Source organism: Trinickia sp. Z7, from assembly GCF_056498045.1.
In genome coordinates, this window is record NZ_JAUEQW010000009.1 from 1 (window position 1) to 207,345 (window position 207,345).

Consider the following 207,345-nt stretch of genomic DNA (forward strand, 5'->3'; position numbering starts at 1 on the left):
CCATCCACACCTCGTCAGGATTTGCAGGATTCACGCATCAATATGCCCGCTTCTTGCAAATCCAACAACACCGTTTCGGCTTCACAGCCTTACTGCATACGCCTCGCACGATTATTCAGGTCCGACTACTGAATTCACTGGTGCGTCAAGTTGACCCGCCTGTAGTCCACGGCTGCAACTACATCCGCAGTCTTCTCACGACGCCTTCCCCATCGCCTGATCTTCGCGCCACAACCGCACCCGATTGGACTTCGTGCGCCACCACTGGCCCAGATCAACCATCAATCAGGTCACTGGTCCGCGATTCAGCGACGAATCACTGGTTGCGATGACATCGACCAGCAGCAAGGCCGAAGGCCAAGGCGATGAGTGCAAGCAGCACCATTGATGCACCACGAATTCGATCAGGTCTGGTCGCGGCCCATCAATGTAGGAAACAAGCGGAGAAGACCCTACGTCTTGTAGGTCACGGCATGTCAGGTAAACCAGTTCGTGAACTCGACGGCCCGAAGGGTCGGCGGTTCACGGGGCCGTAGGCACCGGATCATGTTCGTCAATCGGACCTGATCGAATTCGAGAACCGGCCTTTCGTGATCGACAGCACATGTCATCAGTTGTGCATATCAGTTCCGGTCCGTGATAGATGGGCCACTGGTTGTACTTCTCGAATGAACAAGCAGCCGACTTGTCACCAATGAGATCAGGTGATGAGTTGAGAACAACCGGGTTCTTGTTCACCGCACGAACCAGACGTGAATTCGACGGCCCGAAGGGACGGCGATGCCGAAGGCAGCAGCTTTTGTTCATCAATTAGGCTGTGATGTAGCAGCAATCAGGTCTGGTAGATAACCGATTTCTGTTCGCCCGCTGCGCGTCCGAACAGCGTTGCTGGCCGCCGCTGCGCGCCAGCCATCACGCCAACTGGTTTCTTTGAACGAAGGAGATCAGATAAGGAAAGACAAGTAACCAACTAGGAACCGACTATCCACAGACTATGGTTCACTATTCTGTCAATTTGACGGGGTTTGAAGGTGGTGTTCGACTGACACCCACTACGAAAGGAGATTGAAATGAAAATTCACCACAACCGGGGAACTTCCCCATCACCTACAAGAGAACAACGAAGTGTCACAACGAAACATCAAAAGCGAGATTCAGGACGCAGCGGTAGTCGCGAAACGCACTGACAAGTATGTGAAAGAACAACTTGCTACCGTTGCATCCGGCAAATCACTGAAAGCACGCATTAGGATCACCCCTGAATCGCGATTCCCCATGTGGGCGACCACGCTTGCACGAATGCTCTGCGCCAATCCAGCACTGGCAAGTCTCACGAATCAACAGCTTGCATCCCTAATCGAAAACGAAAAAGGTGAAACCGGATTTGACGCGTCGATTATGTCGAAGAAACTCAGTGTGGGACAGCGCCACTACGCTGGTGAACTTCTACAGAATTATGGGTATGCGACCGACACGCTAAAAACTGGCACCGACATCAAGACAATCGTCAAGAATAACATTCGCATCGAAACCCCGAAGAACGATGGTATCGGCTTCCGTGCCGACGGCCTGAATATCAGGGGTCGATTTTACCAGTACAAGCGAAGAGAAAACACGCCTACCGGCAATCCGTGGACAGACTTCTCCGTTCGCATGTATGGTCAAGACATCAACCTTCAGGCCATACTTTTCCTGCAAGGCATCGGAATCGGCGAATTCATGAATCGAGATGCAACAGCGCGTGCGAACGCCACTCACGAACAAATGGTGCGGCGTCGGAAACTCGACCGTGAACCGAAGCAATCACGCGGACTGAAGAAGATCATCTCCGTCGATAACCACAATAGCAACGGTGCAGGTGTCATCGCTGAATACCACGCGAAGCGAATGTCGAAAAACCACACGCAATGGACAACTGATGGACTGGTAGTAACGTCTCGCGACTGGAACAACCAGTTGTTACCAGGGTGTGCCGTCAACTAATTGCTGAACACCCGTTGCAACCAGTTGTTTCAGTGTCAATGTCAACCATACCATCAGATGCCGAACAACTGAATGCACTGATGGTAAAAGTCGCTGTATATCCGTCCACTGCACACCGTTACCGACAGTCCAGTGAAATAGATAACAGCATTGAAGCGATCACAATCGCCACTGGATGTATCAGTGATAACTGCAATCGGTTACTACACCACTGATCGGCATCCGCCATTGCAGACACCTATCACAGTGGTGGTAACAGTGGTGGTAACACCACCATCGGCGGTCTCTGGTAACATCCCCGTCAATGGTTGCACTAAATTCACGTCGTGGCGTGTGCTATCACTATCACCGTCATGGTGTAGTGGATCATTTTACCTGTCTCCTGTTCACCATAACCACGCCAACTATCGCCGATAGCAATCCTGCGGCAACACCACAACGTACCGCGAACATTAACGCAAGCGTCTCCACACTCAACGGTTCCAGATGGTAACACCGCATATAATGCGAGAAACCCGCCCACGAAAGCGCCGACGATGAACAGCAACGTAATGAATGCAGCTTTCTTCACTCGATCCACGTGATTTGATTGTAACGGGCGATTAAACGTGAAGAAATCGCATGCCAAAGAACGCGACAATCCAGTGCAAGCCAGTTGCCGCCAAAACGTAACCGGTAACGGTAGACAGTTTTGGTCGCCCTTTACTGATAGTGTATCCAAGGATGCCAAATGCGACAGGCGGCAGTAGCAAATAAACGAATAGATCGACCACCGTATGAGCGGTGACTGCACAGGTATCTAAACCACCACCACATTCGCCCGTTCGCGGCGTACACAGCTTCGCGAATACGCCACACAAGTGACTATCAATCGACGCCCAGATAATGATACTGACGCACCCGATTAGCCCAAACCCAAGCGACCATATTACTCGCCGTATCATCGAATTTCCCAGAAGAGAATTTTCTTAGAATTACGCAAATCAGACCAACCAAAACTAGTTCCGGGTGCAAACGATTGAAATCCAATGACGCGACTGAACGTGGCGACCGAATCGGGTAAGCTGCTGATCGTCAACCGCTTGCCGTTCCAAAGATCAATGTGACCGCCGCTCGCATCGGCAGCACTTTCGTTTCCGCGCGTCCAATACCGTGAAAACTGGATAATACCAGTGCGACCCTTGACTTTCGATTCCCAATCGGGTCCTGTGATGTCTTCTGCCGGTGGCAGTCCTGCAATGGGCCGCAATTGCAGCCACTCTCCCAATTCGTCGGCCCGCGTGGCAGTTGCCTTACCATCAAGCAAGATACGCCCGATGGTTGGCTGCCCCGACAGCGGCTTGACCAGCTTTTGAGAAAACGACTTCATCTCAATGCCGACGCGATGGAACGTCACGCTCATGCGGATCGCGCATTGGTCGCGATATGCTGAATTATCGTATGGGTCGCCTGACGGGTATGCTTCCCACAGTTCTTGAAAGGTCAGCGCTTTCAACGGCACTTCCTGGACGGAATGCGGCGTCGTGTTCGTTCTGACAACGGTCTTCTTGTTCGGCATCGATCAAACCCCATCCTGCTTTGCAAGGGCTTCATCGCCCCAAAAGACGGTGTATTCATCCGCACTGTACGTGTACACGCGCGGCAAATGGCCGCTTTCATCCAGCCGTCCTGAGAAGGTCTGGCCGTCGCTCGTCTCGATGAAGTACGGATACCCTTCTGACGCGCCGCTTTCAGTCGCGCGGACCTGTTCGTCAAATGTGTCCTTGGCTTCCGATGCGATGCCAGCGCCGGCTGTCACAACGCCATTCCCGGCAGCCGTGACGGGCGAGACGACACCCAACGTCTCGGCCATGTCGTCACACCACGATTCCCCGGCCAGCGTAGCCACAATTCGCGGTGGCGTCGGGCATTTGCAAAGCACGATGTCACCGTCTGCGGCTGTCTCGCTCAAGAAATCGAGACGGCGCGGGCCGCCCGTTTTGGCAATGACGCCCTTGCTTTTGCAGGCTTCGCAGTACGCCTGTCCACCGATGAGAGCAATCTGACGCCCAGCATCACCCATAGTAAAGACCGGGCCGGCATAGGGCAGTATCTGTCCCCCATGTTCCAAGCTGTCGCCCACGACAGCGATTCGACGCATCATGAGTATTCTTCCTTCGGGGTTTCAGCGCGGTTGCTGCGGCGGCACGAAGAGCGGGTCAAGGAAGCCCGGAATAGGCGGCAAACCGTCTAGGATCAGAATTTCCATGCTGGATTGCAGGCTTTCTGCGATCACGTCGCCATTGCTGACGTGGCTTCCGACTATTGCAATCGGCTTTCCGTTGTCAATCGCCGCGAAACCGGCACCCGACGTGATGTGGGCGACTGTGCCATCCGGGTAATGCACTTCGTCACCGACGCGTGCAGCACGGAGTTCATTGAAACAGGTTGCCGACGTAGCGGTCCGTACAGTGCCGCCGAGTTTGGTGCGAGAACCGAGTGTTGCGACTGCGTGGCGGGCCAGAACAGGCAACGCTGCAATGCGTTCCCGTTCCGCAGTGGCCGCAAGGGCTTCAGGCGGAAGGTCTTTGTATTCCAAGTTGATCTCTCAGGTCGTTATCGCGCCGACGAATTCGCGGCGCATGTTTTTTGTCTTGCGGACGTGACGCCGACTATACCCGATTCATCGGATCAATCAAAAGGGGAGAGACCTGATCGACCGCATGGGTCGCGAGCGTACAAGCGTGAGAACCGACGCGGGCCGTCAATCCGGCAAGGGTTCCGCTCTCAACCTGCGGGCAGTGGTATCGATCCACACGCGACAGTGAAGGTCCTTGCACTCCCTGCCGGGTGGATCAATTCGAATATGGAGATGTGTCTCAGTATCCGGCACCCTGCACGCATTCCCGCCCCAGCCGTTGCCCGGTGGCCCCACCAGCCCAATGTCATTGTCATCGCTGTACGGCGGTTCGCGCGAAGTCCAATACGCAACGTCTACCGTCTTCTCCGACTTGGGCGACATGTCGAACTTTTCGATGAAGCGCATGCCGATAGAACCGTCATCCTGCGGCGCATTCATGACGTAGGCAGTGCAGTTGTTCACATGCACATCCGACCGGTTCCGAACGATAGCTGCGACGTTATAGCTGCGAAATTGAACGTTGAAGTTGGAACCTGACGACAGCACGCCGTCTGTCACCGTCACGGCAAGCGGCTGCATGTATCGACGGGTCTTGAATAGGGCAACTACCGCGTAGACGCCCAGACCAACAACAAATCCGCCGAGCGCGCCAACGACGTTGTTCGTGAACTGGTCGGTGGCCGCTGTCGCGCGAAATCCGAATTCAGTGAGAACAAGGCCGCCGACAGGACCACCGACCAGCGACAGCCATCCGAAGGTCTGCGCGAACGCGTCGTGAAACATATATCGGAGCCACCGCCGCACGAACAGCAACGTCCTTTCTCGATCCATCGTCCCCTAGTCCCCGAGACAAACTTCGCACGCAGTTAGCACATCGGCGTGTCCTTCGCGTCCATCAACTGTCCGATGGGGGGACTCTGCTGCTAAACGTCAAGACGCGGCCACGACCTGACGATCTTCATCCAAAAAATCAGAATTCATCTTTGGAAAGCTCGTAGGTGTGCATGTTTCCGTTGGCAACCTTGTACAGCGTCATCGTCATGTTGCTGTATTGCGTGCCATCGTTGGTCGGAATCTCTTCAAGCGAGAACTGTTCCGAACGGAAGAGCCCGCCAGTGTTCAGGTCTTGGTATCGGATGTCATAGCTACCGGCCGTAACGCTATCGAGCGTGAAGCTGCCGTGAGCCGGAATAAAGAATACGCGGACAGGAAAAGCGTTCGGCCCGTCGAGCGAAACCAGCTTTACGAATACATCCGAATCGTTTTGGCTGTTATCGACCGTAACTTTGGACAAGCCGTCGGAATGAATAAGTGGGAAGCCAGTCACGTAGCCCGCGACCGTCGGCCAAGGCTGTCCGTTGGGAGCCACAGCAGGACGAACGTAGGTTGGCTGCTGCGGAGCGTAATTCTGCGGTTGAGCGATATAAGGTTTGGGTCCTTTCGGCGGCTGACTGGGCGGCGCAGTCGCAATCGAATAACCGACCCACCCGAAGACAGTGCAAGCAACGACGGCTTGGACGTAGAACGGGCGTCGAAACAGACCCCAAGCGTCCTTCAGTCGGTTGCCTGAACCGTCCTTACCCAGCAGTTCAAGAAGCGCCCCAATCTGCTTGCGAAGTTCGGCTCCGTCGTCAGCGACATCGTAGCCCAACGCTTTTTTCGTTTTGGCGTATGCCGTGTCCGGCTTGATCTTCTTGGTGAGCGCCAAAGCGTCGAGAGCGATAGCGCGAGCAATATCCGTTTTGCCGAGAACGGCGAAAACCCAAGCCTGATGGGTCGCAAGGCGAGCGTTGATGTTCGCAGGCTGCTTGCCGCCGAACATGTTGGTGAAGATAGCTTGCAGCGAATAGATCGGTCCCCAAGGAACACCCCACCAGCCGAGAAGCCAAGTAACAGCGCTCGCCTTGAACGCCTTCTTCTCTGCGCAACCGCTACAAAAAATACCTTGGATCGCCGAACGCGTCGTCTGGAAGATATAGCTCTTGATCTCGAAGAAGATCGCGTAGCGGGGTTGCGCTGTCACTTTGCCGCAACAGGAACAAACGATAGGCTCGGGCGGCTCTTCGGCTTCCGCCGACGCTTGTGGCCCGCTGTCAATCGACATAGTGTCGTATTGAGCCCGAGTCGCGGGATCACTTAAAACGCCATACGCTTCATTCAGAAGCTGGAACCGCTCGGTCGCGTTCGCGGCCTTGTTTCGGTCAGGATGAAGCTCCATCGCCTTGCGGCGATAGGTAGCCTTGATCTCCCCGGCGTCCGCGTTCGGGGCAACACCGAGAATGGCGTAATACCCCTTCGGGTCCTTATTGTTCATGGCGTTCTGCCCGCGTGATTCTTGTCGTGCGAATGGTATCGCACCGCTTCGCTCAGGTCAGCTTGGGTGCAGAAGGGACGCAGACGATTGTATCCAACCTATTAGCACGGCGACGGCCTATTTCCGGTGTGTCAGTGGTTCGATCCAATGCCATCACGAAGCACGCGTCAGCAACGCCGCCTGAATCGCTTCCAGCGGACCGGCGACATCTCGGGCATCGAGACTGACGTAATGCCTGTGCAGCACGTCGCCACGCTTCGGCGCATGTCCAAGGATGCGGCGCAGGATCGCGTCCGGGACGCCCTGTCGCGCCGCCACACTTGCAAGTAGCTTTCGAAGATCGTGCAGCGTGAAGTCCGGCGCTCCCGCCCGCATCGCCATTTCGGTAACGTGATCGGCAGACAGCCCGTCGAACAATCGGTTATCGGCGGACACCCCGTTACACCGTCGTTCAAGCACGTCACGCATCAGTACGGTGATCGGTAGGCAATGGGGTTTCTTCGACTTCGTGTCCGGTATCAGCAGCGTGCCGCCAGTAAGGTCAACGTCGCGCCGCCGAATGGCACTACCTTCATTCTTTCGAAGCCCGGTCAGTAGCAGCAACCGTAGGTAATCGCGCTGCACATCGGCGAGTGAATCCACTGCGATGAACCATGCCTTCAAATCGGCTTCCACCAGTTTCCTATCTCGCGGCTTCGGCCTGTCAGGCATCAGACCGGCAGCACCGAGACGAACGAACGGGCTTGGAATCTCGACTCCATGCACGGCCCCGAGATACCGCAGCATCGACCCAATAATCCCCCGCCCCAAGTCCACCACCGCCGCGCCCTTGCTTTGGGCGAATGCGTGGCAGTGAGTCGCGAATGCCGAATCTTTGAGTGCCGACACCGGCCTGTCCATCCAGTCGGTGAAATGCGTTCTCAGCACCGATTCATAACGGGTAAGGCTTGACACCTTGACCCGCTTCGCTTTCGCGTATTCAGCCAACAACTGACGAAGCGTCAGTAGCCGGGGACGAACATGTGCATCAACGTAGTCCCCGGCCCGACATTGCCGCAGGATCGGAAGCGCCAGTTCGCGGGCTTCGTCAACGCGGATCAAGGGCCAACGCCCGAGTGTCACCCTGACCTGTCGTCCCTGAACGCTCGTCGCGACCATAAAGCTATGGCTGCGGCTGCCAACTTTGAGACAAAGCCCGCACAAGGTCCGGTCCCGCAAGATTGTTCCAGCGGGACCCAAACCCCTGCCGATCAGGGCATCCGAAAGCGTTACAATTGCCATTTTTCGAGTACAAAACCAGTACAAAATCGTGGTCCACACGCCCGAATTCGTACTGCTTGTCTCGTCCCCAAATTTCCCTTACGGCTTCCCTGATCCGGCTCCCGCCAGACCGCGCGAGACACACCGACGAGCCGTAACACCTTGATCTATAAGGCTTCTAAATGAGTTTGAAATGCGGCATCGTCGGCTTGCCCAACGTCGGCAAGTCCACCCTGTTCAACGCGCTGACCAAAGCGGGCATCGCCGCCGAGAACTATCCGTTCTGCACGATCGAGCCGAACGTCGGCGTCGTCGAAGTGCCCGACGCGCGGCTCGACGCGCTGTCCAAAATCGTCAAGCCCGAGCGCGTCGTGCCGGCCGTGGTCGAGTTCGTCGACATTGCGGGGCTCGTCGCGGGCGCGAGCAAGGGCGAAGGTCTCGGCAACCAGTTCCTCGCGAACATCCGCGAAACGGACGCGATCACGCACGTCGTGCGCTGCTTCGAAGACGAGAACGTCATCCACGTGGCCGGCAAGGTCGATCCGCTGTCGGACATCGAGGTCATCAACACGGAACTCGCGCTGGCCGATTTGGCCACGGTCGAAAAAGCGCTCTCCCGTTACGCCAAGGCCGCGAAGTCGGGCAACGACAAGGAAGCCGTCAAGCTCGCCGCCGTCTTGGAGAAAGCGCGCGCGCAACTGGACGCCGCCAAGCCGATTCGCGCGCTCGATCTGTCGGACGACGAAGCGGCGCTGCTCAAGCCGTTCTGCCTCATCACGGCCAAGCCCACGATGTACGTGGCGAACGTGAAGGAAGACGGCTTCGAGAACAATGCGCACCTCGACGCCGTGCGCAAATACGCCGAAGCGGAAAAGTCGCCCGTGGTTGCGGTGTGCGCTGCGATCGAGGCGGAGATCGCCGATCTGGCCGACGAAGACAAAGAAGTGTTCCTGGCCGATATGGGCATGGACGAGCCGGGCTTGAACCGCGTGATCCGCGCGGGCTTCAAACTGCTCGGCTTGCAAACGTACTTCACCGCGGGCGTGAAGGAAGTGCGCGCGTGGACGATCCACATCGGCGATACGGCGCCGCAAGCGGCCGGTGTGATCCATACGGATTTCGAACGCGGCTTCATCCGCGCGCAGACGATTTCGTTCGACGACTATGTCGCGTACAAGGGCGAGCAAGGCGCGAAGGAAGCCGGGAAGATGCGCGCCGAAGGCAAGGAATACGTCGTGCACGACGGCGACGTGATGAACTTCTTGTTCAACGTTTGAGCCGGGCGCATCGCAGCCCGAACGGCGCGGCGGCAGCGCAACGCGTGTTTGCCGCTCGCTGCGCCGCGGCCGCTCTACCCAAGAAGGTCGATAGATCGACCTCGATGCCGCCCTTCGTCCAGCGATAGCGAAACGCCCGGCGAGCAATCTCCGGCGTTCCCGTGTGCGTTCCCGATCTAGACAAACCTACGCACCGGCGGTCACCGGACAAATCCCCACGCTTCTCAACTCGAGCCCCGCAGCCGTCCACCGCTCGATCGCCGACACCGCCGCGCCCAATCCGTCTTCCTCGCGCATGGCCGCACCCAGTTCGGCAACGCGGGCGCGCGTAGCCGGTTGCAGCGCAAACTCGATCGCGCGAGCAAGCCCCTTCGCGTCGACCGCCTTACCGTCCACCGGCGCGGCAGCCGCGCCTAGCCGATAAAGCCGCTGCGCCCAGAAGAACTGGTCGCCCGCAAAGGGCACGACGACCGAGGGCGCGCCCGCCCGTGTGGCCGAATGCGTCGTGCCCGCGCCGCCGTGATGAACGACAAGCGACACGCGCGGAAAAAGCCAAGCATGCGGCGTATCGCCGATGATCAAGAATTTGGACGGCAATGCCGAAGCGTCAATCCCGCTCCAGCCCGGATAAAACAACGCGCGTCGTCCGCCGATCGCCTCGATCAGCGCGCGCACCATTCGCTCGCGATCGAAACCGGCCATGCTGCCGAAGCCGACATAGATCGGCGGCTCGCCGGCATCGAGAAACGCGGCAAGCGACGAGGGCGGGTTCCAATCCGGGGGCGTGCCGGCCCCGTTCGGGCCGGACGGCAGCCACCACTGCCCGCACACGCGCGCGTACTCGGACCAATCGACCGGCCACGGCAGCAATGCTCGCGAGACCCCGTACAAAATCGGATGATCGGTCCAGTTCCGCTTGCGCGGAGCGAGCTTGCAGACGTCCACACGCGCGGCGTTCGTCGCCTGACGAAACGCGCGCCAAATCATATTGTTGACGAACGTATGGCTCGCCCGATTGAGCCAGCCCGGCACGATGCCAGGCGGCAAAAAGGGCGAGGCGAATTCCCGAGTCGGCGTGATCGGGATCATCGACGCGCCGATTGCGGGAATGCGCAAATGCTCGGCCACCGATAAACCCACGAACGATGCCAGCGCCGAAAGGATGATGGCGTCGCTGCCTTCGGCCGCGGCTTTGACTTGCGCCATCCAAGCGTGCGTGTTGGCGTTGGCGATCGCCGCAAGCGCTTTGGCCGTCGCTTGCACGCCGCTGCGTTTGCCGACGATCGCACCGAGCGCCGCCCCCGGCTCCGATGCGCGCTTGATGTCGCCGGCAAGCGGCGAGCACGGCACGCCCAAGGCGTCGGCCGCATGCAATGTCGCCCGGTCGGCCAACAAGCGCGCCCTGTGTCCCGCGTCGATCAGCGCCCGACAAAGCGCCGCAAGCGGGCGTGTATCGCCTTCTGTCCCATACGTCACTACGGTAAATTCCATGGTTTGCCGTTGGCCCCGCTTGTCGCAGGCCGCTCCCGTCGAATAAGCATACGACGTATATTAATGCACATCGTGCATTTTTTCAGAGAAAGTAGCATGACATTGGTCGAAGAGCCGGGACGCCGCGAGCGCAAGCGTCAGCAGATGGTCGCCCATCTCGTGGGCGTTGCCGGGCGCCTATTCGAGACGCACCCCTACCCGAGCGTCACGATGGAGCAAATCGCGCTCGAAGCGGACGTAGCCAAGCGTACGCTGTACAACCACTTTCCGACCAAGGAAGCGTTGCTCGCGCACTGGCTCGAGGCGGAGCTGAAGCGCGATCTCGAACGGCTGCTGCCCGAATTGAACCGCCGGCACGGGTTCGTGGAACGCGTATCGGTCGAACTCGACGCCTCGGCCGATTGGTGTCAGCGGCACCCCGCGCACCTGGCGGCATATCTGCGCCATCGGTTTCTCTCGATGGGCGATGCCCCGCCGCAACCGGAACCGCCCTCCTCCGACCGCGGCGATATCGCCCGTCTGTGGCATGCGCTGATCGTCGATGCGCAAGCGGCGGGCGAAATCGACGACCGGTTTTCCGCAATGCAACTGACCACGTGGTTCCACCACCTCTATCTGGGCACCCTCATGCGCTGGTTGATCGAGCCGGCCCTCGCGCTGCGCGACGAGTTCACGCAGATGGTGACGCTGTTCATGGAGGGCGCCGCCAGCCGATCCGCCAAGTCTGCGCAGCGCGTCCGCGCCGAGCCCCATTGAAGGCGAACGGTGCGGCCCGCGCTGCGCATTTTCAGCGACGCATGCGCATGCCGCCGCAAGCACGCGGCGCGATTGCTAAAATGACGCGTTGCAAGCGGAGACGCTTCCCCGTTTCATCTTCGGTTTCACCTCCATTCACCGATACGCCGCTTCGTCAGCGAAAGCGGCGCCTAAGCTCGTTCATTCACGCACATGGCTCAATACGTCTTCACCATGAACCGGGTCGGCAAGATCGTGCCGCCCAAGCGCCAGATCTTGAAGGACATCTCCTTGTCCTTCTTCCCCGGCGCAAAGATCGGCGTGCTCGGCCTAAACGGCTCGGGCAAGTCGACGCTCATTCGCATCATGGCCGGCGTCGATCGCGACATCGAAGGCGAAGCCACGCCGATGCCGAACCTGAACATCGGCTACCTGCCGCAGGAGCCGCAGCTCGATCCGGAAAAGACGGTGCGCGAAGCCGTCGAGGACGGCTTGGGCGATGTCTTTCAAGCGCAGAAGAAGCTCGACGAAATTTATGCGGCCTACGCCGAGCCCGACGCCGATTTCGATGCGCTCGCGGCCGAGCAAGCCAAGTACGAGGCGATTCTCGCCGCGGCCGACGGCGGCAGCCCCGAGCAGCAGCTCGAAGTGGCCGCCGATGCGCTGCGCCTGCCGCCGTGGGACGCCAAGGTCGCCCATCTGTCGGGCGGCGAAAAGCGCCGCGTCGCGCTGTGCAAGCTGCTGCTCGAAAAACCGGACATGCTGCTGCTCGACGAGCCCACCAACCACCTCGACGCGGAATCGGTGGAGTGGCTCGAGCAGTTTTTGACGCGCTTTCCCGGCACGGTCGTGGCCGTCACGCACGATCGCTACTTCCTCGATAACGCCGCCGAGTGGATTCTCGAACTCGACCGCGGCCACGGCATTCCCTGGAAGGGCAATTACAGCAGTTGGCTCGATCAGAAGGAAGACCGCCTGAAGCAGGAAGAAGCGGCCGAGTCGGCGCGCCAAAAAGCAATCAAGAAAGAGCTCGAATGGGTGCGTCAAAACCCCAAGGGGCGCCAGGCGAAGTCCAAGGCCCGTATCGCCCGCTTCGAAGAATTGTCGAGCCAGGATTATCAAAAGCGCAACGAGACTTCGGAAATCTTCATTCCGGTCGGCGACCGGCTCGGCAATGAAGTCATCGAGTTCAAGAACGTCAGCAAGGCTTACGGCGATCGCTTGCTGATCGACAACCTGAGCTTCAAGGTGCCCGCCGGTGCGATCGTCGGCATCATCGGCCCGAACGGCGCCGGTAAGTCGACGCTGTTCCGCATGTTGACGGGCCGTGAAACGCCCGATTCCGGCGAAATCGTCATGGGGCCGACGGTCAAGCTGGCCTACGTCGACCAGAGCCGCGATGCGCTCGACGGCAGCAAGACGGTATTCGAGGAAATTTCGGGCGGCGCCGACGTGCTGACGGTCGGCAAGTACGAAACGCCGTCGCGCGCCTATATCGGCCGCTTCAACTTCAAGGGCGCCGATCAGCAGAAGAACGTCGGCAGCCTGTCGGGCGGCGAGCGCGGCCGTCTGCATTTGGCCAAGACGCTGATCGCCGGCGGCAACGTGCTGCTGCTCGACGAGCCGTCGAACGATCTCGATGTCGAAACGCTGCGCGCGCTCGAAGATGCGCTGCTCGAATTCGCCGGCTCGGTGATGGTGATTTCGCACGATCGCTGGTTTCTCGATCGCATCGCCACGCACATCATGGCGTTCGAAGGCGACTCGCAAGTGGTCTTCTTCGATGGCAACTACCAAGAGTACGAGGCAGATAAGCGCAAGCGGCTCGGCGAGGAAGGCGCGAAGCCGAAACGCTTGCGTTACAAGCCGATCACGCGCTGATCGACGGGCCGCGGCGCGCCCGCGCTCATGGCCCTACCGCGAAACCGAGCGCACGCAGTTGCGCCTCGGTGGCCGCGGCACTCGTGTGATGCACGCCGTGCCAGCCGGCCGCCGCGGCTGCGGCCGCATTCTTGGGGTTGTCGTCGATGAACACGATCTCGTGCGGCGCGATACCCGGCAGGTGCCGTTCGATGCGTGCAAACGTTTCGGTATAGATGCGGGGGTCGGGCTTCACGAGCTTCACGCGGCCCGATACGACGATGTCGCGAAACCGTCGCAGAACGTCGAAATGCTCCCACGCATAGGGGAACGTTTCGCTCGACCAGTTGGTGAGCCCGAAGAGCGGCACCCCGGCGGCGTCCAAATGGTCGACGAGCGCCGCACCCTCACCGATGACGCCGCCGATCATCTCTTCCCATCGCTCGTAGAACGCGCGAATGCGCTCGGCTTCCTGCGGGAAACGCGCGATCAATTCCTGCGTGCCCTCCGCGATCGACTGCCCGCCGTCTTGCCGCACCACCCAGTCCATCGAACAGACTTCCGAGAGGAAACGCCGGCGCTCGCCCGGATCGGCGATCAGCTTGCGATAGAGGTAATCGGGGTTCCAATCGATGAGCACCCCGCCGAAATCGAAGACGACGACCTTCGGTTTCATGCGAACTCCTTTGTCATGATGTCTGCGAGCGCCCTAAAGCGACTGCGTGCGCGTTTCGAGCCAGGTTTTGGCGTCGCCCGACACATGGGGCCCCACGCGCTCTCGCACGGTCGCGTGATAGGCGTCGAGCCACGCGCGTTCGTCCTCTCGCAGCAGCGAAGGCACGATGCAACGCGTATCGATCGGACACAGCGTGAGCGTTTCGAAGGCGAGAAACGAGCCGAACTCGGTTTCGCCGTCCGCACGGCTCAAAACGAGGTTTTCGATGCGCACGCCCCATCGGCCGGGCCGATACACACCGGGCTCGATCGACGTGATCATCCCCTCTTCGAGCGCCGTATGCGGGTCGGGCTGCGCATGGTGGGAAATGACTTGCGGGCCTTCGTGCACATTGAGGAAATAGCCGACGCCGTGCCCCGTGCCGTGACCGTAGTCGCAACCAGCCTCCCAAATCGGCGCACGCGCAATGGCATCGAGCATCGGGCTGCGGATGCCGCGCGGAAAACGCGCGCGCGACAAGGCGATCACGCCTTTGAGCACGATCGTGAAATCGCGCTTTTGCGCGTCGCTCACCGCGCCCACGGGAACGACGCGCGTAATGTCGGTCGTCCCCGTCACGTATTGGCCGCCCGAATCGATCAGCAATAGCCCGTTTCCTTCGATCTTCGCGTGCGAAGCGGCGCTCGCGCGATAGTGCGGCATCGCGCCATTGCCGTTGAAACCCGCGATCGTGGCGAAGCTCGGCGAAATGAACCCGGGCCGGCGCGCCCGCGCCGCCGTGAGCCGCTCATCGATCGTCAGCTCCGTGATCGTCTCCCGCCCGAGCGCCGCTTCGAACCAAGCGAAGCATTCGGCCAGCGCCGCGCCGTCGTGCTCCATTGCATGGCGCACGCGTTCGGCTTGCTCCGGCGTTTTGCGCGCCTTGGCCAGCGTGGACGGGTTGATCGCTTCGACGACGCGCACGCCCGCGGGGACGGCCTCACGCACGCCATAGGTGACGCGACGCGGATCGATCAGCAAGGTGGCGCCTTCGGGCAGCACTGCGAGCGCCGCCCGCGCTTGCTCGTACGGCGCGACGCGGATGCCGTCGCGCGCCAGCGACTCGACGATCGCGGGCGGCGTTTTGCCTGCGCCCACGAAAAGCGTCGCGTCATCGAGCCCGACCAGCACGTGAGCGACGAACACGGGGTTGAAGTTGACATCGTCACCGCGCAAATTCGTGAGCCAGGCCACGTCGTCGAGCGTCGAAACGAGGTGCCACTGCGCGTTGCGCTCGCGCATCGCCGCCCGCACGAAGGCGAGCTTATCGGCGCGGGCGACGCAGGCATCGGCCGGCGCGTGCTCGTACACGGGGCTGGCCGGCAGCGCGGGCCGATCACTCCAGATCGGCTCGATCAGGTCGAGATCGGTGACGAGCTCGATCCCGCGCGAGGCCAACGCATCGCGCAAGGTACGCTCGGCCGCGAGCGCCAGGACCGCGCCGTCGACGCCCACTCGCTCGCCGGCGGCGAGCCGCTGCGCGAGCCAATCGACATGCGCTTGCGCCTGCGGGCCGCCCGCCATTTTCATGAGATCGATGCCGGTGCCGGCCAACTGCGCCTGCGCTTGCACCCAATACCGGCTGTCGGCCCACACGCCGGCGCAATCGGCCGTGACGACGAGCGTGCCCGCCGAGCCGGTGAAACCCGACAGCCAGCGCCGCGCTTGCCAGCGCTCCGGCAAGTATTCGGACAGATGTGGATCGGACGAAGGCACGACGTAAGCGGCAAGCCCGGCGCGCGCCATCGCCTCGCGCAGGCGCGCGAGACGGCCGCCGATCGGTGATTCGGGGCCGCTGTGTGCAGCCGATTCGGGAAGACGATCATTCATAGGGTCACCACGGATCAACGACGGGAGGTCAAACCGACCGTCACGGCGACGGCAATCAGCGCAAGGCCCGTACAGACGGGCCATTCGAGCGTCTCGCCGTCGTGGAAAAGGCCGGACACGTTCCCAGCCATTTTCGCGGTCGCGGCGGCGGCCACGCCAGCTAGCAACGCAATGGATAGACTCGCGCCGCTCGAGCGGCGCAGCGGATGCAGCCACCAGCCCGCGAGCCCCACCGCGAGGCCCAGCACGATCACGCCCGGCCAGCCCATCAGCGGCGCCCCGCGCCACGTATTGCTTCGCCGGCCGGCGCCAAGCCGCGAAGGGAACAGCCACATCGCATCGTCGATCTCTTGTTTTCCGTGTCGGATTGGACGGCATCGCGAGCCCCGCGGCCGCGCGGGGCTCAGCGAGCCGCAGAACTTAACCGTTATAATAACCGGCTGAAATATCAGCGCCGCCCGCCATGTCGGCGCCCTTCGCCCCCACGTATGCAACTGCTCACGATCGGAATCAATCACCACACTGCGCCCGTCGCCTTGCGCGAGCGCGTGGCGTTTCCGCTCGAACAGCTCAAACCGGCGCTCGACGCGTTCCAAGGCGTGTGGCGTGAGCGCGCGACGGTGAGCGCGCCCGAAGCGGCGATTCTGTCCACCTGCAACCGCACCGAACTGTACTGCGCCACCAATGACCGCGCCGCGCGCGAGGCGGCGCTGCAATGGCTGTCGAGCTACCACGGCTTGCCCTTGGACGAGCTCGCGCCGCATGTGTACGCCCTGCCGCAGTCGGAAGCCGTTCGGCACGCCTTCCGCGTTGCATCCGGTTTGGACTCGATGGTGCTCGGGGAAACGCAAATCCTCGGACAAATGAAGACGGCCGTGCGTTCTGCCTCCGAAGCGGGCGCGCTCGGCACGTACCTGAACCAGCTGTTCCAGCGCACGTTCGCCGTCGCGAAGGAAGTACGCGGAACGACGGCCGTGGGTGCTCAGTCGGTGTCGATGGCCGCCGCGGCCGTGCGCCTGGCCCAGCGCATCTTCGACAAGATTTCCAGCCAGCGCGTCCTGTTCATCGGCGCGGGCGAGATGATCGAGCTGTGCGCGACGCACTTCGCCGCGCAAAACCCGCGCGAACTCGTGGTCGCCAACCGCACGGCCGAACGCGGGGCCAAGCTGGCCGCCCGCTTCAGCGGCCAGGCCATGCCGCTCTCGGACTTGCCCGCGCGCATGCACGAGTTCGACATCATCGTCTCCTGCACGGCGTCCACGCTACCGATCATCGGCCTTGGCGCCGTCGAGCGCGCCGTCAAGGCGCGCCGCCGCCGGCCCATCTTCATGGTCGACCTGGCCGTGCCGCGCGACATCGAAGCCGAAGTGGGCGAGCTGCAAGACGTCTTTCTCTATACGGTCGACGATTTGGGCGCGATCGTGCGCGAGGGCAATGCTTCTCGGCAGGCCGCCGTCGCGCAAGCCGAAGCGATCATCGAATCGCGCGTGCAAGGGTTCATGCAATGGCTCGATGCGCGCAGCGTGGTGCCCGTGATTCGTCACATGCACACGCAAGCCGATCTGCTGCGCCGCACCGAACTCGAGCGCGCCATGAAGATGCTCGCGCGCGGCGACGATCCCGCGGCCGTCCTCGAAGCGCTGTCGCAATCGCTGACCAACAAGCTGATTCACGGCCCGACGCACGCACTCAACCGCGCCGGCAGCGACGAGCGCGCCAAGCTGATCGATCTGCTGGGCGGGTTCTACGGGCACGCCAAACCGTCCGAACCGTCCGATCATTAGCGGCGCTTCCCCGCGCCGGCGCGGCCATCCGGCCCGTCCCATCCGTCTTTTCCATATTCTTTCCGGGGAGCCTCGCTCCGCACATGAAAACGAGCATGCAACACAAGCTCGACCAGTTGACGACGCGACTGGCCGAGCTGAACGACCTCCTGACCCGCGGCGACGTGACCGCCAACCTCGACCAATACCGCAAGCTCACGCGCGAGCACGCGGAAATCGGTCCGGTCGTCGAGCGCTACGCGCTGTGGCGCCAGGCCCGCACGGACTCGGCAACGGCGCAAGAGCTGCTCGCCGATGCGTCGATGCGCGAATTCGCCGAAGAGGAGGTGCGCGCATCGCGCGACAAAATGGCGCAACTCGAGGAAGACTTGCGCAAGATGCTGCTACCGAAGGATCCCAACGACGAGCGCAACATCTTCCTCGAAATCCGCGCCGGCACGGGCGGCGATGAATCGGCGCTGTTCGCGGGCGATTTATTGCGGATGTATCTGCGCTATGCCGAACGTCAGCGCTGGCAGGTCGAAATGATGTCGGAGAGCGCCTCCGACCTCGGCGGCTACAAGGAAGTGATCGTGCGTATCGCGGGCCAGGGCGCCTATTCCCGGCTCAAGTTCGAATCGGGCGGGCACCGGGTCCAGCGCGTGCCGGCCACCGAAACGCAGGGCCGTATTCACACCTCGGCGTGCACGGTGGCGGTGATGCCCGAGGCCGACGAGATCGGCGAAGTGGAGATCAACCCGGCGGACTTGCGCATCGACACGTTTCGCGCATCGGGCGCGGGCGGCCAGCACATCAACAAAACCGACTCGGCGGTGCGCGTGACGCACCTGCCGACCGGGATCGTCGTCGAATGCCAGGACGACCGTTCGCAGCACAAGAACAAGGATCGCGCGCTCAAGGTGCTCGCCGCACGGATCAAGGACAAGCAGGCTCACGAGCAACACGCGAAGGAAGCGGCGACGCGCAAGAGCCTGATCGGATCGGGCGATCGTTCAGAGCGCATCCGCACTTACAACTTCCCGCAGGGGCGGCTCACCGACCATCGGATCAATCTGACGCTGTACAAGCTCGATTCGATCATGGACGGCGATTTGGACGAACTGATCGCGGCCCTCGTCAGCGAGCATCAAGCGGAACTGCTGGCCTCGCTCGGCGAGGCCGACTGAAAGACCGATAGCGCGTCGCGCCACCCTTGCCATGACATCCGATTTTGCCGCGCCCGCCGCGCCGGTCCCGCCCGCTCCGACTGCCCGCGCCTTGCTGCGCGCTTCACCGCTGCCGGCGCTCGAAGCGCGCATCCTGCTCGGCCATGCGCTTAGCTGGCGGCGCACGGAGCTCATCACGCGCGCGGACGAGCCGCTTGCCGTCGATGCGCTCGCCCGCTACCGGGCGCTCGAAGCACGCCGCGTTGCCGGCGAGCCGATCGCGCAGATCGTCGGCGCGCGCGAGTTCTACGGCCTGACCTTCGAAGTCACGCCGCACGTCCTGATTCCCCGTCCCGAAACCGAGTTGCTCGTCGAAATGGTGCTGACCGCAATCGAACCGGCCCCTTGCCCGCGTGTCCTCGATCTGGGCACCGGCAGCGGCGCCATCGCCATCGCCATTGCTTGCACGCGGCCCGACGCGCGCGTCGTGGCAGTCGATCGCTCACCGGAGGCGCTTACGGTCGCGGCGCGCAATGCCGCCAAATTGATCGACCCGGCGCGCCCGGGCGGCGCCATCCAATGGCGGCAAAGCGATTGGTACGCTGAGCTGGAGGCTACCGAGCCGTTCGACGTCATCGTCTCGAATCCTCCCTATATCGCCGCGCACGACCCGCATCTGAATGCCGGCGATTTGCGTTTCGAGCCGCGCGGCGCGCTCACGGACGAAGCGGACGGGCTGTCGGCGATCCGCACGATCGTCGCCGGATCGGCTCGCTTCCTCGCATCGGGCGGGCAATTGTGGTTCGAGCACGGCTACGACCAAGCCGCAGAAGTGCGCGCCATCTTGACCGCGGCAGGTTTTACCGACGTGCATTCGCTCCGCGACTTGGCCGGAATCGAGCGCGCCACGGGCGGCGCGGCGCCTCGCGCGGGTTCCCGCCAACGTTGAGTCGAGGCCGGCTCCACCGGGCGCGAATATCGCGTGAGCAGGAATACATCGCAGTGCGATCGCCGTTGCTCCGTTTGTCCGCTCGGGTCCCATGAGGGTCCGATCAGCCTTCCGTGTTGATTCATGCGCCCATCGTACTGATATGATCCAAGTTCGCCACCGTTCGAGGGGGCGGACCCGGCGGACCCCATCGAACCCAAAGCGGAGCTCACCGTGAAGCGCGTACCGTTTCATTTCGCCAAACGTTTGACCGTTCGCGGTACGGAGCTCAACCCCGAGGATCCGGCCGAGACCACGCACGATCGGCTAGCGCGTATCGCGTTTGCCGAAACCTCGGCGGTTATCGCGCTGCTCAGCCCGGATGGTACGGTGCTCGAGTGCAACCGCGCCGCCCTTGCGCCGGGCGGCTCTCCGCAGGCGGATATCGTCGGCCGCTCGCTGGCCGACGTGCTGCTGGCATCGGTGGATGGCCAGCCGAGCCGCGACGCCATGCTTCAGGCGATCGCCCAAGCGGCGGCGGGCGACACGACACGGTTCGACGCGATGCTCGCGCAAACACGGCAGAACGAGCCGCCTGTCATTCTCGATTCCACACTGCGTCCCGTCAGAGACGACACCGGCGACATCGCGTTCGTGCTGTACGAAGCCCGCGAAGCCACGCAGCAGCGCCGCAACCAGGCCGCGCTGCTGGAAAGCCGAGCGCAAGCCAACGGCGGCCGCCAGGCGTCGGCGCAGTTGCTCGAAACCGAGCAACGGTTTCGCCTGCTCGTCGAAAGCGTGGTCGATTACGCCATCTTCATGCTCGATGTCGACGGCTACATCACGAGTTGGAACGCCGGCGCGCAACGAATCAAGGGCTATCGCGCCGAGGAAATCATCGGCCAGCACTTCTCGCGCTTCTACACGGAAGAAGACCAGCGCAACGGCGTGCCGCAGCGTGTGCTGCAAAGCGCGGCGAGCTTGGGCAAGTTCGAAGGCGAAGGGTGGCGCGTGCGCAAAGACGGCTCGCGCTTCTGGGCCAATGCGCTGCTCGACGCGATCGTCGGCCCCGATGGCGAAGTCATCGGCTTCGCGAAGGTCACCCGCGATCTGACCGAGAAACGCAATATCGAAGCGCAACTGCGCCAATCGCAAAAGATGGAGGCGATCGGCCAGCTCACGGGCGGTATCGCGCACGATTTCAACAATCTGCTGCAGGTGGTGATCGGCAGTCTCGAGGGGCTTGAGCGGCGCGCCGGCAACCTCTTGCACACCCCGCAAGGCGCGGACATGCAGCGCTTCATCGACAATGCACTGCGCGGGGCGGATCGCGCCGCCAACTTGACGCGGCGCTTGCTCGCCTTCTCGCGCCGCCAAGCACTCGACGCCAAACCCACCGATGTCGGCAAGCTCGTCTCCGGCATGTCGGATCTGTTGCGCCGCACGCTCGGCGAAGGCATCTCGATTCAAACCGTCAACGCGGGCGACCTTTGGCGCGTGTCGGTGGACGCGAACCAGCTCGAAAGCGCCCTTCTGAATCTGGCCGTCAATGCCCGCGACGCCATGCCGTCAGGAGGCAAGCTGACGATCGAAACCGCCAACTGCCGGCTCGACCGAGCCTACACGGCGCGCTTCGAAGGCCTCGAGCCCGGCCAGTTCGTGATGGTCGCCGTGAGCGACACCGGTATGGGCATGAGCCGCGAAATCATCGAGCACGTCTTCGAGCCGTTTTTTACGACCAAAGAGGTCGGACAAGGCACCGGTCTCGGTTTGAGCCAGGTTTACGGCTTCGTCAAACAGTCCGGCGGACACGTGCGCGTCTACAGCGAGATCAACGAAGGCACGACGGTCAAACTGTACCTGCCTCGCCTCGCGGGCGACGTCGCCGAACACGAGCAAGTCGAGCACCGGCCGGCGCCGCAGAGCCGCGGCGGCGAAACGATCCTCCTCGTGGAAGACGACGAGAACGTGCGCACGGCGACGAGCGAGATGCTGGGCGAGCTCGGCTATCGCGTGGTCATGGCGGCCGATGGGGAAAGCGCGCTACGGCTCGTCGGGGAGCACCCCGAGATCAAGCTTTTGTTCACCGACGTCGGGCTACCGGGGGGCATGAACGGACGACAGTTGGCCAATGCAGCGCGGGCCACCCGCCCCACGTTGCCCGTCCTGTTCACCACGGGCTACGCGCGCAATGCGATCGTCCACCAGGGGCGGCTCGACCCAGGCATCCACCTGCTGTCCAAGCCGTTCACGTTCGCCGAACTCGCCGACAAGCTGGCCCTCATGCTCGCCGAGGGTCCGAGCGTGCGGCGCTAAGCGCATCGGCCGGGGCCGATGAAATCCGCTATCATTTCGCTCTGTCTCTCCCGTTTTTCACCTTTTCGCGCTCGGCGCGAAAACACAAGGTCAGTCATGGATACGCAAGAACGCATCAAGCAAATCGTCGATGAAAACGCCGTCGTGCTCTTCATGAAGGGCAACGCGCAGTTTCCGATGTGCGGTTTTTCGGGCCGCGCCGTGCAAATTCTGAAGGCATGTGGCTTGGACCAGTTCAAGACCGTGAATGTGCTCGAAGACGACGAAATCCGTCAGGGCATCAAGGAATTCTCGAACTGGCCTACGATCCCCCAGCTTTACGTGAAAGGCGAATTCGTCGGCGGCTCGGACATCATGATGGAGATGTACGAATCGGGTGAGCTGCGACAGCTGTTCACCGCGGCTTAAGGCTGAGCGCACCGGAGCCGCGTCTCGCGGCCCATCGCTCGAGCGCCGCCGCTGCCGCCATGTCCCCTGCCAATGTGCCGCCGCGCCGGCTGATCGTCGCGATCACCGGCGCCACGGGCGCGATCTACGGTATCCGCTTGCTCGAAACGATGCGGCGTATCGACGCGCTCGAGACGCATCTCGTCGTGTCGAGCGCTGGCTGGCTCAACATCCAGCATGAACTCGGGCTGACCAAGGACGACATCCATCCTCTGGCGGGCGTCGTCCACAGCGTGCGCGACGTCGGTGCGAGCATCGCATCGGGCTCGTTCGCGACGGACGGGATGATCGTCGCCCCGTGTTCGATGAAGACGCTTGCCAGCATCGCGCACGGGCTATCGGACAATCTGATTGCTCGCGCCGCCGACGTCACGCTCAAAGAGCGCCGGCGGCTCGTGCTGCTCGCGCGCGAGACGCCGCTGAATCTCGCCCATCTGCGCAATATGACGGCCGTGACCGAGATGGGCGGCGTCATCTTCCCGCCCCTGCCGGCCTTCTATAACCGCCCGGCGTCCGTCGACGACATCGTCGACGACACCGTGGCGCGCGTGCTCGACATGTTTGCGCTCGGCCCCGCGCGCGCCGCTGCTTGGCCGGGGTTGCGAGCGCAATCGTAAGCGCGTGCGGCGCTTGTACCGCGCCGCTTTTGCGCTCGTTCCCGCTGCTTGCGCATCGGCATTCGCAACGCCTATGACACGATCCATTTCCTGAACGCCGGTTTATCCCGCCGGCGTATCGGCTTATGCTGCGTCATTGTCATCGACGCATCGACGAGCCCGCACCATGTCACGCTTACCTTCGCTATTCCTGTCGCACGGCGCCCCGACGCTGCCGATCGACCCGTCGATGCCATCGACCGAATTCGCCTCGCTCGCATCGACGCTGCCGCGGCCGAAAACGATCCTGATGCTGTCGGCTCATTGGTGCACCGAGATCCCCGTGGCGAGCACCGCCGAGGCTCCGGAGACGATTCACGATTTTTACGGCTTCCCGCGGGAACTGTACGCGCTGAGCTATCGAGCGCCCGGCGCGCCCGACTTGGCGCGCAAGGCGGCAACGTTGCTCGCGCAGGCGCAGATACCCGCGAAAACGCAAGCGCATGGCCTCGATCACGGCGCGTGGGTGCCGTTGCTGCTGATGTATCCACAGGCCGACATCCCCGTCGCGCAGCTGTCGATTCAGCCGCATCGCGATCCCGCGCATCACTATGCCGTGGGACGGGCGCTGCGGCCGTTGGCGGACGAAGGCGTGCTGATCGTCGGCTCCGGTCAGATCACGCACAACTTGCGCGCAGCCGACTTCGGCGCCAAGCCCGGTGATGTGGACCCGCGCGTCGCAGAATTCACCGAGTGGTTCGAAGCGCGGCTCGCCGAGCACGATCTCGATACATTGTTGGACTACCGGCGCCGCGCACCGCACGCCGAGTTCATGCACCCGACGGACGAGCATTTACTGCCGATCTTCGCCTCGCTTGGCGCCGCGCCCGACAGCTATTCGTTGCAAATTCAATCGCTGGGCACGTTCCAGCGCGCACTGGCGATGACCAATTACGTCTTTGCAGGCTGAGGCAGGCCTAGGACCTTTGGGACCCTCGAACGCCCCGTCCCCCGCTGCGCGCCCCCAAAAAAACGAAGGCCCGTCCGACTCATCGTCAAACGGGCCTTCGCTCCTCTTCTTGCTTGCTGCGTTCGGTTCGCGCGCAACGCGCGGCGAACCTGGCGCCGAATTAGACCCCCACCCCTTCCAGAATGTCTTCTTCCGATTCGCGCTCGTCCAGATAACGCGTGCGATAGCCGGTATTGACGCCCCAGAAGTAGAAAATCAGCGCGACGACGGCCACGACGAGCATATCCCAGCCATAGGGCAAGGCGCCGATGCCGCCGAACTGCTTGCTGCCGAGGATGGAGAGGGCCGCCATCGTGGGCAGATAGGCGACGAGCCACCAAGCCGCCTTCAGGTCGCCGCCCCAACCGCCCCAGCCCGACTTGCCCTGGTAATAGAAGTAGATCGGCAGCGCGACGATCATCAGCAGAATGATCTCGCCGGTGAGCGGCCACTTCGCCCAATACAGCACCATCGAGGCGCAGACGAACGCGAACGGCGCGATGACGCCCATGAACGGCAATTTCAGCGGCCGCTCGACATCCAGCGCCGTGCGGCGCAGCGCCATCAGACTGATCGGGCCGGTCAGATAGGAAATGACGGTGGCGACCGAGATCACGGCGGCAAGCGAGCTCCAGCCGCGGAAGAAGAACATGAAGACGAACGAGACGGCCAGGTTGAACCACATCGCGTTGCGCGGCACACCGTAGAACGGGTGGACGTTGCCGAACATTTTCGGCAGCGTATTGTTGCGCTCCATCGCGTAGATCATGCGCGTGGTCGTCGCCATGTAGGTCGTGCCGGTGCCGCTCGGGCTCACGAAGGCGTCGACGTAGAGCAGGATGGCAAGCCAGTTCAGGTTCAGCGCGATCGCGAGTTCCGCGAACGGCGAGGCGAAGTTGAAGTGACTCCAACCCTTGGCGACATCGGCCGGATTGACGGCGCCGATGTAGGCGAGTTGCAGCAGCACGTAGATCACGAGCGCCAGCAGAATCGAACCGATGACGGCGAACGGTACGCTCTTGGACGGGTTGCGCGCCTCGCCTGCCAGATTGACCGGGCTTTGGAAGCCATTGAAGCTGAACACGATGCCGCTCGTCGCCACGGCCGTGAACACGGCCGACCAGCCGTAGGGCGCGAACTCGCTCGAGGTGCCGAAGTTCTCGCTATGGAAGCCCGATGCCAGCAGGCCCGCGATCGTCAATCCCGGGATGATGAACTTGAACACGGTGATGGCCGTGTTCGCGCGCGCGAACACTTTCACGCCCCAGTAGTTCAGCATGAAGTAGACGATGACGAGCAACGCCGACAGGAACAACCCTGGCGGTGTCAGCGATCCGTTCACGAACAAGTTGTGCGCCCACTCGTAAGGCCACGTGCTCATGTACTGGATCGACGCCTCGGCTTCGATGGGGATCACCGAAACGATGGCGATCCAGTTAGCCCATGCGCTGATGAAGCCGACGAGCGCGCCGTGCGAATAACGAGCGTAGCGCACCATGCCGCCCGACTCGGGGAACATCGCGCCCAGTTCGGCGTAGGTGAGCGCGATTGCCAAAATGACTACGGCGCCGATGATCCAAGCGCACACGGCGGCGGGACCGGCGATCTTGGCGGCTTTCCACGCGCCGAACAGCCAGCCGGAACCGATGATGGAACCCAAGCCGGTGAGCATCAGCGCAAACGGCCCGATGTTCCGTTGAATAGAACTTTTCACAACCTCTCCTTGGGGATATACGAATGGCGCGCGGGGGGACGCGCTGGTTCTGCAAGAAGCGTGCAACCGGGCAAACCCTGCGGCAAGCGAGCCGCAACTTGGCGCAACCGCACCGGCGCGGCGCGTAGTTTACCGGTTGCATTCACTTAATTGGTGCGAAATGATCCGTCGCCAGCAAAAAAACCGTCGACGCATGAAAGCCTTGTAAGAAGTTGCGTTAGGCGTGCCGCCCGGGCGCGTTTATTGCGCTGCGAAATATGGTTGACGGCAGACGGAATTCGCCGTATAACAACGGTGCAGGATTTCAAGTGGCGAGTGTGGATTGGTCTTTCGTAGTTCGCCCCCATCAGGTACTCCGGTTGTCCTATTACCCTTCCTTGATTTTCGTGCGCTCCCAGGCTTCGGCCTTTTTTATCCAGATTTAGGAATTTGTAATATGGAAACCGGTACCGTCAAGTGGTTCAACGACGCAAAGGGCTTTGGCTTCATCACCCCCGATGGTGGCGGCGAGGATCTCTTCGCGCACTTCTCGGAAATTCGCGTTGAAGGCTTCAAGACGCTGCAAGAAAACCAAAAAGTGTCGTTCGAAGTGAAGACGGGCCCCAAGGGCAAGCAAGCTGCGAACATCAAGCCGGTCTAAAGGCTGATTCGCTGCCCGGCGCTCCCGCTGTCAAGCGGTGAGTCGTCGCCCAGGCAGCGCGCTTCGCAAAGCAAAAACCCCGCGAAATGCGGGGTTTTTGCTTTGGACGGCCGATGTCGCAAGGGGGCGCTGCATCCGGCCGCCAGGGCGGTGCGCCGAAAGACGCGGTCGCCTGTGTCGAATGGGCGCAGCGGCGCGCTAAGCGAACAGGCGTTGCGCGTGAATGCCCAGGCCCGCGGCGACGCTCGCCAGACGATCGCCGAATACGGGACGGGCGGCGGGAAAAACGCCGCACAGCGCCTGCGTCAAGAAGTGCAGGCCAGTCGAGCCGCCCGTGAAATACAGCGCGTCCACGTCGCCCGGCGCCACCCCCGCGGCCCTCACGGTTTCGCGCGCCGCCTCCGCAATGCGCCGCGTCTCGTCCGCGCCTGCCGCGATCAGTTGCGCGTCGTCGAACGCGACGCGCAAGTCGGTTTCGACGTCGTCCAGATCGATCGAAGTCTCCCCGCCCGCCGCGACGCCAATCTTGGCCTCTTCCGCGCGCGCGGCAAGCGCATGCCCCAGCCGACGCTCGACCACCCGCATGAGCCGCTCGTGGTGGCGCGCGTCGCGGTACAGATGCCGCATCAACGCCAGTTCGCCGATCCTTTTGCCCGAGTAGACGGTGTTGATCAAATGCCAAGTGGCCAGGTCGAAATAAATGCGGTTCGGGACTTCGCGGCCTTCCGGATCGAGGGAACGGTAGCCCAGTTCGGGCAAGATCGTTTCCAACTCGACGCGCCGGTCGAAGTCGGTCCCGGCCACATGGACCCCGTGATGCGCGAGCACGTCGTCCTTGCGCTCGATGTGGCGCATGCGGTCCGGACCCACGCGCACGAGCGAGAAGTCGGACGTGCCGCCGCCGATATCGGCGACCAAAACGAGCGCTTCGGCGCTCAACCGCGACTCGTAGTCGAAAGCGGCGGCGATCGGCTCGTACTGGAAATGGATTTCGCTCAGGCCCGCCGCCTGCGCGGCGCCGGCCAGCTGGCGCTGCGCCAGCGCATCCGCGCGCGGATCGTCGTCGACGAAAAACACCGGGCGTCCGAGCACGGCCCGCTCGATCGGCACGCCCGCGCACAACTCCGCTTGGCGCTTGAGAAACCCGACGAAGATCGCGACGATTTCGGTGTACTTGATGGCACTGCCGTCGCCGAGGTCCGTGGCGGTCTCAGCCAGCGGCGAGCCCAAAATACTTTTCAGCGAGCGCATCAAGCGCCCGTCGAAACCGTCGATGTACTCGGCGAGCGCGGCGCGGCCGTAGGCGCGCGTATGTTCGTCCGTGTTGAAGAAGACCGCGGTGGGCAGCGTCGTATGGGCGCCTTCGACGGGCGCCAGCACCATCGTCTCGCCGCGCGGCAGGGCCACGGCCGAGTTGGACGTGCCGAAGTCGATCGCACAGTAAGGCTTCGCTTTCATCGCAACTCGCTTTATGCCAACACAATACAACGGAAGGGAGCGCTTTTTATCACGAACTGACCGATGGGAGCAATCGGTGCGCCATTCGAGACGGTATTCGGGCGCCGCAATTGGCCACCGGCAGGCACGCCACTTGCGCGCCCCGCCAACGGTCCGCTGCGAAGCCCGCGCGACGCTCCCAAGTCCACCCACCCCCAAGGAGACGCCGTTCCATGAAAGCGCCCTCGCCCCTACCACGCCCCGCCGCGCCGGAGACGGGGCTCGGTGCGATCGAGGCCCCGATGCCCGCGCCGGAGCCAACCGCACGCGCGGCCACGCTTGCCGAGCCGCGCGACGATATCTTCGAAACCGACTTGCCGTCGCGGCTCGATCGCTTGCCATGGGGCCGCTTTCATACATTGATCGTCATCGCGCTGGGCGTGACGTGGCTGCTCGATGGGCTCGAAGTCACGCTCGCAGGCGCGGTGGCGGGCGCGCTCAAGACCAGCCCCGCCCTGCATTTGACCGACGCCGATATCGGCCTTGCCGGCAGCGCCTACATCGCAGGCGCGGTGCTCGGCGCGCTCGGCTTCGGCTGGCTCACCGACCGGCTCGGGCGGCGCAAACTATTTTTCGCAACGCTCGGTCTTTATCTCGTCGCCACCGCGGCCACGGCGTTCTCTTGGAATTTCGCCAGTTTCGCCATACTGCGCTTTCTGACGGGGGCGGGCATCGGCGGAGAGTACGCGGCCATCAATTCGACGATCCAAGAATTCACGCCGGCACGCGTACGCGGCTGGACCGACCTCGGCATCAATGGGACATTTTGGGTGGGCGCGGCGCTTGGCGCCGGCGGCTCGCTCGTATTGCTCGATCCCAGCGTCGTACCGGGCGACTTGGGCTGGCGCGCCTGCTTCTTCATCGGCGCGGCGCTCGCGCTCGTCATCGTCTTCATGCGCGTCTGGGTGCCGGAAAGTCCACGCTGGCTGCTCACACACAACGAGCCGCATCGTGCGCACAGCATCGTGCAGGCCATCGAAGCGCGCTTTCATCGCGCCGGAGGCGCGCCGCTGTCGAACGAGCTCAAGACACTGCGCTTTGCGCGGCGTGACGGCACGCCCCTCGCGGAAGTCTTCACCGCGCTGTTCGTCACGCACCGGCGCAGATCGTTGGTCGGCCTCGCGCTGATGACGGCGCAGGCATTCTTCTACAACGCGATCTTCTTCACTTACGCACTCGTGCTGACCGACTTTTATCACGTGCCGAGCGCGCAAGTCGGCCGCTACCTCCTGCCGTTCGCCCTCGGCAACTTTCTCGGCCCGATCGTGCTCGGCCATGCGTTCGACGCGATCGGGCGCCGCACGATGATCGCGAGCACCTACGCCCTTTCGGGGCTGCTGCTGACGGGCAGCGGCTACCTGTTCGCGCATGGGATGCTGACCGTCGAGCAGCAAACCGTCGCTTGGATGGTGATTTTCTTCTTTGCTTCGGCCGCCGCGAGCTCCGCCTACCTCACGGTGAGCGAATCGTTCCCGCTCGAGATCCGCGCCCTTGCCATCGCCGTCTTCTATGCCTTGGGCACCGCACTTGGCGGCATTGCCGGCCCAGCGCTGTTCGGCCGGCTCATCGACACGCAGCAGCGCAGCGCCGTGTTCGAAGGCTACCTGCTCGGCTCCGCGTTGATGGTCGCGGCCGGCGCGATTGCGGCGATCTGGGGCGTCGACGCCGAGCGCAAAGCGTTGGAGCAAGTCGCCACGCCGCTTTCCGCGCTCAGCGACGACGCCGACGCACGCTGAGCACCCGCCCGCGCGTCGAACGGCGCTAGCGTCAAGCGGCCCGCGCGGCGACGGCGCCCGCGGCGCCCCGGCGGTGAATCCTCAAGACGAGCATCGCACCGATCAAGCACAACCCGCCCGAGATCATCGAGGCGACCGTATAGGTGCCGAGGCTCGCGCGCAGCAGGCCCGCGCCATAGGCGGCGAACGCGGCCCCGAGTTGGTGGCCCGCCACGACCCAACCGAACACCACGGGCGCCGACTCCTTGCCGAAGACGTCGGTCGTCAAGCGCACGGTCGGCGGCACGGTGGCGATCCAATCGAGCCCGTAGAACAACGCGAACAGCGGCAGCCCGAAGAAGTCGAAACCGAACGCGTAGGGCAGATAGATCAGCGACAGCCCGCGCAACCCGTAATACCAGAACAGCAGCACCCGGCTGTTGAAGCGATCGGACAGCCAGCCGGAGAGCGTCGTGCCGAACAGATCGAAGATACCCATGGCCGCGAGCAGCGATGCGCCCTGCACTTCGCTCATGCCGTAGTCGCCGCACATCGCGATCAAGTGCGTGCCCACGTAGCCGTTGGTGCTCGCGCCGCAGATGAAAAAACTGAAGAATAGGAGCCAGAAATCGCGGTTTTTGCTGGCCGAAGCGAGCGTGCCGAACGCGATGGCGAGTGGATTCTTCGCGGCTTGCGCATCCGTGCGCGGCGCGTCGTGCGGCTCTCCATAGGGACGCAGCCCAACGCTACCCGGGCGCTCGGGCAACAAGAACGCGACGAGCGGCAGCACGAGCGCCGCGGCGAGCGCCACGATCAGCACGACCGGGCGCCAGCCATGATGCTCCGCCACCGCGGCGAGCATCGGCAGGAACACGAGTTGGCCCGTAGCCGAGCTAGCCGTCAGGATACCCATCACCAGGCCGCGGCGCTGCGCGAACCAGCGATTGACGACCGTGGCCGACAGCGTCAACGCCGCGACACCCGTTGCCCCGCCAACCATGACGCCCCAAATGAGGATCATTTGCCAGGGCGCCGTCATCATCGACGAAAGGGCGACGCCGCCGCCCATCACGGCCAGGGCCGTCATGAGCGTGGGCCGCACGCCGAAGCGCTGCATCGAGGCCGCCGCGAAGGGCCCGGTGAGGCCGTAGAGCGCAATGTTGACTGAAATCGCCAGTGAAATCGTCGCCCGGCTCCAGCCGAATTGATGTTCCAGCGGCAGCATCATCACGCTCGGCGTGGCGCGCGTCCCGGCGGCGGAGAGCAACACCAGGAACACGACCGCGGCGACGACCCATCCGTAATGGGCACGCCCACTGATTCTTTTTGCAATCCAGTTCATCGGCACTCCTGTGGGCGCGCGGCCGGCCGCAAGGCGGCTACGCGCGCATGTTGGCGTTGTCGTTGTTATCGGTGCGTCCGTCCGAAACTCGCTCTAGACTCGCTCGGCCCGACGCCCGCGCATTCGATGTTACAGATCAGTCACAAACACGAGTTGCCATGCTAGTGACCGATCGGTAACATGTCAAGTGGATCAGATTCGTAGGCTTGCGCGACCGAGCGGCGAGCGCCGATCATCACCGCAAGCACAACCCGGACACCTCACCATGACGACGCGAAGCGCCGAACACTCTCTCAGCCACGCCGCGACGGCCAAAGCGGCCGCCGCCGCCAAAGCGCGGCCGCATACCGCCGGCGCAACGGCGCAGCAGTTGTTGCTGCGCGCTGCGGGCGAGCTCTTTTATCAGGAAGGGGTGCGCGCCGTCGGCGTCGATGCCGTGGTCGAGCGCGCAGGCGTCAACAAAATGAGCCTGTACCGGCAATTTTCGTCCAAGGACGAGTTGATCGTCGCCTACCTGGAACAGGCCAACGATTGCTTTTTCAGCTACTTCGACAAGAGCATCGAGCAGCATCCCGGCGACCCGGTGCGCCAGATCGCGCAGTATTTCGAGGACCTCGAGCGCAGGGCTTCGCGCGAGGGTTACCGTGGATGTCCGTTCGTCAACGTGGCGGCCGAGTTCCCCGCCCCCTCGCACCCGGCGCGGGAGATCGTTGCGCGTAACAAGGCGCAATTGATCGAACGGCTGCGGGCGCTGACGAGCGCGGCGGGAGCCGACGATCCGGCCGCCCTAGCCGATGCGTTGGCGCTACTGATCGAAGGCGTGTACGCGGCCAGCCAGACCTACGGGCCGGGATGCGGCCCGATCCGCTCGGCCGCGCGCGTGGCTGCGCAGCTCGTGGCGGCCGCGTGCCCGCAGCGCAACGACGCGTAAAATGCCCGCGGTTCCCTCCGCCACAGCCAAACGATATGCACGACACCGCCCCGCAGCCGCATCCGCCCGCCGATCGTGACGCCAGCGACGCCATCGTCGCAGCGACACGCCATTGGCTCGTGCGCGCGGTGATCGGGCTGAATCTGTGCCCGTTCGCGAAGGGCGTCCAGGCGAAGGACCAGATCCGTTACGTGGTGAGCGAGGCCCGCGACGTCGAGGGGATGCTCGCCGCGCTCGAAACGGAGCTGCGCACGCTCGTCGAAGCGGATGCCGAGCGCATCGACACGACGCTGCTGATTTTTCCGCGAGCGTTCGCAGATTTCCTCGAATTCAACGACGCACTGTTTTTCGCCGAGCGGCTGCTCGAGCAAATGCGGCTGACGGGAGAGCTGCAGATCGCAAGCTTCCATCCGCACTATCAGTTCGCGGATACGCAGCCCGAGGACATCGAAAACTATACGAACCGCGCGCCCTACCCCATCTTGCATTTGCTGCGCGAAGCGAGCGTCGAGCGCGCAACGCAAGCGTTTCCAGATGCCGCCGAGATTTTCGAGCGCAATCAGGAAACGCTACGCCGCCTCGGACACGAGGGATGGCGCCGTTGGATGCGGGAGCAGGCCGGAGAAGAGGCGCCGAGTCGCGGACAGAGCAACGCTTAGAACGGCGCGTGCCCCTCGGGGCGCGGCGAGGAGCCGTCGGCCCCCACCTCGACCTCGGCCCCAAGCGGCGCTAAGCCGGTGCGAAGAATCGCTCGCGCAGCGAATCGAGTCCGAATGTATCGAGCACTTGCGCCAAGCGCTCGGTTGGCCGCTTGCGCGGCAAATTCTTGTACTGGGCAATGATGAGCTCGTTCTTCATCGAATGCTCCCAGCCGACGAGCTCGGTCACGCTCACCTGGTAGCCGTGCGCCTCCAATTGCAGGCAGCGTAGGACGTTGGTGATTTGGCTGCCGAATTCCCGCGTGTGCAGCGGGTGGCGGTAAATTTCGGTGAGCGCGTTGCCCAGCGATTTGCCCTTGTTGCGCCGCAAAACGCCCGCGACTTCCGCCTGACAGCACGGCACGAGCACGATATAACGCGCGCGCTTTTCCAAGGCGAAGCGAATCGCGTCGTCGGTTGCGGTGTCGCAAGCGTGCAGCGCGGTGACGACATCGACGGTTTGAGGCAAGCGCGCCGAATCGATGGAATCGGCCACCGACACGTTCAAGAACGACATCGCCTCGAAGCCCAACCGTTGCGCGAGCGCCGCCGATTTTTCGACGAGCTCGGCCCGCGTTTCAATTCCGAAGATTTGTGACCCGGTCCCGGGCGGCAACGCCTTGAAAAAAAGATCGTAGAGGATAAAACCAAGATACGACTTGCCCGCGCCGTGATCGACGAGCGTAATGGACCCGCGATCGCGCATTACGTCCTCAAGCAGCGGCTCGATGAACTGGAACAGGTGATAGACCTGCTTGAGCTTGCGGCGGCTGTCTTGGTTCAGCTTGCCGTCGCGCGTGAGGATGTGCAGCTCCTTGAGCAACTCGACGGATTGCTCGGGGCGGATTTCGTAAGTCTTGGTGGACATAGTGGGACGGCTCTCGGGCAAGTCGCCTCCAACGTGCGACAGCCTACAGAAGCATAAGAACAATCGCGTCAGTTTACCGAAAAGCGCAAAGACGCCGGCAATGGCGCAGGAACGGTTTATGCAAAGACGCGCGGACGCATTGCTTCACGCCCGCTCGATCGATGGCCGAACACGGGCAAACGCGCGGCGCGCGCGGGCGCTGAGCCCACCGCAGCGGGCAAGCGTAACGCGCGAAGCGCAAAGGCGTTACGTAACGTAACGGTCCAGAACTCCAGCACTCTGGAACGCCAGCCGGCAGGAAGCGTTGACGACAGCACAAGGACGACAGCGATGGCTACGATACCCAACCGAGACGCCGAGCAAAAGTTTCAAGCGATGCTCGCCAATCTCCTCACCCCGCCGACAGGCTGGTCGGAAAAACAGCAATTGGAGCTCGAGATGGCCCGCGACATCTCAGTCGAAATGTTGCGGCTCGCCGAATCGATGCGCGATTCCGAGCCCGGCTTGGAAGCCATGCTGACGCTGCTCAAGTACGCCAAGGTGGTCGACTTCATTCTCACGACGCTCGCCTCGCGGCGTGAGATTCGCCCGCAAACGCTACGCGTCATCTTCAAGCTGGCGGGATTGAACGTCGACGAAGCCTATCCGGGCTGAGGGCGCCGGCATGCCGCGGGATGCCGCTAAGCGCCCGCGACCGGCGCCGGCGCGTACCCGCTTCCGCCGGCATCACTTCGCGCCGAGCCGCCACAGCGAGGTCACCTCGGCCTTTCGGGCGCCGTAAAGCGGATCGGTCGAATCCGCCGCCTTCGGATGAATCGGTCGTATCTCATCCCTTCCTATCACCTTCAGGCCCGCCGCATCGATCATCGCCTGCAATGCATCGGGCGAGCGCAGCCCTAAGTGCACCGCGAAATCGGACAGAACGAGCCACCCTTGCCCGCCCGGCTCGAGATGGGCGGCAAGACCGTCCAGAAATCCCCGCAACATGCCACTGTCTGCGTCGTAGATCGCACGCTCGATCGGCGAACTGGGTCGCGCAGGCAGCCACGGCGGGTTGCAGACGATGAGCGGTGCGCGGCCGGGAGGAAACAGGTCGGCCTCGATCACTTCGACCTGATCGCTCAAGCCTAGATGCTCGATGTTTTCGCGCGCGCAAGCGAGTGCGCGCGCGTCGGTGTCGGTGGCGACGACACGCGCCACGCCGCGCTTGGCGAGCACGGCGGCCAATACGCCCGTGCCGGTGCCGATATCGAATGCCAGGGAATGTGCGGCTAGCGGCGCGCGCGCCACGAGGTCGACATACTCCCCTCTCACGGGCGAGAACACGCCGTAATACGGGTGAATGCGCGCGCCCAGCGCCGGAATCGCGACCCCTTTCTTGCGCCATTCGTGCGCGCCGATGAGCCCGAGCAGTTCCCGCAGCGAGACGACGGACGGCGTCGCGCCGCCGGCATCGGCCGGTCCGTAAGCTTCGCGGCAAGCGTCTCTCACCTCGGGGGCGCGCCGCAGCGCAATCGAATAATCGGCTTCGAGCGGAATCAACAGCATGCCGAGCGTGCGCGCGCGCTGCGCCTGCGCTTGCCGGTGCGCGTTGAACGCGTCGAGCGGCGAAGCCGGTTGCTTGCGGGGCTTGCGCTCGACCCGGCGCGCCATCGCTTGCAACAACTGACGCGCGTTCTGATAATCACCCTGCCATAAGAGCGCCGTGCCCTCGCAGGCCAGGCGGTAGGCGGCGTCCGCGGTCGTGCGGTCATCGGCGACGACGACGCGGCGCGGCGGCGGCACACCGGCTTCGGAGCGCCAGCGCGCGCTATGCTCGCCCGCCGGGTCGGTCCAAACGATAAGGGGAAACGGGGAAGAAGAGGTCACGAAACGAGATCGAAGTATGAGGAGCGCAGTTGCCCGGCATCGGCCGAGTTCGCGCAAAGCGACACGATACCGCGCTTTCGGCTGCACCTCGAGAATCTACCGTCGAAGACCACGGCGAGCGCCCCGCCGGACGCGCATCGCACGGCCGCCATGGTCTTCGGCCGACACGGGAGACGGAATCGGCCGCGGCGCGCCCACCGGCTCGGCTCAGGCCGCGACGCCGCGACGCGAGCGGCGCTCGTCCTTGACACACACGGGCAGCGTCGCGCCCTGCAGCAGTAGCCGCGTCGTCGCATCGGCATCGAGCGGCTTGCTGAACAGAAAGCCCTGCGCCTCGCAGCAGCCGAGCTTCAAGAGGAATGTGCGCTGCGCATGCGTCTCCACGCCCTCGGCGATCACCGCAAGCTCGAATGCATTGGCCAACGTGACGACCGCCGTCGCGATGGCGCCCGAGTCGCCAAAACCGATCCCTCGCACGAACGCCCGATCGATCTTGACGCGATCCACCGGCAGCGTGCGCAACTGGCCCAAGCTCGAATAGCCCATGCCGAAATCGTCGATGGCCACGCGCATGCCCAACCGCCGGAACTCGGCCAGGCGACGCGCCGATGCCTGGGGATTTTTCATCAGGGCCGTTTCCGTCACTTCGAGTTCGAGCATGGATGGATCCATACCGGTTTCGCCGACGATACGCTGGAACGTCTTGACGATGTCCCCCCGTTGCAATTGCAGCGGGGATACGTTGACGGAAATCGGCACCAGCTCCAACTGCAATTCGCGCCAGACCGAGAACTGCTCGCACACTGCGCGCAAGACCCATTCGCCCAACTGAGCGACCAGGCCCGACGCCTCCGCGACGCTAACGAAATCGACGGGGCTGACGAAGCCATAGTGTTCGTCGTGCCAGCGCACGAGCGCCTCCAAGCCGCGCACCGCGCCCGTGCGCATATCCACTTGCGGCTGGAAGTTCAGATGCAGCGCGTCGGACTCGATCGCCTTTCTCAAGCGCCCCGACATTTTCAGGCGCGCATCGGCGTCGTTGCGCATGCTGCGGCGATAGAACCCGTAGCAATTGCGGCCTCGGCTCTTGGCCGCGTACATCGCCATGTCGGCGGCGCGGATGAGCGATTCGGCATCGGCTCCGTCTTCGGGAAACACGCTGATGCCGATGCTCGCGCCGACCACGAGTTCGTGCTCGCCCACGATCACCGGCACGGCGAGCGCAGCCAGCACGGCATCGGCTAGGACGTGAGGGCCTTCCCCGCTGCTGCGCATCTCGCTGACGATGACGAATTCGTCGCCGCCGTAGCGCGCAACCAGATCGTCACGGCCCGCGCAGGCGGTCAGCCGCGCCGCCACTTCGCTGAGCAGCCTGTCGCCCACGTTGTGGCCGAGCGCATCGTTGACGGTCTTGAACGCGTCGAGATCGATGAACAACACCTCGATGCCGCGCGAGCAAGTGATCAGCGCCTGCAGCTTCGCCACGATCGTCATGCGATTGGACAGGCCCGTGAGACTGTCGCGCTCGCTCAGTTCGCGCAGACGACGTGAACGTTCGCTGAGCTTGATATAGACGTCGTAGGTCGTCTTCGCGAGTACGAGCGGGTACCCGATGATCACAGGCACCCATGCGATCGATGCGCCGGGATCGATCGCGTGCGCCCAATGCGCCCCGAACACCAGCGTGCCGCCCGCCACACCGGCAACCATGGCAACAAGGCCATAACCGAACATCCGCCAGCCTCCGGCGGCCATATTGTCGATCGCGAACATGAGGAAAATCACGACCGTGGCGACCGGCGCAAAATGAACGGCGACGACGAACCACCCGCCCGTCATCGAGTCCACCATGAAATTCCAGCGCTCGCGTGCCAGAGGCGTCGGCGCGTTGCGCACATGGAGGAAAGCGAGGTGAGGCCAGATCAGGCAGGCGGCGGCGATGGCGGCCAAGGTCCCGACCGGCGCATGCTGCGAATGCAGCAAAACGATCAGCGGAAAGAGGCCGACCGCAAAGCCGAAAAGCCGCAGCACGTAGATGCGACGCACGAAACCTGCGCCGACGCGAGCAGGTGCCGCGCTATTCGCGTTCTGTGCTGCTGCTGTCAAGCTAGGCGACTCATAAGGCATGGCGATGGAATGTAAGCGCAGGGACGCCATCTGCGCGCCCGCACGCATGAAAAGCTATGCGCTCTTCGTACTTACGGCCGCTCGTCCTAAAAGTTTAGACAAAAAACATCGTCGCGAGCCGCATCATCGTGCCCCAATCGGCATAGGCACCCCCGTGCAATCGAGAAAGCGCGCAGCCCGGTCGTCCTAAAAGCTGCGAGAAACGCCCAGCACGCACCATGCCGGGCGAAGATTCTCGCGCCGATCGATCGCGCCGTTCGCAGCATTGCCGTGGCGAACGGCGAGACTCAGTCATTGCGGTTAGCGCCGCTCTCGCACCACTGAATTGCGGCGCGTGGCGGTAGGGGCTGCGTACGCTAGTTCACGCTCGCGAGCGCACCCGTGAAAGCGAAGCGGGCGAACGAGCGGCCACTGGCCGCGCGTTCGCCCATTCGTCATGCCTTCATGCATCACGCGGCCCCAGCCGGCCGCGCGCCCGGCCCCCTTACTGCGGCAGCGCCGGAATCATCCAGCTGAGCACGTGTTGCTGCAGGAACACGAGCACGCCGAGCAGCAGCGTCAAGAACACGCTATGCCAGAACGTCCGCGCGAACACGACGCCCTCTTGGCCCTTGAGGTCCGTCGTCGACACGCCGGTGGCGATGTTCTGCGGCGAAATCATTTTACCCATCACACCGCCCGACGAGTTCGTCGCGGCCATCAGCACGGGGTCGAACCCAAGTTGGCGCGCCGCGACCACTTGCAGATTGCCGAACAATGCATTGCCGGAGGTATCGCTGCCCGACAGGAACACGGCGATCCACCCGAGCGTGGCCGACACGAGCGGGAACAGCGCTCCCGTCGATGCAACACCGGTGCCGAGCGTGTAGCTCATTCCCGAGTAGTTGAGCAAATAGGCCAGCCCGACGATCATCATGACCGTGACGATCGCGATGCGCGTTTGGCGCCAAGTCGCCGCGATGCACGAGAAAAAATCGGCCACGCTCAAACGCGAGACGACAGCCGTGATGATGGCGGCGAGCAAGATCGCGGTGCCGGTTCCGAGCGGCTGGAAGTCCCAAATCGCGGCGTACGGCTTCTTATAGAGCGAGACATAGACGGCGTTGTGCAACCCCGGCCACTTGATCTTCACATCGCCGATCATCGCGATGTTGGCATGCACCCAGAAGATCACGACGACCGAGACGACGAGCCATGGCAACCAGCCGCCCCACCCCACGCGCCGGCGCGCCGCGCCCACACCGGCCAATGCCTCCCCGCTGCGTGCGATCGCGAATTGAGGATCGACTTCGGGCCGCCACACCTTCAGAAAACCGATCGTCACGATCAGCGACGTCAGCGACGACAGCACATCGGTCAACTGGTAGCTCAGATAGTTCGACGTGACGAACTGCGCGAGCGCGAAGCTGCCGCCCGAGACGAGCAACGCGGGCCACAGCTTGCCGATCGAGCGCACGCCGCCATACACGCCGACGACGTAAAACGGCAGCAGCAGTGCAAAGAACGGCAATTGCCGGCCGACCATCGCACCGAGCGTGACCGGGGGCAGCGAAGTGACCGCGCCGAGCACGGTGATCGGCACACCGAGCGCACCGAAGGCCACCGGCGCCGTATTGAAGATCAGCGTGAACGTGAGCGCCTCGATCGCGGGAAAGCCGAGGGCAATCAAGAGCGCACTCGTGATGGCGACCGGCGTGCCGAAGCCCGAGATGCCTTCGAGCAAACACCCGAACGAGAAGGCGACGACGAGCAGCACGAGGCGCCGATCGTCGGGCAAGTGATCGAGCATCCACTGGCGGAATTGATCGAACCGCCCCGTCTTCACCGCGATGTTGTACAGCAGCAGCGCGTTGAAGACGATCCACATGACCGGCACGAGCGCGAGGGCCATGCCCGCGCCGACGGCATCGAACGCAAGGCCTGCCGGCATTCCCCAGAGCGCGATGGCGATCACGAGCCCCACGATCAAGCCGGCCAGCGACGCTTGCCATGCCGGCCGGCGCAGCACGCCGAGCATGACGAGCGCGACGACGATCGGCAACGCCGCGACGACGAACGATAGAAAAAGCGAATTCCCGACGGGCGTGAGCGGTTGCGCGAACACCGTTCCGGGCGGGAGCGCCACGGTTGGATTCATCTTGTCTCCTTGATAGTCATTATCGACGGGCGCCACGCATCGGCGCAGCGCCGTCAGCGGGGCAGCACTGCGCTTCGCGCCGCACATTGCTCTGCGGCGCGGCCGGTGCGCCGCCGCCCCGATAGGCGACGCCCCGGCCTACTCCTTTTTCTCAGCCGCCCGCCAAGTGGCGTTTCAGTTCGAGCCGGAACCGATGCAGCAATGGCTCCGTGTACCCGCTCGGCTGCGTCCGGCCTTCGAATGCAAGCGCGCAGGCCGCCTTGAACGCGAGCGACGCTTCGTAGTTCGGCGCCATCGGCCGGTAATTCGGATCGCCGGCGTTCTGCTTGTCGACCACGATCGCCATCCTCTCGAACGTCTCCCTCACGAACTCGGGCGTGACGACGCCATGGCGCAGCCAATTGGCGATGTGCTGACTCGAGATGCGCAGCGTCGCGCGATCTTCCATCAAGCCGACGTTGTGAATGTCGGGCACTTTCGAGCAACCGACGCCTTGATCGATCCAACGCACGACATAACCGAGAATGCCCTGCGCATTGTTCTCGACTTCGCTGCGAATTTCTTCCGGCGACCACTGCGCACGCTCGACGACGGGCACCGTCAGCAAGCCGTCGAGCAGCACGTCGCGCTCGCCCGCGTAGTCGATTTGCTCGAGCGATTGCTGCACCGCTTGGACGTCGACTTCGTGGTAGTGCAACGCATGCAGGGTGGCGGCCGTGGGCGAGGGCACCCATGCCGTATTGGCACCCGCGCGCAACTGCGCACCCTTTTGTTCGAGCATCGCATGCATGAGGTCGGGCATCGCCCACATGCCTTTGCCGATTTGCGCGCGTCCGCGCAGCCCGCAGCTCAAGCCGACGAGCACGTTGTTGCGCTCGTACGCCGCGATCCATGCCGAGCTCTTCATGTCGCCCTTGCGCAGCATCGGCCCGGCTTCCATCGCCGAGTGCATCTCGTCGCCCGTGCGATCCAGGAAGCCCGTATTGATGAAGGCCACACGTCCCGCCGCAGCAGCGATCGAGGCGGCCAAATTCACGCTCGTGCGCCGCTCCTCGTCCATGATGCCCATCTTGATCGTCTGTGCCGGCAGGCCGTAGAGCCGTTCGACGCGGCTGAACAGTTCATCGGCGAAAGCGGCTTCGGCCGGCCCGTGCATCTTCGGCTTGACGATGTAGATCGCGCCCGTGCGCGAGTTGCGGTGGTTTTGCCGGTCGTGCAGTGCGCACAAGGTCGTGACGACTGCGTCGAGGATGCCTTCCGGAATCTCGTGTCCGTCGCGATCGAAGACGGCCCCCGTCGTCATCAGGTGCCCGACATTGCGCACGAACAGCAGCGAGCGGCCATGCAGCGTGAGCGTGCCGCCATCCGCCGCACGGTACGTGCGGTCTTCGTTGAGGCGGCGCGTGAACGTCTTGCCGTTCTTCGCGACCTGCTCGACGAGCGTGCCTTGCATGAGACCGAGCCAATTGCGATAGAGCGCGACCTTGTCCGCCGCGTCCACGGCCGCCACCGAATCCTCGCAGTCGATGATCGTCGTGACCGCCGCTTCGAGCACGACGTCGTTCACGTGCGCGGCGTCGGTCTTGCCGATCGGGCCGGTGGCGTCGATTTGGATTTCGATGTGCAAGCCGTGATGCTTGAGCAGTACGGCCGTCGGCGCGTCGCTCTCGCCTTGATAGCCGACGAACTGCGCGGGCGAGCCAAGGCTTGCCTCGCCCGCCTTCGTGCGCACGACGAGCGCGCCGTCGCGCACGGTATACGCCACCGCATCGCGATGCGACGCGCCCGCGAGCGGCGCCGCGCGATCCAGGAACGCACGCGCATATTCGATCACGCGCGCGCCTCGCACCGGGTTGTAGCCGCCGCTGCGCGCAGCGCCGCCATCCTCGGGCAAGGCATCGGTGCCGTACAGCGCGTCATAGAGGCTGCCCCAGCGAGCATTCGCGGCGTTCAGCGCATAACGTGCGTTCGACAGCGGCACGACGAGCTGCGGCCCCGCCTGCTCGGCGATCTCGCCATCGACCCCCGCCGTGCCGACTTTCACGCTCGAGGGCGCCGGCGCGAGGTAGCCGATGCCTTCGAGAAACGCGCGATAGGCGCGCAGGTCGCGCACGGGGCCGGGGTGGTCGCGATGCCATTGGTCGAGCTCGGTTTGCAGCCGGTCGCGTTCGGCAAGCAGCGCCCGGTTCTTAGGGGCGAGCTCGTGCACGATGGCGGCGAAACCCTGCCAGAAGGCCTGCGCGTCGATGCCGGTGCCCGGCAGTGCCTCGCGCTCGATGAATTGGCTGAGCGCCGAATCGACGCGCAGTCCCTGGTGGTCGGTCATGTTCATGGTGCGGTTATGTCGTTTCGTTGAAAATCGCCGCTCAAGCGGCGATGCTTTGCACGCCGGCTCGGGCCACCTGCGCGTCCTGCTCCGATTTGACGCCCGATACGCCGACCGCGCCGACGACCTGGCCGTCCACGACAACCGGCACCCCGCCTTCGAGCGTGCCGGCGAGCGGTGCGCTCAAGAAAGCCGTGCGCCCGCCGTTGATCATATCCTCGTAAGCCTTCGATTCGCGCCGGCCGAGCGCAGACGTGCGCGCTTTTTCGATCGCGATGTAGGCGCTCACGGGCGAAGCCCCTTCCAAGCGCACGAGCGCAAGCGGGTGGCCGCCATCGTCGACGAGCGCGATCGCCACCGTCCAGCCGTGCTTTTGCGCTTCGGCACGCGCGGCGGCGACGATCGTGTCGATTTCTGTCTGTCCCAGTACGGATTTCGTTTGCATCGCTAAATCTCTCGAGTGAAGGGTTGTGGCAACGTCAAACGCCGTGCAGCGCGTCGACGAGCTCGATCCAATGGCGCACCGCGCTGCGGCCCGCTCCGTTCAGGTGCGTCTGGCAACCGACATTTGCGGTGACGATCGCGTCGGGGCGCCCGGCCTCCAGCGCGTCGAGCTTGTTGTCGCGCAGTTGCCGGGCCAGCGCCGGTTCGGTCAGCGAATACGTCCCTGCCGAACCACAGCATAGATGCGAATCGGCGACGGGGGTAAGGTCGAAGCCGATACGAAGCATCAGCGCCTCCACCGCGCCGCCTAGCTTTTGCGCGTGCTGCAGCGTGCAGGGGCAATGCACGGCGATGCGTTTCGGCTCGCTTTTGTGCAAAGCGTCAAGCGGCTCGCGTGCGATCACTTCGACTAGATCCAGGGCAAGGCCGCTGATGCGTGCGGCCTTCTCGGCGTACGCGGCATCGTGCTGCAGCAGATGGCCGTATTCCTTGACGAAGGCGCCGCAGCCGCTTGCCGTCAGCACGATCGCCTCCGCCCCGGCCTCGACGAAGGGCCACCAAGCGTCGATGTTGCGGCGCGCCCGCTCGAGCCCCGCGTCCTGCGCGTTCAAGTGGTATTCGGTCGCGCCGCAGCAGCCGGCCTGCGCAACGGGCACGACACTGATGCCGAGCCGATCGAGCACGCGTGCTGCGGCGGCGTTCGTATTGGGCGCGAGCGCCGGCTGCACGCAGCCTTCGAGCATCAAGACACGCCGAGCATGCCGCGGTGCGGGGCGTACGCCCGATGCGGCCGGCGCGGCCGCCGGAATCTTCTCGCGCAAAGCACTCGGCAACAGCGGACGCAGCGCGCGACCCGCTTTCAGCAACGGCCCGAACAAGCCGGGCTCCGGCACGACGCGGCGCAACGCACCGCGCAGCATGCGCTGCGCTGCCGGGCGCGGCACCCGCCTTTCGACTTCGGCGCGGCCGATGTCGAGCAGCGAGTGATAGCGCACGCCCGAGGGGCATGTCGTTTCGCAACTGCGGCACGTCAGGCAGCGATCGAGGTGAGCTTGCGTCTTCTCCGTCACCGGGGCGCCTTCGAGCACTTGCTTGATCAGATAGATGCGCCCGCGCGGCCCATCGAGCTCATTGCCGAGCAGTTGATAGGTCGGGCAGGTGGCGTTGCAGAAGCCGCAATGCACGCAGGCGCGCAAAATCGATTCGGCTTCTTCGGCGCGCGGCAACGCGCGGGCTTGTTCGCTAAGAGTGGTTTGCATCGATCGAATAGTCGTCGTCGGCCTCGTGTCCCGAGTCGGCTCGTAGCGCTTGGGCTCGAGACGCTTGAGCCTAAAGCGCCGCGTAAAGGCGGCCCGGGTTGAATACGCCGTGCGGGTCCAGTTGCGCCTTCAATTGCCGATGAATGCGCATGAGCGCAGCGGGAAGCGGATGGAACGGCTCGATCGCCCTGCCCGGCGAGAAACAAGTCGCATGTCCGCCGAGCGCCACGGCGATCTCGCGCACGGTCTCGGCGCTCGCCTCCGATTTCAGCCAACGCTGCGCGCCGCCCCAGTCGAGCAGCGCATCGCCGGGCAACGCGGTGAGCGGCGCACCCGGCGCCACGGACAGGCGCCAGAGCGGGCGCGGATCGCCGAAGAAAGGCAGCGCCGATTCGCGCAGCGCGCGCCAGAAACCGCCGTCCCCATGCTGGCCACCCAACGCTGCGGCTGCGGCGAGAATCGTGCTCTCCGAGCCCTCGAGGCGCAGATGCAAGACGCCGTCCACGTGGCAGGCGCCCGTCACGGGCAAGCCGGCGTCGCGCCACTTGACGAGTGCGCGCGGCATCTCGTCGGCCTGCATTTCGAGGGCCGTGTCCAATGTCGCCCGCGGCTTGGGCAACACTTTGAGGGACACTTCCGTGATCACGCCGAGACAGCCGAAGCTGCCCGCGAGGAGCCGCGAGACATCGTAGCCGGCGACGTTCTTCATCACCTCGCCGCCAAAGCGCAGATGCTTGCCTTGCCCGGTCACGAGACGGCAACCGAGCACGAAATCGCGAACGGCGCCCGCCCACGGGCGGCGCGGCCCCGACAGCCCGGCGGCCACCATGCCACCGACGCTCGCTTGGCCGCCGAATGCCGGCGGCTCGCAGGCCAGCATTTGGCCGCCCTCGTCGAGCGCGGCCTGCAATTCGGCAAGCGTCGTCCCCGCGCGCGCCGTGACGACGAGCTCGGTCGGGTCGTAGCTGACGATGCCGCAGTGCGCCCGCGTATCGAGCTCACGCGCCGCGCTCGGACGGCCGAGCCCCGCCTTGGTGTCGCCGCCCCGAATTCGCAGGGGCGTGCGCGTGGCAATGGCCTCTTGCACCTGCTCGATCAACGAGGCGCTGCGATCTGCCGGTTCGAAATCACGTCGCATCAGAAGCGCTCCAGGTTCGGGAACGGCAGTTCGCCGTGGTGAACGTGCATCGCACCGAACTCGGCGCAGCGGTGCAGCGTCGGGATGTTCTTGCCGGGATTGAGCAACCCCGACGGATCGAATGCGGCCTTGACCGCATGAAAGAACGCGATCTCGTCGGGCGTGAACTGCACGCACATCTGATTGATCTTTTCGCGGCCCACGCCGTGCTCGCCCGTGATGGTGCCGCCCACTGCGACGCACAGCTCGAGAATCTTGCCGCCGAGCGTTTCGGCCCGCTCGAGCTCGCCCGGCCGATTGGCGTCGAACAGAATCAGCGGGTGCATGTTGCCGTCGCCCGCATGAAATACGTTCGCGACGCGCAAGCCGTACTCTTCGCCAAGCGCCGCAATGCCGCGCAGCACGCGCGCCAACTCGCGCCGCGGGATCGTGCCGTCCATGCAGTAGTAGTCGGGAGAGATGCGGCCTACGGCTGGAAACGCGTTCTTGCGCCCGGCCCATAAGCGCAGCCGCTCTTGATCGTCGCGCGCCACGCGTACTTCGCCGCAACCGGAGCGCGCAAGCAGTGCTTGAACCCGCGCGATATCCTCGTCGACATCGCTCTCCACGCCATCGAGCTCGCACAGCAAGATGGCCTGCGCATCGACTGGATAGCCCGCGTGGATGAAATCCTCTGCTGCGCGAATGGCGAGGTTGTCCATCATCTCGAGCCCGCCCGGGATAATGCCCGCGCCGATGATGCCCGCTACCGCGGCCCCGGCCGTCTCGACGTCGTCGAAGCTCGCCATCAGCATCTTGGCGCACTGCGGCTTGGGCAGCAGCTTGACGGTCACCTCCACGACGATGCCGAGCATCCCCTCGGAGCCCGTGAACAGCGCCAGCAGATCGAATCCTGCGCTATCGAGCGATTCGCCCCCCAGCGTGAGCAGATCGCCGTCGATCGTCAACACGTCCACTTTCAGGATGTTGTGCACCGTCAGACCGTATTTCAGGCAGTGCACCCCGCCTGCGTTCTCGGCGACGTTGCCCCCGATCGAGCAGGCGATCTGCGACGAAGGATCGGGCGCGTAATAAAGGCCGTGCGGCGCAGCCGCTTGCGAGATGGCGAGGTTGCGCACGCCGGGCTGCACGCGCGCGGTTGCCGCGATTGGATCGAGCGCCACGATCCGGGTGAACTTGGCCATGACGAGCAAAATGCCTTTCTCGATCGGCATTGCGCCACCCGACAGCCCCGTGCCGGCGCCGCGCGGCACCACGGGCACGCCGTACTGCGCCGCCACGCGCAGGACGCCGCGCGCTTGCTCAACGGTGCTCGGCAGCACCACGCAAAGCGGTGTGCTGCGGTAAGCCGCGAGACCGTCACATTCGAACGGACGCACGTCTTCCGTATCGTGCAGGACTTCCAAATCGGGAGACAAGGCCCGCAGCGCCGCAATCAGCGCATCGCGATCGACGCTCGCCAGTTCGCCGTCGATCCGTTCGTCGTACCTGAAGCTCATTGACAAATTCCTGTGCAATTGGCGGTCAGCATGCGGCGGCACGCTAACGGCAGGGGCGATTGTTGCCGCCCGGTGCGGCGCTGTCTATGCGTCGACCCACAGGTCCTACCAGTTTATGCGATAGGGGTTTGCCCCTGCTCTTCGGCAGTGATGACAGGCAAGAGCGGGAAACGGTAAGCTCTGCTCATCGGGTCATCAATCGAAGTGGTCAGACCACCATGAACGAAGCACTTTTGGAACCGGGGCGCCATGTCGCGGACGTGGTGGCGGAGCGAATCGAGCGGCTGATCGTCGATGGCGTGTTCAAGGAAGGCCAGGCGTTGCCCTCGGAGCGCCGCCTGACGGAAAAGCTCGGCGTCTCGCGCAGCGCCTTGCGCGAAGGGCTCAAACTATTGCGTGCGCGTGGCATCATCGAGACGCACCACGGGCGCGGCTCGTTCGTCGCGCAACTCACGTCGCGCGAACAGACGATGCCGATGATGCACTTGTTGGCATCGCAGCCGCGCACGCTTTACGATCTGTTCGAAGTGCGCCAAATGCTCGAGGGCGAATCGGCGCGCTTGGCCGCCCTGCGCGGAACGCCGGCCGATTTCGTCCTCATCACGCGCCGTTATGAAGAGATGATCGAGGCCGAGCGCGAGAGCCAAGACCCCGAAAAGCTCGCGCGCCTGGACTACGCCTTTCATTTGGCTATCTGCGAGGCGTCGCACAATCCGGTGCTCGTTCACACGCTGCGATCGCTGACGGATTTGCTGCTCAGTTCGGTGTTCGCGTCCGTCAACAACCTCTATCACCGCGAGCCGCGCAAGCGCCAAATCGACCGGCAGCACGCTCGGCTTTACAACGCGGTGGTGGGCCGGCTACCCGAGCAAGCGCGCCGCGCCGCAAGCGAGCACATTCGCAGCAACGTGGAAGGGTTGCGCGAAATCGAGCAAGAGGAACAGCGCCTGATCCGCTCGACGCTGCGTCTGGAAGGCTGGGCCTGAAACCGGCGCATGCGCCGCCTGCACTTTCAAACGCGCGTTCGGCGTCGCATTCGGCGTCGCAATACGCAACCCTGTCCCCAGATCGTCCACCGGCCACTACGCATGCGTGCCAGGCCGCGTAGGAAAACGCTGACATTGCGCCGCGACCGGACGACATCAACTTCCGCCGCCGCTGATTGGTGTCCACATCGATCTGATCAATACTTTCATCAGACGCATGCACTACGCCGCATCCCGCGGCGCCCCATCAGGACGGTTCATGCGACCCGACTTTCCAGCTGCGGAGGCTAACGGTGAACGATCTCGAAGTGCTCGACACGATACGGGACATCAACCTGTCGTATCTGCTGCTTGCGAAGCACATGCTCAACGAAGATTACGCGGAAGGTTTGTTCAAGCTTGGGTTGTCGGCGCAGTTGGCCGACATTGTGCATACGCTCAGCCCGGCCCAAACGATCAAGCTCGCGCAATCGGCCGATCTCGTCTGCGATTTCCGCTTCGACGATGCGGCGATGCTGACGGCGCTGACCTCGACCGAAAAGGGGCTCGACGCCACCGCCACGCACGCGGCGATTTTGCTCGCCGCAGCGCCTGCCAAGCAATTTTGCTGAAGGGGAGCCCACCATGCCCAAGACGAGCCTGATCGAAGAAGCGCACGAAGTGTCGCGCGCCGTGGCATTGATCGAACTCGGCGCCCGTATGCAGGTGCTCGAGTCGGAACTCTCGCTCTCGCGCGAACGCCTGATTCGCCTCTATCGCGAAGTCAAATCCGAATCGCCGCCCAAGGGCATGCTGCCCTCCTCCGCGGACTGGTACATGACGTGGCAAGCCAATATCCACGCGTCGCTCTTCTATCACACGTACTCTTTCTTGAAACAAGAAGCACGTTGCTCGCACGTCGATTCGCTGACCAAAGGCTATCGCCTCTATCGCGAGCACTGCGCTAGTGCGGGCTTGGAGGTGCACCTGGATTTGACCCGCGCCTGGACGCTCGTGCGCTTCTTCAACGGGGGCATCTTGGCGATGCATGAATGCTGCCGCTGCAAAGGCAAGTTCGTCTCCTACAAGCACGATCTGCCCCGCGCCAAGGCGTGCGTGATGTGCCAGCCGCCGTCTCGCGCCGGCAAGAAAGCCAAGACGCTGAACTGACAACCCGCTGGAGCGCTGCTCGCACCCTAGCGCGCAAGTAGCGCTTGTAGTCCTGCGAGCTGATAGCGCCAGAACGCGGCAAACGCCGCGGCGATCTCATCGGCCGATTCGTAGCTGCGCAAAATGGCGGCGATCATGTCGGCCGTGTTGACGAAGGTTTGAACGAGCACAGCCTGCGGCACGACCTGATCGGGCCGTCCATGATGTTGCCGAAGATAGCCGCGCGCAAGCCGAGTCAGCTCTTGTACGATCGCCGGCCGCACATGCCCGAGCGATGAGCCTTCGGCGCCTCCCGAGATCAGGATGAGCGATGCCGCGCGATGCTCGATGAAGAATGCCAACAGGGAATGCGCAGTGCTCGAGCGCGCCGCCGTCATCGTGCCCCAGTCTCGTGCCGTGCCGAGTTCTCGCACGCGCGCGCGCAGCAACCGCAACATGCGCGCAGCGAGTGCCCGCGGCACGATGGCATCGAACAGCGCATCCTTGTCGGGAAAATAGCGATAAAGATTGCCCGTCGACACCCCCGCCCCCAACGCGACGTCCTGCAGCCGCGCCCCGCGATAGCCGTCGCGTGCGAAGGCAGCCGCAGCCGACGCCAAAATGGACCCTCGCACACTCTCCTTAAGCCGCTGCGCCATCCGCGTTCCTTCGCCATCCGGGCCGACGCTCGCGCCACGGCGCCGCACGTTCGAGCTCGTAGCCCAAACCGAGCAACGTTGCGTCCTCGCCGTGCTTGGCCGCGAAGTGCATGCCGATCGGCAAGCCTGCCGGCGATTCGGTAAGCGGCACCGACATCGCGCACCACCCTGCGAGCGATGCGATTGCCGTGTATCCAGCCAGGCCATGCGTGAAACAAATCACCTCTGCCACCGGCAGGTTGGGCCCGATGCGGCCCAACGCGAATGCGGGAAAGGGCGTCGTCGGGCACAGCAACACGTCGACCGCGCCAAAGCTTGCATTGGCCGCTTGCTCTGCCTGGGCAAGTATCGTCAACGCGGCTTGCGCCGCGTTCGCGGGATCCTCGCCTGCCCGCGCGGCAAGTGCGCGCGTGAAGGGCTCGAATCGTTCGAGATCGAACGCATCGCCGGTTGCTCGCTGCAATTGGGCAAAGAGCCCAGCCATCATGGTCCCCGCCAGATCGAAGAAAGCGGTGCTGGCGGCCGGCGCATCGAATCGAGGCCCTTCGCATTCGACGAGCTCGTGGCCCAACGCGGCGCACAGCGCAACGGTGCGATCGAGCGCCTCGGCCACTTCGCGCTCCGGCTCGGCGCCAAACGCCGTGCGCCGATACCAGCCGATGCTCAAGCGCCGAGCGATCGGCGCCCTCACATAACCCACCGGGGCCACAGCACCGTCGACCCGCTCCGTCACGCATAGCCACGCCGCGCTGTCTCGAACGGTCCTCGACACGCAGTGATCGCTGACGAGCCGGCCAAAAGGCGTTTGCGACGCGAGGCCCGTCGAGCGCTCGCGGCCTCGGCTCGGCTTGAAGCCGAACAGCCCGCACAGCGATGCCGGCCCGCGGATCGATCCGCCGCCGTCTGAGGCGTGCGCCACGGGAACCATCCCCGACGCCACGGCAGCAACGGCCCCGCCCGAGGAGCCGCCCGGCGAGCGCAACGGGTCCCAGGGGTTGCGCGTCGGCCCGCGCGCCAGCGATTCCGTCGTGCCTAGCAGGCCCAGTTCCGACGTCGCCGATTTGCCGAGGACGATGAGGCCGCCGCCGTCGAGGGCAGCCGTGTAGTCGCTGCCCGCCTGCGCCCGCTGGCCCGCGAACGCGCGCGAGCCGAACTCGCACGGTAAGCCGGGGTATGCGAGTAGATCCTTGAGCAGCGTGGGCACGCCCGCGAGCAGTCCGTCTCTCGACACCGTGCGCGCACGCTCGCGCGCCGCACCGGCGTCGAGCGAGGCCACGGCGTTGACGCGCGGCTGTGCAAGCTCGATGCGCCGCAACGCCGCCTCGACGAGTTCCAGCGGCGACACCCTGCCCTCGCGTACCCACTCGGCCTGCTCGACGGCATCGACATCGGACAATGCGTCTTCGACCCACACAGGCTCGGGATGGCTCAACCCCGGTTCGTCGTTGCTCATCGAGCACCCAAATAGTGAATTCGAAATTCGCTATTGTAGGAACGACTATCGACCCCGGCAAGCCCCTCTCGCTTGCGTCGTAGGTTCGCTTACCCCACAGGTAATCGATTCGGCGAGCGCTTCTCTCTACGATCGCATCACAGCATCGATAACGAAGGAGAGAGAGAAATGCCGTTCATCACTGCGAACGATGGGACCGAACTCTATTGGCGTGAATGGGGCAGCGGCGCCCCCATGCTGTTCATCAGCGCGCTGGGTTGCGGCAGCTCGATGTGGGACTACCAATTCGCCGAGTTCGGCGAGCGCGGCATGCGCTGCATCAGCCTCGATCGGCGCGGCCATGGGCGTTCCGATCAACCACCGCATGGCTACGACTTCGACACGTTCGCCGACGATCTCGCGACGTTCATCGAGCAACTTGATCTGAACGAAATCACGCTAGTCTCGCACTCGATGGGAAGCGGCGACATCGTGCGCTATTTGACCCGGCATGGCAGCAAGCGCATTGCGCGCATCATCCTGCTCGCGCCGACGACGCCGATGCTTCTGAAGACGCCAGACAACCCGGGCGGCATGCCGCGCGAACAATTCGAAGCGCTGTGGGCGCTATGGCGCCGCGACTATCCGAGTTGGGTGGAAAGTGCGCTGCCGCCGTTCTTCGTACCCGAAACGTCGCCCGCGATGATGCGTTGGGGGACGACGATTCTGCAAGCATCGGTGCCGGTCGCGCTCGCCTGCAGCCGCGCGCTCGTCGAGGCGGATTTTCGCGCGGAGATGCGGCGCATCGATGTGCCGGCGATGATCGTGCACGGCGAGCGCGATCGCTCGGTTGCGCTCGAGGTGGGGGGATTGCCCTCGGCGGAATTGATTCCCCATTGCAAGTTGAAGATCTATCCTGGGGCGCCGCATGGTTTGTTGTACACGCATATGGAGCAGTTGCATGCGGACATGTGGGATTTCATGGGTGAGGTGCGAGCAGGAAGCGTGACCGTCTGAACGCGTGAACGGGCGAACGCCGGCGGCCAGGTCGATGCTCGATCGAAAGACGAGATCGGATGACCAAGAAAAACGAAAAGACATCACGCCGCCGGTATTGAGCCGCGACGAACGACCTGGCTCAAAAGCACGAATCATCGTCCGAATCCGGCGGTTCGAAAACCGCGAATTGATTCAATAATCCGACGGTATCCACATTCCCCGCCGGGCGCCATTCGGCGTTAAACCCGCATAAGCGAAATGCGTCTCGAGCGCGCACAGCGAGCGCCATTCGCTTCTCCGACGGAACGATAAAACCGATTCGAGATTCACGCTACCCAACATGAGGAGGCAGCATGCAATGCGCAATCCGCTCGCTCGCACCGGCCAAGCAAAGGCCTATATTGCAGGCGTGCGCCGTGATCGCCGCCCTATTTGCAACGATGTCCGCCGCGCATGCGGGGACGCTGCCGCAAGGCGGGCAGTTCGTGGCGGGTACCGGCTCCATCGCCACGAGTGGATCGGCGTTGACCGTGAGTCAAAGCACGGCGCGCGGGATCATCGACTGGCATAGTTTCTCGATCGGCAGCGGCAACCAAGTGACGTTCAACAATGGCAACGGCGCCACGCTAAATCGCGTCACGGGCGGCGACGCCTCTTCGATACTGGGCTCGCTCTCGGCCACCGGCAGCCTTTACGTGATCAACCCGCAGGGCATCGTGGTCGGCTCGACCGGCGTCGTCACGACCGGCGGACGTTTCGTCGCATCGACGCTCGACATCGATAACGACTCGTTCATGAACGGCGGCCCGCTCACGCTCACGGGCCCGTCGAATCAAAACGTCGTCAATCTCGGCAAAATCGGATCGACACAGGGTGACGTCTTTCTCATCGCGGCGGGCAAGGTTGAAAACACTGGCGCCATCAGCGCGCCGCAGGGCACGGCGGAGCTCGCCGCGGGGCGGCAAATTCTATTGCAGGATTCGTCCACGGGCAGACAAGTGTTCGTGCAAAGCGGCAGCAAAGGCACCGTGCTCGACAGCGGCGTCATTGCTGCCGCGCAAGTGAACTTGCAAGCGGCGGACGGCAACGTCTACGCCCTGTCCGGCAATCACGATGCGATTCGCGCGACTGGGACGGCCGCCCGCGACGGCCACGTCTGGCTCGTCGCCGATACGGGGACCGTCGAGCTGCCGCAGGCGATCACGGCTACGAATGCGGACGGCACGGGCGGCACCGTCGAAACCGTGGCGGGCACGCTGACGTTCTGCAATTGCACCCCGACCGTCACGGCCGGCATGTGGACCCTCACGACGCCGAGCTACAAGATCGACGGCACGGCCGCGGCCGTGTTCTCGCGCAGCTTGAACGCCGGCACGTCGATCGATGTACGGAGCACCGGCGCAGCCGGGAGCGAAGGCGATATCAACGTCGTGTCGAATCTCGCTTGGAATGGAAACGCTTCGCTTGCGCTCGATGCATTTCGCGCGGTAACGCTAGGCAGCGGCAAGACGATCGCCAACACGGGCGGCGGCAATCTCGCGCTGCGTGCCGATGCGACCGGCATCGACAATGGCGGCGGTGTGCTGAGCGTCGGCACGATCGATTGGTCCAAGAGCACCGGCATCGTCGCTACGTATTCCGACATGAACGGAACGTACGTGCCCGGGACCCTGGTGGGCAATCCCGGCTGGGTCAAACCCGCGCTCGAGACCGGCATCGTGACGCAACTGACGGCATATCGACTCGTCAATTCGGTGAACGATCTGCAGAACGTCTCGCAAAATCTCGCAGGCAACTATGCTCTGGGCCGCGACATCGACGCGAACGTCAGCACGATCACGATCGGCGGCGGTGCATTCACCGGCCAATTCGACGGTCTCGGTCATGCGATCGATAGCCCATCGACCGGCACTGCGGGCCTGTTCGCTCAAATCGGCGCGACCGGCGTGGTGCGCAACTTGGGCGTGACCAACAGCAGCATTGCGTTTGGTCACTGCTACGCCGATGCTTGCACTACCGGCTTGCTGACACAGGAGAACGACGGGCTCATCACACGCTCGTACTCGACGGGTTATCTGTCTTTCGACGATTTCGGACCCGGCTCGACCTATTCGGTGGGAGGCCTCGTCGGCCAGAACAACGGCACGATCGCGCAATCGTGGAGCAGCGCCGGCATACGCGGCATGCCCGATTTTTCCGGTGGGCCGGGGTCCGGCGACCTCGGCGGCTTGGTCGCGGACAACAACGGCGTCATCACGCAGTCTTATGCGACCGGCGACATCAGCGGCGGCGGCTGGGCGTTCGTGGGCGGACTCGCAGGCCGCAGCAGCGGCACGATCACGCAGTCGTTCGCCACGGGCGCCGTCTCGGGCGGCGGCGGCTCGTACTGGTATGGTCCGGGCGGAGGCGCAGGCGGTTTGATCGGGGCCGGCAGCGGCGGGGGCAGCAACGACTATTGGAATGCGCAAACGTCGGGCATGGCAACCGACGGCGGCGGCGTACCGGCACAAAACGGCTTGACCACGGCGCAGATGAGCAACCCGGCCAGCTTCGCGGGATGGGACTTCAGCGCAACCGGAGCCTGGGTCATGCCGCCCGGATCGACGTTCCCGGAATTTCGCTGGCAGGTCGCGCCGACTGCCGGTGCTGGAGCGGCCGCACCGGCTCGACTGTAGGCGTTCGCCGCCCGCCGACGCGTTGCCCTCATGCCCTCATGCGTCGCCTGCTCGGGGCGTATTGGCGGCGTCAAATGCAGCATAGCGTCGAGTGCTTCGCCATCAGGAAACCTTAATGTTGGCGGTTCATCATGAGCGTGCCCTCCGTGCGTGCAACTGCCACCAGACCGGGCAGGCACGATGGGTTGCCACAATCGATCCACTAACAGTCAAGAGGTCCACGCAGACCCTCTCACCCATCAACGCCAATGCGATGAGCTTGGCGGCGCAATCCACGCACTATGCTTCCGGGGGAAACGAAGCACGCGAAGTCGGCCCCGATCACGATGGTGACGGCGACGAGGGCGGTAGCCAATCGATCGCCGCGTCGGCGTCGCGGCCGGTTATGAATGCCAACGGCCAGATGGTCGGGGGCACCGTCAATGTCACCGCCTAAGCGAGATACAGCGACGAATTAACGACGCCTAACGGCGATGCCGGTTTTCTTCGGGAGATCGGCTCTTTGAGCGGGTAGCATGACCGAAGTGTCGTTTTCGCTGCTGTGCGCGTAGGGTTGCCCAGAGCGGCAACGATAACCCGCCCCAGCCACTGTGGCGTCAGTGGCCCCGTCTAAGTTGGCATGCGCGCGGGGAGAGACATTCAGCCTGCAAGTTGATGCAAGCCCGATGAAAAAACACGAAGGGGTTACGCGAACATCGCGTAACCCCTTGTTTTATATGGTGCCGGCTGCAGGACTCGAACCCGCCACCTGATGATTACGAGTCGGAATACGTACCTTGGGGGTGTTGCGTTTCGAACCCGCGTCCCGTGGTCCATCTAAAGCCGAGCGTTGCGTAAGCAATCGCAGGGTGTTGCGATTGCTGATGTGCTGGTGCCGCGTGTCTGACTCGAACAGACGACCTACCGCTTACCTTACCACTACGGCTTTCGCCGCCTATCGTTTGTGGTCTGGACTATCCCTTAGCCATAGCTGACGCTTTAGGCTCCCCCCGTCTAGTCTCTACACCTTCTTGCCTTCGGCAAGCTTGGCTCGGGATTGGCATAGCCCTAGAGGGCCTTAGCGTTCCCCGAGTTTGAGGGGTTCTACTCCCACCGTTTCCGACGGGGCACTCGCATCTTCAAGGCGGTTGCTCTACCAACTGAGCTAACGCGGCACAATCCGATATTATAGCGCAATAGTTTCAGACTTCGGGCGCCCCAGATACAAACTACATCAAGAGTCATGTTGCCCCGTCTCCTGTTCCGGCAGACGAGGGGCCTGCTCCTCTAACATCTCTGCAACATCGCCAGCGCCCGTAGGCAAACGCAGCGTCTCGACCGGTCATGGCCAACAGCTCGCCACAGCAGTGCTGAGGCACGACAATCTTGCTTCCTATCAAGCGTCGAATAAGGACGCCGACGCGGCGCTGGCGTCGGTCATCGTTTTCGACCCGTCCGCTTCACGACCGGCCGGCCCCTCGGGCAAGGGGCGGCGCGTTCTTGCTGGCTCTCTTCGCCGCGCTTTCAGGCGACCCATATTTTTGGCAGCCTTATTCAAGCTGGCACTATTCGTCGACTCGGGGCGACGATGGCCCACCCCATTCAAATCAATGACAGGATATGCACAGCATCGAATCCGCTCAACTGAACCATTCCGCGGGAATCAAGCCCTTGCCTTCCTCCTTCCAATCGGCCACCTCGTGCATGTGGCGGCCCCACTTACCGTTGCCCCATATCGTTTTGTCCGCATGCTCGACCACAATCGTTTGATACCGCGACTTCGAACGCTGCAAACCTCGCGCCAACGCAACAAAAATGAGTCGCGTCTGGTCGACGTCGTTGTCCCGGGTTCCGCTTAGGCTCTTCGCCTGGTCTTTGACCCCGTCCAGGACATTTTCGCCAGAGTACGTGCTCGGAAAGTAAACCTGACTTGGTTGGTCAATTGCAAGATAACTGAAAACTGGCCCGTTAACATGCTCGTCATAGGTGAAATATTCATGCAACGCGAGGAATGTTGCCAAGTGGAAGGCCATCCAGTTTGCACCGCTTCCAATTTCCCACAGATAGTCTTTGCGTTGGCCGTACCTGCGAGCGAAGGTCAACGTAAGTTCGGAAGCGTCGAGCGCAACATTCCCTTTGACCTCTACGTTAAACAACAAGGCATAGCCGGCGATGAGTTCGCTCAATACTTTTCCGACGTCTTTCTCGCGCTCACCCTGCCCACAGTTCACGATATATGTGTCGAGGAACTGAATACGTCGTTCAAGGTCGCTAATCTTGTCGGCAAAGCTACCCCGCCCTTCGAGGGTAGCAAGAGCCATGAGAAGCGATTGCAGCCGTCCAAGAAGAATAAACGCGCGGCCAAGAGAGTCGAGCGGCGCAACCTCGCCCGGTTCCAGTTGCGCTCGTTTGAGACGAGCCGCTTGCAGTTTGTCTTCAGCTTTCGAAAGGTCTTGCCGAAGCTGCTCCAACTGTCTGTCGACGATAGGGCCATCGCGCAGCGCTTCTGACAAACGAGTGACGTCGCTTAGCCGCTCTTCGAGCTTGCTCAAGACCTCGTGGCTGTGATTTGTTTGCGAACCGCAAACCACGCATGCACTGTCTGTGACGAGGTTCTTTCGCAACCAGCCAAGGTTCACGACACGGTCCTTCTCGGTGTTCACCGCCGTCGCCAGTTGCTTAGACCTGTCCGACAGCCGTTCGTAATCCCTCAGCTCACGACCGAGGTCATCAACCTCTCTTTGGGCCTTTTCCTCTTCCTCAGTTGCGAGACGGAACTGGCGATTTGAGTAGCCGTATTGCGGTTTCTGCAAGCGCTCAACAAAGCGGCCTTCTAAGTAGTCGTCGTTCAGACCGCTAAGAGCGTCGACGCGCGCGTTCAGGTCGAAGCCATCTTCGATGTTCGTAAGGCCGAGCTCGACCGATTGGTTCCAGATTTCCCGAACATCCGCCTCCCAAGAAGCGAATGCACGATGTCGAGCCATTTCCTCCGCCTGGAGCCCGTCAAGCGCCTTCTGAAGACGCTTTCGCTCACGCGTTTTGGTCAGATACTCGACGTCGACAATGCCAAGGGCATACGGCAGTACGCGCTTCAGCTTCTCTTTGTGCTTGTACGAATCCGACTTATAGAAGAGGACGTTCGGATTCGCGACGATATGCTGCGGAAGAAGGTTGAACGAGGCCAAATCTCGATACGACGGCCGATTTTCCGCGTTTTCACCCTCCTCGTCGTCATCGACCAGCGAGACGTTCGTTACACGCGCAATCTCGTTAAGCATGTCCTTGAACTGTGTCAGCGTATGCGTTCCTGACAATGTTTCGGGAATGAGGTCGTCAGCTGCACCTAGAGTCGAGATGTGAAACTCCTTGTTGCTGAAAAGCCTCTCGGGCGTGCGCCGGGCTATCAACAGCCAAGTGCCGCGAATCCGGACTCTCAGACCGAACCATGCCGTCAAGTCCCGAATGACGCCGACGGGAATGGAGCATCTTGAGGAGCCGAGGCTATAGTCGATAATGGCAAGAACGGATGATTTTCCTGTTCCGCTGCGACCATGTATGACGTTGACCTTCCCATCTTCGAAGCTGAGCTCGCGGGTGGCCTTTTCCGGATTCTCCGGCCAGAGTAAGAGTTGCTTGATGAAGAATTGCATGGTTAGGCGAGTCCCAACATTGAGAATAGCTCGGCCGCGCTATAGTCTTTGAACCATCGGGCAAGTCTGGATATTGCACCGACAATGTCCGTCGAGATAGTAGTCGGACTGCTACCTCGCGGCCATTGCGCGTTCTTGAACGAGAAGAATACTTCGCCGTCGTTCTCTCGACTCAAGAGAAGCCCCGTCTCACAGGCGATGTTCAGCCCCTGGCAAGAAACGCTAGCGTGAGCGGCCACGCGGGAGCGGAGTCCATCGAGAATTCTTGGCTCATCTATTAGCACTGAGTGCAGCGGCGTCTCCGATTTCCTGCGTCTGATACCGTCCCGCGTAGGCTTATGCAGTACAAGAGGAAGGACCAGCAGCAGCTTTTCCAAGGAAGGATGTCGCGTGTTTGCCGTCAAAGATTGATATTCCCTCGTGAAACTCGCCAACACAAAGCACGCAAGCGCGCTATTGTGCATCAGCGAGTGGTCCATGTAGCCGGCCATCACACGTCATCCTCGTCGTTCAAACCGGGATTTTTCCCGAAGGCAGGGTGCCAAAACACAAAGCAGGAATGGGTTGGCCGGTTCGCAAGTTCGTGATAATGGCCGTGAGTAAAGTACAGGTTGCGCGTCTCGTACTGTCCTAACGGAGCCCTAAAACTATCGTCGAGCGTCTTGGCAAGCGTGCGCTTACCGAGTTGCTCTGGGGTGGCGCCTTCCAACTCCATTTCTACGTTCTCACGGCATGTTCTCCAGCGCTGATGCAGTTCATCCTCACGTGCAAGCCAGTCATCCGGGTTAATGCCCGCATCCTCCAGATGCACACGCTCGGCGTAGAAGGCCCAATACTTGTCCAGATGACTATCGATTGCTTCGTTAGGCAAGCCAAGGCGGGCAAGCTGTCTAAGAAAAAAATGGTCTTTGCCACCATTCTGAACGTAGGACTTGAAGCCAGTCGACATCATCGGTCGGTCGAGGTACCGATTCAATGACCTTCGCATCACTTCCTCATGAAGCACGTCCCAGAACATTTGAGGCGACAGCCAGGCAGGTTCGTTCTCTTCCCAGGCCCTTCGACACTGTTCAATAGCAAAACCTAGTAGACGTTCGTAGATTTCGTCCTGTTGGTCCGCGATGCCGGAGTGCAGTACGAACCGCTGCATCGTCGCCTCACGGGGCTGAAGGTCTGAACTTGTCCCACCTTTGTCTAACAGCTCCAGGCGCGACAACAGGTAGGCCAAGTCGGCATCGCAGTATTCGATGACCTTCTCGGCTTCCTTCTTAGCCATGGATTTGTCGCTCCGGCAGATGTCTGCTGCCTGGGCTCGTAGCCATGCAACGGCTTCGGTGACGTTTCCCTCGTTTGCATTCGACAGTTGTCGCGCAATAGCCCCCTCGGGGACCTTGGCGTTCGTGACAAGGCAGAATTTGACTTCAGGATAGTCTCTCAAATTGACGAGTTGACTTAACCATACACGCAGCGTGTGCCATAGCTTTCGGCTGCTATCCTGAAATGGATGATGCCCATCCCGTACGGTGTGGGCATCCTGCTCCAATCGGGCAGCGATAGTCCCACCAGAGCGTGTCGTAAGTTCCGCCACATCATCGAGCGTCTCGATGCCTATGCGCTTGTTCAACGTGCCAGCCGAAAACAGCGCGTACAACGCACGTTCAAACTGGAATCTAAATGCAGTGATGGTCGGCGTAGCTGCCGTGTCGATTGGCTCTTCGACTTGTGATTTCTTGTCTCGCTCACTCATATACTTCCCCGATGCGAGTCAGTAGTTTCTACGAAACCCGGGATTCTTTGAATACTGTGCAAACAAACAGTATTTTGCGAACAAAATCGCTCGCCTGTTATTCGACGGAGAAGCACGGGAGTCCACGCCGCATCAAAATGTTATTCTATGTGGCTGGGGCATTCTCGTCTTTACAGCCCCTGGGACCTTACGCCGCCATCCTGTGCTCGTAGTACGGCCGCTCCCTGTCATCAAGTATCGCGTACTGCGCCGCAAGATTATCGGTCCGCGGCGCCAGCCATGCGTCAACGTTATCAGGCTCTATCGGGATGATGCACCTGTCATGGCCGGCAGCGGCCACCTCAGGTGGCGGCTCGTCCGTAATGGCGGCAAACGACAGCAGGTCCGGCTCGCCGGCCCCCGTCCAACGTGACCACAAGCAAGCGACGAGCATATCCTTAGCCGGGCGGGGCTCGAATCGCAGGACGACGTTCTCGTCCTTCTCGCCCTCCTTGAGTTTTCGGCCCTCCAGCCTGGCTTTGCTGACATTCTCGAAAAACGCCGTTGCGACCAGCAAGCCGTGCGAGAACCCAAACAATCCTTGCCAAAAGCCTTCGAGGTTGTCCCTGCGAGCGTTGTATGTGCCCGGAAACTTCTTGTCGAAAAAAGCGGGCTTCCCTGTGGGGCGACACTGGTACCTCATTGGCTTCACGACTCGTTCGCCGTTCTCCATCACGATGACTGGTGCATAGTGGCCCGGAAAGATTCGTGCATCGCGCTCCAGCAGCTCCGTTCGCCGTAGGTCGTCCAGCCTGCGACGCAACGCCTCGATTTTGTTGGTTGCAATTCGTTTGCTTTCAGCCGCGGCCTTCGTTGCCTTCGTTTGCAGCGTTCGCTCGGCATCGGCAAGACGCGTGCGTTGCTTGAACAGTTCCTCCTGGAGCTTGGCTGCCTGCGACCGATTGAAGCGCTCAATCATGTCTTTGATGCGCTGCTCGTCGGGCGTATGCGGCTCCAGAAACATGGCGTCGACGGCCTTTGGAATCAACACCGCTGCGCCTTGCTCCCGCTCCCAGTACAGCCTCGTGAATTCCTCGAGGCCGATGCGCGCACCGAAGGTCCTCACGAACCGGCCGTAGTCCGCCTTTATCTGAGCCGAGTAGCACATGGTCGCCTCCGTTCTTCGAGCCCATGATAGTATGGCGCAGACCTGTATGGATATACAGGTTTTGCGACGAGGGGGTACGCATGTTGAGTCCGTACGGCACGGCTCGGCCCTGTCGGGGATGTGAACACTGGGGCGGAGATATTGCGGGCACACCAAGCGCGAACTGCCAGCGAAATGGATGCCAGCCTCCGACGAGCGCCGAATCCGGATGTGTCCTCTGGGTCCGAGCTATAGGCTTGGATGACGACTATCTGCCGGGCATTGGCACGGGCCGCGACCGCTCGCAACCTCTTATTGACGCGTTCGACGACGACTGGCTCGATTAGGCGACGAATACGCGGCACTGGCGCTTGAGCACGAGAATGGACCGTCGGGGCCAGTGCCAAGCTCTTGATTTCAAACGATTGTCCGTTTGAGTCGCAATTTTTGATTTCCTACGGCCAATCAGTGCGGCACCGGCGCGCTTGTCGTCATCCTGTCCGCAGGCAGCCCAGGCGGGATGCGTTTCGTTGCTGCACGCGGCAACGGTTTCCGCGTCAGTCGCTCCAACGCCGAATCGCGACAGGCCGTCCAAAACCACGAAGAGGTCTCCTTCCTCCACGACATACCCAGACGCAATCGCGCGCTTTGCTCGGTGCTGCCAAATCTCGATGCCGTGCTCAACCGCCTTGGCGTCGCTCATATACCGCCGGGCACCGGTACGTTCACGGACAGGCCTCGTACGCACTAAACCGTGTGCTGCGCCGACGCTACACAGAAAGTCGTATCCGCATTCGAGCGGCACGGTGCTGACAAACTCGATGATGATGAATTCCGCGTCGTCGTCGACGAATTGCAAACAGTCGGCGACGAACGCGGCGACAGAGCGGCTGAGGTCGCGCATCCGCGCCTGCCCAGGCCTGTCTTCTTCCGCGCAGAGAACAGCGAGTTGCTCGACAACTGCCACAGCGTCAATCTTCTCGGTGCGACGGAGGCCGGCGGCGAGATGGTCGACTACTTGTGCTGCCTTCGCGCAATCGTGCTCGCTCAGCAAATCAGCGAGCCCATCGGGACCGCCCAGGAAGCGATGTATTTCAATTGGGTCCAAGCGCTTGACGGGCGGCCGCGCTGGGATGCCATCGACTTCTGCCTCGACCATTCTCACCTCCCACCATGTGCGGGGCACATCCCGACTGGCCTTCTGCCGGGCCTTTTGCAGGCTACCATCGCCGCGTCGCCAGGGCCGCTGCCAGTTTGGTGGTTTGCTTGTCGAATCTCGCAGTTTGGGAAAGCTGCGTGCGAACGCCCTTTTGGCCTCGCATCATCTGCTTGAGAACGAGAGTCCCAACGTCGAGCACGACGCCGACAAGTGCGAGTTTGTCGGCTCTTGCCACACTAGGAAATCAGCTCGCCGCTTTCGTAGTCGAACCGATAAACGCGATGGTCGAAGTCGACCGCTTCAACATAGTCCTCGTGCAGGCTGAAGCCTTCCGAGAACACGTCTGCTCCTGACGCTGACCACACCGGTACGCCGTCGGCTGTGAGCCGCATTACCTGCAGCTCGCCGTGAGAGAAAATTCCCTGTCGCCGCTCGTCCCAGTAAACGCCAAAGCACGTAGCGTCATCCACACATGTCGCCCAAAGCAATTCGTACGGAGCATTGAGGGAAAAGCACACCATGTGGTCCCCGACCGCTACGAAGATGCGGTCCGACGCAACGGCAAGAGAACGCTGATGCACGGCCGAGCAGCCCCTTGCGGCGCCAATAGCGCAGATATTGCTTCCATTTAGCTCAACGCCATGGACTGATGTCGGCAGATTCTCGGCGAGGGGCACGTATCGCTCATACTCGCGCGCATTGTCGCGGGAGCCAGCGTTGTATGTTGGTTCGTCGAAAACTTGTACAAGACCGTAAGGCGTCGGCAGTTCTATTGGCATGGTTGCGCGTGTGCGTCACTTGAATATCGTCGAGGCAAACGGACCTCGTCGCCATATGCTCACGGTAAGGCCCAACGCCACATTCAGCAAAATGAATGCTCCCAGCGCCACCGGCCAGACCATCGGAGGTTGTTCCCAACGCGTGACAATTGCGGTTGCCGGCGATGATTTCACCAAGCGGACTTGCAGTTTGAGCTTCAGCAACGCGTCCCGATTGTAGCGGCCGTCCTTGTCTCGAATGAGTCGTTCGTACTGGTGCCCTTCATACGAGTATCCGACGAGGGGGCTTAGATTGCCGTTTGAACCCGGCTCCAGCCGCAGGACATGCCCCTCGACCACGGTCGAGTCATTTTCGAACGCTCTTGATGTCAGATATGAGTTCACCGCGCCATAGGTCCAGCCCGCCGCGATGATGCATGTGACGACGGCCCTGAAGCAACGCGCCCCTATCGAATCGGGTCTCTCACTCCACACGGTCCACTCCAATGTTCACGCCGCGCCGGTGGTCACGGTCACGAGAATTTATGCCACTCGAGACCGACCCGCCGATATAAGTCCGGCGACAAGCGATGGTCGCCACCTTGGACTCTCCGGATGACCTCGCGAAGCTCCGCAATGCCGTCGGTCGATGACGCGTCACAGAACACAAGAACATCTCGCGCCGGCGCGGCAACCATGAAAGTGTCTTGCACCAAGTGAGCATACCAATGCATCCACATGGCATGAACCACCAGAAGGCTGGCTTCGAAATTTCCGCCCATCAGCGCGATGTAGATGGGGCCGTACTCACGCACGGTTAGCTTTTCTTCGGCGAGGCGCTCGAGGTTGGAGACTGCAATACCATGCAGTTCGTCGGTCGACACGCCTTCCTGCTCAACATGCCGATGCTGCACAAGGCGAAGGTGGTCGCCAGCGTCGACGACATAGGTGACCAGCAAGTCTTCATTGATGCTTCGCAAAACGGGGGAGTCGGTCTTCAAAAGCGACAGTGCCGGCTCCTCGTTCCTCATCGCCGGCTTCAGATAAGCAATGGCTTGTTGGCAAAATGACGATGTCGAACCCAAGTCCCTCTCCGCTCATTCTTGAAGGCCCGCGATGCAGGCGCGGATGGCATCGGCGTACTGAGGCTGCCCAAGGTCAAGCCCCGCGTGAGCAAGAGCGACGAGAAGGTGTTCGATGCCCTCTATTACACCGACAACCCTGGCCGTCTCAACCATGCTGTCGTATGTCGGAAGCTCGCGCGCCAACTCAGATTCGATGTTGGCAACGCCATTGTCGATACTGAGTTCAATGTCGAATGGCAAAGAGAATGTTCTATTTTCCATTGTCCTGTTCCCATGGCAAGGACCAAAGCGCCAGCGCCCGGCTTCGGCGCCTCGAAAAACGTGGTCGCGACCTCATCGCGGACGTGAGACGACGTTGTGATAGTCGTTGACGTACATAGTATCCGGCCAACGGTTTGCACGCGAACTCATTCACGTCGCCTTGTTGCGCGTGCGCCCGCTGAGCCGCCCTCCATCCCTGCAGAAGGCGAAATAGGCAAAGCCAAAAAAGTAAAAGACTATCCAATGCCCAGAAAATCCGCGAATCACCCGAGCCCGAAGTGAGGTGTACTCGGCAGAGCTCAAAGCTCGAACGATTCTTCCGTGGTTCTCAAGTACGTACTGCCCCGCCTTGACGGCCGGCGTCCCGTCCATGCTTGAGAATGACATATAGAAATTGACGAGCGCGTAGGCGAAGAACACGCCCGCAAAGACCTTTACCCAGCCGGGAAACGCCTGGCGCAGTTCGGCCAGCGCTGGCCTAGCTCCGAATCGCTTGCGCGCTAATATGACGGCAGGGGCGAACACGATGAATACGCCAACATGCAAGGCCCACACGAACGGGACTAGGCTCATGACGTCGACGCCGAACAGAGAGGCGGTATGGACGGCGAGCGAGAGTGCGAGCCCGATTGCTGCGATGGAAGCCATGAAATGGTTCATTCGATGTACCTTCCACTGCGGGACCCATTGCCACCGGCCCAGTGCGTCACAGACAGTCCGCTAGCCGAATGGCGCTCCACGGCTTCCGGACGCTGCTCGTCGCAGTCGCTCGAACCCGCCATGGCCCTGGACCTTCGAATGCGGTCAATCCAGACTTTCAGACGCGGCGCATATACGCCGCTTAAGTAATCGACATCGAGAACAACAAAGTCACCCTGCGGGAATGGCGGCCATTGGTTCTGAACGGCAAACTGGAGCATGCTCGCAGCGGATTTGACCTCGCGCCGGTTCAACTTGCCGCCTTTAGCGTAGTCGGCGGTGGTCCCGCGAACGAACAGCAGAACATAAACACGGTGCCTGCCCCGACCTATGGAAATCTCGAGGTCCCTGGTGTCAAGGACGTCCTCCCATGGCACGCTCATGAGGTCGAAGTACTCGAGACAATCGTCTCCCAGACGCAGTGCGGGCCGCGCCCATGGAAGACCGCTGCCGAATTGCACGATGCGACCCAGATTGCGACCAGCCACCACGGCACCCAAGGCGGCCCCGGAAGCGAAAGGGACGAATGCCGCCGCTGCAAGAGTGAGACGCACGGCCCCATGGACAACAAGCATATAAACCATGGCACCCGCAGCACCGAAGAGGGCAGTCGCAAAGCACGCGAGGAGTGTCAGTGCCGTCTTTTTCGCATAGACCTCGCGAACAGGCTCCTCTGATGCCCATAGGTTCTGCGTCGCCTCGAGCTTCGCTCGTCGGCGCTTTCTAGCCTCGAGCCCCGCCCAGTTGATAGCGACGACTATCAGCACGAATGCAACGAACTCCACGGCAATATGGCAGACAGGGGTTGATGGACCTGAGGTCGTTACACCTCAGGGTCAAACAACGAAGCGAGCACCGGGTAAGCGTTCGCGTCCATGGCTTGGCTGCGCGACCGCTGCTTACGAAGCCGAGTTTCACCAGCACATGTATTTCTTTCGATATTCTTGTCGGGCAAAGTAATAACGGCTAGACCTATTCCCCGGTTAGTTACCGGCAACATTGCCGGTCTGCGCAATCTGGAGAAGCGCCGCTTTCTGGTCGGCGTACCACCTTACGAGACACTCACGGTCGTGGCATGTTTGCTCGCGGTACGTCCACTCCGTACGGGTGCGCTCCCGAAAGGCAGCCTCGTCGTGAGCGGCCGCTTTAGCCTTGGCGTAGATTGAGGCAAGTTCGACATCATCGGCCGCCAGTTCCGGGTCGCTACAAATTAGGTGCTCGGCATTCGAACGTGCCATCGTGCAATCAAAGCTTGTTTGCAGCGTAGCTCCGGCCACGCTAGTCGGCGCCGGCGAGACACTTGCCTCTTCGTTTGAATTGGCCCAGTCGGCAAGCGGAGTCGATTCGAGAGGCATATCGCTCCACACGACACTCTTCACAACGGCTTTGCCCGTGGGCAGGTCAACCGTTTGCTTGAAAACGATGTCACCTTTGCCCGTTGCCTCGTTGATTGCAAAGGCCGCCCTATCCGACGCGCAGAAGTGTGCCTTGCATCCCTGCCCGATGATGTAGCCATCTTTCGACTCTATTCCCGAGCCGCTTGTAACAGCGAGACGGTCCGCAATCTTCTTCCAGTCGCTCCGCGAGGCGTGATTGAACGCAGCTCTGAAGCGGGGGGTGTTGACAACGTCTGATGGAGATTTTCCGACCAACCAGTTGAAGTTCGGTCGACGCTGAGCTGCCTGAGGAGTGCCGTCCTGGCTCGAAGTCGGGACTGAGCTATCTGATGTGCGGGCGCCGAGAGGCATCGCCGTAGCGTCACTATCGGCTGCGTGTTGCGACCGATATAAAACAGAGGAGAGTACGACCACGCCTGTGATAACAGAAAATCCGATGGCCTTCGCCCGTAGGTGGCTCGGTTCGCCAGCTGGCGCCGGGCGCGGTGATACTTCCGCCGTTAGCAGCGAATCGAATCTTTCGCTGACTTCGGCCAACTGGTTCGTGAGAAACGCCTCCTTCCTGTTGAACGTCACCACGCTGTAGACACCGTGTGCAACTGCGGCAGCAAGCAGCGTCAAACCGATGGGCACATTCTTCAAATAAAGGAACAGCGAAGCCAAAAGGCCGACCAGGAACGAAGCGAAGAGCGTCGGCGCTTTCGGCCACGTCCGTGCTATGTGGAGGAGCGACCCCGCCTCCACCTCGAGTTGACCTCGTTCACCGAGATGCTCACCGCACTTTCTTTCCACTTCATACAGCGCGAACATCGCCTTTTCTTTCTCGGCAAGGGATATGGAGCCGATGTCTACGGCAAGCCTGATAGCTTTCGTTGTGGCCTCAAACTCTTTCGAAAGACTTTCGAGGAAGGATTGATGCTCCTCAAGGGTTACAGCATCCGCAAGGTCGCCGGCAGCAACATACACCCCATGTGAAATGAAATACTGCTGAAGAGCGGCTGTTGTGCGGTCTTGAATCTGCCGAACGAAGTCGCGCGTGGCCTGCTCCCGCTTTGACAGTCGCTCCGTGCTTTCAGAATCAATACGATTGCTGGCAGCAACTGCAGAGCGAATCGGGCGAGCCGTCCGTCGCGCATTCAGATTATGTGTGTAGCGAATCCCAGTCCCGGGAATGCTGGTCGTAACACGTCCTCGTGTGTTGTAGGTGAATCCCCCACCTCCGATTGAGGTACTTATCCCGCTTTTGCTAAGGTTTACACGTACACCTGGCGCGATTTTGATGCTTTTTCTGAAGCTCCACCCCATCTTTGCCCCCGGATTTTTCCATTTTGAGTATTACGACGGCGCTTACTTACATTTAGATTCTTGTCTTGATAGCAGGCCCGCCGACCACCTTTTCGACGATGTTACATGAACCTGGCCTCATGCTTTGCAGAAAACACGCCGACGCTCTAACGTGATAGATGACCGACGTCGCGCTCCCGCGCTAGTACCAGCGCAGGGCAGCAAGGGGGCGCGCATTCCCCATCGGGTCTCGAAGCGCGCGGCCGATAATCGTTTCGTTCCATGATGAGTCATTGTCGGATTGCTGAGGTGTGAATATGCACGTTCGCAATCGATTGGTTGTGCTACCAAGACGGGGGGTCGCCGACGCCTCACAACGATGGCGCGAATAGCGGCAAAATGAGTCCGCTGTTTCACGCATAGCCGACCAGCGTGGTGCGAGAAAATCAGAATCAAGGAAAAAAGCGTTCAAATTGGGGGCCAGATGAATACCGTGGTAACCGAACCGACCGTCGAGCCGGAAGCGCCGCATTGCGTTCAAATCCATTCCACCGTCGCCGCACGGGTAAATCTCGCCGACTTCCAGAACGCTGTGCCGGTGGTTCGCGAGCTTTCCGTGGTGAACGAAACGGAAGCCGCTTACCGGAACCTGACGCTCACCGCGATTTCCGACCCACCATTCCTCAAGCCTAAGACCTGGCACTTGGACCACTTGGCGGCCGGGCAGACCCTGCGCATTGCGGACCTGGATTTGTCTCTCGACGGCCCCCTGCTCGGCCGCCTGACCGAATCGGAAAAGTCAGTGGTCAAACTTACACTGACTCCAGCGAACCTGGAGCCGACCGAGGTCGCCGTTTTCGAACGGACCGTCGAGCTTTTACCAAGAAATCAATGGGGCGGCCTGTCCTCGTTGCCGGACATGATTGCGGCTTTCATTCAGCCGAACGAGCCGGCCGTCGAACGTGTGCTCAAGCAGGCTGCCGAGGTACTGCGCAATGCTGGGAAGTCCGGCGCCATCAATGGCTACCAGGAAGGTGCAAAGCGTGCATGGGAACTTGCTTCAGCTATCTGGAATGCAATTGGAGCAATGGGACTCGATTATGCTGTCCCGCCCGCAAGCTTCGAGCGAGAGGGGCAGAAGGTGCGCGGCCCCGGCCAGATTGCAGAATCAGGGCTTGCCACCTGTCTTGACCTATCCTTGTTCGTTTGCGCCGCGCTCGAGCAGGCGGGTCTGAATCCTGTCCTCGTCTTCCAGCAGGGACACGCCTTCCCCGGCGTCTGGCTGAAGCCCGAGGAGTTCTCGACCACCGTCGTCGACGACATTACTGCGCTGCGCAAACGAGTGAAGCTCAAAGAGATGGTCCTGTTCGAGTCGACCCTCCTTGCGCAGCGGCCCCTACCGACCTTCAGTTTCACCATGGCCAAGGGCGAGGAGCACATCTCAGAAGACGAAGAGTCGAAGTTCGAACTGGTGGTTGATATCAAGCGCGCACGACTGCAGCGCATTAAGCCGCTGGCAAGCGAACAGGCGATAGTTCGTAGCGCTACGGGCACCGAGACGACCGCAGACGTTACTCCCCGCTGGGAGGATGCACCAGAGTTTCTGGTGGAACTCGATGAAGCACAACCAGAGGTCGCTCAGGAGCGACCGGAGGACCGCCTCACGCGTTGGCAGCGTCGGCTGCTCGACCTGTCTCTCAGGAATAATCTGCTGAGCTTCAAGTCGGGAAAGAGGTCTCTTAAGCTCGACGCGCCTGAGCCAGGACTACTTGAGGACGTTTTGGCGGAAGGCCATGCGTTGAAGTTGCTGACGCGTCCGGACCTGATGGACGGTTCGGACCCACGCAGTCAGGCTATCCATGAGGCACGCGAGCGCGAACATATCCGACGGCAGCACGCTCTTGACGCGTTAAAGCGAAAGGAAGTGTTCATCGGGCTGCCCCAGGAGGAGATGGATTCCCGCCTGACTGAATTGTTCCGGAATTCGCGGACGAGTTTGCAGGAGGGTGGTTCGAATACGCTGTATCTTGCGCTCGGCTTCCTCTCGTGGACGCGCGACGACAAGGAAGACAAGAAATATCGTGCACCTCTTATCCTAGTGCCTGTCGCATTAGAGCGTCGCAGTGCGCGTTCCGGCTTCAGTCTAAAGCTGTATGACGATGAGGCCCAGTTCAATCCGACGCTCATCGAAATGCTGCGTCAGGACTTTGAGCTCGAACTTGGTGTGACCGACGGCGAACTCCCCAAGGACGATTCAGGTCTCGATGTCGCAGGAATCTGGAAAACGGTGTCCCATACCATCAAGGACATCAAGGGATGGGAAGTCGTGGAGGAAGTCGTTCTCGCCTCCTTTTCGTTCGCCAAATACCTGATGTGGCGCGACCTCACCGAGCGTACTGAACAGCTCAGACAGAACGCGGTAGTCCGTCACCTCATCGACACCCCGCGCGATTCGTATCAGAGCACGGTCGAGTTCCCAGATGTCAGGCGGCTGGACGTCGAACTTCCCGTGAAGGAGACGTTCTGCCCGTTGCCGGCAGATTCGTCCCAGCTTTCCGCTGTGGTCGCCGGTAGCAAAGGCAAGGATTTCGTTCTCGTTGGGCCGCCGGGCACCGGAAAGAGCCAGACGATTGCCAATCTCATCGCCCAGTGTCTCGCCGAGCGCAAGCGCGTTCTTTTCGTTTCCGAGAAGATGGCCGCACTGGATGTCGTTTACCGACGCCTCGCGGACGTGGGCCTTGGAAAATTCTGTCTCGAGCTTCACTCGAGCAAGGCGCGGAAGACTGATGTTCTCGAACAGTTGAAAACGTCGTGGGACGCTTCCGCTGCCCTTGCGCCTGAGCAGTGGCATGCCGAAGCGGCTCGACTGGAAGGGCTCAGGTCCCAGCTCAATGGTTATGTTGAACGACTTCATCATCGGCACTCGAATGGCCTGAGTGTCTATGAGGCCATCGGTCGAGTCGTCGGTGGCCACGACCTCCCAGTGCTCCGGCTGACATGGTCGTCTGTCCAGGCGCACGACCTGGACGCCATGAGGAGCCTTCGCGAAACTGCCGAACTGCTTGACGTCAATGCGAGGGCATTCGGTGAAGAGAATCTGACGTCGACCCCGCTGGCGCACGTAGTTCAAACCGAATGGTCTCCGTTATGGGCGGCAGCGCTCGACGACGCCGCGCGAGCTGTGCCGGATGCGGCAGCTCACTTCGATAAAGCAGCGGTCGAATTGCGTCAGGCTATCGGACTGCCGGACCTGCCGTTGGGCCCTCGCATACGCGATGGTTTGCGGATGCTCGCTGCAGTTTTGCCGTCCGCATCTGGCTGTGACTGGCGCTTCGCGTTGCGGCCGGACGCCAAAGGTATTGCGGATGGATTACGTCAGGCGACACCCACGTTGCAACGGTACCGGGAATTGCTTGGCGGGCTTTCGACGCCTTGTTCCAATCAGACGCTCGAGGACTTGCGACTCGGTCTAAGCCAATTGCATCGCGATTCAGAACTGCATGCAGCTCTTTCCCAGCCGTGGAACGAGACACTGCGTTCTCGCCTCGCCAAAGGTATCGAACTGCTTCGCACTCGGCATGACCTTCTCGGTCAGCTTTCGCTCGCATACAAGGACGGCATTCAGAGCAAGACAATTGCCGAGCTGCAGTCCGACCTGCGGGAGCTCAAGGGCTCGGGCTGGCTGATGCGCATGATGCGAAAACGGTCCTTGACGAAAAAGCTGAAGGACCTCGCAAGCGGAAAAGGCGGTGCCCCGAACATTGATGGCGATATCGAGTGTCTTGCACGAATTGACACGCTGAGTAACGAAATCAAGGAATACGACGACCTGTCCTTGCTCACATCGAACGCATGGGCCGGGCTCGAGACAGCCCTTGAGGTGGTTCATGCACTTCTGTCGTTCCAGACGGCCCTAGAGCAAGCTCGCTGCCGCGCGAGTTGGGATGATGTCGGCCTTGACCCGGTCAGCCGCGGACAATGTGGTCATGCCGCCCGGGATGACCTGCAACGGATGCGTGAATTACGGCAGATTGAGCAGGTTGTCACACGCCTTACTCCTATCGAAGCCGACACGAATCACGTTTGGGCTGGCTACAAGACGGATGTTGCGGTCGCAAAGGCATATGTTTCCTTCCAGGGCGCCGTCGCCGCTGCGCGAGCAGAAAGTCATTGGGTCGACGACGGCTATACGGCAATCGCGTCCGGACGCGCGGGTGCCACGGCGGCTGCCAACATCCGGCACATGCGCGAACTCGTTTCGCTGCGCGCCCGTATTCAGGAGTTCGCCGACCTGTCAGGAAAGACCTTCGGTCTGTGGAATGGCCTGCAAACCAAGATTGAAGGCATCGAACCGGCCCTCAAGTTCTTCGAATCTCTCTCGGCCGCGTTGGCGAATCTCGCGAACACACCGGAGCTGCTCGCGCCGGTAAAAGCTCCGGTCGCTCTTCTGCTTGGCGAAAGCAACGTACTGCTCGGACCATCAGGTATCGTCGCTAGTTCGGGGCGCGCATATGCGGAAGCGCTGCAGACATTCGACGGAGTTGTTGCTCAATTTGCCACGGCGAGCGGGCTCGCATTGTCGGAGCACATGCCCCTTTCGTCGCTGCTTCCCAGCCAAGTAGCAGAGCGCGCCCGGCAGTTGGTGCAGAGCGCCAACCGCCTGAAACTCTGGTGCGCGTGGCGGAAGGTCCGTCAGCACGCGTTTTCGCAGGGATTGGCATCACTGGCTTCAGGTATCGAAGAAGGCAATATTCAGCGTGGGCGCGTTAGGGAGGTCTTTGAGACCAACTATTGCCGCTGGTGGCTGAACGCCGTCGTGGACGGAGACGAGGTTCTGCGTACCTTTGTTTCCGCCGAGCACGAGAAACGCATTCATGATTTCCGCGAGCTCGACGAACAATTTATCGCGCTGACCCAAGCCTGGGTCGGCGCGCAACTTTCGGCCGGCCTTCCTTCGCCGGCGAGGGTCACACACGGCTCTGAGTGGGGCCTGCTTCGGTATGAGATGCAGAAGAAGACCCGACATCTCCCTCTGCGCGAATTGATGTCAGAGGCTTCAAGTGCGATTCTTCGGCTGACCCCTTGTCTGCTGATGAGTCCGCTGTCGATTGCCCAGTATCTACCGGCCGAGACCTCCGACTTCGATGTGGTGGTGTTCGACGAAGCCTCGCAGATTCCGGTCTGGGACGCGATTGGTGCGATGGCGCGGGCGAGGCAGGTCATTATGGTCGGTGACCCGAAGCAGCTTCCGCCGACCAGCTTTTTCGACCGCGCGGAGTCCGACGTCGACGACACGGATGTCGAGACCGAACTTGAGAGCATTCTGGAAGAATGCATCGGAGCAAACCTGCCGACGATGAAACTGTCGTGGCACTATCGCAGCAGGCACGAGAGCCTTATTGCCTTCTCGAACTACCGGTACTACGGTGGTGACCTTGTCACGTTCCCGAGCCCGGTCACGAATGACCGGGCGGTCAGTTTCAATCTCGTGACGGAGGGGCAGTACGAGCGTGGCGGAGCGCGTACAAATAAGCCTGAAGCGAAGGCGCTTGTCGCGGACTTGGTCAGCAGACTGAAGTCCCCCTCATTTTGCGACAGCAGGATGACGATTGGTGTCGTGACATTCAATGCTGAGCAGCAGCGTCTAATCGAAGACCTTCTCGACGAGGCGCGCCGTAACGACCCGTCAATCGAGCCTCACTTTGCCGAAACCGCGCTTGAGCCAGTGTTTGTCAAGAATCTAGAGAGTGTGCAAGGTGACGAGCGGGACATTATGTACTTCTCGATTACCTATGGTCCAGGCATCGATGGCACGATGCCTATGAACTTCGGGCCGATGAACCAGCAAGGCGGGGAGCGCCGCCTTAACGTTGCCATCACGCGTGCTCGTCAGCAACTGCGCGTGTTCTGCAGCTTCAAGCCAGAGAAGATGGACCTCTCTCGGACACAGGCGCTGGGCGTTCGAGACCTGAAGCACTTCCTTGAGTTCGCTGAGCGCGGAGCTCGCGCTTTAGGCGAAGCCGTTGCTGGCAGTATCGGCGACTTCGATAGCCCGTTCGAGAAAGCCGTGTGCGTGGCGCTCGCGGAACGAGGCTGGACGGTGCACCCCCAGGTCGGCGTGTCGGCATTTCGCATTGACCTCGGGGTGGTAGACCCCGATGCGTCTGGTCGCTATCTGGCAGGCGTTGAATGCGATGGCGCGACCTACCATCGCTCGGCGACGGCTCGCGACCGCGACAAGCTTCGTGAGCAGGTACTGCGTGGACTTGGTTGGGAAATCGTCCGAATCTGGTCGACCGACTGGTGGGTCGACATGCCGGGCACTCTTGAAAAGGTGGACGGTCAACTACAGGCGTTACTCGCCGCGAGACGGGAAGCGGCAGCAACCGAGATGCAAAGCGCGGCAACCATCGCTGAGGAGGTTATTGCCGCTGCAAAGTCTAGTTCAGACGGCCAATTTAGCGGCGCAACTGCGGTTCCAATTGGCGAGCCGGAAGGGACATCAAAGGCTGCAGGTTCGGAAAATGAAGCCCCTGCAATCTACGCTCGTGCTGTGTCAATGCCGAAGTCCGCCCGGCGCGGCGAGGCGAAATTCATTGAAGTGGATTTGACGATTTCCGACCACGAACGTGACCCAGAACTCTTCTTCGCTCACAGCTACGACGAGCGACTGCTCGCAATGATTGCCGAAGTCGTCAGTGTTGAAGGGCCAGTGCGCGACGAGGTCTTGGCAAGACGTATTGCTCGCGCGCATGGGTGGTCCCGAACCGGTTCTCGCATTGTGAATCGCGTGGTTGAACTCGCGTCGAAGCACTACGCTACCGAGGCTGAAGATGTTGGTGTGTTTGTCTGGCCCAAGACAGTCAGTGAGAACGCATCTGTTGCGTTCAGAACTCCAGTGCCGGGAACTACCCGGCCGGTGGATGAGGTTTCAATCGCAGAATTGCGAGCTCTCGCGACGACACTGCGAGCAGCGGGGCACGACGAGGAATCAGGGCTCAACGCTATGAGTAGGGAACTCGGCCTGCTTCGCTTGCGCGCCGCAAGCAAAGAGCGTCTGGAACAAGCGTGGCGAAGCGCGTAGTCTCGTGACAGACTTCGGCAGAATTCTCACGGCGCCCGGCCGGCCCTCGGCGCTCCAACTATCGAGAGAACATCATTTTGAAATTTATCCACGCTGCGGATATACACCTCGACAGTCCTTTGTTAGGTTTGAGCGCCTACCCGGACGCCCCGGCGGAGCTACTTCGTGGCTCCACGAGGGCGGCATTTACGAATCTGATTAGCGAGGCCATCGAGCTACGGGTCGATTTTTTGATTATTGCCGGCGACCTATACGACGGGGGTTGGAAGGACCACAACACCGGCATCTACTTTTGCAAGGAAATGGGCCGCCTAAAGAAGGCGGGCATTCCTGTCTACCTGCTCTTCGGCAATCACGACGCGGAGAGCGAAATGACCAAAAAGCTCCTGCTACCAAACAACGTCTTCGTTTTCGAAACCAGGAAGCCCACGACGTTTCACATCGAGCAGTTCAAGGTGGCGCTGCACGGCCGAAGTTTTAAGGAAGCGGCGACCGTCGACAATCTAGTCACGAGCTATCCCGTTGCAGTGCCAGGCGCTTTCAACATTGGAATTCTGCATACAGCACTGGAAGGCAATACGGCTCATGCAAACTATGCCCCGTGTAGTTTGGACGAGTTGCACGCAAAGGGATACGACTACTGGGCGCTGGGACACGTACACGAATACAAGGTATGGCAAGGCCGTTCGACCATCGTCTTCCCCGGCAACCTCCAAGGAAGACACATTCGTGAAACCGGGGCAAAGGGCGCCGTGCTCGTCACAGCCGACGAAACGGGCGTTCAAGAGATAGAGCGATTGCACGTAGACGTACTACGCTGGCACGACCTCGTTGTTGACGTAACGGCGTGCGATTCACTCGAACCTGTCGTTCGAGAAATCGAGCAACAACTGCAGCAATTCTTGGCCGGCAGTGGCAACAGAATGCACTACGCGGTCAGGGTAACGGTGACAGGAAAGTCGCCCGCGCACGGTGAACTGTTCGGTGCAGAAGGGCAACTTCGCGCTGAGGTGTTGGCTCTTGCAGCAACGCTGGCACCAGAGCGTCTATGGATAGAAAAAGTCCGTGTTCGAACGCTCATGGTGGATGACGGCGAAGCAATACGAGCCCGCGCTGACGCATTGTCGGACCTGGGCGAGTTGCTGCTTGCGGCCGAGGAGGACGAGGATTTCTTGAAAAAGCTGCGAGACGACCTCCTTGGATTAGTCACGAAGGCGCCTCCCGAGTTACAGTCCGCCGTCGCATACTTTTCGGACATTCGCGCCGGCGAGCTGCGTTCGCTGGTGCGGGATGTTCGTCCCAGTCTTCTTGCCCATCTGGAAAAATCGGAGTGACCGACCATGCGATTCCAGCGACTGGACATATTGAAGTACGGCAAGTTCTCCGAGCGGTCAATCGAGTTCCCCAGCTCGAAGTCGGACTTTCATCTTATCGTTGGCCCCAACGAAGCAGGAAAGTCGACTTTGAGGACAGCGATACTGGACCTACTTTTTGGCATCCCCACCCGTTCACCGCACGGGTTTCTGCACCCACTGAACGAACTTAGGCTCGGCGCATCGATTAGCGACGGCAAAAACTCTCTTGAATTTAACCGCATCAAGGCGCAAAAGCAGACGCTCAGGTCGCTAACGGATGCTCCCCTGCCCGACTCCGCGCTTACGCCATTTCTGGGTTCCGTCGACAGGAATTTTTTCGACCAGATGTTCGGTCTTGACCATTTCCGACTCGTAGACGGTGGCAATAGCATCCTCAATGCGGAGAGTGACATCGGTCAAATACTGTTTCAGTCCGCGGCCGGGGTTGCCGGATTGGGAAAAGTTCGGGATGAACTCGCTGCGGAAGCCGACAAGCTATGGGGGCCGAGACGGTCGTTAGAGCGCGCATATTTTATGGCGGCCGAACAACTTGACCAGGCGAACGATGCGTTGAAGCGTGCCGTGGTGCGGACCAAAGTTTGGGCGGAAGCAAACGCCGCAGTCGAGTCACTACGCGAGACCGTCGAATCAGAACGCAAAAAGCGGCTCGACCTCGACAAAAGACGGGTAACGCTTGAACGAGTGCGGCGCCTGGCACCTCTCGTCCAGACCCTACGCCAAGCCGAAGCCTCGCTGGAGGCTCTCAAGCCGACACCGGACCTGCCCGCAGACGCGGCGGCAACACTTGCCGAGGCAGAGCGCGAAATATCCCGCACGGATGAGGTTCTGAGGCTGCGAACGGCAGACGTAGAACACACGTCGAACCAACTCGCGGTCATTTCTATCGATGCAGCCATCCTGAGTGCGGAGCGCGATATATCAGAACTCGATAGGCGGCGAATTCAGTACAGCGCCTACGACCGCGATATAGAGCGAAGAAAGAATGAAATCGCTTCTCTTTTAGAAGAGGTTCGGAGCGCCTGTATCCAACTGCAGTGGACCAGCGAATCCGCGGATGATGTACGACAGCGATTGCCATCGCTACTCCTGCGCCGAAAACTCGGTCAGCTCGCGCGAGACGCCAGTGGGCTTCAGCAGGCTTCGAAAGCTGCGGATGCTTCCGAGCGGTCGAAGAAGTCCGATATCGAATCGCTCGAAGAGCAATTGCAGACGCTGCCAGATGTGCCAGTTACATCGAGTTTGCGGGCAGCCCTGGCCAAAGCGCGGTCGTTAGGGGATGCCGAGGCAACTGTCGAAAAGCACCGCGTGCTGGTGGAAAAGGCGGAGGCAAGTCTCGAGGCTGCCATGCAAGCGCTCGGCACTTGGCGCAGAGAGGCCGACGAGCTATCGAAGCTGCAGTTGCCCTCCAATCAATCCCTCGCCCGCCATCTTCAGCAAAGACAAAGTCTGGAAGCGGAAATTAAATCGTTAGCGAAATCGCTAGCCGAACAGTCTCGTGCCGTGGCCGCCGCTGCACTGCAGGTATCTCAGTTCGCCGAGGTACATCACCCGACCACGTTTTCTCAGGTACAGGACGCCCGGTCAAAGCGCGATTCGAAATGGGAGACCGTCAAGCAACACACCAGCAGTTTTGACGCTGATGCAGGTGAGTTTGAAGATGCAATGCGCCACACCGATGAACTCGCTGACACGCATCTAAGAAACGTCGAGGATGCGACAGAGTTTCAGTCTCGGATTCATCAACATGAGAAGGAACGACAAACCAAAGTCGACCTGGAGCAACAAGTTGAAGCTGCACGACGCAATCTGCAGGCATTCGACATTGAATGGGAGACCACCATATCTCAAGCAGGCCTCGCTGGGATGTCGTTGGAGAATACGTCTGAATGGATTCAAAAAAGAGATAGCGCTCTTAAGGCGGGCGAGATTCTTCGCGACGCCCAGATGACTCATGCTTCGGCTACAGAGGCCATGGCGGACGCTACGCAGAAACTTAGCGAGGCACTTCGAGAAAACGGAGTGGTGGACGAGGTAGGCGATAACCTCGCTGCCCTATGCATCCGTGCCGACCAAATCATTTCCAAATCCGACGGAACGGATGTGCGCCGGGAAACGCTAAATTCCCAATTGCTTTCGGCGCGGCAAGCGTACGCATTGCTGCAGGACGAAGCGTCTGAGGCTCGGAAAGAAGTCGACCAATGGAACACGGAATGGGCTACGAATCTTTCGTCAGCTGGACTTAACACGTCGAACGACACTGGCGCTGTTGAGGGCGCATTGGAGTTGATTACACAGGTAGAGGAAAAGCTTCGCAAGATACGTCAGATACAAAAGGAGCGCATCGATGCGATGAACGCAGACCTGGCGTCGTTTTCCAATGATGCGTCCGTCCTTTGTTCGGCAGTCGCACCTGCCCTGGAGAAACGTCCACCTTCAGAATCGGTTCAGCAACTTGTCACCAGCCTGCAACAGGCGAAGGAAGCGCAGGCAACGAAAGACCGTCTTGACGAGGCGCTGCGCATTTCCGAAGCGCAAGTCGCAAGTGCACGCGGGACGAAACAGGAAGCAGTGGCCAGCATTGCTCCCCTCATGACGAGAGCAGGCGTGACTGCGCGCGAAGCACTGTCGGAGGCTATTGCCAAGTCGGATGAGAAGCGGCGACTTCTCGCTGAAATTACTCGCGTCGGTGCAGAGCTTGCCAACGGCGGAGACGGCTTGACTCGCGAGCAGGTAGAAGCCGAGATTCATTCGACCGATTTGACACAAGTCGCTGCCGAACTCCAACAATTGTCCGACGACCTCACCGCCGCAATTGAGCGTCAATCTCTTATTTCAGCGGAACTGGGAACTGCGGAGAAGGTGTTGATTGACATCGGAGGCTCCGACGCCGCGGCACTAGCGGAGGGACAGCGGCAAGAGGCGCTCGCGAGAATGGGCGATGCTGCAGAGCGTTACGTGAAGGTGTTCACCGCCTCGCGTCTTTTGCGTTGGTCCATCGACCGATATCGTGAGGAGAAGCAGGGTCCAATGCTGGCAAAAGCTAGCGCAATCTTCTCCGCACTCACGCTAGGTTCCTTTCAACGACTGGTTGTGGACTTTGAACGGCAGCCAATGGCGCTGGAGGGTCAAAGACCCGACGGCCGGTTTGTGAGTGTCCCATGCATGAGTGACGGAACTCGTGACCAGTTGTTCCTGGCGCTCCGACTCGCAGCGCTGGAGACTCGCCTTGAGCAGGCCACCCCACTTCCTTTCATTGCGGACGACCTGTTTGTCAACTACGATGACGAGCGCGCAAAGGCCGGGTTAAGGGCTTTAGCCTCCGTATCGAAGCATACTCAGGTGATATTTCTTACTCACCACGACCACATGAAGGAGGTTGTGCGAGACGCGTTGGGAGAAGCCGTCAACACGGTTCAGTTGTGATTCCGTCCGAATGCGGGCAGCGGGCGTCAAGTCAATGAGCGTGACGCCCGCTGCCCCCTGATTTCTGCCGTGACAAACCGCCGTTGTCGGCCAGTGTTGACGATGGTCCAAAAGCGACAGAAAACGACGACGTCAAAATCGTTGTTTGGCATGGTTGAAAGCCCGGAAGTGCCGCGCTTCCAACCATGCCAGAGTGTGACGAACCCGCGCCGCGTCAAGGGTTCGCTGCGCCGGGCTGTGCCCGCCCTTGACCCGTCAATTTCCGTGCCTTGTTACAAAGACGCCGTCGTTTAGTGTCGGATTTCGACCCGCGTTCACAGCTAGCTAACCTAAGAGATGACGCTCCCGTTGGCGCCGTAAAGCTCACCGTCGTCGCCCTGCACTCGAGCGCCGAGCTTCTGTGCTATTTCCCACATCTTGGTGAGTATCTCGGCATCCGGGTTTTTGACGACAACGTCGCCACCGCGAAAATCAAACCATGCCATGTTACCGTTGGCTGCGTGACCTGAGTAGGCCGTCCATACGGCCAGCCCTTCGCTTTCGATTCGAAGAACTGCGCCGCCTCCCACCTTAGCCTCGGCATATCCGTCGAGACGCATTTCGTCGTCTGCTGCTACAACGACTTGCCATTCGTCACGGCCGATTTTGGGTTCCTCTTCAAACCAGTTCGTTTTGCGCGTGATATGGATGTCGTATCCCATGTGTTCACCTAGGTTTAAAGCCCCCCGCGTATCTTGGCGGGCTATGCTTGGCAGCATTGACGTTGATGGCTATCAGGGTTCCGGGTCAAAGAACGAAGCAATCGCTGGATAAGCGTTCGCGTCCATGACCGCACAGCCAAGCTTACGCAGCGCATTGTGGTGTCGGTCGTTGAGCCAACAGTCAGCGCCCGCGTCACGCAGGACGAGGCGAAACGCGCGCGCATCGCCGCGGCTTGCGAACAGCTGGTCCATGTACCTGTCCGCGTCCAATCGTCCCGCTTCCGCGGCGGCGGCTAGGCTGTCCATCACCCACAAAAGCGCGGGATTGTGAGGCATTACCAGCAAGTCCGTGACTCGAATTGGTGTCAGCGTTTTCTCGCTGTGATTCCAACCGCCGAATTCCAGGCACGCGCTCGCAGTGCGCTTTCCCTCTTCGGTCTCAAACAGTAGCGGAGTAACGGTCGGAATGTATGCGTTGATTGTTGCCATCGTGCCCTCGGCTCCTTGTTTTCATTGTGCCCATCAGGGGTTAAACCGGGCTTTACGGATTAACGGCACCTACGGCGAAAGCTTTAGACTATCGGGCGATTGACTAGCACAGCGCTGCGGCTATGGGTAACCTGAGGGCATGCGCCCCAAGGCATCGACGGATAAACCAAGAACATTGCAGTTGCGACCGTCCCGAAATTGTTGGTCTTCGGGCTGCATATGGTCAAATGCCGACTACGTGCTCGTTGAACGCGTCCGCAGCCTTGTACGGTCAACCCGAGCCGATGCGCATCCTCGCAGGCACGCGCCAACATCCGGCACGAGGCCGCCTCAAGGTCGGCGTCGAAGGCCGGCGAGTCGTTCGCATCAAAGTCCCGTATGACTTTCACTACACGGTTCCGCCGGTTCTTAAAGGGCTCGTGCTCTCCATTGGGCAGCCGTGCAGCGCCGTGTGCGCCAGGTCGGTCGCCTTACTGTCAGCCAAAGACGTCGCCGCGCTCCTGAAACGAATATGGAGGCCTCCGTCTATCGCCGCTGCGGCGTGCGCGAGCGGAATCAGCATCCCAGGCACAGTCTGCGCATGACGCGAACCGGGGGGACAGCCACACAGTCTGCATTGCAATGCGTCCGCGCCCTAAAGAGTTAGCACTCCGAAGCCGATATACAACCTCGTAGGGCAGAAAGGCGCTCTGTTCGAGGCGCCGGCGGACGCTTGCATATTGCGCGGGACGCCTCCGACCAGAAAGACTGCGCAAATAAATAGCTGAGAGAAAGAATGGGAAATCCGGCGGCTCCCCGCTCGCCCAGATTGCAAGCGGCCTCAGCGTCTTCGGTCCACGCTACGGGGCTCGCTGATGTCTGGCACCTGCTGCTCGCGCTCATGGTCACAACGCTGACCTGCCTCGCTAGCGGCGCGCTGAAAACTATGGCGGGCGAAATCGCACCGATATGGCTCACCAACGCGGTGCTGCTGGCACAGCTGATGGCGGCATCATCACGGCGACGATACTGGGTCTTCGCTGGCGGGGTCCTCGGGAATCTGGCTGCAAATCTCTACGTGGGCGAAAGCCTGGGGGTATCCGCTTCGTACTCATCGGCCGACATCGTCGAAGTCCTGATAGCCTTCGCTTTTGCACCGCGCGTCTCGACCGTTTCCGAGCTGGTTGGGCTGAAACCCCTTGTGAAGTTTGTGGCGGGCGGAGTGCTGCTTGCGCCCGCCGTATCCGGCATCCTAGCGACGACGCTGCTACGCGCGCAGCTGAACTGGCATCTGCTGCCCAGCCTGGCCAATTGGTATGTCTCGGATGCACTGAGCCTAGCCCTCTTCACGCCCGCCGCCTTGGTGTTCTGGACCGGCGAGGTCGCGCATCTGCTGCGTACCGACCAGCTCCGGAAGACCGCCTTCCTGTTGCTGCTGGTTTGCATTGTCACGGCGGGCGTATTTGGTCAAAGCCGGTTCCCGCTCCTGTATTGGGCGCTGCCGCCCATCGTGCTGCTGGCGTTTCAGGCGGACTTCGCAGGGGTCCTGGTGGGACTGCTGCTGTGTCTCGCCATCGCCGTGTCGTTCACGATGCGCGGGTCCGGGCCGCTTTGGGTCTTTCCCTACGAAACCATGCAAGGCCGCATCTTCGGCCTGCAACTCTTTCTCGTTGCCGCACTCGGCATTGCCCTACCCATCAGCGCCACACAGGCGCAGCGAAACCGGCTCTTCGCGATGCTGCGCGATGGCGAAAGCCGATATCGGCTTCTCGCGGAGAACGCCATGGATATCGTCATGGGCCTCGCGCTCGACGGCGGGCTCACCTACGTATCACCGCGGATTACCGCGGTACTGGGCCACTCGCCGGACCAGCTCATTGGTACATCCCTGTCCGACCTGGCCCTGTCCGGTGACCGGGATGCGCTGGCAGCGGTCATTGCAAAGGTGGCGTCAGGCGAATCTGAAGCCTCTCAGACCAGCCGCTTCGTGCACCGAAATGGTGGTACCGTCTGGATGGAAACGCATCTGCGTTGTGTCATCGACGCATTCTCGGGCAAACCAAATTCACTCACCGCCACCGTTCGCAACGTCACCGAGCAGAAGCTCGCTGACCAGCGGGCCGCCGACGAGCGCGCGGAGTTACAGGGACTCGCTTTCCGCGATGGGCTGACGGGACTTTTCAACCGGCGCCATTTCGACCGCGAGCTGGGGCGTTACTGGCACCAGCAGTCGCGAGCCGACAAGCGGGGGAATCTGGCGGTCATCATGGCCGACGTGGATGCCTACAAGAGCTTTAACGATTGCTACGGGCACCAGCGGGGTGACGAGTGCTTGCAGGCGGTAGCGGCAGCAATTTCTTCGTCCGCTTCGTGCACGACTGCTACGGTAGCCCGCTACGGCGGCGAAGAGTTCGCCCTTATCCTGCCCGATACTGATGGCGCAGGTGCATTGATTGTGGCCGAACGAATCCGGCGGGCGGTAGAGTGCCTTGCGATTCCACACGAGGCGAGCAGTTCGGGCCTCGTCACGATTAGCGTCGGTGTCGCCTCATCGCAGGTCTGCCAAGGCAGCGACCCAACAAGGCTCGTCGGTGCCGCCGACCGCGCACTGTATGCCGCCAAACGGCAGGGCCGGAATTGCATACGCGTGGCAGATGTCGATGAGGCGGAGCCGACAGACGTTTGAATTACGCCTTCCTCAGCATGTGCCGCGCGAGAAGTCAGATACTCCCTCATGGACGCACAACACGAGTTCGAAGAACTCGGCTGCGCCCTGTTCCAAACAATGGAGTGCTTGCTACTCTCGGGCCGATTAGAACGCTTCAAAACCGAAGGATGTCAAATTGAATAAATACCTGCATATGCTTGTCGCTTCTTCTGTGGTGATTCTTGGAGCATGCGGTGACGATAAAACACCGAGCGAGAAAGTCACCGCGCCGGTCGTACGGCAGTACGCGGAATCCGGGATGCGCGATGTGGAAATCACTGACTACCAGCGCGACAATGGCTGGGTCGACACCTCCGCGCCCAACAAGTATGACGTGCAATACACGTTCAACTGGGAGCTGAAAAAGCCGTTTCCACAAGTGCTTCTGGAGCATGCGCAGGACGTGCGTAAGAATGACGCCGATGACCTGGCCGGTCTGGCGCTCGCAGACACTGTGTTCGGCATGCTCGACCAAGTGGCCTCAGCAACCGAGGCAAGCGGCGCTCAGACGGGTAGCGCGCAAGTAAGTGGCCAGTCGGACGACTCGTACCAACAGCGGGCAGCGGCGCTCTTCAAGCGTTGTAGAGAATGCGCAATCTGGCTGACGCAAGGCGATGATAACGAGAAGACCCTTCGCAAGCACGCGTTCACGCTAGCCTGGTCGGACCTTGAAAAGGTGGGATATGCCGATGATGCACCAGCAGGAACCAAGATGCCTCGTAAAGCATGGGCTGCCTTCAGCAAGACCGAAAATGGCTGGGAAGCCGCAAAGTGACAATGCTGCTTGATGCCGAAACCGGGGCCGAACCCACTGCGGGCAGCAGAGGAACCCGCCCACGTGGACTCGACGTTCATTGAAGTAATCGGAGCTGCGCGAAATGAGCAAGACCCCTGCACCGGCGAACGCACAGGGAAGTGCGCTGTAGAGAGGGCAATTTACGGGTCACGGATTTGCCCGTGTCGGTGACGCGACGCATGTTCAATAGAACGTCAGAGAGCGCCGTCCGGCGCGACAAGTTCGTCTCGGACGGTTCAGAACAGCGAATCGACAATCAAAACTTGTGGCGAATTCCCACGACGGTCACGAGTTGACTTCCAGTTCCGGAATTCACGCCGTAGGAGCCAACCGAGGCTTGTGCCGATATGAGCACTCCGGATGCTGACAGGTTCGTACCATTCGCTTTCTGGTAACCACCGGTCCAGTAAAGCGAGGTACGCTTGGATAGCAAATATTGCGCACCGAGATTAGCCTGATGATATGACGCACTCGCCGGGCCGTTCAACCGTGTGAAGTTGTACCCCACCCCCAGCAGAACGTCCGGGCGAGGTGCGTAGTTCACGTACACTGTGCCATTATCGAATCGGGCGGCATGGGCAAACCGCGAGTTCGCATCCCGGTTGTACTGGCTGTGGCTATAACCCGCACCGAGAGTAAATTTACCGAGCGCGTACTGAACGCCTGCGTGAACGATGTCGATTGACTTTGCAGAAGCGAATCCTTGATTTATCGCTGAGAAGAACAGAGAGTCTGAACTGCTTGTCCACGCACGGATGCCATTCGTGAGAGTATTGCCGCCGTCTGCGTGGAAGTAGCCAGCGGCTGCTCCGAGCGGACCATGCGTGTAGCTGACTGCAGCCGAGTATGTCTGCCCTGAGCCGGTGCTTCCTGCGACGCCTCCAAACGCGTACAGCGCTTCGACTTGAACGCCCGACATCATCGGACTGATGTACTTAACCGCGTTGCTGACCCGCAGGTCATTGTCGTAGTTGTCGACGTCGCCAGGCGTGGCGAACAGTCCACTAAAGAAGTTGTCCTCAGTTAAGGGCTGGACGAGGTCGGTCACCGGGTCGTACGTTCGGCCCAGTTTGACCGTACCGAAGCGACTGGAAAGACCCACTATCGCCGAGCGACCGAACATCCTGCCGCCCTGACCAAGTGCGCCAGTACCGGGGTTATACCCGTTCTCCAACTGGAAAATTGCGGACATCCCGGAACCGAGGTCCTCCGAACCTCTGACTCCCCAGCGGGAGCCCATCAGCGCTCCGCCGAACTTTACCTGCGTCGACTGGTTTCCCGCCGACGTCTGCGAGTTGTGGATATAACCAATGCCAGTATCAATTACGCCGTAAAGCGTGACGCTAGATTGGGCAAACGCCTGGCCAGTAATCGCGCAGCCCGCCAAGGCCAACAATGCGCCGTTTTTTTTCATCTCAATTTATGTCCTTGAGCGCTAGGCTGCGAGCAGCCCGGCGTGGTTGTCGATGTCTCGGTGGGTGACGTGGAATCAGTCCGGAAAGGCGATTGCCTGAACATTAGGGTAGTAGACTTCAATCTCGTCCGTGTCTCCGTCCATCTTCTGGAACGTGACCGTGAACGTATGCTTCCCTTTGGATGCCTCGTACACGGTAGAGGCATCGAGGTTTTGCCTGTCATGCTCGTATTTGTCGACTTCCTGGACGGCCGGCGATGCGACGTTCACGCGCTTGACCGGCCGAGCTGCTTCGCCATCCATTGTTACGAAAGCACGTACCGAACACGGGCATCCCTTGGAGTTCTCGTCAGCAATACCGCTGGTAAATTGAACGAGAACCTTGGATGCGGTCTTCAGGTTGACCTCTACCGAGGCCACCTTCACCGGGCCCTTACCTTTGAGGTAGACGGCGGTGTGTGAATCCGGTTTGTTGAAGTAAGCGAGGGTCGGGGAATCGGCCGAAAATGATGCTGTGCTGGCGCTCAGCATGGCGGCGAAAACCGCAATACGAGCGATGGGTGCATACTTATTCATTAGTTTTCCTCAGCAGTGTGCTTTTTAAAAGGGTTTCATCCGGTTGATGAGCCCATCTTTCAGGAAGTAGTGGTGATAAAGCGCAGCCAGGGAGTGGAGAACGGACAGCGCAATCAAAGCGATTGCCGTGTAGTAATGCCAATCGGTGAGGAAGTGGCCCATTGGCACGTTCTTCGGTAACGGCGCTGGGATTTTCAGGCCGAAATACTCCCATCCGATTCCGTATGCACCTCGCCAAACTTTGAGTGCAGGAACGATGATGAGTAGAGCGATGAGCGCGCGCTGCGTTAGCTTTGCCGCACGGGCGCGCCAGGGGATGTCATCCAGTTCGGGAGGCGACGGTCGGCGGAAACGCCACCAGACGCCGAATAACATGACGAAGAAGACTGTCTCTCCAATTGAACGGTGCCAATAGTAGTAGTAGTTGTAGCTCTCGGAGTTGAACTCAAGCTTGTAGAAGAGAAAGCCGATGGTGCACAACGCTACCACGCAGACAAAAATGAGCCAGTGGATAGCGATGGAAACCCGGTCATAAGCGGTACGGCCTGTGGGCTGGACCCGCGCTTGGGAGGTCGTAGACATATCTGCTCCGCCGTCGTTGGCGTCTTGGTTGATGGGGACGACGGAATGGATAGTAGAAGCGCAAAAGCCGACTGTAAGCGCTAGACAAAATTAACTCTATAAGATGTTGTTATAGGATGGCTTGCTGGTAGTCCACCGTGGAGTCGTGCCAAGGCGATAGCGGAGTGGCTGCGCGAGCCAACACGCATCCGGCTGACGCGGAGGCGCACGAAATCGCGAGGATGAAAAGCAAAGGCGCGCCTTAGAGAACCCAAGAGATGGGCGCTTAGGCGCGGCGAAGCAGCGAATTAGTTGCTTCCTTTGTTAGTCGGCTTGTCGAACGACTACTTTGCTTGCTCGCGTTTTGGTCGCGTCCCGCGATTTCATTGCTTGTGCGAGCACGTCCTGGTCATGGCCCAGTTGGACGCGCATCTGGCGGAGGAATTTTTTGACGTTTTCTGAGAGCGGTGTACCGGGCCGGAAGACCAACATTCCCGTGAACATCACTTCGACATCCACCGGCTTGACGACAAGTCCGCGGCTGACAAAGTCGAGCGCGACGATGGGATGAGCAATGCCAATCCCGACCCCAGCAAGAGCAAGCTCACATACCGTATGGGAGTAAGGCGTCTCAACAACCGGCTTGAGACGAATGTCACGGGCAGCAAGCTGATTGTCCAGCCCAAGGCGGGTACTGTCTTCCGGGTTCAAGGCAACAAACGGCCGGTCCGTCATGTCCTTCACATTGATTGAAGACGACCCTGCCAGCGGGTGCGAAGCGCTCATCACGGCGACGCCGGCCATTCGCACGAATTCTGAGTGTTCGAGGCCTGCCATCGACATCTCGTCCGACATAAGCCCGAAATCAGCCTCGCCAGCTGACACTTTTTCGTGCACTTCCCGCGAGCTCATGACCTGGAGCGAAATCTGGATGTCTTTTGATGGAGCATCGAATGCCGCGATAACCCGAGGCAGAAATCCCGTGCCGAGCGCCGGAAACGTTGCGATTGACATCCGGCCAAGCCCGTAGGAGCGAAGGCTTCGGATGCGGTGCTCAATGACTTCATACCCGACGAAGTAGCGGTCGACGTCGCGCATCAGTGCGACCGCCTCCTGGGTCGGTATCAACCGGCTGCGTACACGCTCAAATAGCTTGAAGTTCGCCATGTCCTCGAGGCGTCGAATCGCTTGACTGACCGCCGGTTGAGAGATTCCTAGCAAACCGGAGGCCTTGCTAGTGCTTCCCGCATTCATGACCGCACGAAAGACTTCAATGTCCCTGAGACTCATAACATGAACTTATTGACCTAATTATTTCTGATGTTGCCAACGGTCGAGCGAAAAGTAAACTGAACATCGTTGATTGACCACCTGACGACTTTCGAGCAAACGATGAAAAGTACCACCCAACCGTTCCGCAGCCTTTCGCCCGCTGTGATGCGAGCTTCCACGGTCGTGTTCGATTCGCTCGCAGATTTTGCGCGGCGTAAGGAGCGGCAGCCGGATGGCTACAGCTATGGCATTACGGGTACCCCCACGGCACGCGAGCTTGAACACCGGATTGCCGAACTCGAAGGCGGTGCCTACTGCGTGGTTACACCTTCGGGACAGTCAGCTTTGATGACGACCGTCATGGGCTTCGTGCGTGGCGGTGACCACCTGCTCATCTCAGCTGCCTGCTATGGCGCGCTGAAAACGTTTGCGCAGAAGTGGCTCGCTCACTTCAATGTCGAGGTTGAGCTCTACGCGCCAGCCATTGGAGCTGAAATCGAGGAGCTCATCCGACCCAATACCCGAATGATTTGCATGGAGTCGCCTGGAACGGTGACCATGGAAATGCCGGATATTCCTTCAGTGGTGGCCGCCGCCAAGCGGCACAACGTGATGACGATGATGGACAACACGTGGGCGAGTCCTTTGGGCTTCAAGCCGCTCGAACATGGCGTTGATTTCAGCATCGAGGCGGCCACCAAATTTTTCGGCGGTCATTCGGACCTTCTGGTTGGCTGCATTAGTATGAACAATCCTGACTATTACGCCGTGCTGCGGGAAACCCAAAGCATTCTTGGCCAACAGACAAGTCCGGATGATTGCTTCCTGGTGATGCGTGGTCTCGAGACGCTGAAGGTGCGTTACGCCGCGCAGAGCACGTCGACGCTGCTTATCGCCGAGCACCTCGAGAAGCATCCGCTTGTCGATAAGGTGCTCTTCCCAGCCCTTCCCTCGGACGCCGGCCATGCAATCTGGAAGCGCGATTTCTCGAGCAGCGGCTGCCTTTTTTCGCTGATTTTGAAAGATGCACCCGAGGACGCGTTCAGTGGATTTTTTGACTCACTAAAGCACTTCGCTATCGGTGCCAGCTGGGGCGGGGTGCACAGCCTTGCGGCATATTACCCAGCCCCGCTGCAAGCGAATCGTCCCTTCCCACTGACAAACCGTCCTGTCATCAGAATTTCCATCGGACTTGAATGTACTGAGCTTTTGCTTGATGACCTGAACGCCGCGCTGGAAGCATTTGGTCGTGCGCGTTCCGGACAGCATCAAATAGCCGCGACAGCGTCCTAACGAACGGGAGTACGGAAGAAATGGAATTGACCACGATTCTGCGGCGGGCGCTTTTGATAACGGCCGCCGCCATCTGCGTATGCGGTATCACGACAGGCAATGCGCTCGCCGCGGACGTGCTTGCGCAGGCGAAAGCGAACAAGACCCTGCGCGTTGCCAACACTCAGAGCAGTCCGCCGTGGAGCTTGCTGGACGACAAGAATCAACCTGCAGGCTACGACGTCGCAGTAGCGAAAGAGGTTGGAAAACGAATTGGCATTCCGAATGTCGTGTTCGTCGCCGACTCGTTCAAAAACTTTGTCGAGGGCCTCAAGGCCGACAAATACGACATCGTGATGAACGACCTCACGCCTACAGCGGAGCGGGAAAAGCAGGTCGACTTCGGCGACCCGTACGGTGTCGAAGAGTTCCGAATTTTTGTGCGCAGCGACAACGGTAACATTCGTAGCCGCGCGGACCTGAAAGGAAAGCGTGTGGGCGTCACGACTGGTTCCAGTAACGAATCATGGTCGCGGGCGCATCTCAGGGACTCGGACATCCGCAGCTACGACAACGGTGGTCTCGTGTTCAACGACCTTGGTAGTGGCCGTATCGACGCTGTCATCATTTCCCATTTTGGCGGAATGAAATACGCGAATGTCAATCACCTGCCGGTCAAAGAAGTCGGTGAGCCCCTCATCTATCAGCTTTCCGCTCCTGCGATGGTGAAGGGCCAACCGGCACTCCGCACTGCCGTCAACAAGGCGATTGCAGGCATGGTCGCCGACGGTACGCTTGAAGCGCTTTCGAAGAAGTGGGTTGGGCCGGATTTCGACATGGTTGGCACTATCGCAAAGGCAAAGGAACAGAAGGAGTAAGCCATGCTGGAGCTTTTCGAGCGCTCATTACCTCTACTGAAGAGCGCAGTATTGATGACAGTCTTTCTTGGCCTTTCGTCGTTCGTGCTTGGCTCTGCGCTCGGATTGCTCGTTGCCTTGTGCCGGATTTCAAGCGTACGTGCCCTTCGCGGGTTTGCCTTTGCGTATGTGTCAATCTTCCGCGGGACGCCACTGCTCGTACAAATCCTGCTTATCTATTTCGGGCTGCCCCGATACGGAATCACGCTGGACCCGGTGCCAGCGGCACTGCTGGCGTTGACGTTATTTTCAGCGGCGTACCTGAGCGAGAACTTCCGCTCGGGAATCAGCGCGGTTGACAAGGGGCAGTGGGAAGCTGCAGCATCTACGGGCATGAGCTACTCGAAAACGATGTCGAGAATCATCCTGCCCCAAGGGCTTCGAATCGCCATTCCATCCGTCGGAAGCCGGCTGATTGCGCTTATCAAGGACACGTCGCTCGCATCGACGATTACCGTGGTGGAACTCACGCGTGTTGCGGACCAGGTAGGAGCGTCAACCTTCCGATACATGGAGATGTTCCTGATGGTTGGTCTCATCTACTGGGTGATAAATCAACTGCTAACCATCGCTCAAACGATTCTTGAAAGCCGTGTATCAAGGCGGTACGTATGAACGAACAATCCAAAACCGTCGAAGTACGTGGCTTGCAGAAGCGCTTCGGAGACAATCACGTACTCCGCGGCGTCGATTTCGAAGTGTCGCGAGGAGAAGTGGTCGTCATCATGGGCCCGTCGGGCTCTGGAAAAACGACTCTCCTACGTTCGCTGAATTTCCTTGAGAAGCCCGACGCCGGAACAGTCTGCATTTGCGGCGTCGGTGTCGATTGCACGGGATTACGCAAGCCTACTCGTGACACGCAGAAAGCCATCCGTGCGATTCGTCAGCGAACCGCCATGGTTTTCCAATCCTTCAACCTCTACCCACACATGACATCGCTGCAGAATGTCATGGAGGGGCCCGTTAGCGTCAAGGGGATGACGAAGACCGAGGCTGCGTCACAGGGCATGCGACTGCTGGAGCAGGTAGGCCTTGCCGCTAAAGCGGGCGAATACCCTGGTCGCCTTTCGGGCGGACAGAAGCAGCGTGTTGCCATCGCTCGCGCACTGGCGATGGAGCCCGAGGTGATTCTGTTTGATGAGCCCACTTCTGCTCTTGACCCATCTCTCAGGGAAGACGTGCTTCGCGTCATGCGGGACCTAGCTGAAAAGGGCATGACCATGCTCGTTGTTACCCACGAGATTCGATTTGCACGTGACGTCGCGGACCGCATTGTCTTCATGGACGGCGGCGCCGTTGTCGAGGATGCCGCTCCTACAGCGTTTTTCGGAGCAGAGAGCAATCCTCGCGTGCGTCAATTTTTGAATTTAATTGAGACCTAGCCCGAAAACATCGACCTTGAACGCATCTCGTTTTAAGAATTGTGCGGCGCGCGAAAGAGGCTTCTCGGAGTGGCGCAGCCAGGACTCGTTGTGCAGGTGCACCGACGCAGTAGGACCTTTTACTCATCCCTCTACGCCTCATCATTTCTTCCTAATGTTCGCCCTGTCTTTCGATAATGCCCCTTGGTTGAGAAGAATCCCGCCTTTTCCTGAGTCGGTCAACTGTTCGACTCAAGGAGCTATCGTAGCCATTCTGCCCGGCGTCTCAAGGCTAGCTGGACGATAATCCAGGCTGTATGTGCGGACCTTCCGCTCCCTGCTACGCCCTGTGCGACGAGGCTTCCCGAATACTGCACTTTCCGCGGGAAATACAGTATTTCGGGGACCAGAGTCTCCAGGAAGATTCTCAAATGTCTTGAGAAAGCGTGAGAAAAGTGGTGCTACATGTTAGCGCCGATGTAGAAATACGGACCTACACGGGGCCGGCCTCTCGGGTGTCTTTGACCTGTACTGCACGGAGAATATGCTCGGCCTTGTCGGGCGAGGTAAGTAGCTCTGCGTAGTCTTCAGCAACTTCCAGAGGTAGCTCGCCGTCCGGCGGGAGACGCATCCAAGCTGCTAGCGACGCATGAAGCTGATAAGCATATCCTCGCAACCAATTTCTCTCAGCAAGAAATCGGCGGCGACCATTCTTTCGGCCCGTCCCACTGAAGCGCTTTAGGCCAAATGCCAAAGAAATATGCCTCTGCACTTCGGGCATACGGTTAGGTCGCCCACCTGCGCGAGCTTCTTGCCGTAGAAGTCCTTGCCGTTACCGGAAATAATCTTTCCACCGTGGTCGGTCTCGTCATCGACACGGGCGAATCCGAAGCTCATAAGTTGGCCCACCGATTCTTTTTAGCGGGATTATATCCAACTCCGCGTGGCAATTGGCACATACGAGCTCGGACCTTCAAATAGCAGCTTGCGCTGAGGGCATGGCCTGTTCTGGAGGCGCGAATTGATGGGGTGGGCTCGCTCGCTGGATTACGCCGTGAAGCCGTGGCATAGTGCATCCAATTCATCTTTTCTGGAGCAGCCCATGCCCACCCTGGAAGCAATCGAGACGAAGATTCGCCGCCTGCAAGAACAAGCCGAAGCGATGAGAGCCAAGAAGGCCTCGGCTACGCTCGACCGCATCGTCGCGCTCATGAAGGAGAGCGGAATTTCGGTTGCCGACATCGAGGCTTACCTCGGTGGCAAGAAGCGCGGAGCAAGAGGTAGTAAGAAGGCGGCTGCCGTCACTGCGGTTGTTACGGCGAAATACATGGACCCGAAGACTGGCGCAACGTGGTCAGGACGCGGTCGGGCGCCGGCATGGATTGCAAGCGCTAGGAATCGCGACCGGTTTCTTGTTGATGGCAATGCAACGACGGCGTCGGTGGCGACTGGAAGCAAAGCGAAGAAACGACCGGGCAACTATGCTCGCGGTCCGCAGCCAGCGAAATATCGTGACCCTGAGAGTGGCGCCACGTGGTCGGGACGTGGACCCGCGCCCGCCTGGCTAGCGAATGTCAAGGACCGCACGAAATTCCTAATCGCAACTGCTTCGTAAGGCGTGCAAGTACAACGTAAATCACCGACGTACAAGCGGGCATGGCCGCCTGCTGGGGCGAATGAGCCGCAAGCTAGCCACTCAGCGCAGAAAGCATGGCTCGCTTTTTGTTTAGGACCACCTAATAGATGGCACTTGCAAAATCGCAATTCATCGGAGCTGCTGGGCAGTTTTATCTATCGTACGCCCTCGCCGCGCGGCACATAAACGTTAGTCTGATGCTCGGGAATGCGCCTAGCGTGGACGTGCTTGCTTCCTCCAGCGATGGTCGGCGGACCATGTCGATTCAGGTCAAGACAGCGTCGAACGCGAAGAAGAAGAAATACGGAAAGGTTGGTTACGAGTGGTACGTTGGGAGCGCAGTAATAGGAAAATATGCCGAATCGTTCCTCTACGCCTTCCTGGATTTCAAGGGTGACGTGACGAGCCAACCGGACGTGTTCTTCATTCCATCACGGTGGGTCGCCGAATTTGTGAAGCCCGACTGGTCGATGTTTTTGTACTTTCTGCCCGCTACTGAAGAGATTGAGGCATTGACAAAGAACCGCTGGGACCTCATCCAGCATTACCTCGCTGGCGAACCGGCTGCTCTGGACTGGGCTCAGTCCTGGCCGAAAGAGCAATTGATTGAATGGGGCGCGCCGAAGGCAGAGGAAGCGCCGCCAAACTGAGTCGCGCGAGCGATATGCGGCTCTTCGCGCAATCCCAGCGCCAGTGGGCAGACCATCGGTGCATGCTTTCACTGGAGCTATTGCGCATAGAAAAGCCGGCCTAGAATGGCAACTCTCCTGTCTTCGTCAAATCGCTGATGCCGTTGAAGTGTCTCTCCTATGAAGGAGAGACGCTAGAGCATCTGCGGGCAAAGGCGGTTATCGTTCAGGCCGCACGTGGAGTGGGTTGGCACGCGGAAACAGAATTAGACGACGAGCAGGGACGCTGGCGGGCGGACGTGCTTTTTACAAAAGGAGCCGTCAGACTAGCGTTCGAGGTGCAATGGAGCAGCCAAACGCGGGCATAGACGCTGCTGCCCCAGCAACGCTATACGGATTGCAAGGTTCGGGGATTGTGGTTGCTACGTCGTCCGACGTACGAACCATCCGAAAAGGCGCCGGCGTTTCAGCTCCGGCCGTCGAGTACGCGCAGCGGGGGCGAGGGGCTCATTTCCCCACCGAAGGAGAAGTGGGTGCCGTCGACGCTAGGGGATGCCTGGCTAGACCTGGCTATCTTCGTGCACTGCGCGTTACATCGAGAACTAAAGTTGGGTGCCGCAGCAAGCGCAAGGCGATTCCACCTGCACTACGCGGTTCATCCGCTAGTTCGAACTTGTATGTGCGGCTCCGAAGTGGTCGTCCCATATTCATTCTTCGCGACTACGCTGGACCTCGGGGGTCATCGCCCCTATCACTGGCACCAAAGCCAGGATTGGCGCTCCCCGCCTGCGTGGATGAATGTATTCTCCCGCCACTGCAATGACACTACGAGCGGGCTCAAGCTTGCCTACGCGAAGGCGGCGGGGGGCTGGCCGCCACTTATATGGATATGCCCCGCAATGTGATGCCACCGTGCTGGGGCACGGCTCGAAATTCAGCACCGTTGAAGTAAAGAGCGTGGAGGTGAGCGACCTTCCCGCACCGACGCCGAGCTCCCCCGCTGCAACAGCGCGAGCGCCTTACGAAGTGCCCACAATTCGTGAAACCGGTCCCCGGCATTGGAAGCGCGCGCTCCCAAGATGTCGTTCTTGGCGATTTTCACCATCCCTTGTCTCTCTTGGATACGCAGATGTTCGCGCGGTAACTCATGTTCGAACCAACCCGGACGTGTTCACGGAAGCAGTCAGCAACGGGCCGCTGCCCCATAGCCATCGGTGAACGCGTCAGTTGTTGTTGCGTTGCAGCATTGCCGCTATCAAGTTCCGTACAATAATAAAGGTCTTGCAAGCGATTTTTACAGAGCGACTATCCGCATCGCAGAATAAGGGCGGAGCACCATCGGTACTATCTCGGTGGACCACCAACTGTCGATGCGTCGTCCGCGCGGCGCGAACTCACCGATGACGTGCGTCGCTGACAACCGCCGAATTGACGCACTAACGGGGAATGCTTTGAACAAGTTCGGGGATATCTCGGTGCCTGCGCGGCCTGCCGAAAAGCGGCCAGTGAGAAAGCTGCTGGAACTGGCTGGCATTGATGTGGGCGACTGGGCCTTTACAAAGGACGGCGAGGCTCGTGAGAACCCCAATGACAACATCCGGAGAAACACGCGGTGGGCCTATGTCGGGAACCAGGCCGAGCCAATCGTACTGTGCTTGTGGTATGACCACATAGACTGGGCCGCGGCGCCGCCCGTGTATCGGGGCAACGAAGAAATCTACCAGCGGCGGCTCATCGCACTGGCGGGAACGCGCTCCGGGAGTGATGGACTGCGCCGCTTCAAATCCAAGATTTCTCCCGCGCGCCAATTGCAGCGAGCTGTGTATGATGCGTTTGCCAGGAAGCGCCGAATCCATCTCATATTGGTCGATGGCAAAGAGGTCGCGCTGGAGGACTCAGCCGACAAGGCCTCGATTGTGCCGGCCAGGTCGCTTGACATCGAGTGCTGGTATGTACATGAGTTCGATGCTGAATCCGGCGATTTCACGCTGGTGCGGGGTGAAGAACGTCCGCCCGACGGCTCCCTGTCGGATGAGCAAATCATCGACCCAGCCGGCGACCCGGCGTTTCTCAGATTTATTGAATCGCTCGATGATACTGAACGGGACGCGCTCATCAAAACTCGCGTCGGTCAAGGTCCGTTTCGCGATAGCCTAATCAACCGCTGGGGCGGATGCTCGTTGACGGGCTGCAGGCATCTCGAACTCCTAGTTGCAAGTCACATCAAGCCGTGGAGCAGATGTGAGAGAGCGCGCGCGACTGGACGTGGCGAACGGTCTCCTGCTTATACCCAACATCGACAAGCTGTTCGACAGAGGGCTCATAACGTTCGATGTCGATTTCAAAATCATCTTGAGCGATGACCTCAAGAATGGGGTTGCGAGAACACTTAGCATTGACAAGCACGCGCGACTAGTCAATCGGACATTTGCCGACATACACCCATACTTGCGCTGCCATCGTGAACACGTATTTCGGAAATAGCGACGTGAGAGAAGAATTGAGCCGCGCTGAAGCTTACGCCGCATGCCTTAACCCATGCGCAGAGAACCACTAGCGCCGCATTGAGCGCTGTTACAGGGAAGACGATGAAGCTGGAACGCTTTGCAAAGATTCGCGAGCACCGCATCTTCAAGGACTACGTGTGGCCAAGAGGTCTCGAAGATTTCGGTCGGTTCAATCTTATCTATGGCTGGAACGGCTCTGGGAAGACCACGCTGTCTGGCATTCTCAGAGCCATCCAAACATCGACGGATATCCAGGAAGGAGAAGTAGATTTCGTTTTCGATGGTGTGGAGGTTTCGGGCAAGAAGCTAGGTTCAACCGCCTTGCCGGCAGTCCGCGTGTTTAACCGAGAGACGGCCGCGCGAAACGTCTTCGAGAGTAGCAGTGGAACAGCTAGCCAGCTCCCCCCCGTCTACGTATTCGGCGAGGACAGCGCGGAAAAGCAACGTCAAATAGACGCACTGAAATCAGAGTTGCCTAATCTGGTTGTCGTCGCTGCAAAGGCATCCGAGGACGAAACGCATGCACAGAAGGTGGTCAACGACTATGCAACAAACACCGCGCGTGCTATCAAGAATCTGCTGGTCGCTCCAGGCGGAGCATTCAACAACTACAATGCGGCCGACTTCAAGGAGAGAATGTCGCGTTTCGGTCAAGCGCCAACGCCCGAACTGGATGTGAAAGCGCGAGAGACCTTGCTCACTTTGAAGGATGCCACGCCTCTACCGACTGTCGAGCTTTATCCCGTCAACATTCCGGACGTTTTGGGCCTCCGAAACGACGTCCGAGAAGCGCTGTCGAGAACGGTTGTATCGAACGTCATTGATGAACTCGCTGCAAGCCCTGCGATTAGTGATTGGGTTCGCGGCGGGCTCGCAATCCACACGCATGGCGGGGTCGCCGCAACATGCAAGTTTTGTGAACAGCCGCTGCCCGCGGACCGCCTTCGGCGGCTTGAGGCCCACTTCAACGACGAATTCAGACGATTCACTCAGGACCTTGAGAATTTGGCCGGACGTATAGAGAGCGCAGCCAAACAACTTGAGCAGACTAATCTCCTCGACGGCAAAGATTTATATCCCGAACTCCGTTCCGATTTTGAGTCGGAGCGTAAAAGCTATGAACTCAACCTCTACAGCCTACGCCAAGGCTTGGTGGCGCTCGCCAATGCCGTGAAAGTAAAGCAATCGCGTGTGTTTGAGGCGTTGGACCTAGAGGGTCTTCTCTTAGGGAGCGACGGCGTCGCGACAGAAGAGCCTTCACTCCTGGGCACCGTTATGCGTATCCTGAGCGCAGGAGCCCCTGCCTTGAGCGAATTTGTCGGTAAGCAAAAATTCGCTCTAATTGAACAGATTGTCGAGCGGCACAACGCGAAGACTCGCTCTTTCGAGAAGAAGGTTAAGGCCGCTCGCGAAAGACTACACGACCACGAGCTAGCCGTCGCTTTACCGGAATGGCACGAGAAGCAGCGGGAACTAGAATCGGCCACGAATGCTCGCGTCTCGTCCTACCAAGCGAAGGCGAACGCCGAGAGGGAGATTCGTATGCTGGAGGCAGACATCCTAGAACACCAGGAGCCAGCGGATGAACTCAATCGCGAACTGCGTGCGTATCTAGGGCACGACGACATTCAGGTCTCAGTCGAGTCTACAGGTTACAGATTGGTCCGACGAGGTAACGCGGCGACAAATCTCAGCGAAGGCGAGCGAACCGCGATTGCATTCCTCTACTTTCTGAAGTCGCTTCAAGACCGGTCGTTCGACTTGAAGAACGGCATCGTAGTTGTGGACGACCCCATTTCGAGTCTCGACTCAAACGCTCTTTACAGCGCGTTCGGTTTCATGAAACGCCGGCTGTGCGATGCCGGTCAGTTGTTCGTGCTAACTCACAACTACACCTTTCTACGACAGATTCGGAACTGGTTCGGACATATGAACCGGGGAAGAGGAAAGCAGGGGTTTCCCGCTCACTTTTACATGCTGCGCGCATCCTACGTTGGAGGTCATCGGAGCTCTGCTATTGAAGCGATGGACCCTTTCCTGAGGAAGTACGAATCGGAGTATCACTATCTCTTCAAGAGAATCGTAGACGCGAGTGCGTCTCCAGGAGGTGGCCCTCTGGAAACGTACTACGAACTGCCGAACTTGGCGAGGCGGTTGTTGGAAGCGTTCTTAGTCTTCAAGATTCCCAACGAGGATACGCTGCACGCAAGGCTCGAAGCTGTCGATTTCGACGACCACAAGAAAACACGCATTCTGCGGTTTCTCGATACTCACTCCCACAACGAACAAATCGCGGACGGACATGACGACGCCTCCGCTCTCTCGGAAGCACCGGATGTAATCAAGGACCTGCTCGAACTCATAGAGAAGTGTGACCCGGAACACTTTGGAAGGATGAGGCAAGCGCTGTCCGCATAACGACTTTACCAGCTGGTTTGGCCGCAGCTATAAGCGACGATTCGCCATGCACTGCGAGCCCCCTATTTAATGTTGAAGAGCAAGGGAATGAGAGACGATTCAACCGTACAAGAAGTTATCGAACAGATTCCCAACGGCGTACATCTCTATAGGATTCGAGAAGCTTTGGAAAGTGGTCATGCGGCTGTGATGGTCGGCGCCGGTTTTAGTCGCAATGCGGAGCACGGGAATCGGCTGCCAACTTGGTCCATGCTGATGGACGCGCTGCTCGCAGACCTGTATCCATCGGTTGACTCGAGACGTATGGCTGCCGAGCGATTCGGTGGCATCAGCGGCATGCTCCGGTTGGCGGAAGAATACGCAGTAGCGCGAGGCCGAGCGCAGCTCGATGCACGACTCCATCAACTACTGCCAGACGCGGGTGTCATCAATCCGGGACGACTTCATACCAAGCTTCTGTCATTGCCTTGGGCTGATGTCTATACGACGAACTATGACACGCTCCTGGAGCGGGCACTTGACTTAGACCGAGGCGAGTTCATCCCAGAAATCAAGCGACGATATCAAGTGGTGGTTGCAGCCCAAGAGGTTCCCTTTTCGAAAAGCAATGGGAGGCCGCGTGTTGTCAAACTGCACGGCAGTCTACGCAGCGGCTCTCCTTTAATTCTTACGGAAGAAGACTACCGGTGCTACCCTAGTCGGTTTGCTCCGTTCATGAATACCGTTCAGCAGGCAATGCTGGAAAACGTATTCTGTCTCATCGGGTTCTCTGGAGATGACCCGAACTTTCTTCAGTGGACCGGATGGGTAAGAGACCGTCTCGGCGCGCAGACGCCACCGATTTACCTCATCACCGTAGCTGCGGTTCCGGACGGCCAGCGGCTCATTCTTGAGCGGCGTAACATCTTCCCGATTCCAATCGAAGACCTTGGCAAGAAGGAAGGACAGATTGACTATGTTCAGGCCTTCGAGAAGCTCTTCCAGTTTTGGACGCCACAGGCCGTCCCCCGTCGAGCACTTTGGCCGTATGACTCCCCTCCCACACCCAAAGGGCTGAACTTTAGCGGCCAGGAGTTGCTTGCTTGGGCCCGTTTCTCTAAGTCCAATAGAGAGAAATATCCCGGGTGGTTCATTGCCCCCGAGCGCAACCGAGAAAGACTGAAACAATGGTCCGGATTGCCAATTACAACGATGAGCTACCGCAAGCTAGCAAGCGAATTATCGCCGACATTCCGGCTTGTTCTTTTGTTCGAGGTCGCGTGGATACTTAGCGTCGCCCTTGAGGACATAGATGAACTGCGCGCCATCGATATTGAGCAAGCGCTGGAAGCGAAGTCGACCGTCCACAGCGAATCTCAAGCGGTTGAGGGCGTTGACAAGACAGATTTAGAGCCTTGGGAAGACGAACTCGGGTTCATCCGAGGCTACCTTACCGTCGCGGTATTGAAGAGCGCGAGACAACGCGGTGATAACGAGAAATTTTACAAGTGGCAACGTGAGCTTGAGAGCTTGCCGGCGCACGCGTGGAACCCGGAGGTAACTTGCCAAGCACTCTATGAGGAGGTGCTATTCCATATTGAGCGACTGGCCCCCGAACGGGCGATGGAGGTCCTGAAGAAACTGGAGGTTAGCGCTGAACGCGCTGACTTGTACTGGAGGATTCGGGTCGGAGCAGTCTTCGGAGAACTCGGTGTAATTCGGCGCGGACGAGAAATTGTTCGAAATGGTCTACATCAAATCCGGGAGGCCATACAGGCCCAAGGAGAAGCCCTCGCTCTAGTGTCCCGAGAGCACTGGGCTGAGCGTGTATTAAGCGCAATGTCAGCCGCCGTCGACGCGGCAGAACAAGAAGCGGCTCGCAAGGTTGCGATGGGGCCACCGCCGAACCAAGGCACGGAGCAACACGCCCGAACACCGGACGTGACGCTGCATGACCTGATTCTTCGAGAGGAAGTCCACTCGACAAGACGAGAGAACGAAGAGAACATCTATCGTGACGAAAATGCGCGGGACCATATTGAGCATCCCCATGTGCAACTGGACCTTCTCTCCCGCGAAATCGAGAAATCGTCGGATGTACTCGAAACGCTATCCATCGAATTCGACTCACGTGTTGTTGCTGAAAAGCGATGGAACGTGCCCCTCGACCGCGATGCTGTGTTGGCTGCGAGAGCATACGTCCGGCTGACAGAGGAAGTAGGCTATGTGCCGGCTGTCGGTCCCGTGTTGCTATCTGGCGGACATCTAGTCTCGAGTTTCAGAGTTCTATCGTTTGTATGCCCCATATCCACGTGTCTCCGATATCTCACTCGAGCCAATGGCGGCAGTGTATACACATCACTGGAGCCGCTAACGCGCGCCCAAGTCGCGCGCCTGAGCGAACAGCGGGCCATGCAGCTTTACCAACTTTCGATTCGCGAAGTGAATGCATGCATGAATCGCTCGTCGAGGGGCTGGGACCGTCGAACCAAGACGTCAGTTCGGTTTTATTTGGAGCTAGCGTCAAGGGTGCTACTGAGGTTAGGCAGCGCAGAGGCCGATGGTGCCATCCAGCATGCAATGGGTTGGCATGCGAGCGAAGCGCTTCGTGAGAACACAGACTTGCACAGAGCATTCGCAAGATTTTTCAAGCGAGTGGTGGAACTGCTGGCGTCGGAAACGCTGCAAAAACGCAGTCTTGACTTGCTCAAGCTAAACCCCGACTCGGCTTTACTAAAGCGATTCCGTGACTGGCCGACTGCCGTCGCGTCTCTTCCTTATGAATTGGATGGAATATCAGCGGAGCCGGGATGCTCGGAGGCAGTCGACGTAATCCTAGCCCAATCTCGCCAGGCGATAGCGGACGATGAAGATGCGAAAGCCTTTCATTTGGAACGGCTCGACTGGCTTTGGCGCAACGGCGCGATGTCTGCGGACCAGGAACGAGCGTTCGCCGAATTCGCATGGATGAACATTCCTAGCAACACTCTCCCGACCTATGTCGGCTTCTATCGTGGTGCTGTGCTAGTGTGGCCTTCGTCACCAGGAGTGGATGTTGAGTCGTCATTTAGGAAATGGCTGATGAACGAACCATTTCCGAATCTTGTCACGACCGCCCCCGACCTAGACGGCAAGCCGCAGCAGTCAATCGGAGGTACAAGGGAATCGCTTCTTGGAAACATCCTGCTGACCGGAAATCGCAATGTTCGATTCTTGTGGTCATCCAATGACGCCTCGACAGTGATGTTGAAGCTGCGGACATGGTGGGAAACCGAAGGACGAGCCTTGACCGACAAATACTCAGGCAAGCCGAACGAACAGTTTGTCGCACGGATAGTCGTCAATCGATTGACTCTCATGGCACACGCTGTACATCGAATTCTCGCGCCAAATCTGTCGAAGACCGAAGCGGATGCATTGGACTTGTCTGGTTGGCTTGCCGAGATGTGGTCCGCCGGATTGCAGCTAAGAACAGCTCTCGTCCCCCTGCTGTTCACTGGACTTTCGTGGTGGCCGGAGCACGAGGACGTCGTCATTCAGATGACCGCCAACGCCGTTCGGCACGGCGAGGATGCGCAGGCAATCAGTATCGGATTGAACGCAGCGGGGTTCTGGTTGCTGCGCCTTTCGTTGCCAACAATTGGCTCTCGATGCTACGCCGCATTTCTGGTCGAGGTCTTGGGGTGGCGAATCCGACCGCACACGCGGCTCGCTCTCGAGCATATTGCCGAGCTCCTTCGGCTCGGCGCCGCCGTACACTTTCAACAACAGGCACATCGACTTGCCGCCGAGCTTCTAAGTTTGATGTTGCAGTTCTCCGACTGCGAACCGGGCGAGGATATCGTGGAATTCGAAGGTCGTCCTGGAATGCGACAGGCGGCTGCAGCTTGTTTGGCGGCACTGGGGCAACAGGTTGTCGGCGTCCGAGAAAGCGAAAACTGGAAGCAAGCGATGGCTCTTGTCCGCATGGATGCTTTGCTCGATGTCCGCATTTTCGGTCAGGAATTCGTTGAGAAGCGGTTGCGACCGTACGGGTCTTGAGGTGTGCGTTCATCCGTTTGCCCCTTTGCGGGCGAGCAGTGTCAGCATAGGGGACGGAGAGAGTGCCAGCTCACAAGTCCGGGGGTAGCTCACTGATGGACGCCGAAGCCTACAAAGGCTATTCGCTTTGGGGACATGCTATCCGGCAAGGCGGCGAATACGCCGCCAGCGGCACCGTTACCCGAAACAACGAGCTAGTTGAGGCGTCCGGTGTGCTGGGCAGCTTCGAGAGCGAGGACCAAGCGCAATTGGCCGGCCTTAACCGGTGCCGAGCACGGGTTGACGGCCACCGTTGAATTCGTCCGTCGCCGCGTCCGTGCGGCAAGCAGACATCGGTCGACACGGGTGCTTCGTCTACCCTTGCACGCAGTCCATCAAGCCTCCATAGCGGCTAGACTGCCGCGAACACCACTGCGCCTTGATGACCGACCTCGGTGAAGAACCGCATGAATCGATACGCTTCTCCGTTGATGCTCAGTTCGTTGAGACCAGACTCCGTCGATTCGAGAATGGCGTCAGCGAGGTCGCTCTGAATCGCGCCGCACTTAGGCAGGTCCTCGTCCGACGTGGTTTCGTCGCCGACGTACAGCGTGCAGCTGCCGCTGCTTTGGCTTTTCACCATGATGAGGTGCCCGCCTCTATCCAGGGCAAGCTCCAAGTACTCGGATAAAGTCGCCATTGCTTCCACGTCCAATGCGACGTGCTGCCCAGAAGACGACTTCATTGCTACCCCCGAATTCTCACCATGCACTGGCCGCCATCGTACTCTACCTAACCAACACGGGGATGCCGAGGAAATCCCGGTGCCCATCCGGTCGAAGGTTGCGCCAGTGTCCGCTTGTACATCCGCTGACACCGGCCTAGGCGAAATTCGTCGACCTCTTGAAACGTCTTACGCACCGCTTGCACGACTCAAGTAAGCGGTGCTTCGGTTTGCAGGCGTTATCTTGCGAGGGCCACTTTTCCCGGCTCTGCGCCCGCGCGCCCTCCGTTACGTGAGCGTGGAATTCATTTCCGTTTCGCGAGTTTCTCGCACATCTCTGCGACCCACCGGCGCACGAAGTCCCGATTCTGACTGTCAAGCTTCGACAACATAGATGCGATGTCGGACGCTTCGTCCGCAACGCGAGTGGAGCTCGTCCGCAGCAAAGCCTCGAGCGGAACCTCGAAATAATCGGCGAGCTGAATCAGCCGCATCAGCGGCGGTAGGGTTGCACCGCGTTCGATGCGGCTCACGGTCTCCTGCTCGACACCAATGATTTCAGCGAGCTGCTCTTGCGTCAGGCCGCGCGCTGTCCGCTCCCTGGCAATCGATTTTCCAATCCGCTCGCCTATTCCAGCCGGTCGCCGCGTCATAACCACGCATTTTGTCGTTAAACAACATGTAGCGTGGTGTCCACCGACGTTAAAGTTAACGACATAAAATGTTGTGATAAGACAAATGACGCATATCACACTTCGCATCGACATCGCCGGCTGGCCGCGTGGCGTCACTGCATCTACGGGGAAACTATGAATCGACGAGGATATCTCACCGCACCACTGTTGTCGTCAGCGTTGCGCGCGGGTTGGCGGCTCCTGGCTGCAGGCTTGCTTTGCTCGCTCTCTGTTCATGCGAATGCCTGGATTACCACCGCTTATGGCGACGACGGGCAGGCGTTTGTGGAGAGCAATGCTGCCTCCTCGGAGGAGGCAGCTGACAACGCGCTGGCGTGGTGTCGCAAGGACTCCAATGGATGCCATCTGGTCGGCAAGCCGGTTGCCGGCCCCGTCGCACTGGTCATTGCTCGCGCAGATGGCGGAATCAGTGTATCCACCAGCCGTGACCCGCTGGCCGCGGTCGAACGCGCGATGAAGGACTGCAAAGCGAATTTCAAGCGAGCCTGCAAGCCAGACCTTGTGTCGTGGGACGAGGGCGACCGATGGTATGCAATTTCTATGGGCAATGGTGGCGCATTTGTCGAGTACGGTGATGAGTCAGCGACTGCGGCAAAGTCCGGAGCTCTTCAAGGCTGCAGAAAAAGAGCGGAAAAAGCCGAGACGTGTGAAATCAGGACCGTGGAAAGTAACCCGACGTGGATTGCTATAGCTGAGAGTGCAATGGCCTCAGGGTGGGCTACGGACAGTACGAAAGACGCAGCACTCGCTGCGGCACGGACGGCATGCGAGCGGAAGAACGGCGGCAAGCCGTGCGGCAGTACCAACGTTGTTTTCAATCCGGGCCCTGTTGCTGCACCGAGTTCCTTCGCCACGGTGCAAGCACGCATTGAGCGACAGCATAAGGTCGTTACCGGTCCCACCGATGCTGACACCGTCGTTCGCTATTCCGACACTTGCCACAACGCGGACTGCATTCGCAAGTATGAGAACGGCAAGACCGTCAGATACACGGCATGTCTAAATCCGGCAACGGCCTTGCCGATGAACGACCCGATGCGTCTCGGCGGATGTGGCGGTACGGATTCGCGAGGCAATGCGTTTGGGATGGGAAGCCTTTAATTAGTCAGCCCTGATGTGCACAAATGGGGGGCCGACTTTCGTCTGTTGCCGCCCCTCCACCTATCGTGTACCGGTGAGTATCTGCAGCACTCGACGGCACATGCTACTTTCCGGTACTTCGGGTTGCCGGGGCCTAACGGTGCCGACTCCGTACGCCATCAACATTGGGACAATGATGTCCGCGCAGTAGCGAACCGCACGGGTCTCGCCCTCGTCGAGCTGCACAGCCCAACCGTCGCTCGCCTGGACTAGAGCCATCCTCTGCGGCGCAATGTAACCGTTCGACCAGGCATCGGTCGGCATGGGCAACCCCAATTCTTGATACAAGGCGACGCGATTCTTTCCTTCGTTAGCGAGGTACAAGCCGAGAGGTTCGACATGCAGGCATCGAGGGTGCGGGTCCGTAACTCGCGTTCCACCGACCCTAGACGACCATTCTCCTGTCTCGAGGAACTGGGCGACTTGTCGCTCGCAGCACTCTAGCGTCCGCTTTCGCTCCTCGTCGTTGAGGCCCGAAGCCCGCCATCTCCCGCTTTCCCCGACTACTACAGCAGGTTCCACCCATAGGACACCTCTTTCTTTCCCGTTGCCTCGGTGTTCTTTTTCGGCAACGTCGAAAAAAGGAAGAACGGCGCGAATGAACGTCCAGGGCGAAATAGTCGTCCATGTCGGCTCCCACCCACGGGGAAAGCATGTCACGAACTCGCTTACGTCATCCGACTTGCCTGATTTGGAAAGCCATGCGTCTAACGCATACTTCCTCTTCACAAGTTGCTGGGACCAGGGTGCCAGCGGTGAAGGAGGCTCGACTGTGACGTGGCAGAGGTGTGGATTGTTGTAGCGCATGCCCATCCTGCGTTGCTGTTCTTGGAGCGGCCACTTCGTGCATGGACTTTCGCCGGGGGTCCCCGTCGGCGTTGGTTTATCGAACTAGCTCGCTGACGCGAGCTTGTCATAACCGCAACGGGACTCAAGTATATCGGCCCAGTGGAGCGACTCGTCCGACTGCATCAACGTATTCTTCAATGAGCGGGGCTTCGCCTGTAGCACCATGATTGCGACGATACCTTGCGTGACAAGCCTTTCGCAGGACTTCACTTTTCGCAAAACGTACAGTACGTTCAGGACTTGGGCACCCGAAAGAGTTCTCAAAACCGGTGAGAAGTCTTGAGAAGCAGGCCACTACAGCCTTCCGCGCAGGAAATCTTCCCAGTCCTCAGCATACGCGCAGCCCCTGAGCTCATCGTCGTCCTCAGCAAACGGGCAGCTACTGTTTGCAATGCGTCGGCGGAAAAAGGTCCGGGCAGGCTCGGGTATTTCGCGCAAGCGAACGTAGCGTCGCCCGTCTCGTTCGTGCATGGGTGCCATCGGTAGCATCGGTCGCGGCGGCAGTTCCTCTCGCCCCTCATTTAGCGCGGCAGCAATGCACCTGGCAACAAGGTCCCACACGCTCGCCGACCATCGTGGGTAGTCGGCCACGACGGTTTCGTCACCGACGCCATCGAGCGATTGCTCCTCGAGACGCACTCGATAATCAGCAAAGGCGCCATCACGTATTCGACCTATGTCTGCAGTCGCAATCGCCCGCTTCGCGCTTTCTCGGCCACCGGGCCACAGCTCCACAGTTACTCTCAGCATCATTTGCCTCCAAAAGCCCTTTCCAGCTTTGCTTTAAGTTCCGCAAGGACGCCCGGCTCGGCGATGCCGAAGATTGGGTGTGTGCGCACAAGGTTGTCACGGCACCAGGTCGGCCAGTGCAAATAGTCGTCATCCAGTGCTAGCCATGTTGTCGGCTTTCGACGCAGCACGTCGCTCCATACCTGCATGCCCCTCGGCGCCTGCGCAAACTCGTCGGGGTCCATCCTCGAGTGGTACGTGGCACCAATCACTCTTGCCTGCAGGCTTGGCGTCAGCCTGCGCGCCACGCGCCGAACGCTCCCGCGATACCGGCGCACCCAGCTTGTCGACAGGACAATGCGCAACTGCGGGTAAGGTGCGAGTACCTCGTCGAGCAGGCCGCAGTTTTCAAACAGACGGTGACCCGGGGCATTCACTAGAGTGGGGCCGCGTTTGTGGATTAAATAAACGGAGTCGGGATGTAAAACCCCGTCGTAGTCGAGCATGAGGACGCGCCCGCCCATGTGTTGTGGGAGTGGTACGGAGAAGGTGGACTCTATGATTCCGGTCAGCATTTCTTCTTCAAGGCGGTGTGGACTGTGGCGACGAGATGCGATTTCGACGCGCGGGGGCGTTTGCGGGCTTCCATCTGAAACAACCGGATGCGTTGCTTGAAAAGGGCACCGAGGACCTCATCGGGCATCCCCTCGATTTCCACGAGCGCCGCCGTGCCGAGTTCTGCGTTCCTGAGCGCCTTTCGTATCGCGCGATGCAACGCGTGTTTCGCACGCGGGTCGTTGTGCTTCATCTATGCCCCGTCCACAACATCAAGGCCATGATGTAGTCTCGAACACGCGTCGGGCAGTGGTCACCACATCGTCGCCAATTACATACGGGATTGGCGGAAGGTCGGCACTGGATTGAGCGCTTCGCACGCTGGCGTATGCCAACCGGCCCTCGCAGCGAACGTCGACTCGAAAGGTGACCACCGCGCGAAGGCCCGTGGTTGCATGGTAGGAAGTCTCGTGAACATAAACAGTGAAGTGCTTGGCCACCGGATATGGGCCACGTGGCGTTGGGCAGGCAAGGGCCAGTAACGCGCGATGCCACGTTGACCCGCGCGATTCGACCGAAGTGCCATCGCACACTACGAGCAAGGTCTCGCCTGTGCAGTCCCCCAGATACACGGCGACGTCGGTCTGCAGCAACGGGGGGTCTGGGGACCAGCCAGGAGCCTTACTCATCGCCCGCCTTCGCGTCTGTAGATTCGCCTCACAGCATGTCCTTACCAAGGCGCTCATACACGACTCGCCTGCTGCCAACTTGAATCCGCCGAGTGATACGTCGTCGGCCAGTAGTCACGACTGCCACCATCGGTATCTGCGTCGAACGACCGGCGTTGTACTCGCGGGTTAGCGCTCCTGGACCTACGGAGATGCCGAGTCTTCTGAATGCTTCTGCAGCTATGGATTCGAACGTTGCTGCCGGTGCGGGGCGACCTGTAAATCGGTTTATGCGGGTTTTGGCATATATGCCATGGCCTACTCGTACCAGTTGCCCGGCCGCGACCAGCTTGGTTAGCACACGTGTCAGTTGCGACTGGCTTCCCAGTCGCGAGAGGTCCGAGCGAAGAATGACGACGCCCGCACGTCGGCGGATGGAATGCACAACACGGGTCTCCAGCTTCATCATGTCGTCAATCGCCGGCACACACGCCTGCCGGTAAGCAAGCCTCACCATTACTGCGTCGTCCGGCATTCTGAAGAACGCGAGCAACATCAAAAGAGCGACGGGTCACAGTGGGTCTTGCCGCCGCATACGGCGCATGATGTCTGCGACTGCGGGTTGGTAGTCCCGGCTAGCCAGATGGAGCAGCACCGCTAGGCCAATTTCCGAAGCAGAATGAAACGGGTCCACGCGCAAGCGCGCGATTTTTACCGCGCGCTGGCCGGTGGCAACAGCCTCCCCGCGTACACGACCTACCGAGTCAACAGATACAGTGAACCGAGCAGATGCATTTTGCACCGCCGCTCGCTCCCGCTCCACGAAGCACGTCACATGGGCTACACGGTCCCGCCGTTTAGTCGACGCCGGCCTGGTTGCTGTCACGGGAACGTCGTCCGAAACGAGTTGAGCGCTCTCATTTCGATGTAAAGCGTGGTACGCGTCCGCCCAAATGTCTGGGGCCTTACTGTGCTGTACGCAGCGGGTGTACAGCTCCTGCGTCCATCGCAGGCCGGAACCGAAACGGCCGACGCAAACCGCGATGGTGATGTCCTCGTCCTGCCTGAACGTTGCATGGTCTACTGCATAAAACGACGTCACGACTGCTCCCTGTTTACTGTGCGTCGAATTGACCGCCATTCGTGGAATTCGCGCACACCGGCTACCTAAAGCGCACGCATGCGCAACGTAGAGAGCGCACTCACCAACTCGACGATATCTGGCCGGCGGCCCAGTGCCCCGAGTAAACCGCACATGCCGACGCTAGCTAAAGCGCGGAGACGCACATGACGGTTGCCTCCGCCTAGCAAATGAGCTCGCGAGAAAGGCCGGTCGCGAAGCAGCTTCCAGAGGCTGCCCGCGCGATTATCTAAAGTCAAAAGCCGCCTCGATTGGACGCCGTGCGAGCTCTCGCCGCCCGCCCTAAAACCGATAGGGTGAAGTGTAGGCGTTTACGTTGTACATGTAAATGTCTACACGCCAAGTGTCGAACATTTGTGTGCTGTAGACATCTGCGTTGTCGTCATGAAAATGGCGACATGAAAAAATCCAGTGAGCCATCGACCTTGCCAGAGCGTTTCGCAACCAACTTGCGGAAGTATCGCGTTGGACTGGGAATGTCGCAGGAGGAGCTCGGTAGTTACATCGGCGCCGACCGAACGGTCATCAGCCGTCTGGAACGAACATTCGGCAACCTGACGTTAGAACGTGCCGAGGCACTCGCGAGCGCGCTGGGCATCGATGTTCGTGTTTTGATGAGTTTCTCCGGAAAGGACGAAATCCAGCGGCAGCCTCCGACGGGGGACGTCTCGAGCGCCGCGGTTGGCGCCAAGGTCAAGCAATTGCGGGAGAAAGCGGGCCTTTCGCAGAAACAGCTAGGGGAGCTAGCTGGAGTTGACCGCAATTTCATCTCGCGGGTTGAAGCGCCGCACGGACGGGGCACGCCCTTGAAGCTTGCGACGCTTGAGAAGCTGGCAGCAGCGTTCGGAATCCATCCTGTCGAGCTGCTTTAGGCCCGAGAGACTGGCGTTTACGCACCGCTCAGCCAGCGATGGACGATATCCCGCCGCCAGCGAAGAAGTTCGCGGTCGTAGAGTTCAGCGCGCGGTGGCAGGAGCCAAGGGCGACGTCTTGCTCGCATAATGATTGTGCGGACTGACAGGCCGAGAAGTTCGGCGAGCTCGTAAGCGTCTAGATACGTGAAAATCTGCGGGTCAATGGCTTTCATGCGCTTTGTAGCGCAATCGTTTTAGTCACCGGTGTATCACTGAGGCCCACGAGCTTCCGGTCCGCGGAATTTGCCTGGGTAATTGCCGCCGCGCGCCCGGCGCCCCGTCAGCGTTGCCTGATTGCTATCAGACGTTGCAAACTCCCCGCCTTGGCTTCTGCTACATTAGCAGCGCCGAAGCACCACACCGAGTTGCAACACGAATCAGACATGCCTCCGCGCGAATACAGGCATACGCCAGGGGACCGCCATGCACATCGTAGCGCTTTGGGTCAAAAACTTTCGTGGTATTCGAGAACTGTCCTGGCAACCGAATCAGGGCGTCAACTGTTTGATTGGCCCGGGCGACAGCTGCAAAACGACGATTCTCGACGCTATCGACCTTCTGCTCGCAGAAAGGCAGAACGCCACCTTCGATGACCTCGACTTTTACGACGCGAATCCAACAAACGCCATCAGGGTTGTCGCCTGCATCGCTGGGTTGCCGACTGAGTACTTGCGCGAGGACCGCTACGGCTTGTATTCCTGCGGCTGGAACGACGTAAGGCTCGAATGGAAATCGGAGCCTGCTGAGAACGAGGGCTTCGCACCCGCCCTTGTGCTGCAACTCGACGTCGATGATACGCTCGAGCCCACATGGTCAATCTATGTTGGCGGCACGACTAACGACAAGACCAGGCGAGTTCGCTTCGCTGACCGCAAGGAGATGGCGCCAGCACGCCTCGGCGCCTACGCGGACCGGCATCTCTCATGGGGCCGCGGCTCCGCATTGCAGCGCGTCGGAGCGCATCCGGAGAGACTGCCTGCGCAATTGAACGAGCTGTTGCGCTCCGCGCGTGACACCTTTGCCACCCAAAGTGCGGCAACGTTCAGTGACATCATCGAAACTGTCGCGCCTGATATCAAAGGTTTGGGCGTTCAGGTCCGTAACGCGCTGACGGCGAACCTCGACCATACAAGCTTCTCGATGAACGCAAGCGGGGTTGCCTTACATGATGGCAACGTTCCGTTTCGCTGCATGGGGACGGGTTCCGCACGCCTCTCAGTTGCAGCCTTGCAGAGCGCCGAGTCGGCACAGCGCGAATTCCTGCTTGTAGACGAAATTGAATACGGCCTTGAGCCGCATCGCATCTCTCTGCTCGTGAGCCATCTGCGCAAGCGGGTCGAAGCAAGCGGTCAAGTGTTCCTGACCACGCACTCGACCAGTGTGCTGCGCGAAGTGCGGTTCGGTGAGGTCTTCGTCTGTCGCCGGGATGCCACGGGAAAGGTTGAGGTGAAGGCTTCCGCGGCAACCTCGACACCGCCCCTCGAAGCAAAGCGCTACGTTCGAGACCTAGGCGAAGCGTTGCTCACAAAGTCCGTGCTTGTCTGCGAGGGCCAGACCGAAGTCGCGCTTCTCAAGGGATACGCGGAAGGTACCGAGAATCAGTTTCAGCGGCTCAACGTCACCGTCATTGACGGCGGCGGCTCGTCTGCGCCCGGAGCTGCCATCCACTTCGCTAAGTTGGGTTATCGGACCGCGCTCCTGACGGACAGTGATAATCCCTTGAGCCCCGCGTATTCGGCATCCCTCAGCGCTGCCGGAATTCCTCACTTTGAATGGGGAGACGGCCGGTGCACCGAACAGGAGCTTTTCATTGGAACCCCTCTTGACCTTCGCAAAAGGCTGCTAACGGTGATTGCCAAGGAAATCGATGAGCGTCGGGTGTTAGGCGAGTTGGCCGGCCCTCTGACAGCAAAATTTGAGTCTCTTGAACAACTGTTCACATGCCTCGAAGATACTGCGAAGTTACGCTCGATTGGTCACATAGCGCATAAGTCTCAGTGGATTAAGACGAACTTTGACCTTTGCTTCCACATCGGAGCGACGCTCCTGGCCGCACCTGGCGCGCTAGGGATTGGTCATTTCGGCTTCGAGCTATCACGTATTTTCGGCTGGCTCTACGGCAATGCTTGAACAAGCCGTCCAGCAGATGCTCCAGTCCCGTGCCGGAGCGATTGAGGCGCCAGCGGGCACTGGCAAGACCGAGCAAATTGCGCTCTTAGCCGGCGCTGCCCCGGGGCGGTGGCTCATCCTCACGCACACAGTCGCGGGCGTCGATGCCATTCGGCGCCGGCTCGTCAAGCACGAGGTACCCGCGGACAAGGCACAAGTCGAAACGTTGTCCGCATGGGCGCATCGATGGGCGCGTGCCTTCCCCAAAGGGTCGGGCTTGGCTCTCGATTGGTCGGCTTCGTCGCGCGAATGGGATGCTGTCATGGTCGCGGCCACAACGTTGGTCGATAGCGGCGCCGTGCAAAGCATCCTCGACGCGTCGTATGTCGGCGTTCTTGTGGACGAGTACCAAGACTGCACCGTCGCACACCATGGACTTGTGCGCGCGCTTTCGCGTCATCTGCCATGCTACGTTTTTGGCGACCCGCTACAAGCGATTTTCGGCTTTCGCCCCGGCATGCTTGCCGACTGGCATTCGGTCACTCTGGCCGCCTTCCCTCATGCCGGCGTACTGAGTACACCCCAAAGGTGGATTCATGCCGGAAATGCGACTCTTGGTTTATGGCTCATTGGTCATCGAGCGAATTTCGAAGCCGGCATCTTCGACTTCCGCGATGCACCGAGTTGCCTACAATGGCGGCCTTATGCCGCGAAGCTCTCTGCCAAGGAGCTCGCAGGCGCGTGCTCGACTCGGCCACCGGAGGGAGAGACGCTCGCGGTTATTCATTCGAGTGTCGATGAAATTCGGCGCGCGGACCTCGCGAAGGCCATCCGGGCAACTACGGTCGAGCCCGTCGGAGGCAAGACCGAGCGCAGCTTTTACGAGGGCCTCAGAACACAAACCGGTATCGGCCGAGTCAACGCCGTGCTCGACCTCTTGGGGACAGCCTACATCGGAGTTGAGGCTTCAAGCAAAAGGAAGCGCGTCGAATCATTGCTGGCAAACCCGCACCGAGTCCGAACGCCCACGACGCCAGCGGAGCTCGCCTTGAGCACAGTTGCCCAGAGCGATTCGCTGACAAACGTTCTCGATGCCGTCCGGTGCGTTGAAAGCGAGAACGGTGTAAAAATGGCACGCCCAGAACTGATGTACTCGGTCAAATCGGCACTGCAACTCTGTGCGGAAAACCCAACGCTGCAACTCGACGACGCCGCATTCCAAGTTGCCAACGCTCGTCGTGAGAAAGGGCGAACCTTACGCAATAGGTCTGTAGGCAGTACCTTGCTGCTCAAGGGCCTTGAGTTCGACCATGTCGTCATTACGCCGGATGCTTGTGAGAATCGCCAACATTGGTACGTGGCTCTCACTCGAGGAACAAGCTCAGTTCTCGTTTTGGCGCCGAGCGAGGTCTTCAGCACCTAAACGGTTTCTCGAAGCCTTTGCACCGAACAAATTTTCAACCTTTCGCGAGATGTTGGCCACAACGAAGACTTGTTTTGACAAATCCCATGCATACAAGCCACGACCTACTGTTTGACCTGAATACCTATCTCGATGAGCAAGTGCTGCAGGCGTATACCGCCTATCAGCCTAAAGCTCTGGATAAGTGGACCACGGAGAAGGAGAAGTCCACCCTGGGCCTTGACAGCTCAACAGCGCGTGCGATGTCCACCGGCTTTCGAGGTGGAGACGGTCCCATCGAAATCTACAACGCATGGGCCAGGAGCCAACTGCTCCACGCCACAGACAGCCCGGGACTGGTCGCAGGATTGGGCACCAGGGAAGGATTCGAAGAGTGGCATCGCTACCTTACCGGCACACTTGTCGCTTACTGGAGGAAGCGCGTCACGGCAAACAATATAAAGCTTGAGAGTCGCGAAGGCGTCGAGTTCATTCCCGTAAATCCAGAGCTGAGCATTGCGCACCGGTACAAGATGGTCGACCTCTTTGTGCGCTACGTGCGCGTCCACAAAACGCAGCATCCAGAGCTCGCTCGGCATTGCTTCGAATTCGGGCATATCCCGCTGGACCGCAAAAGCTTGGCGGTCATCAGCGCGGCATTTAGCGGCATCAGCGTTGGCAAGAGCTTCAGCATGGGTAACGTTGCAACCGAATCGATGTACAGGACGCAGCAGCGCCTCGCACGAGCCATCTGTGAGCGCGCAGGAGGCACACCTCTGCTGCTCGACGTCTTCTCTCTCAAGAGCGAGTTTGCCGACGCGCTGTACAAGAAGCTGCCGTCGGCACCATCACGCAAAAAGAAAAAGAAAGAACCGCAAGCGGCGTAGCATCTGCTACCACATTTCGGCCACCGACGTTTTCGCCCCCAGCTCTCGTGTAGTCTCGTTTAGCCAAGCGTTCGCCCGAATTCCCATAACAGCCGTGTTTGAGTAGCACATGCCCATCATCCAGCACCGCCACATCTATGAAAGTCTCACCCGGTGGAATTATTTCCCGAACCAGAAAGCGCCGGTCGGGGAGCTTCCTCCAAGCGTGTCAACACGGCAATTCACCCCAGAAGTAGCGGCGCTGGTGGCCTCCTACGATGAGCCCAGAGGCCGGCGTGGTATCCGCTACGACGACGTCTCGTATTGGATGACGCGCCATAACAACGTTCCACGCGAACTCGCCCTAATTCACCCTCGCCCGTATGCTCGATTGGCGAGCAAAATGTGGGAACACTGGGACGAGCTTGGGCCGCTCACAGAGAGTGAGAACAGCGCCATCAAGCCTGAGCAGCACCAGGACGGTCGCATGTTCATCATGAATTACGAGGACGCGCAAACACGTACGGCGACTGCGCTTGAGACAAGCTTCGCGAAGCGATTCCGCGTGGAAACCGACATCGCCAGCTGTTTTCACAGCATATACTCTCACTCGATTCCGTGGGCGACCGTCGGATTCGAACGCGAGAAGGCTCGAGTGCGGGACAACGGCGCTCAGCATTGGAGCAATGAACTCGACAGCTTCCAGATGGCCGCGAGGCGGGGAGAAACGGTGGGCTTGGCTATTGGACCAGGCACTTCGAGCGTTCTCGTCGAGCTAATCCTCGGTCGCGTCGATGAAAAGCTACGCCAATCTGGCTTTGTTTTTCGTCGCTACATCGACGATTACATTGGCTATTGTGAAACTTACGAGAAAGCAAATGAATTTTTGACAACTCTCGGAACCGAGCTTGCCGCGTACAGGCTGCGGTTGAATTTGCAGAAAACGACCATCGTCTCGCTTCCAGAGCCACTCGTAGAACCGTGGGTCGTTGCACTCGGCTCAGAATTGAATAGCAGAGTTGCGCGCGCCGAAGATGGTTCCAGTCGCATGTTCACCCCTGACGCCATTCAATACCTTGACTTCGCGACACGCCTAAACAAGGAAACCCGGGACGGCAGCGTCCTCAAGTATGCAGTTGGTTCGCTGCTTCCACATCTCGACGACAGCACGCTCTTCAGCGTAGCGAGCTACCTCGTGAACTTGAGTTGGTATTACCCCGCGTTGCTGCCTTATCTGGAAGTCCTGGTACAGGACGAACGAGAGCTACTTGTTCCATACAGCGCGCACATGAGCGCCATTATTGTTGAGAATGCCAAACATCGTCGCTCGGATGGCATGGCGTGGCCACTACATCTAGCCAAAGGTGCAAACATCCAGCTTAGTCCAGAAGCGATAGCAAGCGTCGTAGCATCGAAGGATTGTGTGGCGAACGCATTACTCTTTGAGCTTCATCAGGCAGATGACGCTGTTATTCAGTTTGCGAGGGAGACGCTAAATTCCGGATATCATGACCGAGACCAACAGTGGCTACTTCTCTATCAGCTCTATTATCATGACACCATCCAACGGCCCGATGAAGAATTGAGCTTCGATATCTTGCGCGAACAGAAAGTGAATTTTATCCCGAATGATGCGAATAAAACTGATGCGGAGGAGTATTGCCAATATGTCGACAACCCGTTCCGAGAAGAAAACGAACAGGTACTAACGTTGCCGGCATGGGTCGCGGAGAGGAATCATCAAATTGCCGCGCGCGCGCAGGACCCGCTCCGAGAATGATAGTCCTCATGTTGGCGATTTGCGGGACAAGCCGGTCGACTTTGCGGCGTCGGGCGATTCCATTGAGCCACGGGGGTAGCAATGTCCGGAGCGACGAGGCTTGCCCTGACAGCCCATAGTTGCATCAACGTTGCTTGCGTTTTTTGTCCCGAAGCTCTACTACCTCTGCGCTATCTGGGAACGCGCTCAGGTCACGCAAAGCTTCACCAATAGCCTTGTATTCCTTCCAGTACCGCTGGAGCGCAGCCATGCCTCCGGCTGCCATAACGGCCCGTATGCATGCGGCGTGAGACGTGATTAGCGTCTTGACTTGATTCTCAAGTGCATCGATGCGCACACCTTTCTCGTGCAACTGGTCGCTCAGCGACGACGCTCGCAACGCATGGGGGTTGAGAGTTGTCCTGAGCTGAACTTGTCGAGACTGTGCTTGCTCGATGAGAATCATTCTCGCGACATCGCGAGTGAATGCCGAGGCATTACGAAGCGTCGGATGCCGTCTGGCCACCTCCCGTGCGGTGATAGTTACGTCCTCAGCCAACAGCGCGTCCAGTATCGTCGCCAGTTCAGCGTTACGTTCGTCGAGTCGGGGCTTCATGCGAACAGGTCCCTTGCTTGTTCCGAGTGGTCGTGTCCATTTTCGAACACAACGTCGCCAGGTTTCGCCTTCAAGGCCGCATCGACACCGGCTAGAAGTTGCTCGGCGTGTTCAATCTGATTTTTACGACCAATCGAATTTGGAGGTTTTGCGGAGGCGACTCTTTTCATAACCACAAGCTTCGACCTTAGTTGCTCGAGCGACAGCGTGTGCTCTCTGAGACCGCTGGCGACAAACTGCTTGCACCTGTGAAAGCACTTCAAATGTCGCGCACATGGATTTAGCGAAAAGCTGGTTGTACAGAACCCATAAGGGGTGATGTGAAAGCCGTCCGAATTCGTGACCAGGTACTCGAATGCGGCATCGTCGCCATGCTCCGCCTGAATCTTCTTGAACGATTGCGCGATGTGGCTGTTGGAAGCGAAGCCTCCGACAACCATCTTCGCGACTACCTCCTGAGGAGTGCCGGGCACAATCATCTTGACCGCACTGGGCGGAAGCCGGACGAAAGACAACCGCTCGGCAAGGCTGCGATGGTCATACTCATAGCTCTGTGCAACCGTTTGCCGCCCGAAGTGCTGCGTAATGATGGTATCCGGTATGTTGAGTCGAAAGAACTCGGTATTCATCAAATGCCGGAGGGAGTGCGGATTAACCGCCATGGAACGGCAATTGGATGTTTTACCGTACCGCACGAAGATGTTGGTCCTTCCTTCGGGCACCCACCCCATGAAGGAGTAGACGCCGCTTTCACTCAGCGTTTCGATGGTGGCATCTTCAGGGATAACTGCGGGCAACTCGCCCCTGTTCGCAACCATAGTGATAAACAGAAGGTCAGCCGTCGACAGCTCTCGCCCTGCGGAAGTCTTAAATTGTCGGACGCCATCAAGATTTCGACGTAACACCGCGCGCAACGATGCGGTCGCCTCTTGTACGATTTTTACGGCTTCGGCGATGACACTGTGGAATTTTTCCGGGACCCATTGATGGTCTTCGACGAGCAGGTCGGGGCGCCCCTCTTCACGTTTCAATCCGAAGTACCGCAGCTGAAGCGTACGACTGGTTCCTCCGACCTCGCCAGCAGGCAGCCCGGTCACGACGTCTACGTGCGATTCCCACGTGAGGCAGTCAAGCGGAAGCATCAGGATTTCGTTTAGTCTCAAACCGGTGAAGAGCAGCAGGCGAATAACAGAGAAACGAAGCCGGTCGTTGTGACCTTCGGGGCTCTCGCTAAAAACGATGCGCGTAAGCTCGTGCAGCGCATCCGGGTCCGGCAATTTATCCGCATCAGTACGCTCATCCAGAACCGTGCCAAGCATAGCCACGAACTCTGTTCGGAAGCCGGGCTCCAGCGGGACGTGAAGTGATAACATCTTCTCGTTTATGAGGGTTGCAAGAACACTCAAGATGAAGCCAGTTTTGGTGTTTTTGACCAATCCGATGAAACGGTCGAAGTCCTCCGTGCTCAGCTCCCACGGCGCCTTTGTCGTCACCGAGAAGAATTTGCGGTAGACAAGCGCTTCGTTTCTAACCGACCTTGGCACGATTCCTTCTTTGCATCGCTGCGCAAGTACGGCTTTCAGGAACTCCTGTACTTCATAAGCCAAAACCGAACCGGTAGGGAGGAGCGCCGCCGGCCAGCCGGCAGCAATGGCGCAATCGCGGATGCTGTCCTTAACTGCAAACCCGTTGGTGCGCGCGGCATTACGCGCATGACTGTCGGTTAGGACGCGCAGGTCCCAATCGACGTTCTCATCGACACTCCCGTCCTCATTGACAGGTATGTCCCACGATAGCCCTTTCGACTCGACAAATCGCCGCGAGCGCGCAATGAACGCTTCGTAGGCTCTAGGTTGCTGCGTGCCGTATGAGGCACCAGGTTCGCGCTTAGCCATGCGCCTCTCGCAGAATGCGGGTTGACTCGTGCAGGGCTTGTTGTGCCCCCGCCAAGGACTTCATCATTTGAAGGTAGGCAGGGCTGGACTCTTGTCCGCCTCGTTTCATGAAGACCATGACTTGCTCCCTCATGCCGGCAATCGCTTCCATGTGCGCAGTAGGGTCCAGCGCGGGCACGTATTTGAAGCAGCCGTAACACGAGAATACGGGGTCATAATTGCAGGCTGTCTGTTTTGTTCGGCACCGACCAATGCCGCTAACAAGCCGGTCCCCAACCACGGCGCCAATCTGTTCATCTTCATGTACGCTGCGCAAATCTTCGACGGTGATGAAGTCGCCCGCAGCCAATGACAGCAGTCCGTCGTAGAGCTTCGACGCACCTAGAGCGGCGTTCAACAGATTGCCCTGGTGACGGCTCGCCCGGATATAAAAGGTCGCAGAATTCGCTTTGGTGTGTCCGAGAAACCGCTGGAGGCTACTTCGGCTATGTCCCGCATCTGCAAGTGCCTGTGCGGACGTGTGCCGCAGGTTGACCGCAGTAAAATCGACCTTAAAGCCTGAGTTGGCACAGACGCGCTTAACCTTCGCCCATAACTGGTCCCCTGTGCTTCGGGAAAATAGCCGGGCCCGCTTTTCTCGCTTGGCGCATTCAAGAAGTGCGATGACCGGCCTCACCCACTCTGGCTTAAGCTGACGAAGAATTTCACCGTCGTCGGTGCGTGCATCCCGTTGCTTTCCTGTGTGGAACGACACAATACAAACCCAATCTCCGCTGGCATCCTTGAACACGTTGATGTGTTCGACCAGCAGAGACAGGAGCTGCACAGGCCGCATACCGTGTTGGAACGTCAATGCCAAAGCGGCCAAACCCTCAGCTTCCCACTCATCCAGTTCATCTTCAGAAGCGCCGGCGTCGAGAACTTTGACGAGCTGCGTTTGCCGATTGAGGTCAATCAGCTTTTCTCGCCGCCGGCGAGCGCCACGCTGAGCTAGCCATGATGCAGTCGAGCGGCTATTCAATCCTTTGATTAGATTCCTGTGGACCTCCCTCCACGGGCCCAGAGAGGCGGAACAGGCGAGGTGGAGAATCGCTTTAGCTGCCCTAACGGTATCAATGTCGCGAACTTGCTCGTCCCAGTGGTCCTCGATGCTTTCTGGGCCGTCCTCGAGAAGCTGGACATACGTCGACCAGTTCAATAAGAGCGAACGGGTGAACTTATGGATTGACGAAGGAGCGCAATCAGCTTGCGTAAGGGAGACCAATTTTTGCTGAAGCAGCCCAACAGTCTCAGCTGCAAACTCGTAGACCTCTATCTTGCCCTGGACAGACATCTTCCAGACCCTCTCACCGAACACCAAGTCAGACGCGACATCGGCATACTTGTCATAGACTTTGAACACACCCGGGGATGGTGGCCACGGCCAGTCAAGAACGCTTCCACCTCGACCATTAGCGTTCGGCGTGCGAACTTCAACCTGCTCCCGGCGGTTCATGATTGCCCCTTTCGCAGTGCGACGATGCGTCGGTCGAAGAGGTCATTCCAGGACCGGAGCAGGTCATCCTGAATCGCTGCGCGCGCGTATAAGTCGGGCATGTCGGACTCCAGTGCCCATCCGAAAAAAGCCCGCATTCGCTGCATTGCCAAGTCTCGATTGAAGTCGGCGGATTTCAGGAACAGGTCATATCTGACGGTTGCGCAAGTGTGACGAAGGTCATGAGGCGAGATGCGCAGCTTGCCGCCCGTTCGTTCCCGAAACCTCTTCATCGCCTCCGGCGAGATTGCCGCCGATAGCCTGGCCAACAGCTTGTTGACCGATTCCGCAGAAAGTGGGTTGCCGTTCTTGGCAGTGAGCAGGAAGCGATGGGAGTCGCTGTGCGAGCGATACTCAGCCACGTACGTTTCGAACAACGCGGCAAGTTCTTCCGATATGCGAACTTGCCGATGCGACTCGTCGGTTTTTATGCTCGGTCGGGACGACCGCTCGTCTTCTTCCTCGTCGTCATCCGTCGTGGTGACATCGAGCCAGTAGACGCTTTCGCCGGACGCTGAATCAACGCCGTGCTTCAATGAATCCACTGTCAGCAACAGCGATTCGCCACGACGAAGCCCGCAGAGCAACAGCAGCAGAACAATCAACCAATTTCGTGTCCGAACTGACGCACTCACGGATGGATTGCGCGCAGCCCCCGGTTCAGCGACGGCGAGCAGTTCGTTGAGAGTGACATCCGGCAGCGCTCGAGCGAACGCAATACGGCCTCGCGTCGGTGCCCGAATATGCCCCGTTCCATTGAGTGCACCAATGACGTAGCCCCACGCATCACTACCCACAGCCCAGTGTCGAGCGAAATGAAGTACGAACTTGCGTACCACGTCCCAGCATTGGACGTCAGCAGTTGTGTAATCGGCGTTGCTAGTCAAATCGACGTAGAGGTCGGCGGACATCTCGTAGACGCGGCTTGCGTCGTTCGCCCCCAGAGCTTCATCCAGCGAGTCGGGGCCGAACTTAGTGTCGCAGTGCCGGTAAAACCGGTCCAGATGCCGAAGCTGCGTCTTGTGCGTATTTTCCTTCCAAGCCTTCCCGGCCGAACTGAGTGACCACACCGTCGACCAAAAGCGGGGGCGGCCGTAGGAAATTGGGGAGGAAAGAACGTACGGGGGATTCGCGCCGGTTCGGAGGACACTCATCGCCGGCACCTACAGGCCAAAGCCTTGAAGGATGTGTACGGCCCCCGCAAAGTCGACGCGCGCAAGGTGCATGACAAGGTCAACAGCGCCGCCACCGCCTTTCTGCACGCGGGTATCCCAGAATTTGGGACCAGTCAGAAGAAGTTCGAATTCATGGCTGCCATAACGGGCATGCCAACGGCTGGATAGGGGAGATTTGAGCGCGACGTAGGTAACGTCGCGCTTCGCGTGGTCGGCGACTGCGGTGAGCACATCGACCGCTGGCAGCTCCCGCCAATGCGAGAGCAGGGACTTATCCACAGGCTTCATCCTCCCCCCGGCCCCCTCCTTGCTACTCGCCTATCAAAGATAGGCTCAAAAGCAAACCCAGGGGAATCGTACTGCCAGGGGGAGAACAAACGCAACAGCCTCATTAGGTACACAGTAAAATCAACTGCTCTACCAGATGAGCTAAGCCGGCGTGAGTTCGCGATTCTACTTCATTTCACAACCTTGAGGTGGCCCTTCCCGCCGCCGCCTTTGCCGCCGTCGTCATCCGGGCGCGAAGGCTTGCCTTCGTCGCTCGTCGCCCCCGGCGCACCTTCCCCGCTCTGCGGCGAAGCTTCGGATTCCAACACCCGCACATCCTCCACTTCACTATGCGCCACCGGCGCGCCGCTCAGCGCCGCGCCCGTCGCGGGCTCGACGGGGAACGCCATTCCTTGCCCGTTCTCGCGCGCATAGATCGCCAGCACATTCGCCACCTGCACTTCGATCTTGTGCACCTTGCCCGAGAACCGCGCGCTGAACTCGATCCACTCGTTGCCCATTTGCAGCTGGCTCGTCGCCTCGAAGCTGATGTTCAGCACGATCTCGTCGTTGTGCACGAACTGACGCGGCACGCGCGTCTGGTTGTCCACGCGTACCGCGATGTGCGGCGTGTAACCGTTGTCCGTGCACCACTCGTACAACGCACGCAGCAAATAAGGCTTAGTCGAAATCTCTTGCATCAACTGTCCTCTTACAAAGTCCGGCGCGCCTCCCGCTCATGCACACGGCGAGGCGGGGCACGCACCCGAACCCGATTTACCGGCGCATCACCTTTTCGGAGGGCGTCAGCGCCTCGATGTAAGCCGGGCGGCTGAAAATACGCTCGGCGTACTTCATCAGCGGCGCAGCGTTTTTCGACAGCTCGATACCGTAATGGTCCAAGCGCCACAGCAAGGGCGCAATAGCCACGTCCAGCATCGAAAACTCTTCGCCGAGCATGTACTTGTTCTTCAAGAAGATCGGCGCGAGCTGGGTCAGCCGGTCACGAATCGCAAGACGCGCCTTCTCGTGATTCTTCTCCGCCGCCTTGCCCTTCTCGTTCTCGAGCGTGCCGACGTGAACGAACAACTCCTTTTCGAAGTTCAGCAGGAACAAGCGCGCACGCGCACGCTGCACCGGATCGGCCGGCATCAACTGCGGATGCGGAAAGCGTTCGTCGATGTACTCGTTGATGATGTTCGATTCGTACAAAATCAAGTCGCGCTCGACGAGAATCGGTACCTGGCCGTACGGATTCATCACGGCGATGTCTTCCGGCTTGTTGAACAGGTCGACGTCGCGGATCTCGAAGTCCATGCCCTTTTCGAACAGTACCAGCCGGCAACGCTGGGAAAAGGGGCAAGTTGTGCCGGAATACAAAACCATCATGTCTAAAGTTTCCTCAAAAAGCTGAAGGGCCGGCACGCCAAAGGGCTCGCTCAGAGAGCGAGCCCTTCTCTTGCGCCGGCCCCACACCGTGTTACGGCGTGTTTATTTGACGTCCTTCCAGTACGCCGCGTTGAGCCGCCAGGCGAAAAATGTCAGTACGCCCAGGAAGATCAGCACCCACACACCAAGCTGCCGGCGGGTCTGCTGGTTCGGCTCGGACATCCATGTCAAGTACGCAACCAGATCGGCCACGGCAGAATCATAATCTACCGGCGACATCGTCCCCGGTTTTACGACCTGGTAGCCGGTGAACTGATGCGTCGTCTCCCCCGTTTCCGCGTCCTTCACATCCTCGAATTTCGCCGTGCGCACACCCTGCAACTGCCACAACACGTGGGGCATGCCGACGTTGTTGAACACCATGTTGTTCCAGCCGGTCGGGCGCGTGTCGTCACGGTAGAAGCTGCGCAAATACGTGTACAGCCAATCGCTGCCGCGCGCACGCGCTTCGACCGACAAATCGGGCGGCGTCACGCCGAACCACGCCTTCGCATCGTCGGGACGCATCGCCACCGACATCGTGTTACCCACTTTGTCGGTCGTAAACAGCAGGTTCTGCTCGATCTCCTTCTGCGAAATCCCGATCTGCTCGAGCGAGCTGTACCGCACCAAGTTCGCACTGTGGCAGTTCAGGCAATAGTTTACAAACAATTGCGCCCCGTGCTGCAACGACGCGATGTTGTGCATGTTATCCGGCGCACGATCGAGCGGAAAACCCTCTTCCGCGTGCGCCGTTCCCAGCGCCGCCGCCAACGTCAGAATGCTCGCCCCGCCGATTCGCGCGAGCTTGCTCAGCCAAGTCTTCATATTCTTTTATCCTCGCTCGCGATTAATGGGGCTTGAACCGAACACGCTCGGGCGGCTGTTTGAACGTACCGAGCCGGGTCCAGAAAGGCATGCCCAAGAAGAACGCGAAGTAGATCAGCGCGCAAATCTGAGCGATCAGCGTAGCCACCGGCGATGGCGGCTTCGTCCCCAAAAACGCGAGCGCCAAGAACGCCACGACGAAGATTCCGTAAAAAACCTTGTGGAAGAACGGCCGATAGCGAATCGACTTCACCGGGCTGCGATCGAGCCAAGGCAGGAAGAACAGCGAGATCACCGCCGAGCCCATCACCACCACGCCCCAGAACTTCGCCTCGGTCACCGCCATGAAGGCGATCAAGAGCACGGCCAGCACCGGCAGCCCGATGCGCCACTTGCCGCGCGCACGCGCCAGCGCCAGCAACCCCAGCAGGCCCACCACGATCATCAATACGATCTTGAACGGGTCCGTGGTCGCACGCAGCATCGCGTAGAACGCCGTGAAATACCAAACCGGCGCGATTTCGGGCGGCGTCTGCAGCGGGTTCGCCGGGATGAAGTTGTTCGCTTCGAGGAAGTACCCGCCCATCTCCGGCGCGAAGAAAATGATCGCCGCGAACACGATTAAGAACACGCATACGCCGAAGAAGTCGTGCACCGAATAGAACGGGTGGAACGGAATGCCGTCGAGCGGCTTGCCCTGCGGATCCTTCTTCGCCTTGATCTCGATGCCGTCCGGATTGTTGGACCCGACCTCGTGCAAGGCAACGATATGCACGAACACGAGACCGAGCAGCACGAGCGGGATCGCAATCACGTGGAACGCGAAAAAGCGGTTCAGCGTGATGTCCGAGACGACATAATCGCCGCGGATCCACAACGACAGGTCCGGGCCGACGAACGGGATCGCCGAGAACAAATTGACGATCACCTGGGCGCCCCAGTACGACATCTGTCCCCACGGCAACAAGTAACCGAAGAACGCTTCGGCCATCAGGCACAGGAAGATCGCGCAACCGAAGATCCACACGAGCTCTCGCGGCTTGCGGTAAGAGCCGTACATGAGCCCGCGGAACATGTGCAAATAGACGACGACGAAGAACATCGACGCGCCCGTCGAATGCATGTAGCGGATCAGCCAGCCCCACGGCACCTCGCGCATGATGTACTCGACCGACGCGAACGCAAGCTGCGAATCGGGCTTGTAGTTCATCGTCAGGAAGATGCCCGTCACGATCTGATTGACGAGCACGAGCAGCGCGAGCGAGCCGAAGAAGTACCAGAAGTTGAAGTTCTTCGGCGCGTAATACTCCGATAGATGCGCCTTCCAGGTCGCGGTCATCGGGAAGCGCCGGTCGATCCAGCCGACCAAGCCCGTCGATTCCACTTGGTTTTCCGTTGTCGCCATTTACGCCTCTCCTTGCTCGTCTTTACCGATCACGACCGTCTTGCCACCGTTCGTGAACATGTAGCGGGGAACGTCGAGGTTCTGCGGCGCGGGCTTGTTCTTGAAAACGCGGCCGTCCAGATCGTAGGTCGAGCCATGGCACGGGCACAGGAAGCCTCCGGGCCAGTTGTCGGGAAGATTCGCTTGCGGGCCCGGCGTGAATCGAGGCGTAGGCGAGCAACCCAGGTGCGTGCAGACGGCGACGACAACGAGAATGTTCTTGTGATCGGCGCGCGAGCGGTATTCGTTGTTGCAGTACTCGGGCAGCGGAATCGTGAACGGGTTCTGCGATTTCGGATCGGCCACCTCGCCGTCGGCCTTCTTCACCTCGGCCAGCATGTCGTCGGTTCGATTCAGGATCCAAACCGGCTTGCCGCGCCAGGACACGGTCATCATCTCGCCGGGCTTCAAACCGCTGATGTCGACTTCGACGGGCGCGCCACCCGCCTTGGCTTTCGCCGATGGCTCTAAGGAGTCCACGAAAGGCACCACGGCGGCTACGCCTCCAAAGCCGCCCATTACGGATGTCGCGATCAGCCAGGTACGACGGCTGCCGTCGACGCGTTCCTCTTCTTTATCTCGCATCACACGCCCCACTTCTAAGTTGGATTTTTCCGTCCGCATTTGCTGCCGCCCGCTAGTTTGCGCGAATGGAGTCGGCATTTACAAGAGCCGTCGGACAAAAACCATGCAAAGCGCTAATTCTTAGGGGTTTCCCCCCATGATGGAGGCGACGTTTCGTCTCACATCTTCGTTTTCTTCGTTAAGCATTCCCTGCATCGGCACATTTATTGCGCGATGCATGATACGAATCATGCAAAACGCAAAAACACAGCCAGATTCAACGAAAAAAGCGTCGAAATTGCGGCGCTGCGTCACACCGGATTATCGATATCGATAAAGAGGTGTTCGACGTCGAAGCGCTCCGAGAGATGCGAGCCGAGCGCTTGAACGCCATAACGCTCGGTCGCATGATGCCCCGCGGCCAGGAAGGCGACGCCGCTTTCGGCGGCGATGTGCGTCGTCTGCTCGGAGATCTCGCCGGTCAGATAGACATCCGCCCCCGCATCGATCGCAGCTTCGAAATAACCCTGGGCGCCTCCCGTGCACCAGGCGATGCGGCGCAACTCGGCATCGGCATCGCCCAGCAGCAACGGCGCGCGACCCAGCGTCTGCTCGACCTGCGCCGCGAAGTGCGCGAGCGTGACCGGCATCGGCAGGGTCGTCATCCAGCCGATGCCGTCCGCGCCGAAGCGCGCATCGCCGATCAGCCCTAGCCGAGCCCCGAGCTGCGCGTTGTTGCCCACCTCGGGGTGATCGTCGAGCGGCAGATGATAGGCGAACAAGCTGAGGTCCGCGTCCATGAGCGTCTTGATGCGCCGGTACTTGCGGCCTGTGATTTGCGGCGACTCGTTGCGCCAGAAATAGCCGTGGTGAACGAGGACGGCATCGGCGCCCCAGTCGCGTGCCGCTTCCAAAAACGCAAGCGACGCCGTGACGCCCGTCGCGATCTTGTCGATTCGCCGGCGGCCTTCGACTTGCAAGCCGTTGGGGCAGTAGTCCTTGAAACGACCGATATCGAGCATGTCGTTCAAGTACAATTCAAGTTCGATCCGATCCATAGAAACCTCGATTCTTCAAATGCTTAGACGCTTCTGGCTGCTGTTTGCCCAAGCGGTGACGGTGCTGCTCGCACTGCTGTTCATCGTCGCCACACTCAAGCCCCAATGGCTGCAGCGGCAAGGACAATTCGGCAAGCAACTCGCTTCCCCGATCGTCGCACTGCGCGAAGTCGCCCCCGGCTCCAGTTCGGGCGCGGCGGCGGCCTCGTACGCCGACGCCGCGCAGCGCGCGATGCCCGCTGTCGTCAACGTGTTCTCGGGCAAAGGCGGCTCGGCCCCGCCCAATCCTCATGCGAAAGACCCGCTGTTTCGTTATTTCTTCGGCAATCCCAAGAACCCGCAGCAGCAACAACAGCCGCCGCAGGACGATGCGGCGACGAACCTTGGCTCGGGCGTGATCGTCAGTTCGGAAGGCTACATTCTAACGAACGAACATGTCGTGGACGGGGCGGACGAGATCGAGGTCGCACTGCCCGACGGCCGCCGCACGAACGCGAAGGTGATCGGCGTCGATCCGGAAACGGATCTGGCCGTGCTCAAGATCGGCCTGACCAACCTGCCCACCATCACGCTAGGCCGCGTGGAGCAGGCGCGCGTGGGCGATGTCGTGCTCGCCATCGGCAATCCGTTCGGCGTCGGCCAAACGGTCACGATGGGCATCATCAGCGCGCTCGGGCGCAATCACCTCGGCATCAATACATTCGAAAACTTCATTCAGACGGATGCGCCGATCAACCCGGGCAACTCGGGCGGCGCGCTCGTCGACGTCAAAGGCAATCTGCTCGGCATCAACACGGCCATCTACTCGCGCTCGGGCGGCTCGCTCGGCATCGGCTTCGCCATCCCCGTTTCGACCGCGCGCAGCGTGCTCGAAAGCATCATCACGACCGGTTCGGTCACGCGCGGCTGGATCGGCGTCGAACCGCAGGACGTCACACCGGCGATCGCGGAATCGTTCGGGCTCGAACAGCGCGGCACGATCGTCGCGGGCGTGCTGCAAGGCGGGCCGGCGGACAAGGCCGGAATCAAGCCGGGCGACGTGCTGCTCGACGTGAACGGCGAAGAAATCCTCGACACGACGCGGCTGCTGAACATCATCGCGCAGATCAAACCGGGCACTCAGGCCAAGGTCAAGCTCATGCGCAAGAGAAAAGAGATGGAAGTCGTGGTGACGATCGGCAAACGCCCGCCGCCGCCGAAACAAGCCAACAGCGACGACGACAATAGCGACTCGCAGCAGCAAGAGGAATGACCCCGGAAGGCGTGAGCCGCCCGCTCGCGCCGACCGGGTAGCCGGTAGCCGGAATCGGGGACCAGGGACCAGGGACCAGCGCTCAGCGATCAGAAGTGCGAAGGCCGCGTCAATGCAATCGGAAGCATCGCGACTTACGAGGCCGCACCTTCTTCGTCTGCCACGGGCTCTGGATCCTTCCCGATGATCAGGCGAGCCGCGATGATGCCCGCCTCGTAAAGAATGATCAGCGGCAGCGCGAGGATCAATTGCGAAAAGACATCGGGTGGCGTGACGACAGCCGCAACGATGAACGCGCCCACCACGACATACGGCCGAATGCTGCGCAGCTTCTTGAGCGTCAGCACCTTCATGCGCACGAGCAGCACGACGATGATCGGCACCTCGAAGGTCACGCCGAAGGCGATGAACATCGACAGCACGAAACTGAGGTAGTTGTCGATGTCGGTCGACATCTGCACGTCCAGCGGCGCGTTGTAATGCGCCATCACACGGAAGATCGTCGGGAACACGACGAAGTAGGCGAACGCCATCCCGCATAGAAATAGCAGATAGCTGCTGCCGACCAGCGGCGCGACGAGCTTTTTCTCATGCTGATAGAGGCCCGGCGCCACGAACGCCCAGATCTGATAGAGGACGATCGGCAGTGCGATCACGAGCGCAACGAGCATCGTCACCTTCACCGGGACGAAGAACGAACCGGTCACGTCGGTCACGATCATGCGCCCGCCCTTGGGCAAGTTTTCCATCAACGGACGCGCGAGCAGCTTGAAGATGTCCGTCGCCCAGTAGACGAGCGAAACGAACACGACGATAACGGCGATACCGGCTTTGATGATGCGGTCGCGCAGCTCTACCAGATGCGAGATGAACGACTCTTCTGTGCCTTCGCTTGAATTGTGCTGGGGGTCGCTCACGCCGGCCCTCTTAAGATGGAGATCGGCGCGCACCGCGCCGATGACTCGGAAGATGAAAAACCTCGGCCACGCGCAGGAACGGGATCAAAGGAACCGCCGCTGCTTGCGCAGGCTTGCCGGCGTGTAGCGCGCCACGCGCGCGGCCCCCGATTGCACGTGGGTGCGCCGGCCCATGGCCCGCTTGTACCAGGTGGGCGTCGCTGCCTGCTTGACGCGCCAGTTGACGCGCTTGCTCGTCGCGCGCGGCGAGACGCTGCGCCACGACGAGGGAGATGAACCGTCGGTCGCGCCCGTGCCGCGCGCCGCGTCCTCCGCTGCCGCGGTGCCGGCAATGCTTGGCGATACCGAGGTACCGGAGCGGAAGGCGTCGTTCAACTCGGCCTCGTGCTTGCGCACGTTGTCGTGGATGGTGTTTTCCACGTTGCGCGCCGCCGATTCGAATTCGCTCTTCATCCGGCGCAGTTCATCGAGCTCGATTTCGCGCGTGACTTCGGCCTTCACTTCGCTGATGTAGCGCTGAGCACGGCCGAACAGCGCGCCTGCCGTGCGCGCGACGCGCGGCAGGCGCTCCGGCCCGAGCACGACGAGCGCCACGACACCGATCAGCGCCATCTTCGTCAGTCCGAGGTCGAGCATGTAAGTGGCCTAGTGGTCCGTTATCGGTTATGCGTTCCAACCCGCGCGTCGTTCGCCGCGCAATGCGCCGGGCCGGGACCGGCGCGCATCGCGTTCAACGGTAATCGTTCGAACGCGATTTTTCCTTGGCTTCGACGTCGATCGTGCCCGAGCGCGGCAATTCGCGCCGCTCGGCCTCGGCCGGGGTGGACGTGGAAGACGGCGGCGCATCGGCGTCCTTGATGCCTTCCTTGAACCCCTTCACCGCGCTGCCCAAATCGCTACCGATGCTGCGCAGGCGCTTCGTGCCGAACACGAGCGCGACGATCAAAAGCACGATCAACCAGTGCCAAATGCTGAATGAACCCATGAGAACCTCCCGAGGTTTGCCACCGCGCATTCGCAGCAGCAAACAATACCGGCCTTGCGACCCTAATCGGAGCGCGCGCGCTCCCTGTCGATCGATGCGAAACGGGTACGCCGCGCTATCAACCCATCCGCTTCCACGGCCGCGGACCGGCGAGTATATGCGCATGCAAGTGATAGACCTCCTGGCCGCCGCCCGGCCCCGTATTGATGACCGTGCGAAACCCCGTATCGCCGCCGGTGTACGCGCAACCGAGCTGCTCGGCCAGTCGCGCCACCAGAACCAACATTTTACCAAGCAGCGGCGCTTCGCTTTCGGTGCAATTGGACAGCGTTTCCACGTGTTTTCGCGGAATCACGAGGATGTGCGTATCTGCCGCAGGGTGAATGTCCTTGAATGCGACGAAATCTTCGTCCTCATGGACCTTCGTGCTTGGGATCTCGCCGGCGGCAATTTTGCAAAAGAGGCAGTTGTCGTGACTCATGGTTTTCCTGGTTGAGAGGCGAATGCGCGGCGCGCGATCGGATCAGAACCACGCGCGCGAATCGAGCGGCTTGTTGTCATACAGGTACAGCCAGCCTTTCACGATACGGTACAGCATCCAGATCGACACGGCGGTGAGCACGGCGAAGCCGATCACGACGAACACCAGCACGCCGCCGATGATATAGCCCACGAGGCCCATCCAAAACGTGCGAATGAGCCACTCCACATGCGGCTGCGACGGTGTGCCCGCCGCGTCGTCGCGCTTCACGTAGGCGATGATGACGGCAACGATGATCGAGATGCCCCCGGTGAACCAATGCAGCGCGTAGAGCCCATACAGGATATGCGTGAGCGTGCGCATGTCGCGTGCGCGGCCTGCGTCGGATCCCGGGTAAGGGATGGGCGTTTCGGGTCGCTGTTCCATTCTCGCTCTCCTGTCGACCGAGGTTTGTGCTTCGGCTATCGATTGGCGCCAGTGCTGCGGCGCTCGCGCCAACCTCATGCAATACCGGCCTCGAAGGCGCCGAGCCTGCGAAAGACCGATTCAACCGCCGTTTTCTTCGCGCTCGCGCCGCTTTCTGAGCGCTTTCTCCTCGATGCCCGACATGCCTTCGCGCCGCTCGAGTTCGGCGATCACGTCCGCGGGGCTCAGATCGTAGTGTGACAGCATGACCAGGCAGTGAAACCAAAGATCGGCCACTTCCCCGACGAGCGCGCCGGGCGCGCCGCCTTGGCGCACGTCCTTGGCAGCGAGCACGACTTCGGTCGCCTCTTCCCCGATCTTCTTCAGTACCGCGTCGTCGCCCTTGTGAAACAGACGAGAAACGTAGGAGACCTCGGGATCGCCCCCTTTGCGGCTGTCGATGATCGCGGCAAGCCGCAGCAGCGTGTCTTCGGTCGTCGAGGCAGTGGCGGTGGAGGCGGCGCCCGCGGCGCCCGGTTGCGTGGATTGCGTCATCGGTAGATCTGTTCGGGGTCTTTCAGCACGGGATCGACGGCGACCCAATCGCCTTCATCCGCCGTGCCTTCGAATTTCTGGAAGAAACAGGAATGGCGTCCGGTATGGCAAGCAATGCCCGACACCTGCTCGACTTTGAGCAGCACGACGTCGTCGTCGCAGTCGAGCCGCATCTCGTGCACATGCTGCACGTGGCCCGACTCTTCGCCCTTGAACCAAAGGCGCTGGCGCGAGCGCGAGAAATACACGGCGCGCCCCGTTTCGACGGTCTTGGCGAGCGCCTCGCGATTCATCCACGCGAACATCAGCACGTCGCCCGTCGTCGCTTCCTGGGCAATCACGGGGACCAGCCCGTTGGCATCCCAGTGGACCTTGTCGAGCCAGGGTTTTTCGGCGGGGGCGCTCATTTGGCCTCCGCGGGCACCGCTTCGAACGCGGCTACACCGTGCCCGAGCAAGGCTGGATATGCGGCAGAATGTCGGAACCGTTTCATCATTGCCTCACGGAAATGCCGCGCTCGGCCATGAAACGCTTCGCTTCACCGACCGTATGCTCGCCATAGTGGAAGATGCTCGCGGCCAGCACGGCATCGGCGTGGCCCTCGGTAATGCCGTCGGCCAGATCCTTCAGCGAGCCCACGCCGCCCGAAGCGATGACGGGCACGGGCACCGCGTCCGATACCGCGCGCGTCAGCGCGAGATCGAAGCCGCTTTTCGTGCCGTCGCGGTCCATGCTGGTCAGCAAAATTTCGCCAGCGCCGTATTCGGCCATTTGCTTGGCCCACTGCACGGCATCGAGCCCGGTCGCTTTGCGGCCGCCATGCGTGAACACCTCCCAGCGGGCCGGCTCGCCCTCGCCCGACACGCGCTTGGCGTCGATCGCGACGACGATGCATTGGGAACCGTACTTCTGCGCAGCCTCGCGCACCAGTTCGGGACGCGCGACGGCCGACGAGTTCATGCTGATCTTGTCCGCGCCCGCGTTCAGCAGCCGGCGCACGTCTTCCACCGCGCGCACGCCGCCGCCCACGGTCAAAGGGATGAAAACTTGCGCCGCCACCGCTTCGATGATGGGCAGAATCAAATCGCGCTGGTCGGAGGTGGCCGTGATGTCGAGGAACGTCAGTTCGTCGGCCCCTTGCTCGTCGTAGCGGCGCGCGATTTCGACCGGATCGCCGGCATCGCGCAGTTCGACGAAATTGACGCCTTTGACGACGCGGCCGGCGGTCACGTCCAGGCAAGGGATGATGCGTTTAGCTAGAGCCATGATGGTGCAAATGCCGCTAAGTGAGCCGCCTGCGCCAATGCAGACGGCATGATGCCGTAACGCCGTAGCGTGCGCCGCGCCTCGACCGGACGCCCCGCACGTCGGGCGCGCATGGTCGCTGCGCCTCGGGGCTTCGGGGCATCGGCGCTCCGAGCGGAGCCTGCGCGCGTTCGCCGCGGCGTGCGTCAGGCGTCGTCCGATTCCCGCAGCGTATCGGCACGCTTTTGCGCAGCGGCGAAATCGAGATCGCCCGAGTAGATCGCGCGCCCGCAAATGACGCCCTCGATGCCCTCGTCTTCGACTTCGCACAGCGCGTCGATGTCGGCCAGATTCGAGAGCCCGCCGCTCGCGATCACGGGGATCTTCACCGCCCGCGCAAGACGCACCGTCGCTTCGATATTGATGCCTTGAAGCATGCCGTCGCGGCCGATATCCGTGTAGATGATCGATTCGCAGCCGTAGTCTTCGAACTTCTGGGCCAAATCGACGACTTCGTGGCCGGTCAGCTTGCTCCACCCGTCGGTGGCGACTTTGCCGTCTTTCGCATCCAGGCCGACGATGATATGCCCGCCGAACGCCGTGCACGCGTCTTGCAGAAAGCCCGGATTCTTCACCGCCGCCGTGCCGATGATCACGTACGACAGGCCTTCGTCCAGGTAGCGCTCGATCGTTTCCAGATCGCGAATGCCGCCGCCGAGCTGCACGGGGATTTCGCTGCCGACTTCGTCGATGATGGCGCGAATTGCCTCTTCGTTCCTCGGCTTGCCGGCAAAGGCGCCGTTCAGGTCGACGAGATGCAACCGCCGAGCGCCGCGGCTGACCCATTGCCGAGCCATCGCGGCAGGATCCTCGGAAAATATCGTCGCCTGGTCCATATCGCCTTGTTTAAGGCGCACACACTGACCGTCCTTGAGGTCGATGGCGGGAATCAGCAGCATAGCAATCGCGTGAAATCTGGGAGGTTGAAGGTGGGCGGCGCATCTGGCCGGGCGCGCAAGCGATCCCGACGTCGATGAACCGTGTCGCTTAGTGTAGTACAACTCTTTCCGTGTTCCGCTCGCTCGGTGCCTGGAATCGGGCGCGGTGCGCGAGCGGCAGCACCGCGTTCAGGGGTTCCAATCGACAAAATTACGGTACACGCGCAGCCCCGCGGCTGCGCTCTTTTCCGGGTGAAACTGCGTCGCAAACACGTTCTCGCGCGCCACGGCCGAGGTGAAGGTCGCGCCGTAGTCGGTTTCCCCAACCGTGTGCTTCGGGTTGTCGGGAACGACGTAGTAGCTATGGACGAAGTAGAAGAAGGCGCCGTCCGATACACCGGCCCACAGCGGGTGGGCACGCGTTTGCCGCACGCGGTTCCACCCCATTTGCGGCACCTTGAAGCGCGAACCGTCGTCCTGCAGCCGGCCTTCCAGTTGAAAGCGCACCACTTTACCCGGCATCAGGCCCAGGCCCTGCGTCGAGCCTTCTTCGCTCCAATCGAACAGCATCTGCTCGCCCACGCACACGCCCATCAACGGCTTGACGCGCGACGCTTCCAAGACGGCCTCTTGCAACCCCGATTCGCCGAGGCAGCGCATACAGTCGGGCATCGCGCCCTGTCCCGGCAAAACGACGCGTTCGGCCGCGCGAATGCCTTCCGCATGGTCGACGATCGCCACGTCCGCTTCCGGGGCAGCCTTTTTCAGCGCCTGATACACCGAGCGCAGGTTGCCCATCCCATAATCCACAATCGCAATCTTTTTCATGGCAAAAAGGGCCTTTGCCCTTCATCGCAAGTTAGGCAGCAACGCCTTCAATCCATCGACGATGAACTCCACCGCCAGCGCCGACAACATCAAACCCATGAGCCGCGTGCCGATGTTGATGCCCGTCTGGCCCACCCAGCGGGCGATCGGTTCGGCAAGCCGGAGCGCGCCGAAGCAAATCACGGCGATCGCCGCGCCGATCGCGATGAGGCCCGCGCGGTCGTACCAGTGGTGCGCGCTCGCCGCATAGACGATCACGGTGCTGATCGAACCCGGACCCGTGAGCAGCGGAATCGCGAGCGGCACCACCGCAATGCTGTTCTTCGATTCGGCCTCGTCGCGCTCCTCGGCGGTGGCCCGCGTGTTGCCGATCTGCGCGTTCAACATGTTGATGGCCATGAGCAACATGATGATGCCCCCGCCCACCTCGAGCGAACCGACCGAAATGCCAAAAAAACTGATGATCTGCTGCCCCAGCAGCGTCGTCACGGCAATCACGCAAAACACCGAGATCGAGGCGATGCGAATGGTGTGACGCCGCTCCGCATCGGATTGCGCCGATGTGAGGCTCAGGAAAAACGGCACCGCGCCGACCGGGTTGATCAGCGCCAGCAGCGAAATAAACGATTTCAGAAGATCCATCGCAAGCCGGCGCCCGCTTTGGGCGCGCCGGTCCGTCGGTCAAGGTCTAACGTCAGAGACTGCCCTTCGTCGACGGAATCTGCCCCGCCGCCCGCTCGTCGAGTTCCACGGCCATGCGCAGCGCGCGACCGAACGCCTTGAATACCGTTTCCAGTTGATGGTGCGCGTTCAATCCGCGCAAATTGTCCACATGGAGCGTCACGCCCGCATGGTTGACGAAACCGCGGAAAAACTCAATCGACAAGTCGACGTCGAACGTGCCGATCCGCGCGCGCATGAACGGCACATGGAATTCCAGGCCCGGCCGCCCGGAGAAATCGATCACCACGCGCGAGAGCGCCTCGTCGAGCGGCACGTAGGCATGACCGTACCGCCGAATGCCTTTCTTGTCGCCCACCGCCTTGGCCACCGCCATCCCAAGCGTAATGCCCGTGTCCTCGACCGTATGATGGTCGTCGATATGCAGGTCGCCTTGCGCCTCGATGTCCAGGTCGATCAACCCATGACGGGCGATCTGATCGAGCATGTGGTCGAGGAACGGCACGCCGGTGGCCAGCCGCTGCTTGCCCGTGCCGTCCAAATTGATCTTTACACGGATCTTCGTTTCGCTGGTATCGCGAAACACTTCCGCTACGCGCATGGAAAACCTCGAAGTCACTTTATTTCAGCGCAAGCGCCGCCAGCATTTGTGCGTTTTCCTCGGGCGCACCGACCGTCAAACGCAGGCAATTGGCCAACAATGGGTGCATTCTACCCACGTTTTTGACCAAAACCTTCGCATTTAGCAGCGCATTGAACGCGGCGTCGGCATCGGGCAGGCGCACGAGCAGGAAGTTCGCCGCGCTCGGGAACACCGTGACGCCCGGCAATGCCGCCAGCGCCGCCGCCAGTTTCTCGCGCTCGGCGCGCAACTGAGCGGCTTGGGATTCGAGCACGTCGACATGATCGAGCATGAATAGCGCGGCCGCCTGGGTCAGCACATTGACGTTGTACGGCGGGCGCACCTTGTCGAACTCCTCGAGCCAGGCCCGCGCACCGGCCAAGTAGCCGAGCCGGATCCCCGCCAGGCCGAGCTTGGACACCGTGCGCATGACGACGACGTTGTCGTAGTCGAGCACGCGGCCGATCCAGCTCTTTTGCGCGAACGGCTGGTATGCCTCGTCGATCACGACGAGACTGCCCTTCGCGCTAGCGATGATGCGTTCGATGTCGGCGTCCGGGTAGAGCGTGCCTGTCGGGTTGTTCGGGTAGGCCAAGTAGATGACCGCGGGCTGATGCTCGGCGATCGCGGCCAGCATGGCCTCGACATCGAGCGTCAGATCGGCGCGGTGCGGCACCCCGACGAAGTCGAGCTGCGCGAACTTGGCCGACATCTGGTACATCACGAAGCCCGGGATCGGCGCGAGCAGCTTCGCGCCCGGCTTCGCACAAGCCACGGCGATGATGCTGATGAGCTCGTCCGAACCGTTGCCGAGCAATAGATCCGCGCCGGCGGGCACACCCATCACGCGCTTCAGTTTATCCACGAGCACCGCCGGGCGCGGCTCGGGATACCGGTTCAAGGCCACCCCGGCCAGGACTTCCCCCAATCGAGCGGCCAGCGCGGGCGGCAGCGGGAACGGATTTTCCATCGCGTCGAGCTTCACGAGGCCCGTCGCATCCGCCACCGCGTAGGTGCTCATGGCCAGCACGTCGGGGCGGATGATGTCTTGCGGTTTTGTCGTCGTCATGATCAGCCGCCTTGTTTCATCCGGTATTCGGCGCTGCGCGCGTGCGCCGGCAACCCCTCGCCATAGGCCAGTTCGGCAGCGATCTCGCCGAGCGTCTGCGCTCCCTCCGCACTCACTTCGATCACGCTCGAACGCTTGAAGAAATCGTAGACGCCGAGCGGCGACGAAAAGCGCGCCGTGCGGGAGGTGGGCAAGACGTGGTTCGGCCCGGCACAGTAGTCGCCCAGGCTCTCGCTGGTGTAGCGGCCCATGAAAATCGCGCCCGCATGGCGGATCTCCTTCGCCCATTGATGGGGGTCGAGCGCCGAAATCTCCAGGTGCTCGGGCGCGATCTGATTCGCGATCGAACAGGCTTCGGTCATGTCGCGCACCTTGATGAGCGCGCCGCGGCCCACGAGCGAGCGCTCGATCACCTCACGACGCGGCATGGTCGGCAACAGTTCGACGATCGCGTCTTCGACACGCGAGATGAACGCTTCGTCGGGGCACAGCAGGATCGATTGCGCCAGTTCGTCGTGCTCGGCCTGGGAGAACAAGTCCATCGCCACCCAGCGCGGGTCCGTCGTGCCGTCGCACAGGATGAGAATCTCCGACGGCCCGGCGATCATGTCGATACCGACGGTGCCGAACACGCGCCGCTTGGCCGCCGCCACGTAGGCGTTGCCGGGGCCGCAGATCTTATCCACGGCAGGCAGGCTCTGGGTGCCGTACGCGAGCGCGCCGATCGCCTGCGCGCCGCCGATCGTAAACACACGGTCGACGCCGCCCAAAAGCGCGGCGGCCAGCACGAGCGGATTGCGCACGCCGTCCGGCGTGGGCACGACCATTACGATTTCGCGTACGCCCGCCACCCGCGCGGGAATGGCGTTCATCAAGACCGACGACGGATACGCGGCCTTGCCGCCCGGCACGTAGATGCCGGCGCGATCGAGCGGCGTGACTTTCTGGCCGAGCACCGTACCGTCGGCCTCGGTGTACTGCCAGCTATGGCTGCCGCATTCGATCTTCTGCTTCTCGTGATAAGCGCGCACGCGCGCCGCCGCGGCCTCGAGCGCGGCGCGGCGTTTGGGCTCGAGCCCTTCCAGGGCGGCTTCGAGCTCGCTCGTCGGCAGCTCGAGCGCCGCCAAGCTATCGACGCTCAGGCGGTCGAAGCGGTTCGTGTATTCGAGGACGGCGGCATCGCCGCGCGCTTTCACGTCGGCCAGAATCTGCGCAACCGAGCGCTCGATCGCCTCATCCTCGCTCGCCTCGAAGGCGAGTACGCCGGCGAGCGCCGCGCCGAAACCGGCGTCGCTCGAATCGAGTTTGCGAATCGTAAGTGCCATGCTGGTATCCGTTTCGGTAATGCGCGCACCGGGCGGGCGCGTCAGGCGCTGCCCGCCGTGCGCTGCGAAGCCCGCTCGAACGCCTCGAGCAACGGCTTGAGCGCGGCGCGCTTCAATTTGAGCGCCGCTTGGTTCACCACGAGGCGCGAGGAGATTTGCATGATCTCCTCCACCTCGACCAGGTTGTTCGCGCGCAGCGTGCCGCCCGAGCTGACCAGATCCACGATCGCGTCGGCCAAGCCCACGAGCGGCGCGAGCTCCATCGAGCCGTACAGCTTGATGAGGTCAACGTGCACGCCCTTCGCCGCGAAATGCTCGCGCGCGGTTTGCACATACTTGGTCGCGACGCGCAGCCGGGCGCCCTGCCGCACGGCATTGGCGTAATCGAAGCCCGCCTTGACCGCCACCGACATCCGGCAACGCGCGATATCGAGGTCGATCGGCTGATACAAGCCCGAGCCGCCGTGTTCGAGCAGCACGTCCTTGCCGGCGACGCCGAAATCGGCCGCGCCGTATTCGACATACGTGGGCACGTCGGTCGCGCGCACGATGATCACGCGCAGGTTCGGCGCGCTCGTAGGCAAGATCAGCTTGCGGGAGGTTTCCGGATCCTCCGAAACCTGCACGCCCGCCGCGGCGAGCAGCGGCATCGTCTCCTCGAAGATCCGCCCCTTCGAGAGGGCGAGCGTCAAGGGCGTGGTGGAACTCGTAGGGATCGTGCTCATGCGCGTTTCTCCGACACGCGGCGCACACGGGCGCCGATCGCCGACAGTTTTTCTTCCATGCGGTCGTAGCCGCGATCGAGGTGATAGATGCGGTCGACGAGCGTTTCGCCTTCGGCCGTGAGCCCGGCGATCACGAGGCTCGCCGATGCCCGCAGATCGGTGGCCATCACCGTGGCGCCCGACAGCCGCGGCACCCCGGTCACGAGCGCCGTATTGCCGTCGATCGTGATGTTCGCCCCAAGCCGATTGAGTTCCTGCACATGCATGAAGCGGTTCTCGAAAATCGTCTCGACGACTTGCGACGTGCCCTCGGCGATCGCATTGAGCGCCATGAATTGCGCCTGCATGTCGGTGGGGAACGCCGGATATTCGGACGTGCGAAACGACACGCACGCGGGGCGCCGCGCCATCCGCACCCGGATCCAATCCTCGCCTTCCTCGAGCGTCACGCCCGCCTCCCGCAGCTTCATCGTGACCGCCTCGAGCGTGATCGGGCGGACATTACGCAGCGTCACGTCGCCACCCGCGGCCGCCACGGCACACAAGAACGTGCCCGCCTCGATGCGATCGGGAATCACAGCGTGGCGCGCGCCGTGCAGCCGCTCGACGCCTTGAATCACGAGGCGATCGGTGCCGATCCCGTCGATCCTAGCCCCCGTGCGCACGAGCAGTTGCGCGAGGTCGCTCACCTCGGGCTCGCGTGCGGCGTTCTCGAGCACGGTCTCGCCCTCGGCCAACGTGGCCGCCATCAGCAAGTTCTCCGTGCCGGTGACCGTGATCATATCCGTCATGATGCGCGCGCCCTTGAGCCGCGTGGCGCGAGCCTCGATGTAGCCATGCTCGATGCTGATCTCGGCGCCCATCGCCTGCAGGCCCTTGATGTGCTGGTCCACCGGACGCGCGCCGATCGCGCAGCCGCCGGGCAGCGACACTCTGGCATGCCCGAAACGCGCGACGAGCGGGCCGAGCACGAGGATCGAGGCGCGCATCGTCTTGACGAGCTCGTACGGCGCGACGGGATTGCCGACGTTCGCCGCGTCGAGCGTCAATTGCGCGGCCTCGCCGGCCCCGCGCGCCTCGTGCACGCCCATCTGCGCGAGCAGCTTGAGCATCGTGCGCACGTCCTGCAGATCCGGCACGTTGTCGAGCTGCAGCGGGTCGGCCGTCAACAGGCTGGCGCACAGAATCGGCAACGCCGCGTTCTTCGCGCCCGAGATGCCGATTTCTCCGGCAAGCGGCCGGCCGCCTTCGATCACGAGCTTGTCCATGCTGGTTTGCGCCGCGCGGGCGTCCGTGGCGGCGCCGCTACCGGCGCCGCGTGAATCTTGTGTAATGCGCACTCTTAGAATCTCGAATTATCCGTTCTGCCATTCCGCCGGCGTGAGCGTCTTCATGCTCAGCGCGTGAATTTCCTGTCGCATGCGCTCGCCGAGGGCCGCATAAACGAGCTGATGCCGCTGGATCAGGCGCTTGCCCTCGAACGCCTCGGAGACGATCGTCGCAAAAAAATGCTGGCCGTCGCCCTCGACTTCCAGATGCCGGCAGGCAAGGCCCGCTTCGATGTATTGCTTGACCTGGTCGGGGGTCGGCAACATGGTGAACGCTCCTTCTTCCAATTCAATTCAATTCAATAGCGCAGCTTGTAGCCCGACGCGAGCAAACGCATCGCGAAGGCGGCAATCAGCGCGAAAAACCCGCCGACGACGGCCAGACTCGTGAGCGGGTTGATATCGGACACGCCGAAAAACCCATAGCGAAAGCCGTCGATCATGTAGAAAAACGGGTTCAGCCGCGACACATGGCGCCAAAGATCAGGCAGCGAATGCGTCGAATAGAACACGCCCGAGAGAAACGTGAGCGGCATGATCAAGAAATTCTGGAATGCCGCGAGCTGATCGAACTTCTCGGCCCAAATGCCCGCTATGAGTCCGAGCGTGCCGAGAATGGCCGAGCCGAGCACGGCGAACGCGATGATGAACAGCGGCGCCGCGAAGCCGACCGGAATGAACCAGATCGTGACGACGAACACCCCGAAACCTACCGCGAGCCCGCGCACGACGGCCGCCAGCACGTAAGCGCCGAACATCTCCCAATACGTGAGCGGCGGCAGCAAGACGAAGACGAGGTTGCCCGTGATCTTGGACTGGATCAACGAAGACGAACTGTTTGCAAATGCGTTTTGCAGCACGCTCATCATGACGAGCCCGGGAATCAGGAAGCTCGTGTACTCGACGCCAGGATAGACGTCGACGCGCCCGCGCAACGCGTGCCCAAAAATCGTCAGATAGAGCAGCGCCGTGACGACGGGCGCGAGCACGGTTTGGAACGCCACCTTCCAAAACCGCAGGATTTCTTTGTAGAACAGGGTGCGAAAGCCGCTCATGGCGCCTCCCGTCCCATCAATAGACGGGGACTTGCTTCGAGCGCCGACTCCCCCTCAAGGGAGGCAGCGCCGCCCGTGCAGGGCGCTTTGCGCGGAACCGGGGTACGCACTGAAGCGCCAACACCGGCCGGCAGCGAGCGGTAGCGAGCGCAGGGGGAGCGACTCATGCCAGCCCCTCCACGACTTCCGGCGTATGCATCAACTGCACGAAAACGTCCTCCAAATCGGCCTTGCGCACGTCGATTTCTTCGAAGGCGCAGCCCACCGCCCGGCACTGCGAAAGAATGCGCTCGACGTCGTCGTAGCTCGACAAGCGCAGCAGATGCTGGCGCGCGCCGGGGGCCGCCGGCTCGACCTCGAGCGCACGTAATTCGGCGGGCAACGCGCCCGCGCTCAGCCGCAAGAACAATTGCATCCCCGCGAAACGCTGCAGCAAAGCACTCGTGCGATCGAGCGCGACCACCTCGCCGCGCCGCAGCATCGCAATGCGATCGCACAGCGATTCGGCCTCTTCCAGGTAATGGGTCGTCAGCACGATCGTGTGGCCTTCGCGGTTCAAGCGCGAGATGAATTTCCACAGCGTTTGGCGCAACTCGACGTCCACCCCGGCCGTCGGCTCGTCCAGGACGATGACGGGCGGTCGATGCACGAGCGCTTGAGCCACCAGCACGCGCCGCTTCATGCCGCCCGAAAGCGCGCGCATGTTCGCATCGGCCTTCTCGGTCAGATCGAGGTTGGCCATCACCTCGTCGATCCAATCGTCGTTGCGGTGAAGCCCGTAGTAGCCCGACTGGATGCGCAGCGTTTCGCGCACGGTGAAGAAAGGATCGAACACGAGCTCTTGCGGCACGACGCCGAGCGCCCGGCGCGCTTGCCGGAAATCGGCGACGACATCGTGCCCGAGCACCGACACGCTGCCTTCATCGGCGCGCGCGAGCCCCGCGAGGATGCTGATGAGGGTCGTTTTGCCCGCGCCGTTGGGGCCGAGCAGGCCAAAAAATTCGCCTTCCTCGACCGTCAAGCTGACGCCCTTGAGCGCTTGCAGCGCCTTATAGCGCTTCTTGACGTTGCGGATTTCTATCGCTGACATGGATGTGCGCGGCGTTCTCGACGGCGCGCCTTTTGTTAGACCTAATCGGTGTCCGTTCGTGGACATAGGCGGCGGTGACGTCGAGCCGCTACGACGGCGAGGCGAGATGCCTGCCGGCTGTCCGGAAAAACGGTTGATTATAGGCTAAGTCGGGACCGCTCACCGGCGGCGCACAGCCGGCGTCAGCGCGGCACTGCGGCGTCGGCGGGCGCGTCAGAAGGCTGCTGGCCGAACAGCGCGTCGACGCCGTAAACCTGGGCCAGACTCGCCAGGCCGGCCGGCACGTTCAGAATTTCGACGGGCTTGCCGCGCGCCTGACCCGCCCGGCGCCACGCCAGCAGCACGGCGAGCGCGGACGAATCGAACTGCGCGAGGGCCGCGCAGTCGATCACCGTGGCGCCGGCTTCGATACGAGAGAGCCCGGCGGCCAGCGCGCTCGTGGCGCTGGCGTGCGTGAGCGTCGCGCCTGTGGCGAAACGGCTCGTATCCGTGCTCATGACGGTTGCTTGCCTGCGGCGAGTTGCTCGTTGCGCTGCGTGAGGAACTGCAGCAGGCCATCGACGCCGCCTTGGTTGATCTTTTCCGCGAACTGCTGCTGATACGCCTGGATCAGCCACGCGCCCGCGACGTTCAGATCGTAGACCTTCCAACCCTGAGCCGTCTTATAGAGACGATAGTCGAGCTCGACGGGCTGGCCGTTGTTCATGACCACCGAGCGCACGACGACATCCGTTGCCCCCGGGTCGGCGCGGAACGGCTTGAACTGCACGGTCTGATCGCGCACCTGCGAGAGCGCGCCCGAATACGTGCGGATCAAGAGCATCTTGAATTGCTCGACCATTTGGCTTTGCTGCTGCGGCGTCGCCTGCCGCCAAGCGCGGCCCATCGCAAGCTGCGTCGTGCGGCGGAAATCCGTGTACGGCAGGATTTTTTCGTTCACGACTTGCGTGATCTTGTTGATGTCGCCGTTCTTGATGCTCGCATCGCTCTTGATCTGGTCGAGCACTTGGCCCGTCACCGTCTTGATCATGCTCTCGGGCGAACTGGTGTCGACCGATTGCGCAAAAGCGCCGCTAGCGAACGAAAGCAACCCGGAAACCAAAGCTATCCAAAAGAATTTTTTCATCATCGATCCTTAAATTTCGAGGAACCCGAATTCGAGCACACCATGCCATGCAAGTTCGACGCCGGTCCATCCCGGCGCGGCAACAGTCGTTTCGAATCGTTACCGCGAGGGCGCCGCGCCGGCGCCGGCCTCGCCCCGCTCAACGCGGCAAATGAATGCCCGGGAACCCGCCGCGCGGCGGCACGTACTGCTGCCCGGGAACGGTCTGATCTTCGCCGTTCCCATCGCCGGCCGGCGCCGACGCCCCGCTCGCGGGCGCCGCAGGCGTAGCGGCCGGGCTCGACGCTGGCGCCGGGCTCGATGCCGCGCCCGCCTCGGGAGCCGGCGCCGGGCTCGAAGCCGCATCAGGCGCGCCCGCAGCGTCCGATGCCCCGTCGTCGTACTTCGGCAGCGAATCGTCGTAGTTCGGCAACGCGTCGGAACCATCGGTGCCCGAAATCAGGAACCGGCGGCGCTGCAAGTACGCATTCCGAATGAACGAGTATTTGTCGATCGCCGCGCCCGACAAGACATCGACCGTCGTCAGCAGGTTGGCGCGCGTATTCACGAGATTGACGCCATACAGCGCCCATGTGACGCTCGAGGGCTGAATGTAGCTGAGCGGGTTGCCATAGTAATCGACGGCAAGACCCGTTGCATCGCGCATCGTGCTCGGTCCGAGCAGCGGCAGGACGAGGTACGGCCCGGACGGCACACCGTAGTGCCCGAGCGTCACGCCGAAATCGGACGAATGCTTCGGCAATTTGGCCAGCGTCGCAACGTCGAACAGGCCGCCTACGCCGAACAAGGTGTTGATGACCACGCGCATGACGTCGCCCACACCGTCGGCGATCTTCAGTTGCAGCAGTTCGTTCGCGGCAATGTAGACGTCGCCCACATTCGAAAAGAAGTTCGTCACGCTCGAGCGCACCGGCTGCGGCACCGCCCATTTATAGCCCTTGGCCACCGGCTTGAGCGCGTACGTGTCGACCGTATCGTTGAAATTGAAGACGGTCCGGTTCAGCCCCTCGAGCGGATCGCCCGGCGTCGGCGTCTGGACGGACGCGCAACCGGTCAATGCCGCTATGGCCAGAGCAAGCGTCGCGTTTCTGGCGCGCGTGGTTTGCATTATTGTTCTCCGTTGGCTCTCACTGTGTGTGGTTCGGTCAGGTGCCGGCGCTAGTCGCTGCCGGCGAGCTCGCTGCCGGTGCGCTCGGCGCGGGCGCGGGCGTACTCGGCGCCGCGGCGGGCGCGCTGGGCGCCGCGGCGGCTTTGGAGCCGCCCGCATCGGCGGCTTTGCTATAAAGGAATTGTCCGATGAGGTTTTCGAGCACGATGGCCGATTGCGTCATCGAAATGGTGTCGCCGGCCTTGAGCATTTCGCTGTCGCCGCCGGCCTCGAGCCCGATGTATTGTTCGCCGAGCAACCCCGAGGTCAGGATCTTCGCCGAAGTATCCTTCGGAAACGGATATTGCTTATCGACATCGATCGTGACGAGCGCCTGATAGGTGTTCGTATCGAAGCCGATCGACGACACCCGGCCAACCACGACGCCCGCGCTCTTCACGGGCGCGCGCACCTTCAGGCCGCCGATATTGTCGAACTTGAGCTTGATGGGATAGGTCGCTTGGAACGACAGCGAGCTCATGTTGCCGACCTTGAGCGCGAGAAACAGCACGGCGATCAAACCCAGCACCACGAACAAGCCGACCCAAAAGTCGAGAACAGTCTTTTTCATCGTCATTCCAAAAGACAACAAAGAGAGAATTGCGCAACGCCGCGAAAGCGCGGCGCGCGGCGTGTACCCCCCGCGCGCCGCACTTTCGCCGAAAGTGTCAGCTGAACATCAGCGCCGTCAGCAGGAAATCGAGCCCGAGCACCGCGAGCGACGCAAACACGACCGTGCGCGTGGTCGCGAGCGATACGCCTTCGGGCGTCGCCTTGGCCTCGTAGCCTTGAAACAGCGCGATAAAGGTCACCGCGAAACCGAATACGATGCTTTTGATGACGCCGTTGCCGACGTCGCTCCAGACATCGACGCCGGCCTGCATTTGCGCCCAGAACGCGCCGGCATCGACGTTGATCAGCAGCACGCCCACCACATAACCGCCCAGCACCCCCACCGCGCTGAAGATCGCGGCGAGTATCGGCATGGCGATGATCCCCGCCCACATCCGCGGCGCAAGCACGGTGGCGATCGGGTCCACCGCCATCATTTCGAGCGCCGTCAATTGTTCGCCGGCTTTCATGAGGCCGATTTCGGCCGTCAGCGAAGTCCCGGCCCGCCCGGCGAACAAGAGCGCGGTCACGACCGGCCCGAGCTCGCGCACGAGCGAGAGCGCGACGAGCAGCCCCAAGGCCTGCTCGGAGCCGTAGCGATTGAGCGTGTAGTAGCCTTGCAGCCCGAGCACGAAGCCGACGAACAGGCCCGACACCGCGATGATGATGAACGAGTAGTTGCCGACGAAGAAGATCTGCTTGATGACGAGCCCGGGCCGGCGCAGCAAACGCAGCCCCTCGAGCACGACGCGCAGAAATAGCCGCGTGGCGTAGCCCGTTCGCACGACGCGGCCGATCACCCAATGTCCCAGTGCGCTGATCATGCCCGCTCTCCCAAACCGAAATCGGCGGCGAGCGTCGCTTGCGCCGGATAGTGGAAGCGGAACGGGCCGTCCGGGGCGCCGTCGATGAACTGCCGCACGGTCGGATCGACCGATTCGCGCAACTGCGCGGGCGTGCCCTGCGCGAGCACCGTTCCGTTCGCCAAGAAGTAGACGTAATCGGCAATCGCGAACGATTCCGGCACATCGTGCGTGACGAGAATCGAAGTGGCGCCCAGCGCCTGGTTCAGCGTGCGAATCAGGTTTGCCGTGATGCCGAGCGAAATCGGATCGAGCCCCGCGAAGGGTTCGTCGTACATGATCAATTCGGGGTCGAGTGCAATTGCGCGCGCCAGCGCCACGCGCCGCGCCATGCCGCCCGATATTTGGGACGGCGCGAGGTCGCGCGCCCCGCGCAGCCCAACGGCGTTCAGTTTCATGAGTACGAGGTCGCGAATCAGCGCTTCGGGCAGCTCGGTGTGCTCGCGCAGCGCGAAGGCGACGTTCTCGAACACCGACATATCGGTGAACAGCGCCCCGAACTGGAACAGCATGCCCATCTTGCGGCGCATCGCATAAAGGCCCTCCCGCGTTTGCCGACCCACGTCGCGGCCCTCGAACAGCACCTCGCCGCGACGCGCACGCTCGAGCCCGCCGATCAAACGCAGCACCGTCGTCTTGCCGCCGCCGGAGCCGCCCATGACGGCCACGACCTGGCCGCGGCCGAAACGCATGCTCAGGTTCGAGAGGACAAGACGGTCTTCGCCATAGCCGAAATCGACGTTGCGAAGCTCTAAGATGGGCTCGGAGGATGAAGGCGGCACGAAGCGGACAGTCCTGTTACGCGTTTACGCGGAAGCGGAATTATAGGGCCTCAGCCGCAACGCTGTCGTGACGTCGCCGTTACCGCACGGACAACGCTGTGTTGCTAAGCGCCAAACGCCCGCTGCAGCTCGGCGATCGCACGCGCCGGATCCGGCGCCGCGGTGACCGCGCTCACCAGCGCCACGCTGCCCACGCCGGTGGCCGCGACGGCAGGCAGCCGCGCCAAGTCGATGCCGCCGATGGCGACGAGCGGCACCTGCGCGCCCAAAAGGCGCACGTAGCGTTCGAGCCGGGCCAGCCCTTGCGGCGCGGTCGCGACCGTCTTCGTGCCGGTCGGGAACACGGCGCCGAACGCCAGATAGCTAGGCCGAAAGTGAAGCGCGCGTAACATTTCGTAATAACCGTGCGTCGATAACCCTAGCCGCATCCCCGATTGCGAAATCGCCTGCATATCGGCCGCTTCGAGATCTTCCTGCCCCAAATGCACCCCGTATGCGCCGGCCTGCGCCGCCTCACGCCAATGATCGTTGATGAAAACGCAGGCGCCGTGGCGGCGGCCGGCCGCCACGGCCTGACCGATCTCGGTGGCGAGCTGTGCAGGCGGTGCATCCTTCAGACGCAACTGCACGGTCCTCACCCCTAGCGCCAGAACTCGCTCGACCCACTGCGCGCTCGGCAAGACGGGATACAGCCCGAGCCGGCGCTCGCACGCCGGAAACGGCTGCGCCGGCGCCGGGGGCAATCCTGCGACGCGCGGGAAACGCATCAGATCGACAGGCCATGCATCCTCGCCGCGCGTCTCGTCGCCGTCGCGCCAGGCGAGCGCGAGCACCAACGCATCATGCGGCTCGAGGCCGCAGTCGAGAAATGCAGCCAGCGCCGCGAGCCAATCCTCGGCAAGCGACCCTTCGAACGCATAGCGCACCCCGGTCGCCGTCGTCAACGCAACGCCACCTCCGTGAGCCTCGATCAGCCCTGCACCGGCCGCGCGCCATGCCTGAGCCAGCCCTGCATCGGCCACCTGGCCGATCACCACGATCAAATCGCCCGCACGCGCCGTATCGGGCGCCGCGAGGCAAACGCGCCAATCGACGCGCGCACGCGGCCAATCGCCCAGCCTCACGCGTATGCGTTCGGCCGCTTCGACCAGTTCGTCGGCGGGGGGCCAAAACAAATCGCGATCGGCAAAAGCGAGGGTTCTCATGCGCCGCTCCCCGCGCTACGCGCGCCAAAGGCTTCGCGCCGCCACGGCGAAGCCGCGCGGCCCGTGCGCAAAAGCGCGTGCGCCGCGCTCATCGAGCATCCTGATGCCAGAACGGCATGCCGACGACAGGCGTGCTCGCCTGGGCGCTATCGCGCTCGGCCATCGGCCCGGCCCTGTACGCCCCACGCCCCGCTTGCACCGCTTGCGCGAATGCGTGCGCCATCGCCGCCGGGAGCGTCGCTTGGGAGACCGCCGTATTGAGCAGCACGCCGTCGAAACCCCACTCCATGACTTGGCATGCGTGCGACGGCACGCCCAACCCGGCATCGACGATCAAGGGCACATCGGGCAGGCGCTCGCGCAGCACCCGCAGCCCATAGGGATTGACGACGCCCTTGCCCGTGCCGATGGGCGCGCCCCACGGCATCAAGGCTTCGCACCCGGCGTCGAGCAGCCTGCGGCCGATCACCAGATCCTCGGTGCAATAGGGCAGCACTTTGAATCCGTCTTTGACGAGCCGCGCCGCCGCTTCGATCAAGCCGACCGGATCGGGCTGCAGCGTGTAATCGTCGCCGATCAGCTCGAGCTTGATCCAATCGGTGTCGAACACTTCGCGCGCCATGTGCGCCGTCGTCACGGCTTCGGCCACGCTCTGGCAGCCGGCCGTATTGGGCAAGAGCGGCACGCCGCGGGCCTTGAGCAAATCGAAGAAACCGGCTTGCGCCGTCTGCTCGTTCATCTGGCGGCGCAACGCGACCGTCACCATTGCGGGGCCAGCGGCGTCGATAGAATCGGCCAGCGACTGCAAGGACGGATACCGCGACGTGCCGAGCAGGACGCGGCTTGCGAAGGTTTCGCCGTAAAGCGTCAGTGCGTCGGCTGCGGCGGGGACTGCGGGGTAAGCGGAGGTCATCGGATGTCCTGAAAGGCTCGAATGCTCGTAAGTCGAAAACAAGTTCGATGCGTTGAATCGCGCCGCCCACGCCATCGGCCAGCAAGGCCTCTGCCTGGCCGCCGGCGGTGCGCGGTGCGCGGTGCGCGGCGCGTGGGCCGAGGAGGCGTTCAGCCGCCCGCCACCGGATGAACGACGTCGATCCGGTCGCCCGCGCTCAACGTGCGCGCCGCGTGCTGTCCGCGCGCGACGAATTCGCCATTTACCGCGACGGCGAACGGCGGGCGCGCGCCGAAGGCGGATAGCGCATCGGCGAGCGTGGCGTGCTCGGGCAGCGAGAGCGGGGTTTGATTGACTTCGATATCCATGATCGGCGAGACGTTTGGCGAGTTGACTAGGGCTGCGGGGTCGCTTCGGCCGCGCGCTCGCGCGACGCAGTGCAATGGAGCATCGACGACCAAGGCGACGTTTCGCGCAGCGCCGCGAACGCTTCGGCATCTTTGCACCGCCCCGCCAACAGCGCCTGCGCCAGCTCGGTGGCCGTCGCCGACACTTCGGGGGCGATCATATAGCCGTGACGGTACAGCCCATTGACTCGCAGCGTTTGCGCGCCGTCCCACATGATGGCGGGACGATGATCGGGCAGCGTAGGGCGGCACTGCGTATTCAATTCGAGGATGCGCGCCTCGCCGAAGCCCGGATGAACCGCGAAGGCCGCGCTGAGCAGTTCCAGCGCCGAACGCACGCTCACGGGCGACATGTCTTCGCCCTCGATCTCGGTGGCGCCGATCACGTACACGTCGTTCTCTTTGGGGGCGAGGTAGATCGGATAGCGCGGATGGAGCAGCCGCACCGGCCGCGTCAAGCCGATGCCGGGCGCTTTGATGCGCGCCACTTCGCCGCGAATGCCACGCAGCGCCGGCAGCGCGGGCTTGGCGCCCAGGCCCCGGCAGTCGATCGTCACGCGCGCGGGTGGCAGCGCCGATTCGTCGATGCTCGTGTGCCAATGCGCCGCGACGCCGCGCTCGGCGAGCCCTGCGGCCAAAGCGCTCAGCACCTGGCGATTGTCCAATTGGCCCTCGCGCGGCAGCAACCACCCGCTGGCGAATCGGCCCGCCAGCGCGGGCTCGGCAAGCGCGAGCCCGTTCGCGTCGACGGCCGCGATACCGCCCTCGGCCAGCAACGCCGCCGGCGCATTCGCCCGCATGCGGCGCTCGAACAGCGCAGCTTCCGCGCGATCGGTGTGATGCCAGAGCACGAGCGTGCCATTGCGTTGGAAGAACACGGGTTCGGGCAAGGAGGCGAGGATGCGCGGCCAATCTTCGAGCGAGGCTGCGCCCAGGCCTACGATCAGCGGTTCGGCCACCGCCGCTTCGGCGAGCGGGGCCAGCATCGCGGCGGCGACCCACGCCGCCGACGAGGAACCGGCCGCATCGCCGCGCTCGTAAAGGGAAACGCTATGGCCGGCGCCGGCGAGGCGCCAAGCAATGAGCCGACCGCAAAGCCCGCCGCCGAGAACGGCGAAATCGGGTGTCGACGGTACAACGGTTGAAACGACTGAACAATGAGCGGACATCGGATCGATCCTTTTCGTACGGCGGTGCGAACCGCAAACTTTCGTACACAAGGACGAAACCGGCCGGTGAGGCCGGCCGGAGCGCGCGCATCGAAAAGACGCGGACGCGACCCGGCGGGGAAGGACGATCCGACACGGAGCGTCCCACGCAAAGCGTTCCCGAAACTTCCCGCGCCGGTATTACCCGGATCGGGTGCGAAGGGTCTCTCTCAGCCTCGCGGCGGTACGGCTTGGCGCCATACTGCCCACCTGCAACGTGCGAAGCACCCCTGTTTCGTCGTGGGTCATTAGACCATAAAAGCGCGAGCGGCCGCAAACGCCCGGCGGCCGCGACACGGTTGTGCGAGCGCATCCATTCAGGGGCGCGATGCCGGTCGAGCGCCTCGACGCCGCGCTCTGGCACAATGTCCCATCGCCCGCTCGGCGGGGCGCGAGCCGGGTGCGGCACGTGCTCTGCCTGCGTCCATCGTTAAGACTGTTTTAAGAGGCTCGGGCAACAATGCGCGGCAATCGAGCGCACCCTGCGGCGCGACGCGCAACGGCGCCGCGCTCGTGCAACCGGCCAGCTCACGTATCACGCTTTCCGCTCTCCTTACGACCACACTATGACTGCGTCCCTCAATCCCGTTCCAACGCGCGACGATGCGCCGCTTCAGATTCGCTCGATTACGGCCTGGGGTCTCATCAAGCCTTACTGGGTGTCCGAGGAGTGGAAAATCGCATGGAGCTTATTGCTCGCGATCGTCGCGATGAACCTCACGCTCGTCGGCTTCAGCGTTTGGTTCAACCAGTGGTACGCGAAGTTTTACAACGCGTTGCAGGCCAAGGACTTGTCGCAGTTCTCGCACCTGCTGCTGCAGTTCACGCTGCTCGCGTTCATCTTCGTCGCCCTCGCCGTGTATCGCGTCTACCTGCGGCAAATGCTCGAGTTCCGCTGGCGGCAGTGGCTGACGCACCGCTTTCTGCGCGCGTGGCTCGGCGAACGCGCGTTCTACCGCATCGAACGCGACCGTCTCGCCGACAACCCGGACCAGCGGATCACGGACGATCTTCAATCGTTCGCCACCAACACGCTCTCGCTATCGCTCGGATTCTTGTCGAACATCGTGACGCTGTTCTCGTTCGTCACGATTCTGTGGGCCGTCGCCGGGCCGCTGACCGTCAAGCTCTCGGGCTCGACTTGGACCATCCCCGGCTATATGGTGTGGGCCGCGTGCATCTACGCCATTTGCGGCTCGTATTTGATCTATCGAGTCGGCCATCCGCTCGTGTCGATCACTTACCAGCAACAGCGCGTGGAAGCCGATTTCCGCTTCGGGCTCATCCGCGTGCGGGAGAACGCCGAGCAAATCGCCTTCTACGATGGGATGAACACCGAAAACGCGAATGCGCGAAACATCTTCGCGCGCATCCGCGACAACTGGTGGCTCATCATGAAGTACACGCGACGGCTGAACTTCGCATCGAACTTTTACGGCCAAGCGTCGCTCATCTTTCCGCTCGTGTTGGCCGCGCCTCGCTATTTCGCCGGCGCCTTCGCGTTCGGCGTGCTGATGCAAATTCAAAACGCCTTCAATACGGTCAGCGAATCGTTCTCCTGGTTCATCAACAACTACTCTTCGCTCGTCGATTGGCGCGCCACCGTGAATCGTCTGCGCGAATTCAGCCGCGTAATCGAAAGCACGCATATGGGCGAAGCGCTGTCGCCCGCCACCGAGCATGGCGGCATCAATCTGCACTACGTCGATACGAATACGCTCGTCACGCACGACCTGCGCCTGGCGCTTCCCAACGGCACGCCCCTCGCCGCCATCGCCGACATCGAGGTGAAGCCGGGCGCCCGCTGGCTCGTGCGCGGGCCGTCGGGATGCGGCAAGAGCACGCTGCTGCGCGCCTTTGCGGGCCTCTGGCCGTTCGGCGACGGTGCGATCGACGCGCCCGTCGGCGCGCGATCGATGTTCGTGCCGCAGCAGGGTTATTTGCCCATCGGCACGCTCAAAGGCGCCCTCGCCTATCCGTCCACTGCCGATACCTTCACCGACGAGGCATGCCGCGAGGTGCTACGCGCCTGCCGCCTCGAAGGCTACGCGCAGCGGTTGGCCGAATCGGCGCATTGGACGCGCGTGCTCTCGCCCGGCGAGCAACAGCGTCTCGCCTGCGCGCGGGTCCTGCTGCACAAGCCCGATTTCCTATTCCTCGATGAAGCGACGAGCGCGCTCGATACCGAAAACGAAGCCAACGTCTATCGCTTGCTGCTCGAGCGGCTCCCGAACACGGCGATCGTCAGCGTCGCGCATCGCGAGTCGCTGCTCGAGTTGCACGAGCACGTGCTCGACATCGCGCGGGTGGAGGAGCGCGTCGTCGCGTAACCGTCACGCCGGCGGCACGGCTACCGATGCAAGCGCGCGGTAGCGCGCGCCGTGACGCGCGAGCGTGCTCGAATAGAGCGTCAACGTATCGAAGCGAGGGATGACGGAAAGCGTCGCTGCGCCCTGCGACACGCCTACCGGCGCAAGGCCGATCCCGGCTGTCGTCGCGGCGGCTAGGGTTGGCGCACTGGGTACCGGTTCGGCCGAAGCCGCTGGCCTGGTCGAACGCGCGAACCGCGCCAGTGTGATGTGCGGGCGAAATGGGCGATGCTCGTCGATCGGCAAGCCCAGGCTCGCGACGAGTTCGCGCACGCGCGCTTCGATTTCGCCAAGCCCCGGGCCCAAGGCGAACGGCACGACGACGAGGCGAGGATGCACGGCGCTCGGCCAGTATTGAATCGGCTCGGCCCGTTGCGCCGCCAAGGGCACGACGGTCTGCGCCAGTTGCGCTGCCAGCCGGGTGCCCTGGCGTGGCGGGACGGTGCCGAGAAACGCCAACGTCATGTGCAATTGCTCGGCGCCGACGCGGCGAGCCGCCGCGCCGACGGGCATCGCCGCCAGCGCCTCGCGCGTGGCCTCGTCGGGCGCGAGCGCGATGAAACAGCGATGCCAATCGTCGTCGACGATCTCGCGCGCGGTCATACGCTCAGCGCGGCAACTCCGAACTGCCCATCAAGAACGCATCGACGGCGCGCGCACATTGGCGGCCTTCGCGAATCGCCCATACGACGAGCGATTGACCGCGCCGCATGTCGCCCGCGGTAAACACCTTGTCGACCGACGTGTAGTACGCCCGCTCGCCCTCGGTCGAGGCACGCACGTTGCCGCGCGCATCCTTGTCGACGCCGAAGGCGTCGAGCACGGGGGACGCCGGCTGTGTAAAGCCCATTGCGAGCAATACCAGATCGGCTTTCATCTCGAACTCGGAGCCCGGCACTTCCTGCATCTTGCCGTCCTTCCATTCGACGCGCGCGGCGACGAGCTTCTCGACCTTGCCGTTCTTGCCTTCGAAGCGCTTGGTCGCCACCGACCAATCGCGGCTGCACCCTTCCTCGTGCGACGACGAAGTGCGCAGTTTGATCGGCCAATACGGCCAAACGAGAGGCTTGTTCTCTTCCTCCGGCGGCTGCGGCAGCAGCTCGAATTGCGTCACGCTCTTCGCGCCATGGCGGTTCGAGGTGCCGACGCAGTCCGAACCCGTGTCCCCGCCGCCGATGACGACGACGTGCTTGCCCTTGGCGAGCAGTTGGTCGGCGAGCTTATCGCCCGCGTTGACCTTGTTCTGCTGCGGCAAGAACTCCATCGCGTAGTAGACGCCCGCGAGTTCCCGGCCGGGAACGGGTAGATCGCGCGGCGTCTCGGAGCCGCCCGCGATCACGACAGCGTCGAACTGTTCCTTGAGCGCCGCGGGCGAAATCGTCTCCTTGGCCGTGTTGCCGATGTAAGCGGGCAACGCGTCCTCGCCGACGAACACGTTGGTGCGGAACGTGACGCCTTCGGCCTCCATTTGGCGCATGCGCCGATCGATCAGCCACTTCTCGAGCTTGAAGTCGGGGATCCCATAGCGCAGGAGCCCACCGATCCGATCGTTCTTTTCGAACACCGTCACTTCATGCCCGGCGCGCGCGAGTTGCTGCGCGCTCGCGAGCCCCGCCGGCCCGGAGCCGACGACGGCCACCTTCTTGCCGGTCTTCTTCTTGGGTGGCAACGGCGCAACCCAGCCTTCGCTCCAAGCCTTGTCGATGATGGCGTGCTCGATCGACTTGATGCCGACCGGCTCGGCGTTGATGCTGAGCGTGCAGGCCGCCTCGCAGGGCGCGGGACAAATACGTCCCGTGAACTCCGGGAAGTTGTTCGTCGAATGGAGCACGTCGATCGCGCGCCGCCAGTCCTGGTGATAAACGAGGTCGTTGAAGTCGGGAATGATGTTGTTGACCGGGCAGCCGTTGTTGCAGAACGGGATGCCGCAGTCCATGCATCGGGCGCCTTGAATCTTCGCGTCCTCGTCGCTGAGCGCGAGAACGAATTCCTTGTAGTGCTTCACGCGCGCGAGCGGGGCTTCATACGACTCGTGGCGGCGCTCAAACTCGAGAAAACCGGTTGCCTTGCCCATGGGGTGCTCTTCTTTCCTAAATCGTCGGTATCGGGGTGGGCCGGCGCGATCCGCGCGCGCCGATCGACGTCAAGTCCGATCGGGGCGCAGCCCTCTTCGCCGGCCGCTCAGGTCAGGTCGGGGCGCGGGCTCATGGCGAGCACCGCGCCGCGCGTGCGTTGGCCGCTTACGCAGCCATCGCCTCCTTGGCCGCCTTCTTGGCGGCCAGCTCGCCGAGCGCTCGCTTGTACTCGGTCGGGAAGACCTTGACGAACTGGCGGCGCGACGCGTCCCAGTTCTCGAGCAGCGCCTTCGCGCGGGGCGACCCGGTGAACTGGAAGTGCCGCTCGACGAGGCCCTTGAGCAGGGCTTCGTCGGTCTCGCCCATATGCCAGAGGCCGCGGTCGATCGTGCGCTCCTGCTCGGCCTGCTGCAGCACCGGCTCGAGTGCGACCATCGCCTTGTTGCACTTGCTCGCGAAGGTGCCGTCCGCGTCATAGACGAACGCGATGCCGCCCGACATGCCCGCCGCGAAATTGCGCCCGGTCTCGCCGAGCACGACGACCGTGCCGCCCGTCATGTACTCGCAGCCGTGATCGCCCGTGCCCTCCACGACCGCGCTCGCCCCCGAGTTGCGCACGCAGAAGCGCTCGCCCGCGACGCCGCGCAGGTAGGCTTCCCCTTCGAGCGCGCCGTACATCACCGTGTTGCCGCAAATGATGTTCTCTTCGGACTTGCCGCGGAAGTCGTTCGTCGGGCGAATGATGATGCGCCCGCCCGAGAGTCCCTTGCCGACATAGTCGTTGCCGTCGCCGACGAGATCGAGCGTGACGCCGCGCGCGAGGAACGCACCGAAGCTCTGACCCGCCGTGCCCTTGAGCTGGATGTGGATCGCGTCGTCGGCCAAGCCGTCGTGGCCGTGCTTCTTCGCGATCACACCCGAAAGCATGGCACCGACGCTGCGATTGACGTTGCGCACCGGCTGAATGAAGGACACGTGCTCGCCGCTCTCGATCGCGGCGCGCGCCTTCTCGATCAGCGTGTGATCGAGTGCGCGGGACAAGCCATGATCCTGCTCTTCGACGTGCTTGCGAGCGACGTCGCTCGCCACCTTCGGCAGATAGAAGATGTTCGCAAAGTCGAGCCCCTTGGCCTTCCAATGCTCGATACCCTTCTTCATGTCGAGCAGATCGGCGCGGCCGATCAAGTCCTCGAACTTGCGGATGCCGAGCTGCGCCATGATCTCGCGCACTTCCTCGGCGACGAAGAAGAAGTAGTTGACGACGTACTCGGGCTGTCCCTGGAACCTCGCGCGCAGCACCGGATCTTGCGTCGCCACGCCGACCGGGCACGTGTTCAGATGGCACTTGCGCATCATGATGCAGCCTTCGACGACGAGCGGAGCCGTCGCGAAGCCGAATTCGTCGGCGCCGAGCAGCGCGCCGATCACGACGTCGCGGCCCGTCTTCATCTGGCCGTCGGCCTGCACGCGAATGCGCCCGCGCAGGCGGTTGAGCACGAGCGTTTGCTGCGTTTCGGCCAGGCCGAGCTCCCACGGGGTGCCGGCATGCTTGATCGACGAAAGGGGCGAGGCGCCCGTGCCGCCGTCGTGGCCGGCGATCACGACGTGATCGGCCTTGGCCTTGGCGACACCTGCAGCCACCGTGCCGACGCCCACTTCCGAGACGAGCTTGACCGAAATGCTCGCTGCGGGATTGACGTTCTTCAAGTCGTGGATGAGCTGCGCCAAGTCCTCGATCGAATAGATGTCGTGGTGCGGCGGCGGCGAGATGAGGCCGACGCCCGGCACCGAGTAACGCAGCTTGCCGATGTACTCGGACACCTTGTGGCCCGGCAACTGACCGCCTTCGCCCGGCTTCGCGCCCTGCGCCATCTTGATCTGGATCTGGTCGGCCGACGCCAGGTATTCGGCGGTCACGCCGAAACGGCCCGAGGCGACTTGCTTGATCTTCGAGCGCAGCGAATCGCCGTCCTTCAAGGCGATGTCGCGCACGACCTCAGGGCCGATGACCGACGCGAGCGTATCGCCGTTCTTGACCGGAATGCCGCGCAATTCGTTGCGGTAGCGGTTTTCGTCCTCGCCCCCTTCGCCCGTGTTCGACTTGCCGCCAATACGGTTCATCGCGACCGCGAGGGTGGCGTGCGCTTCCGTGCTGATCGAGCCGAGCGACATGGCGCCCGTCGCGAAACGCTTGACGATCTCCTTGGCCGGTTCCACTTCGTCGAGCGGGATCGCCTTCGTCGGTTCGACCTTGAACTCGAACAAGCCGCGGAACGTCATGTGGCGGCGGGTCTGATCGTTGATCAGATGCGCATATTCCTTGTACGTCTGGTACGAATTGCTGCGCGTGGAATGCTGCAGCTTGGCGATCGCGTCGGGCGTCCACATGTGGTCCTCGCCACGCACGCGGTAGGCGTACTCGCCGCCCGCCTCGAGCATGTTGGCGAGCACGGGGTTTTCGCCGAACGCTTCGCGATGCAGGCGAATCGCTTCCTCGGCCACCTCGAACAAGCCGATGCCCCCGACCTTGGACGCCGTGCCCTTGAAGTACTTCTCGACCAGATCGCTCGCGAGGCCGACCGCTTCGAAGATCTGCGCGCCCGTGTACGACATGTAGGTCGAAATGCCCATTTTCGACATGACCTTTTGCAGGCCCTTGCCCACCGCCTTCGTAAAGTTGTAGACGGCTTTTTCCGGCGAGAGATCGCCCTTCATGCCTTGCGCCAACTGCGCGAGCGTCTCCATCGCGAGGTACGGATGGACGGCTTCCGCGCCGTAGCCGGCCAGCAGCGCGAAGTGATGCACCTCGCGCGCCGAACCCGTCTCGACGACGAGACCCGTGCTCGTGCGCAACCCTTGCGACACCAAGTGCGTATGGATGGCGGCGGTGGCGAGCAGCGCGGGGATCGCCACGTTGTCGCGATCGGTGCGCCGATCGGACACGATCAGCATGTTGTAGCCGGACTTCACCGCATCGACGGCTTCGGCGCACAGCGAAGCGAGCCGCGCCTCGATGCCTTCCTTGCCCCAGGCGACCGGATAGCAGATGTTCAGCTCGTAGGAGCTGAACTTGCCGCCCGAGTATTGATCGATCGCGCGGATCTTGGCGATGTCCTTGAAATCGAGCACCGGCTGCGACACTTCGAGCCGCATCGGCGGGTTGATGTTGTTCGTATCCAGCAGGTTCGGCTTCGGCCCGACGAACGAGACGAGCGACATCACCATGTTTTCGCGGATCGGGTCGATCGGCGGGTTCGTGACCTGCGCGAACAACTGCTTGAAATAGTGATAGAGGGTCTTGTTCTTGTTGGACATCACCGCGAGCGGCGAGTCGTTGCCCATCGAGCCGATCGCTTCCTCGCCCTGCTGCGCCATCGGCGCCATCAGGAACTTCAGGTCTTCCTGCGTGTAGCCGAAGGCCTGCTGGCGGTCGAGCAGCGCGGCCGCTTCACGGCGTTCGGTCGCGACGTCCTCGGCGTTGGGCTCGATCTCGTCGAGCTTGATGCGCACCGCATCGATCCAGCTCTTGTAGGGCTTGGCATTGGACAAATTGTCCTTGAGTTCCTTGTCGCCGATGATGCGGCCATGTTCCATGTCGATGAGGAACATCTTGCCCGGCTGCAAACGCCACTTCTTGACGATCTTCGATTCGGGGATAGGCAGCACGCCCGATTCGGACGCCATGATGACGAGGTCGTCCTCGGTGATGATGTAGCGCGCCGGACGCAGACCGTTACGGTCGAGCGTCGCGCCGATCTGACGCCCGTCGGTGAAGGCGATCGCGGCGGGGCCGTCCCACGGCTCCATCATCGCGGCATGGTATTCGTAGAAGGCGCGCCGGTTTTCATCCATCAGCGTGTGTTGCTCCCACGCTTCGGGAATCATCATCATCATGGCGTGGACGAGCGGGTAGCCCGCCATCACCAGCAACTCGAGACAGTTGTCGAACGAGGCGGTGTCCGACTGGCCCGGGTAGATGAGCGGCCACAGCTTGGGCAGATCGTCGCCCAGCACGGCGCTGGCGATCGCGCCCGTGCGCGCGTTGAGCCAGTTGACGTTGCCCTTGACCGTGTTGATCTCGCCGTTGTGCGCGATCATGCGGTACGGGTGAGCCAACTCCCACGCCGGGAACGTGTTCGTGGAAAAACGTTGGTGCACGAGGGCGAGCGCGGATACGACACGTTCGTCTTGCAAGTCGCGGTAATAGACCCCCACCTGCCCCGCCAGCAGCAGCCCCTTGTAGACGACCGTGCGCGCCGACATCGACGGCACGAAGTACTCCTTGCCGTGCTTGAGCTTGAGCGCTTGAATGCGGTGGCTCGCGGTCTTGCGGATCACGTAGAGCTTGCGCTCGAGCGCGTCGGTCACCATGATGTCCCGCCCGCGACCGATGAAGATCTGGCGGATGACGGGTTCGCTGGCCTTCACGGCCGGCGAGATCGGCATCGCGTGATCGACGGGCACGTCGCGCCATCCCAGCACGACCTGCCCCTCCGCTTTCACCGTACGCTCGAGCTCCTGCTCGCAGGCCAGACGCGACGCGTGCTCCTTCGGCAAAAAGATCATGCCGACGCCGTACTCGCCGGCCGGCGGCAGCGTTACGCCTTGGCGCGCCATCTCTTCGCGATAGAACGCATCGGGAATTTGGATCAGGATCCCCGCACCGTCGCCCATGAGCGGATCGGCGCCGACCGCGCCCCGGTGATCCAGGTTCTCCAGAATTTTCAGCCCTTGCTGAATGATCTCATGGCTCTTCCGGCCCTTGATGTGCGCGACGAAGCCGACGCCGCAGGCGTCGTGCTCGTTGCTCGGGTCGTACAGACCTTGCGCGTGGGGTACCGAGCGGCTCGGTTGGTGGTCGTTCATGGGGACACCGTCTTTAGAGGCCTTTGCGGCCGTTCGCATGGGAGTTAATGCCGTGATCGTCGCCAAGCGCCAGCCGGGGCGGCGCTTGGCGGGGAACACGGCACTTGTCGCGGGGACCGGGGGTGTGAGGCGCCGCGGGGGCGAGCTGGGCTTATGGCCGCGGTGCTCGCCGGAAATCGGAATATACGCGACGAATCAATGGAATAGCAAACAAAACGTGATGATACGACCCCAATAAACCGCATGCATCGAATCAGTGCCTATTTATTGGGGTCGCATCTAAATGGGGCAAATAAAAAATCGCTCGCCCAAACCGTCGGCCACGACGCAACGCGGCACGGACGCAAAACGGCTCCGTGCCTGCCCGGCAGCGAGCCGTGGCCCGCTATTGCTGATGCGGCGTTTGCGGGGGCTGAGGCGTCTGCGACGTTTCCCGCACCTTCCGGGGCCGCCCACGCGGCAACGGCGAGACGCGGCGGTTGGCCTCGCGCGCCGCCCACTCGCGATACGAGTCGCCGCCGAGCACCCAGCCTTTGAGCGTCGCCTGCTGAAGCTCGTTGGCCTCGCGCTCGTCGAGGGGTTGCTCGCACAACTCCTTGTAGGCCCGTTGGCGCTCGAACGGCGTGTTGCCGAGCGACCAGTAAAGCGGGTGATCGGTCACGAGGCTATCCACGGTGAGGCCGATGTGGTGCCGATAGCTCGACCATCGATAGTCTTCGGCCGCACTCACGAGCTGCGCCCGCAGGGGGCATAGCTCGATCACGCGGCTCGCGAGCAGAAAGTAGCGCTCGCCCTCGATCACCGTTGCCCGGTAGCGCCCCTCCCAGAGGGTGCCGCGCCGGGCATAGCGGCGATTGAAGTGCGCGACGTAGCGCCGGCCCACGGCCTGCATCGCCTTGGGCAGACTGGTCTCGTCGCTAGGCGTGACGAGCAGTTGCACCGCGCCGGGCATGAGGACATAGGCGTGGATGTCGAGGTGATGGTCGCGCGAGGCGGCCTTCAAGCAATCGACGAACAACTCGTAATCCTGCTCATCGACAAAGGCGGGCTGCTGATCGAGTCCGCGCAGGATGACGTGCTGCGGCTGTTTTGGGACGTAAAGACGTGCGAGCCGTGCCATGCTGGATTCCGTATAGTACGTTGGTGATTACCCCAAGGGACGATGCGTCGCTTCGAGCGTTGACGAAGACACACGTGGCTTTTCGTGAAAACACGCCACGCTTAGGGAGAATGCTCTAGCGTGCGCGCTTGGTTTGTTTCAAACCTTCTACTCATAATAGTCGGGCCTTTCATGGAGGAGCACATAGATGAAATTAAAACAGGCCATTACAGCGGCCGTGGCGGCGCTTGCTTGCGCACAAGCGGCGCATGCCCAAACGGCCGGGACCTTTTACGTGGCGTCGGGGTGGTTCCACTTCGCACCTCAGAGCGGCAGCGATCCGCTCGAAGTGCTTAGCATCGGCGGCACGACCCTGAACGCATACCAGCCCAACACGGGCGCTCGCATCGACAGTTCCGACACGCTCGGCTTCAGCGTCGGTTACTTCGTCACCGATCACATCTCCACGGAGTTGGAACTCGGAATTCCGCCGAAGTTCGACATCAACGGTAGCGGCCAGCTTGCTCAGTTCGGCAAAATCGGCAGCGCCAAGCTCTGGTCGCCGGCGCTGCTGTTCAAGTGGAACTTCATGAGCCCGACGGACAAGTTCCGCCCGTACGTCGGTCTCGGTGTCACCCGCGTCTGGTTCACCAACGCGCAAATCACGAACGGCGCCTTCGAGCAAAATGTCTTGCACGGTCCGACCTCCGTTTCGACGGATCGTTCCTGGGCCCCTGTCTTCAATGCGGGTTTCAACTATTCGTTCAATAAGCATTGGTTTGCCGGCCTGTCGATTTCGTACATCCCGGTGAGCGTGACCGCCAATTTGACCTCGACGAACGTCGGTCCGTTCGGCTTGACAGCTCAATCCCAAGCAAAGATCAGGCTCAACCCGATCGTCACCTACGCCAAGGTCGGCTACGCCTTCTAAAGCCTAGGTCGAAATTCGACGCGTGCCTATACGTCGCCGCCCTCATGGGGCGGCGTTGTAATTTCGACCATCGAGAAGTCACGCCAATAACGTTTATACGCAGGTCTGCCCCCGAGCCGAGCGCGCGGCCCGAGTTGCAGCCCGCCTGCTTCATCGCGGCTCGGCTCGCCCGCCGTGGCGAGACGCCATCCGTTGTCAACGCGCGTTCTGCGAGACCTCTTTAACGGCGCCCGCCAGCGCGCCCGCGCCGACTGGCATCGAAGTTGCGACGGTAGGGTTCCTCCCCGCATCGGATCCGCGGGTTCGTTCTTCCCGTTATACATCGTTGACGGAGCGACCATGACCGCACTACCGAACACGCGAGACGCGCTCGAAACCTCGTGGAGCACCGCCGGCCGCCACGCGCGCCGCATTGCTCGCCACAGCCGCCACGCCGCCGAGGACATCGGCAGCGAAATGCGCGAACTGCTCTCGGAGCTCGAACAGACCCTCGCCGACGGCACGCAAGCCGACGCCGCCGTCTTGCGCGACCAGATGAGAAAGCGCTTGGATGTCGCGCGAGCCCGCTTGGACGGGGCGCGCGAATCGATTCGCGACCGCGCCGCGGCTACCCTCAGCGATGCGCAGGGCTATATTCGCGAAAACCCTTGGGAGACGATGGCCGTCGTCGGCGGGCTTGCCCTGCTGACAGGATGGCTGCTCGCTCGCAATCGCTGATGTCGCGTCGGGCTCGCGTTCGCGTGCAACGCACAGGCGACGGCTCGCGGCGCGCAGCTAACCGAGAAAGGCGGCGTCCATGAGATCGATGCGATCGGTGCAGATCGCGTCGACGCCCCATTGCGCGAGCATGCGTGCTCGCTGGGGATCGTTGACCGTATAAGCGAGGATGAACAAGCCCGCCGCTTTGATTTCGGCGATCAAGCGCGCATCGAGCTTGCGATGATCGGCATGCAATGAAAGACATGCGAGCGCCTGAGTGCGCGCGCGCCAGTCCCCCGGGACGGCGCCGAACAGCAAGCCGCGAGGCAGGTCGGGCTGCGCGTCCCGCGCCGCCACGAGCGCTTCGTTCGAAAACGAAGACAGCAGCGGCGCAACTTCGGCGCCGCGCCACAAGCGAGCCGCTTCATCGGCTACGAGCCGGCCCGTTTCCGCCTCCCGCCCCGGACTTGGCTTGATCTCGATGTTGGCGGCCAGACCGAGCCCTGCGCACCGCTCATGCACTTGCGCAAGCGTCGGCATGCGCTCGTCGCGAAAGCGCGCATCGAACCAACTACCGGCATCCAATGCGGCCAGTTCGGCATAACGCTTGTGCGCAGCCGGGCCGCGACCGTTGGAAGTGCGCTCCACCGTGTCGTCGTGTAACAGGAAAACAACGCCGTCAGCCGATAACTTCGCGTCGAACTCGATCATCTTCAAGCCGAGCCTCGCCCCGGTATCGATCGCGGCCAACGTGTTCTCGGGGGCAAGCGCGCCACCGCCCCGGTGGGCGACGAGGCGCGGGTAAGGCCACGCCGGAACCGCGCGCGCGGGGCTGGCAGAGGTCGCCGTCATCGTCGAATCTCCTTTCCAAAACGACTGCGCGCCGGTGTCGGCCCGCGCGCAATCAAGCATTCAGCCCGCACGTTTGCCCGATGCAGGATCGAAGAAGTGCAGATGCTCGGCAGGCACCGCGGCCGGCACGCATTCGCCGCGCTGCGGCCGATTCACATGCGTCAGGCGCACGGTGACGTCGTGCGCGCCCCAACGGCCGTGCGCCAGGTTATCGGCGCCCAGTAGCTCGCACGAGTCCACGACGAGCGGCGCCTGACTGCAGCCTGCTCGGGGCGTCATATGCTCGGGACGAATGCCGAGAATCCACTCGCGCCCGCCCGCGATTTCGCGCCCGACGCCCACCGCGCCCGCGACGGGCAGGACGGGCCCGCCGCCGGACACCTCGAACTGTGCCCCGTCCTCGCTCAGTTTGCCCGGCAGCAGATTCATGGCCGGCGAGCCGATGAAGCTCGCAACGAATACCGTGGCCGGGCGCTCGTACACTTGCGTCGGCGCGCCGATTTGCTCGGCGTGACCGCGGTTCATCACGATCACGCGCTGAGCGAGCGTCATCGCCTCGATTTGGTCGTGCGTCACATACACGCTAGTCGTGGCCAGCCGCGCGTGCAGGCGCTGGATTTCCAGGCGCATTTGCACCCGCAGCTTCGCATCGAGATTGGACAGCGGCTCATCGAACAAAAAGACCGCAGGCTCGCGCACGATCGCACGGCCCATCGCCACGCGTTGCCGTTGGCCGCCCGACAGTTCGCGCGGCTTGCGCGCGAGCAGCGGTTCGAGTTCGAGAATCTTTGCGGCGGCGGCAACTCGCTCGTCGATCGTCTCCCTGGCGAGCCCGCGAATTTTGAGCCCGTAAGACATGTTTTCCTTCACGCTCATATGCGGGTAGAGCGCGTAGTTCTGAAACACCATCGCGATGTCGCGATCTTTCGGCTCGAGCCGATTGACGACGCGCTCGCCGATGACGATCTCGCCTTCGGAGACGCTCTCCAACCCGGCCACCATTCTCAGCAGCGTGGATTTTCCGCAGCCCGATGGGCCGACCAGCACGACGAACTCACCGTCGGCCACCTCGACGTCGATGCCGTGCAGAACGAACTGCTTGCCGTCGTACGTCTTACGCACGCGCTTCAGTGTCAAGCCGGACATACTCAGTGTTTTCCTTACGATTATTTTTCCGCGTCGACGAGGCCGCGCACGAACCACCGCTGCATCGCAACGACGACGACGAGCGGCGGCAACATCGCAAGCAGCGTCGCCGCCATGACGAGGTGCCATTCGGTTGCCGTATCACCGCTCGCGATCATCGTCTTGATACCGACGACAGCGGTCGTCAACGATTGCTCATTGGTGATCAGAATCGGCCACAGATACTGATTCCAGCCGTAGATGAACGTAATCACGAACAGCGCCGCAATGTTCGTTTTCGACAAGGGCAGCACGACGTCATAGAAAAACCGCAGCGGGCCTGCGCCGTCGATGCGGGCGGCATCCATCAACTCGTCGGGCAGCGTGAGAAAGAACTGGCGGAACAAGAAGGTCGCCGTGGCCGAGGCGATCAGCGGCAATGTCAGGCCGGCATAGGTGTTGGTCAAATGCATCGACGAAACCACCTGCACCGTTGGAAATATCCGCACTTCCACGGGCAGCATCAGCGTGATGAAGATCAGCCAAAACGCCGTGTTGCGCAACGGAAAGCGGAAGAAAACGATCGCATAGGCGGAGATGATCGACACCGCGATCTTGCCGACCGCGATCGCGAGTGCCATGACGAAGCTATTGAGCAGCATGCGCCCGAACGGGCTCGCGGCGTTGCCGCTTCCGTGCGACCAGACAGTGGCGATGTTTTCGAACAAATGCGTGCTCGGTACGAGCGAGAGCGGAACCGTGAACACTTGGTGCTCGCTCATGGTGGCCGCGCAAAACGCCACGTAGACGGGAAACGCGACGAGCGCGATGCCGACGATCAAAACGGCATGGCAGAACAGATCGAAGCCCTTGCGATTCTCGATCATGCGTATTGCACCTTGCGTTCGATGAAGCGAAATTGCACGATCGTCAAAGCCACGACGATCGCCATCAGCACGACCGACTGCGCGCCGGAACTGCCGATGTCGAGGCCCTGGAAGCCCTCGGTAAAAATCTTGTAGATCAACGTCTTCGTGGCCTGCGCGGGACCACCGCCCGTCGCGGCATCGATTACCGGGAAGGTATCGAAGAACGCATATACCACGTTGACGACGAACAGAAAGAACGTGGTGGGCGACAGCAGCGGTAGCGCGATTCCGACGAAGCGCCGCACGGGGCCCGCGCCGTCGATAGCCGCCGCTTCTATCAAAGAACGCGGGATAGCCTGCAAGCCGGCATAGAAAAACAGAAAGTTGTAGCTCACTTGTTTCCACACCGAAGCAAGGACCACGAGCGTCATCGCTTGCGTGCCGTTCAGCGCGTGGTTCCAGACGATGCCGCCTTTGGCGAGCGCGTAGGTGACAAGCCCGATGCTCGGGTTGAACAAGAACGCCCACAGCACCGCGGCAATGGCGGGCGCCACCGCATAAGGCCATATCAGCAGCGTGCGATAAAGCTTGGCGCCGCGCGTGACGCGATCCGCGCATGCGGCGAGCAGCAAGGAAACGAGAAGACCCGAAACGGTCACGAGCGCGCTGAAAATCAACGTCGTCTTGAAAGAATCGAGATACAGCGGATCGGCAAACAGATGCGCGAAGTTCGCCAGCCCGACGAACTCGCTCGACGTACCGAAAGCATCCTGGGTTTGCGTCGATTGCCACAGCGCCACGCCGGCCGGCCATAGAAAGAACAGGCCGGTGATGATCAATTGCGGCGCGATCAGCAGGTACGGCAGTGCGCTCGCGACAAAACGGGAACGTTCGTGCATGAATGACGATTCGATCGATGATGCCGCGCCGCCGTTAGGCGAAGGCCCAACGAAGAACGGCGCAGCGGTTCATGGTGCGTAGGCGCGCCGCTCGCGCAGCGTGAAGGCGCTCGGTGTCCGAGGCCGCCCTCGCTGCGCCGGCGCTGCAGCGAACGCGGCTTCTCGCACTGCGTGCTTACTGCGCCGATTGCTGGAAGCGCCGCAACAACTCGTTACCGCGACTGACGGCCGAATCGAGCGCTGCCTGCGGCGTCTTCTTCTGCGCCCAGACTTGCTCGAGCTCCTCGTCGACGATCGTGCGAATCTGCGGCATGTTGCCCAGGCGCAGCCCCTTCGTGTAGGGCAGCGGCGGTTTGTTCAGCATTTGCTTGATCGCCGTGTCGGCCCCGGGATTCTTGTCGTAGAAGCCCTGGCTGCGTGCAAGATCGTAAGCGGCCGTCGTGACAGGCAAGTAGCCGGTATCCTCATGCCACTTGGCGGCCACGGCGGGCGAGGACAGATAGGCGAGGAATTTGGCAACCCCTTTGTACACGTTCGGATCTTTCCCGGCCAGCACCCAAAGACTGGCGCCGCCGATGATCGCATTTTGCGGCGCGCCCTTCACGTTCGCATCGTACGGCATCATGCCCGTGCCGAAGTCGAACTTCGCGTACTTGCGGATCGTCGCGAGCGAGCCGGACGAGTTCGTCAAAATGCCGCAATCGCCGCTATAGAACTTGGAGACCGCTTCGTCCTTGCGCCCCACGTACGTGAAGGTGCCCTGCTTGGCCATATCTTGCAGAAACTTGATATGCGCGACTTGCTGGGGCTTGTTGAACTCGAGCTTCGCATCGAGCCCATCGAAACCGTTGTTCTCCGACGCGTACGGCAGGCCGTGCCAAGCGCTGTAATTCTCGAGTTGGATCCAACCTTGCCAGCCGGTCGTGAAGCCGCAACTCATGCCCGATGCCTTCAATTTTTCCGCGTAGACGCGCACGTCGTCCCAGGTCTTCGGCGGCCGGTTCGGATCGAGCCCCGCCTTCTTGAACGCTTCTTTGTTGTAGTAGAGCACCGGCGTCGAGCTATTGAACGGCATCGATACGAGTTCGTCCGTCTTGGCGTCGCTGTAGTAGCTCGCGATGGTCGGCACGAATGCCTTTTGATCGAGGGGCGTGCCCGCTTGCTTGAACACTTCGGCGACGGGTACGACGGCCTTCTTCGCGGCCATCATGGTGGCGGTGCCGACCTCATAGACTTGAAGGATCGCCGGCGCGTTACCGCTGCGGTAGGCCGCAATACCCGCTGCAAGCGTCTGATCGTACGTTCCCTTGAAGACGGGCACGATCTTGTAGTCGCTTTGCGATCGATTGAAATCGCTGGCGATATCGTTCACGCGCTCGCCGAGCGCGGCCTCCATCGCGTGCCAAAATTGGATTTCCGTCGCGGCCCATGCGGCTTGACTTGCGCCGACGAGCAACGCTCCCCCGAGCACCAGCGAACGAACCAGTGGCTTGCAACCGTTCATTTGGTTCTCCTAAGTAGACATGCATCGAGTGACGCGCATCACTGCACCGCGCCGCCCCGGCAGAACGCCGTGCGCCCTGCCGGGGCAATAGCTTAGTTATCGTTGATGACAAATAAACGTTGATACTCTTTCAACGCGTACCGGTCCGTCATGCCGGCGATGTAATGCGCGATGAGTCGCGGTTGCGCCGCCTCGTTCTCGGCCAAATAGGCCGGAGGCAGCAAACGCGGATCCTCGCTGAACGCCTCGAACAGCCCACCGATGACGCGCCGCGCCTTGCTCGCCATGCGCATGACGCGGTAATGCCGGTACAAATTCCTGAACAGGAAGCGTTTGAGCTCGGCCGCCTGCGCCGCCACGGCGCCGCTGTGCGTGACGAGCGCGGGCGCCGTCCGAACCGCTTCGAGCGACTGCGGCGCACACTCTGCAAGATTGCGCCGCGTCGTTTCGATGAGATCGACGATGAGCGTATTGATCATGCGGCGCACCGTCTCATGCACGAGACGGCGCCCATCGAGCTGCGGATGCTCTCGCTTGGCCTCGGCGAAATGTGTCTGCCAGAGTTCGACCTGCGCTAGTTGATCGATCGTCAGCAGACCGGACCGCAAACCATCGTCGACATCGTGATTGTTATAGGCGATTTCGTCGGCGATGTTCGCAATCTGTGCTTCGAGCGAAGGACGCTTGCCGGTCAAGAAACGCTCGCCCAGCTCGCCCAGCTTCAGCGCGTTTTCGCGGGAGCAGTGCTTCAAAATGCCTTCGCGCGTTTCGAAACAGAGATTGAGCCCGTTGAAGCCGCCATAGTGCTCTTCGAGTTCGTCGACGACGGCCAGGCTTTGCAGATTGTGTTCGAAGCCGCCATGTTCGCGCATGCATTCGTTCAGTGCGTCTTGCCCGGCATGGCCAAACGGCGTGTGTCCGAGATCGTGCGCAAGCGAAATGGCTTCGACGAGATCCTCGTTCACGCGAAGATTGCGGGCCACCGACCGCGCGATCTGCGCCACCTCCAAGCTATGCGTGAGCCGCGTACGGAACAGGTCGCCTTCGTGATTGACGAAAACCTGCGTCTTGTATTCGAGGCGGCGGAACGCCGTGGAATGCACGATGCGATCTCGATCGCGCTGAAACTCCGTGCGCGCCGAGGGCGGAGACTCGGAGAAACGGCGGCCCCGCGACTGCGCCGAATGCGCGGCGTACGGTGCGAGATGAGCCTCCAGCATCTCAGCCGTCGGTGGGCTGACGATCGCCCCCGCGTTCGGCTCGCGGCTGTTCGCGCTGCCCTGCGTCGAGTCGACCCTCTCACTCATCGTGTCCCCTTTCGCGTCAGATTGCTCGCACGCTCATCGCATTGGCTGGATTCAAAGGCACGCTGCGAGCGTCGCTCGCAACGCATCCTCAGGAACGCCCGTCACCACGGTTTCGCCCAGTTGCTTCAACAAAACGAATTTCACCGCCCCCGCTTCCGCCTTCTTGTCGACTTTCATCAGTTCGATGTAGCGCGTATCGCCGAGCGCCGGAGCATGAACCGGCAGCCGGGCCGCCGTGATGAGCGCGACGAGCCGCTTGCGCACCGCTTCATCGAGGTAGCCGAGGCGCACGGAAAGATCGGCAGCCATCACCATGCCGCACCCGACGGCTTCGCCGTGCAGCCATTGCCCGTAGCCCAGCCCCGCTTCGATCGCATGGCCGAACGTATGGCCGAAGTTCAGAATGGCGCGCAGCCCGCCCTCGCGTTCGTCCGCGGCCACGACCGAAGCCTTCAGCTCGCACGAACGCTTGACGGCATGCGCGAGCGCAGACGGCTCGCGGCGATTGAGCGCGTCCATGTTCGCTTCGAGCCATTCGAAAAATTCCACGTCGGCGATCGCGGCCGTCTTGATGATCTCGGCTATCCCGGCGGCGAGCTCCCGCTCGGGCAGCGATCGGAGCACGCCGATATCGGCGATGACGGCTTGCGGCTGGTAGAACGCACCGATCATGTTCTTGCCGAGCGGATGGTTGATACCGGTCTTGCCGCCCACCGACGAATCGACCTGGGACAGCAATGTGGTGGGCACTTGGATGAACGGCACCCCGCGCATATAACAGGCAGCGGCAAAGCCCGTCATGTCGCCGATCACGCCGCCGCCGAGTGCGATCAGCGTAGTTTTGCGGTCGGCCTGCCCGGACAGTAGCGCATCGAAGATACGGTTGAGGGTTTCCCAGTTCTTGAACGCCTCGCCGTCAGGCAACACGACGGTCGAGACCCGCTTGCCGAGCGGGGCGAGTGCAGCGCGCAACGATTCGCCGTAGAGCGGCTCGACCGTCTCGTTCGTGACGATCGTGACCGATGCACCGGCGATGTGCGACGCGAATAAGTCGGTGCGGCCGATGAGATCGGCGCCGATACGGATCGGGTAAGCGCGCTCGCCTAGCGCGACGTTGACGGTAATCATGACTGTATCTGCTTGGTAATGCCGGCCATTTCGAGTTGCATGAGCACCATATTGACTAGCCCATTGACCGACGGCCGCCCGGTTTCGACGATGAAATGCGCGCACTCGCGGTAAAGCGGGTCGCGCTCGTTGTATAAGGCCTCGAGCTTCGCCTTCGGATCTTCCGTCTGCAGCAGCGGGCGGTTCTTATCCTTGCGCGTGCGCAGCCACAAATCGTGCGGATTGGCTCGAAGGTACACGACCAGCCCGCGCTCGTGCAGCAACGCTCGGTTTTCCGGGCGCAGGACCGCCCCCCCGCCCGTCGCCAAGACGACGGCTTCGCGCGCCGTCAACTCCGCGATGACCTGCGATTCGCGCTCGCGAAAGCCGGCCTCGCCTTCCAGTTCGAAAATAACGGGAATGCGCGCGCCCGTGCGGGCCTCGATTTCGTGGTCGCTATCGAAAAACGGGCGGCCGAGCCGGCGCGCCACTGCGCGCCCCACGGTGGTCTTGCCCGCCCCCATGAGCCCCACGAAAAAAATATTGGTGTTGGCGCCCCGCTCTTGCAACGTATCCTCTGTTCAATCGGCTATGGTTCGTGGCGCAGCTTACTGGCAAAGCCGCAGGCTTGTCGAGTGCGCGAACTGGCCCGCTCGGCCCGGCCGAGCTTGCCGCTCAATCGATTGCGACGATGCGCGGCGTGATGAACACGACGAGTTCGCTGCGCTCTTTACGCACCGCTCGGTGGCGAAACAGCGCGCCCAGCAGCGGTATTTTGCCTAACAGCGGCACGCGCGTCACATCGTCGCGATCCTGGCTCTCATAAATGCCGCCGATCGAGACGGTGCCGCCGTCTTCCACTTCCACCCGCGTGCGCACGTGCTTGGTGTCGATTGCCGGCCCGGCGGACGTCGGTTTGCCTACACTATCTTTCGAGATATCGAGATCGAGGATGACGCGCCCGTCCGGCATGATCCGGGGCTCCACCTCGAGCTTCAGGCTGGCCCGGCGAAACTGCACGCCCGAGACGCCGTTACGGACCTTGGCCTGGTAGGGCAGCTCCGTACCCTGCTCCACCAGTGCGCGAGTGCGGTCCGCCGTCACGACGCGCGGGCTCGACACGATTCTCCCTCGTCCTTGCGCCTCGAGCGCGGACAGCTCCGCGGTCACGAGCCGCGTCGCGCCCGCCGCGAACAGCGTAAGCCCGGCCGTCGCAGCCTCGAAACCGGCAATAGCGCGGGCCGATACGTCATGCACGACGCCCTGCGGCCCACCCGCGAGCCCGACGGACGGCGAATCGGCGTCAGCGGCGCCGCGCGCCGATCGCATCGACAAACGCGCCCCCAGCTCGCGCGAAAACCCATGAGCGCCTTCGACGATGCGCGCTTCGATCAGCACCTGGCGGTTCGGCTGGTCGATCGCGGCGATCAGTTGGGCCACTTGCTCGAGACGCGCCGCCAGATCCGTGACGAACAGCAGGTTCGTGCGTGCATCGGCCATTGCAGCGCCGCGTTTGGACAGCGCGCGCTGAGCGCCGGGCGCGGTCAACAAGCGCGCGACTTCGTCGGCGCGCGGATAGCTGAGCGCAAACGTGCGGCTCACGAGCGGCTCGAGATCGGCCGCGCGCGCATGGGCTTCGAACCGCTGGCGTTCGCGCGCCGCCAATTCGCTGAGCGGCGCGACCCAGATCACCGTGCCGCGCCGGGCCATCGCCAAGCCGTGCGCATCGAGCAGCGTGTCGAACGCGGTTCGCCAAGGCACCGCATCGAGACTAATCGATATCCGGCCGCGCACCCGCTCGCTCGCCACGATGTTCAGGCCTGTAAAGCGAGAGAAGGCATCCAACACGTCGGCAAGCTCCGCGTTCTTGAATCGCATCGTGATGGGCCGCTCGTCTTCCGCATTGCCTGCCGCGGCAGATGCGTCGCTCATCCGCGCCGCAGGCGCCAGCGGCACCGGCGGCCCCTCGAGCGCGGGCATGGGCTGGCCGCCCCCGCGCGATTCGTCCACGCCGCTCGGCGCCGGCGCCGTCGCGGGAGCGCTCGGCCCGCCGGCGGGCGTGGAACGCGTTACGCCGAGCGCCTCGTCGAGGACATCGGCCTCCTCGCCTGCGAGCGGCGGTTCCCCGACGCTGGGCCATATCGAGGCGGTGTGCTCGGCAGCGCCGTCCGCGAGCGGTCCGGCCGGCAACGGCGGCAACAAGGGCACGGGCTCTGCGGCATGGCTTGCCAACACGCACAGCGCGATAGCGAAGCTCGAACAGCGCCCGAGCATCGACGCGCCTCGTCCGCACGTACGCAAGCTCATCGCTCGTCACCCCGCAGCGAAATGCGGCGCGCCCCAGCCCGGCTCGCCAACGTCACGCCACGACTGTCGATACCGACCACCCGCTCGGCCCCCAGCGATTGCCCTGGCCCCACTACCGCAGCCTGCGTTCCGCTCGCGCCCTCGAGCAGCGCTAGCGAGCGCCGGCCGTTCTGTACGAATCCGACTAAACGCGCCCCCGCCAGGTCCGACGTCGAAACCGTTTGCGCAACGCCGAACGGATCGGCCAGCGGTTGCCGCTTGCCGCCGAGCGCCCCAACTGGGGCCACTCGCGCGTAGTGCTCGCCTGGTCGAGGCGGCAACGCGTCGAAGACGGACAACGTTCCCGTGAATGCCAGCGCACCCGCTTCCCGCTTGATGCTCAACGTGTGCGGGACTACCAGAACCGGCAACGCGGAAAGCCCTCGCAAGAAGCCATATAGGCCGGTGAAATCCGAGCGGCCGTCGATTCGCAGGGCGCGCCCGGGGCGGTCGCCGCCCTCGCGCGCCGGTTCCGCCTGCGGTGCAGGTTCCAGCGCGCGCAGTGTCACGCCGGTCTTGGCGGCAAGCTCGGCCAACGCGGGCAACTCGCCGCCCGCCGAGCGCTCCGGTGGCGCGCCCGCGTGCGCGAGCGCAGCCGCTCGCAGTTCCGGCATGCGCGCCAGCCGAGCACGCCCCTCGCGCAGTTGCCGTTCCAGCGCGTCGATCGCAGCCGCGCCCGTCGCCCGCCCGGCGTCGAAGGCGCGATAGGCGAAGCTGGCGAGCGCAAAAGCGAGGGCCGCCAACGCGGTGCAAGCCATCAGACGGCGCTTGACGCTCCATCGTTGCGCCGGAGCGCGCAGCAAGCGCCCCGGGCGCGTCGAGCGTCGCGCCGCCGGTAGACGCACGCACGCCCGGTGCATGCGGTGTAGCGCGCAAAGCAACGCCCGCTTCATCGATCCCTCCTGCCGCGAGCGCCATCGGCGTAGCCAGCCGCGCTGCGCGCGGTGCGCCCCGATGGCGAAGCCGGCTGCGCGTCGAGCCATCGCACCCGCACCACCGCTTCGACGGCTCGCCGCGCGTTACCGCCGGCTGGCGGTGCAATCAGCTTGAAGTCGACCATTTCGGCAGACTTCGCAACGGGTAAGCGAGCCAAGCGCTCGGTCCAAGCAGCGCCGACCGTACTATCGGACGCGAGCAACTGCAGTTGGGCGTCTTCCTCGCTCAGTTGCAATCGGTTGACCGTCACGCCCGCATGCGCCTCTGTGCTCAACGCATCCAAGAGCGACATGAGCCCAACGTACGGTCGCGAGCGTGCCGCGGACTGCGCTGCATTCGCTCTCGCGCGCTCCTGCGCGCGTTCGAGCCGCGCGAGCTCGGCCAACGCCGGGGCCTGTTGCGCCGCTTCGCGCTCGAGTTGCAGGCGTCGCTCGCCGGCTGCGCCCACCGTCTCCCATCCGAAGGCCGCAAGCGTACCCGCAAGGAGCGCCGCCGCGCCTTCGCCCAGGCAGCGGCGGCGCCGCGAGCGCGCGGCTCGAATGCGATGAGGCAGCAAGTTGAAGCCCAAAGCGCAGGGCGCTGCTCCTTCGTTCAGACATTGCGTTGCGGGGGGGCTCATTCGAACACCCCGCGCAATGCCAGACCGAACGCGATGGCAAAATGCGCAGCTTGCTTCGCATCGGCGCGCGGGGCGAACCGGCCGCCATCGAAACAAAACGGCGCGCAATCGAACGCCTCGGCCGCACAACCGAGGCGCTCGCCGATGTCGGCCATCGCCAGTCCGAGGCGTTCGAGCGCATTCAGGTCGCCGCCGATCAGCGCGCGATCGAGCCCAGCGCCGGAGGCGAGCGAGCCGAGGGCGGCATCGAGATCCGCATCTTCACCGATCGGAAAGCGAATGCTTGCCTCGACCGCCCCTTCTGCGACACGCCAGCCGTACACGCCATCGCTGCCGGCCCATATCGCGGCGTATCGATCGGCGCGGCGCAACGAATGCTCGGCCGCATAGGCAAGCGCGCGCAACGCGGCGAGCGGTTCGCCATCGATCGCGGCCAACGCGATGCCGGCCGCGGCTGCCGCTTCGACACGCGCCTCCAAATGCAGACGAGGCGCCGCGGCGAGCGTCACCCGCGAGGCCTCGGACGCGGTGGCCGCGCTGCGAACGGCAGCGCAGTCTGTGGACCACCAGTCGACCGACAAGGCGTCCCGATCGAGGCCGCACAAGCGCTCGGCTTCTTCGAGCATGATCGGCCCCATCTCCTCGATTGCCTGCGAATCGCGCGCGCGCCCATCCGGCGTTTGGGCAACGGAGGGCATTTCGAACGTGGCGATTGCCGTCGCACCGCCCGGTATGGCCATCGCGCACGGCATCGCACGCAGCGCGCGGTGGCGCGGCCAACGCGCGCACAGCGACGACAGCGCAGCGGCCACGGCCGCTCGATCGACCAGATGCGCCCCGGACATCGCGCCCGGGTTCAACGGCACAGCGCCGAGCCACTCCACGCGAACGGGCAGATGCGATCGTCCCTTGCGGCTCACGATGACGAGCCGCACCTCGCGCGGACTCACGTCGATGCCGGCTCCAAAGCGGCGCGCGGCGGACAACAGTTTGTTTCTCATCAGCATGACGTTTCCCCGCAGCAGCCGGGCCGTCGACATGAGCGGCCAAAACGGCGTGCTGCAGCGAAATTGTGCGAAGTGCGCCGCCGCGCCGATATTCGACCGAACGGCCAACGTTGCGATGGGCGCGGCCGCAGCGCGACGTTTCACATCGGCATCGACCGTTAAGCCAAACGAAAGCTAGCGTCTGCGCCGCTATAATCGCGGCCATCGCATGTTCGCTTCGTTATGGATTCGCCCCTGCCTTCACCCGCCCCATTGCCCTCAGGTTCCCCCGAGCCGGTCAAACCGCCCAAACGCCGCACGCGTTGGATGGTCAAACTCGCGCTCTTTTTCACGGGAACGATCGCGACCCTGGGCGCTTGCGCCGGACTTCTCTTGCTCTACGGGCTCGTCGTGGCCGCCCCGCTTCTGCCCTCGCTCGATGCGCTCACCGACTATCGCCCGAAAGTCCCACTGCGCATCTATACCGCCGATCACGTGCTCATCGGCGAATTCGGCGAGGAACGGCGCGACGTGGTTCGCATAGAGGACGTCCCCGTCTTTTTGAAACAAGCCGTCCTCGCGATCGAAGACGCTCGCTTCTACGATCATGGGGGAGTCGACATCACTGGCGTGCTGCGCGCAGGCATCGCGGCGTTGACGAACGGGCGTGCGACGCAAGGCGCCAGCACGATCACGATGCAAGTTGCGCGCAACTTCTTTCTATCGAGCGAGAAAACCTACACGCGCAAGATTTACGAGATGATGCTGGCGTACAAAATCGAGCGCGAGTTGACGAAAGATCAGATTCTCGAGGTGTATCTGAATCAGATCTACCTCGGGCAGCGCGCCTATGGCTTCGCGTCGGCCGCGCGCATCTACTTCGGCAAGGACCTCGCGCACATCACGCTAGCCGAGGCCGCGATGCTGGCAGGCTTGCCCAAAGCGCCTTCGGCATACAACCCTGTCATCAACCCGGCGCGCGCCAAGCTACGCCAGCAATACATCCTGCAGCGCATGCTCGCGCTTCGATACATCACGCGTGCGCAATACGATGCCGCGCTCGCCGAGCCACTCGCGCTTGCCGGCGCCCCCGCGCAGCAGTTCAGCGTACATGCGGAGTACGTAGCCGAAATGGTCCGTCAAGCGATGGTGACGCAATACCACGGTGAGGCCTATACCCGGGGGTTGAGCGTCGTCACGACGATCGATTCGGGCGACCAAGCGGCCGCCTACCTCGCAGTTCGAAACGGGCTGATGAGTTACGACGCAAGGCACGGCTATCGCGGTCCCGAGGGCTACATCGCGCTTCCGGCCGCTGCCGATGCGCGTGCCGACGCCATTGCCTCGGCCCTGGGCAAACATCCGGACAATGGCGAAATCGTCGCAGGCGTGGTGACGGCCGCCGACACGCGCCAAGTGCAAGCGGTCCTTTCGGACGGCACGCTGGCCACGGTCGGCGGCGAAGGCCTGCGCTTCGCGGCGGCAGCGCTTGCGCCCCGCGCGCAGCCGGCGCACGCCATCCGGCCAGGGGCCATCGTGCGCCTCGTCAAAGACGACGCGGGCGCCTGGTCGGTCGTGCAATTGCCGCAAGTCGAAGGCGCGTTCATATCCATCGTGCCGCAAGACGGCGCGATTCGCTCACTCGTCGGCGGCTTCGATTTCAGCAAGAACAAGTTCAATCACGTGACGCAGGCATGGCGCCAGCCGGGCTCCAGCTTCAAACCGTTCATCTACTCTGCATCGCTGGAAAAGGGCCTCGGCCCGGCAACCATCATCAACGACGCGCCGCTCTTTTTCAGCGCGGCGGAAACCGGCGGTCAGCCCTGGGAGCCGAAGAACTACGGCGGCCGGTTCGACGGCCCCATGACGATGCGCACCGCGCTCCAAAAATCGCGCAACCTGGTCTCGATTCGGATTCTTGCGCACATCGGCACGCATTACGCACAGCAGTACCTCACGCGCTTCGGCTTCGACGCCGATAAGCATCCGGCCTATCTGCCGATGGCCCTCGGCGCGGGTCTCGTGACGCCGTTGCAGATGGCCGGCGCGTATTCGGTTTTCGCCAATGGCGGCTATCGCGTCAACCCTTATCTCATTTCCGAAGTGACCGATCAAGACGGGCTCGTGCTCGCACGCGCGCAACCGATCGCCGCCGGAAACGATGCGCCGCGAGCAATCGATGCACGCAACGACTACGTGATGAACAGCTTGCTGCAAAGCGTCGCGCAACGCGGAACAGGGGCAAGGTCGAACCAACTCGGTCGCAAGGATTTAGCCGGCAAGACCGGCACGACAAACGACTCTCGCGACGCCTGGTTCGCCGGCTATCAACACACGCTCGCCGCCATCGCCTGGATAGGCTACGACTCGCCGCGCAGCCTGGGGGATCGTGAGACGGGCGGCGGCCTCGCGCTGCCGGTCTGGATGGACTACATGCGGCAAGCGCTCAAAGCCGTGCCGGAGTATGAAATGCCGATGCCCGCCGACGTCATACCGATAGAGGGCGAACTGTACTTCGACTCGTTCCAGCCAGGACACGGCTTCGTCCATACGGTCGGCATCGCCGAAGCGGCCGGGCATGGGCAGACGGACGCCGCGGACGGCGGCGCGGCAACCGAGAATCGAGACGCTGCCGCACCGACGAACGCGGCAAACGAGCCGGGGGGCGTTCAGCCACCTATGGCGCCACCGGCCGCGGTGCAGTGATCCACAACCGAGACCGGCCGCTGTCGATGAATGGGTGGACCGATAGCTGGCGCTGTAGCGAACGCCGCGCACGCTGGCCCGGCCCACGACAACGCGGCTTCAAGCCGAGAACGAACCGGGAGGCGTCGCGCCTTGCGCCGCAAATCGTGTCGCCAACGCACTACGCCGCGAATTGGACGCGCTCGCCGGCTTGCTGCGTGGCGTAATCGGACAGGGACTCGAAGAACTCGCGGCCATTGCGCGTGTCCTGCCACTGTCCGTCGACGAATTTGAAGTGAAACCCGCCTGCTTTTGCGGCGATCCAGATTTCCTGCATCGGCGGTTGCAGATTGACGATGATCTTCGAGCCGTTCTCGAATTCGAGCGTCAAAACATTGCCGCTGCGCTCGATCTCGATATCGGCGTCGCTGTCGTCGGCAGCTTGCTCGATTCGCGTGAGAACGGCTTCCGCTCGGCCAAGGTAGTCGCTGTCGGTCATGCTAAACTCCGCCGGTTAAACACATCACAGCTCTTGAGGTCCTAGAGGCAGTCATGCGAGTCGTTTTCAGGATGAGCGCGATTGTAGCGGCTTTGGCCGTTGCGACAAGCGCGGCGCTAACCGCCTGCGGCCAACGCGGGCCGCTTTATCTGCCGTCCGTCCCGCCGCTGCCTGAAAAGCCGGTGCTTCACACCGGGCCATCCGCGCAAGATTCGGATAGCGGCTCGCAAGCGGCATCGGGCGCGCAAGCGCGGGCGCCGTTGACATTGGCGCCAGCCGATTCGCTCGGCACAGCGCCGAACGCCGAACACCCCACGCCTGACGCCGGTGCGGCGTCGAGCCCCGCACCCGATCAATAAACGCAGGACTCCCGCATGTCTCCCTCCGCCTTCGCCTATGTCGACGGTGTGCTGCACGCCGAAGGCGTCAGCGCCGTCACGCTCGCCGAACGGTTCGGCACGCCGCTTTTCATCTACTCGCGCGCGGCGCTGACGAAAGCCTATCAGGCCTATGCACAAGCATGCGCCGGACACCGCGCATCGGTGCATGTCGCCGTCAAGGCCAACAGCAATTTGGCGGTGCTCAACGTCTTTGCACGCCTGGGCGCCGGCTTCGATATCGTCTCGGGCGGAGAGCTCGCTCGCGTGCTCGCGGCAGGCGGACAAGCCAAAGACATCGTATTTTCGGGCGTCGGCAAGAGCGCGGCGGAAATGCGCGAGGCGCTCGACGCCGGCGTCAAATGCTTCAACGTCGAATCGATCCCTGAACTCGACCGGCTCAACGCCATCGCGGGCGAGTGCGGCAAGAAAGCGCCGATCTCTCTGCGCGTCAATCCTGATGTCGATCCGAAGACTCACCCCTACATTTCCACGGGGCTGAAGGCGAACAAGTTCGGCATCGCGTTCGACGAGGCGCGCGCGGCCTATCGCGCGGCCGCGGCATTCGAACACCTCGAAGTGTTCGGCATCGATTGCCACATCGGCTCGCAGATCACCGAAATCGCCCCTTACCTCGATGCGCTGGATAAATTGCTCGACCTCGTCGAGCGAATCGAGTCGGACGGCATCGCCATCCGCCACATCGACGTCGGCGGGGGGCTCGGCATCACGTATTCGGAGGAAACGCCGCCGGACACCGGCGTGTTCGTGCGCACGCTGCTCGAGCGGATCGCGGCGCGCGGCCATGGTCATCGTGAAGTGTATTTCGAGCCGGGTCGCTCGGTGACGGGTAACGCCGGCATCCTGCTCACGCGCATCGAATTCCTGAAACCCGGTGCGGAGAAAAACTTCGCAATTGTCGACGCCGCAATGAACGACCTGGCGCGACCGGCCATGTACCAGGCGTATCACGCGATCGATGCCGTCACACCGCGCCAAGATACGCCCACTGTCTACGATGTGGTCGGGCCTGTATGCGAGAGCGGCGACTGGCTGGGGCGCGATCGCGCCCTCGCCGTCAAGCCAGGCGATTTGCTCGCAATCCGTTCGGCGGGCGCCTATGCGTTCGCGATGAGCTCGAACTACAACACGCGTCCGCGCGCGGCGGAAGTCATGGTAGACGGCGCTCAGGTCCACCTCGTGCGTGCGCGCGAAACCGTGCGCGAGTTGTTTGCGGGCGAATCCATCCTGCCGGCCTGATTCCGGCACAGCGCCGGTTGTCCCATCGCCGCCGAGCAGTTGTGCGCTAGGCGGCTTCTTCTGCTATCTCGCGGGCTTGGGTTTCGATGCATTGCCGCTGCGGTCGGCCAGCTTGCCGCGCGCCCAAACGGCCACGCGCCACCCGAGCAGCACGATAACGATCGCGCCATAGATCTTCGGCAAGATGAGATCGTGTTTGCCTGCCTTCATCCACCAAAAGTGCAAAATCGCGAGCGCGGCGATCGCGTAAATCGCTCGATGAAGCGTCAGCCAGCGCCGCCCCAGTCGGCGCACGGCGACGCGCGGCGAGGTCGCTGCCAGCGCAATCAACAGCAGGAACGCAGCAAAGCCGACCGTGATGAACGGCCGCTTGCCGATGTCCTTTACGACTTCGGCCACATCGAACCATTTGTCGAACCAAATGTACGTCGTGAAATGCAGCGTCGCGTAAAAGAACGCATAAAGTCCCAGCATGCGGCGAAACCGCAGCAACGCATTGACGCCGCTCAACCGGCGCAGCGGCGTCACCGTCAACGTGATGCACAGGAAGACGAGAGTCCAGAGCCCAGTGGAACGCGTGATGAATTCGATCGGATTGGCGCCGAGCCGGTCGGTCAAGCCGAACAGCACGAGGCGCGCGAGCGGCAGAAGCGCGGCGACGAAGACACCGATCTTGGCCGGTGCGATCCAGCGCTGCTCGGCGGCGCGCGAGCGAGCATGTCCGGCTGGAGTCGAACGAACGGGCCGCGGGCCGCTTGAATCGCGACCGGCGCCGCGGCCCGTCAACGTTTGTGTGTCGAGTGACATGAAATGCGCTCCATCGAGCCTGGCGTCAGAAGTCAGAAGTACTTGCGCAAGTCCATCCCTTGATACAGGGAGGCGACGAGATTTCCGTACCCGTTGAACATCAACGTTTTGCGCTTCGGCGTGAAGAATCCGTCCTCGCCGATGCGCCGCTCGGTGGCTTGACTCCAGCGCGGGTGATCCACCTCCGGGTTCACGTTCGAATAGAACCCATACTCCTTCGGCGCATAGGTGTTCCAACTGGTCGGCGGTTGCTTTTCGACGAACCGGATTTTCACGAGCGACTTCGCGCTCTTGAACCCGTACTTCCAAGGGACGACGATACGGATCGGCGCCCCGTTCTGGTTCGGCAATACCTGCCCATATATTCCGACCGTGAGCAGCGTCAACGGATTCATCGCTTCATCCATGCGCAAGCCCTCGGAGTACGGCCAATCGAGAATCGGCTCCGCAAGCCCTGGCATCTGAGAAGGGTCTGCGAGCGTGATGAACTGCACGAACTTGGCGTTGCCGGTAGGCTGCACGCGCTTGATGAGTTCTGCGAGGGGATAGCCCAGCCACGGAATCACCATCGACCACCCCTCGACGCAGCGGTGCCGATAAACGCGTTCCTCGAGCGGCGCGAGCTTGAGCAGTTCGTCGATGTCGTACACCTTCGGATTCTTGATCTCGCCTTCCACGCTCACTCGCCACGGATGCGGCCGCAGCGTACCCGCGTTGTGGGAAGGGTCGCTTTTGTCGGTGCCGAACTCGTAGTAGTTGTTGTAGGTCGTCACATCCTTGTAAGGCGTGACCTTATCGGTAACGACGAACTTCGGATTCGTCGCGGCGGCCAGTTTGTGCGCTTTGGGGTCGGGCGAGGCATACGCGCCGAAAGCGGCGCGACTGACGCCTAGCGCGCCGCCTGCGGCCGCGAGTCCCGCAGCGCCCGCTGCCTGTAGCACGCGCCGCCGATTCTCGAACATTGCACGCGGCGTGATTTCGCTAAGGGCGATGTCCTCGCCGGTCAGTAGGACACGTTGCTCTCGGTTGATCGACACGATGCTGCTCCTCAAAGAACCTGGGCCGCTTGATCACGGCGTCGGTCGAACGCCTTTCGGACCCCTCGCGATGAATACGTGCGCCACCCGCGCTCGGATGCATCGATCAAAGAAAAAACCGCCGATGGCGCAACCATGCGGCGGTTTCTTATTACGAACGTGACTAGCGCGACCGATGTCGGCGCCGGCGCATCGGTTACAGCTTGCCGTAGCTATGCAGGCCCGACAAGAACATATTTACGCCCAGGAACGCGAACGTGGTGACGAGCAAGCCGGTGAGCGCCCACCATGCAGCAGCCGTACCCCGCAGCCCCTTCATCAAGCGCATATGCAGCCATGCCGCGTAGTTGAGCCACACGATCAACGCCCAGGTTTCTTTCGGATCCCAGCTCCAATACCCGCCCCATGCTTCGGCCGCCCACAGTGCGCCGAGGATGGTTGCGACCGTGAAAAAGGCGAAACCGACGGCAATCGACTTGTACATGACATCGTCGAGCACGACGAGCGGCGGCAAACGATCGGTGAAGACACCGCGTTCGCTGAGCAAATAGGCGACGCCCACCATCGCCGAAAGTGCGAACGACCCGTAGCCGATGAAGTTCGCCGGCACGTGGATCTTCATCCACCAGCTTTGCAGCGCCGGGACGAGCGGCTGGATCTGCTGTGCGTCGCGCGCGACCGAGTACCACATCAGGAAGCCGACGGCGGCGCTGATGACCAGCAGAACGAAGGCGCCCAATGCGCGGGTGGCGTAGTGCTGCTCGTAATAGAGGTAGAACAGCGCCGTAATCAGACAAAACAGTACGAACACTTCATAGAGGTTCGAAACCGGAATATGGCCGACGTCGGCGCCGATCAGGTACGACTCGTACCAGCGCACCATCATGCCGGTAAAGCCCATCAGGACGGCGAACCAGGTGAGCTTGGAGCCGATGGCGCCGCCCGACGGCGAACGCGAGAGCATGCCGATCCAATAAAACAGCGTGGCGAGCACGAAAAGCGCGCTCATCCAAAGAATCGCCGACTGGCTCGACAAAAAGTATTTGAGCAGGAACGCCGAGTCGGCCCGGGATAGGTCGCCGTGGTAGATCTGCAGCGACAGTAGCGCAAGCGCCGCAATGCCCACGGCGAGCAGGCGCACGGGCTTCCAGCGCCAGCCGAGCACGACGAGCGCGGGCACGGTGCATACCAGCACGAGCTTATCGTAGTAATTCATGAACCCGTGATACCGGGTCAGCCCAAAGCCGGCGCCACCGACCACGGCGACGGCGAAGAGCCAGTCGAATACGCCCAAACGGCGCAGGAACGAACGCTCGTCCAAGGCGCCCGACTGCGGAGAAGCTGCCGGGTCAGAGGGGGAAACGTGTGTCAAATCCATGATGATTACCGAAGATCAATCTTGCGAGTCGGAAGACGACGCTATCGTCGCGCGGGGCGTCTCGGCACGCGCGTGCTCGCGCGCGCTGTCACGCGACGAAGCGGCCTGATGTGCGTGTGCGCCCAGCACTGCGCCGACGGCATCCCGAACTTTCCCGAATTCTTTCTCGAAATCGAGCGTCTTGCGCGCCGTCGACATCGCCATCACCACCGAGGTGCCCGCGGCCGCGTCCTTCAGCCAGAACCAAAGCCGCCGCTCACGGATATAGAACATCGAAAAAATGCCGGCCACGAGAAGCAGGCTGCCAAGATACACCACTTTCTTACCCGGCGCGCGCGTGAGTTGGAAAACCGAAGCCTGCACCTGTTTGAACGAATCTAGCTGCAGATAGACCGGCGATCCATACAAGAAGCTGTCGGAAAGCGCATTGATCGAATTTTGCACGAACCGGCTTGCGTTGGCGTTCGCGGGCGCGTCGGCCTCGCCGGCTCGCTCGCGCGCCAGTTGCCAAAGATCCCACGTCGAGCCTTCGAGCATACGCAGCAATAGCGATGCCGCCTTCTGCTGCTCACCCTTCGGTACCGAATGATCGATGAATGCGGCGATCGATTGGAAGCCACCGGCGCGCTGCCCGGGCGGTAGGCTGCCTGGCACGGTCTCGGCTCCGGAGAACAGCGACAAGACGCGCGTCGCGCTTTCCTCTAGGTGAGCGCGCAGCTCGGGGTTCGAATCGGCGATCGAACGTTGCGCAAAGCGATGGGCGGCCTGCGCCCGCAGCGTGGGATTTTCCAGCGCGGCGCGCAGCATCATCCACTCTTTCACGCTGCCTTGCTCGTCGGCGGGAATTCGCAGATACCGAAACGGATCGTTCGGGGTCGTGCGCATGCCGGCAAGGAAGAACCGGGCACCGTCGACTTCGACGGGCACCATGTAGTTGTTGAACTCGCGCGCTTGGCCGTCCGTGCCGCGAATCTTGTATTGGACCGACGGCCCGACGTTGTGCAAATCGCGCGGCATGGACGATTTCGCCCCCGACCCCAGCCGTTCGTCGAAAACTTCTTTGAGCGATTGATGCGCCGCCACGCCGCGCGCGTCGGTTTGCCCGTTGCCGTTCGTGATGTTTTCCACGTTGATGGCGCGGAAATCGGCGAATTCGACCGTCTGTCCATTCACGCCCGGCATCGAAGCCGACAGCGGTGCGGAACTCCCGATCGCGCCATTGACGGGCATGGTCTTGTCAGAATCGCTCGTCATCGGCCAGGCTGTCATCGACATCTCCGAGCCGCCGTCCTGGAAGCTGGATTGATAGATCGACACGCCGTCGTACTGGAACGGTTTATTCACTTCGACCCGGGCGGCGACGCGCTTGCCGGTCTCGTGATCGATCACGACGATGTCGCTCGCAAAGAGCTTGGGCATGCCCGTCGAGTAATAGTCGACGATGAACTTTTTGAGCTCGATCGAGAACGGCAGGTCTTGAATCAGCGAGCCGTTGGGCTGATTGAGGATGGCCGTCGATACGTGCTGCCCCTCGGGCACCCACGCGTAGCCGCGGAAGGTCGGGTTGGACTGGGAGAGACGGTGCGCCGGTGAGATGTCGTTGATGACGGCGCTCGTCGAGACCGGCGACTTGCCGAACAGCCACATTTGGAGCTTGATCGGCAGGTTGCTGTCCATCAAGCCGCCGATACAGATGACGACGATGGCCAGGTGCGCAAAGATGTATCCGATCTTGGCCATGGCGCCGCGTTTGGCAGCGATCAGCGTAGCGCCGTCCACTTCGCGCACGAGATAGCGATACCCGAGCTTGCCCGCCAGCGTGGAGAGCTGCGCCGCGGCATCGGCGCGCGATGCGCGCGCCTCGTACTCGGCCTTGTGATGGAACGCGCGCAGGCTGCCTTCGCGCACTTTGAGCTTCCAGCTCTTGATGTCCGCGATCATCTTCGGTGCGTTGCGCACGACGCAAAGCGAGATCGAGACGATCAAGAAGCCGAGAATCAGCATGAACCACCAAGCGCTGTAGACCGTGTACAGGCTGAGCGCGCGGAAGATGTCCGCCCAAAACGGGCCGAATTGGTTGACGTAGTTGGGATAGGGATCGTCTTGCGTGAGCACGGTGCCGACGATGCTGGCGATCGCGAGCACGACGAGCAACGCGATGGCAAAACGCATGGAGCTCATCAACTCGACCGCGCTTTTCAGCACGCGCCGATTGGACTTCACTTCGTAACCCGAGGTGGTAACGCTCATTCCGACTCCTGTCGACCAGAGTTGGCGCTTTGGCGGCGACTCGGGCCTCATGCTTCGCGGTCGACCCGGGTGTGCGCTTTCGCGCCCGCTCGGGTTCCATGCACAGCAACACAACAAAAAAGGGTGAGGGCCGACCGCCTATGGCGGTGGCGCTCCCACCCTTTTCTTCTTCTCGCCGGGACACCCGGCGGTTATTCGTTCACGGTGGCGCTCAATGCAAGCCGGCGACGTAGTCGGCGACCGCTTTGATGTCATTGTCCGACAACCGCGATGCGATGCCATGCATCGCATCGTTGTTGTTCCGGGCGCCGGGACCTTGCGCAAACGCATGGAGCTGAGTGGCCGTGTAGTCGGCCCACTGCCCGGAAATGCGCGGGTACTGCACCGGGATGCCCGTTCCCGTCGGCCCATGGCAGCTCGCGCAAGCCGGCACGCCTTTATCGGCGATACCCGCACGATAAATCTTTTGCCCCGCAGGCACCGTTGCCGCATCGTGCGCAACGCCGGGCTTGGGCGTTTGCGCCGCGAAATAGGCGGCCACGTTGATCATGTCGCTATCGGAGAGCGCTGCCGCCATCCCCGCCATGATCGGGTTGCTGCGAGCGGCGGCCTGCGCGCCCGCTTGCACTTTGAAATCTTTCAACTGCTTGACGAGATAGGCCTCATGCTGCCCCGCCAACTTCGGAAAAGACCCGGTCGCACTGTTGCCGTCCGCGCCATGACAAGAAGCGCACACTTGCGTTGCGATCGCCTGCCCCCGATTGATGTCCGGCTTCGGTGAATCCGCCGCTCGCGTTTGCGCCGCCCACCCCAATAAACTTGCTGCTGCCACGACCTGAAGCACCTGCAAAGACTTGCACAGTCGATTCATTCGCACACCCGGTTTCTGTCTTGTGAGAATAGAGTGCCCTCAAACGCCCGGTTTCCGAGCCCGCCTGAACAGGCGGCAGGATCGCCAAGCGGTCCGGCGATGTCCCCGAGAGGTCAATGCAAAAACGGCGACCCGTTGCCGCTAAAAGCCACGCGGCCAAAAGCTCGAAGCGCTTGCGTGATGCGGGCAAACACAGCGGCCGGTCGTCAGTAAACCGTCGTATTGTACAATAACTCGCTAACCGCCAAGACGCCAGTCGGGCATGCCCCGGCGCTCATGAGCGCCGCCACTCGGGCGTTGCACACGCTCTCCTTCCTGTCTCGCCATGGCCCTCCTGTTGCATCAAGCCCGCTTCTACACGACCGTCAATCACTTGCGCGACCTGCCCGCCACGGTCCAGCCCGAGATCGCCTTCGCGGGCCGCTCGAACGCCGGCAAGTCGACGGCCATCAACATTTTGTGCAACCAAAAGCGGCTCGCATTCGCGAGTAAGACGCCAGGGCGCACGCAGCATATCAACTACTTCAGCGTCGGGCCGGAAATCGAGCCGGTCGGCTACCTCGTCGATCTGCCCGGCTACGGCTACGCCGAGGTGCCCGGCGCGGCCAAGGCGCACTGGGAAGCGCTGCTTTCCAGTTATCTGCAAAGCCGCGCCCAGCTTCGCGGCATGATCTTGATGATGGATGCCCGCAGGCCGTTGACCGACCTGGACCGGCGCATGATCGAATGGTTTGCGCCGACCGGCAAACCGATCCACAGCTTGCTGACCAAATGCGACAAACTGACGCGGCAAGAATGCACCAACGCACTGCGCGCGACGGAGAAAGGCTTTGCCGAATATCGCACCGCGGGTTACGCGGGCGAGCTCAGCGCCCAATTGTTTTCGGCGCTCAAACGCGTGGGGCTCGATGAAGCGCACGCTCGGATCGAAGGCTGGTTCGCGCGGGGCGCGCAGAACGGCGCGGCCGATTGACGCGCGTCGCGCGAGGCCGTCGCACGCGGGCCGCCGAGATGCGACGCATCGCCGCGGCAAGTGCCGCTAAAACGACGAAAAATCGCACATAAAAAAACCCGCCGAACGTCGGCGGGTCAAACGGCCTAATCGAAAAACGACAGGCACCCGCTCAGGGAGGAGAAGCGGGGAGGTCCGCCGCGTGTGCCTTTCGGCGGCACGCGCTTCGCTCGATCGCTATCATATACCATTGTTTGCCAGAGTATTTGCGCCGGCTGCGCCGGCGTTTTCCGCCAATTCGATAGCGATCCCACCCTATGAGCTTCTATCCGCATCACCGCCCGCGCCGCATGCGCCGCGACGATTTTTCGCGCCGCCTCATGCGCGAGAACACGCTGACGACGAACGACCTCATCTACCCGGTCTTCATCGTCGACGGCAACAACGTGCGCCATGCGGTGCCCTCCATGCCGGGCGTCGAACGTGTTTCGGTCGATCTGCTCATGCATGTGGCCGAGCAGTGTGTCGAGCTGGGCGTTCCGGTCCTGTCACTGTTTCCGGCCATCGAGCCCTCGCTGAAAACGCCCGACGGCCGCGAAGCCACCAACCCGGAAGGGCTCATTCCGCGGGCGGTGCGCGAGCTCAAGCGGCGCTTTCCGGACCTCGGCGTGCTGACGGATGTAGCGCTCGACCCCTATACGAGCCATGGTCAAGACGGCGTGCTCGATGAAGCCGGTTACGTCCTCAACGACGAGACGGTGGAAATTCTCGTCGACCAGGCGCGCGCCCAGGCCGAAGCCGGTGTCGACATCGTCGCGCCCTCCGACATGATGGACGGGCGCATCGGAGCGCTGCGCGAAATGCTCGAAAGCGAGGGGCATATCTACACGCGCATCATGGCGTACGCCGCTAAATATGCTTCGGCTTTCTATGGCCCGTTCCGCGATGCGGTTGGCTCAGCGACGAACCTCGGCAAGAGCAACAAGATGACCTACCAGATGGACCCCGCCAACTCGGACGAAGCGCTGCGCGAAGTGCGGCTCGACATCGAGGAAGGCGCCGACATGGTGATGGTCAAACCGGGCATGCCGTATCTCGACATCGTGCGCCGTGTGAAGGACGAATTCCGGTTCCCAACTTACGTCTACCAGGTCAGCGGCGAATACGCGATGCTCAAGGCGGCCGCGCAGAACGGCTGGCTCGACCACGACAAGGTGATGCTGGAATCGCTGCTAGCGTTCAAGCGCGCGGGGGCAGATGGTGTGCTGACTTACTTTGCGCTCGATGCCGCGCGGCTGTTGCGCGCGCAAAGATAGGCGGCTCGCACCCGGAACACGTCCCAATCGGATCAACGTTGGACGCGGAAATCACGTAGCGAGGAAAGGGAGCGGCCGCCCGAGGCGCCGCCCCCTTTCGCGCTGCTTGGTCGATGCCGCCAAGGCATGCGTCAAACCACCGCGATTAAGCCGTGAACTTGGGTGAATGGTGCGTCTTCCTTCTTGGCCCAGAGGGTTCCGCCGAAGAAAACCGCCTTTGAACCACTTTGCTCGCGAAGGATAAAATACCCGCTCACATGTGGAGCGCGGCTTTCATCGCCGTTCTCGGGAATATCGACGAATTCGTTGTCCTTCAAAGGGACGGTCGCTTGAACACGACGCCCAGCGGACGTTTCGATTTCAATGGTCACGGCCCAAACCTCATTTGGAGTATTGTTGACCCGGGTTTTATCGACCGTGAAATAGTAATTCGCGAGCGCGTTTTGCTCTCCGCCGGGATACAGCCGGTAATGACATGAAGTACGCGACACCTCTGCTTTGGGTTCCATCTTCAGTTCTCCGTATAGCGATAGATTGAACATCATTCATGCATCTCCAATGGAGCCGCTGAAGTGTAGACAAAAGAACGAGCATTGACGGAGTGATTTTGATCTGGGTCGGTTATAGGCGATCCGCTTACCCAACAAATGGAATAATTGAAAGAAATTCTTCCAAATTCGGCTTTCTTAACGGTATGTGCCTTAATGCGATCAGGCCACCGTTCGTTATTACGGCTTACCGATGCGTTTGGATCTGGAGAGGAATTGACGGACGCGACACGTTGCGCAGCGGCGCGATGAGCAGCGCCCCCGCCGAGCCAAAGCGTCCTCCAAGGCTACGACTGCAGCGCAGGCGCAATGCGATCCAGGCTGCGCAGGAACGTGTCCGCCGATTCGTACCCGACAACGCGCAAAACCTCGTTCCCCGCTCGGTCGAAGAAGATAATGCCTGGTGGCCCGAACAAAGAGAATCGTTTTAGCAGCATTTGATCCTCGACGTTATTGGCCGTGACATCCGCGCGCAGCAGTTGCAATTGCGCCAAACGCGCTTGCACTCGTTTATCCGAGAACGTGAAACGCTCCATTTCCTTGCAACTCACGCACCAGTCGGCATAGAAGTCGAGCATGGCTGGCCGAGCGGCAGTCTTGAGCAACGCGTCCAAGTTCGCAGAAGATTGGACGGGCGCAAAAGCCCCCTGCGTCGGGCCTGCCGCGGCCGGTGTGGCGGATTCGCCGCCAACTCGCGCGGCCAGCACGGCGAGCGGCCGCAAGGGATCGTTGGAGCCGGCAGCAAGGCCGACGAGCAGCACCGCAGCCCAAATGGCCAGCCCAGCGCCAAGGCCCCGGCCCAAGCGGCGCCAAATCGAGGGCCCGCCCGCGTTCGGCGTGAACAAGCCCAAGGCGGCCGCCGCGACCAACAGCCACACGGCCGCGAGCAGCATCTGTGGCGTCGAAGCCAAAACCGGCCAGACGATCCAGAGCGCCGCCGCCAACAGTACGACGCCGAAAAACACCTTCACACCATCCATCCAGGCTCCGGCGCGCGGCAACAGCGTACCCGCGCCAAGGCCTATGATCAGCAGGGGCACACCGAGGCCCAGCCCCATGGAAAACAAAGCGAACCCGCCGAGGACCGCGTTGCCGGTATGCGCGATGAATGCCAAGACCGCGAAGAGCGGCGCCGTCATGCATGCGCCGACGACCAGCGCGGAGAGCGCGCCCATTGCCGCCACGGCCGCGAAGGTGCCGCCCGAGCGACGGCTCGTGGCCTGCGATACGCTGTCCTGCCAGCCCTGCGGCAGCACGAGATCGACGCCCGCGATCAGCGTCAGCGCGAACGCAGTCAACAACACACCAAAGGCGCCCAGCACCCACGGATTCTGCAGCCAAGCACCCAACGATTGACCGACGAGCGCCGCCGCGATCCCGAGCACGGTGTATACGAGCGACATGCCGATGACGTACGCCAGCGACAGTGCGAAACCGCGCCTGTGCGACACTTTGCCGCCCTGCCCGATGATGATCGCCGATACGATCGGAATCATCGGATAGGAGCAGGGCAGCAGGCTAAGAACGAGGCCCGCCACGAAATAGAGCCCGACCGTAGCAGCGAAACTACCGCCTTCCAGCAGCGATTGCGCGTAATCGGCACTCGTCACGCGCTCGTACCACGAGCCACGCTGCTCGTCGGATACGGCCGCTCGAGGGTTCCCGCCGGGGACGGCGCTCGCGCGCAACGCCGCTCCGCTCACGCGATAGACGTGCTCCGCCGGCGGGTAGCAAATTCCCGCGTCGGCACAACCCTGCGACGTCACCACTAGGTCGAACGGTCCTGAGGCGGCCTGCACGGGCACGCGAACGGTCAGATCGCCGCGGTACGTTTCGACGTTCTTTTGAAAGGTCTGATCGAATTTAATGTGGCCGGCCGGCAATTGCGCAGGGCCCAGCGTAGCGGCGCCGCCCTTGACCGCAAACTGGAACCGCTCGCGATAAAGGTAATAGCCGTCGGCGATCTTGAAGTGAACGTCGACTTCGTGCGGCGCTTCGTCCGCATTGAAGCGAAACGCCACGGATGGGTCGAGGAAATCATCGGCGTGGGCGAGGCTCGTAAGCCCCGCCCCAAGGCAAACGCAGGTGATGACGAGCAATACCAGGCGCGAGAAGAGTCGCGTCGGATCGGGAAGCGGGCTAAACATGTGTCGCTCTGTGCGTTTCGGTCTCCACCCATTGCGCGTAGCCGCTCGATGCGGCGGCTGGCCACGAGAGGACTTCGGGTGTTTCGTACGGGTGGTTTGCAAGAATAAATTGCTCGAGCTCATGCGCCCGCACAGCGCTGGTCTTGAACAACAACTGGACTTCCTCCGCTGTTTGAACTTGCCCCTTCCAGCGGTAACGCGAGCGCACGGTACCCAGTTCGGTCACGCAGGCGCTTAGACGCTGGTCGAGAGCCATCTGCGCAAGCCGTTGCGCCCATTCCTGGTCGGGAACGGTGGTGAGCATCAGCACGACGGGCAACGACACGACGGAGCACCTCGGAAGCGGTGAATACGTCGCTATCCTATCACCGACGCCGCGCGCGCCTCGATCGATGTCGCCAAGGCCACTTCCGCCCGGCGTGGCCTCGGATTGCAGCCTGCGACCATGCTCATGCGGCCTAGGTGATTGCATCCTAGATATGCAAAAGGGCCAAGCTCGCGCTTGGCCCTTTTGCTGAATAATCAGGTCACGCGCGCTAGCGCGCTGCTCCGTTTATTCGGCGTCTTGCACTTCTTCCGCTTCCACCGGTTCCGGACGATCGAGCAATTCCACGAGCGCCATCGGTGCATTATCGCCAACACGGAAACCGAACTTCAGGATACGAAGGTAGCCACCCGGACGGTTCGCGAAGCGCGGCCCCAACACGTCGAACAGCTTCGTGACCGAATCGCGATCGCGCAGGCGGTTGAACGCCAGGCGACGGTTCGCGAGCGAGGGCTTCTTGCCGAGCGTGATGAGGGGCTCGACGACTTTACGGAGTTCTTTCGCCTTCGGCAGCGTCGTCTTGATGACTTCGTGCTCGATCAGCGAGTTGGACATATTACGGAGCATTGCCAAACGGTGGCTGCTCGTGCGGTTCAGTTTCCGCAGACCATGACGGTGACGCATTTCAGTTCCTTGATTCGAAGTTTTGATCCAGCTCTTCTATCGTCCCACCGCGAAACGCCACTAGCGGTGAAGACACGGGCCGGTATGAAAAAAAGACAAGACGCGGATTTTAAAGGAAAATCCGCGTCTTCGCCAGACCTTGGGGCGCTCGCGCCCCAACACCGCTACTTGTCGAGACCGGCCGGCGGCCAGTTTTCGAGCTTCATGCCGAGCGTCAAACCGCGCGAAGCGAGCACTTCCTTGATCTCGTTCAGCGACTTGCGGCCGAGATTCGGCGTTTTGAGCAGCTCGTTTTCCGTGCGCTGGATCAGATCGCCGATGTAGTAGATGTTCTCTGCCTTCAGACAATTGGCCGAGCGCACCGTCAACTCGAGATCGTCGACCGGGCGCAGCAGGATCGGATCGATCTGCGGCGCACGCGACGGCGCTTCCGCAGCGGCTTCCGTGCCTTCCAGGGCTGCGAACACCGCCAGCTGGTCGACGAGAATCCGTGCCGATTGACGAATCGCCTCCTCGGGCGAGATGACGCCGTTGGTTTCGATGTTCATCACGAGCTTATCGAGGTCCGTCCGTTGCTCGACACGCGCGCTTTCCACTGCATAGCTCACGCGGCGAACCGGCGAGAACGACGCGTCGAGCACGATGCGGCCGATGATCTTGGCCGTTTCCTCGCCGTAGCGACGCACGTTGCCCGGCACGTAACCACGACCCTTCTCGACCTTGATCTGCACGTCGAGCTTGCCGCCCTTGGACAGATGCGCCACGACGTGATCGGGGTTGATCACTTCGCAGTCGTGCGGCAATTCGATGTCGCGAGCCGTCACGAGGCCTTCGCCTTCCTTGCGCAGCGTAACCGTCACTTCATCGCGGTTATGCAGCTTGAACACGACGCCCTTCAGGTTCAGCAGCAGGTTGACGACGTCTTCCTGCACCCCATCGAGCGTGGAGTACTCATGCACCACGCCTGCGATCGTCACTTCGGTCGGGGCATAGCCGACCATCGACGACAGCAGGACGCGCCGCAGCGCGTTGCCCAAAGTGTGGCCGTAACCGCGTTCGAACGGTTCCATGACCACCTTCGCGTGGCTTTCGCCCAGCGATTCGACAGCGATGATTTTGGGCTTCAACAAACTGGTTTGCATAGGTTTTCCTTTTCAATACCCTCGGCTCGTTACACCGATAAGGCTGACCGGTAACACCCTAAAAATAAACAGCCGAGGTACACCCTTGCGCAACGCAATCGAGGTACCCCGGCCGTAAATACAATTAGCGCGAATACAATTCGACGATCAGGCTTTCGTTGATGTCGCCGGCGATATCGCTACGTTCCGGCATTTGCTTGAACGTGCCTTCGAACTTCTTCGCATCGACCGCCACCCAGCTCGGCAGGCCGCCTTGCTCGGCAAGCGACAGGGCTTCGAGAATACGCGCTTGCTTCTTGGCTTGTTCGCGCACGGAGATGATGTCGCCGGCCTTCACCTGCAGCGAGGGGATGTTGGCAACCTGGCCGTTCACCGTGATCGCCTTGTGGCTCACCAGCTGACGCGCTTCTGCGCGCGTCGAGCCGAAGCCCATGCGATAGACGACGTTGTCCAGACGCGACTCGAGCAATTGCAGCAGGTTCTCACCCGTGTTGCCCTTGCGGCGATCGGCCTCGGCGAAGTAGCGGCGGAACTGACGCTCGAGCACGCCGTAGATGCGCTTCACTTTTTGCTTCTCGCGAAGCTGCGTGCCATAGTCGGACGTACGTGCGCCCGAGGTGCGGCCGTGCTGGCCCGGCTTGCTATCGAGCTTGCACTTGTCGGCGAGCGAGCGACGCGCGCTCTTGAGGAACAGATCGGTGCCTTCACGGCGGGACAACTTGGCTTTAGGGCCGGTATAGCGTGCCACTTTGCATTCCTTCTATGTTTAGTCACGCAAACTTGCGTCTGCGCTAGTTCGTACCCGGGATGGGTCGAACGGTGGACTTAGTCAAACAATCAACATACGCAAATAGCCTGCTGGCGCACAAATGCGCCAGCAGGCGTCGTACTGGCGCGCGTCTTAGATACGACGGCGCTTCGGCGGACGGCAGCCGTTGTGCGGAACGGGAGTCACGTCGGAGATTGCCGTGATCTTGATACCAAGACCATGCAACGCACGCACCGCCGATTCACGACCGGGGCCAGGGCCCTTGATCCGCACTTCGAGGTTCTTCACGCCGTACTCCATCGCCACGCGACCGGCCGACTCCGCTGCAACCTGAGCCGCGAACGGCGTCGACTTGCGCGAGCCCTTGAAGCCTTGGCCACCCGAAGTCGCCCAAGCAAGGGCGTTGCCTTGGCGATCGGTGATCGTGATGATGGTGTTGTTGAACGACGCGTGAACGTGAACCACGCCCTCGGCGACGTTCTTCTTGACCTTCTTGCGAACGCGTTGCGCCGCGGTGTTGTTCGAAGCCTTAGCCATTACGTTTTCCTGTAACTGTCAGTCGCGCTTATTTCTTCAGCGATTGGGCAGCGCGGCGCGGACCCTTGCGCGTACGTGCATTCGTGCGCGTACGTTGGCCACGCAGGGGCAGACCCTTGCGATGACGCACACCGCGATAGCAGCCGAGGTCCATCAGGCGCTTGATGTTCATCGTCACTTCACGGCGCAAATCGCCCTCGACGACAAACTTGCCGACTTCGTCACGCAGCTTCTCGAGATCCGCGTCCGTCAGGTCTTTGACCTTCTTGGTCGTGTCGACGCCCGCCGCTTCGCAAATCTTTTGCGAACGCGTGATGCCGATCCCGTAGATCGCCGTCAGGCCGATCTTCGTGTGCTTATGGTTCGGGATGTTCACCCCTGCAATACGAGCCATTGTTTTTCCTCAAACAAAAAGCGCAAGCAAAAGCGCGGCGTTCAGCCTTGGCGCTGTTTGTGGCGCGGATCAGAGCTGCAAATCACGCGCACGACGCCTTTGCGCTTGATGATCTTGCAATTGCGGCAAATGCGCTTAACCGATGCCATCACTTTCATGATATTACCCTTTTTTCCAAATCACTTCGCCCGGAACACGATCCGCGCACGCGACAGATCGTAAGGCGTCAATTCAACCGTCACCTTGTCGCCAGGAAGGATACGGATGTAGTGCATACGCATCTTTCCCGAAATATGCCCCAACACGACATGGCCGTTTTCCAGCTTCACGCGGAAGGTAGCATTGGGTAGGTTCTCGATGACCTCGCCCTGCATCTGGATTACATCGTCTTTGGCCATAAGTCCTTTCAACGCATCGGGATGTTGCTGCCGCCCTTGAAGTTCGCCTTCTTGAGCAACGACTCATACTGTTGCGACATAACGTACGACTGCACCTGCGCCATGAAGTCCATTGTGACGACGACAATGATCAGCAGCGACGTTCCGCCAAAATAAAACGGCACGTTCCAGCGCAGTACCAAAAACTCAGGCAACAGACAAACGAACACGATATAGATCGCACCGGCCAGCGTCAGACGCGTCAGGATACGGTCGATATATCGCGCGGTCTGATCGCCGGGACGGATACCCGGAACGAACGCACCGCTCTTTTTCAGGTTGTCGGCCGTCTCCCTGCTGTTGAACACCAAAGCGGTGTAGAAGAAGCAGAAAAAGACGATCGCCAACGCGTACAACAATACGTACACGGGCTGGCCGGGCTTCAACGCTTCGGCCACGTTGTGCAGCGTATCGGTGAGCCAGCTGCCGCGCGTACCACCCGAGCTGAACCAATTCAAGATCGTTGCCGGGAACAGGATGATCGACGATGCGAAGATCGGCGGAATCACGCCCGACATGTTCAGCTTGAGCGGCAGGTGCGACGACTGCCCGCCATAAATCTTGTTGCCGACTTGGCGCTTCGCGTAGTTCACGAGAATCTTGCGTTGGCCGCGCTCGATGAAGACGACGAGATACGTCACCGCCCCGATCAGCGCCACCACGATGATTGCCGTGAAGGGATGCATCGAGCCCGATTGCACGAGCGAGACGAGCCCGCCGACGGCATTCGGGAACCCCGCCGCGATCCCACCGAAGATGATGATCGAGATGCCGTTGCCAAGCCCGCGCTCCGTGATCTGCTCGCCGAGCCACATCAGGAACATCGTGCCCGTCACCAGCGTCACCACCGTCGTCAGGCGAAACACCATACCCGGATCGATCACCAAGCCAGGCTGATTCTCGAGCGCCACGGCAATGCCGAACGCCTGGAACGTAGCGAGCACGACGGTGAAGACCCGCGTGTACTGCGTGATCTTGCGCTGCCCGGCCTGCCCTTCCTTCTTCAACGCTTCGAGCTGCGGCGACACGATCGCGAGCAACTGCATGATGATCGAGGAGGAGATATACGGCATGATCCCCAACGCGAAAATCGTGAATCGCGACAGCGCGCCACCCGAGAACATGTTGAACATGCCCAGGATGCCGCCCGATTGGCTCTGGAACAGCTTCGCCAACTGATCCGGGTCGATGCCCGGCACCGGAATATGCGCGCCGAGACGATAGACGATCAGCGCCAGCAGCAGGAACACTGCCCGCCGACGCAGATCGCCGAACTTCGCCGTGCTTCGACCGGTTTTTGCGAGACTCGGGCTGTTAGCCAAGTACCTTCTCCGATGCAAATGCCATTGACGGCAATCGGCCTTTCACGCGATCGAAAGCCGCTTACTCGGCGAACGAGCCGCCGGCCGCTTCGATCGCGGCGCGTGCGCCCTTCGTCGCGCCGAGGCCCTTCACGACGATCTTGCGCGAGATCTCGCCCGTGGCGATGATCTTTGCGCTCTTCGTCAATTCGCTGACGAGGCCCGCTTGCTTCAGCGCGAGCAGATCGATTTCGTCGACCGGCAACGCTTGCAAATCGCGCAGACGCACTTCGCCGACGAATTCCTTCGTCAACGACGTGAAGCCGCGCTTGGGCAAACGACGTTGCAGCGGCATCTGACCGCCCTCGAAGCCGACCTTGTGAAAGCCGCCCGAACGCGATTTCTGACCTTTGTGACCGCGGCCGGCCGTCTTGCCGAGACCGGAGCCGATGCCACGGCCGACGCGACGCTTCGCGTGCTTGGCGCCATCAGCCGGCTTCAGGTTGTTCAATTCCATATTCAACTCCTCGAGTCCCTGAACCGTGTTAAGCGATGACCTTAACAAGGTACGAGACCTTGTTGATCATGCCGCGCACGGCGGGCGTGTCTTGCAGTTCGCTGACCGAGTTGAGTCGGCGCAGGCCCAGGCCACGCACCGTGGCACGGTGCGATTCGCGGGTCCCAATCAGGCTCTTGACGAGCTGAACCTTGACAGTTTTTTCAGACATGGTGACCACCTAGGCGTTAGCCCAAAATTTCTTCGACCGACTTGCCGCGCTTCGCGGCGATGTCAGCCGGCGTCGACTGCTTGCGCAGCCCGTCGAGCGTCGCACGCACGAGGTTGTACGGGTTCGTCGAACCGTGGCTCTTCGCGACGACGTTTTGCACGCCCATCACGTCGAACACCGCACGCATCGGGCCGCCGGCGATCACGCCGGTACCGTCCTTCGCCGGAGCGAGCAGAACGGTGGACGCGCCATGCTTGCCATGCACCTCATGTTGCAGCGTGCCGTTCTTCAGGGGCACCTTGAACATGTTGCGGCGGGCTTGCTCCATTGCCTTTTGCACGGCAACCGGCACTTCCTTCGCTTTACCCTTACCCATGCCAACGCGGCCATCGCCATCGCCGACCACGGTCAGTGCGGCGAAACCGAGAATACGGCCACCCTTCACGACCTTGGTCACGCGATTGACCGAAATCATCTTTTCGCGAAGGCCGTCGTCGCGTTCGTCAGCCTGAACTTTCGCTTGCATCTTTGCCATGACGAATTCCTTCCCTTAGAACTTGAGCCCGGCTTCGCGCGCCGCGTCGGCCAGCGCTTTCACGCGGCCGTGGTAGCGAAAGCCCGAGCGATCGAAGGCGACGGATTCGACGCCGGCAGCCTTGGCTTTTTCAGCGATACGCTTGCCGATCAACGTGGCGGCAGCGATGTTACCGCCTTTGCCCGACTGGTCGGCCAGTTGCGCACGCACTTCAGCTTCGAGCGTCGACGCGCTGGCGAGCACCTTCGTGCCGCAAGGCGAGAACACTTGCGCGTAGATGTGCGTGTTCGTGCGATGCACGGCAAGGCGCGCGACCTGCAGTTCGGCGATCTTGATACGCGTCTGACGAGCGCGGCGCAGGCGAGATTGAGTCTTATCCATGATTGCGCACCCTTACTTCTTCTTCGTTTCTTTGAGGATCACCACCTCGTCGGCATAGCGCACACCCTTGCCCTTATAGGGCTCAGGCGGGCGGTAGCCGCGCACTTCGGCAGCGACTTGGCCGACTTTCTGCTTGTCGATCCCCTTGATCACGATTTCCGTTTGCGACGGGGTTTCTGCCTTCACGCCTTCCGGCATTTGGTGCACCACAGGGTGCGAGAAACCCAGCGACAGATTCAGCTTGTCGCCTTGCGCTTGCGCACGATAACCAACGCCGACGAGCGTAAGCTTGCGCTCGAAACCCTTCGTCGCGCCGTGCACCATGTTCGCGACGATCGCGCGCATCGTGCCCGACATTGCATTCGCTTCGCGGCTCTCGTCCACCGGTTCAAACTTCAGGAACGCACCGTCGACGACGATGTTCACGAGTTTGTTCAGCGGCTGCGAAATCGTGCCGAGTGCGCCTTTCACCGTGATCAGGCCGTCTGCGACCTTCACTTCGGCGCCAGCGAGCGCGACCGGGCTCTTACCTACTCGAGACATGTTTCTTCTCCTCTTTCGGCGTTAAGCGACGTAGCAGATGACTTCGCCGCCGACGCCGGTGGCGCGGGCTTTGCGGTCGGTCATCACACCCTGGGGCGTCGAGACGATCGCCACGCCGAGGCCGTTCATGACCTGCGGAATGTCGTTACGACCGCGGTACACGCGCAGGCCGGGCTTCGAGACGCGCTCGAGGCGCTCGATGACCGGGCGGCCAGCGTAGTACTTCAACGCAATGTTCAACTCCGACTTCGCGCCTTCGGACTTCACGGCGAAATCATCGATATAGCCTTCGTCCTTCAGGACCTGGGCAATCGCCACTTTGACCTTCGACGAGGGCATCGTCACCGAGACCTTCTCGACCATCTGCGCGTTGCGGATGCGAGTCAGCATATCGGCGATAGGATCACTCATGCTCATTTATGTTTCTCCTATTACCAGCTCGCCTTGGTCAGGCCGGGGATCTCGCCGCGGAATGCGATTTCGCGAATCTTGTTACGCGCAAGTCCGAACTTGCGGAACGTGCCGCGCGGACGACCCGTGATCGCGCAGCGATTGCGCTTGCGCGTCGGGTTCGCGTTACGGGGCAGTTGTTGCAGCTCGAGACGGGCTGCATAGCGCTCTTCTTCCGACTTCGATTGGTCGTCGATGATCGCCTTCAGCGCTTCGCGCTTCGGTGCGAACTTCGCCGCCAGGCGGGCGCGCTTCTTTTCACGTTCGATCAGTGCCAGTTTAGCCACGGTAACCTCAGTTTCTGAACGGGAACTTGAAGCTGGCGAGCAGTGCCTTGGCTTCTTCGTCGGTCTTCGCAGTGGTCGTGATGCTGATGTTCAGCCCACGCAGCGCGTCGATTTTGTCGTAGTCGATCTCGGGGAAAATGATCTGCTCTTTCACACCGATGTTGTAGTTGCCGCGACCGTCGAACGCACGCCCCGACACACCACGGAAGTCACGCACGCGCGGCAGCGCCACCGTGACGAAACGATCGAGGAATTCGTACATCGCTTGGCCGCGCAGCGTGACCATCGCGCCGATCGGGTAGCCCTGACGGATCTTGAAGCCCGCGATTGCCTTGCGAGCCTTCGTCACCACCGGCTTTTGACCTGCGATCTTCGTCAGATCGCCCACGGCGTTTTCGATGATCTTCTTGTCGGCGACGGCCTCGCCAAGACCCATGTTCAGGGTGATCTTGGTGATGCGCGGCACTTCCATGACCGACTTGTAGCCGAACTTCTCGGTAAGGCCGGGAACGACCTTCTCTTTGTAAAACTCTTGCAAACGAGCCATTTTTATACTCCGCAGCGTCAGGCGCTCAGCACGGCACCGGTCGACTTCAGGAAGCGCACTTTCTTGCCGTCCTCGACCTTGATGCCAACACGCGAGCCTTTGCCGTTCGCGTCAACGAGCGCAACGTTCGAAATGTGCAGCGGCATCGTCTTCGCTTCCACGCCACCGGTCGTACCCTTCATCGGGTTCGGCTTGACATGTTTCTTGACGAGATTGATGCCTTCCACCGTCACGCGATCATCGGCGACGGCCAGCACTACGCCGCGCTTGCCCTTGTCCTTGCCGGTGATGACGATAACTTCGTCACCTTTGCGAATCTTGTTCATCGCGACTCCTTACAGCACTTCGGGCGCCAGCGAAACGATCTTCATGAACCGTTCGCTACGCAACTCACGCGTGACCGGCCCGAAAATGCGGGTACCGATAGGCTCGAGCTTGGTATTCAACAGGACGGCGGCATTACCGTCGAACTTGATCAGCGAGCCGTCTTGGCGACGCACGCCCTTGGCGGTGCGAACCACCACAGCGTTGTAGATTTCGCCTTTCTTCACGCGCCCGCGCGGCGTTGCCTCTTTGACGCTCACCTTGATGATGTCGCCGATGTTGGCGTAACGACGCTTCGAGCCGCCGAGCACCTTGATGCACATGACTTCACGCGCACCCGTGTTGTCGGCCACTTCAAGCCGAGATTCGGTCTGGATCATGGTTTATCTTTCCCAACTTAATCCGCCTGCACCACCATGGTTCAGCCGGTCAGTCTTGGTCCCGTCAGCCAATCGGCTGCTTGGGTTAGAACAGCAGCGACGGCAACGAAACCGCCATCGCAATCGAGTGATTCATTCGGAGCGAGCTGACGCTCTTCCGCTTCCCTTCCACTTCGCCCGCAACGGATCCCATAAAGAGGGAAGACCGAGATTATATCAAACAATCTCGGTCTTGCAAGCTAAATCTACAGCGATTTCAACGACTTCTAGTGCTCAGCCGCGCTAGTCTCAAATCACACGTGCAGCTTCGACGAGGCGCGACACGGTCCAGGCTTTCGTCTTGGAGATCGGACGCGTTTCCTGGATTTCGACGAGGTCGCCCTCGTTGTACGTGTTTGCGTCATCGTGAGCGTGATACTTCTTCGAACGCACGACGTACTTGCCGTAGATCGGGTGCTTCACGCGATGCTCGACGAGCACGGTAACCGTCTTGTCCATCTTGTTGCTGACGACCTTGCCGACCAGCGTCCGCTTGAGCGAGGTTTTTACGCTATCGTTCATTTCTGGTTCGCCTTCTCGGTCAGGACGGTCCGCACACGCGCGATGTCACGACGAACCTTCTTCAGCTGGCTCGTGTTGGTGAGCTGCTGCGTCGCGAGTTGCATGCGCAGGCCGAATTGCGCTTTCAACAGGTCCGACAGCTCCTTGTTGAGCGCGGCCTTGTCTTTCTGGTGAAGTTCGGAAGCCTTCATCGATTACTCCTTAGGCGCCAAGCTGACGAACGATGAACGTCGTCTTCAGCGGCAGCTTCGCTGCAGCCAGACGGAACGCCTCACGCGCCAACTCTTCGGATACGCCATCCATTTCGTACAGCATCTTGCCCGGCTGGATCTCTGCGACGTAGTACTCCGGGTTACCTTTACCGTTACCCATCCGTACTTCAGCCGGCTTTTGCGAAATCGGCTTGTCCGGGAAAATGCGAATCCAGATACGGCCGCCGCGCTTGATGTGACGCGTCATGGCACGACGCGCCGCTTCGATTTGACGCGCGGTCAGGCGGCCGCGACCGATAGCCTTGAGGCCGAATTCACCGAACGACACGGCGTTGCCGCGCGTCGCGATACCGGTGTTACGACCCTTCTGCTCTTTGCGATACTTCCTGCGTTTCGGTTGCAGCATCGTTATTCTCCAGTCTTGCCGTCGCCTTCGGGCTTGCCGCCGGCGGCAGCGCCGCGACGCGGCGCACCACGGCGAGCACCCGCGGGCGCGCCACCTTCACCGTCACGGCGCGGACGGCGATCGCCCGGGCGTGCGTTGCGGCGCGGACGCTTGTCTTCCGGCGCTTCTTCGACGACCGGCGCTTCGTTACGACCCAGCGTGTCGCCCTTGTAGACCCACACCTTCACGCCGATGATGCCGTACGTCGTCTTGGCTTCGGACGTTGCGTAGTCGATATCGGCACGCAGCGTATGCAGCGGCACGCGACCTTCGCGGTACCACTCCGTACGCGCGATTTCGATGCCGTTCAGACGCCCGGCGCTCATGATCTTGATGCCTTGAGCGCCAAGACGCATCGCGTTTTGCATCGCACGCTTCATCGCGCGTCGGAACATGATCCGGCGCTCGAGCTGTTGCGTGATCGAATCGGCGATCAGTTGCGCATCGGTTTCCGGCTTGCGGATTTCCTCGATGTTCACGTGCACGGGCACGCCCATGCGCTTTTGCAACTCCGACTTGAGCAGCTCGATGTCTTCGCCCTTCTTGCCGATAACGACGCCCGGACGCGAGCTGTAAATCGTGATGCGCGCGTTCTTCGCCGGACGCTCGATCACGATGCGGCCGACCGAAGCGTTCTTCAGCTTCTTCTTCAGATACTCACGAACACCGATGTCTTCCTGGAGCATCGCGGCGAAATTGTTGTTGCTCGCGTACCAACGCGACGCCCAATTCCGCTTGACGGCCAGACGGAAGCCAGTCGGATGAATTTTCTGTCCCATCGTATGACCCCTTAATTCCCGACCGTCACAGTGATGTGACAGGATTGCTTCTCGATGCGGTTGCCGCGCCCCTTGGCGCGTGCGGTGAACCGCTTCAGCGAGGCGGCCTTGTCGACATAGATGCTCTTGATCTTGAGCTCGTCGATGTCGGCGCCCTCGTTGTGCTCCGCATTCGCGATTGCCGACAGCACAACCTTCTTCACGATGCCAGCCGCCTTCTTCGGCGAGAACGTCAGGACGTTCAGCGCCTTGTCGACCGGCAAACCGCGGATCTGGTCAGCCACAAGGCGCGTTTTCTGCGCCGAGATGCGGGCACCGCGATGAATTGCTTTCACTTCCATCTTGATTGCCCCTTATTTCTTGGCCTTCTTGTCGGCCGCGTGACCCTTGAACGTACGGGTCAGTGCGAACTCGCCAAGCTTGTGGCCGACCATGTTTTCCGAGACGTACACCGGAACGTGTTGACGGCCGTTATGCACGGCGATCGTCAGACCGATGAAATCCGGGAGAATCGTCGAGCGACGCGACCAGGTCTTGATCGGCTTTTTGTCGCGCGAAGCTGCGGCCGCCTCAACTTTCTTCAGCAAATGGGCGTCGCAGAACGGACCTTTTTTTACAGAACGTGCCATTGCCTACTCCTTAACGCTTGTGACGGCGCTGGACGATCATCGTCGTCGTGCGCTTGTTGCGACGGGTACGATAGCCCTTCGTCTGCTGGCCCCACGGGCTCACCGGATGACGACCGGCAGCAGTGCGACCCTCACCACCACCATGCGGGTGATCGACCGGGTTCATCGCCACGCCACGCACCGTCGGGCGAATACCGCGCCAACGGTTCGCGCCCGCCTTACCGATTTGACGCAGGCTGTGCTCTTCGTTGCCCACTTCGCCGATGGTTGCGCGGCACTCGATATGCACGCGGCGGATTTCGCCCGAACGCAGACGAACCTGCGCGTACGTGCCTTCACGTGCCAGCAGCATGGCCGAAGTGCCCGCCGAACGCGCGATTTGCGCGCCCTTGCCCGGCAGCATCTCGATGCAGTGGATCGTCGTACCGACCGGGATATTGCGGATCGGCAGCGTGTTGCCCGCACGAATCGGCGCTTCGGCGCCCGACATCAGTTGCTGACCGACCGTCATGCCTTTCGACGCGATGATGTAGCGACGTTCGCCGTCCGCGTAAAGCACGAGCGCGATGTTCGCGCTACGGTTCGGGTCGTACTCGAGACGCTCGACCTTGGCCGGAACGCCGTCCTTCGTGCGACGAAAATCGATGACACGATAGTGTTGCTTGTGACCACCGCCTTGGTGGCGCGTCGTGACGTGGCCGTTGTTGTTACGGCCGGCAGCCTTGCTCTGCGGTTCGAGCAGCGCAGCATGCGGCTTGCCCTTGTGCAGATCTTTGTTGACCACCTTGACCATCGCGCGGCGACCCGGCGAGGTCGGCTTAACTTTTACGATTGCCATGATTACTTGGCCTCCGCTTCAAAGTTGATTTCCTGGCCGGGCTTCAGGCAGACGTACGCCTTCCTCACGTCCTTGCGCTTACCCATGAAACGGCCAAAGCGCTTAGCCTTGCCCTTCACGTTCAGCACGTTGACGGAATTGACTTCCACCTTGAACAGCAGCTCAACAGCGGCCTTAACTTCCTGCTTCGTCGCATCGGGGGCGATTTCGAACACGACTTGCTCGTTCTTATCGGCCACCAGCGTCGCCTTTTCGGAGATCACCGGCGCGAGCAGGACCTGCATCAAACGATGATCGTTCTTGCGAATCTCGCTCATGACAGCAACTCCTCGATCTGGGCGACCGCTGCCTTCGTGATCAATACTTTCTTGAAGTAGATCAGCGACAGCGGATCGGCGTAACGCGGCTCGACAACGGCCACGTGGGCCAGATTGCGCGACGCGAGGTACAGGTTCTCGTCAACCGTATCGGTGATGATCAGCACGGATTCGAGGCCCATGGCCTTGAACTTTTCGGCCAGCAGCTTCGTCTTCGGCGCTTCGAGGACGATATCCTCGACGACCGACAAACGGCCTTCGCGCGCGAGCTGCGAGAAGATCGAGCAGAGACCTGCGCGATGCATCTTCTTGTTGACCTTGTGCGAGAAGTTTTCTTCGGGCGAGTTCGGGAAAATCCGACCACCGCCACGCCACAACGGGCTCGACGACATACCGGCGCGGGCGCGGCCCGTGCCTTTCTGGCGCCACGGCTTCTTCGTCGTGTGCTTGACTTGTTCGCGATCCTTCTGCGCGCGGTTACCGCTGCGCGCATTGGCTTGATACGCCACCACGACCTGGTGAATCAGCGCTTCGTTGTAGTCACGGCCGAACACGACGTCCGACGCGTTCACGCCCGCGCCTTCTTGACCATTAGCGTTCAGGAGCTTCAGTTCCATTATTTCGCTCCTTTCGCGGCTCGCGCTTTCACTGCCGGCGTCACGAAGACTTTGCCGCCCTTCGCACCGGGAATCGCGCCCTTGACGAGCAACAGCTTGCGATCGGCGTCGATACGAGCGATTTCGAGGTTTTGCACGGTGACGGTGTCGTCACCCATGTGACCCGTCATGCGCTTGCCGGGGAACACGCGACCCGGATCTTGCGCCATACCGATCGAGCCAGGGACGTTGTGCGAACGCGAGTTACCGTGCGAAGCGCGGCCCGAGGCGAAGTTGTAACGCTTGATCGTGCCGGCGTAGCCCTTACCGATCGATACGCCTTGCACATCGATCTTTTGGCCGACTTCGAAGATATCGACACCGATCACGGCGCCGGCGGACAGCTCGGCAGCCTTTGCGGCATCGATCTTGAATTCCTTCAGAATTTCACCGGCTTGCACGCCGGCTTTGGCGAGGTGACCTGCCAGCGGCTTCGTCACACGCGATGCACGGCGCGTACCGAATGCCACTTGAACGGCGGTGTAGCCATCCGTTTCAACGGTCTTGATCTGCGCCACGCGGTTGTCGGACACGTCCAACACGGTAACGGGAATCGAGTCCCCTTCCACCGTGAAGATACGGGTCATGCCAACCTTGCGACCTACGAGTCCAAGGCTCATCGTTTTCTCCATTCCCGACTGCGATTGGCCGGGGCTAATTTACAAAATGTCGACATCAGGAGGCCCGCTTGCCGCGAGCCGCACCGCTTTGTGCCGCATCGCCGCGCACGAACTGACACCAACTTTTTACGCAAATACGCGAAAAGCCTTGCATTATAGCCAGGCTTTCCGTTTTCCGCAAGCAATCAAAGACTTATCGCCGCACCGCTGCGACTGCGGCGACGCGGACCTTATTGCAGCTTGATTTCGACGTCGACGCCAGCCGGCAGATCGAGCTTCATCAGCGCGTCCACCGTCTTGTCCGTCGGGTCGACGATGTCCATCAGGCGTTGGTGCGTGCGAATTTCGAGCTGATCGCGCGACGTCTTGTTGACGTGCGGCGAACGCAGAATGTCGAAGCGTTGAATGCGGGTAGGCAGCGGCACGGGGCCGCGAACGATCGCACCAGTCCGCTTCGCGGTATCGACGATCTCGGCTGCCGATTGATCGATCAGACGGTAGTCGAAAGCCTTCAGGCGAATGCGGATTTTCTGGTTTTGCATGACGATTCCTTCGAAAGAGCGAGGCGGTTTTGCACCGCCGGATTAAAAAAGAACAAGGACTTGGGCGCCTCCCGGGGAGGGCGCGCCCAAGCCCGGGCGCATTCTACTGCGATATTGCCAAAGCCGCCGATTTTACTCGATGATCTTGGCCACGACACCTGCGCCGACGGTACGACCGCCTTCGCGGATGGCGAAACGCAGGCCTTCTTCCATGGCGATCGGTGCAATCAGCTTGACCGTGATCGCCACGTTGTCGCCCGGCATCACCATTTCCTTGTCCTTCGGCAGCTCGATCGAGCCCGTCACGTCCGTCGTACGGAAGTAGAACTGCGGACGGTAGTTGTTGAAGAACGGCGTGTGACGGCCGCCTTCGTCCTTGCTCAGCACGTACACTTCAGCCGTGAAGTGCGTGTGCGGCGTGATCGAACCGGGCTTGGCCAACACTTGACCGCGCTCCACGTCTTCGCGCTTCGTGCCGCGCAGCAAGATACCGACGTTGTCGCCCGCTTGACCTTGGTCCAGCAGCTTGCGGAACATTTCCACGCCCGTGCAGGTCGTCTTCACCGTC

At 61.4% G+C, this 207,345-nt stretch carries 197 protein-coding genes and 1 riboswitch; of the genes, 54 read left to right on the forward strand and 143 right to left on the reverse strand.

From position 1 onward, the window contains the following. Positions 1–1,125 precede the first annotated feature (1,125 nt). The gene (locus tag QQS38_RS16380) at positions 1,126–1,983 is read left to right on the forward strand and encodes a hypothetical protein (RefSeq protein ID WP_479646427.1); all 858 of its coding nucleotides are present in this window, start codon (positions 1,126–1,128) and stop codon (positions 1,981–1,983) included. Positions 1,984–2,923: 940 nt separating this feature from the next. On the opposite strand, the gene QQS38_RS16385 is transcribed toward QQS38_RS16380, so the two are convergent. The 6 genes from QQS38_RS16385 to QQS38_RS16410 all read right to left on the reverse strand — a co-directional run bounded on the left by QQS38_RS16385 (position 2,924) and on the right by QQS38_RS16410 (position 8,237). Then, positions 2,924–3,541 (reverse strand): type VI secretion system amidase effector protein Tae4, encoded by a 618-nt coding sequence (locus tag QQS38_RS16385; protein ID WP_479646428.1) that lies wholly within the window; start codon positions 3,539–3,541, stop codon positions 2,924–2,926. A gap of 3 nt (positions 3,542–3,544) precedes the next feature. Beyond that, the gene (locus tag QQS38_RS16390) at positions 3,545–4,126 is read right to left on the reverse strand and encodes a PAAR domain-containing protein (RefSeq protein WP_479646429.1); all 582 of its coding nucleotides are present in this window, start codon (positions 4,124–4,126) and stop codon (positions 3,545–3,547) included. Positions 4,127–4,147: 21 nt separating this feature from the next. After that, complete coding sequence (locus tag QQS38_RS16395; protein WP_479646430.1) at positions 4,148–4,561, reverse strand: PAAR domain-containing protein; 414 nt, start codon at positions 4,559–4,561, stop codon at positions 4,148–4,150. 165 nt (positions 4,562–4,726) lie between these two features. Next, entirely contained in the window at positions 4,727–5,386 is a 660-nt protein-coding gene (locus QQS38_RS16400; RefSeq protein WP_479646431.1) for a hypothetical protein, read from the reverse strand. A 187-nt stretch (positions 5,387–5,573) separates the two neighbouring features. Next, the gene (locus tag QQS38_RS16405; RefSeq protein ID WP_479646432.1) at positions 5,574–6,917 is read right to left on the reverse strand and encodes a J domain-containing protein; all 1,344 of its coding nucleotides are present in this window, start codon (positions 6,915–6,917) and stop codon (positions 5,574–5,576) included. Positions 6,918–7,070: 153 nt separating this feature from the next. Next, complete coding sequence (locus QQS38_RS16410; protein ID WP_479646433.1) at positions 7,071–8,237, reverse strand: tyrosine-type recombinase/integrase; 1,167 nt, start codon at positions 8,235–8,237, stop codon at positions 7,071–7,073. Between the two features lie 122 nt (positions 8,238–8,359). On the opposite strand from QQS38_RS16410, the gene ychF reads away from it, so the two are divergent. Further along, positions 8,360–9,454 (forward strand): redox-regulated ATPase YchF, encoded by a 1,095-nt coding sequence (ychF, locus tag QQS38_RS16415; RefSeq protein ID WP_479646434.1) that lies wholly within the window; start codon positions 8,360–8,362, stop codon positions 9,452–9,454. 186 nt (positions 9,455–9,640) lie between these two features. Here the strand turns inward: ychF and QQS38_RS16420 are convergent, their stop codons facing one another. Continuing rightward, entirely contained in the window at positions 9,641–10,945 is a 1,305-nt protein-coding gene (locus QQS38_RS16420; RefSeq protein ID WP_479646435.1) for a glycosyltransferase, read from the reverse strand. A 96-nt stretch (positions 10,946–11,041) separates the two neighbouring features. On the opposite strand from QQS38_RS16420, the gene QQS38_RS16425 reads away from it, so the two are divergent. Together QQS38_RS16425 and ettA are read left to right on the forward strand one after the other, a co-directional pair. Beyond that, positions 11,042–11,701 carry a TetR/AcrR family transcriptional regulator gene (locus QQS38_RS16425; RefSeq protein ID WP_479646436.1) on the forward strand — a complete coding sequence of 220 codons (660 nt, stop codon included), beginning with the start codon at positions 11,042–11,044 and terminating at the stop codon, positions 11,699–11,701. A gap of 192 nt (positions 11,702–11,893) precedes the next feature. Continuing rightward, on the forward strand, positions 11,894–13,561 hold the full coding sequence (ettA, locus tag QQS38_RS16430) for an energy-dependent translational throttle protein EttA (RefSeq protein ID WP_479646437.1): 1,668 nt from the start codon (positions 11,894–11,896) through the stop codon (positions 13,559–13,561). 25 nt (positions 13,562–13,586) lie between these two features. Here the strand turns inward: ettA and QQS38_RS16435 are convergent, their stop codons facing one another. Genes QQS38_RS16435 through QQS38_RS16445 form a run of 3 tightly spaced genes read right to left on the reverse strand, consistent with a single transcriptional unit; the run spans position 13,587 to position 16,354 of the window. Continuing rightward, positions 13,587–14,216 carry an HAD family hydrolase gene (locus QQS38_RS16435; protein ID WP_479646438.1) on the reverse strand — a complete coding sequence of 210 codons (630 nt, stop codon included), beginning with the start codon at positions 14,214–14,216 and terminating at the stop codon, positions 13,587–13,589. Positions 14,217–14,249: 33 nt separating this feature from the next. Further along, positions 14,250–16,085: an aminopeptidase P family protein gene (locus QQS38_RS16440; RefSeq protein WP_479646439.1), complete on the reverse strand. Its 1,836-nt coding sequence runs from the start codon at positions 16,083–16,085 to the stop codon at positions 14,250–14,252. A gap of 14 nt (positions 16,086–16,099) precedes the next feature. Next, positions 16,100–16,354, reverse strand: a complete 255-nt coding sequence (locus tag QQS38_RS16445; protein ID WP_479646593.1) for a hypothetical protein — start codon at positions 16,352–16,354, stop codon at positions 16,100–16,102. Positions 16,355–16,573: 219 nt separating this feature from the next. Between QQS38_RS16445 and hemA the strand changes: the two genes are divergently transcribed. The 7 genes from hemA (at position 16,574) to QQS38_RS16480 (ending at position 24,271) form a co-directional block, all read left to right on the forward strand. Further along, the gene (hemA, locus tag QQS38_RS16450) at positions 16,574–17,869 is read left to right on the forward strand and encodes a glutamyl-tRNA reductase (RefSeq protein ID WP_479646440.1); all 1,296 of its coding nucleotides are present in this window, start codon (positions 16,574–16,576) and stop codon (positions 17,867–17,869) included. An 83-nt stretch (positions 17,870–17,952) separates the two neighbouring features. Continuing rightward, complete coding sequence (gene prfA, locus QQS38_RS16455; protein ID WP_479646441.1) at positions 17,953–19,035, forward strand: peptide chain release factor 1; 1,083 nt, start codon at positions 17,953–17,955, stop codon at positions 19,033–19,035. A gap of 31 nt (positions 19,036–19,066) precedes the next feature. Further along, a complete protein-coding gene (gene prmC / locus QQS38_RS16460; RefSeq protein ID WP_479646442.1) occupies positions 19,067–19,963 on the forward strand; it encodes a peptide chain release factor N(5)-glutamine methyltransferase in 897 nt (298 codons plus the stop codon). 213 nt (positions 19,964–20,176) lie between these two features. Next, complete coding sequence (locus QQS38_RS16465; protein ID WP_479646443.1) at positions 20,177–22,258, forward strand: hybrid sensor histidine kinase/response regulator; 2,082 nt, start codon at positions 20,177–20,179, stop codon at positions 22,256–22,258. A 96-nt stretch (positions 22,259–22,354) separates the two neighbouring features. Continuing rightward, complete coding sequence (gene grxD, locus QQS38_RS16470; RefSeq protein ID WP_479646444.1) at positions 22,355–22,666, forward strand: Grx4 family monothiol glutaredoxin; 312 nt, start codon at positions 22,355–22,357, stop codon at positions 22,664–22,666. A gap of 59 nt (positions 22,667–22,725) precedes the next feature. Next, the gene (locus QQS38_RS16475) at positions 22,726–23,322 is read left to right on the forward strand and encodes a UbiX family flavin prenyltransferase (protein ID WP_479646445.1); all 597 of its coding nucleotides are present in this window, start codon (positions 22,726–22,728) and stop codon (positions 23,320–23,322) included. 166 nt (positions 23,323–23,488) lie between these two features. Further along, a complete protein-coding gene (locus tag QQS38_RS16480) occupies positions 23,489–24,271 on the forward strand; it encodes a DODA-type extradiol aromatic ring-opening family dioxygenase (protein WP_479646446.1) in 783 nt (260 codons plus the stop codon). 160 nt (positions 24,272–24,431) lie between these two features. Here QQS38_RS16480 and QQS38_RS16485 read toward each other — a convergent pair whose 3' ends face one another. Further along, entirely contained in the window at positions 24,432–26,024 is a 1,593-nt protein-coding gene (locus QQS38_RS16485; RefSeq protein WP_479646447.1) for an APC family permease, read from the reverse strand. Between the two features lie 436 nt (positions 26,025–26,460). Here QQS38_RS16485 and QQS38_RS16490 point away from each other — a divergent pair, with 436 nt between their 5' ends. Further along, positions 26,461–26,664: a cold-shock protein gene (locus tag QQS38_RS16490; protein ID WP_277430260.1), complete on the forward strand. Its 204-nt coding sequence runs from the start codon at positions 26,461–26,463 to the stop codon at positions 26,662–26,664. Between the two features lie 198 nt (positions 26,665–26,862). On the opposite strand, the gene QQS38_RS16495 is transcribed toward QQS38_RS16490, so the two are convergent. Further along, positions 26,863–28,122 (reverse strand): Hsp70 family protein, encoded by a 1,260-nt coding sequence (locus QQS38_RS16495; protein ID WP_479646448.1) that lies wholly within the window; start codon positions 28,120–28,122, stop codon positions 26,863–26,865. A 281-nt stretch (positions 28,123–28,403) separates the two neighbouring features. Between QQS38_RS16495 and QQS38_RS16500 the strand changes: the two genes are divergently transcribed. Then, on the forward strand, positions 28,404–29,897 hold the full coding sequence (locus tag QQS38_RS16500; RefSeq protein WP_479646594.1) for an MFS transporter: 1,494 nt from the start codon (positions 28,404–28,406) through the stop codon (positions 29,895–29,897). 31 nt (positions 29,898–29,928) lie between these two features. Here QQS38_RS16500 and QQS38_RS16505 read toward each other — a convergent pair whose 3' ends face one another. Continuing rightward, complete coding sequence (locus QQS38_RS16505; protein ID WP_479646449.1) at positions 29,929–31,218, reverse strand: MFS transporter; 1,290 nt, start codon at positions 31,216–31,218, stop codon at positions 29,929–29,931. Between the two features lie 265 nt (positions 31,219–31,483). On the opposite strand from QQS38_RS16505, the gene QQS38_RS16510 reads away from it, so the two are divergent. Both QQS38_RS16510 and QQS38_RS16515 read left to right on the forward strand, forming a co-directional pair. Next, positions 31,484–32,149, forward strand: coding sequence for a TetR/AcrR family transcriptional regulator (locus QQS38_RS16510; RefSeq protein ID WP_479646450.1), 666 nt, complete (start codon positions 31,484–31,486; stop codon positions 32,147–32,149). 35 nt (positions 32,150–32,184) lie between these two features. Continuing rightward, positions 32,185–32,808 carry a DUF1415 domain-containing protein gene (locus QQS38_RS16515; protein ID WP_479646451.1) on the forward strand — a complete coding sequence of 208 codons (624 nt, stop codon included), beginning with the start codon at positions 32,185–32,187 and terminating at the stop codon, positions 32,806–32,808. Positions 32,809–32,878: 70 nt separating this feature from the next. On the opposite strand, the gene QQS38_RS16520 is transcribed toward QQS38_RS16515, so the two are convergent. Continuing rightward, positions 32,879–33,715, reverse strand: a complete 837-nt coding sequence (locus QQS38_RS16520) for a class I SAM-dependent methyltransferase (protein WP_479646452.1) — start codon at positions 33,713–33,715, stop codon at positions 32,879–32,881. Positions 33,716–34,045: 330 nt separating this feature from the next. On the opposite strand from QQS38_RS16520, the gene QQS38_RS16525 reads away from it, so the two are divergent. After that, a complete protein-coding gene (locus QQS38_RS16525; RefSeq protein WP_479646453.1) occupies positions 34,046–34,369 on the forward strand; it encodes a DNA-binding protein in 324 nt (107 codons plus the stop codon). A gap of 72 nt (positions 34,370–34,441) precedes the next feature. On the opposite strand, the gene QQS38_RS16530 is transcribed toward QQS38_RS16525, so the two are convergent. The 8 genes from QQS38_RS16530 to glcD form a co-directional block, all read right to left on the reverse strand. Further along, positions 34,442–35,584 (reverse strand): methyltransferase, encoded by a 1,143-nt coding sequence (locus QQS38_RS16530; RefSeq protein ID WP_479646454.1) that lies wholly within the window; start codon positions 35,582–35,584, stop codon positions 34,442–34,444. Positions 35,585–35,791: 207 nt separating this feature from the next. After that, positions 35,792–37,630 carry a putative bifunctional diguanylate cyclase/phosphodiesterase gene (locus QQS38_RS16535; protein WP_479646455.1) on the reverse strand — a complete coding sequence of 613 codons (1,839 nt, stop codon included), beginning with the start codon at positions 37,628–37,630 and terminating at the stop codon, positions 35,792–35,794. Between the two features lie 565 nt (positions 37,631–38,195). Next, positions 38,196–39,848: an L-lactate permease gene (locus tag QQS38_RS16540; RefSeq protein ID WP_479646456.1), complete on the reverse strand. Its 1,653-nt coding sequence runs from the start codon at positions 39,846–39,848 to the stop codon at positions 38,196–38,198. A gap of 151 nt (positions 39,849–39,999) precedes the next feature. Further along, positions 40,000–42,174: a malate synthase G gene (locus QQS38_RS16545; RefSeq protein WP_479646595.1), complete on the reverse strand. Its 2,175-nt coding sequence runs from the start codon at positions 42,172–42,174 to the stop codon at positions 40,000–40,002. A gap of 40 nt (positions 42,175–42,214) precedes the next feature. Beyond that, on the reverse strand, positions 42,215–42,619 hold the full coding sequence (locus tag QQS38_RS16550) for a heme-binding protein (protein WP_479646457.1): 405 nt from the start codon (positions 42,617–42,619) through the stop codon (positions 42,215–42,217). A 34-nt stretch (positions 42,620–42,653) separates the two neighbouring features. Beyond that, a complete protein-coding gene (gene glcF, locus QQS38_RS16555; protein WP_479646458.1) occupies positions 42,654–43,877 on the reverse strand; it encodes a glycolate oxidase subunit GlcF in 1,224 nt (407 codons plus the stop codon). A gap of 70 nt (positions 43,878–43,947) precedes the next feature. After that, positions 43,948–45,015 carry a glycolate oxidase subunit GlcE gene (gene glcE / locus QQS38_RS16560; RefSeq protein WP_479646459.1) on the reverse strand — a complete coding sequence of 356 codons (1,068 nt, stop codon included), beginning with the start codon at positions 45,013–45,015 and terminating at the stop codon, positions 43,948–43,950. Then, positions 45,015–46,514: a glycolate oxidase subunit GlcD gene (glcD, locus tag QQS38_RS16565; RefSeq protein WP_479646460.1), complete on the reverse strand. Its 1,500-nt coding sequence runs from the start codon at positions 46,512–46,514 to the stop codon at positions 45,015–45,017. The genes glcE and glcD overlap by 1 nt, the downstream gene beginning before the upstream one ends. A 218-nt stretch (positions 46,515–46,732) precedes the next feature. On the opposite strand from glcD, the gene glcC reads away from it, so the two are divergent. The 3 genes from glcC (at position 46,733) to flhC (ending at position 48,649) form a co-directional block, all read left to right on the forward strand. Next, positions 46,733–47,500, forward strand: coding sequence for a transcriptional regulator GlcC (gene glcC, locus QQS38_RS16570; RefSeq protein ID WP_479646461.1), 768 nt, complete (start codon positions 46,733–46,735; stop codon positions 47,498–47,500). A gap of 293 nt (positions 47,501–47,793) precedes the next feature. Then, positions 47,794–48,111 carry a flagellar transcriptional regulator FlhD gene (flhD, locus tag QQS38_RS16575; RefSeq protein WP_479646462.1) on the forward strand — a complete coding sequence of 106 codons (318 nt, stop codon included), beginning with the start codon at positions 47,794–47,796 and terminating at the stop codon, positions 48,109–48,111. A gap of 13 nt (positions 48,112–48,124) precedes the next feature. Further along, on the forward strand, positions 48,125–48,649 hold the full coding sequence (gene flhC / locus QQS38_RS16580) for a flagellar transcriptional regulator FlhC (RefSeq protein WP_479646463.1): 525 nt from the start codon (positions 48,125–48,127) through the stop codon (positions 48,647–48,649). A gap of 26 nt (positions 48,650–48,675) precedes the next feature. On the opposite strand, the gene QQS38_RS16585 is transcribed toward flhC, so the two are convergent. Both QQS38_RS16585 and QQS38_RS16590 read right to left on the reverse strand, forming a co-directional pair. Beyond that, positions 48,676–49,263, reverse strand: a complete 588-nt coding sequence (locus tag QQS38_RS16585; protein WP_479646464.1) for a TetR/AcrR family transcriptional regulator — start codon at positions 49,261–49,263, stop codon at positions 48,676–48,678. 7 nt (positions 49,264–49,270) lie between these two features. Then, a complete protein-coding gene (locus QQS38_RS16590; RefSeq protein ID WP_479646465.1) occupies positions 49,271–50,740 on the reverse strand; it encodes an amidase in 1,470 nt (489 codons plus the stop codon). A gap of 168 nt (positions 50,741–50,908) precedes the next feature. Between QQS38_RS16590 and QQS38_RS16595 the strand changes: the two genes are divergently transcribed. The 3 genes from QQS38_RS16595 to QQS38_RS16605 all read left to right on the forward strand — a co-directional run bounded on the left by QQS38_RS16595 (position 50,909) and on the right by QQS38_RS16605 (position 54,829). Then, positions 50,909–51,736, forward strand: coding sequence for an alpha/beta fold hydrolase (locus tag QQS38_RS16595; RefSeq protein ID WP_479646466.1), 828 nt, complete (start codon positions 50,909–50,911; stop codon positions 51,734–51,736). 335 nt (positions 51,737–52,071) lie between these two features. Beyond that, positions 52,072–54,393, forward strand: a complete 2,322-nt coding sequence (locus tag QQS38_RS16600) for a two-partner secretion domain-containing protein (protein WP_479646467.1) — start codon at positions 52,072–52,074, stop codon at positions 54,391–54,393. Between the two features lie 115 nt (positions 54,394–54,508). Next, on the forward strand, positions 54,509–54,829 hold the full coding sequence (locus tag QQS38_RS16605) for a hypothetical protein (protein ID WP_479646468.1): 321 nt from the start codon (positions 54,509–54,511) through the stop codon (positions 54,827–54,829). A gap of 1,183 nt (positions 54,830–56,012) precedes the next feature. Here QQS38_RS16605 and QQS38_RS16610 read toward each other — a convergent pair. The 12 genes from QQS38_RS16610 to QQS38_RS16665 all read right to left on the reverse strand — a co-directional run bounded on the left by QQS38_RS16610 (position 56,013) and on the right by QQS38_RS16665 (position 67,559). Then, positions 56,013–58,022: a DUF3732 domain-containing protein gene (locus QQS38_RS16610; protein ID WP_479646469.1), complete on the reverse strand. Its 2,010-nt coding sequence runs from the start codon at positions 58,020–58,022 to the stop codon at positions 56,013–56,015. A 2-nt stretch (positions 58,023–58,024) separates the two neighbouring features. Then, on the reverse strand, positions 58,025–58,513 hold the full coding sequence (locus QQS38_RS16615) for a three component ABC system middle component (protein ID WP_479646470.1): 489 nt from the start codon (positions 58,511–58,513) through the stop codon (positions 58,025–58,027). Further along, the gene (locus QQS38_RS16620; RefSeq protein ID WP_479646471.1) at positions 58,513–59,769 is read right to left on the reverse strand and encodes an ABC-three component system protein; all 1,257 of its coding nucleotides are present in this window, start codon (positions 59,767–59,769) and stop codon (positions 58,513–58,515) included. Before QQS38_RS16620 ends, QQS38_RS16615 begins: the two co-directional genes overlap by 1 nt. 187 nt (positions 59,770–59,956) lie before the next feature. Then, positions 59,957–60,916, reverse strand: coding sequence for an SOS response-associated peptidase family protein (locus QQS38_RS16625; protein ID WP_479646472.1), 960 nt, complete (start codon positions 60,914–60,916; stop codon positions 59,957–59,959). Between the two features lie 322 nt (positions 60,917–61,238). Beyond that, a complete protein-coding gene (locus QQS38_RS16630; RefSeq protein WP_479646473.1) occupies positions 61,239–62,054 on the reverse strand; it encodes a hypothetical protein in 816 nt (271 codons plus the stop codon). A gap of 236 nt (positions 62,055–62,290) precedes the next feature. Further along, positions 62,291–62,833 (reverse strand): hypothetical protein, encoded by a 543-nt coding sequence (locus QQS38_RS16635; RefSeq protein ID WP_479646474.1) that lies wholly within the window; start codon positions 62,831–62,833, stop codon positions 62,291–62,293. A 15-nt stretch (positions 62,834–62,848) separates the two neighbouring features. Next, a complete protein-coding gene (locus QQS38_RS16640; protein ID WP_479646475.1) occupies positions 62,849–63,217 on the reverse strand; it encodes a hypothetical protein in 369 nt (122 codons plus the stop codon). Positions 63,218–63,345: 128 nt separating this feature from the next. Beyond that, positions 63,346–63,897 carry a DUF1444 family protein gene (locus QQS38_RS16645; protein ID WP_479646476.1) on the reverse strand — a complete coding sequence of 184 codons (552 nt, stop codon included), beginning with the start codon at positions 63,895–63,897 and terminating at the stop codon, positions 63,346–63,348. Positions 63,898–63,909: 12 nt separating this feature from the next. Beyond that, positions 63,910–64,158 carry a hypothetical protein gene (locus QQS38_RS16650; RefSeq protein WP_479646477.1) on the reverse strand — a complete coding sequence of 83 codons (249 nt, stop codon included), beginning with the start codon at positions 64,156–64,158 and terminating at the stop codon, positions 63,910–63,912. A 150-nt stretch (positions 64,159–64,308) separates the two neighbouring features. Then, on the reverse strand, positions 64,309–64,818 hold the full coding sequence (locus QQS38_RS16655) for a hypothetical protein (protein ID WP_479646478.1): 510 nt from the start codon (positions 64,816–64,818) through the stop codon (positions 64,309–64,311). Beyond that, positions 64,815–65,624, reverse strand: a complete 810-nt coding sequence (locus QQS38_RS16660; protein WP_479646479.1) for a hypothetical protein — start codon at positions 65,622–65,624, stop codon at positions 64,815–64,817. The genes QQS38_RS16655 and QQS38_RS16660 overlap by 4 nt, the downstream gene beginning before the upstream one ends. 216 nt (positions 65,625–65,840) lie before the next feature. Then, positions 65,841–67,559 (reverse strand): DUF4236 domain-containing protein, encoded by a 1,719-nt coding sequence (locus tag QQS38_RS16665; protein WP_479646480.1) that lies wholly within the window; start codon positions 67,557–67,559, stop codon positions 65,841–65,843. Between the two features lie 463 nt (positions 67,560–68,022). On the opposite strand from QQS38_RS16665, the gene QQS38_RS16670 reads away from it, so the two are divergent. From QQS38_RS16670 to QQS38_RS16680, 3 genes are all read left to right on the forward strand, one after another. Next, the gene (locus QQS38_RS16670) at positions 68,023–74,622 is read left to right on the forward strand and encodes a DUF3320 domain-containing protein (RefSeq protein ID WP_479646481.1); all 6,600 of its coding nucleotides are present in this window, start codon (positions 68,023–68,025) and stop codon (positions 74,620–74,622) included. Between the two features lie 77 nt (positions 74,623–74,699). Beyond that, on the forward strand, positions 74,700–75,956 hold the full coding sequence (locus QQS38_RS16675; RefSeq protein WP_479646482.1) for a metallophosphoesterase family protein: 1,257 nt from the start codon (positions 74,700–74,702) through the stop codon (positions 75,954–75,956). A gap of 6 nt (positions 75,957–75,962) precedes the next feature. Then, entirely contained in the window at positions 75,963–79,421 is a 3,459-nt protein-coding gene (locus QQS38_RS16680; protein WP_479646483.1) for an AAA family ATPase, read from the forward strand. A gap of 329 nt (positions 79,422–79,750) precedes the next feature. On the opposite strand, the gene QQS38_RS16685 is transcribed toward QQS38_RS16680, so the two are convergent. Together QQS38_RS16685 and QQS38_RS16690 are read right to left on the reverse strand one after the other, a co-directional pair. Then, a complete protein-coding gene (locus tag QQS38_RS16685) occupies positions 79,751–80,122 on the reverse strand; it encodes a hypothetical protein (RefSeq protein WP_479646484.1) in 372 nt (123 codons plus the stop codon). Between the two features lie 72 nt (positions 80,123–80,194). Beyond that, positions 80,195–80,611, reverse strand: a complete 417-nt coding sequence (locus QQS38_RS16690) for a hypothetical protein (RefSeq protein ID WP_479646485.1) — start codon at positions 80,609–80,611, stop codon at positions 80,195–80,197. Positions 80,612–81,491: 880 nt separating this feature from the next. Here QQS38_RS16690 and QQS38_RS16695 point away from each other — a divergent pair. Together QQS38_RS16695 and QQS38_RS16700 are read left to right on the forward strand one after the other, a co-directional pair. Next, positions 81,492–83,276 (forward strand): bifunctional diguanylate cyclase/phosphodiesterase, encoded by a 1,785-nt coding sequence (locus QQS38_RS16695; protein WP_479646486.1) that lies wholly within the window; start codon positions 81,492–81,494, stop codon positions 83,274–83,276. A 157-nt stretch (positions 83,277–83,433) separates the two neighbouring features. Beyond that, positions 83,434–84,072 carry a hypothetical protein gene (locus QQS38_RS16700; RefSeq protein ID WP_479646487.1) on the forward strand — a complete coding sequence of 213 codons (639 nt, stop codon included), beginning with the start codon at positions 83,434–83,436 and terminating at the stop codon, positions 84,070–84,072. A 277-nt stretch (positions 84,073–84,349) separates the two neighbouring features. Here QQS38_RS16700 and QQS38_RS16705 read toward each other — a convergent pair whose 3' ends face one another. From QQS38_RS16705 to QQS38_RS16720, 4 genes are all read right to left on the reverse strand, one after another. Next, positions 84,350–85,507, reverse strand: coding sequence for a porin (locus QQS38_RS16705; protein WP_479646488.1), 1,158 nt, complete (start codon positions 85,505–85,507; stop codon positions 84,350–84,352). A gap of 75 nt (positions 85,508–85,582) precedes the next feature. Next, positions 85,583–86,083 (reverse strand): hypothetical protein, encoded by a 501-nt coding sequence (locus QQS38_RS16710; RefSeq protein WP_479646489.1) that lies wholly within the window; start codon positions 86,081–86,083, stop codon positions 85,583–85,585. Positions 86,084–86,107: 24 nt separating this feature from the next. Beyond that, on the reverse strand, positions 86,108–86,665 hold the full coding sequence (locus QQS38_RS16715; RefSeq protein ID WP_479646490.1) for a cytochrome b: 558 nt from the start codon (positions 86,663–86,665) through the stop codon (positions 86,108–86,110). Positions 86,666–86,968: 303 nt separating this feature from the next. Then, the gene (locus QQS38_RS16720; RefSeq protein WP_479646491.1) at positions 86,969–87,934 is read right to left on the reverse strand and encodes a LysR substrate-binding domain-containing protein; all 966 of its coding nucleotides are present in this window, start codon (positions 87,932–87,934) and stop codon (positions 86,969–86,971) included. Between the two features lie 102 nt (positions 87,935–88,036). On the opposite strand from QQS38_RS16720, the gene metC reads away from it, so the two are divergent. Genes metC through QQS38_RS16740 form a run of 4 tightly spaced genes read left to right on the forward strand, consistent with a single transcriptional unit; the run spans position 88,037 to position 91,487 of the window. Continuing rightward, positions 88,037–89,209 (forward strand): cystathionine beta-lyase, encoded by a 1,173-nt coding sequence (gene metC, locus QQS38_RS16725; protein WP_479646492.1) that lies wholly within the window; start codon positions 88,037–88,039, stop codon positions 89,207–89,209. A gap of 20 nt (positions 89,210–89,229) precedes the next feature. Further along, positions 89,230–90,066, forward strand: coding sequence for an ABC transporter substrate-binding protein (locus tag QQS38_RS16730; RefSeq protein WP_479646493.1), 837 nt, complete (start codon positions 89,230–89,232; stop codon positions 90,064–90,066). Positions 90,067–90,069: 3 nt separating this feature from the next. Then, positions 90,070–90,720: an amino acid ABC transporter permease gene (locus tag QQS38_RS16735; protein WP_479646494.1), complete on the forward strand. Its 651-nt coding sequence runs from the start codon at positions 90,070–90,072 to the stop codon at positions 90,718–90,720. Beyond that, complete coding sequence (locus QQS38_RS16740; protein WP_479646495.1) at positions 90,717–91,487, forward strand: amino acid ABC transporter ATP-binding protein; 771 nt, start codon at positions 90,717–90,719, stop codon at positions 91,485–91,487. The genes QQS38_RS16735 and QQS38_RS16740 overlap by 4 nt, the downstream gene beginning before the upstream one ends. Before the next feature lie 717 nt (positions 91,488–92,204). Here QQS38_RS16740 and QQS38_RS16745 read toward each other — a convergent pair. Continuing rightward, positions 92,205–92,363 carry a PAAR domain-containing protein gene (locus QQS38_RS16745; protein WP_479646496.1) on the reverse strand — a complete coding sequence of 53 codons (159 nt, stop codon included), beginning with the start codon at positions 92,361–92,363 and terminating at the stop codon, positions 92,205–92,207. 205 nt (positions 92,364–92,568) lie between these two features. Between QQS38_RS16745 and QQS38_RS16750 the strand changes: the two genes are divergently transcribed. From QQS38_RS16750 to QQS38_RS16785, 8 genes are all read left to right on the forward strand, one after another. Continuing rightward, the gene (locus QQS38_RS16750; protein ID WP_479646497.1) at positions 92,569–93,081 is read left to right on the forward strand and encodes an H-NS family nucleoid-associated regulatory protein; all 513 of its coding nucleotides are present in this window, start codon (positions 92,569–92,571) and stop codon (positions 93,079–93,081) included. A 128-nt stretch (positions 93,082–93,209) separates the two neighbouring features. Next, positions 93,210–93,752, forward strand: coding sequence for a hypothetical protein (locus tag QQS38_RS16755; protein ID WP_479646498.1), 543 nt, complete (start codon positions 93,210–93,212; stop codon positions 93,750–93,752). A gap of 137 nt (positions 93,753–93,889) precedes the next feature. Next, the gene (locus tag QQS38_RS16760) at positions 93,890–94,099 is read left to right on the forward strand and encodes a competence protein CoiA family protein (protein ID WP_479646499.1); all 210 of its coding nucleotides are present in this window, start codon (positions 93,890–93,892) and stop codon (positions 94,097–94,099) included. A 984-nt stretch (positions 94,100–95,083) separates the two neighbouring features. Continuing rightward, positions 95,084–96,094: a hypothetical protein gene (locus QQS38_RS16765; RefSeq protein ID WP_479646600.1), complete on the forward strand. Its 1,011-nt coding sequence runs from the start codon at positions 95,084–95,086 to the stop codon at positions 96,092–96,094. Beyond that, the gene (locus tag QQS38_RS16770; RefSeq protein WP_479646596.1) at positions 95,997–96,215 is read left to right on the forward strand and encodes an HNH endonuclease; all 219 of its coding nucleotides are present in this window, start codon (positions 95,997–95,999) and stop codon (positions 96,213–96,215) included. Before QQS38_RS16765 ends, QQS38_RS16770 begins: the two co-directional genes overlap by 98 nt. Before the next feature lie 104 nt (positions 96,216–96,319). Then, positions 96,320–98,656, forward strand: coding sequence for an AAA family ATPase (locus tag QQS38_RS16775; RefSeq protein ID WP_479646500.1), 2,337 nt, complete (start codon positions 96,320–96,322; stop codon positions 98,654–98,656). An 87-nt stretch (positions 98,657–98,743) separates the two neighbouring features. Beyond that, the gene (locus QQS38_RS16780) at positions 98,744–102,676 is read left to right on the forward strand and encodes an SIR2 family protein (RefSeq protein WP_479646501.1); all 3,933 of its coding nucleotides are present in this window, start codon (positions 98,744–98,746) and stop codon (positions 102,674–102,676) included. Positions 102,677–102,771: 95 nt separating this feature from the next. After that, a complete protein-coding gene (locus tag QQS38_RS16785) occupies positions 102,772–102,972 on the forward strand; it encodes a hypothetical protein (protein ID WP_479646502.1) in 201 nt (66 codons plus the stop codon). Between the two features lie 95 nt (positions 102,973–103,067). Here QQS38_RS16785 and QQS38_RS16790 read toward each other — a convergent pair whose 3' ends face one another. Both QQS38_RS16790 and QQS38_RS16795 read right to left on the reverse strand, forming a co-directional pair. After that, the gene (locus tag QQS38_RS16790; protein ID WP_479646503.1) at positions 103,068–103,400 is read right to left on the reverse strand and encodes a hypothetical protein; all 333 of its coding nucleotides are present in this window, start codon (positions 103,398–103,400) and stop codon (positions 103,068–103,070) included. Between the two features lie 284 nt (positions 103,401–103,684). Continuing rightward, complete coding sequence (locus QQS38_RS16795) at positions 103,685–104,032, reverse strand: helix-turn-helix domain-containing protein (RefSeq protein WP_479646504.1); 348 nt, start codon at positions 104,030–104,032, stop codon at positions 103,685–103,687. A gap of 156 nt (positions 104,033–104,188) precedes the next feature. On the opposite strand from QQS38_RS16795, the gene QQS38_RS16800 reads away from it, so the two are divergent. Beyond that, on the forward strand, positions 104,189–105,175 hold the full coding sequence (locus QQS38_RS16800) for a DUF4189 domain-containing protein (RefSeq protein WP_479646505.1): 987 nt from the start codon (positions 104,189–104,191) through the stop codon (positions 105,173–105,175). A 1,637-nt stretch (positions 105,176–106,812) separates the two neighbouring features. On the opposite strand, the gene QQS38_RS16805 is transcribed toward QQS38_RS16800, so the two are convergent. From QQS38_RS16805 to QQS38_RS16815, 3 genes are all read right to left on the reverse strand, one after another. Further along, a complete protein-coding gene (locus QQS38_RS16805) occupies positions 106,813–107,367 on the reverse strand; it encodes an HAD domain-containing protein (protein ID WP_479646506.1) in 555 nt (184 codons plus the stop codon). Then, positions 107,361–107,600, reverse strand: coding sequence for a hypothetical protein (locus tag QQS38_RS16810; RefSeq protein ID WP_479646507.1), 240 nt, complete (start codon positions 107,598–107,600; stop codon positions 107,361–107,363). The genes QQS38_RS16805 and QQS38_RS16810 overlap by 7 nt, the downstream gene beginning before the upstream one ends. A 464-nt stretch (positions 107,601–108,064) precedes the next feature. Next, positions 108,065–108,571: a DUF6088 family protein gene (locus QQS38_RS16815; RefSeq protein ID WP_479646508.1), complete on the reverse strand. Its 507-nt coding sequence runs from the start codon at positions 108,569–108,571 to the stop codon at positions 108,065–108,067. A 983-nt stretch (positions 108,572–109,554) separates the two neighbouring features. On the opposite strand from QQS38_RS16815, the gene QQS38_RS16820 reads away from it, so the two are divergent. The 5 genes from QQS38_RS16820 (at position 109,555) to drt4 (ending at position 116,227) form a co-directional block, all read left to right on the forward strand. Then, the gene (locus QQS38_RS16820) at positions 109,555–110,028 is read left to right on the forward strand and encodes a helix-turn-helix domain-containing protein (RefSeq protein WP_479646509.1); all 474 of its coding nucleotides are present in this window, start codon (positions 109,555–109,557) and stop codon (positions 110,026–110,028) included. A gap of 465 nt (positions 110,029–110,493) precedes the next feature. Continuing rightward, positions 110,494–112,200, forward strand: coding sequence for an ATP-dependent nuclease (locus tag QQS38_RS16825; protein WP_479646510.1), 1,707 nt, complete (start codon positions 110,494–110,496; stop codon positions 112,198–112,200). Further along, positions 112,193–113,602, forward strand: coding sequence for a UvrD-helicase domain-containing protein (locus QQS38_RS16830; protein WP_479646511.1), 1,410 nt, complete (start codon positions 112,193–112,195; stop codon positions 113,600–113,602). The genes QQS38_RS16825 and QQS38_RS16830 overlap by 8 nt, the downstream gene beginning before the upstream one ends. Before the next feature lie 86 nt (positions 113,603–113,688). Next, a complete protein-coding gene (locus QQS38_RS16835; RefSeq protein WP_479646512.1) occupies positions 113,689–114,468 on the forward strand; it encodes a hypothetical protein in 780 nt (259 codons plus the stop codon). 109 nt (positions 114,469–114,577) lie between these two features. Then, complete coding sequence (gene drt4 / locus QQS38_RS16840; RefSeq protein ID WP_479646513.1) at positions 114,578–116,227, forward strand: antiviral reverse transcriptase Drt4; 1,650 nt, start codon at positions 114,578–114,580, stop codon at positions 116,225–116,227. 124 nt (positions 116,228–116,351) lie between these two features. Here drt4 and QQS38_RS16845 read toward each other — a convergent pair whose 3' ends face one another. The 11 genes from QQS38_RS16845 to QQS38_RS16895 all read right to left on the reverse strand — a co-directional run bounded on the left by QQS38_RS16845 (position 116,352) and on the right by QQS38_RS16895 (position 127,015). After that, entirely contained in the window at positions 116,352–116,822 is a 471-nt protein-coding gene (locus tag QQS38_RS16845) for a hypothetical protein (RefSeq protein WP_479646514.1), read from the reverse strand. Continuing rightward, positions 116,819–118,717, reverse strand: coding sequence for a hypothetical protein (locus QQS38_RS16850; RefSeq protein ID WP_479646515.1), 1,899 nt, complete (start codon positions 118,715–118,717; stop codon positions 116,819–116,821). The genes QQS38_RS16845 and QQS38_RS16850 overlap by 4 nt, the downstream gene beginning before the upstream one ends. Further along, positions 118,710–120,212, reverse strand: a complete 1,503-nt coding sequence (locus tag QQS38_RS16855; protein WP_479646516.1) for a tyrosine-type recombinase/integrase — start codon at positions 120,210–120,212, stop codon at positions 118,710–118,712. The genes QQS38_RS16850 and QQS38_RS16855 overlap by 8 nt, the downstream gene beginning before the upstream one ends. Further along, a complete protein-coding gene (locus QQS38_RS16860) occupies positions 120,209–121,405 on the reverse strand; it encodes a tyrosine-type recombinase/integrase (RefSeq protein ID WP_479646517.1) in 1,197 nt (398 codons plus the stop codon). Before QQS38_RS16860 ends, QQS38_RS16855 begins: the two co-directional genes overlap by 4 nt. Before the next feature lie 9 nt (positions 121,406–121,414). Further along, positions 121,415–121,714, reverse strand: a complete 300-nt coding sequence (locus QQS38_RS16865; RefSeq protein WP_479646518.1) for a hypothetical protein — start codon at positions 121,712–121,714, stop codon at positions 121,415–121,417. A gap of 170 nt (positions 121,715–121,884) precedes the next feature. Beyond that, positions 121,885–122,394 (reverse strand): ClpXP protease specificity-enhancing factor, encoded by a 510-nt coding sequence (locus QQS38_RS16870; protein ID WP_479646519.1) that lies wholly within the window; start codon positions 122,392–122,394, stop codon positions 121,885–121,887. A gap of 76 nt (positions 122,395–122,470) precedes the next feature. Then, positions 122,471–123,082, reverse strand: a complete 612-nt coding sequence (locus tag QQS38_RS16875; protein ID WP_006052302.1) for a glutathione S-transferase N-terminal domain-containing protein — start codon at positions 123,080–123,082, stop codon at positions 122,471–122,473. Between the two features lie 102 nt (positions 123,083–123,184). Continuing rightward, complete coding sequence (locus QQS38_RS16880) at positions 123,185–123,949, reverse strand: cytochrome c1 (RefSeq protein WP_479646520.1); 765 nt, start codon at positions 123,947–123,949, stop codon at positions 123,185–123,187. Between the two features lie 22 nt (positions 123,950–123,971). Further along, a complete protein-coding gene (locus QQS38_RS16885; protein ID WP_479646521.1) occupies positions 123,972–125,354 on the reverse strand; it encodes a cytochrome b in 1,383 nt (460 codons plus the stop codon). Then, positions 125,355–125,978: a ubiquinol-cytochrome c reductase iron-sulfur subunit gene (gene petA, locus QQS38_RS16890; protein WP_479646522.1), complete on the reverse strand. Its 624-nt coding sequence runs from the start codon at positions 125,976–125,978 to the stop codon at positions 125,355–125,357. A gap of 290 nt (positions 125,979–126,268) precedes the next feature. Continuing rightward, the gene (locus QQS38_RS16895) at positions 126,269–127,015 is read right to left on the reverse strand and encodes a Nif3-like dinuclear metal center hexameric protein (protein WP_479646523.1); all 747 of its coding nucleotides are present in this window, start codon (positions 127,013–127,015) and stop codon (positions 126,269–126,271) included. A 19-nt stretch (positions 127,016–127,034) separates the two neighbouring features. On the opposite strand from QQS38_RS16895, the gene QQS38_RS16900 reads away from it, so the two are divergent. Beyond that, positions 127,035–128,267 carry a S1C family serine protease gene (locus tag QQS38_RS16900; RefSeq protein WP_479646524.1) on the forward strand — a complete coding sequence of 411 codons (1,233 nt, stop codon included), beginning with the start codon at positions 127,035–127,037 and terminating at the stop codon, positions 128,265–128,267. A gap of 134 nt (positions 128,268–128,401) precedes the next feature. Here the strand turns inward: QQS38_RS16900 and tatC are convergent, their stop codons facing one another. The 29 genes from tatC to QQS38_RS17045 all read right to left on the reverse strand — a co-directional run bounded on the left by tatC (position 128,402) and on the right by QQS38_RS17045 (position 150,719). Continuing rightward, positions 128,402–129,184, reverse strand: coding sequence for a twin-arginine translocase subunit TatC (tatC, locus tag QQS38_RS16905; protein ID WP_479646525.1), 783 nt, complete (start codon positions 129,182–129,184; stop codon positions 128,402–128,404). Positions 129,185–129,268: 84 nt separating this feature from the next. Next, entirely contained in the window at positions 129,269–129,820 is a 552-nt protein-coding gene (gene tatB / locus QQS38_RS16910; protein ID WP_479646526.1) for a Sec-independent protein translocase protein TatB, read from the reverse strand. Between the two features lie 94 nt (positions 129,821–129,914). After that, on the reverse strand, positions 129,915–130,169 hold the full coding sequence (gene tatA / locus QQS38_RS16915) for a Sec-independent protein translocase subunit TatA (RefSeq protein ID WP_479646527.1): 255 nt from the start codon (positions 130,167–130,169) through the stop codon (positions 129,915–129,917). Positions 130,170–130,287: 118 nt separating this feature from the next. Further along, complete coding sequence (locus QQS38_RS16920) at positions 130,288–130,650, reverse strand: histidine triad nucleotide-binding protein (RefSeq protein ID WP_479646528.1); 363 nt, start codon at positions 130,648–130,650, stop codon at positions 130,288–130,290. A 42-nt stretch (positions 130,651–130,692) separates the two neighbouring features. Further along, entirely contained in the window at positions 130,693–131,076 is a 384-nt protein-coding gene (locus QQS38_RS16925; protein WP_479646529.1) for a DUF4870 family protein, read from the reverse strand. Positions 131,077–131,196: 120 nt separating this feature from the next. After that, positions 131,197–131,610 carry a phosphoribosyl-ATP diphosphatase gene (locus QQS38_RS16930; protein ID WP_479646530.1) on the reverse strand — a complete coding sequence of 138 codons (414 nt, stop codon included), beginning with the start codon at positions 131,608–131,610 and terminating at the stop codon, positions 131,197–131,199. After that, positions 131,607–132,017 (reverse strand): phosphoribosyl-AMP cyclohydrolase, encoded by a 411-nt coding sequence (gene hisI, locus QQS38_RS16935; RefSeq protein WP_479646531.1) that lies wholly within the window; start codon positions 132,015–132,017, stop codon positions 131,607–131,609. Before hisI ends, QQS38_RS16930 begins: the two co-directional genes overlap by 4 nt. Positions 132,018–132,102: 85 nt before the next feature. Next, positions 132,103–132,876 carry an imidazole glycerol phosphate synthase subunit HisF gene (hisF, locus tag QQS38_RS16940; protein WP_479646532.1) on the reverse strand — a complete coding sequence of 258 codons (774 nt, stop codon included), beginning with the start codon at positions 132,874–132,876 and terminating at the stop codon, positions 132,103–132,105. Positions 132,877–133,061: 185 nt separating this feature from the next. Next, positions 133,062–133,814: a 1-(5-phosphoribosyl)-5-[(5-phosphoribosylamino)methylideneamino]imidazole-4-carboxamide isomerase gene (hisA, locus tag QQS38_RS16945; RefSeq protein WP_479646533.1), complete on the reverse strand. Its 753-nt coding sequence runs from the start codon at positions 133,812–133,814 to the stop codon at positions 133,062–133,064. A gap of 168 nt (positions 133,815–133,982) precedes the next feature. Further along, the gene (gene hisH, locus QQS38_RS16950) at positions 133,983–134,621 is read right to left on the reverse strand and encodes an imidazole glycerol phosphate synthase subunit HisH (RefSeq protein ID WP_479646534.1); all 639 of its coding nucleotides are present in this window, start codon (positions 134,619–134,621) and stop codon (positions 133,983–133,985) included. A 21-nt stretch (positions 134,622–134,642) separates the two neighbouring features. After that, positions 134,643–135,263: a YchE family NAAT transporter gene (locus tag QQS38_RS16955; protein WP_479646535.1), complete on the reverse strand. Its 621-nt coding sequence runs from the start codon at positions 135,261–135,263 to the stop codon at positions 134,643–134,645. Positions 135,264–135,315: 52 nt separating this feature from the next. After that, positions 135,316–135,903, reverse strand: a complete 588-nt coding sequence (gene hisB, locus QQS38_RS16960) for an imidazoleglycerol-phosphate dehydratase HisB (RefSeq protein ID WP_479646536.1) — start codon at positions 135,901–135,903, stop codon at positions 135,316–135,318. A gap of 19 nt (positions 135,904–135,922) precedes the next feature. Next, positions 135,923–136,993, reverse strand: coding sequence for a histidinol-phosphate transaminase (hisC, locus tag QQS38_RS16965; protein ID WP_479646537.1), 1,071 nt, complete (start codon positions 136,991–136,993; stop codon positions 135,923–135,925). Positions 136,994–136,995: 2 nt separating this feature from the next. Then, positions 136,996–138,318, reverse strand: coding sequence for a histidinol dehydrogenase (hisD, locus tag QQS38_RS16970; RefSeq protein WP_479646538.1), 1,323 nt, complete (start codon positions 138,316–138,318; stop codon positions 136,996–136,998). A 41-nt stretch (positions 138,319–138,359) separates the two neighbouring features. Continuing rightward, positions 138,360–139,043: an ATP phosphoribosyltransferase gene (gene hisG, locus QQS38_RS16975; RefSeq protein WP_479646539.1), complete on the reverse strand. Its 684-nt coding sequence runs from the start codon at positions 139,041–139,043 to the stop codon at positions 138,360–138,362. Continuing rightward, entirely contained in the window at positions 139,040–140,311 is a 1,272-nt protein-coding gene (gene murA, locus QQS38_RS16980) for a UDP-N-acetylglucosamine 1-carboxyvinyltransferase (RefSeq protein ID WP_479646597.1), read from the reverse strand. Before murA ends, hisG begins: the two co-directional genes overlap by 4 nt. Before the next feature lie 87 nt (positions 140,312–140,398). Continuing rightward, on the reverse strand, positions 140,399–140,638 hold the full coding sequence (locus QQS38_RS16985) for a BolA family protein (RefSeq protein WP_479646540.1): 240 nt from the start codon (positions 140,636–140,638) through the stop codon (positions 140,399–140,401). 32 nt (positions 140,639–140,670) lie between these two features. Further along, positions 140,671–141,426 (reverse strand): ABC transporter permease, encoded by a 756-nt coding sequence (locus tag QQS38_RS16990; protein WP_479646541.1) that lies wholly within the window; start codon positions 141,424–141,426, stop codon positions 140,671–140,673. Positions 141,427–141,589: 163 nt separating this feature from the next. Continuing rightward, entirely contained in the window at positions 141,590–142,516 is a 927-nt protein-coding gene (locus QQS38_RS16995) for an ABC transporter ATP-binding protein (RefSeq protein WP_479646542.1), read from the reverse strand. 182 nt (positions 142,517–142,698) lie between these two features. After that, positions 142,699–143,013 (reverse strand): STAS domain-containing protein, encoded by a 315-nt coding sequence (locus tag QQS38_RS17000; protein ID WP_479646543.1) that lies wholly within the window; start codon positions 143,011–143,013, stop codon positions 142,699–142,701. Next, on the reverse strand, positions 143,010–143,642 hold the full coding sequence (locus QQS38_RS17005) for an MlaC/ttg2D family ABC transporter substrate-binding protein (protein ID WP_479646544.1): 633 nt from the start codon (positions 143,640–143,642) through the stop codon (positions 143,010–143,012). Before QQS38_RS17005 ends, QQS38_RS17000 begins: the two co-directional genes overlap by 4 nt. 139 nt (positions 143,643–143,781) lie before the next feature. Continuing rightward, positions 143,782–144,750 carry an MlaA family lipoprotein gene (locus QQS38_RS17010; RefSeq protein WP_479646545.1) on the reverse strand — a complete coding sequence of 323 codons (969 nt, stop codon included), beginning with the start codon at positions 144,748–144,750 and terminating at the stop codon, positions 143,782–143,784. A 37-nt stretch (positions 144,751–144,787) separates the two neighbouring features. Next, positions 144,788–145,366, reverse strand: coding sequence for an outer membrane lipid asymmetry maintenance protein MlaD (gene mlaD, locus QQS38_RS17015; protein ID WP_479646546.1), 579 nt, complete (start codon positions 145,364–145,366; stop codon positions 144,788–144,790). Positions 145,367–145,457: 91 nt separating this feature from the next. Further along, positions 145,458–146,225 (reverse strand): lipid asymmetry maintenance ABC transporter permease subunit MlaE, encoded by a 768-nt coding sequence (mlaE, locus tag QQS38_RS17020; RefSeq protein WP_479646547.1) that lies wholly within the window; start codon positions 146,223–146,225, stop codon positions 145,458–145,460. Continuing rightward, a complete protein-coding gene (locus QQS38_RS17025; RefSeq protein WP_479646548.1) occupies positions 146,222–147,046 on the reverse strand; it encodes an ABC transporter ATP-binding protein in 825 nt (274 codons plus the stop codon). The genes mlaE and QQS38_RS17025 overlap by 4 nt, the downstream gene beginning before the upstream one ends. A gap of 104 nt (positions 147,047–147,150) precedes the next feature. Beyond that, entirely contained in the window at positions 147,151–148,251 is a 1,101-nt protein-coding gene (gene thiE / locus QQS38_RS17030; RefSeq protein ID WP_479646549.1) for a thiamine phosphate synthase, read from the reverse strand. A gap of 88 nt (positions 148,252–148,339) precedes the next feature. Beyond that, positions 148,340–149,164: a thiazole synthase gene (locus tag QQS38_RS17035; protein WP_479646550.1), complete on the reverse strand. Its 825-nt coding sequence runs from the start codon at positions 149,162–149,164 to the stop codon at positions 148,340–148,342. 149 nt (positions 149,165–149,313) lie between these two features. Further along, complete coding sequence (gene thiS / locus QQS38_RS17040; protein WP_277430330.1) at positions 149,314–149,511, reverse strand: sulfur carrier protein ThiS; 198 nt, start codon at positions 149,509–149,511, stop codon at positions 149,314–149,316. A gap of 26 nt (positions 149,512–149,537) precedes the next feature. Then, the gene (locus QQS38_RS17045; RefSeq protein WP_479646551.1) at positions 149,538–150,719 is read right to left on the reverse strand and encodes an FAD-dependent oxidoreductase; all 1,182 of its coding nucleotides are present in this window, start codon (positions 150,717–150,719) and stop codon (positions 149,538–149,540) included. Positions 150,720–150,868: 149 nt separating this feature from the next. Beyond that, a riboswitch (TPP riboswitch) is annotated at positions 150,869–151,000 on the reverse strand. 324 nt (positions 151,001–151,324) lie between these two features. Between QQS38_RS17045 and QQS38_RS17050 the strand changes: the two genes are divergently transcribed. Beyond that, positions 151,325–153,088: an ABC transporter ATP-binding protein/permease gene (locus QQS38_RS17050; protein ID WP_479646552.1), complete on the forward strand. Its 1,764-nt coding sequence runs from the start codon at positions 151,325–151,327 to the stop codon at positions 153,086–153,088. Between the two features lie 3 nt (positions 153,089–153,091). On the opposite strand, the gene thpR is transcribed toward QQS38_RS17050, so the two are convergent. From thpR to QQS38_RS17070, 4 genes are all read right to left on the reverse strand, one after another. Then, on the reverse strand, positions 153,092–153,730 hold the full coding sequence (thpR, locus tag QQS38_RS17055; protein ID WP_479646553.1) for an RNA 2',3'-cyclic phosphodiesterase: 639 nt from the start codon (positions 153,728–153,730) through the stop codon (positions 153,092–153,094). A 4-nt stretch (positions 153,731–153,734) separates the two neighbouring features. Continuing rightward, positions 153,735–155,201 carry a glutamate synthase subunit beta gene (locus QQS38_RS17060; RefSeq protein ID WP_479646554.1) on the reverse strand — a complete coding sequence of 489 codons (1,467 nt, stop codon included), beginning with the start codon at positions 155,199–155,201 and terminating at the stop codon, positions 153,735–153,737. 166 nt (positions 155,202–155,367) lie between these two features. Then, entirely contained in the window at positions 155,368–160,068 is a 4,701-nt protein-coding gene (locus tag QQS38_RS17065; protein WP_479646555.1) for a glutamate synthase-related protein, read from the reverse strand. A 385-nt stretch (positions 160,069–160,453) separates the two neighbouring features. Continuing rightward, complete coding sequence (locus QQS38_RS17070) at positions 160,454–161,188, reverse strand: transposase (RefSeq protein WP_479646556.1); 735 nt, start codon at positions 161,186–161,188, stop codon at positions 160,454–160,456. A gap of 187 nt (positions 161,189–161,375) precedes the next feature. On the opposite strand from QQS38_RS17070, the gene QQS38_RS17075 reads away from it, so the two are divergent. Then, positions 161,376–162,098 (forward strand): OmpW/AlkL family protein, encoded by a 723-nt coding sequence (locus QQS38_RS17075; RefSeq protein ID WP_479646557.1) that lies wholly within the window; start codon positions 161,376–161,378, stop codon positions 162,096–162,098. A 339-nt stretch (positions 162,099–162,437) separates the two neighbouring features. Further along, a complete protein-coding gene (locus QQS38_RS17080; protein WP_479646558.1) occupies positions 162,438–162,815 on the forward strand; it encodes an ElaB/YgaM/YqjD family protein in 378 nt (125 codons plus the stop codon). Between the two features lie 57 nt (positions 162,816–162,872). Here QQS38_RS17080 and ugpQ read toward each other — a convergent pair whose 3' ends face one another. The 12 genes from ugpQ to pilM all read right to left on the reverse strand — a co-directional run bounded on the left by ugpQ (position 162,873) and on the right by pilM (position 175,362). Then, positions 162,873–163,649 carry a glycerophosphodiester phosphodiesterase gene (ugpQ, locus tag QQS38_RS17085; RefSeq protein ID WP_479646559.1) on the reverse strand — a complete coding sequence of 259 codons (777 nt, stop codon included), beginning with the start codon at positions 163,647–163,649 and terminating at the stop codon, positions 162,873–162,875. Positions 163,650–163,709: 60 nt separating this feature from the next. Beyond that, positions 163,710–164,795: a sn-glycerol-3-phosphate import ATP-binding protein UgpC gene (locus tag QQS38_RS17090; protein ID WP_479646560.1), complete on the reverse strand. Its 1,086-nt coding sequence runs from the start codon at positions 164,793–164,795 to the stop codon at positions 163,710–163,712. Between the two features lie 20 nt (positions 164,796–164,815). Next, positions 164,816–165,661 (reverse strand): sn-glycerol-3-phosphate ABC transporter permease UgpE, encoded by an 846-nt coding sequence (ugpE, locus tag QQS38_RS17095; RefSeq protein WP_479646561.1) that lies wholly within the window; start codon positions 165,659–165,661, stop codon positions 164,816–164,818. Beyond that, on the reverse strand, positions 165,658–166,542 hold the full coding sequence (gene ugpA, locus QQS38_RS17100) for a sn-glycerol-3-phosphate ABC transporter permease UgpA (RefSeq protein ID WP_479646562.1): 885 nt from the start codon (positions 166,540–166,542) through the stop codon (positions 165,658–165,660). The genes ugpE and ugpA overlap by 4 nt, the downstream gene beginning before the upstream one ends. Before the next feature lie 175 nt (positions 166,543–166,717). Then, entirely contained in the window at positions 166,718–168,046 is a 1,329-nt protein-coding gene (gene ugpB, locus QQS38_RS17105) for a sn-glycerol-3-phosphate ABC transporter substrate-binding protein UgpB (protein WP_479646563.1), read from the reverse strand. Positions 168,047–168,138: 92 nt separating this feature from the next. Continuing rightward, the gene (locus QQS38_RS17110; RefSeq protein WP_479646564.1) at positions 168,139–169,353 is read right to left on the reverse strand and encodes a deoxyguanosinetriphosphate triphosphohydrolase; all 1,215 of its coding nucleotides are present in this window, start codon (positions 169,351–169,353) and stop codon (positions 168,139–168,141) included. 51 nt (positions 169,354–169,404) lie between these two features. Continuing rightward, complete coding sequence (gene aroB / locus QQS38_RS17115; protein WP_479646565.1) at positions 169,405–170,481, reverse strand: 3-dehydroquinate synthase; 1,077 nt, start codon at positions 170,479–170,481, stop codon at positions 169,405–169,407. Further along, on the reverse strand, positions 170,478–170,984 hold the full coding sequence (locus QQS38_RS17120; RefSeq protein WP_479646598.1) for a shikimate kinase: 507 nt from the start codon (positions 170,982–170,984) through the stop codon (positions 170,478–170,480). The genes aroB and QQS38_RS17120 overlap by 4 nt, the downstream gene beginning before the upstream one ends. A gap of 151 nt (positions 170,985–171,135) precedes the next feature. Continuing rightward, the gene (locus QQS38_RS17125) at positions 171,136–172,767 is read right to left on the reverse strand and encodes a type IV pilus secretin PilQ (protein WP_479646566.1); all 1,632 of its coding nucleotides are present in this window, start codon (positions 172,765–172,767) and stop codon (positions 171,136–171,138) included. Next, a complete protein-coding gene (locus tag QQS38_RS17130) occupies positions 172,764–173,699 on the reverse strand; it encodes a hypothetical protein (protein WP_479646567.1) in 936 nt (311 codons plus the stop codon). Before QQS38_RS17130 ends, QQS38_RS17125 begins: the two co-directional genes overlap by 4 nt. After that, positions 173,696–174,361 carry a hypothetical protein gene (locus tag QQS38_RS17135; protein ID WP_479646568.1) on the reverse strand — a complete coding sequence of 222 codons (666 nt, stop codon included), beginning with the start codon at positions 174,359–174,361 and terminating at the stop codon, positions 173,696–173,698. The genes QQS38_RS17130 and QQS38_RS17135 overlap by 4 nt, the downstream gene beginning before the upstream one ends. Then, positions 174,358–175,362, reverse strand: a complete 1,005-nt coding sequence (pilM, locus tag QQS38_RS17140) for a pilus assembly protein PilM (RefSeq protein ID WP_479646569.1) — start codon at positions 175,360–175,362, stop codon at positions 174,358–174,360. Before pilM ends, QQS38_RS17135 begins: the two co-directional genes overlap by 4 nt. A gap of 228 nt (positions 175,363–175,590) precedes the next feature. On the opposite strand from pilM, the gene QQS38_RS17145 reads away from it, so the two are divergent. Continuing rightward, positions 175,591–178,053 carry a penicillin-binding protein 1A gene (locus tag QQS38_RS17145; RefSeq protein WP_479646570.1) on the forward strand — a complete coding sequence of 821 codons (2,463 nt, stop codon included), beginning with the start codon at positions 175,591–175,593 and terminating at the stop codon, positions 178,051–178,053. Positions 178,054–178,213: 160 nt separating this feature from the next. Here the strand turns inward: QQS38_RS17145 and cyaY are convergent, their stop codons facing one another. After that, entirely contained in the window at positions 178,214–178,531 is a 318-nt protein-coding gene (gene cyaY / locus QQS38_RS17150) for an iron donor protein CyaY (RefSeq protein ID WP_479646571.1), read from the reverse strand. A gap of 53 nt (positions 178,532–178,584) precedes the next feature. Here cyaY and lptM point away from each other — a divergent pair, with 53 nt between their 5' ends. Together lptM and lysA are read left to right on the forward strand one after the other, a co-directional pair. Next, a complete protein-coding gene (gene lptM, locus QQS38_RS17155) occupies positions 178,585–178,890 on the forward strand; it encodes an LPS translocon maturation chaperone LptM (protein WP_479646572.1) in 306 nt (101 codons plus the stop codon). Positions 178,891–178,905: 15 nt separating this feature from the next. Further along, on the forward strand, positions 178,906–180,168 hold the full coding sequence (gene lysA, locus QQS38_RS17160; RefSeq protein WP_479646573.1) for a diaminopimelate decarboxylase: 1,263 nt from the start codon (positions 178,906–178,908) through the stop codon (positions 180,166–180,168). Between the two features lie 63 nt (positions 180,169–180,231). Here the strand turns inward: lysA and msrQ are convergent, their stop codons facing one another. The 5 genes from msrQ to QQS38_RS17185 form a co-directional block, all read right to left on the reverse strand. Beyond that, entirely contained in the window at positions 180,232–180,975 is a 744-nt protein-coding gene (msrQ, locus tag QQS38_RS17165; RefSeq protein WP_479646574.1) for a protein-methionine-sulfoxide reductase heme-binding subunit MsrQ, read from the reverse strand. A gap of 32 nt (positions 180,976–181,007) precedes the next feature. After that, complete coding sequence (gene msrP, locus QQS38_RS17170; protein ID WP_479646575.1) at positions 181,008–182,012, reverse strand: protein-methionine-sulfoxide reductase catalytic subunit MsrP; 1,005 nt, start codon at positions 182,010–182,012, stop codon at positions 181,008–181,010. Positions 182,013–182,208: 196 nt separating this feature from the next. Further along, entirely contained in the window at positions 182,209–183,390 is a 1,182-nt protein-coding gene (gene ccsB, locus QQS38_RS17175) for a c-type cytochrome biogenesis protein CcsB (protein WP_479646576.1), read from the reverse strand. A 15-nt stretch (positions 183,391–183,405) separates the two neighbouring features. Next, a complete protein-coding gene (locus QQS38_RS17180) occupies positions 183,406–185,640 on the reverse strand; it encodes a cytochrome c biogenesis protein ResB (RefSeq protein ID WP_479646577.1) in 2,235 nt (744 codons plus the stop codon). Between the two features lie 211 nt (positions 185,641–185,851). Beyond that, entirely contained in the window at positions 185,852–186,511 is a 660-nt protein-coding gene (locus QQS38_RS17185) for a c-type cytochrome (protein ID WP_479646578.1), read from the reverse strand. Between the two features lie 325 nt (positions 186,512–186,836). On the opposite strand from QQS38_RS17185, the gene yihA reads away from it, so the two are divergent. Continuing rightward, positions 186,837–187,484 (forward strand): ribosome biogenesis GTP-binding protein YihA/YsxC, encoded by a 648-nt coding sequence (yihA, locus tag QQS38_RS17190; RefSeq protein ID WP_479646579.1) that lies wholly within the window; start codon positions 186,837–186,839, stop codon positions 187,482–187,484. Positions 187,485–187,780: 296 nt separating this feature from the next. Then, positions 187,781–188,779, forward strand: a complete 999-nt coding sequence (gene hemB / locus QQS38_RS17195; RefSeq protein ID WP_479646580.1) for a porphobilinogen synthase — start codon at positions 187,781–187,783, stop codon at positions 188,777–188,779. A 131-nt stretch (positions 188,780–188,910) separates the two neighbouring features. Here hemB and QQS38_RS17200 read toward each other — a convergent pair whose 3' ends face one another. The 33 genes from QQS38_RS17200 to QQS38_RS17360 form a co-directional block, all read right to left on the reverse strand. Further along, positions 188,911–189,324, reverse strand: a complete 414-nt coding sequence (locus tag QQS38_RS17200) for a hypothetical protein (RefSeq protein WP_479646581.1) — start codon at positions 189,322–189,324, stop codon at positions 188,911–188,913. A gap of 290 nt (positions 189,325–189,614) precedes the next feature. Continuing rightward, a complete protein-coding gene (gene dsbD / locus QQS38_RS17205; RefSeq protein ID WP_479646582.1) occupies positions 189,615–191,474 on the reverse strand; it encodes a protein-disulfide reductase DsbD in 1,860 nt (619 codons plus the stop codon). After that, positions 191,467–191,793 (reverse strand): divalent-cation tolerance protein CutA, encoded by a 327-nt coding sequence (gene cutA, locus QQS38_RS17210; RefSeq protein WP_479646599.1) that lies wholly within the window; start codon positions 191,791–191,793, stop codon positions 191,467–191,469. Before cutA ends, dsbD begins: the two co-directional genes overlap by 8 nt. Before the next feature lie 234 nt (positions 191,794–192,027). Continuing rightward, positions 192,028–192,423: a 50S ribosomal protein L17 gene (rplQ, locus tag QQS38_RS17215; protein ID WP_173256852.1), complete on the reverse strand. Its 396-nt coding sequence runs from the start codon at positions 192,421–192,423 to the stop codon at positions 192,028–192,030. A gap of 164 nt (positions 192,424–192,587) precedes the next feature. After that, entirely contained in the window at positions 192,588–193,565 is a 978-nt protein-coding gene (locus tag QQS38_RS17220; RefSeq protein WP_277430363.1) for a DNA-directed RNA polymerase subunit alpha, read from the reverse strand. 124 nt (positions 193,566–193,689) lie between these two features. Beyond that, positions 193,690–194,313 (reverse strand): 30S ribosomal protein S4, encoded by a 624-nt coding sequence (gene rpsD, locus QQS38_RS17225; RefSeq protein WP_479646583.1) that lies wholly within the window; start codon positions 194,311–194,313, stop codon positions 193,690–193,692. Positions 194,314–194,466: 153 nt separating this feature from the next. Beyond that, the gene (rpsK, locus tag QQS38_RS17230) at positions 194,467–194,871 is read right to left on the reverse strand and encodes a 30S ribosomal protein S11 (protein ID WP_017777173.1); all 405 of its coding nucleotides are present in this window, start codon (positions 194,869–194,871) and stop codon (positions 194,467–194,469) included. A gap of 28 nt (positions 194,872–194,899) precedes the next feature. Further along, the gene (rpsM, locus tag QQS38_RS17235; RefSeq protein WP_479646584.1) at positions 194,900–195,265 is read right to left on the reverse strand and encodes a 30S ribosomal protein S13; all 366 of its coding nucleotides are present in this window, start codon (positions 195,263–195,265) and stop codon (positions 194,900–194,902) included. Positions 195,266–195,306: 41 nt separating this feature from the next. Then, positions 195,307–195,423, reverse strand: a complete 117-nt coding sequence (gene rpmJ / locus QQS38_RS17240) for a 50S ribosomal protein L36 (RefSeq protein WP_004199844.1) — start codon at positions 195,421–195,423, stop codon at positions 195,307–195,309. A gap of 21 nt (positions 195,424–195,444) precedes the next feature. Further along, positions 195,445–195,663 (reverse strand): translation initiation factor IF-1, encoded by a 219-nt coding sequence (gene infA / locus QQS38_RS17245; RefSeq protein WP_004521905.1) that lies wholly within the window; start codon positions 195,661–195,663, stop codon positions 195,445–195,447. Positions 195,664–195,671: 8 nt separating this feature from the next. Further along, entirely contained in the window at positions 195,672–197,024 is a 1,353-nt protein-coding gene (secY, locus tag QQS38_RS17250; RefSeq protein ID WP_479646585.1) for a preprotein translocase subunit SecY, read from the reverse strand. Positions 197,025–197,085: 61 nt separating this feature from the next. Continuing rightward, a complete protein-coding gene (rplO, locus tag QQS38_RS17255; protein ID WP_277430367.1) occupies positions 197,086–197,520 on the reverse strand; it encodes a 50S ribosomal protein L15 in 435 nt (144 codons plus the stop codon). A gap of 28 nt (positions 197,521–197,548) precedes the next feature. Beyond that, on the reverse strand, positions 197,549–197,731 hold the full coding sequence (rpmD, locus tag QQS38_RS17260; protein WP_006400644.1) for a 50S ribosomal protein L30: 183 nt from the start codon (positions 197,729–197,731) through the stop codon (positions 197,549–197,551). 16 nt (positions 197,732–197,747) lie between these two features. After that, positions 197,748–198,266 carry a 30S ribosomal protein S5 gene (gene rpsE, locus QQS38_RS17265; RefSeq protein ID WP_004197945.1) on the reverse strand — a complete coding sequence of 173 codons (519 nt, stop codon included), beginning with the start codon at positions 198,264–198,266 and terminating at the stop codon, positions 197,748–197,750. A gap of 15 nt (positions 198,267–198,281) precedes the next feature. Continuing rightward, positions 198,282–198,647, reverse strand: a complete 366-nt coding sequence (gene rplR / locus QQS38_RS17270; RefSeq protein ID WP_102645117.1) for a 50S ribosomal protein L18 — start codon at positions 198,645–198,647, stop codon at positions 198,282–198,284. Between the two features lie 12 nt (positions 198,648–198,659). After that, positions 198,660–199,190 (reverse strand): 50S ribosomal protein L6, encoded by a 531-nt coding sequence (gene rplF / locus QQS38_RS17275; RefSeq protein WP_325343441.1) that lies wholly within the window; start codon positions 199,188–199,190, stop codon positions 198,660–198,662. A gap of 21 nt (positions 199,191–199,211) precedes the next feature. Beyond that, complete coding sequence (gene rpsH, locus QQS38_RS17280; RefSeq protein WP_479646586.1) at positions 199,212–199,607, reverse strand: 30S ribosomal protein S8; 396 nt, start codon at positions 199,605–199,607, stop codon at positions 199,212–199,214. A gap of 14 nt (positions 199,608–199,621) precedes the next feature. Continuing rightward, on the reverse strand, positions 199,622–199,927 hold the full coding sequence (rpsN, locus tag QQS38_RS17285) for a 30S ribosomal protein S14 (RefSeq protein ID WP_085228311.1): 306 nt from the start codon (positions 199,925–199,927) through the stop codon (positions 199,622–199,624). A gap of 7 nt (positions 199,928–199,934) precedes the next feature. Beyond that, positions 199,935–200,474, reverse strand: coding sequence for a 50S ribosomal protein L5 (gene rplE / locus QQS38_RS17290; protein ID WP_277430370.1), 540 nt, complete (start codon positions 200,472–200,474; stop codon positions 199,935–199,937). 17 nt (positions 200,475–200,491) lie between these two features. Continuing rightward, positions 200,492–200,800 carry a 50S ribosomal protein L24 gene (rplX, locus tag QQS38_RS17295; protein WP_479646587.1) on the reverse strand — a complete coding sequence of 103 codons (309 nt, stop codon included), beginning with the start codon at positions 200,798–200,800 and terminating at the stop codon, positions 200,492–200,494. Positions 200,801–200,809: 9 nt separating this feature from the next. Beyond that, positions 200,810–201,178 carry a 50S ribosomal protein L14 gene (gene rplN, locus QQS38_RS17300; protein WP_102645112.1) on the reverse strand — a complete coding sequence of 123 codons (369 nt, stop codon included), beginning with the start codon at positions 201,176–201,178 and terminating at the stop codon, positions 200,810–200,812. 288 nt (positions 201,179–201,466) lie between these two features. Next, positions 201,467–201,739 (reverse strand): 30S ribosomal protein S17, encoded by a 273-nt coding sequence (gene rpsQ / locus QQS38_RS17305; protein WP_102611090.1) that lies wholly within the window; start codon positions 201,737–201,739, stop codon positions 201,467–201,469. Further along, positions 201,736–201,930 carry a 50S ribosomal protein L29 gene (gene rpmC / locus QQS38_RS17310; RefSeq protein ID WP_075159014.1) on the reverse strand — a complete coding sequence of 65 codons (195 nt, stop codon included), beginning with the start codon at positions 201,928–201,930 and terminating at the stop codon, positions 201,736–201,738. The genes rpsQ and rpmC overlap by 4 nt, the downstream gene beginning before the upstream one ends. Before the next feature lie 10 nt (positions 201,931–201,940). Beyond that, positions 201,941–202,357, reverse strand: a complete 417-nt coding sequence (gene rplP / locus QQS38_RS17315; RefSeq protein WP_102611091.1) for a 50S ribosomal protein L16 — start codon at positions 202,355–202,357, stop codon at positions 201,941–201,943. A 2-nt stretch (positions 202,358–202,359) separates the two neighbouring features. Then, positions 202,360–203,175, reverse strand: coding sequence for a 30S ribosomal protein S3 (gene rpsC / locus QQS38_RS17320; RefSeq protein WP_479646588.1), 816 nt, complete (start codon positions 203,173–203,175; stop codon positions 202,360–202,362). 11 nt (positions 203,176–203,186) lie between these two features. Further along, complete coding sequence (gene rplV / locus QQS38_RS17325) at positions 203,187–203,516, reverse strand: 50S ribosomal protein L22 (RefSeq protein ID WP_004199272.1); 330 nt, start codon at positions 203,514–203,516, stop codon at positions 203,187–203,189. Positions 203,517–203,528: 12 nt separating this feature from the next. Next, entirely contained in the window at positions 203,529–203,804 is a 276-nt protein-coding gene (rpsS, locus tag QQS38_RS17330) for a 30S ribosomal protein S19 (protein ID WP_035554748.1), read from the reverse strand. 10 nt (positions 203,805–203,814) lie between these two features. Further along, on the reverse strand, positions 203,815–204,642 hold the full coding sequence (rplB, locus tag QQS38_RS17335; protein ID WP_479646589.1) for a 50S ribosomal protein L2: 828 nt from the start codon (positions 204,640–204,642) through the stop codon (positions 203,815–203,817). A gap of 2 nt (positions 204,643–204,644) precedes the next feature. Further along, on the reverse strand, positions 204,645–204,959 hold the full coding sequence (rplW, locus tag QQS38_RS17340) for a 50S ribosomal protein L23 (RefSeq protein WP_277430374.1): 315 nt from the start codon (positions 204,957–204,959) through the stop codon (positions 204,645–204,647). Then, positions 204,956–205,576: a 50S ribosomal protein L4 gene (rplD, locus tag QQS38_RS17345; protein WP_479646590.1), complete on the reverse strand. Its 621-nt coding sequence runs from the start codon at positions 205,574–205,576 to the stop codon at positions 204,956–204,958. Before rplD ends, rplW begins: the two co-directional genes overlap by 4 nt. Then, entirely contained in the window at positions 205,576–206,235 is a 660-nt protein-coding gene (gene rplC / locus QQS38_RS17350; protein WP_479646591.1) for a 50S ribosomal protein L3, read from the reverse strand. Before rplC ends, rplD begins: the two co-directional genes overlap by 1 nt. 230 nt (positions 206,236–206,465) lie before the next feature. Next, positions 206,466–206,777 (reverse strand): 30S ribosomal protein S10, encoded by a 312-nt coding sequence (rpsJ, locus tag QQS38_RS17355; RefSeq protein WP_006998489.1) that lies wholly within the window; start codon positions 206,775–206,777, stop codon positions 206,466–206,468. Positions 206,778–206,909: 132 nt separating this feature from the next. Then, on the reverse strand, positions 206,910–207,345 hold a 436-nt coding region (locus QQS38_RS17360; RefSeq protein WP_479646592.1), incomplete at its 5' end, for an EF-Tu C-terminal domain-related protein.

Coding starts and splice junctions, on each gene's coding strand:
- QQS38_RS16385 (WP_479646428.1), bottom strand. CDS start 3,541: ATGCCGAACAAGAAGACCGTTGTCAGAACGAACACGACGCCGCATTCC.
- QQS38_RS16390 (WP_479646429.1), bottom strand. CDS start 4,126: ATGATGCGTCGAATCGCTGTCGTGGGCGACAGCTTGGAACATGGGGGA.
- QQS38_RS16400 (WP_479646431.1), bottom strand. CDS start 5,386: ATGTTTCACGACGCGTTCGCGCAGACCTTCGGATGGCTGTCGCTGGTC.
- QQS38_RS16405 (WP_479646432.1), bottom strand. CDS start 6,917: ATGAACAATAAGGACCCGAAGGGGTATTACGCCATTCTCGGTGTTGCC.
- ychF (WP_479646434.1), top strand. CDS start 8,360: ATGAGTTTGAAATGCGGCATCGTCGGCTTGCCCAACGTCGGCAAGTCC.
- QQS38_RS16420 (WP_479646435.1), bottom strand. CDS start 10,945: ATGGAATTTACCGTAGTGACGTATGGGACAGAAGGCGATACACGCCCG.
- QQS38_RS16425 (WP_479646436.1), top strand. CDS start 11,042: ATGACATTGGTCGAAGAGCCGGGACGCCGCGAGCGCAAGCGTCAGCAG.
- ettA (WP_479646437.1), top strand. CDS start 11,894: ATGGCTCAATACGTCTTCACCATGAACCGGGTCGGCAAGATCGTGCCG.
- QQS38_RS16435 (WP_479646438.1), bottom strand. CDS start 14,216: ATGAAACCGAAGGTCGTCGTCTTCGATTTCGGCGGGGTGCTCATCGAT.
- QQS38_RS16440 (WP_479646439.1), bottom strand. CDS start 16,085: ATGAATGATCGTCTTCCCGAATCGGCTGCACACAGCGGCCCCGAATCA.
- QQS38_RS16445 (WP_479646593.1), bottom strand. CDS start 16,354: ATGGGCTGGCCGGGCGTGATCGTGCTGGGCCTCGCGGTGGGGCTCGCG.
- hemA (WP_479646440.1), top strand. CDS start 16,574: ATGCAACTGCTCACGATCGGAATCAATCACCACACTGCGCCCGTCGCC.
- prfA (WP_479646441.1), top strand. CDS start 17,953: ATGAAAACGAGCATGCAACACAAGCTCGACCAGTTGACGACGCGACTG.
- prmC (WP_479646442.1), top strand. CDS start 19,067: ATGACATCCGATTTTGCCGCGCCCGCCGCGCCGGTCCCGCCCGCTCCG.
- grxD (WP_479646444.1), top strand. CDS start 22,355: ATGGATACGCAAGAACGCATCAAGCAAATCGTCGATGAAAACGCCGTC.
- QQS38_RS16475 (WP_479646445.1), top strand. CDS start 22,726: ATGTCCCCTGCCAATGTGCCGCCGCGCCGGCTGATCGTCGCGATCACC.
- QQS38_RS16480 (WP_479646446.1), top strand. CDS start 23,489: ATGTCACGCTTACCTTCGCTATTCCTGTCGCACGGCGCCCCGACGCTG.
- QQS38_RS16490 (WP_277430260.1), top strand. CDS start 26,461: ATGGAAACCGGTACCGTCAAGTGGTTCAACGACGCAAAGGGCTTTGGC.
- QQS38_RS16495 (WP_479646448.1), bottom strand. CDS start 28,122: ATGAAAGCGAAGCCTTACTGTGCGATCGACTTCGGCACGTCCAACTCG.
- QQS38_RS16500 (WP_479646594.1), top strand. CDS start 28,404: ATGCCCGCGCCGGAGCCAACCGCACGCGCGGCCACGCTTGCCGAGCCG.
- QQS38_RS16505 (WP_479646449.1), bottom strand. CDS start 31,218: ATGAACTGGATTGCAAAAAGAATCAGTGGGCGTGCCCATTACGGATGG.
- QQS38_RS16510 (WP_479646450.1), top strand. CDS start 31,484: ATGACGACGCGAAGCGCCGAACACTCTCTCAGCCACGCCGCGACGGCC.
- QQS38_RS16515 (WP_479646451.1), top strand. CDS start 32,185: ATGCACGACACCGCCCCGCAGCCGCATCCGCCCGCCGATCGTGACGCC.
- QQS38_RS16520 (WP_479646452.1), bottom strand. CDS start 33,715: ATGTCCACCAAGACTTACGAAATCCGCCCCGAGCAATCCGTCGAGTTG.
- QQS38_RS16525 (WP_479646453.1), top strand. CDS start 34,046: ATGGCTACGATACCCAACCGAGACGCCGAGCAAAAGTTTCAAGCGATG.
- QQS38_RS16540 (WP_479646456.1), bottom strand. CDS start 39,848: ATGAATCCAACCGTGGCGCTCCCGCCCGGAACGGTGTTCGCGCAACCG.
- QQS38_RS16545 (WP_479646595.1), bottom strand. CDS start 42,174: ATGACCGACCACCAGGGACTGCGCGTCGATTCGGCGCTCAGCCAATTC.
- QQS38_RS16550 (WP_479646457.1), bottom strand. CDS start 42,619: ATGCAAACGAAATCCGTACTGGGACAGACAGAAATCGACACGATCGTC.
- glcF (WP_479646458.1), bottom strand. CDS start 43,877: ATGCAAACCACTCTTAGCGAACAAGCCCGCGCGTTGCCGCGCGCCGAA.
- glcE (WP_479646459.1), bottom strand. CDS start 45,015: ATGCGACGTGATTTCGAACCGGCAGATCGCAGCGCCTCGTTGATCGAG.
- glcD (WP_479646460.1), bottom strand. CDS start 46,514: ATGAGCTTCAGGTACGACGAACGGATCGACGGCGAACTGGCGAGCGTC.
- glcC (WP_479646461.1), top strand. CDS start 46,733: ATGAACGAAGCACTTTTGGAACCGGGGCGCCATGTCGCGGACGTGGTG.
- flhC (WP_479646463.1), top strand. CDS start 48,125: ATGCCCAAGACGAGCCTGATCGAAGAAGCGCACGAAGTGTCGCGCGCC.
- QQS38_RS16590 (WP_479646465.1), bottom strand. CDS start 50,740: ATGAGCAACGACGAACCGGGGTTGAGCCATCCCGAGCCTGTGTGGGTC.
- QQS38_RS16595 (WP_479646466.1), top strand. CDS start 50,909: ATGCCGTTCATCACTGCGAACGATGGGACCGAACTCTATTGGCGTGAA.
- QQS38_RS16600 (WP_479646467.1), top strand. CDS start 52,072: ATGCAATGCGCAATCCGCTCGCTCGCACCGGCCAAGCAAAGGCCTATA.
- QQS38_RS16605 (WP_479646468.1), top strand. CDS start 54,509: ATGTTGGCGGTTCATCATGAGCGTGCCCTCCGTGCGTGCAACTGCCAC.
- QQS38_RS16610 (WP_479646469.1), bottom strand. CDS start 58,022: ATGCAATTCTTCATCAAGCAACTCTTACTCTGGCCGGAGAATCCGGAA.
- QQS38_RS16615 (WP_479646470.1), bottom strand. CDS start 58,513: ATGGCCGGCTACATGGACCACTCGCTGATGCACAATAGCGCGCTTGCG.
- QQS38_RS16620 (WP_479646471.1), bottom strand. CDS start 59,769: ATGAGTGAGCGAGACAAGAAATCACAAGTCGAAGAGCCAATCGACACG.
- QQS38_RS16625 (WP_479646472.1), bottom strand. CDS start 60,916: ATGTGCTACTCGGCTCAGATAAAGGCGGACTACGGCCGGTTCGTGAGG.
- QQS38_RS16630 (WP_479646473.1), bottom strand. CDS start 62,054: ATGGTCGAGGCAGAAGTCGATGGCATCCCAGCGCGGCCGCCCGTCAAG.
- QQS38_RS16635 (WP_479646474.1), bottom strand. CDS start 62,833: ATGCCAATAGAACTGCCGACGCCTTACGGTCTTGTACAAGTTTTCGAC.
- QQS38_RS16650 (WP_479646477.1), bottom strand. CDS start 64,158: ATGGAAAATAGAACATTCTCTTTGCCATTCGACATTGAACTCAGTATC.
- QQS38_RS16655 (WP_479646478.1), bottom strand. CDS start 64,818: ATGAACCATTTCATGGCTTCCATCGCAGCAATCGGGCTCGCACTCTCG.
- QQS38_RS16665 (WP_479646480.1), bottom strand. CDS start 67,559: ATGGGGTGGAGCTTCAGAAAAAGCATCAAAATCGCGCCAGGTGTACGT.
- QQS38_RS16670 (WP_479646481.1), top strand. CDS start 68,023: ATGAATACCGTGGTAACCGAACCGACCGTCGAGCCGGAAGCGCCGCAT.
- QQS38_RS16680 (WP_479646483.1), top strand. CDS start 75,963: ATGCGATTCCAGCGACTGGACATATTGAAGTACGGCAAGTTCTCCGAG.
- QQS38_RS16685 (WP_479646484.1), bottom strand. CDS start 80,122: ATGGGATACGACATCCATATCACGCGCAAAACGAACTGGTTTGAAGAG.
- QQS38_RS16690 (WP_479646485.1), bottom strand. CDS start 80,611: ATGGCAACAATCAACGCATACATTCCGACCGTTACTCCGCTACTGTTT.
- QQS38_RS16695 (WP_479646486.1), top strand. CDS start 81,492: ATGGTCACAACGCTGACCTGCCTCGCTAGCGGCGCGCTGAAAACTATG.
- QQS38_RS16705 (WP_479646488.1), bottom strand. CDS start 85,507: ATGAAAAAAAACGGCGCATTGTTGGCCTTGGCGGGCTGCGCGATTACT.
- QQS38_RS16710 (WP_479646489.1), bottom strand. CDS start 86,083: ATGAATAAGTATGCACCCATCGCTCGTATTGCGGTTTTCGCCGCCATG.
- QQS38_RS16715 (WP_479646490.1), bottom strand. CDS start 86,665: ATGTCTACGACCTCCCAAGCGCGGGTCCAGCCCACAGGCCGTACCGCT.
- QQS38_RS16720 (WP_479646491.1), bottom strand. CDS start 87,934: ATGAGTCTCAGGGACATTGAAGTCTTTCGTGCGGTCATGAATGCGGGA.
- metC (WP_479646492.1), top strand. CDS start 88,037: ATGAAAAGTACCACCCAACCGTTCCGCAGCCTTTCGCCCGCTGTGATG.
- QQS38_RS16730 (WP_479646493.1), top strand. CDS start 89,230: ATGGAATTGACCACGATTCTGCGGCGGGCGCTTTTGATAACGGCCGCC.
- QQS38_RS16735 (WP_479646494.1), top strand. CDS start 90,070: ATGCTGGAGCTTTTCGAGCGCTCATTACCTCTACTGAAGAGCGCAGTA.
- QQS38_RS16740 (WP_479646495.1), top strand. CDS start 90,717: ATGAACGAACAATCCAAAACCGTCGAAGTACGTGGCTTGCAGAAGCGC.
- QQS38_RS16745 (WP_479646496.1), bottom strand. CDS start 92,363: ATGAGCTTCGGATTCGCCCGTGTCGATGACGAGACCGACCACGGTGGA.
- QQS38_RS16750 (WP_479646497.1), top strand. CDS start 92,569: ATGCCCACCCTGGAAGCAATCGAGACGAAGATTCGCCGCCTGCAAGAA.
- QQS38_RS16755 (WP_479646498.1), top strand. CDS start 93,210: ATGGCACTTGCAAAATCGCAATTCATCGGAGCTGCTGGGCAGTTTTAT.
- QQS38_RS16760 (WP_479646499.1), top strand. CDS start 93,890: ATGCCGTTGAAGTGTCTCTCCTATGAAGGAGAGACGCTAGAGCATCTG.
- QQS38_RS16775 (WP_479646500.1), top strand. CDS start 96,320: ATGAAGCTGGAACGCTTTGCAAAGATTCGCGAGCACCGCATCTTCAAG.
- QQS38_RS16780 (WP_479646501.1), top strand. CDS start 98,744: ATGAGAGACGATTCAACCGTACAAGAAGTTATCGAACAGATTCCCAAC.
- QQS38_RS16785 (WP_479646502.1), top strand. CDS start 102,772: ATGGACGCCGAAGCCTACAAAGGCTATTCGCTTTGGGGACATGCTATC.
- QQS38_RS16790 (WP_479646503.1), bottom strand. CDS start 103,400: ATGAAGTCGTCTTCTGGGCAGCACGTCGCATTGGACGTGGAAGCAATG.
- QQS38_RS16795 (WP_479646504.1), bottom strand. CDS start 104,032: ATGACGCGGCGACCGGCTGGAATAGGCGAGCGGATTGGAAAATCGATT.
- QQS38_RS16800 (WP_479646505.1), top strand. CDS start 104,189: ATGAATCGACGAGGATATCTCACCGCACCACTGTTGTCGTCAGCGTTG.
- QQS38_RS16805 (WP_479646506.1), bottom strand. CDS start 107,367: ATGCTGACCGGAATCATAGAGTCCACCTTCTCCGTACCACTCCCACAA.
- QQS38_RS16810 (WP_479646507.1), bottom strand. CDS start 107,600: ATGAAGCACAACGACCCGCGTGCGAAACACGCGTTGCATCGCGCGATA.
- QQS38_RS16815 (WP_479646508.1), bottom strand. CDS start 108,571: ATGTTGCTCGCGTTCTTCAGAATGCCGGACGACGCAGTAATGGTGAGG.
- QQS38_RS16820 (WP_479646509.1), top strand. CDS start 109,555: ATGAAAAAATCCAGTGAGCCATCGACCTTGCCAGAGCGTTTCGCAACC.
- QQS38_RS16825 (WP_479646510.1), top strand. CDS start 110,494: ATGCACATCGTAGCGCTTTGGGTCAAAAACTTTCGTGGTATTCGAGAA.
- QQS38_RS16830 (WP_479646511.1), top strand. CDS start 112,193: ATGCTTGAACAAGCCGTCCAGCAGATGCTCCAGTCCCGTGCCGGAGCG.
- QQS38_RS16835 (WP_479646512.1), top strand. CDS start 113,689: ATGCATACAAGCCACGACCTACTGTTTGACCTGAATACCTATCTCGAT.
- drt4 (WP_479646513.1), top strand. CDS start 114,578: ATGCCCATCATCCAGCACCGCCACATCTATGAAAGTCTCACCCGGTGG.
- QQS38_RS16845 (WP_479646514.1), bottom strand. CDS start 116,822: ATGAAGCCCCGACTCGACGAACGTAACGCTGAACTGGCGACGATACTG.
- QQS38_RS16850 (WP_479646515.1), bottom strand. CDS start 118,717: ATGGCTAAGCGCGAACCTGGTGCCTCATACGGCACGCAGCAACCTAGA.
- QQS38_RS16855 (WP_479646516.1), bottom strand. CDS start 120,212: ATGAACCGCCGGGAGCAGGTTGAAGTTCGCACGCCGAACGCTAATGGT.
- QQS38_RS16860 (WP_479646517.1), bottom strand. CDS start 121,405: ATGAGTGTCCTCCGAACCGGCGCGAATCCCCCGTACGTTCTTTCCTCC.
- QQS38_RS16865 (WP_479646518.1), bottom strand. CDS start 121,714: ATGAAGCCTGTGGATAAGTCCCTGCTCTCGCATTGGCGGGAGCTGCCA.
- QQS38_RS16870 (WP_479646519.1), bottom strand. CDS start 122,394: ATGCAAGAGATTTCGACTAAGCCTTATTTGCTGCGTGCGTTGTACGAG.
- QQS38_RS16875 (WP_006052302.1), bottom strand. CDS start 123,082: ATGATGGTTTTGTATTCCGGCACAACTTGCCCCTTTTCCCAGCGTTGC.
- QQS38_RS16880 (WP_479646520.1), bottom strand. CDS start 123,949: ATGAAGACTTGGCTGAGCAAGCTCGCGCGAATCGGCGGGGCGAGCATT.
- QQS38_RS16885 (WP_479646521.1), bottom strand. CDS start 125,354: ATGGCGACAACGGAAAACCAAGTGGAATCGACGGGCTTGGTCGGCTGG.
- petA (WP_479646522.1), bottom strand. CDS start 125,978: ATGCGAGATAAAGAAGAGGAACGCGTCGACGGCAGCCGTCGTACCTGG.
- QQS38_RS16895 (WP_479646523.1), bottom strand. CDS start 127,015: ATGGATCGGATCGAACTTGAATTGTACTTGAACGACATGCTCGATATC.
- QQS38_RS16900 (WP_479646524.1), top strand. CDS start 127,035: ATGCTTAGACGCTTCTGGCTGCTGTTTGCCCAAGCGGTGACGGTGCTG.
- tatB (WP_479646526.1), bottom strand. CDS start 129,820: ATGCTCGACCTCGGACTGACGAAGATGGCGCTGATCGGTGTCGTGGCG.
- tatA (WP_479646527.1), bottom strand. CDS start 130,169: ATGGGTTCATTCAGCATTTGGCACTGGTTGATCGTGCTTTTGATCGTC.
- QQS38_RS16920 (WP_479646528.1), bottom strand. CDS start 130,650: ATGAGTCACGACAACTGCCTCTTTTGCAAAATTGCCGCCGGCGAGATC.
- QQS38_RS16925 (WP_479646529.1), bottom strand. CDS start 131,076: ATGGAACAGCGACCCGAAACGCCCATCCCTTACCCGGGATCCGACGCA.
- QQS38_RS16930 (WP_479646530.1), bottom strand. CDS start 131,610: ATGACGCAATCCACGCAACCGGGCGCCGCGGGCGCCGCCTCCACCGCC.
- hisI (WP_479646531.1), bottom strand. CDS start 132,017: ATGAGCGCCCCCGCCGAAAAACCCTGGCTCGACAAGGTCCACTGGGAT.
- hisF (WP_479646532.1), bottom strand. CDS start 132,876: ATGGCTCTAGCTAAACGCATCATCCCTTGCCTGGACGTGACCGCCGGC.
- hisA (WP_479646533.1), bottom strand. CDS start 133,814: ATGCTGCTGATTCCCGCCATCGACCTCAAGGACGGTCAGTGTGTGCGC.
- hisH (WP_479646534.1), bottom strand. CDS start 134,621: ATGAAAAAGATTGCGATTGTGGATTATGGGATGGGCAACCTGCGCTCG.
- QQS38_RS16955 (WP_479646535.1), bottom strand. CDS start 135,263: ATGGATCTTCTGAAATCGTTTATTTCGCTGCTGGCGCTGATCAACCCG.
- hisB (WP_479646536.1), bottom strand. CDS start 135,903: ATGCGCGTAGCGGAAGTGTTTCGCGATACCAGCGAAACGAAGATCCGT.
- hisC (WP_479646537.1), bottom strand. CDS start 136,993: ATGACGACGACAAAACCGCAAGACATCATCCGCCCCGACGTGCTGGCC.
- hisD (WP_479646538.1), bottom strand. CDS start 138,318: ATGGCACTTACGATTCGCAAACTCGATTCGAGCGACGCCGGTTTCGGC.
- hisG (WP_479646539.1), bottom strand. CDS start 139,043: ATGAGCACGATCCCTACGAGTTCCACCACGCCCTTGACGCTCGCCCTC.
- murA (WP_479646597.1), bottom strand. CDS start 140,311: ATGGACAAGCTCGTGATCGAAGGCGGCCGGCCGCTTGCCGGAGAAATC.
- QQS38_RS16985 (WP_479646540.1), bottom strand. CDS start 140,638: ATGTTGCCGACCCCCGACCAGGTCAAGCAATACATCGAAGCGGGCCTT.
- QQS38_RS16990 (WP_479646541.1), bottom strand. CDS start 141,426: ATGAGCGGCTTTCGCACCCTGTTCTACAAAGAAATCCTGCGGTTTTGG.
- QQS38_RS16995 (WP_479646542.1), bottom strand. CDS start 142,516: ATGTCAGCGATAGAAATCCGCAACGTCAAGAAGCGCTATAAGGCGCTG.
- QQS38_RS17000 (WP_479646543.1), bottom strand. CDS start 143,013: ATGAGCACGGATACGAGCCGTTTCGCCACAGGCGCGACGCTCACGCAC.
- QQS38_RS17005 (WP_479646544.1), bottom strand. CDS start 143,642: ATGAAAAAATTCTTTTGGATAGCTTTGGTTTCCGGGTTGCTTTCGTTC.
- QQS38_RS17010 (WP_479646545.1), bottom strand. CDS start 144,750: ATGCAAACCACGCGCGCCAGAAACGCGACGCTTGCTCTGGCCATAGCG.
- mlaD (WP_479646546.1), bottom strand. CDS start 145,366: ATGACGATGAAAAAGACTGTTCTCGACTTTTGGGTCGGCTTGTTCGTG.
- mlaE (WP_479646547.1), bottom strand. CDS start 146,225: ATGATCAGCGCACTGGGACATTGGGTGATCGGCCGCGTCGTGCGAACG.
- thiE (WP_479646549.1), bottom strand. CDS start 148,251: ATGAGAACCCTCGCTTTTGCCGATCGCGATTTGTTTTGGCCCCCCGCC.
- QQS38_RS17035 (WP_479646550.1), bottom strand. CDS start 149,164: ATGACCTCCGCTTACCCCGCAGTCCCCGCCGCAGCCGACGCACTGACG.
- thiS (WP_277430330.1), bottom strand. CDS start 149,511: ATGGATATCGAAGTCAATCAAACCCCGCTCTCGCTGCCCGAGCACGCC.
- QQS38_RS17045 (WP_479646551.1), bottom strand. CDS start 150,719: ATGTCCGCTCATTGTTCAGTCGTTTCAACCGTTGTACCGTCGACACCC.
- QQS38_RS17050 (WP_479646552.1), top strand. CDS start 151,325: ATGACTGCGTCCCTCAATCCCGTTCCAACGCGCGACGATGCGCCGCTT.
- thpR (WP_479646553.1), bottom strand. CDS start 153,730: ATGACCGCGCGCGAGATCGTCGACGACGATTGGCATCGCTGTTTCATC.
- QQS38_RS17060 (WP_479646554.1), bottom strand. CDS start 155,201: ATGGGCAAGGCAACCGGTTTTCTCGAGTTTGAGCGCCGCCACGAGTCG.
- QQS38_RS17065 (WP_479646555.1), bottom strand. CDS start 160,068: ATGAACGACCACCAACCGAGCCGCTCGGTACCCCACGCGCAAGGTCTG.
- QQS38_RS17070 (WP_479646556.1), bottom strand. CDS start 161,188: ATGGCACGGCTCGCACGTCTTTACGTCCCAAAACAGCCGCAGCACGTC.
- QQS38_RS17075 (WP_479646557.1), top strand. CDS start 161,376: ATGAAATTAAAACAGGCCATTACAGCGGCCGTGGCGGCGCTTGCTTGC.
- QQS38_RS17080 (WP_479646558.1), top strand. CDS start 162,438: ATGACCGCACTACCGAACACGCGAGACGCGCTCGAAACCTCGTGGAGC.
- ugpQ (WP_479646559.1), bottom strand. CDS start 163,649: ATGACGGCGACCTCTGCCAGCCCCGCGCGCGCGGTTCCGGCGTGGCCT.
- QQS38_RS17090 (WP_479646560.1), bottom strand. CDS start 164,795: ATGTCCGGCTTGACACTGAAGCGCGTGCGTAAGACGTACGACGGCAAG.
- ugpE (WP_479646561.1), bottom strand. CDS start 165,661: ATGATCGAGAATCGCAAGGGCTTCGATCTGTTCTGCCATGCCGTTTTG.
- ugpA (WP_479646562.1), bottom strand. CDS start 166,542: ATGCACGAACGTTCCCGTTTTGTCGCGAGCGCACTGCCGTACCTGCTG.
- ugpB (WP_479646563.1), bottom strand. CDS start 168,046: ATGAACGGTTGCAAGCCACTGGTTCGTTCGCTGGTGCTCGGGGGAGCG.
- QQS38_RS17110 (WP_479646564.1), bottom strand. CDS start 169,353: ATGAGTGAGAGGGTCGACTCGACGCAGGGCAGCGCGAACAGCCGCGAG.
- aroB (WP_479646565.1), bottom strand. CDS start 170,481: ATGATTACCGTCAACGTCGCGCTAGGCGAGCGCGCTTACCCGATCCGT.
- QQS38_RS17120 (WP_479646598.1), bottom strand. CDS start 170,984: ATGGGGGCGGGCAAGACCACCGTGGGGCGCGCAGTGGCGCGCCGGCTC.
- QQS38_RS17125 (WP_479646566.1), bottom strand. CDS start 172,767: ATGAGCTTGCGTACGTGCGGACGAGGCGCGTCGATGCTCGGGCGCTGT.
- QQS38_RS17130 (WP_479646567.1), bottom strand. CDS start 173,699: ATGAAGCGGGCGTTGCTTTGCGCGCTACACCGCATGCACCGGGCGTGC.
- QQS38_RS17135 (WP_479646568.1), bottom strand. CDS start 174,361: ATGAGCCCCCCCGCAACGCAATGTCTGAACGAAGGAGCAGCGCCCTGC.
- pilM (WP_479646569.1), bottom strand. CDS start 175,362: ATGAGAAACAAACTGTTGTCCGCCGCGCGCCGCTTTGGAGCCGGCATC.
- QQS38_RS17145 (WP_479646570.1), top strand. CDS start 175,591: ATGGATTCGCCCCTGCCTTCACCCGCCCCATTGCCCTCAGGTTCCCCC.
- cyaY (WP_479646571.1), bottom strand. CDS start 178,531: ATGACCGACAGCGACTACCTTGGCCGAGCGGAAGCCGTTCTCACGCGA.
- lptM (WP_479646572.1), top strand. CDS start 178,585: ATGCGAGTCGTTTTCAGGATGAGCGCGATTGTAGCGGCTTTGGCCGTT.
- lysA (WP_479646573.1), top strand. CDS start 178,906: ATGTCTCCCTCCGCCTTCGCCTATGTCGACGGTGTGCTGCACGCCGAA.
- msrQ (WP_479646574.1), bottom strand. CDS start 180,975: ATGTCACTCGACACACAAACGTTGACGGGCCGCGGCGCCGGTCGCGAT.
- ccsB (WP_479646576.1), bottom strand. CDS start 183,390: ATGGATTTGACACACGTTTCCCCCTCTGACCCGGCAGCTTCTCCGCAG.
- QQS38_RS17180 (WP_479646577.1), bottom strand. CDS start 185,640: ATGAGCGTTACCACCTCGGGTTACGAAGTGAAGTCCAATCGGCGCGTG.
- QQS38_RS17185 (WP_479646578.1), bottom strand. CDS start 186,511: ATGAATCGACTGTGCAAGTCTTTGCAGGTGCTTCAGGTCGTGGCAGCA.
- yihA (WP_479646579.1), top strand. CDS start 186,837: ATGGCCCTCCTGTTGCATCAAGCCCGCTTCTACACGACCGTCAATCAC.
- hemB (WP_479646580.1), top strand. CDS start 187,781: ATGAGCTTCTATCCGCATCACCGCCCGCGCCGCATGCGCCGCGACGAT.
- QQS38_RS17200 (WP_479646581.1), bottom strand. CDS start 189,324: ATGATGTTCAATCTATCGCTATACGGAGAACTGAAGATGGAACCCAAA.
- dsbD (WP_479646582.1), bottom strand. CDS start 191,474: ATGTTTAGCCCGCTTCCCGATCCGACGCGACTCTTCTCGCGCCTGGTA.
- rplQ (WP_173256852.1), bottom strand. CDS start 192,423: ATGCGTCACCGTCATGGTCTGCGGAAACTGAACCGCACGAGCAGCCAC.
- QQS38_RS17220 (WP_277430363.1), bottom strand. CDS start 193,565: ATGCAAACCAGTTTGTTGAAGCCCAAAATCATCGCTGTCGAATCGCTG.
- rpsK (WP_017777173.1), bottom strand. CDS start 194,871: ATGGCTAAGGCTTCGAACAACACCGCGGCGCAACGCGTTCGCAAGAAG.
- rpsM (WP_479646584.1), bottom strand. CDS start 195,265: ATGGCTCGTATTGCAGGGGTGAACATCCCGAACCATAAGCACACGAAG.
- rpmJ (WP_004199844.1), bottom strand. CDS start 195,423: ATGAAAGTGATGGCATCGGTTAAGCGCATTTGCCGCAATTGCAAGATC.
- infA (WP_004521905.1), bottom strand. CDS start 195,663: ATGGCCAAAGACGATGTAATCCAGATGCAGGGCGAGGTCATCGAGAAC.
- rplO (WP_277430367.1), bottom strand. CDS start 197,520: ATGGAATTGAACAACCTGAAGCCGGCTGATGGCGCCAAGCACGCGAAG.
- rpmD (WP_006400644.1), bottom strand. CDS start 197,731: ATGTCTGAAAAAACTGTCAAGGTTCAGCTCGTCAAGAGCCTGATTGGG.
- rpsE (WP_004197945.1), bottom strand. CDS start 198,266: ATGGCAAAGATGCAAGCGAAAGTTCAGGCTGACGAACGCGACGACGGC.
- rplR (WP_102645117.1), bottom strand. CDS start 198,647: ATGGATAAGACTCAATCTCGCCTGCGCCGCGCTCGTCAGACGCGTATC.
- rplF (WP_325343441.1), bottom strand. CDS start 199,190: ATGTCTCGAGTAGGTAAGAGCCCGGTCGCGCTCGCTGGCGCCGAAGTG.
- rpsH (WP_479646586.1), bottom strand. CDS start 199,607: ATGAGCATGAGTGATCCTATCGCCGATATGCTGACTCGCATCCGCAAC.
- rplE (WP_277430370.1), bottom strand. CDS start 200,474: ATGGCTCGTTTGCAAGAGTTTTACAAAGAGAAGGTCGTTCCCGGCCTT.
- rplX (WP_479646587.1), bottom strand. CDS start 200,800: ATGAACAAGATTCGCAAAGGTGACGAAGTTATCGTCATCACCGGCAAG.
- rplN (WP_102645112.1), bottom strand. CDS start 201,178: ATGATCCAGACCGAATCTCGGCTTGAAGTGGCCGACAACACGGGTGCG.
- rpsQ (WP_102611090.1), bottom strand. CDS start 201,739: ATGAACGATAGCGTAAAAACCTCGCTCAAGCGGACGCTGGTCGGCAAG.
- rpmC (WP_075159014.1), bottom strand. CDS start 201,930: ATGAAGGCTTCCGAACTTCACCAGAAAGACAAGGCCGCGCTCAACAAG.
- rplP (WP_102611091.1), bottom strand. CDS start 202,357: ATGCTGCAACCGAAACGCAGGAAGTATCGCAAAGAGCAGAAGGGTCGT.
- rpsC (WP_479646588.1), bottom strand. CDS start 203,175: ATGGGACAGAAAATTCATCCGACTGGCTTCCGTCTGGCCGTCAAGCGG.
- rplV (WP_004199272.1), bottom strand. CDS start 203,516: ATGGAAGTGAAAGCAATTCATCGCGGTGCCCGCATCTCGGCGCAGAAA.
- rpsS (WP_035554748.1), bottom strand. CDS start 203,804: ATGGCACGTTCTGTAAAAAAAGGTCCGTTCTGCGACGCCCATTTGCTG.
- rplB (WP_479646589.1), bottom strand. CDS start 204,642: ATGGCAATCGTAAAAGTTAAGCCGACCTCGCCGGGTCGCCGCGCGATG.
- rplW (WP_277430374.1), bottom strand. CDS start 204,959: ATGAGCGAGATTCGCAAGAACGATCATCGTTTGATGCAGGTCCTGCTC.
- rplD (WP_479646590.1), bottom strand. CDS start 205,576: ATGGAACTGAAGCTCCTGAACGCTAATGGTCAAGAAGGCGCGGGCGTG.
- rplC (WP_479646591.1), bottom strand. CDS start 206,235: ATGAGCCTTGGACTCGTAGGTCGCAAGGTTGGCATGACCCGTATCTTC.
- rpsJ (WP_006998489.1), bottom strand. CDS start 206,777: ATGCAAAACCAGAAAATCCGCATTCGCCTGAAGGCTTTCGACTACCGT.